The sequence below is a fragment of the Halopseudomonas sp. 4NH20-0008 genome (genome assembly GCF_057548395.1).
In genome coordinates this window covers 1-178,650 of record NZ_BAAJMD010000008.1, presented here as the reverse complement: position 1 = coordinate 178,650, position 178,650 = coordinate 1, and the positions used below count along the sequence as shown (strand labels likewise).

The window sequence follows — 178,650 nt, the reverse complement described above, 5'->3', positions numbered from 1 at the left end:
ACCGTTACCAAAAAAACTCACCTCAATCAGTTCGCCTGGTCCATCCTGCTCGAAATAACCTCCCGTAAATCCCAATATTGGGTTGCTGGCACTGTGATAACCAGTTGCACAACCTCCAAGCAATAAGATCCCCATCAGAAGCAATGTTTTTCCCATGTTTTTATCTCTTTTTATAGTTAGGCTAAATACAGGCAAATGAGTGTCAAGCCGTATATAGCGTTTCCAAGCCGCAACCAGACACACCGAATCTCCAGCTTGCAGTGATTGCGGTGTGACAAGACGGGATGTGCAGAGAAATATCAGACTGGCTGTAAGAGTAAAGCTGGTTGCATTCCTTTGCTGAGCAGAAGGATAAGCGAGTCGGCCGAACGCTGTCCAAAAAAGATTGAGTTCCAGCCCGCTTGATCTATTAAGTGCAGACGATCACTGCTGCCCGGAAGTATCAGCTATCTTTCCCTATGAATGAAACGGCCTCATAAAGATATCGAACAGACAGTACGTTGAACGACAAGAATTAATCATGGAGTCACATAGCGCTGCACAATCCGCCCATAACTGCCATCGACGACTAACTGCCTTAGGACATCGGCATAGGCCTGAACAAAATCCGCATCATTCGAGGCTTTGCTGAAGGCCACTTCAGCGGCGTGACTGGAGACCACTACCTCGCTGGCCTTGATCTGCTCACTCAGGCCCAGTTCGGCCACTTCGTAGACCCCGGTATACTCATTGGCAATAACGCCGTCAATCCGTCCTCTTGCTGCCATGTGCCACAGGTTGGTGCGGTTGGCGACCTTGGTTACCCGTGCGATAAATGCCGGATCACTCATGACCTGCTGAAAGTCCGGCCCGTAGAACACATTGATCTGCGCGCCCAGACGAAAGGACGTGTTCTGTAGCTCTACCAGACGGTTGACCGGCCATTGCTCCAGCGCTTGCTGGCGCATGAAGAGAATATTGCGCGAAGGAGGTAATACCGCTCCGGAGAAGTACGCATAGAGTTCGCGCTCGGGACGCCGAAAAGCGCCCGACAGAATATCCAACCGACCCAGTTCCAGCTCCCTGAGGGCCCGCGCCCACGGTAGTTTTCGTAATGTAAGCTGGCAGTCAAGACGGGCCAGGGCAGCCCGATTGAGGTCTACATCAATACCTCCTACCTCACCATCGGGCATCAGCATGCTGAACGGCGGGTCATCATCCCAGCGCAGGGTTTTTTCACAGTCAGCTGACGCCACACCCGGCCAGAAGGCCAGAAACAGCAAGACCGGCAAAGACCAGCGTCGGCATGCGTTTATGAGGTGTGTGGCGACCGGACGAAACATCATCATGCAGGCTGTGCTCGGGAGGCTATGCCATGAGTATAGCAATCTGCCTGACAGTCAGGGTGGTATTCAAAGCTAGAAATCCGATCAGTTCACTTCTGGTTATACCTCTCCCCTGGGAAGGTCGAGTTCCATCTCGACCCGCGGAGTCGCCTTAGTGCACCAGGCCGAGGTGGAACTCGGCCGCTCCCAGCAAGTACCAGTTTTTGAATATGGGTGGGGGTAAGCCTATGGCAGGTAAGCGTCCTGCGTGTGGACAAACTGATCGAACTCGGCCGAGTTGTAGATGGCCAGGCAGGCATAAAAGGCGCTGTTGCCGCTACCGGACTTCATTGCCGAGCCAGTCACGGCGAAGCGGTTGAGGACAAAGTCGCGGGTCGCCTGATAGGGGTCGTGCAGTATTTCCAGGCTGTCTTCATTCTGTACAATCCGGTGTGCGCCGTTGCCCATGAAGTGATAGGCTTGGCTGGCCGTGGCCAGGTCCTCACGCAGGGCAGAGGCTTCCTCGGGTTGGATCTCCAGCAGGCAGCGGCTCAGGCCATAGTTTTTCAGGGACTGCCGGGCCTCTTCGTCAGCCGAATCTGCCAGCTCCGCAGAGCAGCCGGAAAGCAGCAGTAGCGCCAAAAGCGGAGCTCTCATCATTTGAGCTCCCAGTACAGTATGCGCACCGGCGCCACGCCGGGGTTGCGGTAGGAGCTGCTGTTCGGGTCCTGGTAATCGGAGCCGTCGCCGGTCGCACTGCCGTCCCAGAGTGTCACGTGCCCGGTCGCATCGCCCCAGCCCTTCACCTCGACCACGATCAGGCCCTTGAGACCGTTCAGCGTGGCTGACTGGTCGGGGCTCAGGGTCTTGTCCGGTTCGCCCCAGTTGTGTCTGACAAAGTCGATCACCCCGGTAACCCTCATGATGTAGGGCAAGCTGTCACCGCCGCGAACACGGTAGATATTGGTGCCGGGAATAATGGTTCCGGAGGGCACCTGATAGCCGCCGTAATTGAACGCTCTGCTCATGCGCAGAGCACAGGCATTGGTGTAGTCCGACGGGTTGCTGCGGCGCAGCTCGGCGACATTGCCGCCGACCAGGTCATACACGCCCTGGTAACCCATCATCCCCACCTCGGCATAGGCATCCCACAGGTCCTTGAAGCGGGGGCGTTTCACGGCGATGCTGGTTGAGGCATTACCGGCAGAGGCAGTCAGCGTGTTGGTCATTCAGATATCTCCTTGCAGGGGCACAGTTCTGGCCGCGAAGAGCCCCGGAACAAGAACCTTGCCGTCTGTGCCGACACGCCCGCTGACGGTGGTCTTGGTTACGCCGTTGACGGCAATCTCGATCATCTCGCCAGGGACATAACCGGTGGTCTCGGCGTGCAGATTCAGGTCGGTATAGAAACGGGATGTATCACCTACCGGGATCTGTTCCTCGCCATAGGAGAAGTACAGCCGATCAATGGATTTGCCGAGCGGTTTCACGCGGCCAGGACCGCGTGCCGAGCCAGGCGCGCCTGAGTGAATATTGCTCACAAGAATCGTGCCCTGGGGCAGCAAGGTATTGGAGCCGGGCGGGCAGCCACAGGCCACGTAATCGCCAGCTCGCGCAGCCGGGCCTGCAGGCAGGTTGACGGTCCTGCCGCCGACCGCAACGATCTCGCCCACCCCTTTGTTGCAGGCCGGGCAGGTGGCTTTATGGCCGACCGAGCTGGCAACCAGGCCATCGAACACCAGGCCTGTATTCCCCTCAATGACCACACCTCCGGTCGAGGTTTTTGAGCCAATACCAATGCCTAGCATGACGTCTTACGCTCCCTGTAAAAAAATGGTCGAACCTGCAGCAACCCAGGTTGTTTGTCGCCGTGGTGATCGCGCTGGCGTTGAACCTTGCTGTGTGGCAAAGGAGCTTAATAGCTCAAGCGTGCAGGTCAATTGCCGGCTGGCAGCTTTGCTGGGCAGGTCACATATTCTGTTGGCCAGAAGCGATGCCGGCGCACCCCAGAATTGAGGGCGCCAAAGCGATGCAAGGTTTTAAATCTTGTAATAGGCGAGAAGCGTACGTAGTTTGTCAGCCAGCAGTGTGAGGTTCTGGCTGGCATCGCGGGTTTGTTGTACCAGTTCACTGTTCCTTGATGCTTCATCACTGATACCCAGGACATTGCGGTTGATATCCTCAGCCACATGACTCTGCTCTTCTGCTGCACTGGCAATCTCGGTGTTGACCTGACTGATGCGAGTAACCGCCTCAAGAACATCATTAAATGCCTTGCCGGCTTCCTGTGCCGCATCCGCATTGTTACTCGCCATTTTGCTGTTGTTTGACATCATCTCGGCGGAACGGCTGACACCGTTCTGTACGCGCTCGATCATGCCGCGAATTTGTTCTGTTGAGGATTGTGTGCGTTGAGCCAGTGAGCGTACCTCATCCGCGACAACGGCAAAGCCACGGCCCTGCTCCCCAGCGCGAGCCGCTTCAATTGCCGCATTGAGCGCCAGGAGATTGGTTTGCTGGGCAATGTTAACAATGACTTCCAGTACTGAGTCGATATCAGCACTGGCGGAGGCGAGTTCCTCAATAACCTTCATGGAGGATGAGATTTCCAGGGCCTGATTTTGAATGCTGCTGATCGTGGTGCTAAGGGCATCTCTCCCTTCCAGGGCCTGCGTGCTCGCCTGGTTCGCGGCATCCTCTCCAGTCGCAGCACTTTGTGCCACACTGTGCGCTGTCAGGCTCATCTCATGCATGGCGGTAGCAACCATTTCGGTTTCGCGATTTTGGCTGTTGATAGAGTCATTCGAACGCTCAGCCACCTTGGCCAGCTCGTTAGCCTGCGCAAGGAGGGTGTTGGATGAGTCCAGCGCTTCCCGAATGGTATGTTGAATACGGTCCAGCAGACGGTCAAAGGCTCGGGCCAAGAGGCCAAACTCGTCCTTGTTGGTGCTCTTGAAGCGGACTGTCAGATCACCGTCGCCATCTGCGATATTTTCAATCGAAGCAATGGTGGCATTCAGAGGGCGACTAATCATGATGTTCATCATGAGGCCGATACACAGGGCCAATATGATCCCAGCGGCGGTGATCATCATGGCTATCGACATCGAATTGGCACGAACCAATGAGCGGACTTCGGATTTAGAGTAGGCGGCAATGATCTCATAGCCCCAGGGGGTAAATGTGTGGGTCTCGACTTGCCATTGCGGCCGATCGTCACCTAGGGCCTGATTTATTGTCTCCTCAGTCAGGTGATCTGAATACATCCTCAATGTGCCACTGGGATCACGCAGGGCAACAAAACCGTCTTTCAGGATGCGAGCGCTGGATATGGCCTCAGCCAAGGCGCTCAAATCAGCGGAATAGCCGACATACCAGATGCCGATGGTGTTCCCCCGCAGATCCTTTATCGGTTCATAACCGGTCAAAAAAGGCATGCCCAGAATATCTACCTGACCATAGAAAGCATTGCCTGCAAGGATGGCCTTTATTGCCGCACCATTGGGATCAAGCTGTGTACCGATAGCGCGCTGTCCGTCACGCAGTACATTGGTCGACACGCGTACAAAGTTGTCTCCATCCCGGGAGAAAAGCGTCGCCGTGCCGCCCATGATCTCCGTAACGCCGTCGACCAACTTAAAGTCATTGGCTTGTGGTAGTCCGCCCAGCAGCAATTGTGGTGGGGATCCTGCGCCAACGCTGACCCTCTCGCTCAGTGAGGGCTCACCCAGGGCCTGGCCGCGTTGAATCAATAGACGCATGCTGTTTTTTACTCGCTCACTCATGATTGAGTCCGTCAGCCCAAGAAGCCTGGCCGCGTCATTCTTGCGACTGGTCGCTTCAGCCAGCGCCTGTTGATTTATTCGCTTGCTCTGTGTCAGTGAGCTGACAGCAACGGCTACAGTAATAAACAACAGCAAAACGGCTGTCAGCGTGAGAGCGAACTTTTTTTGAAGCGTCATGACAGGGTATCCTGGTGCGCAATCGATTGAGTATTTGGACAGTGATCACTGCCAAAAAGCTGTTAAACAGTATTTTTTTAAGCAATATTCAAGCCAGCTTTCTGATGTATCGCGTTTTGCAAATGCTTTTGCTGTACATGGTTAACTAAAGGTGCAGGTGAGCAAGTCGTCAAATAACGCAATACAGTCCTGATCTTAAGACGCGTTGCATAATAACATTGTGACGATCAATGACACCCCCTTTTTCAGCGTTTTGGGTTGTGTGCTGATTGATCCAGGCCTGCCTGGCATACCTTTGTAATGAGCTTATACGTGCCCTTGCCAAGGCAGCAGTGTCACGATGTAGTAGCCAGCTGTTACCCGCAGACCGCCTATGCAGTGCATGCTTGTCTCATCGATAACAGGAGACGAAAATGACTGCCAAGAAATTGCTGTTGCTGGCCGGTGACTTCACTGAAGATTATGAAACCATGGTGCCGTTTCAGGCCCTGACCATGCTCGGTTATCAGGTACATGCCGTCTGCCCAGATAAAAAAGCCGGGGATACCGTGCGTACCGCGATTCATGACTTTGAAGGTGATCAGACCTACACCGAGAAGCCGGGCCATAACTTTGCCCTGAATTTTGACTTCGACCAGGTCAAGGTCGAGGAGTATGTTGGCCTGGTAATACCCGGTGGTCGCGCGCCCGAGTATCTGCGCCTGAATCAACGGGTCATCGAGATTGTGCGGCAGTTTGATCAGGCACAAAAGCCCATCGCTGCCGTGTGCCATGGTGCACAGCTTCTGGCTGCGGCAGGCGTACTCAAAGGCCGTGAATGCAGTGCTTACCCAGCCTGTGGTCCTGATGTGCAGCTGGCCGGTGGTACCTATATGGATATTCCTGTGGATGCAGCCCACGTACAAGGCAATCTGGTCACAGCCCCCGCCTGGCCGTCGCATCCCGCCTGGCTGGCCGCTTTTATCAAGCTGTTGGGCGCTCAGATAAACCTCTAGCTTGGACGCGCTCCAGCTGGAATAACCCATGATCAAGTGGTGGCAACATGTGTGAGCTTTACGTCAAAGCCGATCCGATTCTGTATGAATCACGTTCCCGCTCCCTGCGCATTCGCGGCGTTGTCACCACCCTGCGGCTGGAGAACCAGTTCTGGCAGATACTGCAGGAGATCGCCGAGGTCGACGGCATGACCACCAATCAGCTGATTACCAAGCTGTATGACGAGATCATGGAGCTGCGCGGCGAAGTGTTGAACTTCGCCTCCTTTCTGCGGGTCAGCTGCACCCGTTATCTGGCACAGCGGGAGGCGCGCCCGGTGCCGTTGGCGGTGGTGCGGCGTTTGGTCGGGTAGGGTGTCGAAACAGGGCTGTCATGGCCACTATACGAGTGGAATAACCATGATGATTTAAGCTCTTTGCCTGTATTACTGTAAGGCGCTCCGTCGCCTTACAGAACTTGTCCCTTGTCTGTGGCGGGTGTCTGCCAGTAAAGCACCCAGTGCCCCTGCAGCGCCGTACCGATCAATGTTCATTTGACCTCTGCGAGCTTAACCCCAATTGGCTTCTCAGGGGGTCAGTGGCAATTGACGCTTGTGCTCGGTGGCATCGTAACGTTTGATGATCTCGCTGGCCGCATTCTCGTCCAGGTCTTGACCCAGCAGAAAGGCATCAATTTGCTGGTAGGTCAGCCCGAAGGCGTCTTCATCCGGCTTGCCGGGTTGCAGGTCTTCAAGGTCAGCAGTCGGCACCTTGCCAACCAGTTTTTCCGGTGCGCCCAGTTGTGCAGCAATACGCCGCACCTGGCCTTTGGTCAGCCCGGTCAGCGGCGCCAGGTCACAGGCACCGTCGCCAAATTTGGTGAAAAAGCCCATGACCGCTTCGGCAGCATGATCAGTACCGACGACCAACCCGTTGGTAAAGTTGGCCAACGCATATTGCGCCACCATCCGCGTGCGCGCCTTGATGTTGCCCTTGGCGAAGTCGCGTTTGGCCGCATCGGCGGGCTCCTCCTCGAAGCTGGCCATCAAGGCATCCACCGACCCCTTGATATCGACCGTACGCAGCTGATCCGGCTGAATGAAGTCTAGCGCAGCCTGAGCGTCGGCTTCGTCAGCCTGCACACCATAGGGCAGACGCATGGCGTAAAACCTGACGTCAGTGCCAGCCTGGCGCAGTGACTCCACTGCCAACTGGCATAGCCTGCCGGTCGTGGTTGAATCAACCCCGCCACTGATACCCAGCACCAGGGCGCGGGTGCCCGAGCGCAGCACGGTATCCTTGATAAAAGCGATACGCCGCTCGATTTCCAGCTTCAGCTCAGCCGCGCTGTCGAGCCTGGGGTTGACCAGCAGGGCGCTCCGAATCTCAGGGCCACGACGTGATGCAGTGTTCATGCTTGCCTCCTTGGGGGTAAGGACGAGTCAAAGGCTTGAAAGGGGTAAAGATGTCTATCATGACGCTTACACGCGCTGTCTTGAAGCGCGAAAGCGCTCTGCTCGGCAATATGGGTAGCATTTTAAGCGGCAGAGCAACTTGCTGAAACTAAATTGAGGTCTTATCCATTTCTGGCGTGCTCGCTTGCTGTCAGAGAGCGGGGCACGGTTATTTGATAACGCTCGTCGTAGCGACCGTTGTGCACTGCCTGACGCTTGCCGGAATCCAGCACCATACGTGACTTGTAAAATAGGGAAGGTGGTTCGGGGAGCTGACTCAAGATACGCCCGTCGGCAAATAAAGCTGTCCCCTTACCCCTGTGGTGATGATACTTTCGACACAAGGTTTCCATAGGTTTTCCGCTGATGCCATATGCTGCCAGATCCTGTTTCAAGTTGGCGCTGCCCCTGTTACTGGCTGCGCTGGCCGGCTGTGCAGGAATCAATGTGGCGACTGTTGATCGGGCGCCAATGAGGGCGAGCAACGCGGCAATACCGGCGAGCCTGCATGACTGCCGCGCCGGGTATGACGCGCTGGACGCCATGGCCCGCAACCAAGACACAGTGGATGCCCGCTACCAGCGGGTGGAGGGCCTTGCGCATTTGCGCACGTCGCGGTTTCTGGCCAGTTTTGATGTGGCTGGACTGTCTGAGGCCGCGTATCAGCGTTGGCTGATGCATCAGAACACCATAGCGGTCGAAGGCTTGTTCATCGAGTGGTTGCGTTTGCCGCCGACCGCCCAGCACCAGTTGAGCCAGCACTGGCCCGGCGAGCCGGCAGCGGTAAAAGGGGCACTCACCCACTGTGGCGCCGCGTTGGTAGCGCACCAGGCGGGATTGCCGCGGTTAACGGGCATGACTGCGTCCGATCAGTATCAGCCATGGAAGCGCTGGGCCGGACTTTACCCGCTGCTCGTAACACCGTTTTATATGGCCGTGGTAAACGAACACCAAAGGCTGCAGCTGCAACAGCGCGAGCTTGCCAGCGGCGCCGAGCGGGCAGGGCAGTGGACCTATTACCAGCAACCGATTTCCAGTCCTTCCCCTGCTGACGCCCTGGCATTATTGCGCGAGCAACCGCTGGATGAGTTGGGTATACCCCTGCTGGACTCAGCCATAGAGGATCAGTTGCTCAGCGCTTTTGTGCCGGCCCTGGCGATCGAAAACACCAATGGCGCAGCCGCCGACAATGACCGACCCGCCCAGTTGATTGCCGACGCGACCGGAACCATTCAGCGGGATACGACCCAGCCGACGATCTATTCCCATGTCAGCCATGGCCGCTATCAGGGGCAGGTGACCCTGCAGCTGAACTACAGCGTCTGGTTTACCGAGCGCAAGCCGTCGCAGGCGCTGGATTTGCTCGCCGGTCAGTTCGACGGCATCACCTGGCGCGTTCACGTGCTGCCGACAGGCACTGTTCTGGGCTACGACAAGATGCATCAGTGCGGTTGCTGGTATCAGTTTTTTCCGGCCATCGGGTATGACGCCCAGCCTGCTATACCCCGTACTCAGGAGCCGTTCAATATCGGCCAAACCTTGGAGCCGGAGCAGCGCCATACCTTATGGTTGGCAGCCAATACCCATCATTTGCTTGGTGTGCAGGCTGAACAAACACCACGCCTGACACAGCCGCTAACGATGCTGCCCTATGCGCAATTGAGGGCCTTGGAAAGCCCGAGCGGAGGCTATTACAGTCCTTTCGACGCCCAGGGTCTGGTGTCTGAGTCCCGGCGGCCTGAACGCCTGTTGTTCTGGCCCATGGGTATTCCCAGCCCTGGCGCGATGCGCATTCATGGCACCCATGCGATTGCCTTTATCGGTCAACGGCATTTCGATGATCCCGGGCTACTGGACGAGCTGGGACTGAAATCGGGGTCAGATGAAAATTAATTCAGGACCCATTCAGAGAAGTTGGGATATGTTCATCTGACCCCTATTAAATCTCAGTCCACCATTCTGATAAGGCCTTCTTGCGCCACCGAAGCAACCAACTGCCCGTCCCGGGTAAAGATACTGCCCCGGTTCAGTCCGCGCGAGGCCCCGGACCAGGGGCTGTCCATAACATAGAGCAGCCAGTCCTCGGTTCGAATCTCGGCGGCGTGGAACCAGATGGCGTGGTCGATGCTGGCAGACCGTATTTGAGAATGGCGCCAGGTCATTCCATGGGGCCGCAAGCAGGTGCTGAGCAGGGATAGATCCGACGCATAAGCCAGAATGGCGCGCTGCAATGTCGCGTCGCTCCCTATCGACTCACGACAGCGAAACCACATCTTCTGCTGGTTGGTGGGTTCGACGGTCATAAAGCTCGCCACGCCATTGACCGGGCGGACCTCGAAGGGGCGTTCCCGGATCAGAGCATTGTAAAGTTTCTCTGGAAACTGGTCGGCATGGGTTCGGGCGAGATCCTGCTCATTGGGCAACCCCTCCGGACCCTGTGCCTCTGGCCTGGGTTGCTGATGGGCCAGCCCTGACTCGAGAGCCTGGAACGAAGCCGTCAGGCTGAAGATCGGCTTGTCATTCTGCCGGGCGACGACTCGGCGGTTGCTGAAACTACGACCGTCCAGGTCGGCGAAGACGTCATAATGAGTCGGCAGATCGCTGTCGCCGGGGCGCATGAAATAGTTGTGGACCGAATGCACCTGCTTCTCAGATGCCACTGTTTTGGAGGCCGCCATGAGCGCCTGGGCCAGTACCTCACCGCCGAAGATGCGGCCGTGATCGCCGTCACGGCGATGCCCAATGAAGCGGGTCTCGTCGATCTGGTCTACGACCAGCAGATCGGACAGCAACGTCTTCCGTTTAGGTTCGTTCATGGAGTCAGGGTCTCTTGCCAGCGGGGGAGTCGTCTTCAGCGGAGCGGGACTTTATCACAGACGGGCTGTGCTGAATGTCATGTTACTACCGAGCTGGCATCTAGCTACAAGGGAATGTAATTACGGCAGGAATAGGGCAATCGGGATCAGATGAAGATAAATCTTCAGCAGTGACGACGGGTGAGCAGGTCTTGCTCATCTGACCCCGTTTAGCTTTTTTATTCCAATCCCTTCACCAATATAGAGTGTGCTGTGCTTCCGGCATTACGGTGCTTCGATATAGCTTGATACTCATCAGATGTCATCCAGGCCAAGGCTGATTTTTTTGATGGGAACTCAATAATTACCGACCGAGTATCATCCCAGTCGCCCATCAATAGCATCGGATCTTCATCAACACTCAGCAGCTTGCCATCGAATTTTTTGAAGACCTCTGAGAAGCCAGCTTCATATTTATCGTACTCACTGCGGTCATGAATTTTGAATCTGGCAATGATATAAACGGTCATGGTGTTTATCTCCTGATGTTGTATTGGTTATTGCGTAAGTAGGCAGCTGATCGTGACCGCGCGATAAGCATCCAGAGCCTTTTGCGCATTGTCTGCATTGCCCTTCTGGCTGTTCTGGTAGTGCTCTAACGTCTTGTGCAGATAACGCCTGGCAATGCTCTCCTGCGCTGGGGTGTCTGCCTGCCAGATTGTATCGCCCACGGGGCTGATCGTTTGCCATTCGGCCATTCCCTTTTGCTCTGCCGAGACGAGCAATACCTCATAAAAACGTTGGTTATCGCTCATCAGTACTTCCTCTTTGAGGCTGAATTCCAGCGCAATCAGTTGCTGGCGCAGATCGTATTCCTGGTGAACCGGGCAGAGCAGAAAATCGAGCCGGGCGTGGGGATGCCTGCGATGAATCTCCTGGATAAAGCGCGTTATCAGCTCGCCACCCACGCCGGCAATGATGATCAGGTGCTTGCCGAGATAATCCTCCAGCGGTAAAGCGGCCGTATCCAGGCAGTGGGTATGCCAGTTGTTGGCTGTCCCTGGATAAAAGCGCTGGAGTTTGTCGTTCAACTGATTGATCAGCCTGGGCAGCACGTCAACAAAGTGGATGTGCGGTGCCGCCTGATCGGAGAGCAGCGCTGCGCCGAGCAGGCCGTGATCACAACAGCAGTCCCAGATGTGGGTATAACCGGGCGAGACCATGGATCTGATTTGTTTGAGGCGTTTGCTGAGTTTCACAATCTGGCCTGGGGCGCATGCCCGGAAAGTGCGTGGGGTGATTGGGTTCTAGTGTAATGGTCCAAGATGAATCGGCGAAGTGATTGCTCAAGGCAAAACTCATGTTGCCGTTGGCGCCTGTAGAGAAATCGGGGATCAGATAAAGATTTTCGATAAATGCCCATTTGCTCCCAGTTACTGAAGTTTGCATCCCCTTCGAGAGGGCCGAGATTCGCACGTTGGACGCCGCAGAGCCGGATGCGGAGCGTCTATAATCCGGAAACTCCCAAAACCGAGATCAGACCAATAAAGACTGGAGTAGAAACGTCAGGACGCTTACAAATACCTCTTCGGGGACACGGTGCGCGAGCGAGATGGCGGTGACCTGTGATGCAGCGAACCTCGGGTGGGGAACGATAGATTCAAGGTACATACCGAAGCCAGGGCGGACCGGCGAATGGGGCTCACGTTTGAGCGCTGGTAAGGTGGTCTTGATGCGACGACTCATGTTTCATGCTTTGCCACATGCGGCAAAACATTGCCCCCTTGCCCACCGAGATCTCCACACAACCCTATTGCAAAGCGGGTTTGCGCGTTAACACCGGCTGGCCTGATTTATGCAGTTAACGTCAGAGCTTTATTGCAAGCATGAATAAATCGTCAACGCGTCAGGGAGTACACCATGAGCGTTATCAACATTATCACCAACAATCATCAGGGATCGCTGACCTACCCCAATAACAGCAGTCGCAACACCTCTGCAGAAGAATTCCGTCAGGTCATGCAGACAGTTAACGAAGCCAACGCAAGCGCACAAGCCGAGGTTGAGACCAGCGAAGAGGCTGGCAACGACGCCGCTGAGGAATTCAGCCGCTACATGGCCATGTCCGTCGCAGACAAGGTCAAGCACAGCGTGTTGCAGCAAATGGGGTTAAGCGAAGAAGAATATGATGCACTGCCCCCTGAAGAGAAAACCAAGGTAGACGAGAAGATCGCCGAGCGCATCGCCGAGATGAACAGCACCACACAGACCACTAGCGCCGAGCAGCTTCAACTTCAGGCTAGCAAACGGATGCGTGACACTCTGGACGGCCTGGACGCAGACAAAAAGAATTCATCACTTTTTGATATCACCTGATAGAGAGTAATCAGGGTCAGTTCAGATGAAGATTAATTAAGGATCAGTTCAGAGAGGCTGGGATAGTTTCATCTGACCCCGATTTCTTCCATTTTGGGTGCTTCAGTACTATTTGACCGATGACCAATACGAGGTCTTTGGTATTCTTGCAGCGGCTTACAATGAAGTGCTGGTGAGCAGCAAGAAGATAAGTGAGGTTGGTGAGTGAGTGAAATAATCCCAACGAAATTGTGGCCATAATCGCTGGAAGCGGTTAACTTGGCTGCATGGCATTAAGCCACTCGCAGGAGCCCAAGGATGGCACGCAGACGTAGTTCGGATTTTGAAAAGCTGATAGACGCACTTGCCAAGCTGCCTTGGTGGGTAAGTCTGCTGATTGGCTTTATTGCCTGGTTGATACTCCACCAGGTGGCATCCAGCCCTGCAGAAACTCCCGTTGCCGGCAAGCTTGAAGATATCTCCGGCGTGTTCCTGAGCCAGATCTGGCGCACCTTCGCGCAGTTTGGTCAATACCTGATCCCCTTTGCCTGCGCGCTTGGCGCACTCGGCTCCATCGCTGCCCGGCGTAAACGCAAAAAACTCCTCCACAACGTCAATACCGCGACCCAGCCCGGCAAAGCCATAGATGGCTTGAGCTGGCAGGCGTTCGAGCTGTTGATTGGTGAAGCCTTTCGCAAAAAGGGTTACGCCATCACCGAAACCGGCGGCAACGGGGCTGACGGCGGCATCGATCTTATTCTGCGCAAGGAGGGCGAAAAGCATCTGGTGCAGTGCAAGCACTGGCGCTCGCTGAAAGTGGGCTTGCCTGTGATTCGTGAGTTCTTTGGGGCTATGGCGGTGGAGGGGGCAGCAGGTGGATACGTGGTGACCTCGGGGCAGTTTACGGCGGAGGCGAAAGCCTTTGCTGAGGGGCGTAATGTTCAATTGATAGATGGCGACAACCTCAAAATCTTGCTAGCCAATAGAAATCCTATATTTTCAGTCGTCGAGCCAGTCATATCTACCACCACTGTACTTCAGTCATTGGCTACAGAGCCTGTATGTCCGCTATGTAAAAGTGAGATGGTAAAACGTATCGCTAGGCAAGGTAGAAATGCGGGAAACTATTTCTGGGGGTGTAGAAAATATCCAAAGTGCAAAGGGATGGTGACTGTTTAGTGCTCTTAGAGAGTGCGTAGCGGAAAATAAATTCGCCCTTTTGTGTTCATGGTTCTTTGAATAACATTCTTAGGCTTTTTGAAAAACATCAAAAGCTGATAAGCGTCGAACAGCTAAGATTAATATATTCAACGAGGTATTAAAATTGTATAAGATAGAGAAAGTTGAAATAGAAAAATTTTGGCACCGTTTTGATGCGAAATGCGAATTTAATGAAGATGTAAATATCATTATTGGAAAAAACGGTACTGGTAAGACCACTTTCATGAATATTCTGCATTCAATATTGAAGGTTGATCTAGCAGGTCTGTCGGAGAACGACTTTGAGTCTGCTAAAATTGTTTTGATAAATGGTAGTAAACGTAAAACTATCAAGGTTAAGAAGATTGAGCATGAAAGCTATCCACTTCCATTTGTGGAGTACCAGATTTCGCGCAAGAAAAAAATATTAAGACTTTTAGGTCAAGAAGATCGACGCACTTCACCGCTACTGAAACGCAGGTTGCTTGAGGAATCTGTTGAAATAAGACAAGAGTTGGATAGCTTGGTTGCCGTATCTTCACTTTCAGTTTATAGATTGAGGAGCGAGGACGAGTACGAAGTAAGGGACAGACATGGTTCTAGAATCGTTTCTCCAGTTGACTATAGATTGAGTCAGGCCCTAGCTGGATTAACTGAGTTTCAGCTTGAATTGGCTGAGAGAGCGCAGTTAGTTTCAAAGTCACTTCAGAAGGATGTTTTGGCCTCTATACTTTACGGAGAAGAGGACGCGAATGAGGAGGGCTGGCAACTGGATTTTGATAAAGATGATGAACAGTCGCGTTTAGTTTCTGCATATACACAGCTTAACGCAGTAGACGCGGATATCCGAAAGAAAATACGTTTCCATGTGTCTTCAATCAGTTCCTCTATTAATGAAATAATTAGTAGGAATGAATCGCATGAAGATAATCGGTCTATAGATATAAAGCCACTAGAGGCCATGAGAAAAACACGAAGAATCATAGATTTATCATTGGAGGCTAAAGAAAAAAATCAAGAAATTTACTTTCAAATGAATATCTTTCTGAGAATTGTTAAGGAGTTTATTGGTGATAAAGAATTTTCATTTTCTTCCGGCCGATTAATCATTGAGAATGATTTTGGTATTATTGAGCATATTAAGTTATCTTCTGGGGAAAAGCAGTTGATAATATTACTAATAGAAGCGCTGCTTCAAAAAATAGCAGGCATGTTTTTTTAGCTGACGAACCTGAGCTTTCATTGCATATTGCTTGGCAGCGTAAGATTATTCCAGCAATTAAAGAAATAAATCCGAATGCGCAAGTTATTGTGGCTACTCATTCACCAGAAGTTGCCTCTAAATATAAAAGCTCAATATTTGATATGGAGAGTCTTGTCCATGGGTGAGCTTAGTTACTCGATAGAGGCTAGGAACGTATTAAACTGTTTTCACGGTGTGGACAAAATTGTTTACGTTGAGGGTGACGATGATATCCCGTTTTGGGAAATAGTTTTTGAAAAGATAGCTGACTTTAAGGTTGAGGTAGAGGCTGTAGGAGGGAAGCCTGAGTTATTAAAGTATGCCGAGCCTATTGTTGCTAATCAGGCGGACTATTTAGTGGCAATGGACTCGGATTATGATTCTTTCATAGGCTCAGAGGAGCATCCTTATATAATTAAAACTTTTGGGTATTCAATTGAGAATACTTTAATGGTGCCAGATGCCTTAAGTCGTATTATAAAGAATCTAGCTAGACTGCCAAGTAGAGAGGCTCCTAAAGAAGACTGCCAGAAGTGGTTCGATAGGGTAGGTGCTAAATCTAAGATGCTCGTTGTTCACGATTTAATTAATGAACTTGATTGTTTTGGATTTAAGGTTATTCCGCAAAATGCAGATAGATTTATGTTGTCAACAGCATCTTGTGAACTTTGCGAGGATAAGATAGGTCGTTATTTGTCTGATATTTTTCCTTATACTGATGATGCTAGAGCTTGTGAGATTGATCGTTTGTTCGAAGAAAGTGGATATCTTTACACTGATATTTTGAGAGGGCACTTTCTTTTTTCAATGGTATTGAGGTTTATAAAGGTTAAAGTTAAGCTTTTGAATAGGAGTGTTTCTATATCTTCTGATATGCTTTATTCTAATTTTATTGAGGCATTTTCCGTAACTTTTAAAGATACGCATCCACACTACGTTTTTTATTCTGGAAAAATTTCTGCGGTAAAATTTTAGCAAACAAATAAAGAAGTGTGAGATAAAACCAAGGTCAGATGAATTTATCTATCTGGTTCAGGGCAGTACAAGAAGCCGCAAGAAGCCGAGGGTCAGGTCTTGCCTTTAGCCTTAGCCGTATTCGTGAGCTCCTCAATATTCGGCATCGTACCGGCTCACCCGCCAAAGCCCGGCGGGCAATTCTGTTATTTGCTACGATTCGTCCCCCAATAATGCTATACGGCGATACGCATGCTCCAGTTAGTTTTATTACGCGATCATCTGGATTTCAGCGATACCTTTGCGCTGTGGGTTCATCAGCAGTTTGCGTACGAATACAGTGAGCAACCATTGGTTGATTGGCAAAGAGAATTCAGCGAGGGCCAAAGCAATGGGGAGTGGCAGAGCCTTATTACATTGGAAAACGGCGAGCTTCTGGCCGGGGCATCCCTCGCCAAAAACGATTTGCCTGAGCGACCGGACCTTGGGCCTTGGCTTGCCTGCGTTTTTGTTGCACCTCAGGCACGGGAGCGCGGCCTGGCTGAGCAACTGATTGAAGGGGTGTACTCCCTAGCCAGAGCCGAGGGCCATGAGCGTCTGTACTTGCATACCTATGATCGGGGGGACTATTACGCTAAGCGCGGATGGGACTATATGGAGCCTTTCCAAGCCTGGGGCAAAGAGCACTGGTTGATGCAACGAAAGTTGTAGTCCTGGTTCTCAAAACCAGAGGAACAATCGGGGTCAAATGAGGATCATTTTAGGACCCTTTCATTGAAACTGGGATATTTCCATCTGCCCCGATTTCTTCTCGTTGGAGATCGCACCAGATCCTGATTATGCACAGGCCGTGCGGGCAGGGGCGGTGAAAAATCTGGACATAAATTAACAGGCTGTCGGGTCTTTTCGGCATGGTTGAATACGCGGGTTGAATGGGCGGCGGGCCTGTTACGCAACTGGACAATGCCCTGGTTTGACGATACCGTCTGAAGCCAATGTAGACCCTCTCATTCACCTTCCTTTACTCAGCATTAGAGGCACTCATGGCCCGACTCCCGCTCCGCGTCCTTGGACTGCTTTTGCTGACGGCAACCATTACCGTGTCGAGCTGCCAGGCGGTGTTTCATGGGGCCGAGCTGCCGTCGCTACCGACGGTTCTGGAATTGACGGACGACTGAACCAAGCCATGAAAGAATTGATACGCCAAAGCCGGGCCTGGGTGCCGGTGTTGAAATCGGCGGCTCTGTTCCTGCTGCCGTTTCCACTGTTGATCGCTTTCTTTGTGGCGCTCATCGGCGGCGATGTCGGTCGGCTCGCCGCCATCAGCGGCGCCATCTTTGCATTCTTCGCCGCCGGGGTGCTCACTTGGCGTGGTCTGGTTGCTCAGGCGCGCTTCTTTCTAGGACAACAGCTCGATCCACCGGCAGTGCCGCTGAAGACTGTGAGCGCGCTCCTCACGGCCCTCGGCACCGGTCTCGCGGCTACCGCCGGAGGTCATGGTCTGACCGGCATCGGCGCTTTCGCTGCGCTGGCGGCGGTGGGCTACTTCTGTTTCTATGGCCGCGACCCCAAGCGCAAGCGCATCGAGCTGCCGGAGGTGGCCGGGGTAGACCGCGCTGCCGTCATCGTACAGCTCAAGCAGGCCTATGGGCGGCTGCAGGGCATCGAGGCTGCCGCCAGGTCGATTGCCGTGCCGGAGTTCGTCGAGCGCTTGAAACGGATCATCGGTATCGGCAAGCAAATCCTCGCGGAGATCGAGCGGGATCCGCGCGATGCCGCCCGGGCGCGGCGGTTTCTGCACCTGTACCTCGACAGCGCTGAGAAGGTGACGGTGGAGTATGCGCGCACTCATCGCCAGATCCGCAGTCGCCCGCTTGAGAACAACTTCCGGCAACTGCTGGTCGACATGGAACAGACTTTCGAGGCGCAGCACCAGAAGCTGCTGGAAAACGACGTGCTTACACTGGATGTCGAGATCGAGGTTTTAAACGCGCGGCTCAAGCGCGAAGGCATAAACTGAGGAGGTCATGACATGAACGAACCTTTGTCCAGTATAAGTGGGTCCAGTACAAGTGGGTCCAGCGCAAGCGGCTCCGGTGTAAGCGTAGAGCTGCCGCTGCCCGATAACGAGGTCACGGGCTACCAGGCAGCCACGGGTACCGAGCTTGCCAAGATTGAGCGTGCACTGGCCGAGATCGACCTCAACGACAGCAACTCCATCCTGTTCTTCGGCACGGCCGCCCAGGGCGAAGTGACCACAGTGGCCGATGAGATGCTGGAGGGCGTGCGCAACAAGGACACCGGGCCGGCCGGTCAGGCGCTGAGCGAGATGGTGACGACCTTGCGCGGCTTTCCTTTGGAGGAGCTCGATCCGAACCGCAAGCGCGGCTTGCTGGCGCGCCTGCTTGGTCGGGCCCGACCCATCGCCCGTATCCTGCAGCAGTACGAAGAGGTGCGCGGCCACATCGACGTCATCAGCAATCGCCTCGACGACCACACCAGCGCGCTGATGAAGGACATCGGCATGCTCGATCGTTTGTATGACAAAACACTGGCGTATTTCCAGACGCTGGCGGTGTATATCGCCGCGGGCGAGGAAGCGTTGCGCCGCCTTGACCAAGAGACCCTGCCGGCCCTGGCCCGCGACGCCGAGAGCAGCGGCGATATGCTGCAGGCTCAGTCGCTGCGTGATATGCGCGCCAAGCGCGACGATCTGGAACGCCGCGTCCACGACCTGAAACTCACCCGCCAGGTGACCATGCAGAGCCTGCCGTCCATCCGCCTGGTGCAGGAGAACGACAAGGCCCTGGTGAGCAAGATCGGCTCGACCATGGCCAACACCATTCCGCTGTGGCGCCAGCAGTTGGCTATGGCCGTGACTATCGCGCGCTCGATGGAAGCCGGTACCAGCCTGAAGCAGGCCACCGACTTGACCAACGAGCTGTTGACCTCGAATGCCGACGCGCTGCGAACCTCCAGTGAAGTCATTCGCACCCAGGTCGAGCGTGGCGTGGTCGATATCGCGTCGGTAAAGCAGGCCAACGACGCACTCATTGCCACCATCGACGACGCGCTGCGCATCGCCAACGAGGGCCGACGTCAGCGCGGCGAGGCGGAGAAGCAACTGATCAACTGCGAGACCGAGTTGAAGCAGGCACTGCGGGCGGCCCAAGAACGCAGTACGGAGCCACGCAGCACGCAGCAGCCGGGCTAAGCCTTGTTTGTTTTGTCGGAGGGAGAAGATTCGAATCTCCGAGCTCCACGAGGGGCGTCAGGTTTTGCCATTGCCCGCTTCGTCGCAGGCAATGGCAAAACCTGCCCCAGCTCCGCTGTTTTTAGAAAAGGCCTGAGCCTCGCCTCAAGGCAGCACCAGCCCCCCAGACTCCCGATGCAACTGCCGCAGCCGCACGCCCAGTGCGGTGATATTCTGCTGACTCGTTTCCACCGCCCGGCGATGCTCAGCGCTGATCATCTCCAGCGCACGCTCATCCACCAGCACTGCCAATCCATGCAGCCCCTGCTGACGTTCATCAGTCAGTTGCTTGAGCTGTTGTCTTTCCTCGCTCTGCGGCAGGCCGTAGCCGGTCTGCAAGAGTTCTGCGGGACGACTGAGGAAGCCGCTTTCGCGCAGTAGCTGGCGCATCAGTTCGCCGGTTTCGTTAAGGGCTGCATCGTCCATACGCCGCCCGGATACATAGCGGTCCTTGAGTTCATGCTGAATCAAGACAACCTGGCGCCGTAAGGCTGCCTGCTCAAGCAGTAATAGGGCCGCTGTAACGCGATAGTCGGCTTGCTCGAACCAGTCACTTCGTTCTTGCGGCGGCAGTGTCAGCCACGCTTCAACGTTCTGCTGTGGCAAGTTCAAACGGGCGCGCGCGACGTTGAACATCAACTGATAGCGCTCACGGTAGGAGTCGAAATAGTAGCCCTGACGCAGGGCGTCGTTTTGGTCCTGCAAGACCGACTCGTCAATCAGGTTGGCGTGCTTGAGCAGTGCTCTCAGTCCGGTTGGTGTGACCGTTTCCATGCGGCGAATAGCGGGGTGCTCGGTACCGCTGCGCAGCAGCTTCAGGGTTTCAACCGCACAGTTGTTGCTGACGAAGTAGTAGGTGCCGTCGTAGTTCCAATGCAGTTCGGCGGCGCGCCGCACCAGACTGATCTGTTCTTCAGTGCTGAGGTTCAGTGGCACGGATTGCAGCGATCTGAACTCGACCTTGGTGTATTCATCGACCACCTGACTCAGCGGCAGCATGAACAAGCGCGACGGGTAGACGCCGGTCAGCCCATCCCAGCTGGAGATCTGCAGATCATCAACGAAGGCGCGGAACGACAACACCAGATGATGTTCCAGGTCCATCAGACAATCGGGGCCTACGGGTCTGCCGGGTGCACAGACGACAACCCGCAGCATGCTGTGACCCCAGCGGCTGACCAGTGCGCCTTCCGGCTCGGCCAGCAGGTAGTGCACCTGATAGATGCGATCCTCGTCCAGCTGGCCTAACACCTGTCGATCGAGATCCAGCCCGCCATTGACATAAGACAGGCCCGGCGCACAGTCTGCCGCCGCGCTGGGTGCCCAGCCAAAGTGCTCGGAAAAATAGGCCTGTAAGCCCGGCCGGCGGCAGCGGTATTCGGGGTCGAGCAGGAAGTACTCAAGATTGACGGCAACAAACTCGCGCGGGTTGCTCAATTCATAGGCATCCGGCGTGCGCAGGGTTTGATTATTCTGCTGTTCTACCTCGCCACGGCCACCCAGTCGTTGGGGCCAACCGGCAAGCTCAAGCAATCGGGGGTCGTCGCTCAGGGTAAAGCGTCGCTGCGACTGGCCAAGGCATTCCACTGGCAGGCCAACCGGGCCAAGGCTGCTATGTTGGCGCATACAGGTGTTTATCAACCCGCGCTCGTCAGCAGACCAGAACCGGCCTTGGTCATAAAAATGCGCCAGCTCGTGTATCAGTGTGGCTTGCAGTTCACGTTGCAGCGTCGCGTGCTGCCGTCCAGCGGGCAGGGTTTGATCCTCCCCCTGTACCAGGGCATCGAGCCAACGCTGATTCAAGCGTATTTGACTGTTAAAGCTGGCTCGGCCCATGACACTGTCCGGCAGTCTTGGAGACCAACGAACAACAACCTCACGGTCCAGGTGCTGGGACAGCCGGGGAGGCAAGGCAGCGAGCGCGGCATCCAGCAGCTGCTGACTGGCCTGGTGCTGCTCAGTACTCAAGCCGGTCTGATTCAGCTTTACGGTCAAGGCTGACTGAGCAACAGGCATCCAAAGCGACAAGACCAGCGCCAGGGCCGCCGCCAGAACGGCAACGCCCCGCTCAAGAGCGGGGCGCATGTTAAGGCGCAACCTGATAAGTCAGGGTGTTCGGGACCGCAATCACAGGGCCAGAATTGCCTCAGCCAGTTGCATGTCAGTGGCTTGCAGGTCGGGCATCTCTTGACGAATAACGCCCAGTGCGGCTTCCAGGTTAACGCCACGTACCTGACCGTCACTGCCGACGAAGCTGGCGGCATCATCCCGGGCATCCAGCACGACCTTGTTCGAACCAAAGGTGGCGGCGGTGCTGTCACCCAGGGCTTCAGCCATATTCACCAGAATGTTGCCCACGGCATTGGTAGTACCGATAAAGCTGGAGGCGGACGCCATCGCAGAAAAACCCATCAAACCAGCGGCAAGGATTACAGAGCGAATCTTCATGACAACTCCTAGAAAGAGATCAGGTCTGAAGGACCTGGCGTTCTGAGCCATTGCAGTCCCACTTTGATTGATTCTAGCCTTTATCTGCCCAGTGTCACTCAGTTGTTGCAGCCTGAGTGAAGATGTTTGTTACAGCCGGGCAGGTCAACTTATGGCTTATTGAGGAAAGACTCCAAAAAAACAGGGCAGTTCAGTTAAAACGGTTTTGGTTTCCTGGATGCGTGTTATTGCTAACCATTATCCAACCAAGCGGAATATGGTGCGCTTACTGCGTCCTAATCCGCTGTCTGGATGTCTGAGAATGCGGATAGAAGGTTAGCCTGCGGGGGATGATGACGGTTAAAAGCACAAAAGAGATGAACACATGGGGCGCGAATGACGCGTGAAAGCAGAGGTAACAATCGAGACAAGCCAATGACGACCTGCCTCGAAGCCTTGACCATCACCCCACTGAGTCCAAACGCACAGTCTGGGTAATGGCGTCCAGTGGTGCCCGGCCTTCCAGCACCGCAATAATATTGTCTGCGGCACGGTGTTCTATGGCTCGGCGAACTGAGTTCACTGCCGAGCCCAGGTGCGGTGTAAGCAAGGTATTGCTCGCTTTGAGTAGTGCTTCCGGAATCTGGGTCAGCCGTTCCTGGTAGGCCCAGTCTTCGCAACTGTACACATCGGCAGCATAACCACCCAGTTTGCCTGCTGTCAGGGCATCGGCAATGGCCAGCTCATCCACGACCGATCCGCGTCCGACATTGATTATCAATTGGCCCGGTTTGCACTGCTGCAATTGGTCGGCGCCCAACAAGTGCCAGCTATCGCGTGTTAGCGGCAGTGCGAGAAATATAAAATCCGCATGCTGCAACGCACTGCTGAGATCGCAAACGTCAACACCGGGCAACTGTCGGGTACTATCGACCCCCATGATCTGTGCGCATTCAAAGCCTTGTAGGCGCGCGACTATGGCGCTGCCCACATGCCCCAAACCCAGCACCGCTACCCTTGAACCTTTGAGGCCGGTGCCATAGAAGTGGGGGCGCCAGCCGCGGTAGTCACCCTGGCGGACATAACTGTCACCGGCGCGCACATGGCGGCCCAACCCAAGGGCCAAGGCGATGGCCAGCTCTGCTGTGGGTTCGGTTAACAGATCGGGCACAATGCTGAGCCACACGCCCGCCTTGTCACAGGCCTCAACGTCGTAGCTGTCGTAACCTTTTAGCGCGCAAGCGATGATTTTCAAGTCAGGCGCGCTTTGCAGCAAACCTGCATCAACCGTGTCGGTCATAAAGCCCATCATGGCTGTGGCGCCCGCTGCACGATGACATACTTCGTTATAGGACCAAGGCTCGGCGCTGGTATTCATATCTATGTCGGCGAAGGCCGCCAAACGTTGGTACACATCGTCGTGTACCGGATTGGTAATTAAAATCTTGGGTAACATGGTTTACCTTAATTTTTTCCGAAGTTTCGCGCCGATGCCGTCAACCACAATCACGCAGGCCAAGATGGCCAGTAATATGGCGGATACTTCGTCGTAGTTGATCATGCGTAACGCGGCCATCAATTCAAAACCGATGCCGCCCGCACCCACTATGCCGAGTACGGCGGAAGCGCGGAAATGGTATTCCCAGCGGTAAATCGTGATGTCAGCCATCTGCGGTAAGACCTGGGGCATTACCGCGTGGGTAATTATCTGCAGCCTACCAGCTCCTGCGGCACTGGCTGCTTCCATGGGCTTAGGGTCCACATGCTCTATGGCCTCTGCATAAAATTTGCCTACCATGCCGACCGAATGCAGCGCCAAGGCAAGCACACCCGGCAGAGCTCCAAAGCCCACAGCCGCGACAAATAAAATACCCAGAATAATCTCGGGCACTGAGCGCAGAGCGGCCAGCAGCGTGCGCGTGATGTGATACACAACGGAGTTGGGCGTGGTATTGGCTGCGGCTAACAGCGCAAGCGGAATGGAAAACATAACCGCGAGCACAGTGCCGGCAATCGACATGGCCAACGTATCCAACAATGGTCGCATCCAGCGCTGCCAGCGCGAAAAGTCTGGTGGCACCATCTCTGAAGCCAGCTGCGCGATAGCGGGACCACCTTCTATGAAGCGCTTGAGGTCAAAGAATCCGGTAATGGCCAGGGCTGCAATACACACGATGATCACAACGCCCAGCAAGCGGCCCTGACGGCCCGCATTCTTGCGGGCCTCGGCTAGAATCTGGTGATAGCTTGAATCAACAGGAAGGGTCATTACATTTCCCCAAGATCCATGTTCAGTACGCGTGCGGTATCGCGCAGAATGTCATAGGCACTGTCATCCGAAGCGGCAAAACCTTCAACGCGAAAGCTCTGCAGCACCTCTGTGTCAGTCATATTCAAAAAGGCGTCGCGGATACTCTGTTTCAGCGCAGGGTCCAGGTCGCCTTGCATCACGATCGGGTAATTGGGAATGGCCGGGGTCAGTTCCAGCTCTACGACCTTGTTGGCGTCAATGGTGCCGCGCTCAAGCAACACATCGTAGATTGGTTTGGACAAGGCACCAGCCGGTACCTGTCCGGCTTGCACGGCGCGGGCGACAGCATCGTGTGTGCCCAAATGCACAGGACGATAATCTGTCTCACCATCAAGGCCTGTGGATTCAAGGATGTGAGCACGTGGGGCCAAATGACTTGAAGTAGACGCTTGGTCGCCAAAACCGAAAGCGGTTCCGCGAATATCAGCAAGGGTTTTTACCGGGCTATCCACGCCAGCAATAATCACCGAGTGATAGGTGGGCGAGCCATTCTCAACACCTACCGCAAATGCCTCAATGCCCGGAGCACGGGATTTGGCCAGTACATATGAGAAGGGGCCAAAATAGGCGATCTCAATCCGGCCAAAGCGCATCGCTTCAATCATTGACGAGTAATCGGTCGTTACGATCAGCTCAATGCGCTTGTTGAGTGTTTTTTCCAGATACTCTTTCAGGGGCTGAGCATTCTGAATCAGGGTTGATGCGTTTTCATCCGGTAGCAGGGCCACGCGAAGAGTATCGGGATTGTTAGCCTCTGCCATCGCGGTGCCTGTCACTAGCGTAAACAATGACGTCAACAAGATCATTAGAATGGTGCGTTTCATAAGCAAATCTCCAGTGCGCAATTAAGAAGGGATAGAGGAAAGCGACACCCGGGAAACTCCGGCTGAAGCGTCAGGTACAGCAAAAGAATCAAGTGCTTCTTGAGGGCTGGATTTTTGGTACAGCCCCTTGGCGACATCGTCAGTTAAATCTGAAGGCAAGCCATCGAACACCACCGAGCCAGCACGCAAACCAACAATGCGATCAGCAAAATGACGCGCAAAGTCGACCTGGTGAAGGCTGACGATGGCGGTTAAACCATCTGATTTGCAGATTGAGTGAATCAGGGTCAGCAGTTGCTCGGCCGTTGCCGGGTCAAGGCTGGCCACCGGTTCATCTGCCAACAAAATATCGGGTTGTTGAATGAGCGCCCTCGCGACGCCCACGCGTTGTTGCTGTCCGCCGGAGAGCTGGTCGGCGCGCTGTAGGGCGTGGTCAAGCAGCCCCACGCGTTCAAGGGCGGCCAATGCCATATGCTTTTCTGCTGTTGACCAGGGCAGGAGCGTGCGCCAGCAACTGTGATAGCCAATGCGTCCCAGCAACACATTGTTGAGGACTGAGAGTCGACCGATCAGGTGATGCTGCTGAAAGATCATGCCGGTTTGGCGACGATGGTCTCGCAGGTTGGTCGTTTTACCTATATCGCCATTGGTCGTTGAGATCACCGATCCCTCAGTGGGCTTGACCAGACCGTTCAGGCTGCGCAAGAGGGTAGACTTACCCGCACCCGATGCGCCGAGTAACACGACAAATTCGCCTTGGTAAAAATTCAATGAATTTGGCATCAGCGCTTTATGGCCATTGCCATAGGTAACGCTGGCCTGTTGCGTTTTGAGTTGAATCTGTCTGGCGTTTTTCGTGCTCGCCTCGTCGGTCTGTTGCGCGCGGCTGATTGCTTGCATTGCCTGTTGCATGACCTGGCCTCCTTTAAACATGTGGAGCCAGCTTAGCGAGCACAAGTGACGGGGTTATTAATCAAACCGACATAAAACCCGCCTACGATATAGGCTCAACCTATGGATTAAAGGCTGCTGTGTTATGTCGAGTTCATCCAGTGCTGAGTTGAGAGCCTTTGAAGCCACGGCCAGAAGTGGCAGCATTTCTGCTGCAGCTCGCCTTTTAGGGGTGCGCCAGCCCACGGTTTCTGCGCACTTGAATCATCTGGAAGCGCGCTATGGGGTAGAGCTTTTTCATCGCAGCAGGCGAGGGGTGGAGTTAACGGAGTTTGGCAAGCTGCTGCACGAAACGACCAGCAGGCTCTACAGCACCGAGCAGCAAGCCATGTTTTTACTGGCCAGCGCGCGCTGTCATTATCAGGGTCATCTCAAGATTGGGGCGGTTGGCCCTTACAATGTGCTGCCGATCATTAATCTGTTCCGCACGCGCTACTCCCAGATACGGGTATCAGTGAGCATTGGCGATTCGAAAGTCATTACCGAGCGAATATTGGAACAAGAAGACGATGTCGGTGTGGTATTGCATACCGTCGATAATGAAAAGGTTTTTTGCTTGCCCCTCAGGCGCCAGCGACTGATCGTCTTTGCAGGGACCAATCACCCGCTTGCACGTAAGCAGACTATCGATCTTCAAGACCTACAGGGGCAGGAGTTTGTTCTGCGCGAGGAGGGCTCCCGCACTCGCACCGTGTTTGAGTCCGGGCTGTCTGCGGCTGGTATTTCCGTACGTACTTCGGTAGAGATGGGTAGTCGCGAAGCAGTTCGCGAGGCAGTTGCCCAAGGTCTGGGGTTGGGGGTCGTGGCGCAAACGGCCTTTACACCCGACAAACGCCTGGTTGCGCTATCGGTTATGGGGCTGGATTTGCATACCCATCCCCATGTTATTTGCCTCAAAGAACGGGCTGAGGCGGCACTGATCAGCCGCTTTGTGATGATTGCACAGGAACTCAAGAGCTCGCCCAGGCGGTAAAGCTCTTGGTTACGCGCCTGGTTCCCGGCGTTTTGCGCTGTCCTTTGCCCAGCTCAATTTTTCTCCTGATCATGCTCCCGCTCTAGCGCCTCGGCTTTCTGAGCAGCTGGTCTTGCCAGAATCCGCTGCATATAGGCCGCAAGATGCGGGTACTCACTCAGTCCACGGGTCTCGCCGATCTTCTCGAAGACAAAGGCATTGAGCACATCGGCACCGGTAAACTGATCACCCATCAGATAGGTCTTGTCGGCCAGTTCATTGTTCGCGAGGGTCAGTACATCGTTCATCTGTTCGCGGGCAAAACCGCCGAGAAAGCATTTCTGGCTGTTGTCTGCACTCAACAGATACAGGGCGATCAGCGGGAAGGCGGCGGTGCCTTCAGCAAAATGCAGCCATTGCACATAGCGTGCGTGCGCGGGTGTGTGTGCTGGCGGTGCGAAGGTTTCGGCGCCGTAGCGGCTGACCAGATAGTCGATGATGGCACCGGACTCGCAGATCACCAGGCCGTCATCCTCAATCACCGGTGATCGCCCCAGCGGGTTGATGGCCTTGAGTGCGGCGGGCGCACGGCGCGTGACGGGGTCACGCTGGTAGGTGACCAACTGATACTCGACGCCGAGCTCCTCCAGCATCCAGATGATGCGCTTGGAGCGGGACTGGTTCAGGTGGTGTAACGTGATCATGAATAAGATTTCCTTTGATGACTGAGGGTGTTTGGCCGGGGGAGGCCTGCCGATCAACGCCGGGCTTTGACCAATACCCGTTGCAAGGCCATGGTCTCTTTGGTGGCTTGAAAGACCGTCAGTGCCGGATCGGCTTTGCCGTGGCGTCCAATATGATCGATTTGCGCGTAGTACCAGTACTGCACGGCAAAGGTGGCCATGGCTTTCAGGGTATTGATCTTGCTCAGGAAGCTCAACCAGCTGGGAAACAGCGCCAGTTGGTTTTCATAGCGGGGCAGTTCATCGAGGCCGGCCAGCAATTGGGTCGGTGCGTCGGTCATGACGCACATGGGCCGGCCCAGGCCGATCAGGTCGGCGCCGCCACTGTCCAGCGCCTGTTGCATTACGACTTTCTGGCGGAAGCCGCCGGTGACCATCAGCGGAACCTTGACCCGTTCACGCATGGCCAGGGCAAAGTCGACAAAATAGGCTTCGCGCTGTTGGGTTGATGCGGCCACGTGCTGGGGCTCTTCCGCTTCAACGCCGCTGACGCCCAAGAGTTTGGGTTGCTCGTAGGTGCCGCCGGATATTTCGATCAGATCGACGCCAGCCTGTTCCAGCCAGCTCACTACCTGCAGGCTGTCTTCAAAGGCGAAGCCGCCTTTCTGAAAATCGGCGCTGTTGAGCTTGACCGCCACCGGGAAGCCGGCACCCACCGCTGTGCGCACGGCAGCCACGGTGTCCATCAGCAGGCGTGCACGATTCTCCAGTGCCCCACCGTATTCATCATTGCGCTGGTTGCTGCGCGGGCTGAGAAACTGTGACAGCAGGTAGCCGTGCGCGGCGTGGATCTGTACCCCGGTAAAACCGGCAGCCTTGACCGCGGCGGCGCATTGCGCAAAGCGCCGGACAATCTCGCTGATTTCATCTGTCTGCAGTGCCACCGGCTGCCCGAACTGACCGCCCGGTACGCCCAGTTTGACCGCCGAGGGGGCCTTGGGATGGGGATTGATCATCTTCATGGTTTGCCGCCCGGCGTGGCTGATCTGTGCCCAGAACTGGTTGCCATTGCGCGTGGCCGCCTGTGCCCAGCGGCTCAGGGCGGCGTGCATGGCGGCGTCGGGTTCACGGTCGATAATCACGTTACCTGGGCGTTCCAGGTGATCGCGGTCGATCTGGATGTTGCCCGAGAGCAGCAGCCCGGCACCGCCATCGCTCCACAGTCCATACAGGCGTTCCAGCTCGGCGGTGGGGACGCCGTCGGCGGTCGCCAGACCTTCAGTCATGGCCGCCTTGGCAAAGCGATTGGGGATCTGTACACCGCAGGGCAGGGTAAGACTGTCAGCGAGGGTCGGGCTCATGGTGTGCTCTTTTTGTTATTGCAGGGGTGCTGGCAGTGTAAGCGGTTTTTTTGCTGGTGGGCGATTGTGCGCAGAAAACGCCGATAAATCGGTCAGGTGAGAGTGCTGGATCAGGACTAACAGGTGCTGTAGAAGGCATCCCGAATGACAGGTACAGAAGACAATGCCGCAACAACGTGTTGCGGCATTGTCTTCAGGGCTTGCTCAGAAGCGATTCGCGACCTCATCAAAGGTGTCCTGCACCGCTTTTTCCGGCTCAGGGGTGAGCAGGGAAACCACAATGATGGCAATGGTAGCGAAGATAAAACCGGGGATGATTTCATACAGCCCCAGCAGACCAAGTCGCTCCCAGATCACGATAGTGACCCCGCCGACGATGATGCCAGCCAGTGCACCCTGACGGTTCATCCGCTTCCAGAACAGTGAGAGGATAATGGCCGGACCAAAGGCGGCACCAAAGCCTGCCCAGGCATAGGAAACCAGGCCCAGCACGGTGCTTTCTTTATCCAGTGCAAACAGCAGGGCCAGCAAGGCGATGCCGACGACCGCAAAACGCCCTACCCAAACCAGCTGGGATTGTGTGGCATCCTTGCGGAACAGGGCCTTGTAGAAGTCTTCAGCCAAGGCGGACGAGGAAACCAGCAGCTGAGAATCTGCCGTGGACATGATCGCCGCCAACACGGCGGCCAACAGAATGCCGGCTACCAGAGGGTGCATCAGCGCCTGCACCAGGGCCAGGAATACCGTTTCTGCGTCACCCAGGCCGGCTTCACCAAAGTAACCGATACCCACCCAGCCGGTCATCAAGGCGGCAAACAGGCAGATGGCACTCCAGATGACGGCAATGCGACGTGCAGTCGGAATCGCTGAATCATGCTCGATGGCCTTGAACCGGGCAAGGATATGCGGCTGGCCGAAGTAACCCAGGCCCCAGCCCAGCAAGGAGATAATGGCGACAAAGCCCAGCGCTTCGCCGTCCGTATTGGTGAAAAAAGTGAGCAGATTGGGATTGCTGGCAGCCATGGCGGCCTGTGCCTCATCCCAGCCGCCCATGCTGTTGAGCGCGGTGATCGGAATGATCACCAAGGCGACCGCCATCAGCAGGCCTTGAATTACATCGGTCCAGGATACAGCCAGGAAACCACCAAAGAAGGTATAAGAAATGATCGCAAAGGTACCAACGACCACGGCAAGGGTGTAATTGATGCCAAAGGTCGATTCGAACAGCTTGCCCGCCGCAACCAGGCCGGAACTGGTGTAGAAAAGGAAGAACAGCAGGATGAAGACCGCCGAAATCACCCGCAGCAGGCGCGTCCTGTCAGCAAAGCGAAACTCGAAATAGGCAGGCAAGGTCAGCGAGTCGTTGACCGCGTGGGAGTACACCCGCAAGCGTCGCGAGACGATCAGCCAGTTCAGCCAGGTACCCAACAACAGGCCAATGGCGATCCAGCTGGCTTCGAAGCCGGCGGCCATGGCATAGCCAGGCAAGCCAAGCAGGAGCCAGCCGCTCATATCGGAGGCGCCGGCCGACAAGGCCGCCGTCCCCGGACCGAGCGAGCGTCCGCCGAGAATGTAATCTGACAGGTTGGTGGTGCGTTTGTAGGCGACATACCCCAGGGCCAGCATGACCCCGAGGTAGACCAGGAAAGTGATACTCACAATGCCGGTATTCATTGTTGTTCTCGCTTTTCAGTGGACCGTCCCTGTCCGTTTTATCAGTTGGGGGGTATCCCCAGAACCCATCAGATGACGGGTTTCACGGCTCACCATTACCCAGCGACAGCAAGCTGGCATTGCCACCCACTGCCGTGGTGTTGATCGTGCGTGTGCGCTCAGTCACAAAGCGCAACAAATAGTGCGGTCCACCGGCTTTCGGGCCGGTGCCCGAGAGTCCCATGCCACCAAAGGGCTGGACCCCGACCACGGCGCCGATCTGGTTACGGTTGACGTAGACATTGCCGATGCGCACACGTTGATCAATAAAGCGTGCGGTCTCTTCGTTACGGCTATGGATGCCCAGGGTCAGACCGAAGCCGGTGGCATTGATGTCAGCAATCACCTGATCCAGCTGGTCATGGCGCCAGGTAATTACATGCAGGATGGGGCCGAAATGTTCGCGGTCCAGTTCGCCAAGACGGTCCAGGCGAAAAGCGGTCGGGGCGACAAAATGCCCGTCCAGCCCTTTCGGCAAGGTTGTTTCAGCGATCAGACGGCCTTGCTGATTGAGTTGTTCGATGTGCTCGAGCAGACCCTCACGGGCCTCGGCATCAATCACCGGGCCAACATCGGTGGCCCGGTCGCCTGGGTCGCCGACATGCAGCTCGGCCATCGCCCCCTTGAGCAGATCCAGCACTCGCGGGGCGATATCCTCTTGAATGAACAGCACCCGCAGCGCTGAACAGCGTTGACCGGCACTGGTAAAGGCGGAGTGCACGACATCCTTGATGACCTGCTCCGGCAAGGCAGTGGAGTCGACCAGCATGGCGTTCTGGCCCCCGGTTTCGGCGACCATGGGCGCAATGGCCGCCTCCCGCGCAGCCAGGGCTCGATTGATCAGGTGGGCTGTCTGGGTCGAGCCGGTAAAAGCCACCCCGGTGATCCGCGGATCAGCCGTAATCACGCTGCCAACCTGGGCACCATCACCTGGCAGAAGCGCCAGTACGTTGTTGGGCAGCCCGGCCTGCCACATCAACTCAATGCAGCGCACAGCAATCAAACTGGTCTGCTCGGCGGGCTTGGCCACCACGGTATTGCCGCAGACCAAGGCCGCTGATACCTGACCCAGGAAGATAGCCAGCGGAAAGTTCCACGGGCTGATGCAGGCAAATACTCCGCGCCCTTGCAAATACAGCTCGTTACGCTCGCCGGTTGGACCCGGCAGCGTAATCAGGGCAAAGCGCTGGCGTGCCTGCAGGGCGTAATAACGGCAGAAGTCCACCGCCTCACGCACTTCATCAATCCCATCCTGCAGGCTCTTGCCCGCCTCACGGGTACACAAGGCCATCAGTTCGGGCATATTCTCTTCTAGCAGGTCAGCCGTGCGCTCGAGTATGGCTGCCCGCTGCTCGACTGATGTCGCGTTCCAGGCGGGGAACGCGGCTGCCAAGTGATCAATCGCCGTTTGTGTCTGTTCTGCGGTCGCCCACACCACGTCACCCACCTGATGGCTTAACTGATAGGGACACAAGACCGGGCGGGCTGCCCCGGTGAGCCGCTGACCATCAACCAGAGGGGCACCTTGCCAGCGCTGACCCATAAAGCCGGCCATTGCCTGCTGCAAGGGCAACCACTGGTCCAGCACATTCATATTGACGCCCTTGGCGTTGCGGCGCTCCGGGCCGAAGATCGCTGGCGGCAAGGGAATCTGCGGATTGGCCAGCGCCTTGTAGCGACGCAATGCCGTAGCAGGATGTTCGATCAGCGAGTCGACCGGCACGCGGGCGTCCACCAGCTTGTGCACAAAGGACGAATTGGCGCCATTTTCCAGCAGGCGGCGCACCAGATAGGGCAGCAGATCCTTGTGTGCGCCGACCGGAGCATAGATACGCACCGTACAGCCGTATTGTTCAATCAGGGTGTCATAGAGGGCGTCGCCCATGCCGTGCAAACGCTGGAACTCAAAGGGTCGTTGTTCTGCCATGCGCAAAATGCAGGTCACGGTATGGGCATTGTGCGTAGCAAACTGCGGGTAAATATGCCCTTCACACTGGGCGGACAACAGGAAGCGGGCGCAGGCCAGATAGGCCACATCCGTCGCCTCTTTGCGGGTGAATACCGGATAGCCGGCCAGCCCGGCCTGCTGGCACAGCTTGATTTCGGTATCCCAATAGGCACCCTTGACCAGGCGCACCGGTATCAGGTCACCCTGCTCACGGGCCATCAGCGTCAGCCAGCACAGGACGGGCAGGGCACGCTTGGAATAAGCCTGCACCACCAGACCGAAATTACCCCAACCTTGGGTATCCGGATGCCTGTAAACCCGGGCAAACAGTTTGAGCGACAGCTCCAGGCGATCGGCTTCTTCGGCGTCAATGGTGATACCCACATTGCCAGCGCGTGCCTGACGTACCAGTTCCAGCACAGTGTCACCAAGCTCGTCGAGCACCTGGGCCTCGCGGGCCGGTTCATAGTGCGGGTGCAATGCCGACAGCTTGATTGAAATGGTCGGCTTCTGGGCTTTGCCCTTGTAGCCGTCTGCGGCGAGTGCGGCAATCGCCGACTGGTAGTCCTTGAGGTATTTGGCGGCGTCAGTCCGTGTCAAGGCCGCCTCGCCAAGCATGTCGAAGGAGTAGGTGTAGCCAAGATCCCGCATGGCTTTACCGTTCTTCAGCGCCTCCTTGATGGTGCGCCCAAGCACGAACTGCTTGCCCATGATCTTCATCGCCTGCAGCATGGCAGCGCGAATCACCGGTTCGCCACTGCGCTTGACCAGCCGCCCGAGGACAGTGCCCGGGGTGCCGTCCTTGCGCTTGTCCAGGCTGACCACCTTGCCGGTCATCACCAGACCCCAGGCAGCCGCATTGACCAGGGTGTGCTCGCTTTTGCCCAGGTGCTCGTCCCACTGTGCGGCACTCAGCCTGTCGCGGATCAGAGCATCTGCGGTTTCGCTGTCTGGTACGCGCAACAGGGCTTCAGCCAGACACATCAGCATGATGCCTTCCTGGGTATCCAGACTGTACTGCTGTAACAGGGCATCAATGCTGTCGACAGCATTATCACGCTTGCGCACCGCCTCGATCAGTTGGCGGGCTGCCTGACTGACGGCAGTGGCATCTTCCTGCTCGACAACCTGCAACAGCTCATCAACATAGCTTGATTCATCGACCGCGTAATGGGCGCTGACTGTGGCGAGATAATCATCAGCCTGGTGTGCCAGGAAGTCGCCTTTCAGCGCGTCGTTTGCTTTGAACATGTCGCCACCTTTTGGGTTGTTGACCAGTCTCAGCGAGCTAAATTAGGCAGAAGCCCGACTTGGCTATGTATTACAAGCTAGTAGCTATAGCCGGGTATTGCCTGCAAAAATGCGCATTTTTCAAGAAGAAAACGCGATATAAAGGCAAGAATGGACGGGGAAGAGTGCGTTCAGTCACCCCTCGGGGAACGCCCTCGTCTGCAGATAAAACGACTATGTGAGGTCAGCAACAGTGTCGGAAACAGATTGCACAGGGAGTCCGCCGGGCCGGGCTGGTGCGGACTTCAGGTTTGTATTGCCCTGTGACTTCAAGGCCCCTACCGATTGGCAGACGGAGGGCTGCATCATGGTCCCGGCGAGTCCTTATTGGGCCGCCTTGGATTATGCCGCGGTGATGGCCAGTCGTGAATTGTTACAGGGTTTGTTTGGTCTGAACGACAGCTGGCCGCCGGCCAGCCTGACATTGGCTGAAGACAGCGCTGATCTGGCCTGGCATGCGCGCGAGTTTGAACACGGCCGATCCTTTGCTTACAGCCTGCTCAGTCAGGACCGGCAGCGCTGTCTGGGCTGCCTCTACCTGTACCCGACAGCCAGTCCTGAGCACGATGCCGAGGCTTATCTGTGGATCAGTGGGACTGAGCCCGAGGCGGTCCGCCGCAGGCTCGCTGATGAGGTTATTGATTGGTTGCGAATCGACTGGCCATGGCGTCGATTGGCCTGGCCGGGGCGCAGCATCGCCTTCAGTGATTGGCCTTACCGCAACTATTATGCGGTGCAGCGCTACCACAGTTGCGTTGAAGACTGATCAGGCCTCGCGCAGCAACAACGCCGGATTCAACCTCAGCGCCCGCAAGGTGGGCAGCAACCCAGCCAGCAATGCCAAGGTACTGACTGCAGCAGCGACCAAGGCGCCGAGCCACCACAGATCGCCTGCGGGTAGTTTCAGTAAAGTGGCTGCCAGTGGCAGGGCGATGAGTGCGCCCAGGGCGCTGGCGAACAGGGTCGAGAGCAGGGTCAGCAGGCCGGTTTCCAGCAGCATGGCCTGGCGAATGGCGTGATGCCGTGCGCCAAGGCAATGCAATAGATTGGCCTCATAGAGCTGGCGTCTGCGGCTCACGCTGACCACGCTGGACAACACCAGCAGGCTGGCTGCCAGGCTGACCAGGGCCACCGCAGCCAGTCCGGCGGCGGCTTTGTTGAGCAGGCTGCCGGCTATGTCAAGCCAGTCGGCGGTACGCAGGGTGATGACGTTGGGGAGGTTGCTCGCCAACCATTGCTGGCTCGCTTCGGCAGCGGGGTCGCTCTGGTATACCACGCCGACGTAAAGACTGATCAGGTCATCGAGGGCGCCATCCTGTAACACCCCTTCGAACCAGAAACGGGTCTGCAGACCTTTTTGCCGATAGATGGCCCTGATCTCGGCCGTGATCGTCTGGCCCAGGGCCAGAAAGGCGACCTGATCGCCAACGCTCAGACCGAGCTGATTGGCTTCGCGGTCTTCCATGGCCATAAAGACCGGCGCGCCTGCGGGTGCCGGGGCGGTCCACCAGCTACCGGCAACCAGCTCAAGATCTTCCGGGTTGTCTGACAGGTAGCTGAGTTTGTATTCATCGCCCATGGCTTCGCGTCGGGCCTGGGGATCGTTAGCGAGCGCATCGGCAATCGGCTGCTTGTTGATCGCGCTCAGGCGGCTACGTATCAGTGGCAGCAGTTCGGTACGGGCGTCCGGGTCGAGTGATTTTAGACCGGTTTGGAGTGGATCGAGCTGATCGGGGAATACGTCATACAGGATCAGCGCCGGGGCTTGCGCCGGGATGGTCGATTCCAATGCGCGCAGCAGGGTGCTGACCAACAGGGTGCAGGCCACGACCAGAGTGAGTGCCGTACCCAGCGACAGTAGCGTTGCGCGCAAGGGTGAGTCGGGCCGGTGCAGGTTCGCCAGAGCCAGTCGCCGGGCGAAATGCCGCGCAGCAAAACCGCTGTTTTCCAGCGCCCTGGCGGTCCGCTGCAAACCTTTGATCAGGACTTCGAGCAGGCCCCAGAGCCCGATCACGGCTAGAAGAAACAGCAAGCCAAGGTGTGGCGAGGGCAGCCAGGCCAGGGTGGCGACGATATAGGTTGCCAGCAGAGCGTAGCTGGCTACGCGCCAACGCCGCGGCTCATGCCGAGCGGCCTGAACCTGGCCCCTGAACAATCCGGCAGGTGAGGCGGCCAACGCCTTTGCCAGGGCGGGTAGGGCGAAGACATAGGCCGTAAGCACGGCAAACAGCCAGCTCAGCAACAACGGAATTATCCAAAGGGATAACCAGTCGCCCATGCCGCTGCGCATCTGCTGAGTGCTGGATAGGGCAAAGGTATCTCCGGACAAGGCGATGGCGATGCTGGACATGCCCAACCCGATGGCGCCACCGATAAGACCGGCGAGGCTGCCGAGCATGCCTATTTGCAGCAGATAGATGCTCACCAGTGGCTTGCGCCGCAGGCCCAGGGTTTGCAGCGTGGCGATAGTGCCCAGCTTTTCGTCGAGGTAGGCGCGAATGCTGTTGGCGACACCCAGCCCGCCAATAAAGAGGGTGGTGAAGGCAATCAGAATCAACGCCGTGGCCATCTGGTCCAACCGTTCGGCCAGGCGTTCGCTGCGTTCGGCAAAGGTGGTGGTATCCCACTGTGGATCAGGGAAGGCCTGTTCGAATTCGTCGAGCCACAGGTTCAGGTTCTGGTCGGTCTGTATCCGGTATTCAAAGTCCACGCGGCTGCCGGGGCGAATCAGTTCAGTAGCCTCCAGCGCCTGCTCGGCGATCATCAACGGCATGCCGCGCCAGTTGGCGTTCAGGCTACGGTCCGGCTGGGCTTGAATCAGCCCGGTGATACGAAAGGTCGCCGCGCCAATCTCGATCTGATCGCCAATACCCTGATCAAGGCGTTCGGCCAGCAGCGGATCAATCACCGCACCCCAGAGACCGTCTTCTTTGGCTGTCAGTGCGGCCAGCGGTTGATCGGGCGTTAGTTGCAATGTGCCATACAGCGGGTAAGCGGCATCCGGCACCAGAATCTCGGCATTGAAGAAACGCGTGCCATCAGCATCACTGACCATGGTGTTGAGTTCGCGTACCAGCGATAGCTGGCCGGTATTCGCAATCCATGCGAGTACGTCATCAGGTAGCAGTGCGTTACTGTCCAGTTCAACATCACCACCCAGTAGCGCGCGGGTATCACTGAGCAGGCTTTGTTCGACGACCCTGTACAGGCTGGCGGTGGCGGCCACCAGTGTGACGCCGAGTATTAGACAGGCAAGAAACACCTTGAGCACGGTAAGCCTCGAGCGCAGGTCGCTGACGGCAAAACGCAGCATCCACAGGCCCTTGCGTGTCAGATCAGATTGCATGCAGGTGCCCACCTTGCATTCTGACGCGGTGTTGGCAGCGCTCGGCTACCCGCTCATCATGGGTGACCAGAATCAGCGTGGATTGGCTTTGCCGGTGCAGGTCGAACAGTAGCGAGAGTATCTTTTCGCCGGTTTTCGGGTCCAGGTTGCCGGTTGGTTCGTCGCCCAGCAGCAGCGTAGGACGATGCACCAGTGCTCTGGCGATGGCGACCCGCTGTTGCTCACCACCGGACAGTTGGCTGGGGTAGTGCTGCAGCCGATGACTCAGCCCTACCGCATCGAGCATGGCTCTGGCGCGTTCTCGGGCGTCGATTTGTCCGGTGATTTCCAGCGGTAGGCTGACATTCCCCAGCGCGCTGAGGCCCGGCAGCAAATGGAAGGACTGAAAGACGATACCCAGGTGCGCACTGCGCCAGTCGGCCAGAGCGTTGGCATCCATGTCGCCAAGGCGCTGGGTGCCGATCAGGATCTCGCCCTGGTTGGGCCGCTCAAGACCGGACAGTAGCAACAGCAGGGGGGTTTTGCCGCTGCCGGAGGGGCCGGTTATGGCCAGTGTTTCGCCGGGCGGTACACTGAGGGAGGCGTTGTTAAGGACCTCGACAGTTCCCGATTCAGTGGGGTAGGCGAGATGAATTCCACTCATTTGCACGCTGGTGGACACGGAAGCTCCTTACTGAGGTCAGATCATCGAGATACTATGCCACGCCCAGCTCACGCCCAGCGACCTGCCGACACCTGTGGCAACACTCTTCAGCGCTCAGTCGGGCTGAGGCTCCTGAACCGCCACCTCCCTGGGGAATCGCCGAATCAACAGCGTCAATCCAAAGCCGGCCATCAGCACCGATAGGGTAAAGCCGAAAGCAAGGATAAAGCCGCCGGTGCTTTCGATCAGCCAGCCGGCTATGGCGGGGCCGAGGAATTGACCAATGGCAAAGAACAGCGTGGCAAAGCTGAAGGCAATGGGGATGTAACGGGGCGCTACCTGATCGGTAGCGCTGGTCTGGATCAGCGCAAATACGCCATTGATCGAGAGCCCCATGACCAGGAAGTGAAAGAAGAAATAGGGCAGGGACTGATCGATCAATGGCAGGCCCATTGCAATGATCACCATAAAAAGCGACACCGCCAGTGCGTTGCCCCGGCCCCAGTAATCGGACAGCCAACCCCAGAGCGGACCCGCGGCAATGGAAAGCAGGCCCATCATGGCCATAAAGCGTCCGGCGATGGCGGCGCTGTGGTTGCTTTCTACCATAAAGCTGACCATGAAAACTGACTGAACGATATAGCTCAGGCCAATGATGCCGTAGGTGGTCGCGACAATCAGAACCCGGGGGTTTCGGTAAATCAGCCATTTCTCATCCGCTGGCAAGCGTCCGGGAGTGCTGGCCGTTGGTACAGGCGGATTACGCACAAATAGGCCGATCATGACGGCGACACATAAGGCAATTCCGGCAAACATGGCCCAACTGACTCGCCAGCCGCGCTCCCCGAATGCGCTGAGCAGGTAGGGTACCAACACACCTGCGGCCAGCACGCCGATGCCTACGCCGCTGGTCATGCAGCCGATCACCAGGCCACGTTTCTCAGGAAACCAGGTCGCCAGTAGCGCGACCATGGGAGCAAAAGCAAACGCGGTACCAAACCCCAATACGCCCATCAGTATGATGATTAGCCAGAGGTTCGTGGCAACGGTCAGGCCTAGAAATCCTGCCATTACGGTCAGCATGCCAAACAGGATGGACGCTTTTGCGCCCCAGCGCGCCGCAGCCAGGCCGCCGGCCAGAACAAAACAGACATAGCACAGGGCCGTGACGGTGCTGAGGATCCCGGCCTGTTGATAGGACAAACCCAGGTCTGTGCGCATCGATGGCAGGATCAGGCCGTAGGCCAGACGCGCAAAGCCGATCACCACCAGTGATGTCAGGGTGCCGCAGAGCACGGTAATGAACAGGTTGGGACGGTTGGCATAGTGGGACATCTTGGCTCTCTTATGCGCGGGGATTTGGCAGCGGCACAGGGTAGCAGTTATCCCAGGTGTATGGGGTTGCTTGCGTCTTCTTGGTTGGCTTTATTGGTGGGAGCCGTGGCCTCACGGCGAAGGGTGTTGGTGCTTGCAGGGGCGGTGGATTCTGCATCGCGGCGGGGCCGCCGGTCCTACCAGGGTATGACTGATTGTCGTAATCTCGAGCGCGCCTGGTACTTCCGATATATGATTCGCATCCCACCGCGCAACCTCGATTTCAGGCCATTATGCCCAGTAACGCCATTTATACCGATCTGTCGGCTTATTACGATTTAATGTGCGCGGATATCGACTACGGGGCGCAAAGTCAGTGTGTTCAGCGGCTGCAGCAGCTGTTCGGTAACGGTGGCAAACGGCATCTGGATCTTGCCTGTGGGACGGGGCCACATGTGCGCCATTTTCTTGATGCGGGCTACCAGAGCAGCGGACTGGATATCAATCAGCCGATGCTGGACCGGGCGCAGGTTCGCTGCCCGGAGGCGCAGTTCTCGCTGCAGGATATGTGTGCTTTCGGCCTGGACCAGCCGGTTGATCTGGTTACCTGTTTTCTCTACTCCATCCATTACAGCGCCGGCATCGAGCGGCTCAAGGCCTGTATTGCCAGGGTGCATGCGGCACTGATTGCGGATGGGTTGTTCTGCTTTAACGCGGTTGACCGGCAGAAGATCGATAACGGCTCATGGGTGTCGCACAACGTCAGGCAGGCGGATGCGGTGTTCAGCTTCAGTTCGGGTTGGAGCTATTCCGGTACCGGTGAGCGCCAGGCCTTGCGGTTGCGTATCGAGAAAACCACAGCTGACGCAAAGCAGGTTTGGCATGACGAGCATGCGATGGTGGCGGTGAGTTTTGCTGAGTTGATTGAGCTGCTGCAGCCGTACTTTGAGGTGCAGATGCTGGCGCACGATTACGAGCGCATTACGCCCTGGGATGGGGCTTCGGGGAATGCGTTGTTTGTCTGTGTGAAAAAAAACCAAGACACGCGTTGAGCCTGCCTTGAGTCAGCCTGGTCAGTCCTTGATGGCGTCGGCGAACTGCCCTATGGCGCCAACGACACGCTGTGCCTCATCACGAATTTTCAGCATGACCTCGCCGGCCCGGTTGGCCAGTTGCACGCCCTGTTCGGACTTGTTCTTGCTATCGCTCATGCCATTCACGGCACGCTGGGCCAGCTCCATGTTTTGCAGCACTACATCGTTGATTTCGAGTGTGGCTTGACTGGTTCTGGCAGCGAGATTGCGCACTTCATCCGCGACGACGGCGAAGCCGCGCCCCTGTTCACCGGCGCGGGCGGCTTCAATGGCAGCATTGAGGGCCAGCAGGTTGGTTTGCTCGGCGATGCCGCGGATTACCTGAACAATACTGTTAATCCGTTCAGACTGGTTGCCCAACGCGTTGATATGGCCTGAAACATGCTCCAATTCCGAGGCGATTGAGCGCACAATCTCGACGGTTTCCTGCACGGTTTCGGATCCCATCTTGGAGCTTTGGTCTGTTTCAGCGGCGATCTCGAAGGCCAGGCTGGCTGCTGATGATTCGGCATGGCGTCTTTCGACCTGGCTGGTAATGTCACTGGCAAACTTGACCACGCCATACAGCTTTCCGCTGGTGTCATAGAGAGGGTTGTAGGTTGCCCGCAGCCATATTGTTTGACCGTTACGCGTGACGCGCTTAAAGCGATCAGACAGGTACTCACCTTTATTCAGACGCTGCCAGGCGAGCTGGTAGTCCCTGCTGGCGGCGGTTTCGGCGTCGCAAAATATACGATGATGCTTGCCTTTGACTTCCTCAAGCCGGTAGCCCATGGTTTTCAGGAAGTTCTCGTTGGCATCAACAATCTCGCCGTTGAGGGTGAACTCAATCACGGCCATGGAGCGATTAATCGCGTTCAGCAAGCTCTCGTGCCGCTGCTCGGCTATCATCGCCCGGGTGATGTCGGTGGCCAGTTTGATGACTTTGATGACGTTGCCTTGCTGGTCCTTGACGGGGATGTAGCTGGCCTCAAGCCAGATGTGACGACCATCTTTCGCTACGCGCATGAAACGGTCACTGAAGCTTTCGCCATTGCCCAGTCGCTGCCAGAAGCGCTGATAGTCATTGCTACCAGTCAGTTCCGGGGTGCAAAACAGGCTGTGCTGTTTGCCTCGAATCTCATCCAGACTGTAACCGACCACCTGAAGAAAAAGCGGATTGGCATTGAGAATGTCGCCCTTTGGAGAAAATTCGATCATCGCCATGGTCTGTCCAATGGCGTTGAGAATTTGATCCTGGATGGCGAGTTGCTGTGTGCTTTGTTGCAAGGCATGGCGAAGGCGTGATCCGAACATGGCTACCTCAATGGGCTTTTTTGTTGGCACGATTGGAGGGTCAACCAGGCCGATATCGAGGATATCGGCATGCCAGGTATTTGCTTGAGTCTGTGTGTAAAAACTATAGCTTGATTATTTGCCTGAGGGGTTTTCTTGAAAGAACCGCTGTATGGCGTCCGCGAAACGACTAAGTTGGATGGTCGATTTCAGTTTGAAGAGAATCGGCATGTCGTGCGCACTGCCGTTGCGCACGACATTAAGGGTAATCTGGTGGGACCCTGTAGGGGTCAATCCCAGCTCAAAGCCCCGCCAGTCTGATACTCGATGACCCGCGTTTCAAAGAAGTTTTTCTCCTTTTTCAGATCCATGATTTCGCTCATCCACGGGAAGGGGTTCACAGTGCCCGGGTATTCTTCCTTCAAGCCGATCTGGGTCAGACGGCGGTTGGCGATGAATTTGAGGTAATCCTCCATCATTGCCGCGTTCATGCCGAGCACGCCACGGGGCATGGTGTCGCGGGCGTATTCGATCTCCAGCTGGGTGCCTTGCAGGATCATCTGCGTGGCTTCGTCCTTCATGCTGGCATCCCACAGGTGTGGATTCTCGATCTTGATCTGGTTGATCACATCGATGCCGAAGTTCAGGTGCATGGATTCATCGCGCAGGATGTACTGGAACTGCTCGGCGACGCCAGTCATTTTGTTGCGGCGGCCCATGGACAGGATCTGGGTGAAGCCGCAGTAGAAGAAGATGCCTTCGAGAACGCAGTAGTAAGCGATCAGGTTGCGCAGCAATTCCTTGTCGGTCTCGACCGTGCCGGTGTTGAAGGTCGGGTCGGAGATCGAACGGGTGTACTTGAGGCCCCAGGCGGCCTTTTTCGCCACGCTGGGGATCTCGTGATACATGTTGAATATCGCGCCTTCATCCATGCCCAGCGACTCGATGCAGTACTGATAGGCGTGGGTATGGATGGCTTCTTCAAAGGCCTGGCGCAGGATGTACTGGCGGCACTCCGGGTTGGTGATCAGGCGGTAGACGGCCAGCACCAGGTTGTTGGCGACCAGCGAATCGGCGGTGGAGAAGAAGCCGAGGTTGCGCATGACGATACGGCGCTCGTCATCGGTCAGACCTTCGGGGTTTTTCCACAGGGCGATGTCGGCGGTCATGTTGACCTCCTGCGGCATCCAGTGGTTGGCGCAGCCGTCCTGGTACTTCTGCCAGGCCCATTCGTATTTGAAGGGAACCAACTGGTTGAGGTCAGCGCGGCAGTTGATCATCTGTTTGGCATCGACGTTGACGCGGGCGGCGGAGCCTTCGAGTTCGTCGAGGCCTTCCTGGATGTCCAGTTGATCGAGTGCAGCCTTGGCGCGGGCGATGGCGTCAGAGTCGTTGCTGGCGATCTGGCGGGCTTCAGCGACCTGTGTAGGGGCCGCGGTAGGCTCCGTTTCGGTGCCCTGTGTCGAGATGGAACTCGACACTCCCAGAGGAGGCGTAGTGGTTTCGGGTGTGTCTAGTTCGTCCCAGCTGAGCATGTGGTGGCTCCCTTTGGTCGCAGCTTGAAGCGGGAAGCTTGAAGCTGAAAGTTGTTTGGTGTGGCGGCTCGGGTGGCGCTTGGCGCTGTCTCGGAGCTGCTGTTGTTGGTGGGAGCTGCGGCCCCGCGGCGAAGGGTTTGGCCCTCTTCGCGACGAGGCCGTCGCTCCTACCGGTTAGGTGAATTCAAAAAGGCTTTTAGCTGGAAGCTGGAAGCTTGAAGTAAACCCTGTCGGTGCGGTCTGCTTCTTCCAGCTTCCAGCTCCAGCTGCCTGCGGCTGGTTATTGGCAGGCCTCGCAGTCTGGTTCGTCGATGGAGCAGGCCTTGGGCACCGGGGCGGGTCCGCCGCTGGAGACGGCGTTGAGTTTGCCGGTGTCGACGGTGGATTTCTCGGTGCTGGTGGCGGCCAGGGCGCGCAGGTAGTAGGTGGTTTTCAGACCGCGATACCAGGCCATGCGGTAGGTCACGTCCAGCGCTTTACCTGATGCACCGGCGATGTACAGGTTGAGTGACTGGGCCTGATCGATCCACTTCTGGCGGCGGCTGGCGGCCTCGACAATCCACTTGGTTTCCACTTCAAAGGCGGTGGCGTACAGGGCTTTCAAGTCGGCCGGGACGCGGTCGATCTGCTGTACCGAGCCGTCGTAGAACTTCAGGTCGTTGACCATCACCGGGTCCCACAGCTTGCGCGCCTTGAGGTCGCGCACCAGGTAGGGGTTGATCACGGTAAATTCGCCGGACAGGTTCGATTTGACGTACAGGTTCTGGTAGGTCGGCTCGATCGACTGGGACACGCCGGTGATGTTGGCGATGGTCGCGGTCGGGGCAATGGCCATGATGTTGGAGTTGCGGATGCCTTTCCTGGCGCGCTGGCGCAGGGGCTCCCAGTCCAGGGTCTGGCTGCGGTCGACGTCGATGTACTTGGCGCCGCGCTGCTCGGTAAGCATCTCCAGCGAGTCCAGCGGCAGGATACCCTGGTTCCATAACGAGCCTTCGAAGGTGGCATAGCTGCCGCGTTCCTCGGCCAGATCGCAGGAGGCCTGGATGGCGTAGTAACTGACTGCTTCCATCGACTGATCGGCGAAGGTCACGGCAGCATCAGAACCATAGGCGATGTGCTGAAGGTACAGTGCATCCTGGAAGCCCATGATGCCCAGACCCACTGGGCGGTGCTTGAGGTTGGAGTTTTTCGCCTGGGGTACCGAGTAGTAGTTGATGTCGATAACGTTATCCAGCATGCGCACGGCAGTCTTGATGGTCGCTGCGAGCTTGGCGGTGTCCAGCTTGCCGTCAACGATATGGTTGGGCAGGTTGACCGAGCCCAGGTTGCACACAGCGATTTCGTCGGCCGAGGTATTCAGGGTGATCTCGGTACAGAGGTTGGAGCTGTGGACCACACCGACGTGCTGCTGTGGGCTACGCAGGTTGCAGGCGTCCTTGAAGGTGATCCACGGGTGACCGGTTTCGAACAACATGCTGAGCATCTTGCGCCACAGGTCGCGGGCCTGGATGGTCTTGTGCAGCTTGAGCTTGCCGTACTCGATCAGCGCTTCGTAATACTCGTAGCGCTCCTCGAAGGCCTTGCCGGTCAGGTCGTGCAGATCCGGGGTGTCGGACGGGGAGAACAGTGTCCATTTGCCGTCCTCGAACACACGCTTCATGAACAGGTCGGGAATCCAGTTGGCGGTGTTCATGTCGTGGGTGCGACGGCGGTCGTCACCGGTGTTCTTGCGTAGCTCGAGGAATTCCTCGATATCCAGGTGCCAGGTTTCCAGATAGGCACAGACGGCGCCCTTGCGCTTGCCGCCCTGGTTCACGGCGACGGCGGTGTCGTTGACCACCTTGAGGAAGGGCACGACGCCCTGGCTCTTGCCGTTGGTGCCCTTGATATAGGCGCCCAGCGCGCGCACGTTGGTCCAGTCGTTGCCCAGGCCGCCGGCGAATTTGGACAGCATGGCGTTGTCGTGGATCGCATGATAAATGCCGGACAGTTCGTCTGGCACGGTGGTCAAGTAGCAGCTGGACAGCTGCGGGCGCAGGGTGCCAGCGTTGAATAGCGTAGGTGTAGAAGCCATGTAGTCAAAGCTGGAAAGCAGCTTGTAGAACTCCACGGCGCGGGCGTTGCGGTCGGCTTCTTCAATCGCCAGTCCCATGGCCACGCGCATAAAGAAGATCTGCGGCAGCTCGAAGCGCACGCCGTCCTTGTGGATGAAGTAACGGTCGTACAGGGTCTGCAGGCCAAGGTAGGAGAACTGCTGGTCACGGGTGTGATCCAGCGCGGCGCCCAGCACCTCCAGGTCGAATTCCTTCAGAGGTGCATCCAGCAGTTCCAGCTCGGCGCCCTTGTTGATATAGGCGGGTAGGGCCTTGGCATACAGCTCGGCCATTTCGTGGTGAGTGGCGCTGTCAGCGACACCCAGAAAGCCCAGGGCTTCGGCACGCAGGTTGTCCATCAGCAAACGGGCGGTCACGTGGCTGTAGTTCGGTTCGCGCTCGACCAGGGTGCGGGCGGTCATCACCAGGGCGGTGTTGATGTCCTGCTGGGTTACGCCGTCATACAGGTTTTTCAGGGTTTCGCGTTCGATCAGCTTGGCATCCACTTCGGCCAGACCCTCGCAGGCCTCGTCGATAATGGTGTGCATGCGGCCCATATCCAGCGGCACGCGGCTGCCGTCGGGCTGGGTCACGTTCAGCGTCGGGTGGGCTTCAACCGGCTGACGTGCCTGGCGTTGGCGGGAATGCTCTTCACGGTAGAGCACATATGCGCGGGCGACCTTCTGTTCGCCTGAGCGCATCAGTGCCAGTTCGACCTGATCCTGAATCTCTTCGATGTGCAGGGTGCCACCAGAGGGCATGCGCCTTTTGAAGATAGCGGTAATGGTCTCGGTAAGCTGATTGACGGTCTGGTGAATACGGCTGGAGGCGGCAGCCTGGCCACCCTCTACCGCCAGAAAGGCCTTGGTGATGGCGACCTTGATCTTGTCGTCGGTGTAGCCGACCAGGGTGCCGTTGCGTTTGATCACGCGAACCTGACCGGGTGCGGTGAGGTTGAGGTCGCTATCCAATCCGGTGGAAGGTGGCTGACTGTGCTGCGGGCTGGTGCTTGAAGTGGTACCGGATTGCATGGCGGTCTCCTTGCCAATCTTGAACGCTATATGTTGTGCTTGCTGTTTTGCCGGACAGTAATGCCCGAAATTCTGTGGCGCCATGCCCCAAGGCTATGCCGGCACTATTCTCAGGGTTCAGGTGTGGTTGACACATCCCTTGATAAAGGGCTGCATTAACTACATATAGACACCGATTAATTTGTTGGCACAAGATAGTGTGTATTATTCGGCTGTGCAAGTTCATTTTTTTACGCCAGGCTGATGGCCATGTGGTCTCATTCCAGCGGTGAAACCAGTATTTATGCTGCTTTGCGGTGATGTCATTCCTCTTTCTTTGGTCGTCAAAAAAACTCAGAAACACTATATATAGTGTTTCGGCTTATGCTGGCGTTCTGCTGCTGAAATAGGTGTTTTAGCGGCGCAGTTGCTACAATCCGATGCTTACGTCAGTGGGAGAGGAGTGTGGTCAGGTGGAAGCGGTGACAGAGCGCATATTGATTGTCGAGGACGACCTGAAACTGGCCGCCCTGATCGAAGCCTTTCTCAAATCCCAGGGGCTGGACGTGATTCTGCTGACCAGTGGCGCCGGTGCGGTCGAGCATATTCTGGCCAGCAACCCTGATCTTGTGGTGTTGGATCTCATGCTGCCGGGTGAGGATGGCCTGAGTATCTGCCAGCGTTTGCGTGGCGCCGGTTTTGTTCGGCCGATCCTCATGCTCACGGCCCGCAGTGACGATGAAGACCATATTCGCGGGCTGGAGTTGGGGGCCGACGATTACGTCAACAAACCAGTGCGCCCGCAACTGCTGCTGGCGCGTATCCGCGCGCTGCTACGACGCACCGTTGAAAGCGACAATGCCACGGACAAGCCAGTATCGCGTCTGACCTTTGGGGCGCTGGTGATTGATCATTCAAGGCGCGAGGCCTGGTTGAGCAATGAGCGTATCGATCTGACTGGTGCCGAGTTTGATCTGCTCTGGCTGCTGGCCAGCAACGCCGGTCGCATACTCAGTCGAGAGGAAATCTTTACCGCTCTGCGTGGCATCGAATACGACGGCCAGGATCGCTCGATCGATGTGCGGGTCTCGCGCATCCGTCCTAAAATCGGTGACGACCCGGATCTGCCGCGTTTGATCAAGACCGTGCGCAGCAAGGGCTATCTGTTTGTTGACGTTCAGCCCTGAGTTGCCATGAATTCGATCTTTCTGCGCATTTACGGTGGCATGCTGCTGGTTCTGATCACACTTTCAATGCTGGCACTCGTGAGCATTCAACTGGTCAACAGTGTGCGCGCAGAAGATTACCGAGAGCGCATGGCCAGCGGCACCTTTCGGTTGATGGCCGACAACCTGCGTCCGATGGACACCCGCGAGCGCTTGCGCGCACTGGCAGCCTGGAATCGCCTGATCGGCGTGCCGCTGGAGCTCAAATACCTCGATGAGCTGGATCTGGATACCGGCGATTGGTCGCGCCTACTGCGTGGCAAGGTCTTGGTCAGGGCCAACAGGCCAGCCCATGTGCAGGTCTACAGCCTGGTTGAACAACAGGATCAGGTGGTCTTGACCACCGAGATTCAGCGTATTACCGAGAGTCTTGGCCGTGCCACGCTGTATCTGATTGCCGATGAGCTGGTGCGCTTCCCTGAGTCTGATATGCCCGGGCAGTTGCAACGTCTGCGTCGCGACAAGGGATTTGGTTATCCGTTGATTCTGACCCGTATGGCCGAAACCGATCTGGACCCTGATCAGCGGCGTCGTCTTGAGGAAACCGATACGGTGATGACCCTGGGGCCGGACGGTGATTCAATCCTGCTCTACATGAAAATCCCCGATACACAATGGGTCTTGAGTCTGGGGCCCTTGTTTCAGATGAAGGATTATCCGCCCGAGATGCTGCTGATTGTCGGTTTGCTGGTCTTGTCCTTCGGTGGTCTGCTGATCTATTTGCTGGTGCGGCAACTCGAGCAGCGGCTGCAAGTACTGGAATCGGCCGCTACCTTGTTGACCCGGGGTGATCTGAATACCCGTGTCGAGGTTACTGGCCAGGACTCGGTCGGGCGCTTGGCCAAGGCGTTTAATGATATGGCCAGGCATTTGCAGCGGCTCATGTTGATTCAGCGGGAAATGATCGGCGCGGTTTCACACGAGTTACGTACACCGATTGCGCGGCTGCGTTTTGGTCTTGAAATGGTTGAAAACGCAACCAGCGAAACCGAGTTACAGACTTACATGCAAGGTATGGACGGTGATCTCAGCGAACTGGATAAACTGGTGGATGAGATCCTTACCTATGCGCGCCTGGAGCAGGGCGCCCCGGCCCTGACACTGGTGCCTGTGGATGTGCCGGCCATGGTTGAACAGATTGTTCGTGAGCTGGCACCCCTGGGGCAGCAGATCATCCTGCAGACCGTGGATCAGAGTTATGGTCGGGCCGGAGAGGTCGAGGCAGAGCGGCGCTACCTGCACCGGGCCATCAGTAATCTGGTGAACAATGCCTTACGGCATGCCACCAGTCAGGTTCGGATCACAACGCGAGTCGTATATGGGCGCTGTACCGTGCATGTCGAGGATGATGGGCCGGGCATTGAAGAGGAGCTGCGCGAGCGCATCTTCACGCCTTTTTTGCGCCTGGACGACAGTCGTACTCGCGCCTCAGGTGGCTATGGTCTGGGTCTTTCGATTGTCAAACGGGTGATCTACTGGCACAACGGACGAGCCCATGTGGGCCAGTCCGCCGCTTTGGGTGGAGCCGACTTCAGTCTGGAATGGCCGTTACGTCGAGGCTGAGCAGGCGGCTCAGCCGGTATGACCACCGACCAGCAGGCGGAAGGCCTGGTTGGCCGGGCCCGGATCCGGCGTGCGACCACAAATCAGATCGCAATATACCGCGCCCTCACCAATACGGATGATGAAGTAGGCCAGGCTTTCGGCGTCCATCTCCGGATTGATGCGTCCGGCTTCGATTTCCTGCTCGAACAAGGTACGCCAGGTTTCCATCAAGCGGCTCTGCAGACCTGAGATGTTGGAAGTCAGCAACTGGAGCGCCCATTGCGGCTCTGCCAGCATGAAATCATGCATGGCCTTGGCGTTGATCAGTGCAATGTTAATGTCGTTATAGATCTGCGCCAGGTAGTCAACACCTTTTAGATCAGGGTTTTCATTTGCACGTTCAATCGCCTGATCGTAGATGAACTTATACTGCGACCAGAGAATTTCACCCATCAGCAGGTCCTTGTTGCCGACCCAGCGCATCAGCGTGGCGCGGCCAATATTCAACTCTTCGGCCAACAACGACAGGTTCAGACGACGGCCTTCGAGCCACCAGCGGCGGGCCATGCGAAAGGCCGACATGGGGGTGGCGCGTTCATCGGACTTGCGTTGCGAGAGGGCCATGGCCAAGGGGGTTTGCTGACTGCTCATAGTGAATGCCTGTGTAAGAACCATAAGATCAATGCTGTCGCTATGGTAGCAAGGTTGATACCAAGATTAGAAGTGTCCCGCACATGAATCATTGACGATTTAACATGAAAAGCCTGATTTAAAGGCCGGACAGATCTGAATGAGGCAGAGCAGGCAGTCGTTTCAGCCACGACCAATGAAGGGCATGTGGGTTGCCATGATGGTCATGAACTGGATATTGCTTTCCAGCGGCAGACTGGCCATCTGGACTACCGCCTGAGCCACATGCTCGACGTCCATTACTGCTTCCACCTGAATCTCACCATTCGCCTGTGGCACGCCGCGCTGCATGGGTGCGGCCATCTCGGTGGCGGCATTGCCGATGTCGATTTGACCGCAGGCAATGTTGTAGCGTCGCCCATCCAGCGAGGTGGATTTGGTCAAGCCGGTCATGGCGTGCTTGCTGGCCGTATAGGGCGCCGAGTTAGGCCGCGGCGCATGGGCGGAAATCGAACCGTTATTGATGATGCGCCCGCCCATGGGCTCCTGGGCCTTCATGATCCTGAACGCCTGCTGGGTGCATAAAAAGGCGCCGGTCAGGTTGGTTTCAATGGTCGCCTGCCAGTGCTCGAAGCGCAGCTCCTCAATGGGTACGGGAGGCGCGCCGGTGCCAGCATTGTTGAATAGCAGATCAAGTCGGCCATAGCGTGCGTGGAGTGCGCTGAACAGCTGCTCTACTGACTCAGGCTGGCGCACGTCAGCGACAACGCACATGAGCTGGTCCCGCCGGTCACCAGCCTCTGCCTGCGTGGCTTCCAGGGTTTCGGCCCGACGGCCGCTGATCACTACCTGATAGCCCGCTCGCAGAAGTGCCAGGGCGGTGGCACGGCCTATGCCGCTACCGGCACCGGTGATCAATGCAACGGGGTTGGGGTTGGCAGACATGGTTTTCTCCAGACAAGGCCAAAGGCCAAGCATACCTGAAAAAAAAAGGCCGGCTACCCTGAGGAAGCCGGCCAAAATCAAGAACCTACAATGAAAACATCAACCTGGAATCAATTGATCCCTTTGCGTTGAACGCTCCAGCTGGAGCTGGTGCACAGACCGCAGCGGCTGCCGTAGAAGGTGCTCTGGGCATTGCCATCGTTCATCAGGTGAAAGCGGAACCAGGCGGTAGAGGGTCCGCGATAATCACCCCCGTTGCTGAGCGGTTCAAAGTGGCCGGCAAAGCGGCGCTCGCCCCAGAAGACCGGTACGTTGGCACGACGGAATACAGGGGCCGCATTAAGGGTGGGTGAAGCAATGGTGTCAGATCCGCCAGTCATCAGGAACATGGGGCCATTTTGCTGGCTCTGGGACGATGAGCGGTGACCCAGACCGATGGTATAAGGCTGAATCGGCCCGGTTGCGGAAACGCGATTGTCGCGGCCAGCCATGATGGAACCACCGCCGCCCTGGGAGTGACCCGAGGTGCCCACTCGGTTGAGGTTCAGCTTGCCGGCATAGGTGCCACTGGCGCGGCCGTTCTGCTGAACAAGGTAATTCAGGCAGTCGATCATGTCATTGCCTGAACCGGCGTTGCTGGTGCGCGCTGCGGCAACAACAAAGCCGTGGCTGGCCCAATGATTGAGCAGGCCGCTGTAAGAGCTTGGACCTGTGCCAGTGCCGTTACCCCAAAGAATGATCGGGTGGCGGCGGCCGGCTTCACCCAAGGTGCGCGGGCGGTAGATGGTGCAGCTTGGACCTTCATTGCCACTGGTCGTGGAGAAGGAGCCGGAACGGCTGAAATCGGATACCGAGGGGAAATCGGAGTTACCGCCGGATGGCGGAGGTGGAGTCGGAGTCGGGTTGCTGGCCAGAACACTGCCGGAGAACAGCAGAGCAGTAGCGATGACGCTGAGTTTGAGCTTAGGTGCGTTCATGGTTATCTCTCTCTTTTTGGCTTTATTTTTAGCTTGCTGTGCGCCTGTCAGTTAAAGAAGCAGATGCACTCGTCACACTGTCCAAGGTAGAGACAAACGTTTTGTGATGCAGTCGCCTATTCGGGTGAAATTTCCCCTGATTTCTGAAATAGCTGGCATTTATTGCCAAGATGTCTTGTTTTCGCGGTATTTGAATGAATATTCACTCGGCGTAAGCAATAAAAAAGGTCGGCACAGGGCCGACCTTTTCAGTACTGGTACCGCGTGGCTATCAGTTGATACCCTTTCTGCGAACTTCCCAGTCACGATCAGAGCAAAGACGGCAGTTGGAGCCGTAGAAGGTGCTCTGGGCGTTGGCATCATTCATCAGGTGGAAGCGATACCAGGCGGTGGCCGGACCACGGAAATCACCTGCATTGCCGGTGGGTACGAAGTGGCCAGCGCCACGGAGGTTACCCCAGAACACCGGCACGTTGGCGTTGTTGAACACCGGTGTACCGTTCAGAGTTGGGCTAGCCAGGGTGTCAGAGCTACCGGTCATCAGGAACATCGGACCATTCTGCTGGCGCTGGGAAGAGCTGACGTGACCCAGTCCCAGCACGTAGGGCTGGAAGGGCGCTGTCACAGTGATGCGGCTGTCACGGCCAGCCATGATGGTGCCGCCACCGCCCTGGGAGTGACCGGAAGCGCCAACCCGATTGACGTTCAGCTTGCCAGCATAGGTGCCGGAGCTGCGACCGTTCTGCTGTACCAGGTAGGTCAGACAGTCGAGCATTTCTTCACCCGAGCCGGCGTTGCTGGTGCGCGCAGCACCGACGACAAAGCCATGGCTGGCCCAGTGGGTCAGCAGGCTGCCGTAGGTGCTGGGAGAGCCGCCAGTGCCGTTACCCCAGATGATGATCGGGTGACGACGGCCATTTTCGCCCAGGGTGCGCGGACGGTAGATGGTGCAGCTTGGACCTTCGTTGCCACTGGTCGTAGCAAAAGGGCCGGAGCGGCTGAAATCGGATACTGATGGGAAGTCAGAGCCACCGCCTGAAGGTGGAGGTGGTGGGGGCGTGGGGTTGCTTGCGAGTACGCTGGTAGATAGCAGCAGGGCAGCAGTGATGCTGGACAGCTTTAAAGTTGAGGCTTTCATGTAGTGATCTCTCTGTGAGCTTGTTGTTTTTATTGCCTGACGCAGCGTTTGTCAGTAAGGACAAATTGCCACGCCTAAAGAAATGTATCTGTGCTCGCAGATGTATACACTCGCCTATTAGGGTGAATTTCAAGACACTTGTAGCAAATGATTGATTTTGAGCTAAGCGTAAAATTTGAGACAAGGTATTGCTCGGTGGGGCGGCCGTACTGGCCGCCCCTCTGATACAGCCAGGTGTGTTTAGTTGATGCCTTTCTTGCGTACTTCCCAGTCGCGGTCGGTACAAAGACTGCAGTTGCTGCCGTAGAAGGTACCCTCGGCATTGCCATCGTTCATCAGATGGAAACGGTACCAGGCGGTAGACGGGCCGCGATAATCCCCGCCATCCCCTACCGGCACAAAGTGGCCTGCACCGCGCAGGTTGCCCCAGAACACCGGTACGTTGGCATTGTTGAACACCGGGCGACCATTCAAGGTCGGGCCAGCGAGGGTGTCGGCGCTACCGGTCATCAGGAACATCGCGCCGTTCTGTCGGCTCTGGGAAGAGGAGCGGTGACCCAGGCCGAGGACATAGGGCTGGAACGGCGCTGTAACGGTAATGCGGCTGTCACGGCCGGCCATGATGCTGCCGCCGCCACCCTGGGAGTGGCCGGAAGCGCCAACCCGGTTGACGTTCAGCTTGCCAGCATAGGTGCCGGAGCTGCGACCGTTCTGCTCAACCAGATAGGTAAGGCAGTCGAGCATTTCTTCACCGGAACCGGCATTACTGGTGCGCGCAGCACCCACTACGAAACCATGACTGGCCCAATGTTCAAGCAGGCTGCCGTAAGTAGTCGGGCTGCCACCGGTGCCGTTACCCCAGATGATGATCGGATGACGGCGACCGTTTTCACCCAGTGTGCGAGGACGATAGATACGGCAGCTGGGGCCTTCGTTGCCACTGGTGGTGGCAAAGGGACCGGAACGGCTGAAGCTGGAAACCGGGGGGAAGTCGGAGACCCCACCACTTGGCGGCGGCGGTGGTGGTGTCGGGTTGCTGGCCATGACGTGGGTGGATAGCAGCATGGCGGCGGCAATGCCGCTGAGTGTTAACGCAGTCGATTTCATGATGATCTCTCTGTGAATTGTTGTTGTGCAATCAAAGCTGAGACTCAAGTTCATGTGTCTACAAAGCCTCAAGCTGAGACACAGGCTATATTCCACCAGTCTATGATGCAGTCGCCTATTTGGGTGAAATTTACGACAAAGATTGCATGTGGCTATGATTGGTGCTTATTTGATATCAATTTCGTTGGTTTAAAGTTGAATCAGGCCGGTTGGTGTGGCTTTTTTATCTCCTCTCCAGTCGCTGACGGTAGATTGAGGTGGCATTTATTTATTAGTGTCTTGCTATGAGACTATAAGTGATATTGAGGATTTGAGAGTTGTCGCTTGAACGGGTATCGGTAGCGCTGTTTGCTGCTCAGCACGAAGCGTATCACCGGGCCTTATGTACATGGCTGCCACAGGACAATGGTGCAGACGTCAATATGCACGCCAGGTGCGTCAGGCAATGACTTCCATTCGCACTCTTAAGCTTGTTCCAGAGCTTTTTCTGCCAGTACTGGATGCGTGCAACGGTGTGCATGACAAAGCCGTTGGGTTTCTGTCAGCTACTGTCTGATGCCCGTTGCCGCGAGTATAAAGGGGACGGAAATGCGTTTACCTTGTATCTGATACGGATGAGGCGAGTGTTTTTTTGTTGGGATGGTGCTGTTATCGCGTATCGCCACTGGGTTTTGTTGGCAACCTGTGACTGTCTCCAGACCGGCTGCCAACGGATAGCCTTTTCTGGAGGTCAGCTCGGCGTATGCTTAAGCTCAGTTGATGCCCCGGCTTTGTATTTCCCATTCGGGGTCAGTACATAAGGTGCAGTCACTGCCAGCGAAGATGCCCTCGGCATGCTGGTCATCCATCAGGCGATATCGAAACCAGGCTGTAGAAGGGCCGCGATAGTCGCCACCATTGCCAATCGGTTCGAGGTGACCGGCATCGAGCAGGTTGCCCCAAAAAACCGCTACGTTGGCGTCAACGTAAGTCGGGCGTCCGTTCAGGATTGGACTGGCCAGTCGGTCGGAGGAGCCGGTCATCAGGAACATTGGCCCATTCTGTTGGCTATGTGATGAGCGTAGGTGCCTCAGTCCACGAATATAAGGCTGCATGGGTACGGTGGTGATAATGCGGCTGTCACGCCCAGCCATGATGGCGCCGCCGCCCCCTTGCGAATGACCCGACGCGCCGACCCGCTCAAGGTCCAGCTTGTTTGTGTAGGTGCCGGAGTCGCTGTTGTTCTGTTGTTCCAGATAATTCAGGCAATCAATCATTTCCTCGCCATTTCCGGCCATGATGGTGCGCGCTGCGGCAACCACAAAGCCATGGCTGGCCCAGTGGTCCAACAATCTCCTGTAAATGAAGGTAGAGGCGCCAGTGCCATTGCCCCAGAGGATGATGGGGTGCCGAATGTTGCTGGTACCAAGATTGCGTGGTCGATAAATTCGACAGTTCGGGCCTTCATTGGCGCTGGTGGTTACAAATGGACCTTTGGCTGCGAAATCGGATGCGGGAGGAAAGGCTGAATCCGCACCTGGGGCGGGCGACGACATGGCGGACGTGTCGGCCAGAAGGGATGTGGATACTACCAAGGCAGCAATCCAGGCTGTCAGTGCGAGGCGGATTGGAATCAATGTATTCTCGTCTCTAGATGGTAAGGCTTTCTTTATTGAGTGTTTATTGCTCACTTAATTCAAGATGATCGGGCTGTTTATGTATCTTGACTCTCGCCCAGTCCAAAACGGCCAACCCTTTATAGGTTGGCCGCTCCGAGAGATCAGGCTTGTTTGACGCTAAACCTCAGTTGATGCCTTTGCGCTGTACAACCCAGTTGCGGTCAGTGCACAGGCGGCAACTGCTACCGTAGAAGGTTGCTTGTGCATTGTTATCACCCATCAGGTGATAACGGAACCAGGCCGTTGCGGGTCCACGGTACTCGCCGCCATTGCTGGCAGGTTCAAAGTGACTCACGCTGCGACGCTCACCCCAGAAAACCGGTACGTTGGCGTTGCGGAAAACCGGCGCTGCATTCGAGCTGGGAACAGCGATGGTGTCGCCGCCGCCGGTCATCAGGAACATGGGGCCGCTTTGCTGGCTCTGTGAACTGGAACGGTGGCCCAGACCAATGGTGTAAGGCTGGATCGGTCCTGTGACAGTAACGCGATTGTCACGGCCGGCCATGATGGAACCGCCGCCACCCTGTGAGTGACCGGATGTGGCTACACGGTTGACGTTCAACTTGCCGGCATAAGTGCCACTGGCCCGACCATTCTGCTGCACCAGATAATCCAGGCAGTCGATCATTTCAGTACCGTCACCGGCATTTGAAGTACGTGCGGCAGCCACGACAAAGCCATGGCTGGCCCAGTGGGTCAGCAACCCGCTATAACCACTGGGTGAGCTGCCGGTACCGTTGCCCCAGAGAATGATTGGGTGACGGCGGCCTGATTCGCCCAGCGTGCGGGGTCGAAAAATGGTGCAGTTGGGGCCTTCGTTAGCGCTGGTTGTGGAGAAGGAGCCTGAGCGCGCGAAATCTGAAACGGACGGAAAGGCCGTTCCTGTTCCTGGATTCGGGGTAGGCGTCGGCGTGGGCGTAGGGTTGGAAGCCAGGGCATTGGCAGACAGCAGCAGTCCAAGGGCCAGACCAGTCAGTTTGAATACAGACATGTTCATTAAAAGCACCTATTCAGGTTTTATTGTTGTACTTGTTTGGATGCGGAACACACTGGACTGCTGAACCGATTACAGTGCCCGCGCAGGTGAATGTATGCCTGTGCAGGTGAATATGATCTCGCCTGATTGGGTGATCCTGTTGATACGCCAAGGCTGTCCGTATCAGGGTTTCTCGGGCGAGCGCGCACTGACACCGGACAGGGTGGCAAAAGAGGTGTCCTTGGCCGTCAGCAGAAAATCCTGCAGGTAGGACATCTCCAGCATGTCATCCCGTACTGCGGCATACAGGGTGCCGAACAGGCCGTCGGCCCCCAGCGGCCTTGCGCTGACATAACCGCGTTGCAGATACTCGGCCATGGCCCAGTTGGGCAGGCAGCAGACGCCGCGGCCAGAGGCGACCAGTTGCATCATCATGACGGTCAGTTCGGCGTTGCGCACGGCGGCGGGTGATACGCCTGCGGGATCAAGAAAATGCTTGAAGATATCCAGTCGCTCACGGTCCACGGGGTAGCTGATCAAGGTTTCTTCTGCCAGATCGGCAGGTTCAATATGGCTGCGGTTGACCAGCGGATGCTGGTTACTGATCGCCAACAGGGCTTCATAGGTAAACAGCGGTATATAGCTGATGCCGTTGATTTCCTGTGGATCGGAGGTGACCACCAGGTCGAGTTCGCCACGGGCCAGGGCTGGCAGCGGGGCAAAAAAGAAGCCAGAGGCAAAGTCCACTTCGACCTCGGGCCAGGCGTTACGGAACTGGTCGATGGTTGGCATCAGCCATTGGAAGCAGCTGTGGCATTCAATCGCCATATGCAGGCGCCCGGCCTGGCCACCTGACAGGCGCTGCAGATCCCGTTCGGCCTGACGCACCTGGGGTAGCAGGCTGTCGGCCAGGCGCAGTAGCCGTAGTCCTGCACTGGTAAAGCGTACCGGTTTGCTTTTGCGCACGAACAGCGGCAAGCCGAGCTTTTCTTCCAGATCCTTGAGTTGATGGGATAGCGCCGACTGTGTCAGATGCAATCGATCAGCCGCTTCGACCAGACTTTCCGCTTCGCGCAGGGTGGCCAGGGTGCGCAGGTGGCGTAGCTCGAGCATGGCGGACTCCAACAGCATGAATGAAATCGAAGTTTAGCATTAAAAAGATGAGTTTGATTCAGCTCTTGCTGGAGCCGACCATAGCGCCAGGATAAAACAACTCTGGAGAAGGTTATGGCTTTGGCACACTCGCTGGGATTCCCCCGCATCGGTCGCGACCGCGAATTGAAAAAGGCCCTGGAAGCCTTCTGGGCTGGCAAGGTCGATCAGCAGGCATTGTTACAAACCGGGAGAGAACTCCGCGCAGAGCACTGGCAAGTGCAGGCCGATGCCGGTCTGCAGCTGGTACCTGTGGGCGATTTTGCCTGGTACGACCAGGTGCTGACCCATAGCCTGATGCTCGGCGCCGTGCCGCCCCGCTTTGCCACGGACCAGGCACCAACGCTGGATACGCTATTCCATATGGCCCGCGGCGTCAGTCAAGGCGGTAAGCAGACCTTCGCCTGCGAGATGACCAAGTGGTTTGATAGCAACTATCACTATCTGGTCCCCGAGTTCAGCCAGGATCAATCCTTCAGCCTGCAATGGACACAACTCTTTGAGGAGGTGGCCGAGGCGCAGGCGCTGGGTCATGCGGTCAAGCCGGTGGTATTGGGACCGCTGAGTTATTTGTGGCTGGGCAAGGTCAAGGGCTTGGCCTTTGACAAACTGGAGTTGCTGGACAAGTTGCTGCCAGTCTATGTGCAGATCTTCAATCGGTTGGCAGAGCAGGGTGTGCAGTGGGTACAGATTGATGAGCCAGCGTTGGTGTTGGATTTGCCAGCGGACTGGAAGGCAGCCTTTGAGCGTGCTTACAACGTGCTGCAGCGTGCGCCGCTGAAAAAGCTGCTGGCCACCTATTTCGGCGGTCTTGCAGATAACCTCGGGCTGGCTTGCATGCTGCCGGTGGAGGGCCTGCATGTGGACCTGGTGCGTGCGCCCGAGCAGTTGCCGCTGATTCTCGACCGCTTGCCAAGCTATAAAGTGTTGTCGCTCGGCGTGGTGAACGGCCGCAATATCTGGCGCTGTGATTTGACTGCGACGCTGGCACAGCTGCAACAGGCCCAGGAGCGATGGGCTGAGCGGCTTTGGGTCGCGCCCAGCTGTTCGCTGTTGCACAGCCCGGTCGATCTGCGGCGTGAAGATCAACTGGATGAGGAGTTGCTGGGTTGGTTGGCCTTCGCCACCCAGAAAGTCGGCGAGGTCAGTCTTCTGGCCCAGGCGCTGAATGCACCGGAGAGCCCGACAGTGCGTGCAGCATTGGACGCCTCTGATGTGCTACAGCAGGCACGTCGAGAGTCGGCGCGCATCCATGACCCGGCTGTGGCCCGACGCCTGGCGGCGGTGCAAGCAGGCGACTACCAACGCCAATCAGCCTACCCACAGCGTGAGTGGCTACAGCAGCAGAAGCTCAGGTTGCCGGCCTGGCCGACGACAACCATTGGCTCCTTTCCGCAGACTGCAGAGATTCGTGCCAGCCGGCAGGCGTTCAAGCAGGGTCGGATTGACGAGGCCTGCTATGTGGCTGCCATGCACGCGGAGATCGAACTGGTCGTTCGTGAGCAGGAAGCCTTGGGTCTGGATGTACTGGTGCATGGTGAAGCCGAACGTAATGACATGGTCGAGTACTTTGGTGAGCAACTCAAAGGCTATGCCTTTTCCCGTTATGGCTGGGTGCAGAGTTATGGCTCACGCTGCGTCAAACCGCCGATCATTATTGGCGATATCAGTCGTCCACAGCCGATGACCCTGGACTGGACGCGCTATGCTCAGAGTCTGACCGGCAAGCCGATGAAGGGCATGCTGACCGGGCCGGTGACCATGCTCATGTGGTCCTTTCCGCGCGAGGATATCAGCCGTGAGTTGAGTGCGTTGCAACTGGCGCTGGCGATTCGTGACGAGGTGGTGGACCTGGAGGCGGGCGGTATTGGCATTATCCAGATTGACGAGCCGGCTTTTCGTGAAGGTCTGCCGCTGCGCGCCGCCGCGCAACCGGCGTATCTGGACTGGGCGGCGCGTGCCTTTCGTTTGAGCGCCAGTGGTGTACAGGACAGCACGCAGATTCATACCCATATGTGCTACAGCGAGTTCAATCACATTCTGGATGCGATTGCCGCCATGGATGCCGATGTGATCACCATCGAGACGTCGCGCTCGGATATGGAGCTGCTTGAGGCGTTCTCGACGTTCGCCTACCCGAATGCCATTGGGCCGGGCGTGTATGACATCCATTCACCCCGTGTGCCGCAGGTAGCGGAGATCCTGCGGTTGCTGCGCAAGGCGGCCAGGGTGGTGCCCGCAGAGCGCCTGTGGGTCAATCCCGATTGTGGCTTGAAGACCCGTGGCTGGCCGGAAACCCGTGCGGCACTGACAGCTATGGTCCAGGCAACACGGCAGCTGCGCCGTGAGACAAGCGTCACCTCGTCGTATTCTGCTTCTACCGCGAGGGCGCAGCCTGTAGAGTAGCGGCCGGTAAATCAGGCTGGAGCCAGACCATGCAGGAATTGTTGTTGCACTGCCGTCCCGGATTTGAGGGCGAGGCCGCTGCTGAGATGCAGGAACTGTCCGCCATGCAGGACATCGCTGGCTATGCCGTGACCCGAGAGGGTTCGGCACTGGTGCGCTTTGTCTGTCCGGAAGAGGGCGATGCAGCCCGATTGATGCGCAAGCTGGATTTCCAGCAGCTGATCTTTGTGCGGCAGTGGGCCTTGGGCAGTTGGCTGGATGTGCCGGTCGAGGATCGCATATCGCCGATCATTACCGCCTGCTCCAAGGGGCCGATTGCCTCCAGTTTCTGGCTGGAAACCGCCGACACCAACGACGGCAAGGCCATGGCGGCGCTGACCAAGAAGCTCAGCCGACCATTGGAATCGGCCCTGCTTAAAACGCGTTTCGTGCGCCCGAGCAAGGCGGATGCACCGCGTCTGCACTTGTGCTTCGAGAGCGGCGAACGGATCTTTGTTGGTTGGTCCTGGGCCAACAACGCCGCGCCCTGGCCCATGGGGATTCCGCGTCTCAAGGTGCCGCGTGATGCGCCCAGCCGTTCAACCCTGAAGCTGGAAGAGGCCTGGCATCATTTCATTCCGCGTGATGAGTGGGACAGCCGCCTGGCGCCAGGTATGCATGCTGTGGATCTGGGCGCCGCCCCGGGTGGCTGGACCTGGCAAATGGTCAACAGGCACATGAAAGTGGTGGCTGTAGACAACGGTCCGATGGCACAAAGCCTCATGGACAGTGGGCAAGTAGAGCACGTACAGGCCGACGGCTATGTCTACAAGCCCGCGCGTTCGATGCACTGGATGGTCTGCGATATCGTCGACAAGCCGGCACGCTCCAGTGCCTTGTTGGCGCGCTGGGTGGGCCGTGGCTGGTGTCGTGAAGCCATAGTCAACTTCAAGCTGCCGATGAAGCGCCGCTACTATGAGGTGCTGCAGTGCGTGGAGCATGTGCAGGAGGCTCTGGATGAGGCGGGTATCACGGCAACCATCGCCTGCAAACAGCTATACAGTGACCGTGAGGAAGTAACCTGCCATGTGCGGGTTTTGCACGATGGCAGTTACAAGGTCAATGAGCGCTCAACGCGTGACTAGAGGGGTTCGAGCAGGGTAATCCGCTCTTCTTCCTGCAGCATGGGAGCAAACGCGCTGATGCTGTCAATGCGCGCCTGGGAGTTCTCCCAGCGTTCCCAGGAATGGCGGTTTTGCCAGGTAACCACCACCACACGGTGGTTGGGGCGCTCCAGATCCCGGAACGACTCACCGGAAATAAAGCCGGGTGATTGGATGGCTTGTTGCAGCACCTCGCGGGCGACCTGTTCGTAGGGTTGTTCCAGACCTTCGGCAATGACGCGTTCGATCAGTACTTTGATCATCGGGCAGTCCTTAATACAAGAATAATGGTGGGTGTCTTTGTGACACCTCCCTATTAGTGTCGGCTTTGCCAGCGTCACTGGCAAGGGGGTAAGCTATTGCCGATTATGGTTTTTTTCAAATGAGTGGATCATGTCTGACAGCAGCCAAGCAAAGCAACTGGATACCCGCGGGTTGATGTGCCCTGAGCCTGTGATGTTACTGCATAACGCAGTACGTGATCTGGCCGTGGGTGAGAACCTTGAGGTATTGGCGACTGATCCTGCCACTCAACGGGACATTCCACGCTTCTGCACCTTTCTCGGTCATCAGTTGCTCAGCGCCTCGGAAGAGGCCGGTGAATACCGTTATCTGATCTGCAAGAAAACCTGACCTCCTTCAGTTGCTGTCCTGATTACCCGGCGACTGCCAGCCAGGTTGCCCCGGCTGCATCTGACAAGCGCCTAGGACCTGCTGCCAGGCCAGACTGTGTTGCTGCACACTGTCCTGATAGGTTTGCCAAAGCGCAAGTAATTCACTGAAGTACTCGGCATTGGCCGGTGTTATGCCGGGCACGTCGGCGAGTGCAGTCAGAGTGGCATGCCAGGGTTGGCCAAGGCGTTGTACCTGAGCCATTTGCGGCTGAATGTCGCCGGCGTAAAAGGTCGCAAAGACAGTCAGCAGAATGCGTGATGTCGCCGTTGGTTGACCCAGTGGGCAGAGTTGTTGCGCCTGACGGCTCTCGAGCATGATCACGGCTTGCTGCAAAGCGTGGGTCAGGCGCGTGAGACTGTGGATCAGTTGGCTGCTGCGCTGGCTTTGTTGCAGGGCCTGGAAATAGTCTTCGAGTGATGCCCGATCTGGCGGTAACTGTGCTGGCAGACCATTGCCAACCTCTATCAGTTGCTGAAGTGCAGTGAGGGCATTTCGGTCCTCCAGCGGCTGTCGGCTCAGGGGCAGGGGCTGGTCGTCAAAACGCAGGTAATACTCGAATTCAGGGCTGGCATTCAACGCATTCCAGAACACGGCCGGCAAGGCGGCGCGCTTTTCTTCAGCAATCGCACTCAGGTCGCTGCGCAGCTGTGCGCGGTCCTCATCCTCGGCCAGTACCTTCAGACAATCATCAATGGCCTGAATCAAGGCGCCGTCAAAAGCCAGTCGGTGCTGCCAGGGCATGACCTTGCCCAGGCTGCTGTTTCGCTCGCTGACCCGTTGCTGCAGGGTCTGACAGCGCCTGGATTCGACCAGGAGTTCAAGCAGGCCAATACGCTGCTCAGGTATCTCAAGCAGGCGCAGGCGTCGCTCTGGCAGGCGATACTGACTCAGACGCTCGACATCGAAGGACTGAACGGGGTGGTTCAGCACACGGCCAACCCGTTCAAGGTAATTGTCAATTTGCCGGTTGGCTTCTGGTGTGCGCTCGCAGGCGCTCAGCAACCAGGCCAACAGGCAGAGTAAAAGCCGTGCCCTCATTCGCTATCTCCCCTGCAATGCCGAGAGTATGGCATGGCCGCTGGTAACTGACCGGGGCAGGGCGTTACCGGAGTTGTCCGCTAGTGCGAAGACTTTCCTGACGGCGGCGCTGTTTGCTGACCCAGGCCAGGCGCAGGGATAGAAATAACGCTGCCGCGCTCAGACCGATGATCAGCCCCTGCCAGAAACCGGCTGGCCCCTGGGCTGGCCCGAACAGGTCAGTCAGGCCCAGTACATAGCCGCTGGGCAAGCCGATCAGCCAGTAGGCTACCAGGGTCAGCAGCATGGGCAGGCGCGTATCCTGATATCCGCGCAACGCCCCGGCGCAGGCGACCTGAATGGCGTCCGAGACCTGATACAGGGCGGCATAGACAAATAACTGGGCCGCCAGCTGAATAATCGCCTGATCATCGGTATACAGATAGGGAATCCAGTCGGCCAGCCCCCACATCAGGGCGGCGGCCAGCAGGGCAAAGACCAGCGCCACGGCCATGCCCATCTTGGCAGCGAACAGTCCGGCACGGGCGCCGTTCAGGCCGAGGCTGTGGCCTACCCGCACGGTGATGGCCAGGCCGAGACTGAAGGGCACCATAAAGGTCAGCGAGGAAAAGTTCAGGGCCACCTGGTGGCTGGCCACCACCACGGCGCCCAGACCGCCAATCAGCAGGGCGATCACGCAGAACATGCTGGTTTCGGCAAACAGCGCGATGCCGATCGGCAGGCCCAGTCCCAGCAGGTGACGCTGATCGCTCCAGCGTGGCCAGTCAAAACGCTCAAACAGGCCGGTGACAGTGAAGCGCTTGGCCCCTCTGAGGTAGACCAGCATGCAACCAAGCATGAACCACATGACCAGTGCGGTCGCGACACCGCAACCGACGGCGCCCATGGCCGGAAAGCCGAGCTTGCCGTAGACCAGCACATAGTTGGCCGGCACGTTCAGGATCAGACCGAGAAAGCCGATCAACATGGTCGGTTTGGTTTGTGACAGGCCATCGCTGAGGCCGCGCAAGGCCTGATACAGCGCCACCGCAGGAAAGCCCAGGGCAACCGCCTGCAAGTAGCCGACCGTGGTCGGGATCAGCTGCGGCTCGACGGCCATCCAGTGCAGTATGGGTTCCACGGAAAACAGAAAGGCGGCGCACAGGCAGCCGATAAACAGACCGAGCCAGGCGCCCTGGCGCACCAGTGAGCCGCTCTGCTGATCACGGCCGGTACCGCTGTTGGCGGCGACCTTGGAGGTGATGATCATCAGCACGCCAGTCAGAAACAGGAAGGCCGGCACCCAGAAGGCATTGCCCAGAGCCACGGCGCCCAGGTCTACAGCGCTGACCCGGCCGGCCATGGCAGCGTCGACAAAACCGAGCAGGGTATGCGCCATCTGTGCGGCAATGATCGGCAGGGCTAGCCAGATCAGCGCACGTAATTCTGTTACACTGCGGCGTCGATAGGTGCCGGACTCTGGGCTGCTCATAAGGGGGATCAGTCTGGGTGAAAAGCGCCCCATCCTAACAACTTGCCCGATATTGTCCAGCCATCCATGAAACATCAAAGTCAGGACCTGATCCGTCTGTTTGAAACCTGCTTCGCATGCGATTACAACACTATTCTGGTGGGTGGTGGTGACGAGCCTGAGTATCTTCCTGCGGACGTCACATCGGCACAGCACAGAATCATTTTTACCCGTGACTACTTTCGTAGTGCTTTGCATGAAATAGCGCATTGGTGCGTGGCTGGTGAGCAGCGCCGGATGCTGCCGGACTTTGGTTACTGGTATGCGCCTGATGGGCGAAATGCCGAGCAACAGCACCAATTCGAGCGGGTTGAAGTCAAGCCCCAGGCATTGGAATGGCTATTCTGTGCGGCTGCCAGACATCCCTTCAGTGTAAGCCTGGACAACCTTAACGGTGAGTCAACCGATTCAGGGCCTTTTCAGCGCAGCGTACATACGCAGCTGCTGAGCTATCTGGACCAGGCGATGCCTGAGCGACCAGGACGCTTTATTGATGTACTGATCGATACCTATCGTCCGGGCTTGCCTCTAAGCCGTGCAGAGTTTGACATCGATCTATCTCAGGCCTGAGTACGCGCCAGCATATTAGCTGTCGCTGAATCCAACACCTGTCTAGAATGAGTGCAATGTCGAATATGCCCCTTTTTTACTGATCTGGAGATGTAATGGACTATCGCTCCTATGAGTGGAGAATCATTGTTTGCCTGATTCTGCTGCTGATGTTCATCCAGCTCGGGGGCTATTTTGTTGTGTTACAGTCAAATCGCACGATTGCGACTGCGACGCTTGATGGCGAACTGGAAACCGGCGCTCAGGTTATCGATCGTTTGCTGACCCTGCGCCATGAACGGATAAAGCAAGCCTCTCAGGTGCTCGCCCGAGACTTTGGTCTGCGTCAGACTCTGGCTAACGGTGACCTGGCTACGGTTCGCTCCATGCTCGAGAATCACGGGCAGCGCATGGACGCATCGCTCGTCATGCTCACTGATCCTGACCACCAACTGATCACTGCGGTCATGCCAAAGGGCGGTGCTGTCCCTGAGGACGTGGACGTTAACGTGCTGATAACTGCCAGTCTGGGAGCGCATATCGTTGCTCTTGGTGGCGATCCGACGCAGGTCTATCAACTTATCAGTACACCGATTATGTCGCCTGATCTTAGCGCTCGCTTGGTCCTCGGTTTTGCCCTGGATGAGGCTTTCTTGCGTGATCTGGGGCAGCTCAATGATTTGGATATCAGTCTGTTGGTGCGCTCGGCAAAGGGTCAGTGGGAAGGGCGTTCCAGTACCCTGCCCAGTGCGGTAGTCGAGCAGGTGACTGCCAACCTGGAGCAGCACCAGCGAGGTAAATGGCGGTTGGACGCGCCTGGGCAGCGTTATCAAATGCGCAGTATCCCATTGCATGCCAACGGTGAAATTGAATTGCTTATGGTATTGGGCTTGTCATTGGAGCGTGCACTTGTGCCCTACCAGAAAATGGAGCGGGTGATACTTGCCATGCTGGCTCTCGGCCTGATTCTTTCGGCGCTGGCAGTGTACTTCGTAACCCGGAATATGATCGCCCCGCTCAATCGCATGGCCCACTTGGACAGTCTGACAGGGCTGGCAAATCGCAGGTTGCTTAGTCTCGCCCTGCAGCGCACCGAAGCAGAACGCATTCGCGCGGGTACGCCTTACGCGGTGTTCATGCTTGATCTGAACAAATTCAAGGCATTGAACGATACTCACGGGCATGCCACAGGTGATCTGATTCTCAAGGAAATTGCCCAGCGCCTGCGTAATTCGCTGCGCAGCACGGACACGGTTGCGCGTCAGGGTGGTGATGAGTTTGTGGTACTGCTGCCGGGTGCCTCTGAAGAAACTGTCGAGCGGATGGCAGATAAAGTGGTCAGCGCGATAGTTCAGCCCATTGATATAGAAGGTGATACCTATAACATTGGGGTTAGCCTGGGCGTTGCCGTTGCCAGTGCGTCCAGTACGCTGGCACCTGAGCAGCAGCTCCATCTTGCCGACAAGGCGCTCTATCGTGCCAAATCAAGCGGGGTGGGATACTTTCTCGCGAGCAAACTGACAGCCGAGTCCAAGGGATCAGAATCTATTGATTGAGCCTTGGCAGAAAAGATCAAAGATGGATTGCGGGCAACATGCCCTTGGCATTTACCTGCCCGAATGCCTTTCTGAGTCTGTTGCGTTCTGTTTTTGATCAGGGCGTAGCAAAGGATAAAGATAACCACGAGCGCTGATACATGCAGATCGTTGCTGACGAAAACATTCCATTACTCGATGCGTTTTTCGGTTCGTTCGCTCAGATCATACGTCTGCCTGGAAGGGGGATAAAAACGTCTGACCTTGTGAACGCCGATGTATTGCTGGTTCGCTCGGTGACCAAGGTAACGGCCGAGATGCTGTCGGGTACCCCGGTGCGCTTTGTTGGTACTTGTACCATTGGTACCGATCACCTTGATATGAATGGCCTCACCGCGGCCGGTGTGACGGTTGCCAGTGCGCCGGGCTGCAATGCTCGTGGTGTCGTTGAGTATGTTCTTAGCTGCCTGCTGACACTGTCTGAACGTACAGGTCAATCTTGGCGGGAGCGGACAGTCGGTATCATTGGGGTCGGTGAGGTAGGCCGCAGGCTGAGCGATACCTTGGATGCACTGGGGGTTCGGACGCTGCTGTGTGATCCACCGCGTGCCGAACAAGGTACAGCTGGGCTGGTGGATTTACAGACCCTGCTTGAACATGCCGATGTGATCAGTTGTCATGTGCCCCTGTCGGATCGTGGTGCGCATGCAACGCGCCACCTGCTGGATCGCCAACGCCTGACGGGACTGTCGCAGGGCGCCTGGCTGATTAACAGTAGTCGCGGTCCTGTGGTTGATAATGCCGCCTTGCTCGACGTGTTGAATGCCCGCCCTGATGTGCAGGTGGCACTGGATGTCTGGGAGTATGAGCCGGATGTTGATGTGCGGTTGGCGGCGCGTTGTGCACTGGCCACACCGCACATTGCCGGTTACAGTCTGGATGGCAAATTGCGCGGAACGGCGCTTATCTATCAGGCACTCTGTGCCCACCTGGCACGACCGGCCGAACTGCAATTGTCGGACTTGGCCAGCTCGGCGGGTTTGACCCGGCTGGCATTCGATCCCGCGACCGAGCCTGACTGGTTGCTGAGTCGCGCCCTGCGCTGGGTATACGATGTCCGGGATGACGATGCGCGGCTGCGGGAGATGTTGCAGCGTCGTCTGGACGCCGCTGACCGGCGTAGTGGCTTTGATCAACTGCGTCGTGACTATCCCCTGCGGCGAGAAATGAAGTCTCTCAGGGTGAATACTGCCGGCCTCACTGAAGAGGCCCAGAGGCTATTACGTGCAGCTGGCTGTGAACTGGATCAGCAGGCCTGACGGCTTAGCGGTTGCAGATTGAGGTTGCCGCGTTCCAGTGCTTCGCAGGCATCCTGAATCATTTGTTCGGTAATGGCGATTTCACGTCCTTGCTCATCGATCAACCAGCCGCCAGTCAGTTGCGCGGGGTGCAGCACGATACCAGCCTGGCTATCAAGCCTTTGCTCTGTGTGTACGCTCATGGTGTTCTCCATTTTGGGCATCCGGGTTGCGTGATCCGGTGCTGTGCTGCCCCGGATAAATGCAGGATATGGCACTGAAATGACCGTTGTATGACAGCTTTTTCCGAGGTTAATGAACAATGTTGCAGCAATTCAGGCTGGGCCTGCTGATCAATCCGTTGGCCGGGTTGGGTGGCCAGGCCGCACTCAAAGGCTCTGATGGTGTCGCCGCACAGGCCCTGGCCATGGGAGTGGTACCGCAGGCACAGCGGCGGGTCAGGCAGGCCCTTGAGGTGCTGCTGCCGTTGCGTGAACGTCTGAAAATACTCACGGCGCCCGGTTGCATGGGCGCGGATCTACTGGCTGAGATGGGCTTTGAATTTCAGGTGATAGGTCACTTGAGCCATGCTGAGACCAACGCCTTGGACACCGAGCGGTTGGCTGTTGAATTGCAGGAGGCGGGTATCGATCTGTTGTTATTTGCCGGTGGTGATGGCACTGCGCGCAATATCTGCAACAGCGCGCGGGCCGGTCAACTGGTTTTGGGTGTCCCTGCCGGTGTGAAAATCCACTCCGGGGTTTACGCGGTCAACCCCCGTGCTGCCGGTGAGCTGGTCAGTCTGTTGGTACAGGGCGATCTGGTTCGGCGTGGTGAAGCCGAGGTGCGGGATATTGATGAGCAAGCGTTTCGCGCTGGCAAGGTCCGTACTCAACACTATGGCGAGCTGTCTGTGCCGGAGGAGGGGCGCTTTGTACAGCAGGTCAAACAGGGCGGTCTGGAGCAGGAAAGTCTGGTGCTGGATGACATTACCGCCTGGTTGACAGAGGACCCGGAGGTGAGCTGGATACTGGGCCCCGGGTCAACCACCCAGGGGCTGTTGCAAGCCATGGGGCTGGAAGGCACGCTGCTGGGTGTTGATGTGCTGCAGGGCGGCCGCCTGACGGCGGTGGATGTCAACGAGCAGCAACTCTCGCAGTTGGTCAGTGAAGGTGGCGATTGGCGCATTCTGGTCACTGCCATCGGCGCCCAGGGTCATATTCTCGGACGTGGCAATCAACAGATTTCCCCTCGCATAGTGCGCGCCGTGGGACTCGACAATCTCCTGGTGGTGGCAACCAAGACCAAGCTCAAAACCTTGGCGGGCCGACCTTTTCTGCTCGATAGCGGCGACAGCGAACTGGATCAGCAATTGACCGGATTGCGGCGGGTGTTGAGCGGCTATAGGGAGGAGATGCTGTACCCGGCCAACTGGCAGGCCAGCTAGCCGGGTAGCCGGGTAGCTGCAAGCTGCAAGCTACAAGCCGTAAGCTACAAGCTACAAGCTACAACCAAACCAAACCAAACCAAACCAAAAAAGCCTGCAGAGTGTTTAATTCTGCAGGCTTTTGCTTTGTTTTTACTTGCAACTTAAGGCTTGCCGCTTGCCGCTGGTTTTACCGGAAATTCCCCGCCCGCAAGGCTTCAATCCGCTGATCCAGCGGTGGGTGACTGAGCAGCAGGCCGGCCAGGCCGTTTTTCAGGCCGCCGTTGATGCCGAAAGCGGTCATTTCGCTGGGCATTTCAACGGGAATACCCTGTTCAGCCTGCAGGCGCTGGAGCGCTGCAATCATGTTGCCGCTGCCGGCCAGTTGCGCACCGGCGGCGTCGGCACGGTACTCGCGCTGGCGCGAGAACCACATGACGATAATGCTGGCGAGAATACCCAGAATCAGTTCGGCAAAGATGGTTGCAATGATGTAGCCAAAGCCCGGGCGACCGCTGTCATTCTTGAACACCACCTTGTCGACAATGTTGCCGATGATACGGGCGAAGAACATGACGAAGGTATTCACTACGCCCTGAATCAGGGTCAGGGTGACCATGTCGCCGTTGGCAACGTGGCCAATCTCATGGGCCATCACGGCCTTGACTTCATTCGGGCTGAAGCGCTGCAGCATGCCATCGGATACGGCTACCAGGGAGGCATTCTTGTTCCAGCCGGTGGCAAAGGCGTTAGCCGCCCGCGATGGGAAGATGGCCACTTCAGGCATACCGATATTGGCCTGTCGCGCCAACTGTGCGACGGTATCAACCAACCATTGCTCCTGACGGTTGGCGGGTGTTTCAATCACCCTTGCACCGGTACTGCGTTTGGCCATCCATTTGGACATCAACAGGGAAATGAATGCACCGGCGAAGCCGATGATCGCGCAAAAGACCAGCAGCGCCTGCAAATTCATTCCACCCTGACCGTCATGAATGCGGCCCAGGCCCAAGAGGTTCAGCGTCAGACTGGCGATCAATACCACGGCCAGGTTGGTCGCCAAAAACAAAACAATGCGCATCATGGTGTGAAGCACTCCAGAGAAGTTTAAAGCAGATAAATGACTGTCTTCCCACAATCAATAAACCTGCACCGTCGTGAGCTTATATTGGGTGATTTCACCGGCTTTTCAATTGCCAGTCTATTTCAAATCGTGTGTTTTGAGTGCCTATTGACGCGGGCTGAAGCAGCGCTGCACCACCGCAGCCAATTGGCTTGAGGATTCGCTGGCGCGGGCGTTGCGCAGTTGCTGGGCGAGGGTGGCTCGCTGACGGGCAATGCTCGCCGGTAGCTGATCATCCTGCCATTCGCTAACTGGTGTGGAGAGTAGCACGAACGCGCGCTCAGTGAGACAACACTGGTCTATGGCTTCCTGGCGTATGACGTCGCTGTATCGCAGAAAACCCTCATCAGCGAGCCAGAGCATGGCACTGAAGCAGGCCTGGTGACGGGGGACGGGAACACCAAAGGCGTCTGGTTCGTGCTCACCTATCAGGTCGCTGACAAACAGCGTGGTGGGACGCGGAAAGCTGTTGTACAACCCCAACAGGATGCCGGAGACATCCTGATAGAAGTCGTCAATGTGCAGATCCGCCATGCGCTGTCCTGGCCCCGTTATTACTGACGGTAAGTCTTGAGGAAGTTGGCAATCCGGCCAATGGCCATTTCCAGATCATCCTTGCGCGGCAGCGAGACGATGCGGAAGTGATCCGGCCAGGGCCAGTTGAAGGCCGTACCCTGTACCACAAGAATCTTTTCCTGCAACAGCAGGTCGAGCACCATCTTCTCGTCGTTGTGGATCGGGTACATCTTCGGATCCAGTTTCGGGAACAGATAGAGCGCGCCCTTGGGCTTGGTGCAACTGACGCCGGGGATTTCATTCAGCAGCTCCCAGGCGGTGTCGCGCTGTTCCAGCAGGCGGCCACCCGGCAGAATCAGATCATTGATGCTCTGATAGCCACCCAGCGCGGTCTGGATTGCATGCTGGGCGGGTACGTTGGCGCACAGGCGCATGGACGCAAGGATGTCGATGCCTTCGATATAACTTTGCGCGCGCTGCTTGGGCCCGCTGATGATCATCCAGCCGGAACGGAAGCCAGCAACCCGATAGGATTTGGACAGGCCATTGAAGGTCAGGCACAGCACGTCGGGTGCGATCGCGGCGAGTGATTCGTGCTCTACGCCGTCATATAGAATCTTGTCGTAGATCTCGTCGGCAAACAGGATCAGATTATGCTCACGGGCGATCTGCGCCAGTTGTTCCAGCATGTCACGCGAGTAGACCGCGCCGGTCGGGTTGTTCGGATTGATCACCACCATGGCCCGGGTGTTCGGGGTGATCTTGCTGCGGATATCGTCAATGTCCGGATACCAGTCGGCCTGCTCGTCACACAGATAGTGCACCGGCTTGCCGCCGGACAGGCTCACGGCGGCGGTCCAGAGCGGATAGTCTGGTGCCGGGATAAGTACTTCGTCGCCATTGTTCAGCAGGCCCTGCATGGACATCACGATCAACTCGGAAACACCGTTACCAAGATAGATGTCTTCTATGCTGACATTGGGTATACCCTTGGTCTGGGTATAGTGCATGACCGCCTTGCGGGCAGAAAATAACCCTTTGGAATCACTGTAACCCTGGGCAGTGGACAAATTCAGCATCACATCCTGAAGAATTTCTTCGGGCGCCTCAAAGCCAAAAGGGGCAGGATTGCCGATATTCAGTTTGAGAATACGGTGGCCTTCTTCTTCGAGGCGTTTGGCATGGCGCAGAACAGGTCCGCGGATGTCATAACAGACATTGGCCAATTTGTTCGACTTGCTAACCTGCATGGTGCGATCCCGGGCTGTGCGAATAGGGTTAAAACACGCATCATACGTCCTGAAAGCCCGACTGGGAAAGTCTGTATGACGCTACGCTGGAGCAAAACATGAAGAAAGTGATCAAGTCAGAAGACGCTTGGCGCGACCAACTGGATGACGCGCAATTTCAGGTCTGTCGTTTGAAAGGCACCGAACGGCCGTTCACTGGTGAGTATTACACCAATACTCAACCTGGGCGCTATCACTGTGTATGTTGTGACACGCCTTTGTTCGATACCGATACACAGTTCGATGCCGGCTGCGGCTGGCCCAGCTATTACGCGCCGATCAATCAGGAGGTGGTGGCCACGGCCGAGGATTTCAGTCATGGCATGCATCGAACTGAAGTACTCTGTGCGGTCTGTGATGCGCATCTGGGACATGTCTTTCCCGATGGGCCGCCGCCCACCGGGCTGCGCTATTGCATCAATTCCGTCTGCCTGCGTCTGCAGCCCCGCTGACGCCCGGATTAGCCCATCTTTTTTGGAGAAGCAGCATGAGCGAGTCAATTCTGAGTATCCCCTGTACCACCCTGGATGGCCGTGATAGCAGTTTGGGTGATCTGGGCGGTAAGGCTTATCTGGTGGTTAATACGGCCAGCAAGTGTGGTTTTACCCCGCAGTACAAAGGGCTTGAACTGTTGTCGCAACGCTATGCCGACAAGGGCCTGCGCGTGGCGGGTTTTCCCTGCAACCAGTTTGGCGCTCAGGAGCCTGGTGATGCCGATGACATTGCCAGCTTCTGCGAAATCAATTACGGCGTCAGTTTTCCCTTGTTCAGCAAGGTCGATGTCAATGGTGCCGAGGCGCACCCGTTGTTTGTCAGACTCAAGGCCGAAGCGCCGGGTCTCTTGGGTAGCAAGGGTATCAAGTGGAACTTTACCAAGTTCCTGATCGATGGCCAGGGCCGGGTGGTCAAGCGCTACGCGCCGTCCACGTCGCCAGCTGATCTGACCGCTGATATCGAGGCGTTGTTGGGCTGAGCAGGGCTGTCAGGACGTGCGTTTCAACCATTTCTCCAGCAGTACCTGCAGATCCTCACGCTTGAAGGGTTTGGCCAGATAGTCGTTCATGCCCGCCTGTTCGCAGCGCTGCCGGTCCTCCTGCAGCGCGTTGGCGGTAAGCGCGATAACCGGGATCTGTTGCCAGCGCGGGTCGGCGCGCATGCGTCGGGTGGTTTCGTATCCATCCAATACCGGCATATTGCAGTCCATTAGCACCAGGTCGTACTCCTCCTCCTCGAGCCGTGTCAGCGCGACTTCGCCCTGCTCGGCGATGTCTACCTCATAGCCCAGCCGGCTTAGCATGCCCTTGGCGACCATTTGGTTCACGCTGTTGTCCTCTACCAGTAGTATCCGCTGGCCAGTTGGTTCGGGGCTGGCGTTGGGCCGTTCCGGCTCACCACCGGCCTCCTGGAGGCAGTCATGCATGGCTTTGGACAGCCTGGCTCGTGCGGGTGGACTAGCGACTTGTCGACGAATGCCAAAGTCATGTGCCTCGCCCTGGTCAAGCAGTTGCGAATAGGGGCAGACCAACAAGCGAGGTGTCTCCCGATGCAACTGGCTGATACGGCTGGCCAAGGTTGTCGAGTCCAAAAGCCATAGGTCGCTTTGCTTGTCAGGCAGCTCGGGCAGGTGATTCTCGGCATACTCGAGCAGCTGACTCGGTACTTTCCAGTGCCTTAGCATCTCGTGAAGAATATGACCCTGCCTCGAGCCCTGGCGATTCCAGATAAGTACACGACACAGCGGCGGCGGCTCAACTGTAGGTGCCTGCTGGTAGATGTTGATCGGCAGTGTGACGCTGAAGGTGCTGCCTTTGCCTGGGGTTGAGCTGACGGCCAGTTGGCCCTGCATGGCATCAGTCAGGCTTTTACACAGGGCCAGGCCCAGCCCGGTACCGCCAAAGCGGCGGGAAATCTGGGCGTCTGCCTGGGTAAAGGGCGAGAAAATACTCTCAAGTGACTCCTCGGCAATGCCAATGCCGGTATCGGTGACACTGATGCAAACCTGTTTGCCGAGTCCTGCAGTCGGCTGAATGTCGACCTGGAGTGCCACTGTGCCTTGCTCGGTGAATTTAAGGGCATTGGATAGCAGGTTACTGACGATTTGCCGAATGCGTGTGGGGTCACCCAACAGCAGGCCGGGCAACAGTGGGTCGATGCGGCAGGTCAGCTCAACATCCTGTTTGCCGGCATTCTGAGACAGCAGGCTGGCGGTATCCTCAAGCAAACTGCCGAGATCAAAGGGAATGTGCTCCAGTTGCAATTTGCCTGCTTCAAACTTGGATAGATCAAGGATGTCATTAAGCAGTTCGACCAGCACCTTGCCGGAATCATAGGCAATGGTCAGCTGTTGATGTTGCTCGCTGTTCAGAGGGCTATCCAGCGTCAGTCCGATCATCCCGAGCAGGCCGTTGATCGGTGTGCGGATTTCATGGCTCATGCTGGCCAGAAAGGCGGAGCGCGCTCTGGCCATGCCGAGGGCCTCCTCGCGCGAAGTTTCCAGATCCTGATTCGAGCGGCGTAACTGGGCGTTGGTTTCCTGTAGTTCGGTGGTGCGTGCTTCGACAATGATTTCCAGCTCTTCCAGATACTGTCTCAGGCGCTCTTCGGCCCGCAGCTTCTGACGCATGGTGACGTCGATACTTTGCAATTGGCGGTTGATCACTTCCACCAGGGCGCCAATTTCGTCGCGTTCATGGTGGTCAGGGCAGGGCAGCCGACTCCTGTCACTGCTGCCGGTGTTCATGTTCAGCAGATCATCAATCAGGCGTACCAAGGGCTTGGTCAGCATGCCGTAGAACAGCACCATAAGTACCAGGGATAGCACCAGACTGAGGACAAAGCCGGAGAGCATGGTCAGGCCGGCGCGGCGCAGGAAGTTGGCACCCTGATGGAAGGTATCGACTTCAATGACCAGGTGACCTAGCAGCTCCTCAGGGGCGTGATGGACGTAGAGGGCCTGGGAGTAGGTGCGGCGCCGGTCAAACAGGGCGTCACTGACGGCGCGATACGGGCTGCTGGCCATGGGGCGGCTGACGCTGGCGAGGGCAATGGCGTTGCTGTCGATGATTTCGGCACGTACCACGGGTGGTGAGTTGAGCAGACCGTTGACCAGTTCCAGTGCCAGTTCGGCATCAATGTTGTAGGCGATACGTGAGGCTGGTCCCAGGCTGACGTTGATCTGCGCCTGCACTTCATTGTCTATCGCGGCGTTTTCCGACCGGTAGTCAACAGTTACCTGCAGCAAACCGAGCAAGGTGCCCAGAATAAAGGCCGCCAGCACCCCGAGCCGGGTCTGTTTGAACGATAGGCGATCAGTGAAACGAATGTTCATGCACGTCCTGCGGCAATGGTCTGTCCCTGAGCATAGCCCAACTCTGTCTGGTGAGAAGGGCGTGCGCGTGGCATTCTTCTGCAATCTTCAAGGGAGGACTCTATGTCAGAAATCACTGCACAGCAATTCATGCAGCGGGTCGTTGCGGCGCTCGACAGGTTGGAACAGGGAGATGCTGATGCCGTATCTGCGCCTGACTGGTCCAGCGTGTTGGCTGCACGCTGGATGCCTGCCGGTGAGGGTGGCTGGCTACGGGTACTGAATGTGCGACTGGATAATCAACTGGATGACTTGCTCGGCGTGGCTCGGCAAAAGACCCTGCTGCAGGCCAATACGGCACAGTTTGTTCGTGGTTTGCCAGCCAACAATGCCCTGCTGTGGGGTGCGCGCGGAACCGGAAAATCGTCGCTGATACGCGCCTTGCTGGCCGCCTACGCCGATCAAGGCTTGCGTTTGATTGAGATGGACAAGGCTGACCTGCTGCACTTGCCCGCGCTGGTAGCGCAGATACGTGATCTGCCCTGGCGCTTCATATTGTTCTGCGATGACCTGGCCTTTGAGGCCGACGACATTGGCTACAAGGCGCTGAAGACGGTACTGGATGGCACAGTGGAATCTGCGCCGCCGAACCTGCTGTTATATGCCACCTCGAACCGTCGGCATCTGTTGCCGGAACAGCGTAGCGACAATCTGGCAGCAAGCATGGTCGATGGTGAGTTGCATCCAGGTGAGGCCATTGAAGAAAAGGTGGCGCTGTCAGACCGTTTTGGGCTTTGGGTGTCTTTTTATCCCTTTTCCCAGGATCAGTACCTGGAGGTGGTCAGGCACTGGCTGGGGCAATTGGCTACCGAGTTCGGTTTGAGCTGGAACTGGTCTGATCCTCTGCAGCAGGAGGCTCTGCGCTGGGCAACTGGCAGGGGTAACCGCAATGGTCGCTGTGCCTATCAGTTTGCCCGTTCCTGGGTTGGACGGCAGTTGTTGGCAGAGGCGACCGGTTCGGGGTGTGACTAACCGCGGTTGGTGAGCTTGGCGATCAGCTGGTGCTCGGCTGGCAGCAAGCTGCTGAAGCTGCTGCGAGCAGTCACCCGGCTGAGCAGCGAGGCCAGCCCTGGCCAGCGGCTGTCGTCAATCAGTTCGCCCACATGGGCCATATTGATCAATTGGCAGCAAACGGCAATATCAGCCAGGCTGAACTGCTTGCCGACCAGAAAGGGCTTGTTGTCGAGTTGTTGTTCGAGGTAATCAAGCAGCGGTGGAATAGTCTCTTGCAGAGCCTTGGCTACTCTGTCTTCATCGGTTTGCTTGCCGATCAATGGGTGCAGAAAGCGTTCGCTGTAAACGCTGAAGGTAGCATGGGGTGCCAGTTCATAATCGGCGTATTTTTCCAGCCAGCGCACCTGCGCAGCCTCCTCGGCCGTCTCACCATAGAGGGATGGGCCGGCGTATCTGTCTTGCAGATACTGAGCGATCACTGCCGAGTCAGCCAGTTTCAACTCACCATCCTGGATGGCAGGTATGCGTCCCAGTGGGCTGATCTGGTAGAACCAGTCAGGCTGCTGAAACGGGCCTATCGCGACGTGCTCATGGGCTATGTCCTGCTCAGCCAGTTGCACACGAATCTTGCGAACAAAGGGCGACAGAATCGCGCCATACAGGGTAAGGGGCATATCAGGTCCATGGCGGGTGTTGGGACAGCCAGTTTGCTCAGTCGTCGTAGACTGATTTCTTCTTCCAGGATTCGTCGGTCTGCTCAAGCTCCTGCAGACCGGCACTGAGCTCGCTGGACTGTGCTGTGGCAGCCTGTTCCGCCTGCACGATGGTATCAGTGGCCATTTGCAGCAGTTGCCTGAAGCGCTCGATGTGGGACGCATAGGCTGGATTCTGCAAGCTGTTCAGGTAGCTGATCGCCCGCTCGTACTGCAATTTGGCTACCCGCGGTTTACCCTGACGCATGCCTTCTTCGGCCATGACCTGAAACATTTGTATGGCGGTGGTGATCAGGTGCTGACTGATCTGGCTGGACCACTCCATCAGGCCGGCCTTGTCCAGCAGACCATCACGGTGGGCTTGCTGCAGAAGGTTATTGAGGTTTTCCAGCTGCTCCTTGACCTCCTTGGCACGCATCTGGCTGTCGATTTTCACCACAGGGTTGGCAATTTGCGCATCAGGTGCGCGCAACTGTCGCTCTGCACTGTCAAGCATGTCCTGGGCGCGGACATGCTTGCGGTCAAGTCGCAGGAGTTTTTCAAGCAGAAAGATCTCAATGTGCAACAAGAGTTTCTTCAGGTCAGGACTCATGAACTGACCGGGAAGCTGGCTGGCGATGCCGGAACAGATGTTGACGCGGGCAATCAGCTCGGCACTGAGTCTTGCCCGTTCAATGCGCGCACGCTCCATGGCATGGCTGATAAAGCCGATGCTCAGAAGGAGAAGTACACCGCCGCCAACCAAAGCGCCAATTAATAAAGGTGACACGCTCTATCTCTCTTTTTTGTTGAGCTTGTTTGAAACGTTATGCCACAAAGTCTCTTCTTAAGAAAGGCTTGAGTGTAAATGGCCTTATGATATTACTTTGGCGATTGAACAAGGCTTTAGCCTAAAGCGTGACCTTAAGTCGAATAACCTGAAAAAAGACCGACTTAGGGCTTGACGCTGGTTGAGGCCCTGCATAAAATGCGCGCCACTTGCAGCAAACAACGAAAGTTGGCTGCAGCAAGACGCCAGCGCTGATAAGCTTGGCACTGTGAAGTCCGGAACTGTGTCCCCTTCGTCTAGTGGCCTAGGACACCGCCCTTTCACGGCGGTAACAGGGGTTCGAGTCCCCTAGGGGACGCCACTTCGGCGTCAGATTTGCGGGAATAGCTCAGTTGGTAGAGCACGACCTTGCCAAGGTCGGGGTCGCGAGTTCGAGTCTCGTTTCCCGCTCCATATGTAACAAAGAAACCGCTTGCTGGCGGTTTTTTTGTGCCTGAAATAAGGCTGGTTTTGAGATTTAGCTAAGGGCATCGCGGCGAGGCCGCCACTCCCACCTGAAGCTCGTTCACATTGCACCGATGCGCCTGTCTGGCCAGTAGGGGTGACTGTTCCGCCGTGAAAGCGTCCTAGCGCAAGGTCGTGCATTGCTCGCCCAGCGCTATGGCATGTGGATTCAGTATGTTGACAGGGCCTGCAATATCCGCAGACTCGATGCTTCCAGCTTCCAGCTTCCAGCTTCCAGCTTCCAGCTTCCAGCTTCCAGCTTCCAGCTTCCAGCTTCCAGCTCCAAGGTATCTCTTAGTTACTTTGAATCAACTGTCTCGCCTGCTCCCAGTTAAATACTTCGCCGCGCTCTTCGGCCGCGGCGCGGTGTTCGTCAATCAGCTGATACTGGGCAATTTCATCGTCGGGCATGAAGTGCAGGCAATCACCACCAAAATACCAGAGCAGGTCACGCGGGATCAGGTGGGCTATCTGCGGGTAGCGGCTGATAATCTGGCAGAGAATTTCCTGACCGCTGAACAGAGCATCCTGTTCGCCAGCCTCGAGCTGATTGATCATTTCTTCGAAGCGTTCAAGGAACAGCAGGTTGCTTTCTTCCGGTACCTGCTCCATCAGCATGGACTGGGCGCGCAGGGTGTCATACAGGCTCTTCAGCAGGGCAATATGGTAAACATGGTAGGGCAGGGTGATATTCATGGCGGGCTCCTGAGACGATGCGCGGGAGTCTAGCAAAGTGCCGGGGGTTTTGTACCCCCGGCACTGACCTTCAGGCTTTGGTCTTGCGCGTCTTGCGCGGTGCGGGTTTCATGTCGGCAGGGGCAAAGTCGTCAACCGCTATGACCTTGGCCCTGGCTTCGCGCGCAGCACGTACCTGCTTGGCCTCGTCCGGACTGATTACACCCAGCTCGGCCGCTACCTCGAGCATATCGGCGTCGCTGTCATGCTCGAGTTCGCCGGTGTGCTGGGCTTTGCTCAGACGCAGCTCGAGCGGCTCGGCTATGATGACTTTCTCCAGCGCGCTGTTCAGCAGGCCGGTCACATCATCGGCGTCGTTGCTGCGATAGCAGCCGTCGAGCAGTCGGTCACGTGCCGCTCCGGGTGTCATCAGACGGCGTGCGACTTCAGCACCGGTAGCATCATGCGGCGGCTTGAGTCTGCGCCCCAGGGGAAACATCAGCACACGAAGTAGCGGTGCCAGACGTTGATCCGGGAAGTTCAGCAGAATCTCATGAATGGCTTGCTCGGTTTCAGCCAACAGCGTCTCAACGCCCCAGGCCACGAAGGGTAGATCCTCGTCCGGGTGCCCCTGGTCTTCAAAGTGCTTGAGTGTGGCGCTAGCCAGATAGAGGTTGCTGAGAATGTCGCCGAGTCTTGCCGACAGTCTCTCACGGCGTTTGAGCTCACCGCCGAGCATCAGCATGGTGACATCCGTCAGGGTCGCGAAGCAGGCTGCGAGTCGACTCATTTGCTGATAATAACGTCGCGTTTCATTAGTGCCGGGGGTTTTCACCACGCGGCCTGCGGTGAGTCCCAGCAACAGACTGCCTGCTGCATTGCCGAGGGCAAAACCGACATGCTCAAATAACAGTTCATCGAAGCGCGTGATGGCTGTGTGCTCATCTGCTTCCTGGGTTGCTTGCATTTCCCGCAGTACGAAAGGGTGGCAGCGGATTGCGCCCTGACCAAAGATCATCATAGTGCGGGTCAGGATATTGGCGCCTTCAACGGTGATGGAGATGGGGATCGATTGATAGCCGCGGCCCAGGTAGTTCTTCGGGCCCATGCAAATGCCTTTTCCGCCGTGCACATCCATGGCGTCGTTGATGCATTTTCGCATGCGTTCAGTCAGGTGGTATTTGACCACCGCCGAAAGCACTGAGGGCTTCTCGCCAAGGTCCACGGCGCCAGCGGTCATGCTGCGTGCGGCATTCATCACATAGGTATTGCCGCCAATGCGTGCCAATGCTTCCTGAATGCCTTCGAACTCACCAATGGGCAGGTTGAACTGACGACGGATGCGAGCATAGGCGCCGGTGGTCATGCTGGCCATTTTCGCTGCACCGGTACTGCCGGCTGGTAGTGATATGGAACGGCCAACGGACAGGCAGTTCATCAACATGACCCAGCCCTTGCCGATCATGTCCTGGCCGCCAATCAAATAGTCCATGGGGATGAACACATCCTTGCCGGCGTTCGGGCCGTTCATGAAGGCCGCGTTCAACGGGAAATGCCGGCGACCAATCTCGACACCGGGTGTCTCAGTGGGAATCAGCGCGAGGGTAATGCCGCGTTCTTCCTGTTCGCCAAGCAAATGCTCCGGGTCGTAAACCTTGAATGCCAGGCCGAGCAGTGTGGCCACCGGGCCAAGGGTGATATAGCGTTTTTCCCAGGTCACTTTCAGGCCGATCACCTGTTGACCTTGCCATTCGCCCTTACAAACAACGCCTTTGTCTGGCATGGCGCCTGCGTCTGAACCGGCCTCTGGCGAGGTCAGGGCAAAACAGGGAATATCGGTTCCGGCGGCCAGCCGTGGCAGGTAATGGTTTTTTTGCTCATCGGTGCCGTAATGCATGAGCAATTCGGCCGGCCCCAGGGAGTTCGGTACCATCACGGTGGAGCCGAGGTCGCCGCTGCGACTGGCCAGCTTCATGGCAATCTGCGAGTGGGCGTAGGCCGAAAAGCCCTTGCCGCCATACTCCTTGGGAATAATCAGACCAAAAAAACCGTTGTCGCGAATAAAGGACCAGCACTCAGGGGTTAAATCCTGCAGTTCGGTAGTGACTTGCCATTCATCTGTCATCTGGCACAGGGTCTCCACCGGGCCATCGAGGAAGGCTTTCTCTTCTTCGTTTAAAGTCGGTTTGGGAAAGGCATGCAGCTTGTTCCAGTCCGGACGGCCACTGAACAGGTCGCCATCCCACCATACCGTTCCGGCGTCCAGCGCCTCTTGTTCTGTATCGGATATGGGTGGCAGGACTTTCTTGAACCAATGGAACAGTGGCGTGCTTATGCTCTTTCGACGCCAGTCAGGCAGATTCAGGGGCAATGCAATGCCAATAAACAGTGCCCAGAGCAGTAAATCAACAGGCCAGGGTGCAGGTCCAAACAGGGTCAAGACCAGAAGGTAAGCGGCGACTGCAATGCTGCCGTTGGCGAGGCCGCTACGGATATAGGCCAGTACGGCGATGCCCAGAATCAGGCCAAGAAGCCAGAGCAGGGTGATCATAGAGCGTTCCTTCTTCCAAGAATCCAGTTCACAGCATAGACCCTTGGGCCTGCGATAGTAACCGTGGGATGTAACAGGATGGTTTGCCGATAAGCAGCCTGTTTTTTCGGGATGCAAGGCTGGGACGCTTTGATGGCAGTCTCTGAACCTCCGTTCGTAACGACTGCGTTGCCGTAGCCGAGGTCGGCGAGCTGACTGCGTACAGTGACGTTCATAAAGGCATTGATATCAGCCATTCTCAAGCCGGCAGGGCAGCCAAAAGGGTTGCCGCTGTTGTCCCTGGGTCTTGTTTTTCATACAGTCCACCCCCATATCCTTAACCCTCCCATCCTGGCCGGAAGGCGCTAATGACAGCAGCTATCAGCATCCACGATTTAAAAAAGACGTATGGCAACGGTTTTACTGCGTTGAAGGGCGTCAATCTGGAGGTCAAGCAGGGCGATTTCTTTGCCTTGCTCGGTCCCAACGGAGCGGGGAAATCCACCACCATAGGCATTCTGTCCTCGCTGGTTAACAAAACCTCGGGGCAGGTCAGTGTCTTTGGCCATGATATTGACCATGACCTGTTGGCCGCCAAACGCTGTATTGGTGTTGTGCCGCAGGAGTTCAATTTCAGCCAGTTCGAAAAGGTTATGGATATCCTGGTCAATCAGGCTGGCTATTACGGTATTCCGTTGAAGCAGGCTCGTGAGCGGGCCGAGATTTATCTGCGGCGGCTGGGCTTGTGGGACAAGCGCAATGAAGCGTCGCGGATGCTTTCTGGAGGCATGAAACGCCGTTTGATGATTGCCCGCGCGCTGATCCATGAGCCGCGCTTGTTGATTCTTGACGAGCCCACGGCCGGGGTTGATATCGAAATCCGTCGCTCCATGTGGCAGTTTCTGGAGGAGATCAATGCACAGGGCATAACCATTATTCTGACCACGCACTATCTGGAAGAAGCTGAGCAGCTGTGCCGCAATATCGCGATCATTGATCAGGGTCGAATCATTCATAACACCAGCATGAAACACCTGCTAAAGGAGCTGCATACCGAAACATTCCTGCTCGATTGCAAGCAATCACTGGCGCAGGTGCCGGAGCTTGAAGGCTACAGCTGTAGCCGGATAGATGAGCATACCTTGCAGGTTCAGGTCGACAAGCAGCAGGGTCTGAACAATCTGTTCGTGGCTTTGTCAGCTCAGCATATTGAGGTATTGAGCATGCGCAACAAGAGTAACCGTCTGGAGGAACTGTTCCTCATGCTGGTTGATGAAAACGCCGAAAAAGGGGCTGCCTGATATGTCGCATTGGCATGCTAGCTGGATTGCATTTCTGACCATAGTGAGTAAGGAGATACGACGCTTCACCCGCATCTGGGCACAAACGCTGTTGCCGCCGGGTATCACCATGGCGCTGTATTTTGTCATCTTCGGCAACTTGATCGGCAGTCGTATAGGCGATATGGATGGTTACCCCTACATTGATTACATCGTGCCTGGTCTGATCATGATGGCGGTGATTACCAACAGCTACTCCAATGTGGTGTCGAGCTTTTTCAGTACCAAGTTCCAGCGCTCCATCGAAGAGTTGATGGTGGCGCCAGTTTCACCGCATGTGATCTTGCTGGGCTATACCTTTGGTGGCGTTGCGCGCGGTTTGGCCGTGGGCCTGATTGTCACGCTGATGTCGTTGTTTTTTACTCGCTTGGAAGTACAGCATCTGGGGCTGACTATAGTGGTGGTGTTTTTTACCTCACTGGTGTTTGCCCTGGGTGGCTTCATCAATGCGGTGTTTGCCAAGACCTTTGATGATATTTCAATCATTCCGACCTTTGTGCTCACACCTCTGACCTATCTGGGCGGGGTGTTCTACTCGATCAATATGCTGCCGGAATTTTGGCAATCGGTTTCATTGATCAATCCCATACTGCACATGGTCAACGCTTTTCGCTTTGGTATTCTGGGCGTGTCTGATATCCCGATCGGGGTCGCGCTGGTCATGATGATGACCTTTGTTGTGCTGCTGTATGCCATCAGTTATCGCTTGCTGGTGCGCGGAACCGGGATGCGTCAATAGTGCGGGGGGCAAGGGCTAGTCTGTAAAGCCTGCTGAGGGTATGCTTCAGCACCTGAAGCTTGGAGAATGAGCATGTCTCAGCACCCCGCCGACCAATCGCCGCTGGGCAAAAGCAGTGCCTATGTCAGCCTGTATACGCCGTCGTTGTTGTTCCCTATCGCTCGGGAGCTGAAATGGCAGGAACTGGGCTTGCAAGCAGAAAGTCTCCCCTTTCATGGGGCAGATATCTGGAACTGTTATGAGCTCTCCTGGCTCAGTCCCTCGGGCAAGCCAGAGATGGCTGCAGCGGAGTTTGTGTTCCCGATCAAGGCGCGGCGGATTGTCGAGTCCAAATCCTTCAAGCTGTATCTCAATTCCTTTAATCAGACAGTATTCCGTGACCGTGCGGATGTACTGCATACGCTCGAATCGGACTTGAGCGTGGCGGCGCAGGGACCCGTGATGGTCAGGTTGTTTACCATGGCGCAACTGCATGCTCAGGGCATGGCGCAGCTACCCGGCGTGTGTCTGGATGATCAGCAGATAGACATCAATCGCTATGATTACGACGCCAGCCTGTTGCAACTGGCCGAGGCGGGAGGGCTGGCACGGGAAAGCCTTTTCAGTCACCTGCTCAAGTCAAATTGCCCGGTAACCGGTCAGCCTGACTGGGCTAGCGTACAGATCATCTATAGCGGCCATCGTCTCGATCATCCCAGTCTGTTGCGCTATCTGGTATCGTTTCGTCAGCATTCCGATTTTCATGAACAGTGTGTCGAGCGCATCTTTACCGATTTGCTGGCTGTACTGGGTCAGGGTGCCGAGCTGACCGTATACGCCCGTTATGTGCGTCGCGGCGGATTGGATATCAACCCTTTTCGCTCGACCACGGCGCAGTTTCCGGAAAACCTCAGGGTGGCCAGGCAGTAGCGTCAGATGCCCATGTCTGACAGCGTCTGAACCACACTGCGCAAGGTGGCTGCGACGGTGGGATGTCGCGCAGAAAACTGTTCGACCATCAAATTCACACCATCCACCAGGGTCGGATCAGCCTCGGCATCGGCATTCTTCTCAAGTGCTTCCAATTTGGCTTCGATATCGTTGGCCAATTGCTGCAGTGCTTCCCGTTCTTCTTCAGACAGAGGGCCTTCGGTTTGCTTCAGTGCGTTATGCAAGCTTTCAAGCTGGGTTTTCAAACGACGTGCGGGCATGGTTCGCTCCATTTATTGTCAGCGCTGTCTTTACTATACCCAGCGTAGGGGTATCCGTCTGCGTTGATGCCTCAGATTTATCACAAGGGTTCCTGACCCATGGCAATTCTGACTTTGTCGGGCACGGGGACAGGTCTTTGCGTGGCCGTTTCAATCCACACCAGCTTAACCTCGCCATAGCCAACCAGCTCGCTGCTGCCCTCGACAAACATACGGTGTTCCAGGCTCAGGCTGGTTCGGCCAACCGTGCCGGCATACAGCTCTACCAACACGGTTGCTGGATGATCGACGGGCTTGCGGAAGTGATGAGTGCAGGATAACAGTACCAGGCCTTGACCAATCTGACGTCGCGGAGCCCCCAGTCCGTCGAGCCAAGCGATGCGTGCTTCCTCGAGGTATTGATAGTAACGGGTGTTGTTCACATGCTGGTTGGTATCCATGTCTCCCCAGCGAACGGGGATGGCAGCAACATAAAGTGGTTCTTTTTCAATTTTAGTCATGGTCAGAAATCACTGGTGATAGAGGAATATTGCATTACAATCACAGGGTCTGCGAATGCTAGCCTTGGGGCCGTCGCACCGATTTTAATAGGAGATGTTCTGGATGAACCCTAGTAGCTTATCGATACGGACCCTGCTTTTCTGTGCATTAACCGGTCTGTGTAATACACCGGCTATGGCCTCGGAAGACTATGATGATTATGTCGATGAATATGCCAGTACTGACCCATGGGAGCCAGTTAACCGTGCGGTGTTCAGTTTCAATGACACGGTGGATACCTATTCGCTCAAGCCGATTGCCCAGGGTTACAACTGGGTTATGCCTGAGCCGCTGAACGACGGCATCACAAATGTTTTCAAGAACTTGGGTGAGCCAAAAAACCTGGTCAATAACACCCTGCAAGGCAAATTCCACGATGCCGGTGTGGATGTCGCACGTTTTCTGCTGAACTCGACCCTCGGTGTGGTCGGGATCTTTGATGTGGCCACGCGCATGGGCCTGCAGCGTAATGACGAAGACTTTGGACAAACCCTGGGTGCCTGGGGTATGGAAAGTGGTCCGTATGTAGTGCTGCCTTTACTGGGTCCGAGTACGGTCAGGGATACCGGCGGTCGAGTGGTAGACGGCGTGGCCCTGATTAATTACAGCCAGCAGATTGATCACGTACCCACGCGTAACACCGCGCTGGGGGTCGATCTGATTGATATTCGCGCTGGGCTGCTTTCCCAGGAACGACTGATTCGGGGCGATCGTTATAACTTTGTGCGTAATGCTTTCTTGCAAAACCGCGAATACAAGGTCAAAGACGGCGAAGTCGAAGATACCTTTTGAGTCCCGACCGATAGAAAAAAAGCGCCGATGGGCGCTTTTTTTCTATCGAATAGCCTATTCAACCTGTTTGAACTGGATACCAACAGCAAAGCCGCCTTCATCCGCGGCAACACAGCGCATGACCTCGCCCGTGGCCCTAAGACCATCGAGCCCTGGGGTCGGTGATGGAATCAGCAGCTCAATCGGGGTGCCTTCGGCCAGTGGCTGTTTCAGAACCAGCTGAACACCTTGACTGGACAGATCCTGACAAAGAATCTGGATGCTGTCGGCCTGATCCGGGAGGGTCAGAAGCGCAGAAGTTTCTACCCGCATACGGATAAAGTCACGTTTTTCGTTGTAATTCTGATCATGAAACGACATGTTTTTTCCCACCATGGCTGGATGGAGACAGACACTTGAGCCACTCCACTTTAAAACGCGGCGAGCTGCGGCACAAGCGCCCATCTGTGTGTAGCATGATGGTTGCCTGCCGCAACGGATGGGAGTACTGTTTGCCCCTTGAAAGGTCAGGTCATTCTGATCCAGTCACGTACACCCTGTGGCCTGCAGCCAGCCTTGCTGCATGGCAATGACGTAGGGGCACTATGCAGCTTTCTGGCACTTATTTACTGGTTACCGACGCAAGCGACGTTGTGCGCCAGAATCTTGCGCACTATCTGGAAGGATCTGGCCTTGAACTGATTCAGGCCGGTTGTACCTTCGATGCGCTTGAGCTTTGCCGCAGTCAACACCCTGGTCTGGTGCTGTGTGATCTGCAGTTGACCAAGGGTGATGGGCTCGGACTGGTGCATCAGCTCTTATCCCTTTTTCCAGATATGCCGATCATTGTGCTGGCGGATTCCGATAGTACTGCCTTGATTGCCGATGCATTGCAGATTGGCGCCGTAGACTATCTGATTAAACCCCTTAACGATCCGCGTCTGCTGCAGCATGTTTTGCAACGGGCAATGAGCCAGGTCCGACTGCAGTTGGACAATCAGCGAACCCATGAGCGGTTGGAGACCACTAACCGCGAGCTGCAGAACCATTTGCAGGAGTTGCGTGATGATCAGGCTGCCGGTCACCAGGTGCAGCTCAACATGCTGCCGACCACACCATGGAAATGCGGCGAATATACCTTTGAACATCGCATTATTCCCTCGCTCTACCTGTCGGGCGATTTTGTCGATTACTTCCGAGTGTCTGATACGCAACTGGCCTTTTATCTGGCGGATGTGTCTGGACACGGTGCTTCCTCGGCCTTCGCGACAGTCCTGCTGAAATTCATGACCACCCGACTTCTTTATGAACAGCGCAAGCTCGGTGATCAGGGGCATATCGATTTCAAGCCCTCGGACGTTCTGGGGCACATCAATCGCAGTCTGATCAGTTGCAAGCTCGGCAAGCACGTGACCATGCTGGGCGGGGTAATTGACGAGTCGACCAGTACGCTTACTTACAGTATTGGCGGCCACCTACCGCTGCCAGTATTGTATTCGGAGGGTAAGGCTGATTACCTGCAGGGCAAGGGCAGGCCCGTGGGTTTGTTTGCTGATGCACGTTATGAAGACCACCAGATCAGCCTGCCCGAGCGATTTTCCCTGACGTTATGCTCGGATGGTGTGCTGGATTGTCTGGAGGGTACTTCGCTCAGGGAGAAAGAGGCCCGCTTGCCAAGGTTGGTCGAAGTGGTTGAAGGCAGCATGCGCGGTCTTTTGGCTAAACTGAACCTTCAGCCCGGCAAAGTAATGCCGGACGATATTTCACTCATGGTCTTAAGCAGGCAGCCGGGATGATGACGACGGGAAAGATCCAGTTCGCCGAGTCTGAGGGAACCTTCATACTGAAGTTTGTCGGCGACGTGCGCCTGACGCTCTGCGCTGCCCTGGACGCCTATATCGAAAAGATTTTCAGTGTGTTGAATTTCAACGCCATCATTATAGATTTGACCGAGACTGACTGCATCGACAGTACCTCCCTGGGGTTGTTGGCAAAGTTGTCGATCCTGTCCCGCGACAAGGTCGGTTTTCTGCCCACTCTGGTATCAAACAAGGATGATATGAATCGCTTGCTGCAAAGCATGGGCTTTGATCAGGTGTTCAATATCGTCAGTCAGGTCGAGCCGAGTATTGCCGATCTGGCAGATCTGCCCGGGCAACTGTTGTCCGAGGAGTTGGTCAAGGACAAGGTGCTTGAGGCCCATCGTATTCTGATGAACCTCAATGACCATAACCGCGAAGCCTTTCGCGATCTGGTCAGCGCCCTCGAATCAGATAGCTGAGGCGGCGCGACTGGCCAGCAGCTGTTCGAGTTTCAATTGATCCGCAGCAAATGCCCGAATCCCTTCTGCCAGTTTTTCAGTGGCCATGGCGTCCTCGTTGTGGGACCAACGGAATTGCCTTTCGCTGAGTGTTTCCCGTGCATCCCGGGTTGCTTCCAGCAGGCTGCTTGCGGGCTGCATGGTCCCTGGCGCGGCAGCCAGTTCCTGCAACAAGGCCGGGCTGATGGTCAGTCGGTCGCAGCCTGTCAGGGCTTCAATTTGCCCGGTATTGCGGAAACTGGCGCCCATGACCACAGTGGCATACAGGTGCTGCTTGTAATACCTGAAAATGCGCGCAACCGACTGCACACCTGGGTCGTCCTGTCCGCTGAAATCACGGCCTTCGCGGTTTTTGTGCCAATCGTAGATGCGCCCGACAAAGGGTGAGATCAGAAACACACCCGCGTCAGCGCAAGCCTGGGCCTGGGCAAAGGAAAACAGCAGGGTCAGATTGCATTGAATGCCCTCGCGCTCCAGTTCTGCAGCGGCCTGAATGCCTTCCCAGCTGGCGGCAATCTTGATCAGCACTCGATCACGTGGCACACCTGAGACTTCATAGCGTTCGATCAGGCTGCGTGCCTTGTCCAGGGTCGCCTGCCGATCAAAGGACAGGCGTGCATCCACCTCGGTTGAAATGCGCCCCGGGATCAGTTTGACGATTTCTCCACCCAGGGCCACAGCGAAGTGATCACAGGCATCGGCGATCAGCTCGTAGCTGCCCTTGGACGCGCTCAGGGCCTGATCCAGCAGTTCGCTGTATTCGGGTTGCTGGGCAGCCTTGAGGAGCAATGAAGGGTTGGTCGTGGCGTCAATCGGCTGCAGCCGGCGGATGGCTTCAATATCACCGGTATCGGCGACGATCAGGGTGTGTTGCTTGAGGCTGTCCAGTTTGTTGGTCATGTTTGGCAGTGCCCGTGGAGAAAGTATGCACTGACCTTAACTCAAGCCTGCTGGGGCGGGCAATCCCGACCTGTCTGACGCGCCGTCATATCGATCAGCAGTTCATCGAACAAGGCTATAGGATCATCGGTCTGATGAAGGGCGCTGCTGAGCTGACGACGGAAATGCCTGGCGCCCGGCAAACCCTGAAAAAGACCAAGAATATGCCGGGTAACATGGTTCATGGCGCCGCCGGATTGCAGGTGCGCGAGGATATAGGGGCGCATGGCTGCCAGTACCTCGATGCGGCTGGGCACAGGACCTGGGGCCTGATAAAACAGCTCGTCAACCTGGGCCAGCAGGTAGGGGTTGTGATACGCCTCACGACCCACCATCACACCATCGAGGTGCTGGAGGTGCTCCAGCATCAGCTGCGGATCGGTGAGTCCACCATTGATAATGATTTCAAGCTGCGGGAAGTCCTGTTTCAACTGATGGACTACCTCATAGCGCAGGGGCGGAATATCCCGGTTTTCCTTGGGTGAGAGGCCCTCAAGAATGGCGATGCGTGCATGCACGATAAAGGTATCGCAGCCGGCCTCGTGTACCTGCGCGACAAAGTCATGCAGTTCGGCATAGCTATCGCGGCCGTTGATGCCGATACGGTGCTTGACCGTCACCGGAATCCGGCAGTTATCCAGCATCGCTTTGATACCCTCGGCAACCAGCCCGGGGTGGCCCATCAGGCAGGCACCAATCATGTTGTTCTGAACCCGGTCGCTGGGGCAACCGACATTCAGGTTGACCTCGGCAAATCCGGCCTGCTCGGCCAGCCCTGCGCACTGTGCCAGTTCCGCCGGATTGCTGCCACCCAATTGCAGCGCAACGGGCTGTTCCTCAGGATTGTAGCCAAGAAAGCGTGAGCGATCGCCATGGATCACGGCGCCTGTGGTGACCATCTCGGTATAGAGCAGGGCATGCTGGCTGATCAGTCGGGCAAAGTACCGGTAGTGACGATCAGTCCAATCCATCATCGGTGCCACGCAAAAGCGCCGGGAGGGGCCGGGACGTCGCAATATCGGGCTGGTGGGTGTCATGGCAGCAGGTCTGTGTAATCGGCAGGCGCAGATTGTAGCAGCTTGTGACTTGGTTAAAAAACCGGCTCAGGGATCAGGGCTGCTCAAGCACAGGGGAATTGCACAGTCGGGATTGCGGTTGTTGCTCAGGCGTTGCTGGTTATCTACCGACTGGCCGACGGCGCATTGGCGGGCGAGGGTGCCAGCCTGTTCACAGCCAAGAGCATTGAGAACCACTGAAAAGTTGTTCCAGCCTGCCTTGAAGTCAGGGAAGTCACTGACCAGTTGACGAAAGTGCTCGCCAGCCTGTTCCGGTTGCCCTGCTGCCCAGGCCAGATTACCAAGCCCCAGGCGTGCGCTGGGTTGCTCAGGCCAGGCCTGCAAGGCGGCGCTGTAGCTGCGTTTGGCACTCTCAAGGCGACCGGTCTGCTCCAGATCACTGGCTGCGCGCAGATAGCTCAAGGGCGTCGGTTGGGCAGGCAGTTGTCCGGGTGGCAGCAGGATAATAGCCCAGCGATCAGCTCGGTCCCAGGTTCGGGTAAAGACCCGGAAAGGGTCGCGTTGTGCTTTGTTCAGGCCGCTGTGCAGGATCATTTCGCGCGTAACAAGGTCATAGCCGACAACCACAGCATAGTGCCACTGCGGAAACCAGTTGAACGCAAGGTTCTGCATGACCAGTACCGGGTTACCTGCAGCGACTTCTGCCATCAGGTTTTCCAGTCTGCCGTCCAGTGGGTAAACCAGTAGATCACGCTCACGCGCGGCGGACACCAGTTCGACTTGAAGTGTGCCATTGCGCTCGGGGATATAAACGCGCTCAGTCAATTCATCTGGCTGATCGGCAATGCCGCGTTGATTGAGCAGCATGGCAAGGGATGCCGGACCGCACTGGAATTCGTCCTGGGCGTGGAAAGGTACTTCGTCCAGATAGACTTGCTCAGGCAGGTTGGCCAGCGATTCGAGCGTAGGCAGAACCAGCGGTCGCCCTGCACAGGCTGATAGCAGGGCTATCAGCGAGAGCAGGGCGATGGATCGCAGTCTCAACACAGCAGCCGCTTAGCGGTTGATGCAGTTGACGAACTTGTAGACATTGGTGGCACAGAGCATGTCAGTGATGATGAATATCACCAGGAACAGCACGATGATACCCAGAACACCGGCACCGGCCGGGCCTTCTTCCAGTTGCGCGTTGAAGTACGCCAGCTCATCGGCAGTCAGGCTTTTGATGCGTTGCTCGACCTGATCAGGAGAAACACCCATGGAAGCGAGTTTGTCCTGTACTGCCTGGTCATCAAGCATTGAGATCAGTGCATCACGGTCGACGCTGAGCTGTTCCTGTGCAATGACTTCGTGGGTACCGACCATCGAGCCCTGGGCGTATACGCTGCTGACCGAGGTCAACATAAACAAAGCGGTCAGCATGATGGAGAGATAACGTTTGGTCGATTTCATGAACGTCATAGGGACAACTCCTGTTTGTTATCTTGAGGCTTCGGCACAACTGGACAACATGGCTCAGCAGGCTTCTGGCCTATTTGATGCTGGAACCTAAGCACCGCAAAGCAGCATACGCCCTATCAAGGCATTGCATGCAACTCATTGACTCGAGAATGCTTGAAGAGTTCATGATTACTCGCGTAAATGTGATCTAAGTCACTGATTTAAATGCCCAGTTTGTCGCGCAAGTTATAATAGAGCGCGCCCATGGCCGTGAACGGAACGCGCAGCAGGCGTCCACCGGGGAAGGGGTAGTGCGGCAAACCGGCAAAGGCATCAAAGCGCTCAGCCTGTCCGCGTATGGCCTCGGCGAGTATCTTGCCGGCCAGATGGGTGTAGGTCACACCGTGGCCGCTGCAGCCCTGGGAATAGTAAATGTTGCCATCAATGCGACCAACCTGGGGCAGGCGCGACAGGGTCAACAGGAAGTTGCCGGTCCAGGCGTAATCAATCTTTATCCCCTGCAGCTGCGGGAAGGTCTTGAGCATGTTGGGCTTGACCAGGGCCTCAACGTTGGCCGGATCGCGCGCACCGTAGACTACGCCGCCACCAAAAATCAGACGTTTGTCTGCAGACAGTCGATAGTAGTCCAGCAGGTAATTGCAGTCCTCCACGCAGTAATCCTGCGGCAAAAGCGAGTCAGCCAGGTCCTGGTCCAATGGCTCGGTGGTAATCACCTGGGTGCCGCAGGGCATGGATTTGGCGGCCAGTTGCGGTATCAGATCGCCGAGGTAGGCATTGCCAGCGACTACAACAAATTTGGCTTTGACCTGGCCTTGGGCTGTGTGCACAACCGGATTCTCGCCCTTTTCGACACGCAGAACCGGTGACTGTTCATGGATGATGCCGCCCAGTGATTCGACCGCAGCCGCTTCCCCCAGGACCAGGTTGAGCGGGTGTATGTGTCCACCACTCATATCGAGCATGCCGCCGACATAGCTATCAGTATCAACTACCTTGCGGATCTCGGCGCTGTCCATCAATGACAACTGCGTGTGACCGTAGCGTTCCCATAGGGCCTTTTGCGCTTCCAGGTGTTTCATCTGCTTGGCCGTGACGGCGGCAAACACGCCGCCATCTTTCAAGTCACAGTCGATCTTGTAGGTAGCAATGCGCTCGCGAATGATGCGCGCCCCTTCGAAGGCCATCTCGCCGAGCAGGCGGGCCTGTTGGGCCCCAGTATTGCGCTCGATCACATCGATGTCGCGACTGTAGCTGTTGACGATCTGGCCACCATTGCGCCCCGAAGCACCAAAGCCGACCTTGACCGCCTCCAGTACCGTCACCCGAAAGCCCTGCTCAAGCAGAAACAATGCCGTTGAGATGCCGGTGTAACCGGCACCAATCACGCAGACATCGGTTTCATTCTGGCCCTGAAGAGGAGAGCGCTCCGGTGTCGGATTGGCTGACGCGGCGTAGTAGGACGTGGTATGCGATGTGATGGCCATGAAACACCTGTCATGTTGAATATTTTTTACAAGTTAAGCCGATGCTACCGACTGGAAAGGGCTTTTTCCAGTATTTGCTCAAAAAAAATGACAGCTATGCCGAGGGTGTACCCTTGGGGTAAGGGCGTACCATCAGAATGAAGCACATGGAGCAGGCCAGCAGCAGACCGATCAGGTGAAAAGCATCATTGAAGGCCATGATCTGTGCCTGCTGACGGACTGTCTGGTTCAGAGCCATAAGCGCGCTTTGCGGGTCGCCCAACTGCGCTGTCAGCAATTGCAGGCGCTCTTCAACGGCCGGGTTGCCGGGCACAATGGATTCACGCAAAAAATCAAAGTAGTACTTGGCGCGGCTATCCAGCATGGTAGCCAGCGCGGCAATGCCGATGGCGCCGCCGAGATTGCGCAGAATGTTGTACAGGCTCGACGCCGACCCGGCCTGTGAAGGCGGGATCATGGCTGTGGCAAGAATGGACAGTGGCACCAGTACCATCGGCTGTCCAAGGGAGCGGAAAATCTGGATGCCAATAAATTGCTCGCCGGCAAAGTCCAGACTCAGGGTGCCACTGAAGAAGCTCGCCGAGGCAAACAGCAGAAAGCCGGTGGCGCAAATCAATCGCGCATCCAGGTAACGCATGAGAATGGGCACCAGGGGTATCAGCAGCAGCTGCGGCAGCCCCAGCCACATGAATACCTGGCCAATCTGCAGGGCGTTGTAATCCTGTATTTGCGCCAGATAGACCGGCAGCACGAAAACAGTCCCATACAGCCCCACGCCCAGACCGATATTGGCCAGGCTGCCAAACAGAAAGTTGCGTTCCTTGAGCAGGCGTAGATTGACCAAGGGATTGTCGCGTGACAGTTGCAGAATGACAAAGGTCACCAGACTGAGAAAGGCGATGACGGCCAGGGCAACCATCAGTTGCGACTCCAGCCAGTCCTTGCGGTGACCCTCTTCAAGGAACACCTGCAGACAACCCAGTCCCAGCGCCATGGTCAGAATCCCGGCATAGTCACCCTGTTTCAACAGGGCCCAGCGTGGCGGGCTCTTGTCCAGCCCATAGAGCAGTCCGGTGATCATCAACAAGCCGGGCAGAATGTTGATATAGAAGATGAATTCCCAGCCGAAGCTTTCGGTCAGCCAGCCGCCAATGGTGGGGCCGATCGAGGGGGCAAAGGTCGCGGTAATGGCAAACAGCGCCATGCCCTTGGGGCGATCGGACAGTGGCAGCTTGGTCAGTACCAGCATGAAGGCAAAGGGAATCAGGGCGCCGCCTGCCAACCCCTGCAACACGCGAAAGATGATCATGCTTTCCAGGCTCCAGGCGATGGAGCAAAGCAGCGAGGCAGTCACGAACAGGCTGGAAATCACCACGGCAAAACGCCTGGGTGACATGACCATGGTCAGCCAGGCGGCCAGCGGAATGATGATGATCTCGGCAACCAGATAGGAGGTGGAGATCCATGAGCCTTCCTCAATGGTGGCTGACAGAGCACCCTGAATGTCCTTGAGGGAGGCATTGATGATCTGGATATCCAGAATCGCCATAAAGGCGCCCAGGATGGCGCTGAGAATGGCAATCCAGTCTCGACGCGTGGGCTTGCCAATGACCTGTTCGGCAACCTGCTCAGTCACGCAGATCGACCTTGACGGAAACCGACATGCCCGGGCGCAAGTCAACGAAGCGCGGATGACGTTGGTCAATCAACAGCTTGACTGGAATACGCTGCACTACCTTGGTGAAGTTGCCGGTGGCATTGTCCGGTGGCAGCAGACTGAACTGAGCGCCTGAGGCAGGAAACAGGCTGTCGATCACGGCAGGCACCGGGTCATCGGGGAAGGCATCAAAAATCAGGCTGGCCTGCTGACCTTCATGAATACCCTGGATCTGGGTCTCCTTGAAATTGGCCTGCACCCAAATGCGTTGTTGCGGCACGATGGCCAGCAGGTGTGCGCCGGGCTGAACGTTCTGACCCAGCCGGACGCTGCGCTGGCCGACACGGCCCTCGATGGGTGCCAGAATTTCGGTGCGCTGTAGAGCGAGATGTGCAGCACGTATCTCTGCCTCGGCTGAGAGTACTTGCGCCTGCAAGCGCTGCAGATCAGCGTTCAGGCTGTTCTTGTTGAGGCGGGCTGTCTGCGCATCGGCACGCGCCTGGCGAACCTGAGCGCGGGCAACATCCAGTTGCGCACGAAAATTGCTCAGCTGTTCTTCCGATGCATAACCGGATTGGCGCAATGGCGTCAGGCGCTGGATGTCCAGTTCGATCCGCCGTTGCTCAGCAGCGCGCGCCTCTATCTGAGCATCAGCCGCTTCGATCAGGCTGTCCTGCTGATTCAGTTGTGATTGCGCACGCAGTAATTCGGCTTCTCGGGTAGCCAGGTTGGCGCGCGCCTGGTCGAGGGCGATGTCGAAGTCCCGCGGATCAAGCCTGATCAGCGGCGTACCCACCGTCACCCACTGATTATCGTCAACCAGTACCTCGACTACCTGAGCCGACAGTTGGCTGCTGATGCGGGCAATTTCAGCATGTACATAGGCATTATCAGTGCGTTGGTAATGGCGTCCGATCAGCCACCAATGGGCAACGAAGCCTGCGGCAGCCAGAGCCGCAAGCAGGAAGAAGATCATCAAACGATTGCGTACCCGGGCTGACATGCTGATACCTGTTTTTTGTTGTCTTAGAGCACTCTAGCACTGTTCCGCTCAGGTAAAGAGGGGTTAGAATCTGGACACTTTGTTGCGCTACAGGAACAGTAGAAATGGGATTGGATGACGCGCTGATCTTCACCCGGGTAGTTGAGTGCCACAGTTTTACCAGTGCGGCCCTGACACTGAATATGCAGAAGTCCACCGTCAGCCGGCGCATTGCCCAACTTGAAGAGCGTCTCGGTGTACGACTGCTCAATCGCACTACTCGCAAGCTGCGACTGACTGAAGTCGGTCAGGCCTACTATGAGCGTTGCCGGCAGATCATGCAGGAGTTTGCCGAGGCCGAGCAGGCGATCATGCAACTGCAGCGTGAGCCCACCGGCCTGTTGCGCGTCAGTTCGCCCATTGAGTTTGGCCAGCTCTTTCTCGGTGGTGTGATCGGCGAGTTCATGGGCCGCTATCCAGCCATTCAGGTCGAGGTGGAACTGACAACCCGGACTATTGATCCGGTCGAGGAGGGCGTAGATATCGTCATACATCGCGGCCGTCCCCAGGATTCCAGTCTGGTGGCTCGACCGATGATGAGCAGCCCACGTCAGCTGTTCGCCAGCCCGGCCTACATTGCCCAGTACGGCATGCCGGTCATTCCGGAACAGCTATCGTCACATCGGTGTATTCATACGCTGATGGATGGCGGGCGCAAATGGCATTTTCTTGATCCGAACGTCAGTGTGCAGATCAATCCGGTCATGACCGTCAATAACATTACTTTTGCCCGCGAGGCAGCGATCGCCGGTGCTGGCATCATTAATGTGCCGGCCTTTATTGCTGAACCCTATGTACAGCAGGGGCAGTTGGTACGTGTGCTTGAGCAGGTCATGCTGCCGTCTAGCGAGCTCTATGCGCTATACCCGTCCAGGCGTTTCCAGGCCATGAAGGTCAAGGCCTTTATCGACTTCATGATTGAATGTCTTGAAAGCCGCCTGAAAGTTGAGGTGGAGACCGAGCGCGAACCGCTGATATTATCCCCGGCCATGCGGGGCTCAGCCTCCGACCAATGAGCCGATTGCCGGCCTGGACCCGATTCCTAGCACGAGAGATATCATGACCGTCCGTACTCGAATTGCCCCGTCGCCAACGGGTGACCCCCACGTCGGCACCGCCTACGTTGCACTGTTCAATCTGTGTTTTGCTCGCCAACATGGTGGCCAGTTTATTCTGCGCATCGAAGACACTGATCAGGTGCGCTCCAGCGCCGAGTCCGAGCAACAGATCCTCGATTCCTTGCGCTGGCTGGGGCTGGATTGGGATGAAGGTCCGGATGTCGGTGGGCCGCACGGGCCCTACCGCCAGAGCGAGCGCAGTGCAATTTATCAGCAGCACAGCGAAGCACTGATCAACAAGGGGCATGCCTTCCGCTGTTTTTGCAGCAGTGAGCGTTTGGACGCGCTGCGAGCTGAGCAGATGGCCAACAAGCAGACGCCGGGTTATGACGGGCATTGCCTGCATCTGTCCGAGGCGGAGGTGGCGCAGCGTGTGGCGGCGGGTGAGCCGCATGTGGTGCGTATGAAAGTACCCTCCGAGGGTATCTGTGTGGTCAACGACATGCTGCGTGGCGAAATCGAGATTCCCTGGGAACAGATCGACATGCAGGTGTTGATGAAAGCCGATGGCCTGCCGACTTATCATCTGGCCAACGTGGTCGACGATCATCTGATGCAGATTACCCACGTGCTGCGTGGCGAGGAGTGGATCAACTCCGCACCCAAGCACATGTTGCTCTACAACTACTTTGGCTGGGATATGCCGCAGCTGTGTCATATGCCGCTGCTGCGCAACCCGGACAAGAGCAAGCTGTCCAAGCGCAAGAACCCTACCAGTATTACCTTTTATCAGCGCATGGGTTACCTGCCGCAGGCCATGTTGAACTATCTGGGGCGCATGGGTTGGTCGATGCCGGATGAGCGCGAGCAGTTCACCCTGGCAGACATGATCAAGGAGTTTGATATCCAGCGCGTGTCGCTGGGTGGGCCGATCTTTGATGTGGAGAAACTGGCCTGGCTGAACGGTATGTGGATCCGCGATCTGTCGGTTGACGATTTTGCTCAGGCTGTTCAGCGCTGGGCGCTGAATCCGGCCTACCTCAAGCCGATGATCCCGCTGGTCCAAAGCCGGGTGGAAACCTTCAGTGAGCTGGTGCCGTTGGCCGGCTTTTTCCTGACCGGCAAGGTCAATCCGCAGGCCAGCCTGTTCGAACACAAGAAGCTCAATGCCGATCAGGTACGCCAGGCCTTGCAACTGCTGCTGTGGAAGCTGGAAGCCACGCGCCAGTGGGACAAGGACAGCATTACCGTCGGCATTCAGCAGATTGCCGAACTGCTGGAGCTGAAACTGCGTGATCTGATGCCGCTGTTGTTCGCTGCCATTACCGGCCAGGCCAGCTCGGTCTCGGTCCTCGACGCCATGGCTCACCTTGGCCCGGACCTGACCCGTTTTCGCTTGCGTCAGGCGCTGGAGTTGCTGGGGGGCGCCTCGAAGAAAGAGGTGAAGGAGTGGGATAAACTGTTGGGCGCGCGTTAGCGCGACCAACAGCAGCTGCAAGCCCCAAGTTTCAAGCGGCAAGCTGTCCTAGCAGTATTCGGTATAGGTGGAGAGTTTGAAATCCTGGGCTGCAGTCGGCTCGATTGTCTTGTAGCTTGTAGCTTGTAGCTGCACTTAAGCGGCGCAGCCGCTTAAGTGTCTGTTCTAGATAAAATTCTGTTGACAGTCCGGGGCGCGAATCATAATATGCGCCCCGTCCTAGAGACGGGGCTATAGCTCAGCTGGGAGAGCGCCTGCATGGCATGCAGGAGGTCAGCGGTTCGATCCCGCTTAGCTCCACCATTTTTTGGTCAGTGCGAAAGTGCTGGCCGTTTTACACTGGCCTGCTAAGGTTTGCAGGTAAGATAACGGCACCAGCAACCGTTATCAGAAGGGTTTGCGTCCCCTTCGTCTAGTGGCCTAGGACACCGCCCTTTCACGGCGGTAACAGGGGTTCGAGTCCCCTAGGGGACGCCATTGTTTGACCGATTCACAGTGTGGATCGGGGTCGCAAGACCAAGGGGCTATAGCTCAGCTGGGAGAGCGCCTGCATGGCATGCAGGAGGTCAGCGGTTCGATCCCGCTTAGCTCCACCATTACCAAGGGCCGACATGTAATGTCGGCCCTTTTTTTATGCTTTTTTTACTGGCGAGGCGTTATTTACGCGATGTTTACGCCAGAATTCGAATTTGTCTCTCGTTTGTTTATGCCCCAGGCGCCTAGTCTGACAGGGTCCAACGGGAGTCAGTCGATGTTCAAATTTCTCCGCCCCATAGTTTATGTTTGCGGCATTCTGATGTTGATCATGGCCGGCTTGATGTTATCGGTCGCGCTCTTTGCCTGGGTTCGCCAGGATCCGGAAATGTCCGTGTTTCTGATCAGTGCTGGACTGGTAACCTGCCTGGGGGTGGTGATGGTGTTGACCGGGCGGACGGTTGAGTTCCATCTGGTGGCAAGACAGCTTTACCTACTCACTAGTGCCAGCTGGTTGATGATGTCCACTGCGGGGGCTTTGCCACTGTTTTTCAGTCATTTTGAGCTTAGCTTTGTCGATGCTGTGTTCGAGGCGGTATCGGGCATCACGACCACGGGTTCGACCATTCTCTCCGGGATTGAAAGCCTGCCGCCGAGTCTGTTGCTCTGGCGCTCCCTGTTGCAGTGGCTGGGAGGCCTCGGTGTGGTCGGCATGGCGGTATCGATTCTGCCGTTTTTGCGTGTCGGCGGCATGCGTCTGTTTCACACTGAATCCTCTGACTGGTCAGATAAATCCATGCCCCGCATCCAGACCCTGGCGCAGATGCTGCTGGGCATTTACCTGACCTTGAGCCTGCTATGCATGCTGTGTTACTGGTTGGCCGGTATGTCGGTGTTCGATGCCATTAACCACGCCATGACCACGGTATCCACCGGGGGCTATGCCACGGATGACCGGTCGATGGGGCGCTTTGGCAGTGCAGTGCTCTGGGTATCGATAATCTTTATGTTGCTGGGTGCCGTGCCCTTCACCCTATTGATTGGCTTTGTTCGTCGGCCGCGTCTTGGATCGCTTAATAATCAACAGGTTATTGGACTATTCTCGATTGTGACTGTGGTATCGCTGGCCTTGGCTGCCTATCTGGTGGGGCAGGATGTCCATGCGCCGCTGGAGGCCCTGACGCAGTCTACCTTTAACCTGGTATCGGTGATTAGCACCACAGGCTATGCATCGGCTGATTACACTCAATGGGGTGCCTTCAGTGTGGCGCTGTTTTTTGTTGTGATGTTTATTGGTGGCTGCTCCGGCTCGACCAGTGGCGGTATGAAGGTGTTTCGTTTCCAGTTGAGTTATCTGTTCCTGCGCAGTCAGGTCCGTAAACTGGTGCATCCCAGTGGGGTGTTTGTGACGCAATACAATGGCAAGCCGGTCAGTGATGACATCATTCTCTCGGCCATTGCCTTTTCATTTCTGTTTTTCCTGTGCCTGGCCGGTTTTACCCTGCTGCTGGCGTTGATGGGGCTCGATCTGATGACCAGTTTGACGGCATCCGCTACAGCGCTGACCAACGTTGGACCGGGTCTGGGCGATATTGTCGGTCCTGCAGGCAATTTTGCGACATTACCGGATGCGGCCAAATGGCTGTTATCCTTCGCCATGCTGTTGGGCCGCCTTGAGTTACTTACCATGATGGTCCTGTTCACTCCGATGTTCTGGCGCAGCTGATGAAAATTCTCTTTTTGAGCAGGGCCTGCCTCAAGTCATTTCTTTTGCCGTTGGCTTTACCCGGCCTGGCAACTGTTGCTGCGGTCATGTTGTTGCCCTGGTTGTCCGTAGCCAGTCTGGCGCTGCTGTATCTGGCGGCGGTGTTACTGACAGCGGTCAGTACCGGTGTCACATCGGCACTGGTTGCGGCTGGTATCAGCTTCCTTGCTTACAACTTCTTTCTGACCGAACCCTATTACTCGTTGCGCATGCTGCATCACGAGGACATTTTGACTGGCCTGTTGCTGGTTCTGGTGGCTGTGGTAACAGGGCATATGGCTGCGCGCCTGAGTGAGCAAGTGTCGGCGTTGCGTGAGAGCGAAAAATGGAATGCTCAACAGATGGCCTGTGCTCGGGCTTTGGCCGTCTGTGTCAGCGCTCAGGACGTGATAAAGATCTTTTCCAGCCAACTGCAGGATGCCCTTGGTTGGTATGCGCGAACCGCTGATACAGGCCTGGTGCATGACGCCAAGCAGGCGTTGCCACGCGACGTCAGTTGGCACGAAGACAATGCGGGCGTGACACTCCTGTTCAGCGATGGTAAATCGGCTGCCGTGGGTTGTATTCGCCTGTCTGCAACAGAGCCGCTGACCACGCGCCACCGTCAGCGACTTGAGGTGCTTGTGAGTCTGGCCCGTCTTGCCTGGGGGCGGGTGCAATTGGCCGAGTCATTGCGTGATGAAACCCTGGGCAAGGAGCGGGAGCAACTACGTTCGGCACTGCTATCGTCGGTTTCACATGATTTGCGCACGCCACTGGCGACCATGATTGGCTCGGTCAGCAGTCTGATTGATCTGAGTGATTCGCTAGAAGCGTCTGAACGTGCCGAGCTGTTGGACAATACGCTGACTGAAGCACGACGGCTTGATCGGTATATACAGAAATTGCTCGACATGACACGTCTGGGTCACGGTGAGCTGACGCTTGACCGTGACTGGATCGGATTGGATGACATCGTCAGCGTGGTGCTGCGACGTTGCAAGCCCTTGCTCGGTGATCTCGACCTGAAGCTGGATATTCCGCAGGACTTGCCTTTGTTGCACGTGCATCCGGCCTTGATCGAGCAGGCTCTGTTCAATGTACTTGAAAACGCCATGCGCTTTTCTCCCGCCGGTGGCAGAATCTGGCTGAGCGCTGAGGAAGAAGAGCACTGGTTGCATGTGGATGTGCGCGACAGCGGACCGGGTATCGCTGCGGACAAGCGCGAGCAGGTTTTTGATATGTTTCACACCTTCAGTCATGGTGATCAGTACGCCGCCGGAACGGGTCTGGGGCTGGCCATCTGTCGGGGTATTCTGGCAGCCCACGGTGGTCAGGTGGTTGTGCTTGAAAGCGCTGAAGGCAAGGGCGCAACATTGCGTTTGAGTCTGCCTGTTCCAGCCAGGATTGGCGGTCTGGATGAAGCCGTATGACATCAGTTCTGATCATCGATGATGAACCGCAGATTCGACGCTTCCTGACCATTTGTCTCGGGTCGCAAGGTTATCAGTTACTGGAAGCGGAGGACGCACGGCGTGGCCTGCAGCAGGTCGCGTTGCATCAGCCTGACCTGGTTATCATGGATCTCGGTTTGCCGGATATGGATGGTCAGCAGTTGCTTCAGCGGCTGCGAGAGTTCTATCAGGGACCGGTCATTGTGCTGTCGGTTCGCAATGGTGAGCGTGACAAGGTCATGGCGCTGGATAACGGCGCGAATGACTATGTGGAAAAACCCTTCGGTGCCAATGAACTGTTAGCGCGAATCCGTGCGGTCTTGCGCACCTTTGGCGGCGTGTCGGTACCGCCGACAGGGTATGACGATGGCTATCTCCGCATTGATCTGCTTGATCATCGGGTCAGTGTTGCCGACCAGGATGTGCACCTGTCGAAAAAGGAGTTTGAACTGTTGCGTTGTCTGATAGCGCACCCCGGCAGGATCATCACCCAGCAACAATTGCTCAAGGATATCTGGGGCCCCCACCATACCCATGACACGCACTATCTGCGTATTTTCATTGGCCGTTTGCGCAATAAGTTGGGCGACGATCCAACGGCACCGCGCTATATCGAAACCGAGGCGGGCGTTGGCTACCGTTTTCTCGGTCAGCAGGACTGAACGTATACGTCTTTTTTACGGGCTTGGGCCCAGCTTGGTATCGCTTGTTTACGCTTCCCTCACCAACAATGAACGCATGCACATCAGCAGGAGTCGAGCATGCGAATCATTATTCTGGGAGCGGGTCAGGTAGGCGGCACCTTGGCCGAGCACCTGTCAGGTGAGGCCAACGACATTACCGTGGTTGACCGGGATAGCCAGCGTTTGCGTGCGTTACAGGATCGTCTTGACCTGCGTACCCTGTCCGGCTCCGCCTCGCACCCGCAGCTATTGGCTCAGGCCGGTGCTGAAGATGCGGATATGCTGGTGGCGGTTACCAGCAGCGATGAGATCAACATGATCGCCTGTCAGGTAGCCCAGAGTCTGTTCAATGTGCCGCGCAAGATTGCCAGGGTGCGGGAACATGATTATTTGACGCGCAGCGAGGCGTTATTCAATCGTGATGCCATCCCGGTGGATGTGCTGATCAGCCCTGAGGCACTGGTAACGCGCAGCTTGAAGCGTCTGCTGCAATATCCCGGTGCCTTGCAGGTTCTGGATTTTGCTGAGGGTAAGGCCCAGTTGGTGGCGGTCAAGGCTCGTTACGGTGGGGCGTTGGTCGGACAGCAAATCGCCTCGTTGCGGCAACACCTGCCTGATGTCGACATGCGTGTAGCGGCCATTTTCCGGCGCGAACGTCCACTTTTTCCCCAGGGTGATACGGTAATCGAGGCTGAAGACGAGGTGTTTTTCATTGCCGCGCGTGATGATATTCGCCAGGTCATGGGTGAGCTGCGGAGGCAGGATCCACCGTATAAGCGGGTCATGATCGCAGGCGGCGGGAATATCGGCGCGCGGCTGGCAGCCAGCATTGAATCGCGTTATCGGCTCAAGGTCATTGAGTTGGACCGTGACCGTTGCAGCGTGCTTTCCCAGCAGTTGAAACACAGCACCATTTTGCATGGTAGCGCGTCCAATCGGGATCTGTTGGTCGAAGAGAATATCGCCTCGGTTGATGTCTTTCTGTCGCTGACCAATGACGATGAGGCCAATATCATGGCCTCTATGCTGGCCAAGAAATTGGGTGCGCGTACGGTGATCACACTGATCAACAACCCGGCCTATGTTGATCTGGTTCAGGGTGGCCTGATCGACATTGCCCTGTCGCCGCAGCAATCGACCATCAGTGCCTTGCTCAGCCATGTCCGCCGTGGTGATGTCGTTGCTGTGCATTCCTTGCGCCGAGGCGCTGCCGAGGCGCTGGAAGCCGTTGCCCATGGTGATGCCAGCAGCTCTAAGGTTGTCGGGCGAAGACTGGATCAGTTGCCCTTGCCTGCAGGTACTGTGATAGGCGCCTTGATCCGTCAGGACAAGGTCCTGATTGCCCATGATGACAGCGTGATCCAAGCTGATGATCACGTCATTCTGTTTGTCGCAGACAAAGCCGCGGTCAGGCAGGTGGAGCGGTTGTTTGAGTTGGGAATTGGTTTTATCTAGCCGCCTGCCGCTCCCAAGCAAGCGCAGGAACAAGTGCTCAAGCGCGGCAGATGGCTAGACCAGACAATCCACACAAAACAACAGGCTGCCGTCATCGGTCAACAGCGGGCGCAGTCCATGGATATCGCTTTCAAAACCGGGGAAGCCTTGGTCCAGTTGCTGGGCGACCCGCAGGAAGTCGGTTATGGCACTGCAGTCCGTGGGAAAACGTTCGCCGGGCATGATCAACGGGATACCGGGCGGGTAGGGCACCAGCATCACTGCGCTGATACGTCCGGCCAGATGCTCGATTGGCACCATTTCAACCTCACCGCGTACCAGTTGCTGGTAGGCATCGGCGGGGCGTACCACGATCTCCGGCAGCTCGGTATAGATTTGCCGCAGAATCCGTACCATGCGCTGTTCCTTGTAGAATCCATGCAGTTGCTGGCAGATATCCCGCAGGCCAAGGCCGCGATAGTGTCCGCTGGCGGCTATGCCAGGTAGGGTCGCTTCGAGTGGCGCGTTAGCGTCGTACAGGCGCTTGAACTCCTGCAGTTCGGACACCAGCGTGCTCCATTTGCCCTTTGTGATGCCAAGGGAAAACAGGATCAGAAAGGAATACAGGCCGGTTTTTTCCACCACCAGGCCGCGCTCGGCCAGAAAGCGGGTGACCACTGCGGCTGGAATGCCGCTTTTGGCCAGACGACCTTGCTGCTCCACACCCGGTGTCAGCAGGGTTACCTTGATCGGATCAAGGAGCGCGTAATCATCCGCCATGGCACCAAAACCATGCCAGTCCTGATGGTCATCCAGGGTCCAGTCGCAGGCTTGCAATGCGTCGGCTTGCAGCGCGTCCTCCGGCTCCCAAACGTCAAACCACCATTGATCCTCATCCAGGCGCTCGGCGGTTTGCTGCATGGCACGACGGAATGACAGCGCTTCATCGAGGGTTTCCTGCACCAAAGAACGGCCGGGTTCCCCGGCCATCATGCCGGTGGCCACGTCGATGGAGGCAATGATGCCGTAATGCGGCGAGGTCGAGGTATGCATCATGAAGGCTTCATTGAAGCGCTGCAGGTCCAGACGCTGGTCGATACTGTTCTCGGCCAGAATGATCGATGCCTGGGACAGGGCGGCCAACACCTTGTGGGGTGACTGGGTGGCAAACACCAGCGGATGCCTGGCGCGCTCGAAGCCGCGCTTGCGGCCCATGCCATGGCGGCCGGCATAGAATTCGTGGAAGGCCGCATAGCCGTACCAGGCTTCGTCGAAATGCAGGATATCCACCGCGTCCTCGAGTTCATCCTTGATCAACTCCGCGTTGTAACACAGGCCGTCATAGGTGGAATTGGTCAGCACAGCCAGCCGTATCTTGGCCTCGCGCCCCTGCAGCAGCGGATGTTCTGCCAGACGCTGGCGCAGGTTGGCGGGGGCAAAGGCATCCAGGTTGATGGGGCCGATAATGCCGTAGTCGTTGCGCGAGCCGCTCAGATAGACAGGAATGGCGCCGGTCATGATGATCGCGTGGAGAATCGATTTATGGCAGTTGCGGTCGACCAGTACCACATCGTCGCGGCTGACAAAGGCGTGCCAGATGATCTTGTTCGCGGTGGAGGTGCCGTTGACCACATAGAAACCGTGATCAGCACCGAAGGTGCGCGCGGTGTTGGCTTCAGCCTCGGCGATCGGCCCATTGTGGTCAAGCAGTGAGCCCAGACCCGGTACCGACACCGATAGATCCGAGCGCAGGGTGTTCTCGCCAAAGAAGTCATGGAAGGCGCGTCCGACCGGGCTCTTGCGGAAGGCAACACCGCCCCCGTGACCCGGCGAATGCCAGGAATAGCTGGCGCGTCCGGTGTAGTCGAGCAGGGCCTTGAAGAAAGGCGGTAATAACTGCCCCAGATAAGCCTGGGCGGTGCGCGCGATCTGCCCGGCGATAAAGGGCAGGGTGTCCTCGAACAGGTAAATGATGCCGCGCAGCTGATGCAGATCGCGCAACGCGCTGAGGGTATCGTTATCCAGATTCTGATGGGTGCTCAGGGCCATGATCGGTAGTTCCGGGGAGCGGCAGTGGGCGGCCTTAAACAGGGCTCTTACCTGCAGAAGGTCGGCGCCCTGGTCGGCGGTAAAGAGAATGCAGGACAGCCCCCGGTGCGCTTCGGCTATCAGTCGGCCTTCCTCCAGCGACGCCGACGCCAGTACCTCGAAGCCTTCCTGTTTGAGGGCCTTGAACAGCTCACCGAGCTGACTGCCGGCGACATCGGTCTGACCGATATGCGGATTTATGATCAGGATGGGAAAGTGCAGGTGCTTGAACATGAGGGCCTATTCCTGGCGGCTTTGTCTTCAGCCTATACCAGTGCGGCCGTTCCTGCCTGTGGCCTTTTTGCCTGCGCTGTCGCCTGAGAGTCAGTTGGCAATGGTATGCTGTGCAGCTTGACGCCAGCTTGAATGGAGAGCTACTGACAGTGAAATGGGATTTGGATAACCCACATACTCTGAACATCACCGTGCAACCCGAGGACATTGATGGTCTGGGGCATGCCAACAATACTGTGTATGTCGGTTGGTTGGAGCGCTGCGCCTGGGAGCATTCGCAACGTCTGGGTCTGGGGGTCAGTGACTACCGTACGCTGGACCGTGCCATGGCGGTGTTTCGTCACGAGATTGATTACCTCAGTGCGGCCTATGAGGGTGATGAGCTGGTGATGGCGACCTGGATCATCAGCTGGGACAAGAAACTGCGCATGACCCGCCATTTTCAGCTGTGTCGGGTGTCGGATGGCGCGACTCTGCTGCGGGCCCGCACCACCTTTGTCTGCATTGAAGTCTCGACCGGCAAACCCAAGCGCATGCCCGCCGAGTTTATCGAGGTCTATGCGCGCGGAATAACCCCGGAAAAGCCGGAAGCCGCCGCTGTCTGATCAAACTACAACACAGGCACGGCCGTGCGCCGCGCCTGCAATCAGACAATCAGCGGTATTCGCACAGATAGGCGGTGTCCTGGCCTACCTTGAGTTGAAATTTGCTGTTGGCAGGTACCGTGAACTGGCTGCCGTTGGCAAAGTCCTGCCAGCTGTCGCTGCCCGGCAGTTTGACGGTCAGCAGGCCGCTGATGACATGCATGATTTCCAGCTGGCTGGTGCCAAATTCATATTCGCCTGGCGCCATCACGCCGACTGTGGCACTGCCTTCCGGCTGCTGAAAGCCAATGGAAACGACCTTGCCATCAAAATACTGGTTGACCTGGAACATCGGTGGGCTCCTTCAGAGCGTTGTTGAAAGCGGCCTAGTATGCCTAGCCCTACCGCAGCGCGGCAATCGAAATCAGGCGCAGCTGGCTAAGCTCTCAAACCCGGAGGTCAGCGTTAAAGGCCAGTCATCGCAATGTTTCTTGACCACTGGCATTATCGGGCATCCCTTATCATCTGTAGTCAGAAATGGCGTTTTTTCAGGCCCCGTTGCCGCCTTTGAGGTTGTCAGCGGGCAAATCAGCAGGATACAAGCGTGAGGAAGAAGTATGGCTAGCATCGCTTTCATCGGTCTGGGCGTCATGGGTTATCCCATGGCCGGTCATCTGCAGCGTGCCGGGCACGACCTGACAGTCTATAACCGCACCTCAGCCAAAGCGGCAAGTTGGGTTGCCGAATTCAACGGTAAAGCCTGCGAGACGCCAGCGGAGGCTGCGCAAAACCAGGACATGGTCATGCTCTGCGTGGGCAATGATGATGATTTGCGAGAGGTGCTGTGCGGCGAGCAAGGCGTGCTCGCAGGTATCCGTTCGGGCGCTGTCATTGTCGACCATACAACGGCCTCGGCGCAGGTGGCGCGTGAGCTGGCCGATCGTTGTGCCCAGCAGGGCGTGGGTTTTCTCGACGCGCCGGTTTCCGGTGGTCAGGCGGGTGCTGAGAATGGTCAGTTGACCATCATGCTGGGCGGTGATGAGGCGGTGTTCGATATTGCCCGGCCGGTACTCAAGAGTTACGCGCGCATGGTCAGGTTGATGGGCCCGGTCGGTTCAGGGCAGTTGACCAAGATGGTCAATCAGATCTGCATTGCCGGCCTGCTTCAGGGACTGTCCGAAGCCCTGCATTTTGCTGAACAGGCGGGACTGGATGGTGAGGCGGCGATGGCGGTGATCAGCAAGGGCGCGGCGCAGTCCTGGCAACTGGACAATCGGCACAAGAGCATGCTCGCTGGCGAGTTTGACTTTGGTTTTGCCGTCGACTGGATGCGCAAGGATCTGGCCATAGTGCTGGATGAGGCGCGCAGCAATGGTGCCCAGTTACCGGTAACAGCCCTGGTAGATCAGTTTTATGCGGATGTTCAGGCGAAGGGCGGTGGGCGCTGGGATACCTCGAGTCTGATTTCCCGGTTGAAGCGCGCAAGCTGACCTGGAGCCCGCCAGGCAGGAATCGACATGCCACTCGCTGGGCTGGATAATCATCGGTTCTGAGAGCTTGAATGTGTTTCTCCAAAGAGTATTTTGTCATGTCCATGCGTTGTCGAGCGGGTTGCGGCGCCTGCTGCATCGCCCCGTCCATCAGTACCCCGATACCCGGCATGCCGCAGGGCAAGCCAGCAGGGGTGCGCTGTATTCAGTTGAGTGACGAGAATCAGTGTCTGATCTTTGACTCCCCTGAACGCCCCGCAGTTTGTGGCGCCTTTGCTGCCGACCCGGCGTTTTGTGGCGAGACCTCAGAGCAGGCACTACAGATTCTTTCCTGGCTGGAAGTTCAAACCGGCTGAGCTGCCTGTAGCCGTTCAACTGACGGTCGCCCGCAGGCGGGCGACCGTTTCAGGCTCAGTTATAGTCGCGGAAATGCACGGATATGGATCTGATCTGGCTGGAAGGCCAGTTGGGTACATTAATGACCTGGGGCTCGCCGCTGCCACGGCGAGAGGTTAGCTCGATTCGGATGATCCCATCTGGCTCTGCTGTCGCAGGGAGATAGAGATCCAGCCCCGACATGAACGGAATGGCGTGAAACACCGGGTCGGCATACCCAAGATTGCTGATTGTGTCCGAGTTTCGGTCATGCAGAAAAATATTGCTCAGTCGTTGCAGCAATGGACCTGTCAATGAGGTGACAACAGCGGTCGAGTTGACCAGCAGGCTGTCATTTCTCTCGCCTTGATCACCCCATAACTCCATATCTCGGCTAATGCTCAGGTTGCTATGACTCCCGCTGCGACTCAAGAGTGCGCCCACGCCGGTACCCGGTGCCGAGGTGTTAAGGCGAATCTGGCCGTTGTCCTGCAGATAGGGTTCGCGATAGAAGTAATGGTCGGCGTTTGCCACCCCTTCGCGCAACAGGGTGAACTCATAACTGGCGCCCTTGATAACCCGAAAAGGTCCCCAGTGACCGCTGGTATCGATGGCCTGACGATGGGTTGGTTGGCCGGACAGTCGGCGGCCATTGGTTGGATCCACCTCGTTGATTTCCAGCACCGTACCGGCGGCACCGACGTTGGCCGGAAAAATATTGGCCCTGCCGGCAATCCATACATAGTCACCCTCAGCTTCAGGAATCTGTGTAGTGGCAGGGGCGGCATTGTTATTGAGGAAGCGGAAGATGCGTTCAAAGGAGTCAGCAGAGGTCGCTACTTCAATATGGCCAACCGGGTCTTCCGGATCAGGATAGATGTTGGTGGCGCCAACAATTTCAAGCGTCACATATTGCCCCCACAATGCCAATGTAGGTTTTCCGCCAAATGGCTCAAGCCCGTCGCGGCCGTCGATATTCACATAGTGAGCGACTTTGGCTGCCCTGGCGGGGTCGGCCAGAAACTGTCGGCTGACTTCGGTGCCCATCGAGTGTCCCATCAGGTCAACCTGCGACGCCCCGGTGTTGCGTAACACCTGATCGATCAGGGCTTCGAGTTGCAGCGTCGTCTGGGCAAAGTTGGGTGGATTGGTGTTGTATTCATAGGTGGCGAGATGGCTGCGTGGATAGCCGTTGGCGATGAAGCGCTGGGCCTGTGATTCGAACTGCGAGGCTGAGCCAGCACCACCATGGACAAAAATCACCGGGCGTTTGTTGAGGTCGACATTGTCATCCTGGTTGTCACGCAAATGCTGCCAGGCCTGGGCCTTGGTTCGCAGCGAGCGCAAGCCGCCCTGGCTGTTTTCGGCAAAGACCTCTGCTGAATTCAGATGCGTTAGCAGACCGTCTTCAGCGGTCATGCTGGCTTCAAACGCAGCTTCGTCAGCAAAGTCCAGATGGAAGCCTGGGTTCAGTGATTCCAGCTCTTCGATGGCGGCGACCGTTTCAGCAGAAATTCGGATGCCGTTGTTCAGATTGCCGTCGGTGTCCAGCGCCTGCAGGAAGCGGGCAATATTGAGTGCCAGGGGATCGGCGCTGTCTTCACTTTCGGCCAGCGATAGTGGGGTGATTACTGCTTGCCCTTCTGCTGAGCCGAGGTTTATTCCTGCCACAGAAAAACTGACGCTTTCCCCGGGTAGGTACCTGAAGGCTCCGCGTGCATTTGTGCGACCAGAACGGCTGGGTGTCGCATAGGCGAGGCCTGATACGGGGCTGTCGATAAAGACCCCGGTCGATGAGTTGTCGCTGGAACCGCCGCCGCCCGAGAGGCAGCCGCTGAGTATGGCTGCTGCGATAGCGAGCAGGGCGGATTTGCCGGGTATGAAGTATCGAGACATGTTTATCCCTTTTATTGTTGTGATGTAAAAAAGCGCATGGGTATGAAGCGAGACTAGATCTCGCAATAAAATCATAAGTTATAAATGCTTTGTCTGCGATACTAAAATAACTATTGATTCGAAGTCTCGCAAAAATATCTAATGGTTAAATGAAGGTATGAAAATGGCTTTTGCGCTTTGCAGGGTGGGAGGTCATTGCGGACAACGATTTTGATCAGAAGTGACGTGCAGGTGGTCAGGCTTGGCTACGCAGCAAGGGGCAAAAAAAACTGGCATTGCAGACAAAAAAAGCCCCGCTTTAGCGGGGCTTTGGGTCTTACTTGGCGGGGTAGTCGCGCATCGGCGAACCGGTATACAGCTGGCGCGGGCGGCCAATCTTGTAGGGGCCGCTGATCATTTCGTTCCAGTGGGCAATCCAGCCTGGAGTTCGGCCAGTGGCGAAGATCACCGTGAACATCTCGGTGGGGATGCCGATGGCCTTGAGGATGATGCCCGAGTAGAAGTCAACGTTCGGGTACAGGTTGCGTTCCTTGAAGTAGGGATCGTTACGGGCGATCTCTTCCAGCTTCATGGCCAGTTCCAACTGCGGGTCGTTGATACCCAACTCGGCCAGTACTTCGTCGCAGGTCTGCTTCATGACCTTGGCGCGTGGGTCGAAGTTCTTGTAGACGCGGTGACCGAAGCCCATCAGTTTGAACGGGTCGTCCTTGTCCTTGGCTTTGGCCACGAACTTCTCGATATTGGATACATCACCGATTTCGTCCAGCATGCGCAATACGGCTTCGTTGGCACCGCCGTGCGCCGGTCCCCAGAGGGCGGCGATACCGGCGGCGATACAGGCGAAGGGGTTGGCGCCGGAAGAGCCAGCCAGACGCACTGTCGAAGTAGAGGCGTTCTGTTCGTGGTCGGCATGCAGTACAAAGATGCGATCCATGGCCTTGGCCAGTACCGGATTGATCTTCTTCTCTTCACAGGGGGTGTTGAACATCATGTGCAGGAAGTTTTCCGAGTACGACAGGTCATTACGCGGGTACATCAGCGGCTGACCTTGCGAATACTTGTACACCATGGCCGCAATGGTCGGCATCTTGGCAATCAGGCGAATGGCTGAAATTTCGCGATGATGCGCATCGTTGATGTCCAGCGAGTCGTGGTAGAAGGCAGACAGGGCGCCCACTACGCCACACATGATGGCCATGGGGTGAGCGTCGCGACGGAAACCATTGAAGAAGGTTTTCAGTTGTTCGTGCACCATGGTGTGATTCTTGATGGTGCTGTCAAACTTGGCTTTTTCTTCGGCAGTGGGGAGTTCACCCTTGAGCAGCAGAAAACAGGTTTCCAGAAAGTCGGCTTTTTCTGCCAGTTGCTCAATCGGGTAACCGCGATGCAACAGAACACCCTTGTCACCATCAATAAAGGTAATCTTGGATTCGCAGGATGAGGTTGCCATGAAACCGGGATCGAAGGTGAAAAAGCCTTCGCCGGTGAGACCGCGTACATCGACTACATCCGGGCCGAGCGTGCCAGAATACATTGGCAGCTCAATGGGGGCCTTGCCCTCAATGATCAACTGCGCCTTTTTGTCAGCCATTGATGGCCTCCTGTTTGCTTGAATCGAAAGAGTGACCCCCCACGCAGGGCCCGCATCACTATAAGGTGATAAATCGGTTTGTCAATTGTACTGATAGTGAATGGATATAACCCAAATAAAAAGCTTTTATTGGCAACTTGAATGGAGCTGGACAAGCTTGCGGACAGTGTGTTGCAAGGCTTGTGCAGACGGCTTGCAGGGCATCAGGTGCATTGTAATAAGGGGGGCAAGTCTCTATACTCCACCACCGGCAAAGTGACTTGATAATCTCGCTAGGGGTTGCCAATTCAAGTCATTGGGGTACCCACAAAAGTGCACCTTCCTATAATCCAGCCCTGCATTTAAGGGCCATGAGTGTGAATATAGCCGTGAATAGCAAACGACCTGTCAACCTGGATCTCAGGACAATCAAACTTCCTGTCACAGCCTATACGTCAATTGCTCATCGTATTTCGGGCATCATCCTGTTCATCGCCATTGCTGGTCTGCTTTGGATGCTGGACACCTCATTGAGTTCCGAAGACGGTTTTGAGCAAGTGCAGGCTTGTCTGCAGAATCCGCTGGCCAAACTGATCCTGTGGGGCGTTCTTTCCGCTCTGCTGTATCACCTGGTTGCGGGTGTTCGCCATCTGGTGATGGACGCCGGTATTGGTGAAGGCCTGGAAAGCGGCAAGCTGGGCTCGCAGATCGTGATTGTGATCTCCGTCATTCTGATTGTTCTTCTGGGGGTTTGGATATGGTAACCAACGTCACCAACCTGTCGCGTAGCGGCTTGTATGACTGGATGGTACAGCGTGTATCGGCTGTCTTGTTGGCCGCTTATGTGTTGTTTCTGCTTGGTTATCTGGTTCTCAACCCGGGTCTGACCTTCGGTGACTGGCAAGCGCTTTTCAGCCAGAACTGGATGCGTATTTTCAGCCTGCTCACACTGGTGGCCCTCAGCGCACACGCTTGGGTCGGAATGTGGACCATTTCTACTGACTACCTTACTCCCATGGCGCTGGGCAAATCAGCCACTGTCGTTCGCTTCCTGTTTCAGGCGGCTTGCGGTCTGCTGATGTTTGTCTTGTTTGTCTGGGGCGTACAGATTCTTTGGGGTATCTAAATGGCTAACATTCGTACACTGAGTTTTGACGCCATCATCGTTGGTGGCGGTGGTGCCGGCATGCGCGCGGCGCTGCAACTGGCCCAGGGTGGTCACAAGACTGCCGTGGTTACCAAGGTGTTCCCGACCCGTTCGCACACGGTGTCTGCCCAGGGTGGCATTACCTGTGCGATTGCCTCTGCTGATCCGAATGATGATTGGCGCTGGCACATGTATGACACGGTCAAGGGCTCCGACTATATCGGTGACCAGGACGCAATCGAATACATGTGTTCAGTCGGTCCGGAAGCGATCTTCGAACTTGAGCACATGGGCCTGCCGTTCTCCCGTACCGAGCAGGGCCGCATCTATCAGCGTCCGTTCGGTGGTCAGTCCAAGGGCCCCGATGACCCGACACAGGCTGCACGTACTTGCGCTGCGGCTGACCGTACCGGTCACGCCCTGCTGCACACTCTCTATCAGAACAACGTCAAGCACGACACCACCTTCCTTAATGAGTGGTACGCGGTCGATCTGGTGAAGAACCAGGACGGTGCCGTGGTCGGTGTTATTGCCATCTGTATCGAAACCGGCGAAACCGTGTATATCCGCTCTAAGGCCACTGTGCTGGCCACGGGTGGTGCCGGTCGTATTTACGCCTCTACAACCAATGCCCTGATCAACACCGGTGACGGTATGGGTATGGCGCTGCGTGCCGGTATCCCGGCCCAGGACATGGAGATGTGGCAGTTCCACCCGACCGGTATTGCCGGTGCCGGCACCCTGGTAACCGAAGGTTGCCGTGGTGAAGGTGGATACCTGATCAACAAGCATGGCGAGCGTTTCATGGAGCGTTATGCGCCCAACGCCAAGGACCTTGCTGGTCGTGACGTGGTAGCCCGTTCCATGGTCAAGGAAATCATCGCCGGTAACGGCTGTGGTCCGGATGGCGACCATGTCATGTTGAAGCTTGATCACCTCGGTGAGGAAGTGCTGCACAGCCGCCTGCCGGGTATCTGTGAACTGTCCAAGACCTTTGCCCACGTTGACCCGGTAACCGCACCGATTCCTGTGGTTCCGACCTGTCACTACATGATGGGCGGTATTCCGACCAACATCCACGGTCAGGCGATTACCCAGGATGCCAACGGCAATGACAAGATTGTCGACGGTCTGTTTGCCGTGGGTGAAGTAGCTTGCGTATCGGTTCATGGCGCCAACCGCCTGGGCGGTAACTCGTTGCTGGATCTGGTGGTCTTTGGTCGTGCTGCAGGTCTGCACCTGGAAACCGCGCTGAAGGATGGTATCGAGCATCGCATTGCGTCCGAATCGGACATTGATGCGTCGCTGGCTCGCCTCGCCAACCTGAATGCCCGTTCCGAGGGCGAGCAGGTAGCGCCGCTGCGTAAAGAGCTGCAAACCTGCATGCAAAACTACTTCGGTGTATTCCGCACTGGCGAATACATGGAGAAGGGCATCAAACAACTGGCCGACCTGCGCGAGCGTATCGCCAAGGTCAAGATCGACGACAAGAGCCAGGCGTTCAACACTGCGCGTATCGAAGCACTGGAACTGCAAAATCTGCTGGAAGTGGCTGAGGCCACCGCCATTGCCGCCAACCTGCGTACTGAAAGTCGCGGCGCCCATGCGCGTGAAGACTTCGAAGACCGGGATGACGTCAACTGGTTGTGCCATAGCCTGTTCATGCCCGAGAGCAAAGAGCTCAAGAAACGGGCTGTCAACTTCGCGCCGAAAACCGTTCCAGTATTTGAACCCAAGATCCGTACTTACTAAGGGTGACCGCTATGTTGAACGTAAGTGTTTACCGCTATAACCCGGAGAGCGACAACGCTCCCTATATGCAGGACTTCCAGGTTGATACAGGCGGCAAGGACATCATGGTTCTTGACGTACTGGCCCTGGTCAAGGAGCAGGATGTAGGCATGTCCTACCGCCGCTCCTGCCGTGAAGGTGTGTGTGGCTCCGATGGCATGAACATCAACGGCAAGAACGGTCTGGCTTGCATCACACCGCTGTCTGATGTGGTCAAGAACAACAAGCTGGTGCTGCGTCCGCTACCGGGTTTGCCGGTAATCCGTGACTTGGTTGTGGATATGAGCATCTTCTACAAGCAATACGAAAAGGTTCAGCCGTATTTGCAGAACGACACGCCGGCGCCGGCTATCGAGCGCCTGCAGTCGCCTGAAGAGCGTGAGAAGCTGGATGGCCTGTACGAATGTATTCTTTGTGCTTGCTGCTCCACTTCCTGCCCTTCATTCTGGTGGAACCCGGACAAGTTCATCGGCCCCGCTGGTTTGTTGCAGGCCTACCGCTTTTTGGCGGATAGCCGCGACACCAAGACCGAAGAACGTCTGGCTTCACTGGATGATCCGTTCAGCGTATTCCGTTGCCGCGGCATCATGAACTGCGTGAATGTGTGCCCCAAGGGTCTGAATCCGACCCGCGCTATTGGTCACATCCGCAACATGCTGCTGCAGAGCGGAACCTGATCGGTCAGTCTGCATCAGGTTGATCTGTGCCGGCTCCTGCTACAGGGAGCCGGTCAGTTTTTTAATCGAACCGTAGCTCACAAAGTAGCGGTTTGTGTACCTAAACCAACAGGGGCAATCGGGTAACACCCGAACTATCTGTCGGGGCCGGCAATATTCCGGTTTCGCAGAACAGGGCAGCAGGGGCAGGTGACAGAGACAATGTCGACCAGGGCCAGCCTGTTTTGCACGGATGGCAGTGTTTTTGCCAATTAATGGTCTTTGCGCCAGGTGGTGTCCCCTTATAGAGGGTGACCAAGCATGCCAGACAGCGAAATGCAGCAGCTGTGGAGCACATCTCATCTTGACGGTGGGAATGCCTCCTATGTTGAAGAGCTATACGAGCTCTATCTGCACGATCCCAACAGCGTAACCGACGAATGGCGCAGCTATTTCCAGAAGCTGCCACAAACCAAGGGCCACGCCGGATCAGACGTTTCCCACTCCACTATCCGTGAACACTTCCTGCAACTTGGCAAGCACCAGCGCCGCCCCATGGCGACCAGCAAGGGTAGCGTCGTCAGCAGTGATCACGAGAAGAAACAGGTCGATGTCCTGCGACTGATTCAGGCCTTCCGCATGCGCGGGCATCAGAGCTCCAACCTTGATCCCCTGGGTCTGTGGAAACGCGAAGAAATTGCTGATTTGACCCTGGCAGACTATGGTCTGACCGATGCTGATCTGGACACCTCATTCCGTACCGGCGAATTGCAGATTGGTAAGGAAGAAGCCCCCCTCCGTGAAATCCTTGAAACGCTGAATTCGACCTACTGTTCGACCTTCGGCGTTGAATACATGCACATTGTCGATTCTGCACAGCGCCGCTGGTTTCAGCAGCGTCTGGAAAGCGTGCGTGGCAAGCCTCAGCATTCCGTTGCGACCAAGCGCCATCTGCTCGAGCGTTTGACTGCGGCAGAGGGTCTGGAAAAATACCTGGGTACCAAGTTTCCCGGCACCAAGCGTTTTGGCGTCGAGGGTGGTGAAAGCCTGATCCCGATGCTGGATGAAATCATTCAGCGCGCCGGTTCCTATGGCACCCAGGAAATGGTCATGGGTATGGCTCACCGCGGCCGTCTCAACGTATTGGTGAACATCCTCGGCAAGAACCCGCGCGAGCTGTTTGATGAGTTTGAAGGGAAGAAGAAGAACGACCTGAGCTCCGGTGACGTCAAGTACCACCAGGGCTTCTCGTCCAACGTCATGACCTCGGGTGGCGAGATGCACCTGGCGCTGGCCTTCAACCCCTCGCATCTGGAGATCGTGTCTCCGGTGGTCGAAGGTTCGGTACGTGCTCGCCAGGATCGCCGCAAGGATTACTCGGGTGATCGCGTTTTGCCGATCAATATTCATGGTGACGCCGCCTTTGCCGGACAGGGTGTGGTCATGGAGACGTTCCAGATGTCCCAGACCCGGGCCTACAAGACCGGTGGGACCATTCATATCATCGTCAACAACCAGGTCGGTTTTACCACCAGCCGACAGGATGACGCCCGCTCTACCGAATACTGCACCGACGTCGCCAAGATGATTCAGGCGCCGATCTTCCACGTCAACGGTGATGACCCTGAGGCGGTGTTGTTTGTTACTCAGCTGGCTGTAGATTACCGCATGCAGTACAAGCGCGATGTGGTGATCGATTTGGTCTGCTACCGTCGCCGTGGCCATAACGAGGCAGACGAGCCGTCCGGCACCCAGCCGCTGATGTATGACAAGATCGGCAAACATTCGACCACCCGCGAAATTTATGCCGAGCGTCTGGTTGCTGAGACCATCCTGGATCAGGACGCCGTGCAGGGCATGGTTGAGGAATACCGTACCGCCCTGGATAACGGTGACCACGTGGTAAAAAGCCTGGTCAAGGAACCGGATACCGGCTCCTTCGTCGATTGGGCGCCCTATCTGGGGCACAAGTGGACAGCGCGCCACGATACCCGTTTCGATCTGAAAACCCTGCAGGAACTGGCTACCAAGCTGTGCGATATGCCTGATGGTCTGGTGATCCAGCGTCAGGTCGGCAAAATTATCGAAGATCGTCGCAAGATGGCTGCCGGCGCATTGGCCCTGAATTGGGGGTTTGCCGAAACCATGGCCTATGCAACCTTGCTGCACGAAGGTCATCCGATACGTATCACGGGTCAGGATGTTGGTCGTGGCACCTTTTCGCATCGCCACGCCGTTCTTCACAATCAGAAGGATGGCAGCACCCATATTCCTCTGGCCAGCTTGTCTGAAAACCAGCCGCGCTTTGATATCTACGACTCGTTATTGTCCGAAGAAGCCGTGCTGGCCTTCGAATACGGCTACGCCACGACCACGCCGAATGCACTGGTCGTCTGGGAAGCCCAGTTCGGTGATTTCTTCAACGGCGCGCAGGTTGTTGTTGACCAGTTCATCAGCAGCGGTGAGCACAAGTGGGGTCGACTCTGCGGTTTGACCATGCTGTTGCCGCACGGGTATGAAGGGCAGGGTCCGGAGCATTCCTCGGCGCGTCTGGAGCGCTTCCTGCAGCTGTCTGCTGAACACAATATCCAGGTTTGTGTACCGTCCACCCCGGCGCAGGTCTACCACATGCTGCGCCGTCAGGTGATTCGCCCGCTGCGCAAGCCACTGATAGCCCTGACACCCAAGTCACTGCTGCGTCACAAATTGGCCATATCCTCTATCGAAGAGCTGGCCGAAGGGTCATTCCAGACTGTGATTGGTGAGATCGACAGCCTGGATCCGAAGAAGGTCGAGCGGGTCATCATGTGTAGCGGCAAGGTCTATTACGATCTGCTGGAGAAGCGCCGCAACGATGGTATCGAGGACGCTGCCATTGTGCGCATAGAACAGCTCTATCCCTTCCCGGAGGAAGATCTGGCCGAGGCACTGGCGCCCTACAAGCACCTCAAGAAGGTGGTCTGGTGCCAGGAAGAGCCAATGAACCAGGGTGCCTGGTATTGCAGCCAGCACCACATGCGCCGGGTAATTGCCCAGCACAAGGTAAAGAATTTGTATCTGGACTACGCTGGACGAGAGGCGTCGGCATCACCTGCCTGCGGCTATCCATCCTTGCATGCAGAACAGCAGGACAAACTTTTGCAAGACGCATTCACCGTTTGAGCTTCTGGCAGACAACACGACATTATTTAAGGATCGACAATGGCTATTGAAATAAAAGCCCCAACATTCCCGGAATCGGTAGCTGATGGCACCGTGGCAACCTGGCACAAACAACCGGGTGATGCGGTCAAGCGCGACGATCTGATCGTCGATATCGAAACTGACAAGGTTGTTCTGGAAGTACTGGCGGAAGCCGACGGTGTGCTGGGTGATATCGTCAAGGGTGAGGGCGAGACGGTGCTCAGTGGCGAACTGCTGGGTACCCTTAAGGATGGCGCCAGTGCTGCGCCCAAGGCCGAGTCCAAGGCGCCTGCCAAGGCTGACGACAAGAAGGTCGATGACAAGAAAGAAGAGAAAGCGGCTGCCAGTTCGGCCGCCAGCAGTGATGAGGATGCGCTGTTGTCTCCCGCTGCGCGCAAACTGGCTGAGGAAAACGGTCTGGCTGCTTCTGACATCAGCGGCACCGGCAAGGGTGGCCGGATTACCAAGGAAGACGTCGTCAGCGCCATAGAGGCTAAGAAGAATGCGCCGGCCAAGCCGGCTGCTGCACCGGCTGCCAAGCCTGCTGCGGCTGAATCCAGCGTTGCATTGGGCGAGGGCGACCGCATCGAGAAGCGCGTCCCCATGACTCGTCTGCGTGCCCGCGTTGCCGAGCGTCTGGTTGATGCCCAGGCAACCATGGCGATGCTCACGACCTTCAATGAAGTGAACATGAAGCCGGTCATGGACCTGCGCAGCAAGTACAAGGACCTGTTCGAGAAGAAACATAACGGCGTGCGTCTGGGCTTCATGTCCTTCTTCGTCAAGGCGGCTACCGAAGCGCTCAAGCGCTATCCGGCGGTTAACGCCTCGATTGATGGCAGCGACATTGTCTATCACGGTTATCAGGATATCGGCGTTGCTGTTTCCAGCGACCGCGGTCTGGTTGTGCCGATTCTGCGCAACACCGAATTCATGGGCCTGGCCCAGATCGAAGGCACTATTGCTGATTTCGGCCGCAAGGCGAAGGAAGGCAAGCTGTCGATGGAAGACATGACCGGCGGGACCTTCACCATCTCCAATGGCGGTGTGTTCGGTTCTCTGCTGTCCTCGCCTATCGTCAACCCGCCGCAGGCGGCCATTCTCGGCATGCACAAGATTCAGGAGCGCCCGATGGCAGTCAACGGTCAGGTGGTGATCCTGCCGATGATGTATCTCGCCCTGTCCTATGACCACCGTTTGATCGACGGCAAGGAAGCGGTGAGCTTCCTGGTTGCCATCAAGGAACTGCTGGAAGACCCGGCGCGTCTGCTGCTGGACGTCTGATTAACAGCTGCATGCTAAACGCGGCAAGCTGCCTGACCTGAGTCGGGCAGCTCAAGCCATACAGCTGCAAACAGAGGATTTGGGTTATGAGTCAGAAATACGATGTTATTGTTATCGGTGCCGGTCCTGGCGGCTATGTCGCTGCCATTCGCGCCGCGCAGCTGGGTCTGAAGACAGCCTGTATCGAAAAGTACGTCGGCAAGGACGGCAAGCAGGCTTTGGGCGGTACCTGTCTGAATGTAGGCTGTATTCCATCCAAGGCCTTGCTGGACAGTTCCTGGAAGTTTCATGAAGCCCAGGATGGCCTGAAGATCCACGGTATCGACGTCAAGGGCGTCAGTCTGGATGTGGCTGCCATGCTGGATCGCAAGGACAAGATCGTCAAGCAGTTCACTGGCGGTGTATCCGCTCTGTTCAAGGCCAACGGCGTAACCAGTATTGAAGGTCATGGCAAGCTGCTGGCTGGCAAGAAGGTCGAAGTGACCGATTCCGAAGGCAAAACCACCGTTTATGAAGCCGAGAACGTGATTCTGGCTTCTGGTTCGCGGCCGATTGAAATTCCACCTGCACCCCTGACGGACGACGTCATTGTTGACTCCACCGGTGCGCTGGAATTTCAGAGCGTTCCAAAGAAGCTGGGCGTTATCGGTGCTGGCGTGATTGGTCTGGAACTGGGTTCAGTATGGCGTCGCCTGGGCGCTGAAGTGGTGGTATTCGAAGCGCTGGACACTTTCCTGTCACTGGCCGATGAAGCTGTTGCCAAAGAGGCGCTGAAAACCTTTACCAAGCAAGGTCTGCAGATTCGTCTGGGTGCCCGGGTAACCGGTACCGAGATCAAGCGCAAGCAGGTTGTGGTGTCCTTTACCGATGCCGAAGGCGAACAGCAGTTGACCTTCGACAAGCTGATCGTCGCCGTGGGTCGTCGTCCCTATACGGAGAACTTGCTGGCCACTGATGCGGGCATCGAAATGGATGACCGTGGTGTGGTTTATGTCGATGATTATTGTGCTACCAGCGTGCCTGGCGTCTACGCCGTGGGTGACCTGGTGCGCGGTGCCATGCTGGCGCACAAGGCGTCGGAAGAAGGCGTGATGGTTGCCGAGCGCATTGCCGGTCACAAGGCGGCAATGAATTATGATCTGGTACCGTCAGTTATCTATACCCACCCGGAAATTGCCTGGGTTGGCAAAAATGAACAGCAGCTGAAAGCTGAAGGGATTGACGTCAACGTCGGCGTCTTCCCCTTTGCCGCGAATGGTCGTGCGGTGGCCGGCAACGATGCCGGTGGTTTCGTCAAGGTAATTGCCGACGCGAAAAGCGACCGTGTTCTGGGCGTCCATGTGATCGGTCCGGCTGCCGCCGAGCTGGTTCAGCAGGGTGCCATTGGCATGGAGTTTGGTACCAGTGCCGAAGATCTCGGCATGATGGTTTTTTCGCACCCAACTGTTTCCGAAGCGCTGCATGAAGCGGCACTTGCGGTTAATGGTCACGCAATACATGTAGCAAATCGCAAGAAGCGTTAGACTATGACCCCCGTGACCCATGGGTCGAGATTTTTACCCATGGGTTCCAGGTGTCAACAAGACGCCATGATACGCCCGACCGAACAACTGGCCGGGTCACCGGGGAAGGTCTGAACAGGCCGCCAGCCGTCAGCACGGACGTTAGAGCGCTGAGCGGACATCTGTCTCAGACCTTCCCAGCGGTGAAAGGGTAACAGCGCGGTTGCCGACCAAGGACAACAGCGCGGTTATAAAACGTAATTCCTACACGATCAAAACGGTAGATACGCATGAATCTTCACGAATATCAGGGGAAGCAGCTGTTCGCTGAGTACGGCCTTCCTGTCTCGAAAGGCTTTGCTGTAGACACTCCAGAAGACGCGGCAGCCGCCTGCGACAAGATTGGCGGCGACATGTGGGTAGTCAAGGCCCAGGTCCACGCTGGTGGTCGCGGCAAGGCTGGCGGCGTCAAGCTGATCAAGAGCAAGGACGAGGCCAAGGCCTTTGCCGAAAAATGGCTGGGCCAGCGTCTGGTGACGTACCAGACAGATGCCAACGGTCAGCCGGTCAGCAAGATTTTGGTTGAAGCCTGTACCGATATCGCTCAGGAACTGTACCTGGGTGCCGTGGTAGACCGGTCTACCCGCCGCATCGTGTTCATGGCCTCCACCGAAGGTGGTGTTGAAATCGAGAAGGTTGCTGAAGAAACCCCCGAGAAGATCATCAAGGCTATTGTTGATCCGCTGGTCGGTCCCCAGCCCTATCAGGGTCGTGACCTGGCCTTCCAACTGGGCCTGAAGGGCGACCAGATCAAGCAGTTCACCAACATCTTCGTCGGTCTGGGCAAGCTGTTCGCCGACTACGATCTGGCCCTGCTGGAAATCAACCCGCTGGTTATCAAGGAAGACGGTAACCTGCACTGCCTGGATGCCAAGCTGGGCATCGATGGCAACGCCATGTACCGTCAACCCAAGCTGCGTGGCATGCATGATCCGTCGCAGGATGATCCGCGTGAAGCCCATGCGGCCAAGTTCGAGCTCAACTACGTTGCGCTGGACGGCAACATCGGTTGCATGGTCAATGGTGCCGGTCTGGCCATGGGCACCATGGATATCGTCAACCACCACGGCGGCAAGCCTGCCAACTTCCTGGATGTGGGCGGCGGCGCGACCAAAGAGCGCGTTACCGAAGCCTTCAAGATTATCCTCTCCGACAGCAATGTTAAGGCCGTACTGGTCAACATCTTCGGCGGTATCGTTCGTTGCGACATGATTGCTGAAGGCATCATTGGTGCAGTGAAGGAAGTGGGCGTGAAAGTACCGGTGGTTGTGCGTCTGGAAGGCAACAATGCTGACCTGGGTGCCAAGGTACTGAAGGAAAGTGGTCTGAACATCATCGCAGCAACCAGTCTGACCGACGCTGCCCAGCAAGTCGTCAAGGCCGCGGAGGGTAAATAATGAGCATCCTGATCAACAAAGACACCAAAGTTATCTGCCAGGGCTTTACCGGCGCACAGGGTACTTTCCACTCTGAACAGGCGATCGAGTATGGCACCAAGATGGTCGGTGGCGTAACGCCGGGCAAGGGTGGTACTACTCACCTCGGCCTGCCGGTATTCAATACCGTACGTGAAGCAGTTGAGCAGACTGGCGCAGAAGCCAGTGTGATCTACGTTCCGGCTCCTTTCTGCAAGGACTCGATTCTGGAAGCAGCCAACGGTGGCATCAAGCTGATCGTGTGCATCACCGAAGGTATCCCTACTTTGGACATGCTCGACTGCAAAGTCGTTTGTGACCAGTTGGGCGTACGTCTGATCGGGCCTAACTGCCCAGGTGTGATCACCCCCGGCGAGTGCAAGATCGGCATCATGCCCGGTCACATTCACCTGCCAGGTAAAGTCGGTATCGTTTCGCGCTCCGGTACTCTGACCTATGAAGCCGTTAAGCAAACCACAGATGCCGGTTTTGGCCAGTCTACCTGTGTCGGCATCGGCGGTGACCCGATCCCGGGCTCCAACTTCATCGATATCCTGCAGATGTTCCAGGACGATCCGAAGACTGAAGCCATCGTCATGATCGGTGAAATCGGCGGTAGCGCCGAAGAAGAAGCAGCGGCCTTCATCAAGGCCAACGTGACCAAACCGGTCGTGTCCTACATCGCCGGTGTGACTGCACCTGCGGGCAAGCGCATGGGCCATGCCGGTGCGATCATCTCCGGTGGCAAGGGCACGGCAGACGAGAAGTTTGCTGCGCTGGAAGACGCCGGTGTGAAGACCGTTCGTTCGCTGGCGGATATCGGTACTGCTCTGGCCGAACTGACTGGTTGGGCAATGAAGAAGTAATTGTCTAGCCTGGCTGTCATGAAACCCCGCCTCGGCGGGGTTTTTTATTGTCGGTATGCGCTGTCCGGGCAGCAACAGTTGGTCTTCTGTAGCTATACTGGCGTAGGAGAGGCGGGTGATGCTTTGCTGATTCAAGTCACATGCCTGTTGTATCTGTATCTGGTCGCTCAGTAAGGATGATGAATGCCCTCGACTTTTGTACTACCTGATGCCGGTTCTACCTGGCTCAACCTTCTGGCTTTCTGCTGGTTTGTCTTTAGCTGGGTTGGTTACACCTACTATGCACGCCACAAGGGTCGGGATACAGCCTGTCTGGCCAGTGTTCTACATCTTTATCGGCAGGACTGGATGAGCCGCTTATTGATGCGCGAGCAGCGCATTGCCGATGCCAGTGTGATTGGCAACCTGGAGCGCAATACAGCTTTTTTCGCTTCCAGTACCTTGCTGATTCTTGCCGGTCTGCTGGCGGTCATGGGTGCCACTGATCGTGCCCAAAGCCTGCTTCAGGAGTTGCCCTTTGTCGCCAATGTCAGCCGACAGATGTCCGAGCTCAAGCTGTTGGTGATGCTGGGTATCTTTGTTTATGCCTTCTTCACTTTTTCCTGGGGCATGCGCCAGTACAATTTTGCCTCTGTATTACTCGGCTCCGCGCCGTTACTGGGGGAAAAGACTGTGTCCGAGGCCGAGCGCAAGGCCTATGCCGTCAGGGCCGCGACGGTCTTGTCGATGGCCGGAAATGAGTTCAACCTGGGATTGCGGGCTTATTATTTTGCTCTGGCGGCCCTGACCTGGTTTATCAACCCGTTGTTGTTCATGGCGACGACTGCCGGTGTGGTGGCCGTACTCTATCGCCGCGAATTCCACTCCGATGTGTTGCAGGCCATGATGTTCAGTCCTACGGCTATTACCGAGTCAGCGGCTCAGGAGAAATCTGAATGAGCTTTCCACTCTGGTGTTTGTTTGTTGCGGCGCTGCTGCTGGTGTTGACCAAGGTTCCCGTTGCCATTGCTATGGCACGCAGCAGCAAAGCCGGCTATGACAATCGCTATCCTCGCTTGCAGCAGTTGGCGTTGAAAGGCTGGGGTGCACGCGCGATGGCTGCCCATGCGAACATGTTCGAGGCATTTCCGTTGTTTGCAGCGGGTGTATTGGTCGCGCAGGTAACCGGGAGTTCGGGCGGTGCGATTAACCTGATGGCAGGGCTCTTTGTTGTATCCAGGGTGTTATACAGTCTGTTCTATCTGTTGAACTGGCATTTGTTGCGGAGTCTGGTGTGGGGCGTGGGGTTTATTTGCAGCCTGGGGTTGTTGTTATCGCCGGTATTGGTTTAAAGCCGAGGGAAAGAAGGGAGCCCGCTTATAGCGGGCTCCCAGGGCTTTATTCGTTCAACGATTCTTCAATCGCGTCGCCAGCATCGCTAGCGGCTTCCTGAACGTCTTCAGCCTTGTCTTTGACGTAGTCAGCACTGGCGTCATAGGCATCGCCCATGCTTTCACCGGCGTTTTCGAGACCTTCTTCGATGCGCTCACCGGTAGTCGGTTCGTTATTCATAACTTCATCGGCTTTCTGTTCTACGGCATCAGCGGTGCTTTCAGCGGCATCGTTCATGCTTTCCATGGCGTCTGACATGGATTCTGCGGCTGACTCCATCTTGTCTTCGGGTTCTTGTTGACAGGCACCCAGCAGACCCAAGCTGGCCATCAGTACTGCAGTTGCGCAAAGCTTTTTCATCTGATTCTCCTTGTTGATGAATACCCTTCTTTGTCCAGTGGTTCGCAATAAAGTTCAATATCGCCACCGACACCGGCCCAGCATAGACGAAATGTGGAGTTGACGCATAGTTCTGTTTAAAATGCCGCTTTCTAGCTGCGATCTGCAGGTTTTCGGGACTATTCATGAGCAATATTGAAGAGCGTGCACGTAGCTTTCTGTCAGTTTTGCGCCACTGCCAAACATTGGGTATGAGCGTCGAGCGGGCCGACGAGGGAGGCTTGTTGTTGAAGCTGCCCTATAGCCCGGGGATTATCGGCAATCCGGTTACTGGCGTCGTACACGGTGGCGCCATTACCACGTTGATGGATACCTGTTGTGGTATTTCCACTGTTTGCTATCTGCCCGAGTTCGAGATCTGTCCGACCCTGGATTTGCGTATTGATTACATGCATCCGGCCAAACCGGGCAAGACGATTTACGGTTTTGCCGAGTGCTATCGGGTGACCCAGACGGTGATCTTTACCCGTGGTATTGCCTTTCAGGACAACCGCGATGAACCCATAGCCCATGTTGTGGGTACCTTCATGCGTATGGGTAAACCGACTGCCAGTGGTCAATTGGCCCGAACCATTGATGGGGACAAGGCATGAGTCTGGACGCACAACGTATTGAAGAACTGATCCGTGAATCCCACGAATCGGGCGACTACGCTGGTCTGATCGGCGTCATTCCCTATGCCAGTATGATTGGCATGCAGGTCAATCGGCTGGGCGAAGAGGTGGTTTTTCAATTGCCGATAGCCAAGGACAATATTGGCAATCCGGTGTTACCCGCCATTCATGGCGGCGTGATTGCAGGCTTCATGGAGCAGGCAGCCATGCTGCACCTGATGATTTTCATGAATAGCCCTAACTTCCCCAAAATCATCGATTTTTCAATTGATTATTTGCGTGCTGGATTGTTTCGTGACACCTACGCTACATGTCAGGTCTGGCGTCAGGGCCGGCGAGTGGGTAATGTGGCGATAACCGCCTGGCAAACGCGATCCAACGAACCCATTGCCACTGCACGGGCGCACTTCAAACTCGATTGACGTCGTTCCAACCTGCTAAACCGGCCGGGAGTATCAAGCCGACATGGATGCCTTGTTGATTGTCAGTGGATTGCTGCTGATTCTTGTTGGCTGGCTCTGGCTAGCCATTAGCTCCCGGGCGCTGCCCGTGGGACGCGTGTTGCTGGCGGTCTTTCTGCCATTGCTGACGCTGTTTATGCGCCATCGGGGATATGGCGTTTTGCCGCGGCTGGTTTTGCTGCTTGGGCTGGCAAGCTTGATTACCGGTACCGTCCTTCTGGCGTTGGAGCAGCCAGAGCGTTTTTATGCGCTCAAATCCGGTGCTTGGTCAGTGCCTCAGTCAGTACCTGTTGAGCTAGAGGGGGTATTGATGGGGCAGCGCTTTGCACCTAATCGGGTGTTCTGGCGCGGTACCGACTTGCTGTTTGAGGAGGGTGATGTAAACCGTGTTCGCCGCTCGCTCAGCATCAGCTTTGCAGATACCCCCGAATTATTGGAGTCACTGGCCATTGAGCGGTTACCGGGAGATGATGGTCCTTGGCCTGAGCTGGTGCTGCAATGGTATACCGGTGCGTTGCAGGCGCCAGGCTTGCGTCGGGTCGGTGAGGACTACACCTTGAGTCTGGCTTTCCTGCCACAGCCTGACAACACGGTGCGGGTTCGCATTCATCTGCACTTGCCACCTACTCATGGCACCTTGTTGTCAGGTGAGCTGAGCATGCGCAGCAAGCCCGACTGGATCGAGCAACTGCAGACAACCCGCGAACTGACTCCGCCGGACGCCCCCGTTGTGGCCGATGTTGAGCCAACTCCGGCAGAGCGCGAACCGGTCTGGCGTGAAGTCAGCATACTGGGCCTGATCGATGAGCCGGCACCTTTTATTGGCGAAACCATTCGGCTGACTACCTGGACGGGTCGCGAGTATGAAGGGCGCCTGAAAGCCGTAACCGATGATCAGCGTATCGTTCTGGCGCAACCGCGTGGTCCTAATCAGGTGGACTTCCATTTCCATCCACTGGATATCCGCGACCTTGAAATGCTCTATCGGTAATCCATCGTCCCCTTGAAATAACATCGGTCGGCCCCATTAACTGCACATCGCCACAGCACCGCTGGTGTGCATTTAAAAGAAACTGAGGGAGACAACCGACGATGACCGTGGAAGCCAAAAAGGAAACGCTTGGGTTTCAAACCGAGGTGAAGCAACTGCTGCACCTGATGATCCATTCGATGTATTCGAACAAGGAAATCTTTCTTCGCGAACTGATTTCCAACGCCTCCGACGCCTCGGACAAACTGCGTTTTGAAGCTATTGCCAAGCCAGAACTGCTGGAAGGTCAGCCCAACCTGCGTATTCGCATCAGTGCCGATGAACAGGCGAAAACCCTGACCATCGAAGATAACGGTATCGGCATGTCGCGTGATGAGGTGATCGAGAACCTCGGTACCATCGCCAAGTCCGGCACAGCCTCGTTCATGCAGCAATTGACCGGAGACCAGAAGAAGGATGCCAGCCTGATCGGTCAGTTTGGCGTTGGTTTCTACAGTGCCTTTATCGTTGCCGACAAGGTGGAAGTCTTTACCCGCCGTGCCGGCCTCAAGGCAGAACAGGGTGTGCGCTGGGAGTCAGCCGGTGAGGGTGAATTCAGCATCGAGACCATCGACAAGGCCGAGCGCGGTACCCGCATTGTCATGCATCTCAAGAGCGCTGAAAGTGAGTTTGCCGACGGCTGGCGGTTGCGCAATATCGTCAAGAAGTACTCCGACCATATTTCCCTGCCGATTGAACTGCCAAAACAGCACCTTGGTGACGACAAGGACAAGCCCAGTGAACTCGAGTGGGAAAGCGTCAACCGCGCCAGCGCGCTCTGGACCCGTTCGCGTACCGAGGTCAAGGACGAGGAATATCAGGAGTTCTACAAGCATGTTTCCCATGACTTCGACAACCCGCTGAGCTGGAGCCACAACAAGGTCGAAGGCAAGCTGGAATATACCAGTCTGCTCTATGTGCCGGGTCGCGCCCCCTTTGATCTCTACCAACGCGAGGCCCCGCGTGGTCTGAAGCTGTATGTCCAGCGCGTGTTCATCATGGACGATGCCGAGCAGTTTCTGCCGCTGTATCTGCGCTTCATCAAGGGTGTGGTGGACTCCAACGACCTGTCGCTGAACGTCTCGCGCGAGATACTGCAGAAGGATCCGGCGATCGACAGCATGAAGTCGGCGCTGAGTAAGCGTGTGTTGGACATGCTGGAAAAACTGGCGAAGAACGAGCCGGAGCAATATGCCACCTTCTGGAAAGCCTTCGGCAGCGTGATCAAGGAAGGCCCGGCTGAAGACTTTGCCAACCGCGAGAAAATTGCCGGCCTGCTGCGCTTTGCTTCGACCGCGCAGAATGACGACAGTGAAGTAGTCAGTCTGGATGCCTATCTGGAGCGCATGATCGAAGGTCAGGACAAGATCTATTACCTGACCGGGGAGCGTTACAACCAGGTCAAGAACAGCCCGCACCTGGAAATTTTCCGCAAGAAGGGCATCGAAGTCCTGCTGCTCACTGATCGTATTGATGAATGGCTGATGAGTCACTTGAGCGAGTTCAAGGACAAGACCTTTGTCGATATCGCCCGTGGCGATCTGGATTTGGGTAGCCTGGAAGCTGATGAAGACAAGCAGGCCCAGGAAGAGGCAGCCAAAGCCAAGGAAGATCTGCTCAAGCGCATCAAGGATGTGCTCGGTGATCTGGTCGAGGAAGTCAAAGTCTCGCACCGCCTGACCGATTCACCGGCGGTACTGGTGATCAATGAAGATGGTATGGGGCTGCAAATGCGCAAGATCCTCGAGGCCACCGGCCAGCAGGCGCCCGAGAGCAAGCCGAGTATGGAGATCAATCCTGCCCACCCGCTGTTGGAAAAACTCGACGGCGAGCAGGATGAAGCCCGCTTTGGCGATCTGACCCATATCCTGTTCGATCAGGCTGCCCTGGCTGCGGGTGAAAGCCTGCAGGATCCAGGTGCCTATGTACGACGTCTGAATGCCTTGCTGGTAGAACTCAGCAAGTAAGATCGCGCAGTCAGACCAAGCCCCCTTCGTTCTGCGACAGGGGGCTTTTTTATGAGCAAGTGGGTTGATAAAGCCGGCTGCACTATCAAGCTCAGCATGAGTCCGCAGTGGGAGCAGGGCGCCAATCTGACCAGAGTGGTTTGGCCCTATTAAAAAATAGCCTGTTTCGCGTGGCCAACGCTGTCCCTTTCAGCAGACGGCAGGCACTGCTTACCGTAGCGGGTATCAAGACGGGCCTTCTGTTTGAGCGGATTTTCAACCTGCGCCCCTTGCATAGCATCCTGCTCTCGCCTCTGATCAGGGAGTATCGTGTGCAGATAGCGAGATGATGTTAAACAAGATATGAATGAATGAATCAGGCTGAAGAGTTTGCGACTAAGCTGGTGGATCTGACACAGTTCGCAATGGGAGTGATTCGATGAAACGCATGTTAGCAGGCCTGATGATGATGGGAGCAGCGGGTATGACACAGGCAGAAATGGTGATCAAACCGGTCGCCTATGACATTGATGGTGAGGCCTACGAGGGCATGCTGGTATACGACAACGCGGTAACTGAGCCGCGTCCGGGTATTCTCATGGTGCCGAACTGGATGGGTGTGACCGAGAACGCTGCGAAAAAGGCTCAGCAGGTGAGCGGTTCGGATTATGTGGTTTTTGTGGCCGATATGTACGGCAGAACTATCCGCCCGCAGAATGCTAACGAGGCCGGGCAGGCCGCGACGCTGGTGCGCTCCGACCGCGCTCTGATGCGCACGCGGGTCAATGCCGCCTTGGATGTGTTCAAGGCGCAGGAAGAGGTTGCCCTGGATAGCAGCAGGATGAGTGCCATTGGCTTCTGCTTTGGTGGTGGCACGGTGCTGGAACTGGCCCGCTCCGGTACCGAGATTGCCGGTGTGGTGTCCTTCCACGGCAACCTCGATACCCCCGATGCGGAGGATGCCAAGGGCATTCGCACCCCGGTACTGGTGCTGCATGGTGCCGATGACCCCTATGTACCGCCGGAGCAGGTTCAGGCCTTCGAGAGTGAAATGCGCAATGCCGGTGTCGACTGGCAACTGGTCAGCTACGGTGGTGCCGTGCACTCCTTCACGGATCCCACAGCGGCCATGCCCGGACAAGCCGAGTACCATCCCGTGGTCGCAGCGCGGGCTTTCAGAGCCATGCGCGACTTTATTAACGAGAGTCAGGGGGATTAGAGCTGATACTTTGCGGGCGGCAGTCCTCCGTCCGCAAAGCCCCGTCACATTCTGTAGGATAATCCGGTAGGCAAACTGACGCGGCGGCGGCATTATTGTGCCTGTTTCTTTTCCGGTGACAACTGCGGTCGCCGTAATCCTCCTACAGGATGTTGTCATGTCTGATCTTGCCCGTTTCCGGCGTTTGTTCGGCCTATGTTTATTTGCCGTTTTGCCGGCTATCCCCGTGCATGCCCAGCAGGCACCACTGAATGTGATCGTGGCTCAGGTTGAACAGCGCGTGATAGCCAGTGAACTGGAAGCGCTGGGCACCTTGATGGCCAACGAAACGGCGGTAGTAACGGCCAATTTGACGGAAACCATCTCCCGCATTCATTTCAATGACGGCCAGCGACTCAAGGCTGGCGATGTGCTTGTCGAGTTGACCAACCGCGAACAGGTTGCCCAATTGGATGAGGCACGGGTGGCTCTGGCCGACGCTGAACGGCAGCTGCAACGTGCTCGGCAATTGGTCGAGAGCCGCTTTCTATCGGATCAGGAATTGGATAACCGCAGGCGAGAAGCCAATCTTGCTCGCGCCAGGCTTAATGCGGTTGAAGCGCGTCTGGCAGATCGTCTGATCCGCGCGCCCTTTGACAGCGTGGTGGGCTTGCGTCAGGTCAGTGTGGGTACCTTGCTGACGCCTGGCACGCCTGTGGCCACCTTGCACGATGACAGCGTCATGAAGCTCGATTTCAGCGTGCCGGAAACCCGCATGGCCAGGGTTGCGGTTGGGCAGCGGGTGACAGCGACCAGTCGAGCCTTTGTTGGCCAGACGTTTACCGGAGAGATAAGCGGCATTGACAACGAAGTGGATGCAGTAACCCGTTCCGTTCGGGTCAGAGCACTGATTCCCAACCCTGATGGGCTGCTGCGGCCAGGTATGTTGATGTCGGTACGCATTGCCAGTGCACCCCGTGATGCGCTGGTCATTCCCGAGGAGGCCTTGTTACCGGTCGGGCGACAGCAGTTTGTCATGCTGGCGGTGGCGGAGGGGGACGGCTTCAAGGCAGAGCGTCGTGAGATCACACTCGGCAGGCGCTTTCCCGGTGAGGTGGAAGTGCTGACCGGTCTGACATTGGGTGAGCGCGTTATCACCCATGGGGCCTTTCGGTTGCGGCCGGGGCAGCCGATAGGTATCAGGGCTGAAATCAAGGCTGGTGAGTCTGTAGCCGGAGCATTATCCGATGCTGCAAATGTCAACTAGGAGCCGGTCATGATTCTTTCCGATACGGCCATAGTTCGTCCGGTCTTTGCTACGGTCCTGGCCCTGCTGCTGGTGATCTTTGGTCTGGTGGCCTTTTCCATGTTGCCGCTGCGCGAATACCCGGATATCGACCCGCCGGTGGTCACCATCGACACCACCTACATTGGTGCTGCCGCCAGTGTGATTGACTCGCAGATTACCCAGGTCATTGAAGAGCGTATCTCCGGTGTCGAAGGTATCGAGTTTATCGACTCGCGCAGTGAAGACAGCCGTTCGATCATCACCCTGCGATTTGCCATCAACAAGGATGTGAATGAAGCGGCCAACGATATTCGTGACCGGGTTGCGGGTGTACTGCGCAGTCTGCCGGATGAAGCAGACCCACCGCAGGTACGCAAGCTGGATGCCAACCAGGAGGTGATCATCTGGTGGAACCTGGCCAGCGATAGGCTGACCCTGCCAGAGCTGACCGATTATGCTGAGCGTTATCTGGTTGATCGTTTCTCTACCCTGGAAGGGGTGGGCCAGGTCCGCGTCGGTGGCGCGCAGCGATATGCCATGCGCGTCTGGCTGGACCGCGAGGCGCTGGCAGCACGCAATCTGACTGTAGCGGATATCGAGTCGGCCTTGCGTGCCGAAAACGTCGAGCTGCCAGCTGGTAATATTGAATCATTCAATCGACTCTTTACCGTGCGGGTGGCACGCAGTTTCAGTGAGGCGGAGGAGTTTGCCCGTCTGGTGGTGTCCCGCGGGGAGAATAATGATCTGGTGCGCCTGGGTCAGGTGGCTCGGGTAGAGCGGGGTACCGAGGAAGAACGCAACCTGTTCCGTGGCAACGGTCAACCGATGGTCGGCATTGGACTAGAACGCCAGTCCACCGCCAATACCCTGGATGTGTCGCGCGCCGCCAGGCAGCTGGTTGACGAGCTGAATCCGACCCTGCCGGAGGGTATGCAGATACTGCCCAGCTTTGACAGTTCGGTGTTTATCGAAGGGGCCGTGAAAGAGGTCTACAGTACCCTGGTCGTTGCCCTGGTTCTGGTGGTGATTTCCATCTTCATTTTTCTCGGCAGTCCGCGGGCCATTCTGATTCCTGCTGTTACCTTGCCCGTCTCCATGACCGCGACCTTTATCGGCCTGCTATTGTTTGGTTTTACCGTGAACATGTTGACCCTGCTGGCGTTGGTGCTGGCTATTGGTCTGGTCGTGGATGACGGCATTATCGTGCTGGAGAACATTCGCCGGCGTATCGACGAAGAGGGTGAAACACCCCTGGTGGCGGCTTTTCATGGTACCCGGCAGGTCGCTTTTGCGGTGATTTCAACCACGCTTGTGCTGGTCGCCGTCTTTGTGCCCATTGCCTTCTTGCAAGGGGATGTCGGTCGGCTGTTTTCCGAGTTCGCCCTGACCATGGCGGCGGCCGTAGCCTTTTCCAGTTTTGTTGCCCTGACACTGTCGGCCATGCTCGCATCCAAGGTGCTCAAGGCCCATGACGATAATTGGCTGAGCCGTTGGGTTGAACGTTCTCTGCGCGCTGCAAGGCAGGGCTATGCGCGCATACTCAGTGTGGTGCTGCGTTTTCGCTGGCTGGCCGTGCTGGTGTTTGTCGTACTCTTTGCCGGGACCGGCTGGCTGTTCAACAGTTTGCCCAGTGAATACACGCCCCGTGAGGATCGTGGCTCACTCTTTGTCATCGTTAACGGCCCCGAGGGTGCTACCTACGAGTACATGAGTCAGTACATGACCGAGATCGAGACGCGCTTGATGGATCTGGTCGAGGCGGGCGAGGTAAGCCGCTTGCTGATTCGTGCACCGCGTGCTTTCGGTGCCGTCACTACCTTCAACACCGGTATCGCTGTGGTGGTTCTCGAGGACTGGGGGCAGCGCCGCTCCGGTTGGGAAATCATGGCTGATATTCAGCAACGCCTGGCTGATCTGCCCGGCGTGCGTGCTTTTCCTGTCATGCGTCAGGGCTTTGCCGGGGGGCAGCAACAACCTTTCAGACTGGTCATAGGCGGCGCAGGCAGTTATGAGGAGCTGGCAGAGTGGCGCGATATCCTGTTGGAAGAAATCAACCAGGATAATCCCGGCCTGACCAATATCGACTCCGACTACAAGGAAACCCAGCCCCAGCTGGAGGTGCGTATCGACTATGACAGCGCCGCTGACCTGGGCGTGAGCATCAGTACCATTGGTCGTACGCTGGAAACCATGTTTGGCTCGCGCCGTGTGACCACCTATATCGATCAAGGCGAAGAATACGACGTGATACTCGAGGGTGAACGCGATGCCCAGCGCTATGCCGGTGCGATGGAGAATATCTATGTGCGTTCATCAACGACCGAGCAACTGATCCCGTTATCCAATCTGGTCACCCTTGAGGAGTACGCCGGTTCAACCACGCTGAACCGCTATAACCGTAACCGCGCCATCACCATTGATGCCTCCCTGGCTGATGGTGTCGCTCTGGGTACGGCGCTCGACCATGTCGAGCAACTGGCCCGCGACAGCCTGCCGGATACCCTGGTGATTGATTACAAGGGTGAGTCGCTGGATCTGCGCAAGGCGGGTGGCTCGCTGCTGTTTGTCTTCGTGCTGGGACTGGTGGTGGTGTTCCTGGTGCTGGCTGCCCAGTTCGAGAGTTTTGTTCACCCCCTGGTGATCATGCTCGGCGTACCCATGGCTATTGGCGGGGCGCTGCTGGGGTTATGGCTGACCGGAAACAGCCTGAATCTGTATAGCCAGATTGGCCTGGTGATGCTGATTGGCCTGGCAGCCAAGAACGGTATTTTGATCGTCGAATTTGCCAACCAGCTGCGTGATGCCGGCAAGGATTTTGACGAAGCATTGCTGGAAGCCAGCACACTGCGCCTGCGGCCGATCCTGATGACCGGTGTCACCACGGTGGCCGGCGCCATTCCGTTGGTCATGGCCTTTGGGCCTGGCGCCGAGACGCGTTCGGTAATCGGCATTGTGGTCATGTCAGGGGTAACGGTGTCGATGCTGCTGACGCTCTTTGTCATACCCGTGCTCTACAGTCTGATGGCCAGAAAGACGGCGTCGCCGGGAGCGACCAAGCTGAGACTGGAGCAGGAGGAGGGTGTTTCCTGACAGAGCATTCACCAGCGTGATGCAGATATACATTTATCTGCGGCTCTGCATAATGCCTTACATCATTCGCAGCTTGGCTGCGAACAACAAAAACAAATCTAAAAACCCAGGGAGTCTGTCATGTCAAAACCCGAATTGCCCGGTTGGCGCTGGGGGCCGTTTACCTTCCGCTTACCCTTCTACCACACCAGGTTTTACTGGCAGGAGGCATTGCAGGGCTTCTTTGTAGCTGCTGCGACGGGCTTGGCGCTGGTTCCTATCATGACTGGCGCCTTCGGGCTGACCTTTGAAGAAGCCATTGCGGTATCCATGATCCATTCACTGCTCATCGGAGCCGCGCTGATCTTTTTTGGCGAGCCCTATGCGCCAGGCTGGATCACCCCGGCATTGCCTCTGGTACTGACCTTTGTATTGACCGGCTATGACGATCCGACCAGCCGATTCCAGGTCATGACGGCACTCTCATTAAACTTTGCTGTGCTTCTGGTGGTGCTCGGGGTCACCGGGCTTGGCAAAAAATTTGTGATCTGGCTACCCGATACGCTCAAGGCCGGTATTATCCTCGGCGCTGCAATAGCAGCCGTTTACAGGATATTTGTCGGTGATGGCAATGGCCCATCGATTCTGGAAGCTCAGCCGATCAGCATCATGCTGGCCTGCGGTTTGTGTCTTATTTTCTCCTTTTCCTTGCCGCTGCAGAAACTCAAGGAAAAATACCGTCCGATAGCGCTAATTGCAGCCCTGGGACTGTTGCCGGGTTTCTTCATTGCAGCTGTGGTTGGGCCGTTGGTTGGCGAGATCAAATATGACCTTCAGTGGGGCATCCTGATACCGCCGGTAGGCGATGCTTTTGCCAAAATGTCGCCCTTCGCCATTGGCTGGCCGAGCATCGACATGTTCGTGCAGGCTATTCCACTGGCGATCATTACCTATGTGATCCTGTTTGGCGATATTGTGACTGGCAACGAAGTGCTGCGTGACGGTCTGAGCAAGCGCAATGACGAGCATATCGATATCAACCCCACCCGTACGCACCTGTCGGTCGGCATCCGTAACGGCCTGCTGGGTTTGTTTGCGCCTTTCTTCCCTACGCAGGGCGCCATGTGGACCGGTGTGCAGGTGATCATCGTGCAGCGCTGGACCCAGGGCAAAGAGGCCATGAACAGTCTGCACAGTGGCTTGATCTCCTACTACCTGATGGGTATCCCACTGCTGTTCTTTATCAAGCCCTTGCTGACCGGCCTGCAGCCATTGCTTAACGTGGCGCTGGCCTTGACCTTGATGCTGACAGCCTTTGCCTGCGCCTATGTAGCCATGGCGATTCCACGCAATAACACGTCGCGTGGCACGGTACTGCTGATCGGTGCTGGTCTGGCGTTCTTTGATCCCTGGACCGGTCTGGCTCTGGGCGTGCTGGCGACTATCCTGATGGTTGGCTGGGACCGCAATCCGGACCCAATCCCGCACGAAGATTAGGCTGCCATTGGCCGCCAGCTGCAGGCCACAAGCGGCAAGCGACAAGTAAACCCGAAAATATCAGCATGATGTTTTCGGGTAAGGGCCTTGATATCGAAAGGTAACCCCTCACACTTGCTTGCAGCTTGCAGCTTGCAGCTTGCAGCTTGCAGCTTGCAGCTTGCAGCTTGCAGCTTGCAGCTTGCCCCTATTTCGAAGGAACCCCCATTGCGCCCCAATTCTGACAGCCAATACCAGGGTGGACCGGTCAACTGGCGCATCATTACCAGTCTGTTGCCGTATCTGAGCGAATTCCGTGGCAGGGTAGCCCTGGCCATGGGCTTTTTGCTGGTAGCCAAGCTGGCCGGAGTCGCGGTGCCCTGGGCGCTGAAGCTGATTGTCGAGCATTTCGAGTCAGTTACCGATGCACTGGTGTTGGTACCGGTGGCTTTGTTGGCGGCCTACGGTCTGTTACGTTTTTCCTCGGTTTTCTTTTCAGAGCTGCGTGATGCCGTATTTGCCCGCGTGGCCGAGCGCGCCATGCGCCGGGTCTCGCTGCGGGTGTTCGAGCATCTGCACCGCCTGGACCTGGGCTTTCACCTCTCGCGGCGCACCGGTGGTCTGGCCCGTGACATCGAGCGTGGGACCAGTGGCATCAGTTTTCTGCTGCGCTTCATGGTCTTCAATATCATTCCCACGCTGTTGGAAATCGGCCTGATTGCGGTCATTCTGCTGGCCAACTTCAGCCCCATGTATGCGCTGACGGTGCTGGCTTCGGTGATCCTCTACGGCGCCTTCTCGATCTGGTGTACCGAGTGGCGCAACCGCTTTGTGCGTGAGAGCAACAAGCTTGATAACAGTTCCAATACCCGCGCGGTAGACAGCCTGTTGAACTACGAGACGGTCAAGTACTTTGGCAACGAGGGATTTGAGGCGCGGGAGTACGATGCGCACCTTGAGGGCTGGGAAGCGGCGCGGATGAAGAACCGCCTGTCCCTGGCGGCGCTCAACTCCGGTCAGGCGCTGATCATCACCGGTTCGGTCACCCTGATGATGGTCATGGCCGCCAGCCAGGTTGCCAGCGGTGACATGAGTCTGGGTGAACTGGTCATGATTAACGCCTATATGATCCAGTTGTTTATTCCCCTGGGCTTTCTCGGTTTTATCTACCGTGAAATCCGTGAGGCGCTGACCAATATCGAGCGCCTGTTCGGCCTGCTGGAAGCGCCGGTCAAGGTCGCGGATGCGCCCGACGCGAAAGATCTGCAGATACGCGGCGGGGCCGTGGAGTTTGATCGGGTCGAGCATGCCTATGACCCCGAACGGCCGATTCTGGCAGGTGTCAGTCTGAGTATTCCAGCCGGGCATACCCTGGCTATCGTTGGCCCGAGCGGTGCCGGTAAATCGACCCTGGCGCGTTTGCTGTTTCGCTTCTATGACGTGTCCGCGGGGGCTATCCGTATCGACGGGCAGGATGTCCGTGGTGTCACCCAGGACAGCCTGCGTCAGGCCATAGGTGTGGTGCCTCAGGATACCGTGCTGTTCAACGACAGCATTGGCTACAACATCGCCTACGGTAAACCGGGAGCCAGTGAGGAGGAGATTTGGCAGGCGCTGCGCATGGCGCAACTGGAAGACTTCGTTAAGCGCCTGCCTGATGGGCTGAAAACCCAGGTCGGCGAGCGCGGCCTGAAGTTATCGGGTGGCGAGAAGCAACGTATCGCCATTGCTCGAGTGCTGTTGAAGAACCCGCCGATTCTGATTCTGGATGAAGCCACCTCATCACTGGACACTCACGCCGAACGCTTGATCCTCGACGCGCTGAATCTGATTGCACAAAAGCGCACCACGCTGGCTATTGCACACCGCTTATCGACTATAGTGCACGCGGAGCGCATCCTGGTGCTGGAACAGGGGCGCGTGGTGGAGCATGGCAGCCACGCCGAACTGCTTGCCGCAGGTGGCGCCTACGCTCGCCTCTGGGCCGACCAGCAACGCGAACAACACGCCGAGGACTAACTCCTGGGCAGGTCGAGTTCCACCTCGACCAGCAAGTTGGCAGAAAGCACCTTGGGCTGAGATGGAACTCGGCCTCTCCCGGGAGCAAGTCAGGTCATAGCATCCTTATTCCTGACGCTTATGCGGCTTGAGATGCCGGACCCTGCGGCCGAGAATGCTTGAAACACGGTAAAGGAGGTCCTATGAGCAAGGTAATCGAACAGTGGCACCAGATCGTCAAGCATCAGGATGCGCAGGGTCTGGATGCCTTGCTGGCGGAAGACGTGGTGTTCCACTCCCCCGTAGTGCACACCCCGCAGCAGGGCAAGAACATCACTCGTCTGTATCTGATGGCCGCCATGCAGGTGCTGAACGCGCCGGGGCATTTCAGCTATCTGCGTGAAGTTATTCAGGGCAAGCATGCGGTACTGGAGTTCGAGACCCTGATTGACGGGATCAAGGTCAACGGCGTGGACATGATCGAGTGGAATGACGCCGGGCAGATCATTGACTTCAAGGTCATGGTCCGGCCGCTCAAGGCGGTAAATGCCATTCACCAGGCCATGGGCTCGATGCTCGAGGCGATGAAACCCAAAGGCTGACATCAGGGAAGGGTCGAGTTGCATCTCGACCAGCGAGTTGGCAGCAGACGTCTATGGCCGAGGTGGAACTCGGCCACTCCCAGGGGCTGAGACGCAGAATGGGTGTGTTTGTCCTGGGATTGGTCGAGTTCCACCTCGACCAGCGAGCTGGTAGTAAACGCCTTTGGCCGAGATGGAACGCGGCCCACCCAGCTGTCAGCTGCTTAGGGCGGCCAGTTCGGCGGGGTGCTGCAGCAGGTCGGCGGCGGCGACCACATCGCCGATGACCAGTACCGCTGGACTCTGCAACTGGAAAGTGGCGGCAGCCTCGCAGAGCTGACTAAGGCTACAGACCTGCTGGCGTTGGTCCGGCAGGCTGGCGCGTTCGATCATGGCCACCGGCGTCGAGCCGGGCATGCCGCCGTCGAGCAGGCCCTGACGGATCTGCTGCAGACGGGCCACACCCATATACACCACTAACGTAGTACCGCCCATGGCCAGACCGCGCCAGTTCAGGTCACTGTCATCCTGGGTATGCGCGGTGACCAGGGTCACACCGCGGCTGGTGCCGCGCAGTGTCAGGGGAATGCCGCACTGGGTGGCACCGGCCAGTCCAGCGGTAATGCCGTTGACCGTCTCTGACGCAATGCCGCGTTCGGCCAGCCATTGCGCTTCTTCACCGGCCCGTCCGAATATGCACGGGTCGCCGCCTTTCAGACGCACCAGTTTGCGTCCCTGACGGGCGTAGCGCAGCATCAGCCGATTGATAAAATCCTGCGGCGTCGAGCGACATCCGCCACGTTTGCCCACGCGCACAATCTGCGCCTGCGGGCAGTGTTCGAGGATCAACGGGTTGACCAGATCGTCAACCATCACCACATCGGCCTGCCCCAGTACGCGCACTGCTTTCAGGGTCAGCAGTTCCGGGTCGCCGGGGCCTGCCCCGACCAGCCAAACTCTGGTGTTCATGGCTCTTTCCTCATAGTCATCTTGCTGCATTTCCGGCTCAATTTATCGATCATCTGTTTGAAGCTTGAAGCTTGAAGCTTGAAGCTTGAAGCTTGAGTCAGGCAGGCGAAGCCAGCCTGACGATGAGCCCCTTGATCTCGGGCACGCAGGAGCCGCATTCGGTCCCGCAGCCCAGTTCGTTTTTCAATCCCTGCAGATCCAGGCCGCGCTCGATGCCCGCCTGAATACGGCTCTGGCTGACGTTCATGCAGTTGCACAGGGTGCGGTCGACGCAACTGGCGGCACCACCCGGTGGGGTGCTCAGCGGGGCAAGGAACCAGCGCCGTAGTTCGGCATCGGCCTCACCGCTTTGCCATACCCCACGCAACCAGTCGCGCGCGGCGGTTTCGCCGCTCAGGCGGATGGCAGTGATGCGACCGTCCTCGATCTTGACCCGCTTGCCAATCGCCCGGCGTGGATCGTCATAGACCAATACCGGACCTTGATCCAGGTTCAGCAGGGCATCCAGCTTCTCCAGCCAGGGCGCATCCGGTGCATGTTTGTGCGCTGCACGTATCAGTACCGCAGGACGCTCACGGCCAGCCAGACTGAAGCTGACAAAGGTCAGGCTATCGCAGTGGGCACGCAGGGCGCTGAAGCGCTCTTGCACCTCACCCTCGACCAGCACAAACAGCTCCCAGGGAAAGATCGCAGGCTTGATATTGATGCCAGCCTGTTTCAATTCAGGTTGCTTGGACAACGGATCGAACAGCGGCTGGGTCAGTACGTTGACGCCCAATCCCTTGAGAAAGCGGTTGCCCCAATGCATGGGAATGTAAGCCTGGCCGGGGCGAATGTTTTCATCTGCCAGAACCGGCAGAACCAGCTCGCCACGTCGGCTTTTGACCTGTACCAGTTGGCCATCGACCAGCCGACGGCTGCGCAGGTCGTCGGGGTTCAGACTGATCTGCGCCTGCTCGACATGGCCGAACAGTTGCGCAGCCGTGCCGGTACGGCTCATGCCATGCCATTGATCGCGCAGGCGACCGGTATTCAGGGTCAACGGAAAACGGGCGTCGCGCGGCTCCTTATGTGCCAGATAGGCATCGGCAACAAAACGCGCCCGGCCGCTGTCCGTCGGAAACTGACCATCGCCATACAGGCGCTTGGTGCCGCGCAGGTGATCAGCGCTGAAGGGCCACTGCTGTGGACCTAGTTCATCGATCAGCTCGTAACTCAGGCCGCTGTAGTCCAGATCACGTCCGCGTGTCAGACCACGGTATTCGTCAAACAACGCCTGGGGCTCGGTAAAATCGAACAGATGGCGCTGGCCCGGGCGCAGTTGCGCTTCCAGACGGGCAGCCAGGTCACAGACGATCGCCCAGTCCGGCCGTGCTTCGCCGGGTGGCGCAATGGCTGCGCGTACCCGGCTGATACGGCGCTCGGAGTTGGTCACGGTGCCGGCCTTTTCACCCCAGCTGGCAGCGGGTAACAGCAGGTCGGCGTACTGGCAGGTCTCGGTGGTGCCAAAGGCTTCCTGCACGACAACGAAAGGGCAGGCGGCCAGCGCTTCATGCACCAGGGTCTGGTCAGGCATGGATTGCGCCGGATTGGTACAGGCGATCCACAGTGCCTTGATCTTGCCCTGACGTACGCCTTCAAAGAGTTCGACGGCGCTTAGCCCGACGTTGCTCGGCAGGCTATCTACACCCCAATAGTCGGCGACCTCATCCCGATGCTCGGCACTGGCAGCCTCACGGTGACCCGGCAGCAGATTGGACAGGCTACCGGTCTCGCGTCCGCCCATGGCATTCGGCTGGCCGGTCAGTGAGAAGGGACCACTACCGACCTTGCCGATCTGGCCGGTGGCCAGATGCAGGTTGATCAGCGCGCTGTTCTTGGCGCTGCCGGCGCTGGACTGATTCAGACCCATGCACCACAGCGACAGGAAGGAGGGCGCTGCACCAATCATGCGCGCCACGCTTTGCAGATCGTCCTGACGGATACCACAAATGCCGGCGACCATTTCCGGGGTGTAATCGCGCACCAGGGTTTTGAGCTCATCAAAGCCCTGGGTATGCGCATCGATAAAGGCACGGTCGATCCAGCCTTCCCACATCAGGATATGCAGAATGCCGTGGAACAGGGCGACATCGGTACCCGGCTGAACGGCCAGGTGCAGATCGGCAATCTCGCAGGTATCGGTCCGTCTGGGATCAACCACGATAATGCGCTTGTCCGGGTTGTCGGCCTTGGCTTGTTCCAGGCGGCGGAACAGCACCGGGTGGGCGTAGGCCATATTGCTGCCGACAATCAGCACACAGTCGCTTTCCTCGATGTCCACGTAGGAACAGGGCGGCGAATCGGCGCCCAGACTGCGCTTGTAACCGACTACGGCGCTGGACATGCACAGACGCGAATTGCTGTCGATATTGTTGGTGCCGACCAGCGCCCGGGCCAGTTTGTTGAAGGCATAATAATCTTCGGTCAACAGCTGGCCGGAGATATAGAAAGCCACGCTGTCGGGGCCGTGTTCGGCGATGGTCTGGCCAAACACCTGGGCCGTATGGCCCATGGCGGTGTCCCAGTCAGTGCGGCTGCGGGCCAGACCTTTGCCCAGCCGCAGTTCGGGATAGAGCGCACGGGCCGACAGGTCGCCAGTCAGGTGCAGTGTGGCACCCTTGCTGCACAGCCGCCCGAAGTTGGCCGGATGGGTGGGGTCACCGCTGACGCCGAGGATCTGCTGCTCGTCATGCTCGATCAACACGCCGCAGCCGACGCCGCAATAGCAACAGGTAGAGGCTGTTGTTTTGATCATCCGTTGTTTGCACCTAATTCTGAGACGTTGGATGCAGCTACGCCTACTAACTGCTTGCAGTCTGCTGGATCTAAAAGCGTGAGACGCTTCTTGCAAGGGAATAGCACTGATTGATTGCACGGTACATCACGGTGCCCTTGCCGTCCGGCTGGTATGGACCGTCGATGCCTGGTCGGAAATTGCTCCTGCATTTTCGACACTTCCGCCATCCTTGGCGGTCGGGCGGGCATCGTCGAGCTCACAGGGACGTGCTCGTAGCGTGTCCATACCGGTCGGCCGGCAAGGGCATCCATACACCGGATGTTATCAATCAGTGCGACCCTCACGCCGACTCCTTGACCTTATCCAACACCAACTGCACCCGACCATTCTCTACCCGCGTCGGATACCGATGCGTACAACCCACATCCGGCGCTACGGCCTCACCGCTCTCCAACTGGATGGTCCAGCTGTGCAGCGGGCAGGTGACGTGCTTGCCGAACACAATGCCCTGGGACAGCGGGCCATTCTTGTGGGGGCAGCGGTCATCGACGGCAAACACATCGTCATCGCTGGTGCGAAACACCGCAATGTCACCCTTGGGACCGTTGACGACCCGCGATCCCAGTTGTGGAATCTCTTCCAGTGCGCACACGTCAAGCCAGCTCATGGGGCTACCTCCTCAAGTTGTTTGACTGCGATGCGGCGGAACTCGTTTTTCAGTTCCTCCTTCTCGATGCGCTCCTTCCACGGATCCTGCTCGAAGGACAATGAGAACAGCAGACGCTCGTGCAATGCCTTGCGCCGCTCGGCATCCTCCAATACACCCTTCTTGATATGCTCCATGCCCACGCGCTGCATGTAATGCACAGTGCGCTCAAGGTAGAAAGCCTCCTCACGGTAGAGCTGCAGGAAGGCCAGGCTGTACTCCATGACTTCCTCAGCCGTCTTGAGTTTGACAAAGAACTCCCCAGCCTCGGTCTTGATGCCGCCGTTACCGCCGATATACAGCTCCCAACCGGAATCCACGCCGATGATGCCGATATCCTTGATACCTGACTCCGCACAGTTGCGCGGGCAGCCAGAGACGGCCAACTTGACCTTGTGGGGTGACCACATGTTGAACAACGCATGCTCCAGATCGATACCCATCTGCGTCGAGTTCTGAGTGCCGAAGCGACAGAACTCGCTGCCAACGCAGGTTTTTACGGTACGAATCGACTTGCCATAGGCATGCCCTGAGGGCATGTCCAGGTCCTTCCACACAGCAGGTAAATCTTCCTTCTTGATGCCCAGCAGGTCGATGCGCTGACCCCCGGTGACCTTGACCATTGGCACCTGGTATTTATCCGCGACATCGGCAATACGGCGCAGCTCGGCGGCATTGGTGATGCCGCCCCACATGCGCGGAATGACCGAGTAGGTTCCATCCTTCTGGATGTTGGCATGGGCGCGCTCGTTGATGAAGCGCGACTGCGGATCATCCTTGGCTTCACCCGGCCAGGTCGAGATCAGGTAGTAGTTCAGCGCTGGACGGCAGGTGGCGCAGCCGTTGGGCGTGCGCCATTCCATAAAGCGCATTGCTTGCGGAATACTGATCAGATGATGCTCACGGATGGCCTTGCGGACCTGGCCGTGATTGAGATCGGTACAACCACATACGGCCTTTTCGCTCTTGGGCTTGACGTCTGCCGCACCGCCGACCGTGTTGATCACGATCTGCTCGACCAGTCCGGTACAGGAGCCACAGGAACTGGCGGCCTTGGTATGCTTCTTCACGTCGTCGACGCTGAACAGCCCGTGTTCCTGAATGGCCTTGACGATGGTGCCCTTGCACACGCCATTGCAGCCGCAGACCTCCATATCATCGGGCATGTTGGTGGTTTTGCTCTGACCTTGATGGCCAGTGTCGCCAATGGCGTTTTCGCCGAACATCAGGTGGTCGCGGATCTCGCTGACGTTGGCGCGCTCCTTGACCATGCGGAAGTACCAGCCACCATCGGCGGTATCACCGTACAGGCAGGCGCCAACCAGAATGTTGTCCTTGATCACCAGTTTCTTGTAGACGCCGCCAATGGGGTCGGAGAGGGTGATCTGTTCGCTGCCATCATCGCCCATGAACTCGCCAGCGGAGAACAGATCAATCCCGGTGACCTTGAGTTTGGTCGAGGTGACCGAGCCTTCATAGCGACCGTAACCGAGCATCGCCAGGTGATTGGCGCAAACCTTGGCCTGTTCAAACAGGGGGGCTACCAGGCCATAGGCGATGCCGCGGTGGCTGGCACACTCGCCAATGGCATAGACGCGCGGGTCATAGGTCTGCAGGGTGTCACTGACCAGAATGCCGCGATTGCAGGCCAGACCGGCGCTTTCCGCCAGATCGCTGTTGGGGCGGATACCGGCGGCCATGACCACCAGGTCTGCCGGGATCACGCTGCCATCCTTGAACTTGACGCCGCAAACCCGGCCATCACCGTTGTCCAGCAGTTCACTGGTAAATTGCGGTAGCAGGAATTTCAGGCCGCGCTCTTCAAGAGACTTCTGCAGCAGATCACCGGCGGTACGGTCGAGCTGACGTTCCAGCAGCCATTCGCCAATATGTACCACGGTCACATCCATGCCGCGCAGCTTCAGGCCGTTGGCCGCTTCCAGTCCCAGCAGGCCGCCACCGATGACCACTGCATGCTTGTGGGTCTTGGCGGTTTCCATCATGGTTTCGGTATCGGCGATATCGCGATAGCCGATTACCCCCTCCAGGGTGTTGCCCGGAATCGGCAGAATGAAGGGATTTGAGCCGGTGGCCAGCAGCAGGCGGTCATAGTCCGCCTCAGTGCCGTCATCGGCAAACACCTTGCGCGCCTTGCGATCTATTTTCACGATCTTGCGGCCGGTGTGCAGGGTGATACCGTTATCCTTGTACCAGTTCAGATCATTCAGAATGATCTCGTCAAAGGTCTGCTCACCAGCCAGAACCGGTGACAACAGGATACGGTTGTAGTTGGGATGCGGTTCGGCACCGAACACGGTGATGTCGTACAGGTCAGGTGTCAGTTTCAGCAGTTCTTCCAGGGTGCGTACCCCGGCCATGCCATTCCCGACCATCACCAGTTTGAGCTTTTGCATGCTGTGCTCCGTAAGCTTGAGCGAAAACAAAAAAGGCGTCCCACCGTTCGCACGGTAGGACGCCTTTGTCCGGTTCCTGTTCAGTCAGGAAGCGCGCTATCGCCGTTGATAGCCACGCTGAATTGAGTATCTTGATCTAGCCAATGCACGCATTGTGCCAGTCTTGCAAATCCCGGTTATTCAGGTACTTGCGTCTAATTTAACTATTTTTTCTGCACTTATTTGATGCATCTTGCGCCGTGTTGGTGCGCCCGTTCAGTCAGTGCAGCAGCAACACAACAAACAGCAGGTTGAACGCCAGGGCGATCAGCGCCACGCTGCGCCAGACCAATAACGGCTCACGCTCGATCAACGGTTGCCAGGCGGGTGGCAAACGGTCGCCCTGATCCAGAGCCAGTAGCCATTCCTCAGCCGTTTCATAGCGCTGCGCCGGATCAATCGCCACTGCCTTGAGCAGGCAGTCATCCAGCCAGGCGGGCAAGTCCGGGCGATACCGGCTCGGCGGTACAGCTTGATTGAAGCGTGGGCGCTGAAAGGCTTCGATTTCACCGTAGGGATATTGGCCGGTGAGCAGAAAGTACAGGCTGACACCGGCGGCATACAGATCCTGTGCGGGGCTGGGCTCACTGCCGGCAAAAATCTCCGGGGCAATGTAGCTGGGCGTGCCCACCGGGCTGCCGGCATGCCAGGTACTCAGGCCCGGACAGAAGGCCAGTCCGAAATCCAGCAGACGCAATTGTCCGTCGTCACCCAGATGCAGATTGTCCGGTTTGATGTCGCGGTGCACCAGATTGCGTCTGTGCAGCCAGCCCACCCCGCGCAACAGCTGCGGCGCCAACTGCTGGAACTGGGCTAGACTCCAGAGCCCATGCGCACCCTTGTGTTGAGCCAGGTTCTTGCCGGGGTATTCACGCATCACGTAGTAATGGTGACGACGCTCCGGCATGGGATGCAATTCCGGGATCCCGCGCCCGGCCACTCGACGCAGAAACCATTCCTCCTGCAGTAATTCCCGACAGGCTGCCAGGTCGTGCTGTCGGGACGGCGGCAGGGTTTTGAGCAACCAGGGATGACCCAGACTGTCCTTGACCCGGTACAACAGAGATTGCCGCGATTCAGCCAGTTCACGGCAAATCGTCCAGCCCTCAAAGGGTTGCTGTGGCTTCAGACGTGGCGGAACTGCACGCTCCTCAGCGGGTTGCAAGCTGTCTTCAAGGCTGGCCTGCGGCAGCGCATCGACATGCAGCAGCAAGGCGCTGAGGTTATCCTGGCTGCCGTTGCCCAGAGCCTGATCGATCATCTGCTGGCAAAGGCCTTCGACCTTGTTGCCCTGGGCCGCCAGCAGACTGCTGATGGCCTCGTCGCTGAGGTGAGCCCAGACGCCATCACTGAGCAGAAGAAATCGATCACCGACCTGCAGATCGCCCTCGACATAATCGATCAACGGATGCTCATCCAGCCCCATGGCGCGCTTCAATACATGCTGCATGCCGGGTTGCTCCCAGACATGCTCGTTGCTGATTTTCTGCAGGCGTCCGGCGCGCCACAGGTAAACCCGGCAATCGCCGATATGCGCCATGGTGTAACGGCAGCCGCGCAACACCATGCAGCTCAGTGTGGTCAGCAGGGGTTGCCCGCCACCGTTGGCACGGAGCCAACGGTTATGTGCGGTCAACAAGCGTTCCAATCCCTGGGTGACAGACCAGGTTTCTGGTGTGGAGTAGTAGTCCAGCGCCAGTGCCTGCAGTGTTGCCCGAGCCGCCAGGCCACCGTCCCGGCATTGACTGACGCCGTCAGCCAGCGCCACCAGATGGCCTTTGCTGGCGGCCAGGCGCGGGGCCGGGGTGACCACGCGAATGGCATCCTGGTTATCCTTGCGCAGGCCTGCGGCGGTGGCCTGGTCGGTATGCAGTTGCAGAGCCATCGTCAGACTCGAGCCGAGGTCATGGCCGATGAGCCCCAGGTAGTGCGCCAGCGACGCTTGACGCTGAACAGGCCGACCAATGCAAGCAGGCCCAACGCGGCAAACAGCCAGAGACCCAGTTGATAGTCACCGGTGTGCTGTTTGATGGAGCCCAGGCCTGCGGCCAGAATAAAGCCGCCGACACCACCGGCCATGCCGATCAGGCCGGTCATGACGCCAATCTCGCGGTGGAAACGCTGCGGAACCAGTTGGAACACCGCGCCGTTACCCGCACCCAGCCCGAGCATAGCGGTAACGAACAGTGCCAGTGCAGCAATTGAGCTGGACAGGTTGAAGCCGACCAGCGCGATACAGACTGCGGCAATCGAGTACATGAACAGCAGTGAGCGAATGCCGCCGATGCGATCTGCCAGCGCACCACCGAGCGGGCGCATCAGACTGCCTGCGAGCACACAGGCGGCGGTGTAGTAACCGGCCGTGACCGGGTTCAGTCCGTACTGGTCGCTGAAGTAGCCGGGCAGGGCGCTGGCCAGGCCGACAAAACCGCCAAAGGTGACACTGTAGAAAAACATGAACAACCAGCTGTCGCGATCATTCAGCGCCTGTAGATAATCGCGTGCTGATTTGGGCTTGGGCCGCTGGGGTGCATTGCGTGCAATCAAAATGAAAATGATCAGCGTGGCTACCAAGGGAATCAGTGCCAGGCCAAATACGCTCTGCCAGCCAAACAGATAGGCCAGGCCCGGCGCAAACAGGGCTGCGAATACCGTGCCGGAGTTGCCCGCGCCGGCAATGCCCATGGCTTTGCCCTGATGCTCTGCTGGATACCACTGTGAGGCGAGCGGCAGGGCAACGGCAAAGGCGGCGCCAGCAAAGCCAAGCCCGAGGCCGAGCAGCAGCGCGTGCTGATAACTGGTTACGCCATGCACCCAGGCCACCAGCAGGGCAATGATCACTACCACCTGGCCAATGATGCCGGCCGTCTTGGGCGACAACCTGTCAGCCAGAAAGCCCAGCAGCAAGCGCAATATCGCCCCCGCCAGAATGGGTGTGGCGACCATCATGCCCCGTTGTTGTGCAGTCAGGTCCAGATCGGTGGCAATTTGCACCGCAAGGGGGCCCAGCAGATACCAGACCATGAAGCTCAGATCAAAGTAGAGAAAGGCGGCAAAGAGTGTTGGCGCGTGACCGGCTTTCCAGAAGCTTGTGTTCATTGCGTGTCCCTTAAATGTGCTACAGCGTGTGATTCGGGGCATTGCCGGCGTCGTTGCGGCAAAAAAAAACGCCACCCCCACCCCCGCAATTCGCGGGGAGTGGGGATGACGTCGTTGTCTGTTGCGCAACCGGCGTTGGCTGCAAGTCAAGTAATTTGCAGGAAGCATGCCAGAGGGCGGAAGGGTTACTCGCTGAGCATCTCGTGCATGGCGATAATCTGTTCGGCGACCTGAATGATTTTCTGTTGCCGGCTCATGGCCTGGCGCCGCATCAGGGTATGCGCCTCGGACTCACTGCAGTCCTTCATCTTCATCAGCAGGCCCTTGGCCTTTTCGATGCGCTTGCGTTCATACAGCTGCTGTTCCCGCTCATGCAGCTCTGCACGCAGCTTCTGATCGCTCTCGAAACGCGCCATGGCCACATCCAGAATGGCTTTCAGGCGCTTGCTCTGAATACCCTCGACTATGTAGGCGCTGACGCCGGAGCGGATGGCCTGGCGCATGACCTCGGGGTCGTGTTCGTCGGTAAAGAGCACAATGGGTCTGGGTTGGTCGCGACTGACCAGGCAGACCTGTTCCATGACATCGCGGCCGGGCGAATCGCTGTCGAACAGCACCACATCGGGTTGACAAGCCTGCACCCGGGCCGGCAGGTCGATGGACAAACCGGACTCGTCAAGCACCTCAAATCCGGCCTCGATCAGTGAGTCGCGCAGGTTGCCGACTTTTCTGGCGGTATCGTTGATCAACAGGATGCGCATCAGTTGGCTCCTGTCCGGGCCGGCACAGTGAAGCTGCGCGCATAGGCATGTGGGTCGCTGCCATCCCAGATACGACCATCAATCAGCGTGCTGCTGCGCTGTTCGCTAACAGGCAGGGCAATGCCAAGCGCCTGTGCGGCATCACGGTAGAGGCTCAATTGCTGCACTTCCGAGGCGACCTTATGGTAGTCCGGCTCCTGTCGCAACAGGCCCCAGCGCTGGAACTGGGTCATAAACCAGATGCCGTCCGATAAATAGGGTGGGTTGACCGCGCCTTCAGCAAAAAAGCGCAGCGCGTGCGGATCATGCCAGCTCTGCCCGGCGCCGTCATCATAGTCGCCCAGCAGCCGCGGTTGCAGGGTTGCCAGGCTGGCGTTGACATACTCCGGGCTACTGATCAGCTGTGCGGTACTGCGACGATTGGCTTCATTCTGATCAATGAAGCGACTGGCATCCAACACCGCCATCACCAAGGCGCGGGCGGTGTTGGGGTAGCGCTCGACAAAGTCGCGGGTGCAACTCAGGACCTTTTCCGGATGATCCGGCCAGATCGACTGGCTGCTGGCCAATGTGAAGCCGAGTCCGCGTTTTACCACATCGGCACCCCAGGGTTCGCCGGCGCAAAAGCCATCAATATGACCCGCTGCCAGGTGGTCGGCCATCTGTGAGGGTGGGATTACCAGCGTCTCGACATCCCGCATGGGATCCAGTCCATAGGCCGCCAGCCAGTAGTACAGCCACATCGCATGGGTGCCGGTGGGAAAGGTATGCGCCAGACGCAGGCGCGCACCCTGACGCACATGCTGGCACAGCGTCTCGGGTGAGTTGACGCCAGCCTGAAGCAGCCGTGTCGACAGATTGATGCTCTGACCATTCTGGTTCAGCCCCATGAGTACGGCCATTGGCGTACTCTGGCCAGCAATCCCCAGGTGCATGCCGTATATCAACCCATACAAACCCTGGGCGGCATCCAGTTCACCGCTCAGCAAACGGTCACGTAATCCTGACCAGGATGCCTGGCGTTGCAACGTCAGGGTAAGGCCGTAGGGCTCGGCAAAGCCCTGGGTGGCTGCCACGATTAGCGAGGCAGAGTCAGTCAGGGGCAGGTAACCGATGTTCAGCAGAGGCTTTTCCGGTGCATCGCTACCGGCGACCCAAGCCAGTGGATTGGCTGTCGGTGGAGTTGTCTTGCTCATGGTGGTATCCGTTGGCAAATAAAAAAGCGCCGTGCAAACAGGTGGTGCTGCTGACCTGTGTACACGACGCCGTTGTCGTTAATGAGTCGCTGAAAACCCGCTGCGTTTCGCAACAAGGGGTATCAGGCGCACTCTGGTTGGCTAAAGACAAGCAAGCACTATGCCAGGTGCCAGCACGCAAGCTCAGCGCACGATCATTACCGACTGTTTGGCCTGTTGAACTACGCGCAATGCATTGGTACCGAGGACAAAATCCTCAACCCGCTTGCGTTTATGCGACGACATAACGATCAAGTCGACTTCAAGTTTTTTCGCAACCCGCAGGATGGCTTCATAGGGTTTGCCGTCGGCGATAATACGTTGCACCTTGATGCCTTTGGGGACCTGTTGGCTGACGAATTCCTTGAGTTGTTCGGTCAGGGTTTTCTTGACCTTCTCGGCAAACTCCTTGGGAAAGAATCCACCCACCAGCGGCATGCCGAAGTTGGGCAGGACGCTGACCAGATGCAGTGAGGCGTTATAGTCCTGACAGAGTTTGAGTGCCACCGGCAGGGCCTTGTCCCAGGAAGCTTTGTGATTCAGGTCGATGGGCAGCAGAATCTTCTTGTACATGGTCAGCACTCCTTAAGCCATTGTCGGGCGACGACGCAGCCATTGCAGGCCAATAATCAGCGCAAACAGGCCAAAGCCCGGTAGCCACATCCATTCCTTGGCCCAGCGATCAACCGGGGCCATGACCTCAAGAATTTCCTGATCAAACTCGAACCCGAGATCAGCCGCCAGGCTGCCATAGGTAACCATGTCGACTATGGTGCGGTCACCATCCTGCATCAGCTCAAGGCCGAGTTTTTCCATGCGCTCTTCGGCGCTGTCACCATCCGGTACCGGCACCAGAACAAAGAAGGTACGCGGCTCACCAATGCCATCTTCACCCAGGACCTGCATGCGCAAGTTGCTGCCTTCCTCAACCCGATCAAGTGAACGGGTCAGTTCAGCGGGCGCCACCGATTGATAGGGATCGTGCAGCATGTCCATCCAGAAACCCGGACGGAACAGGGTGAAGGCCACCAGCAACAGCAGCAGGCTTTCGTACCAGCGGCTGCGAACCAATAGCCAGCCCTGGGTCCCGGCGGCAAATATCAGCATGGCGATGGTGGCAACCACAAAGATCAGTATGCCGTGCCAGAACGTGACATCGATCAGCAACAGGTCGGTGTTGAAAATGAACAGAAAGGGCAGGGCTGCCGTTCGCAGGCTGTAGTAGAAAGCCTGGAAGCCGGTGCGAATCGGATCACCGCCGGATACCGCCGCAGCGGCAAAGGAGGCCAGACCCACTGGTGGGGTCACATCTGCCATGATGCCGAAGTAGAAGACGAACAGGTGCACGGCAATCAGCGGAACGATCAGGCCGTTTTGCTGGCCAAGGGTGACGATCACCGGCGCCAACAAGGCCGAGACGACAATGTAGTTAGCCGTGGTGGGCAGGCCCATGCCGAGAATCAGACTGAGAATGGCGGTGAGCATCAGCATCAGCATCAGGTTGCCCATCGACAGTATTTCGACCAGATCCGCCAGTACCAGGCCCACCCCGGTTTGTGACACTGCACCAACAATGATCCCGGCAGTTGCAGTAGCAATGCCGATACCGATCATGTTGCGGGCGCCAGACACCAGCCCCTGCCACAGATCATCACAGCCATGCAGCAGGTCGTCCGCCAATTTGCTTTGGCCACGGAACAGCGCCATCAACGGACGCTGGGTAAGAATGATGAAGATCATGAAGACCGTGGCCCAGAACGCCGACAGGCCCGGTGACAGACGTTCGACCATCAGGCACCAGACCAGCACGATGACAGGCAGTATGTAATGCAGGCCTGACATCACCGTCGGTTTGGTCTGGGGCAGGGTCAGTACTTGAGAATCGGGGTCATCCAGGGTCAGTTCAGGATAGCGTGATCCGAGCTTCATCAATCCGAAATACACCACCGCCAGGCCGGCAGCAATGACCCAGCCCGCTGACTCGCCGAGCAGGGGCTTGATCCAGCCAAGACCATAATAAACGGCAAAGGACAGGGCCATCAGCAGAATCAGCCCGGTCATGAAGCCGAGGATCTTGCGCAGCAGGGGGCGCGGCGGATTGCTGCTCTGCAAGCCCTGCATGCCGGCCTTCATGGCCTCCAGGTGAACGATATAGATGAGTGCGATGTAGGAGATCAGAGCCGGCAGGAAGGCGTGTTTGATCACCTCGACATAGGGAATGCCAACGTACTCGACCATCAGAAAGGCGGCAGCACCCATGACCGGTGGCATGATCTGGCCATTGACCGAGGACGCCACTTCCACCGCGCCGGCCTTTTCTGCCGAAAAGCCCACACGCTTCATCATGGGAATGGTAAAGGTGCCGGTGGTCACGGTATTGGCAATCGATGAGCCCGAGATCAGCCCGGTCAGACCTGAGGCCACCACGGCGGCCTTGGCCGGGCCGCCACGATAGTGGCCGAGCAGGGAAAAGGCCACCTTGATGAAATAGTTGCCGGCACCGGCTTTATCCAGCAAGGCGCCAAAGAGTACGAACAGAAATACAAAGCTGGTGGACACGCCCAGCGCTATCCCGAAAACCCCTTGGGTGGTCAGCCACTGGTGGTTGGCCAGCGCGTTCATGCTGACACCGCGGTGGGCCAGTATGCCCGGCATATAGGGGCCGGCGACGGAGTAAACGATAAAGACCAGGGCCACAATCATCAGCGGTGGCCCGAGTGCCCTGCGCGTGGCTTCAAGCAACAGAATCAGGCCGGTTAATGCGACCGCCACATCCGTTGTCGTGGGGCTGCCGGAGCGGCCGGCCAAGTCTGCGTAAAAGAGGTAGAGGTAGGCGGCACAGAAGGCGGCCGTCAGTGCCAGCAACCAATCCAGCACCGGGACGCGGTTGCGCGGCGAACGCTTGAAGGCAGGAAAAGCCATGAAGCCAAGAAATATGGCAAAGGCCAGATGGATCGAGCGTGCTTCAGTGGCATTGAATACCCCGAAGCCGACCATGAAGGGCAGAGGTGACGCAATCCATAGTTGAAACAATGACCATATCGCGGCGATCGAAAGGAGCAGCTTGCCGGTCAATCCCTCGGGTTTGCGTGCACCGGTATCACTGGTTGCAACCAGATCTTCCAGTTCGGTATTGAGGTCGTCCTGTCGGTGGGTCGTGTCACTCATGGCGAGCCTTATGCATTGGATTCATGAGGAAAGACAGCCACCCTGCCAGTCGGTCAGATCGACAGGGTGACACAAGGCTTACATCCAGCCACGTTCCTTGTAGTAGCGAACAGCACCCTCATGCAGCGGGATGGACAGGCCCTCTTTGATCATCTGCTCTTCCTGCAGGGTGGCGAAGGCCGGGTGCAGGCGCTTGAAGCGATCGAAGTTGTCAAAGATCGCCTTGACCGTTTGATACACGGTTTCATCATCTGTGGCTGTTGAGGTTACCAGTGTGGCACGCACCCCGAAGGTGGTGACGTCTTCGTCATTGCCACGGTAGATGCCACCGGGGATAACGGCCTTGGCATAGTAGGGTCGCTCGGCTATCAAATTGTCGATCGCTTCACCATCCACGGTGACCAGTACCGAGTCGACCGTGGTGGTGGCTTCCTGAATGGAACCGTTCGGGTGGCCGGCGACAAAGACCATGGCATCAAAGTTGTTGTCACCGAGGCCAGCGGACTGTTCGGCGGCACCCAGCTCCGAGGCCAGGGCAAAGTCATCGCTGGTCCAGCCAAGGCTTTGCATCACCACATCCATGGTGTCACGCTGACCTGAACCGGGGTTGCCGATATTGACCCGCTTACCCTTGAGGTCCAGCACATGGTTGATATCGGCATCGCGGCGTGCCACCACGGTCAACGGCTCACCATGCAGGGCGAACATGGCCCGCATATCGGAGTAGGGGCCTGCGTCAGCAAAGTTTTCTACGCCAGCGTAGGCCTTGTACTGCACATCAGATTGGACCACACCCATATTGAAATCACCGCCCCGAATACCGTTGACGTTGGCCACCGAGCCGCCGCTGGAAGGCGCGTTGCAGCGTATGCCATGGTCACTCGTGTTGCGATTGATCAGACGGCAGACCGATTGGCCTACCACATAATAAACGCCGGTCTGGCTGCCAGTACCGATGGTCACGAAATTCTGCTGGGCCATTGCCGGGGTCGCGGTGAGAGCGGCGCAGCCCAGGGCCGCCGAAAACATAAGGGCGAGGGATTGACGTTTCATGGGAAGACTCCTGTTTATGGATTGTCTGAGGAGGAAGCCGGCACGGTGTGTCGATTTCTCAAGGAACCAATGTTGATTATCGGCGCTTGCCGTATTGGAAACATGCACTTAAGTGTAGTGGAGAATTTCATTCCTACTGAAAATAACCAGCCTGCTTGAGACAGGCAAGTTATTAAGCCACTCGAGGTGGCTGAATGTGACAGGGTTTGCGTGGGGGAGGAGCGCGGACGGGTCTTGTTCACCAAGATCAGGCGGGTGGCCAGCCACCCATTTCCCGCCAGCGGTTGACGATGCCGCAGAACAGTTCGGCGGTTTTTTCCGTGTCGTAGCGCGCCGAGTGTGCCTCGCGGCCGTCAAAGTCGATATCAGCTGCAGAGCAGGCCTTGGCCAGTACGGTTTGCCCATAGACCAGGCCGGCCAGGGTAGCCGTATCGAAACAGGAAAATGGGTGGAAAGGGTTGCGTTTGATCTCGCAGCGCTCGACGGCGGCATTCAGAAAACCGAGATCAAAAAAAGCATTGTGACCGACCAGCACCGCGCGATTGCAGCCAGCCGATTTCACCGCCTTGCGCACGTGCCTGAAGATTTCACCCAATGCATGCTCTTCACTGACGGCCATACGCAGCGGATGGTCCAGCTTGATGCCGGTAAACTCCAGCGCGGCAGCCTCGACGTTCGCTCCAGGGAAAGGCTCGACGCGAAAAAAGTGCGTTTGATCAGGATAGATCATGCCTTCTTCATCCATTTCAATGGTCGTCGCAGCGATTTCCAGCAGGGCATCTGTAGCCGAGTTGAAACCGCCGGTCTCGACGTCCACCACTACCGGCAGAAAACCGCGAAAGCGGTAGGCCATGGGTGGCTTGAGACCTTTGCTGCTGGGTTCCTGTTGCTCTTCGTTATCGAACTCGAACTCGCTCACGGGCGATCCTTAGTCAGGTGGGGCTATCAGGCAAGACGCCAGCGGATGGATTCACCGGCGCGCAACGGCACAACCAACTGGTCACCGAAGGGCAGGGTGGCGGGTGCCGTCCAGCTGTCACGCAGCAGCGTGATGCTGTCAGTGTTGCGCGGCAAGCCATAAAAGTCAGGGCCGTGGAAGCTGGCAAAGGCTTCGAGCTTGTCGAGAACGCCCAGGTCCTCAAAGACTTCGGCGTACAGCTCAATGGCGGCATGCGCCGAATAGCAGCCGGCACAACCGCAGGCCGCTTCCTTGGCATGTCGGGCATGGGGGGCCGAGTCGGTACCCAGGAAAAACGCCGATGATCCGGATTCCACTGCATCACAGAGTGCCTGTTGGTGGCGTTGGCGCTTGAGAATCGGCAGGCAGAAAAGGTGCGGACGAACGCCGCCGACCAGCATGTGATTGCGGTTGTACATCAGGTGGTGGGCGGTGATGGTTGCGCCCACACGGTCTGATGCAGAGCGCACAAAATCCACGGCATCGGCGGTGGTAATGTGCTCAAACACGACCTTCAGTGTCGGAAAGCGCTGGATCAGTCCCACCAGTTGCTGGTCGATAAAGGCTTTTTCACGGTCAAAGATATCGACTTCGGCATGGGTCACTTCGCCATGTACCAGCAGCAACATGCCGACCTCGGCCATGGCTTCCAGCGCCGGGTAGATGTTCTCCAGTGCGGTGACACCGGATTGCGAATTGGTTGTTGCGCCGGCCGGATAGAGTTTGGCTGCTACCGCCTGACCCGAACGCGCAGCCTGGCGAATGGTCTCGGGGCTGGTTTGGTCGGTCAGATACAGCACCATCAGCGGGTTGAAGTCCGAGTTGGCTGGGCGCGCAGCAAGAATGCGTGCCTTGTAGTCATCAGCCTGCTGACCGTCGCGCACCGGTGGCACCAGATTGGGCATGACGATCGCACGGGCAAAGCTACGGGCCACATCTGCCACGGTGTGCTTGAGTACATCGCCGTCACGCAGGTGGATATGCCAGTCGTCGGGCCGGGTCAGGGTAAGGCGATCAGTCATCAGGGTGATTCCAGACAGTATCAATGGTGTCATGCTACCGGAATCAACCCGCATTTCACACACTGGAGAGGGTAAAGTTTTGCGTCCGGCGGCCGATGACATCACACAAGTAATTTATTCACGGCGGAGACAAACGTGGCTCGAGCCCTCATACCGACATTGTTGCTGTTGGCCCTGCCAGTCCAGGCCATGACCTTCCAGACGCGCATGGAAGACGTGCAGTGGCTGGTGGAGGGCGATCAGTTCGAGTGTCGCCTGGCCCAGCCAGTCAGTGGTTATGGTCAGGCCGTGTTTGTTCGTCGCGCCGGTGAGCGGCCGGTTTTCCACCTGGAAGCCTGGAGTAATTTGATGCGTCCGGGTCCTGCGCAACTGTATAACGATGTGCCGCCATGGCGACCCAACCGACGCGCCCGCGCTCTCGGGCAGGCGATCATCAGCGATGGCCGCGTGCCGCTGCGGGTACCTCAGCAACAGGCGGCGCAGATGCTGGCTGGCCTGGCTGAAGGCTTGCATCCAACCATTCTTCGCGCCGCCTGGGCCAATGCAACTGAACCGGTCAAGGTCGTTGTATCCAGTGTTGGCTACAGCAAGGCCTGGGACGAATTTCAGACCTGCAGCAGTGGATTGCTGCCGCTGAATTACGATCAGGTTGCCAGCTCGGTGATCAGTTTTGCCGAGGGCGGTACTACCTTGGTTGCGCAAAGCCGTGAACTGCTGGACGTGGTGTTGGCCTATGTGCAGGCTGATAGCGACATCACCGGAATTCAGCTCGACGGGCATTCAGACAACGTTGGTGATCGTCTGGAAAATCGTGAGTTGTCGCGCCAACGCGCCTTGGCTGTACGCGATTATTTGATGGCTGAGGGCGTCAGCGAGGATCTGTTTACCATCCGCTTTCATGGCGAGCGCTATCCGGTTGCCAACAACCGCAATGCCGAGGGTCGAGCCCAGAATCGCCGAGTTAGTCTGACCCTTGAGAAGCGCTGAAGCCTTCGCCTTTGGCTCTCGCTAACCAATGCACCACGCGCCCCTGTGAATCCTCATGTCTGGACGCTAGAATAGTCCCTTGTCCGGCGCCTGTTGCCCGGCGCTGATCAATCTTCAAGGGAGCGCGTAATGTCTGATGTGAAAAAAGTTGTCCTGGCCTACTCCGGTGGTCTGGATACGTCGGTGATCCTCAAGTGGCTGCAAGAAACCTACAACTGCGAAGTCGTGACCTTCACGGCTGACCTTGGCCAGGGTGAAGAGGTTGAACCGGCTCGCGCCAAGGCTCAAGCCATGGGCGTCAAGGAAATCTACATCGACGATCTGCGTGAAGAGTTTGTCCGCGACTTCGTGTTCCCCATGTTCCGTGCCAACACCGTGTATGAAGGCGAGTACCTGCTGGGTACCTCCATTGCCCGTCCGTTGATTGCCAAGCGCTTGATCGAGATTGCCAACGAAACCGGTGCTGACGCCATCTCCCATGGCGCTACTGGCAAGGGTAACGACCAGGTGCGTTTTGAATTGGGTGCTTATGCTCTGAAACCAGGCGTCAAGGTGATTGCGCCCTGGCGCGAATGGGATCTCCTGTCACGCGAGAAGCTGATGGATTACGCCGCCCATCACGACATCCCGATCGAGCGCCACGGCAAGAAAAAATCGCCTTACTCCATGGACGCCAACCTGCTGCACATCTCCTATGAAGGTGGCGTGCTGGAAGACACCTGGACTGAACACGAAGAAGACATGTGGCGCTGGACCCGCTCCCCAGAGACGGCGCCGGATACCCCGACTTATATCGAACTGACTTATCGTCAAGGCGATATCGTTGCCATTGATGGCAAGGACATGTCCCCGGCTTCCGTGCTGGCCGAGTTGAACCGCATTGGTGGTGAAAACGGTATCGGACGTCTGGATATCGTCGAGAACCGCTTTGTCGGCATGAAGTCCCGCGGCTGCTACGAAACCCCCGGCGGCACCATCATGCTCAAGGGTCATCGCGCCATCGAGTCCATCACCCTAGACCGTGAAGTCGCGCACCTGAAAGACAGCCTGATGCCCAAGTATGCCGAACTGATCTACAACGGTTTCTGGTGGAGCCCGGAGCGTCTGATGATGCAACAGATGATCGATGCCTCGCAGGCCAGTGTAAACGGCGTGGTTCGTCTGAAACTGTACAAGGGCAACGTCATCGTGGTTGGCCGCAAGTCTGATGACTCGCTGTTTGATGCCGCCATTGCCACCTTTGAAGACGACGCTGGTGCCTACAACCAGGCTGACGCCGCTGGCTTTATCAAGCTCAATGCGCTGCGCATGCGGATTGCAGCAAGCAAGGGGCGTAGGCTTCTTTGAAGCCTAGCTTCAAGCCTCAAGCTTTAAGCGATAAGCTGCCCGAGGGCTCTGATAGTTTGTGAGCCTGCCTGATAAAAAAGCTTGACAGGCAGGCTCTGAAACCAAAATCGTTGCAGCTTGCAGCTTGCAGCTTGCAGCTTGCAGCTTGCAGCTTGCAGCTCAACCGAAGGTTGCCACTATGCGTATTCTTCACACCATGCTCCGCGTCACTGATCTGGACGCATCGGTTGCTTTTTACACCGACGTGCTGGGTATGACCCTGTTGCGCCGCAAGGATTATCCCGAGGGCCGCTTTACCCTGGCCTTTGTTGGTTATGGCAATGAGATTGATAATGCCGTATTGGAGTTGACCTACAACTGGGATACGCATGACTATGAGTTGGGTACCGCCTATGGCCACATCGCCATTGAGGTCCAGGATGTGTACAAGGCCTGCGAGCAAATAAAGGCCTCGGGTGGCAAGGTGGTACGAGAGGCCGGGCCAATGAAGCACGGTTCCAGTATTCTTGCCTTTGTTGAAGATCCAGATGGTTATCGAATCGAGCTGTTGTCGGGTCGCAGCTAGACGGACCGGTAACTGACCTTTATCCACTGCTCCCGGAGCAGCCATGGTTTGGGCTCTGCTGATTGCGCTGATTTTGCTCGGGGTCCTGCTCGAAAGGCTGGGTCACAGACGGCGTTTTGCCCAAGCTAACCTGGCTCGTCAGCGCGCCCTTGAACAGATCAGATTGCTGCGGCTGCTGCTTGAACAAGTACAACGGCACCGCGGCCTGTGCTTCGGTATCATGTCCGGTGAAGTTTTGCTGGAGAATCAGCGCAGTACAGCGCACCTCAATGTTGAAGAGCTTTTACTGTCTCTTAAGGACCATGAAGCCACGTTGTTCTGGTATGCCCCCTGGCATGCAGTGCTACCCATGTGGCGAGATATTGAACAGCGTTTACAGTCTGACAGCCCGGAATCAGTGCTGAAACGTCACCACCGCCTGATCGAAAGCCTGCTGGATACCATTGAGGCGATTGCCGACAAGCACGACCTGGTCTGTCTTGGTCGCCTGGCTCCGCAACCCCTGGGTTTATGGTTGGAGCTGCTGAAGAACACCGAGCTGCTGGGTCGGGCGCGGGCAGTGGGCACGGGAATCGCTGCGCGCCGGCAAAATACCGTGTTGCAGCACGATGAGCTGCGCAAGCTGCGAGAGCAGATCAACGACAGAGCCTATCTGGCCCCGGTCAAGCTGAATGCCGACCCGGAGCTTAACCCGCATATCAGTCAGGCGGTTCGCGCCGCCGAGGATTGCCTGGACGAATTGATCAACGGCATAGATAGCCTGCTGGCCAATCTGCGCGAACCGGGCATGCCGTCCAGCCGCTTCTTTCAGCTCGCCAGTCGTGCGATTGCCGCGCAGATGATGCTGATTGACATGCTGCTCGACCGCTTGCCAGTGGAACCGCCTCGCGGGTCACTCAGGCTGGACTGACGCCACGGATACGCGCGGCCATGTCTGCTGCGTACAGATCAGTCATACCGGCTATGAAGTCGATAACGCGCAGATAGCTGCGGTACAGATCCCAGTCCGGTTTGGGTGCGTTGTTGCCCATCAGATCCAGTATGCGGCGGTGCTTGAAGCTCAGGTGCTGGCCGGACTGCTGTTCATTGACGGCGCCACAGAAGGCATCCAGCAGGGTTTCCAGGGTGCTGTAGGCACCTATCTCATGCAGCGTCTTGCGTTTGTCCTGAAAGATACGTTCACGCGCCATATGCTTGGCACTGAGCACACAATGGCGGGCCCTGGGTGGCATATGCTCGACCAGGTCGCCGCTCAGCTCGCCGGCCAGCAACGCCGGCTGCTGGGTGACAAAGGCTTCGGCAGCCGCGTTGACCAGATGTTCGATGGCCTTGCCGCGCAGGATCGCCAGTTTGCGCCGGGTCGAATCCCTGGGGCCAAGCTGCCGGTAGGTTTCCGGTAGGTCATCGCCCACCAGTTCCAGCAGCAACTGCTCAACCTCGCTGTAGTCCAGCAGCTCCATCTCCATACCATCTTCAAGATCGATCAGGCCATAGCAGATGTCGTCTGCAGCCTCGACCAGATATACCAGTGGATGGCGTGCCCAGCATTGATCGGCCTGCAAGGGCAGACCGAGTTTACCGGCAATCTGCTCGAGCAGGGGAAATTCTGCCTGATAGCAGCCGAACTTGTGTTTCTTGTAGCCCTGGTTATCCGCATGCCGGGCGGTCCAGGGGTATTTCAGATAGGCACCGAGGGTCGCATAGGTCAGGCGCATACCGCCTTCAAATTGGTGATATTCCAGCTCGGTCAATACCCGGAAGCCCTGTGCATTGCCCTCAAAACTTAATAGATCGAGGCGCTGGGCGTCGCTCAGGGGCGCCAGCCAGCCGCGCTGATTCGCCTGTTGGAACCAGTGGCGAATCGCGTCCTCGCCGGAGTGACCATAGGGCGGGTTGCCAATATCATGGGCCAGGCAGGCGGCCTGCACTATCACGCCGATATCCGCGGGCTCGCACCAGGCGGGCAGTTGACCACGCAGCATTTCAGCCACGCGCATGCCCAGGGAGCGACCCACACAGCCAACCTCAAGGCTGTGGGTCAGGCGGGTATGGATATGATCGTTGCTGGATACCGGGTGCACCTGGGTTTTCTTGCCCAGACGCCGAAACGCACCTGAGAAAATCACTCGGTCGTGATCCTTGTGAAAGGGCGTGCGCCCCAATTCTTCGGTACTGGCTACCGGTTTGCCGAGCCGCTCACGGCACAGCAGTGTTTCCCAATCCATGCAGGTCTCCCTCATATCAGCCCAAGAGTATGTGGCAGCACGCAATGGGTTACAATGCGGCTCCAACGGATTTCTACTGCACACTGTGATGACGCCCCTACCGACTCTGACACTCTATGGCACCCTGGCCTGTCACCTCTGTGACAACGCGCTGGCTGCCCTGGAGCCCTTGATTGCCGATGGCTTGCGGGTCGAGCAGGTGGATATCAGTGACGATGATGTGCTGATGAGCCTGTATCAGTTGCGCATTCCGGTTCTGAAGCGCAGTGATACCGGCAGTGAGCTGGACTTTCCCTTCGACCTCCAGGCTGTGATGGTCTGGCTGGACGATGTTCTGCGCGAGGGCTGCTGAGATGGCAATGCGGGTTACTCCTTTCTGGCAACGCAAGCGCCTGGACGAAATGGATCAGCAGGAATGGGAGTCCCTGTGTGACGGCTGCGGGCTCTGTTGTCTGCAAAAGCTGGAGGATGAAGATGATCCTCAGGCCATTTACTACACGCGGGTTGCCTGCAAACTGCTGGATCTGAACAGCTGTCAATGCAGCAACTACGCTGATCGCCGGCAGTTCGTTCCCGACTGTATTCAGCTGACGCCCAGCGACGCCGCGGGCTTTGCCTGGCTGCCTCCGACCTGCGGTTATCGTCTGGTTGCCGAGGGCAAGGATCTGCCCATCTGGCATCATCTGGTTTGCGGTGACCGCAAAGCCGTCCACGCCGCCGGTATCTCACAGGCTGGGCGAATGCTCGCTGAGGATGCCGTGGCTGAAGATGACTGGGAAGATCAGATCATCTTTCGGGTAGGCTAGCTACAAGCCTCAAGCCTCAAGCTAAACCCGGGTTTGTGATGTGCTGGTTGTGTGAGCTTGCAGCTTGAGGCTTGCCGCTAACAGGCAAAGCAGCGCTGCGCCTGGTCACTGGCTGATCTGAAACTCCCTCAGCTTGGTATACAGATAGCGGATCTGATCGTACTCGAACGGGCTATCAAGTGCGCCATATCTGAAGCCATTTTTATATCTCAAATCAATCGCATAGAGCCCATATATCGAAGGATTCTGGTTCATTATTTCGCGGTTGTTGAGGTAAGATACGACGTCTTCCATTGTCCAATCCACAGCAAGGCCCGTCGTGTCGCGCAGCGAGGATGGGCCAAGCAGGGGCAGAACGATGTACGGCCCTGGTGGGACGCCATAATGCCCAAGGGTTTGACCGAAGTCTTCCGACTCCTGGGGCAAGCCCATGGCTGTGGCCACATCAAACAGGCCCAGTACGCCAAGCGTGGTATTGAACAACAGACGCGCGGTAGTGCGCATGCTGCGCTTTCCTTTGCCTTGCAACAGGCTATTGCCGAGATTGGGGATGTCGGCCAGGTTGGAAAATACGTTGGATACCCCGGAGCGCACAAACCGGGGTGTGACGATCTCATAGCCGCGTACAGCCGGTAGATAAACATACTGGTCAAACTGACCGTTAAAGCGATAAATGCGTCTATTGAAGCCTTCCAGTGGGTCCTGGATGTTCAGCGCCCTAAGGCTGGAGCGCTCGAACTGGTATTGGCTGGCGTTGCGATCAATCTCCAACATGTTAAAAGGATCCTGGTAAGCGGGGATGTTGGGGGTATCGAATTCCCCCGCGCTCACGCTGGTTGCGAACATCAGTGCGAGCAGGCTGGTCAGACAGGTTTTCATTGTGCTTGCTCCGTCAGGAAGTCCAGCATGGTTGCGGTAACCTGGAGATGCTGCAGGTTGCCGCCATGGCCGCCACGGGGAAACAGGTGGGCCCGCTCACCAAAGGTGTCGAACAGAAACTGATAGTCCGCCTGATTGAGAATAAAGTCGTCGGCATTACTGATGACGGCAATGTTGGGGTTATCCTGCAGATGCGCGCTGATGCTGCGCAGGCTGGTTTCCCATGCCATGTCCTCAATCGTCTTGCCTGCATGGCGGCTTTGCCATGCTGGCAGCAGCTGATTTTGCAGGTAACACTCAAAATCACAGAAAAGCGCGCGCCTCAGATAGGGGGTCAAGGAGGTGCTGACCCAAAGCGGCTTGTCCGCCGGGGCATAGCGGCCAGTCTTGTTAATCAGGTCGGCCATGAAGTTAAGGTCTGCTGCAGCAAAGCGAAAGACAGCACCAATCAACATGGCCAGCTCAGCCTCACTAAAGGCCTGATCTGAACTTTGGATACCTTGAAACAGACCGCTCTCAATATCGGTATCGCCGGTTTCAGCGTAATAGCGAGACAACTTGTTGAAGATATGCTCGTAGAAGCTGTCAGTGTTGCTGATGCCCTCGATGCGGGTATCCGAGAGCGAGTCGAGCCGGCGAACTGAGGTATACAAATCCACTGGCGGATTGAGCAGCAAGACCCGGCTGAAGTTGAATTGCCCCAGGCGTTGATCAAGGTCGCTGACAAAGGCCGCATTCAAGGCGCCCAGGCTGAAGCCGGCAAGGCGATACTCGGTGATTTCAATACCCTTGGTGTCGCGTGCGTGCTCTGCTGCCATGCTCATGGCTGTATGCAGATCACGCGCATCCTCACGCCCCAGGCCCGGTCTGCCACTGTGTGACGCGGCCGCAATAAAATCATGGTTGGTGGGTGAAGACAGCACGATCACATGCATCCCGGCTTGCCAGAACAGGGCTTTTAGATAGTCCATGCGTGCGCTGTCGTACCCTGAACCGGTGCCGGCCAAGAGAAACAGCAGGGGGGCAGGCTCGTTATGCCAGGCCAGCCGAAAGTGCAGATTCTGATAACGCGACAGGACGGGTGGCAGGTCCCTGTCTGGTAGTACCCGCACGGACAGGTCGCGTTGTCGTATCGATGACTCCTCGGGTACGTCGGCACGCTGATCCGGGGGAGTGCCGGCTATGGTTGCCATAAAGGCATTCATTGCTGGAAAGCTGAAGTCGTCGGCCTGGGCACTGTTGAGCAGGCATGACAACAAAAGTGAGAGGCTCAGGGCATAACGTATGGGGGGCATAATCTATTCCATATAGGTTCATAGACTATACCCGAGATGCGCTGGAAAGTTCCTATTGCTTCTTTAAAGCCAAATACCGCTCTCAGGCCGCTCCGATCATGCCTGCATGACCGGAGGGACCTTGATACCAATGCGGTTGCGGCGCTTCTCTTCAATCCGCTTCCAGACCTTTTCATGGAAATGGAATGCAACGGTATTCAAGGCGGGTTCAACCAGCGCGACCGCACCGCCCAGAACCAGATTGCCGGTCATGGCGTACACCACAGCGAAGGCCACAGTGAAGTGCATGACTGCGAATGATGTTGTTTTTGCCATGGTACACCTCGATATCAGAGTGGGAATCAATCCCGATGGATCGAGTGTAGGCGTCTCGAATCGATAGTAAAAACAGATTTATCGAATGATGTTGATTGTTTTAGTCAATTAAGCGGGTGCGTGTTCAAACGGATAGAAAGGGGTGAAGGGAAACGCAGTGCCGGGCAGGCCGGCACTCGGTATTCAAAGATCGAAATCAAAGTCCGTCAACTGCTTTTGCAAGCGGCGTTCTTCCAGATAGTTATCAATCAGTCTGCGCTTGGTCAGACTGGATTTGGAATTTGCCGAGTTGTCGGTATCAGGCGCATCGTCTTCTTCGACGAAGTCGTCATCATCCAGTTCAATATCCGCTTTGGCTTTGGCCATGACTCAACTCCACAATGAAGATGCCATTTGCGCACCTTATATCGGGTGTTATGCATTTGCGGAAATAGAATTTTTCAATCAGCCAATAAGTTTCTGCTTGGCGGATTAATCATTGGTCTTTTGCTTGTAATCACAGAGGTCTTCAATTCTGCAACTACCGCACTGTGGCGACCTGGCCTTGCAGACATAGCGGCCATGCAGGATCAACCAGTGGTGGGCATCGACCAGATAAGCTTTGGGGATGTGTTTCAGCAGATTTTTTTCCACCGCCAGTACGGTTTTACCCGGGGCAATGCCAGTGCGGTTGCTGACGCGAAAAATATGCGTGTCTACCGCCATGGTGGGATGACCGAAGGCGGTATTGAGAACCACATTGGCGGTCTTGCGGCCGACACCCGGCAACGCCTCCAGCGCTTCGCGGTTATCCGGAACCTGGCTGCTGTGCTGTTCGATGAGGATCCGGCAGGTTTCGATCACATTCCGGGCCTTGCTGTTATACAGGCCGATGGTCTTGATGAACTCGCTCAGGCCATCAACGCCCAGGGCATGGATGGCCTCGGGTGTATTCGCCACCGGAAACAATTTGTCCGTGGCTTTGTTGACGCCCACATCAGTGGACTGAGCAGAGAGAATGACAGCGATCAGCAGCTCAAAGGGGCTGCTGTAATTCAGCTCGGTGGTCGGCGTGGGATTGTCTTCGCGCAACCGCCGAAAGATTTCCTCACGTTTCAGTTTGTTCATAGCTGATTCCACTCACCTCAGGGTATCAATAAAGAGCTTTGCTATTCACAGATCAAGCCCAAGACTGATCTTCCAGCTTCCAGCTTCCAGCTTCCAGCTTCCAGCTTCCAGCTTCCAGCTTCCAGCCCCAAGTCCTCAGCTGACCGCCCCGGTCACCCTGACCCGCTTGCTGCCCTTGGCCGGTTTGGCAGCGCGGGCGGCGGCGCGTTCCTTGACCTGGGTATCGATCAGATTTTTCACTGCGATCAGTAGCCCCATGAACAGGAATGCGCCCGGTGGCAGAATGACGAACAGCACATCCTTGTAGTTGGCAAAAACCACGATCTTCCAGTCGGCGGCAATTGGCCCCAACAGAAGATCCATACCGGCGAACAGGGTGCCGTAACCGACCAGCTCACGCAGCATGCCGAGTACCAGCAGCACCAGGGCAAAACCCAACCCCATCATTAAGCCGTCGACTACCGAGGGCAGGATCGGGTTTTTTGAAGCAAAGGCGTCGGCTCGGCCAAGGATCGCGCAGTTGGTCACGATCAGCGGAATGAAAATGCCAAGAATCTGGTACAGCTCAAAGGTAAAGGCCTGCATCAGCAGTTCGATACAGGTGGTCAGTGCCGCGATGATCATCACGAAGGCTGGCAGGCGAACGGCCTCGGTCACGGCGCTGCGGATCAGCGAGACGGCGAAGTTGGAACCGACCAGCACCAGGATGGTCGCCAGGCCCAGACCCAGGGCGTTGACCGCGGTGCTGCTGACCCCCAGCAATGGGCACAGCCCGAGCAACTGCACCAGGCCGGGGTTGTTGTGCCACAGGCCGTCCTTGGTGATATCGACTAAGCGGGTACTAGCCACGGGCAAGCTCCTCGGTGTTCAGCTCAAGCAGTTGATCACGGTTGGCTTCGAAATATTGCAGGGCGCGATACACCGCCTGCACCACCGCGCGGGGGGTAATGGTGGCGCCGGTGAACTGGTCAAAGTCACCGCCATCCTTGCGCACCGCCCAATCTTCTGGAGCGGGCATGCTCAGGGATTTGCCATTGAAGTCCAGAACCCAGGTGCTTTTGTTCAGCTCAACCTTGTCACCCAGACCGGGTGTTTCACGGTGCCGCAGGGTCCGTACACCAGCAATCTCACCGTTGGCACGGATGCCGACCAGTAAGTCGATTCGGCCGCTATACCCATCGGGTGCAACCACCGGCAGAATCACGGCGACCACTTCACCCGCCTGGCGGCCGCGATAGGCAACGGCCTCACCCCTGTGGCCCAGCAACGCGCGGTCTGACAGGCTGAAGCTGTCTTCCAGTAGATCATTGTCATGCTGATCGTGGGGCAGGATTTCATTCAGGGCGCTCATTTGCACCCGTCGCTGTTCCTCGGCAATACGCGGTGCGGTGCCCAGCTGGGTAAAGGCGATCAAACCCACGGTAACCATGGCGAAAACGCCCAGAATAATGCTGTTGCGCAGTACAGAGCTGCCGGCGGTATTGGGGTTTTCCATATCAGTCCACCTTGCCCATGCCGCGTTCGGCCTTGCGATGACCATAGGTACGCGGTGTGGTGTAGTAATCAATGGTTGGTGCGGCCAGGTTCATCAGCAGCACGGCAAAAGCCACGGCGTCGGGGTAACCACCCCAGGCGCGAATCAGGTAAACCAGGATGCCGACACCCGCACCAAAGACCAGACGCCCGAGCTTGCTGGTGGCACCGGAAACCGGATCAGTGATGATGAAAAAGGCACCCAGCATGGTCGCACCGCCGAGCAGATGGAACAGCGGTGAGCCGTTGGAGTCGGACCCGGAGCCGTTCCAGAACAGCAGGCTCATGATGCCCAGCGCGGCGAGCATGCCGACCGGGGCATGCCAGGTGAAGATTTTCTTGTAGATCAACAGCAGGCCGCCAGCCAGATAGGCGATGCTGACCCACTCCCAGCCAATGCCTGAAAAAGAGCCAAACACCGGCTGGGCGGTGTGCAACTCGGCCAGGGTCAGGCTTTTATTGTTTTTCAGTACGTCCAGCGGTGTGGCCAGAGACCAGCCATCAATCGCCAGTGCTGCCGGCGTAAAGACGCGTTGCAGGGACTCGAACAGGCCGAGTATGGGCTGCACATCAGGAAACAGATGTTCTGCTCCACGGAAGGCCGGCCAACTGGTCATTTCCACCGGAAAGGAGATCAGCACCACGGCATAACCAAGCATCGCCGGGTTGAAGGGGTTCTGCCCCAGTCCGCCGTAGAGTTGTTTGCCAAAAACGATGGCAAAGCTGCTGGCAATCAGCACCAGCCACCAAGGCGCCAGAGGCGGCAGGGCAAGGGCCAGCAGCCAAGCGGTGACCAGGGCACTGCCATCACTCAGGAAGAAGCCTAGAGGGCGTTTACGCAGCTTTAGGATCAAGGCTTCGGTGGCCAGTGCAAAGCTGCTGGCCAGCACGATGTTAATCAGCGTGCCCCAGCCAAAAAACCAGGTCATGGCAACCACGCCGGGCAGGGTCGCCGCCAACACCCAGAGCATGATCACCTGAGTGCGGTTGTTGCCGCGGGCGTGCGGTGAGGTGATACGGGGCAGGGCCATCAGAGGGTCTCCTTGCGGGCCATGTGCTCGGCGAAGGCTTTGGCCGCCGCATCCAGTTCAGTGCGCACCCGGGTCAGCTCGGCGCTGGCCGCCTCGTCGTCGGGGCTGTCCTGGGCTGCACGTTCGGCCTTCTTGAAGGCCGCCTTGGCCATGGCCAGGTCGGTCTTCAATTGACGGGTTGCCTCGTCCACCGGTCTTTTCTCGGTCAGTTGCCTGGTCGGGGGCGGTATCGGGCTGTTTTCTTCTGCGGCGTGCAGGGCCTGTTCAGCACTGGCGGCGTTACTCCTGGCCTGTTCGGCGGCGCTTTGCAGGCTGGCATCCTCGGGGTTGGCGGCCAGCTCGCGTTCGGCTTTTTTCAGCGCGGCGTTGGCCATGACCCGATCCAGCTTGGCTTTTTTCAGCGCCTCATCGACGGGCTTGGCGGTGGCTTCAGCCGGCGTGGCGGTTTCGCCCGCAGCGGCCTCGTAAGCCTTCTGGGCCAGATCGGCGGCCTGCTCGAGTGCCGGTATCTGTGCCTGCAGTTCGCTGTTGTCAGGGTTGGCGGCCAACTGTTTGTGGGCTTTCTTGACCGCCATTTGCGCAGTGGCAGCAGCAATCTTCAGTTGCTTCTGCTCAGGACTCAACCCGCTGGGCTTCTGTGCCTGCAGCCGTGCTACGTCGGGTTCGGCGTTGCTGTCGCTGACTGGCTCGCTGCTGCTGGCCTGACTTTCCTTGGCGGCTTTCATGCGTGCGGCCTTTTCCGCACGAGCCTGGCGATCCAGCTCTTTCTGCTCGGCCTCACGCTGCAGGCGTTCCTGACGCTGTTCAAAGCGCTGCTTGGCATGATCGGACTTGTGCTGCTGCAGGTCCTGCACGCGGATCTCGGCCTTGGCGGCGCGATAGTACTGCACCAGCGGGATACTGCTGGGGCACACGTAGGAGCAGGCGCCGCATTCGATGCAGTCGAACAGGTGCTGACGCTTGAGCTGTTCGTAGTCCTTGCCCAGGGCAAACCAGTGCAACTGTTGCGGCAGCAGTTCGGCCGGGCAGGCTTCGGCACACAGGCCGCAGCGAATGCAGGCCTGGGCCGGTGGCGGTGGTGGCAACTCGTCGAGCGTCGCTGCAAGCAGGCAGTTGGTGGTTTTGATAATCGGCGCGTCGAGGCTTTGCAGAGTGAAGCCCATCATCGGGCCGCCCATGACCAGGCGGTGCAAGCGTTCGGGCTGCAAGCCGGCGAAGGCCAGCAGGTCGCGGATCGGTGTGCCAATCAGCGCTTCGACATTGGTCGGGCGGCTGAGGGCGGCCCCGGTCAGGGTGGTAATGCGCTTGATCAGCGGTTGGCCAAGCACTACGGCGTCGTGAATGGCAGCCAGGGTATTGGTGTTCATGCAGACCATGCCAATATCCGCTGGCAGACCACCACTGGGTACTTCCAGGCCGGTGAGAATCTGGATCAGCTGCTTTTCACCGCCGGACGGGTATTTGGTCGGAAAGACCACCACCTGCATGGCTTTGTCACCGACAGCGGCGCCCATGGCGGCAATCGCTTCGGGCTTATTGTCTTCAATGCCAATCAGTATCTGCTCGGGATTTAGCAGGTGGCTGATGATGTCGATACCCGCGACGATGGCGTCGGCGCGGTAGCGCATGACGGTGTCATCAGCGGTAATGTAAGGCTCGCACTCGGTGCCGTTGACGATCAGGGTATGGATTTTCTGTTCCGGTCGCGCATTCAGCTTGACGGCGGTCGGAAAGCCCGCGCCGCCCAGTCCGCTGATCCCGGCCTGACGAATCAGCTCGAGCAGGGTGGTGGGCTCCAGAGCGCGGTAATCGGCAACCGGGTTGAGCTCTGTCCACTGATCCTGGCCGTCGCTGTCGAGGGTGATGGCCCACTCGTCCAGTCCGGAGGCATGAGGGAAGGGGGCGGGGCCGATGGCCGTGACGGTGCCTGAGGTAGGCGCATGCAGGGGGCAGCTGACCAGTCCGCTGGCTTCGGCCAGCATTTGTCCCTTGAGAACCTTGTCGCCAACGGCTACCAGGGGTTCGGCCCGGGCGCCGATATGCTGTTGCAGGGGCAGAATCAGCTGTTTGGGCAGGGGTGCCACTTCCAGCCCGCGCTGGGTGGATTCATGCTTGTGTTCTGCGGGGTGAATACCGCCTGGAATATCCCAGATTCTCACCTTGGCCAGCATCATGCAGCTCCCTGTTGGGCGTCAGTGGCAATCAGTTTTGCCGCGGGCAAGGGGAATTCCCACTTCCAGTTCTGCGCGGTAGTCGGCAACGGCAGCATGTCGATACAGTCTACGGGGCAGGGCTCGACGCACAGGTCGCAACCGGTACATTCATCAATAATCACGGTGTGCATCTGTTTGGCGGCGCCGAGGATGGCATCGACCGGGCAGGCCTGGATGCATTTGGTGCAGCCGATGCATTCGGCTTCGCGGATGTAGGCGACCATTTTCGGTTTTTCTTCGCCATGCTCGGCATCCAGCGGCGGCGCTTCTATGTCCAGCAGGTCGGCCAGGGCGTGAATGGTGGATTCGCCGCCGGGCGGACATTTGTTGATCGGCTCGCCATTGGCGATACCTTCGGCGTAGGGCTTGCAGCCGGGGTGGCCGCACTGGCCGCACTGGGTTTGCGGGAGTAGGGCGTTGATCTGGTCAACAATCGGGTCGCCTTCGACTTTGAAGCGAATGGCGGCATAGCCGAGGATGGCGCCGAAGATCAGCGCCAGGCCCAGCAGGACGAGAATGGCAGTCAGGACGATGGACATGTTAGAGCCTTATCAATCCGGTAAAGCCCATAAAGGCCAGTGACATCAGCCCGGCGGTGATCATGCCGATGGCCGCGCCCTGAAACGGAGCGGGCACGTCGGCAATGGCGATGCGTTCACGCAGGCCGGCGAACAGAATCAGAATCAGTGAGAAGCCCAGTGCGGCGCCCAGGCCGTAGACGGCAGATTGCATAAAGGTCTGTTCGGCGCGGTTGGTGTTCAGCAGGGCGACGCCCAGTACCGCGCAGTTGGTGGTAATCAGCGGCAGAAAGATGCCGAGTACGCGGTACAGCAGCGGGCTGGTCTTGTGTACGACCATTTCGGTAAATTGCACGACCACGGCAATCACCAGAATGAAGGAGATGGTGCGCAGAAATTCCAGTTCAAAGGGCACCAGAATGTACTGGAAGGTCAGGTAGCTGAGAATCGACGCCAGCGTCAGCACAAAGGTGGTGGCCATGGACATGCCAATGGCGGTCTCCAGCTTGCCGGACACGCCCATAAAGGGGCAAAGGCCGAGAAACTGCACCAGCACAAAGTTGTTGACCAGTATGGTACTGATCAGGATCAGGGCAAATTCTGTCATGTTACCTAACCGTTAATGAGTGCTGAGAGTCCGCATGAGTCTGATGACTCTGTGCTTGCGGTATTGCCAGCCGCCTGTTTTGGACACGCTGTTAATACGTCCTTGTAAGCTCGCTATGCCCATCCCGACCGCCATGGATGGCGGAAGTGTCGAAAATGCAGGAGCAATTTTCGACCTGGGCATAGACGGTCCAAAACAGGCGGTTGGCAACACCGCTTTAATCAGCCTGCAATCCCTCAAGAAAAACCAGGCTACTCGCCTTGTGCTACTTAACCCGCTGCCCAGGCTTGGCGCCTGAATCCGGGCTCAACAGGTAAATCTCCTCACCGCCTGGGCCAGCCGCCAGCACCATACCCTCAGACAGGCCGAATTTCATCTTGCGTGCCGCCAAATTGGCTACATAAAGTGTCAACTTGCCTTCCAGCTTGCTGGGGTCAGGATAAGCGCTCTTGATACCTGAGAACACATTGCGTTTGGCATCACCAATATCCAGCGTCAAGCGCAGCAGCTTGTCTGCACCCTCAACAAATTCGGCCTTTTCGATCAGGGCTATGCGCAGGTCCACGGCGGCAAAGGTATTGAAGTCAATCTCTGCTGCCAGTGGTTCCTTGCTCAACTCACCGTTACCAGCAGGCGCAGCGTTGGTTGTTGTGGCTTCCAGGTCTTCCTTGGAGGCCTCAACCATGGCGTCGATTTTTGCTGGTTCGATGCGCGTCAGCAGGGGCGTAAAGGCGTTCAATTGGTGGTCGGCCAACAGCGTTTTGTGGCTGTCCCAGTTCAGTTCCGGTTCGTTCAGGAAGGCTTCCGCATCGGCGGCCAGTTTTGGCAATACCGGCTTGAGGAAGATCACCAGCTGGCGGAACAGGTTGATACCCAGGGCGCAGATCGCCTGCACTTCAGCCTGCTTGCCTTCAACCTTGTTCAAGGCCCAGGGCGCCTTGTCGGCAATATAGGCGTTGGCCTTGTCTGCCAACGCCATGATGTCGCGCATGGCGCGGGAGAAGTCGCGCTTCTCATAGGCGTCAGCAATGCCTGGCGCGGCGGCAGCAAAGGCGTCGGTCAGTTCCGGGGCCGGGTTGGCCGCCACCATGACGCCGTTGTTGCCCTTGTGAATAAAGCCCGCGCAACGGCTGGCGATATTCACCACCTTGCCGACCAGATCGGAGTTCACCTTCTGTATAAAGTCGTCCAGGCTCAGGTCCAGATCTTCGACGCCGCGGCTCAGTTTGGCAGCGTAGTAATAGCGCAGGTATTCCGGCGACAGGTGATCCAGATAGGTGCGGGCCTTGATAAAGGTGCCGCGCGATTTGGACATTTTCTGGCCATTCACCGTCAGGTAACCGTGCACGTTGATGCCGGTCGGCTTGCGGAAGTTGGCGCCTTCGAGCATGGCCGGCCAGAACAGCGCATGGAAGTTGACGATGTCCTTGCCGATAAAGTGATACAGCTCGGCCTTGGAGTCGCTGCTCCAGAAGGCATCAAAGTCCAGATCCGGACGGCGTTCACAGAGGTTCTTGAAGCTGGCCATGTAGCCGATGGGAGCATCCAGCCAGACATAGAAGTACTTGCCCGGCTCGCCGGGGATTTCAAAGCCGAAGTAGGGTGCATCACGGCTGATATCCCATTCCTGCAGGCCCGAATCCAGCCACTCGGCAATCTTGTTGGCTACCGCGTCCTGCAGGGCACCGCTGCGCGTCCAGCCCTTGAGCATGTCGCTGAAGTCCTGCAGGCGGAAGAAGAAGTGCTTGGAGTCCTTCAGTACCGGGGTGGCGCCTGAGATCGCCGAGCGCGGGTTCTTCAGCTCAGTGGGCTCGTAGGTGGCACCGCATTTCTCGCAGTTGTCGCCGTACTGGTCTTCCGCCGCACATTTGGGGCAGGTGCCCTTGATAAAGCGGTCGGCCAGGAACATGGCCTTTTCCGGGTCGAAGTACTGTGTAACCGAACGGGTGGCGATATGCCCAGCCGCCTTCAGGCGCTCGTATATCAGCTCGGAAAAGTACTTGTTTTCGGCCGAATGCGTGGAGTGATAGTTGTCGAAATTGACCAGAAAATCAGCGAAATCGGCAGTATGCTCGGCTTTGACGTTATCTATCAGCTGCTCGGAGGTAATGCCTTCCTTCTCTGCCCGCAACATGATTGCCGAGCCGTGGGCATCATCGGCACAGACGTAGACGCACTGGTTGCCGCGCAGTTTCTGAAAGCGCACCCATATGTCGGTCTGAATGTACTCAAGCATATGCCCCAAATGGATCGAACCATTGGCATAGGGCAGGGCGCTGGTAACCAGAATCTGACGGGGCGTGCTATGGCTGGACATGGACATTCGGCTTCTGTTGGTGTCGGGTGGAAAAGGGGGGAATGATACCTGTTTGAGGGGCGGGGGTCATCAGGCAGTCGTGATGCGGCGTGTACGGCGCTGGACTTGAGCGTTGTGCAGGGAATGGCTAGATACGTGCTAAATGCGAGTTACCTAAAACAAGCCCCGTCTCAAGTGTCGGGGCTTATTCTCGGAGCGCAATGCTACCTGGTCGATCAGACCATGCGGTGTAAGGCGCAGATCTTGTTGCCTGACGGGTCGCGCAGGTAGGCGAGGTAGAGTTGTACGCCGTTGCCCTGGCGAACGCCCGGTGGATCTTCACAGGCTACGCCACCTGCAGCGAGACCCGCGGCGTGCCAGGCGTCAGCCTGTTCCGGGCTTTCCATGGCAAAGCCGATGGTGCTGCCGTTGCCGTGGCTGGCGGGCTGGCCATCAATCGGCTTGCTGAGTGCGAAGGTGCCGGTCTTGGTGAAGTAGAAGCAGCGGCCCTTGTCGTCGATAACGCCGGGTTTGCAGCCGACAACGCCGAGGATGGCGTCGTAGAACGCCTTGGAGGCCTGAATGTCGTTGGCGCCGAGCATGACGTGACTGAACATGGTGTTTCCTTTGTTTGTCTGAAATGGCCTGAGTGTGTTGTTGTCAGGGTAGCCAAGACTCAGGCGAATCGGCTGTTGCGTCAATGGCTATCGCGGCCATCTGCAGCCCATCTGTTACCTGATTTGACTATGGCCTCTCGAGCCTGCAAAGAGGGTGCAATGAAAGGATGCAATGAATTGTTCAGCGCCGCCTTAATCGGGCACAATCGACCTACATGTATTGGAGCTGGAGATAGTTGCCATGAAGGTCCATCAGGACGTTGTTGATTGCCTTGTCGCCTTGCTGCGCGGTGAGCTGGGCGCGCGTGATCAGTACTTTCTTCACTCGCGGTTATATGAAGATATGGGCTTGGCCAAGCTGTACGAGCGCATCAATCATGAGATGGAGGAAGAAACCCAGCACGCTGACGCCATCCTCAAGCGCATCCTGTTTCTGGAGGGTAAGCCGGATATGCGGCCTTTAGCCATCCTGCCCGGTTATACCGTGCCTGACATGCTGGCAGCTGATCTCAAGCTCGAGTACGAGGTGCGTGACAATCTGGCCAGGGCCATCACCCTGTGCGAAAAGCACGGTGATTATCAGACCCGCGAGATACTTGAAGTCCAGCTCAAGGATACCGAAGAAGACCACGCCTATTGGCTTGAGCAGCAACTGCGGTTGATCAACCTGGTGGGCCTGGAAAATTATCTGCAATCACAGCTATGATCATCTCAGGCCCTGAATACCGGGCTTGAAGCAGCGCCAGGGGGCGTGCTGCGCTGCATGGATAACTGAAAAGCGAGGGAACGCAATGAGCAAGGCTAACGCTATAGTGGTGTTGTGTCCCAAACGTCCAGACCTGTTGGGTCAGCCGCTGCTGGGTCATGTGGGTTGGGGTTTTGAACTGCCTGACGGCCAGTGGATGGTGGCTGCGGTTGAAGGTGATCAATGGGCTAACGGCAATCGTCTGAATGGCTTCTGGTCATATCGGGTGCCGGGCTTGCAGCAGGCATTGCAGGTCTTTGCCAACATGGTTCACCAGGGTGCGGAGTACAACTACTACAAATTTCTTACTATGACTGACCAGGTCTGGCCTGATCCGGATGCCGCCATGCACGTCATGGCCTGGGTCAGCGCTCAACGCTACGAGCTGTTCGGGCGTAATTGCATGAACTCGGCTTACGATGTACTGCGTGCCTTTTCACGCGGCGGTCATTTCAATGGCCGGGTGTTGCCCTCGCCAGAGCATAACTGGATTCCCAATGGCTGGTTCAATGCCATTCAGGTTCCGGATCACGACTTCCATTATTTACCACCCGCTTCCCAGGGTGTTCGGGCCTTTGCACTGGAACCCTTCGAGATCACGGTTAGCCCGCAGTGCCCTGACTGGCGCAAGCCTGAGTCACCGGACTACCTGCCCCTGACGACGGCCCCCAGCGAGCCGCTGCAGGCTGTCCATGTTGAGCCGCCAACGACGCAACCGGCTACCGAGTTGATTGAGATCGACGACTAATACCCTGCTTTTCTCTCAGGGTCTGTAAGCGCCTGAAAGGGATCCTGAACGAGCTAAGTGCGCAACTTCTTGCGCACTTAGCTCGTTGAATACAAACGGATTTTTCTGCCGATCAATGGCCAAGTGCCTGCCGATTTTGTCTACCCGCGCACATTTTTTACCACGCATTTCTGCGATAATCGGGCGCCTGTATCCATACAGGTCTGCAGACCACTCTGCATGTCGCTTACCCGATCAAGGAAGATAGGATGTTCGCCCCAGCCAATCAGGCCGACTTCACCCTCGCTATCCCCGGCATCAGCCACGACTTCAAGGTGCTGTCCTTCGACGGCGTCGAGCAGATCAGCCAGCCTTACCGCTTCGAGCTGGTCCTGGTCAGTGAGCGCCCGGATCTGGATATCGAAACCCTGTTGCAGCAACCGGCCTTTCTAAGCTTTGCCGGGCAGGACAAGGGTATCCACGGCCTGATTCACCGCGTCGCCCAGGGCGATGCCGGCAAACGCCTGACCCGTTATCACCTGCGTCTGGTGCCGCACCTGTTCTATCTGGGCCTGCGCACCAACCAACGTATTTTCCAGCAT

158 protein-coding genes and 5 tRNA genes are annotated in these 178,650 nt (G+C 57.1%); 76 read left to right on the top strand and 87 right to left on the bottom strand.

Features of this window, described 5'->3' with window-relative positions; genetic code table 11:
* Nucleotides 1-518 precede the first annotated feature (518 nt).
* The 5 genes from AC27HQ_RS10255 to AC27HQ_RS10235 all read right to left on the bottom strand — a co-directional run bounded on the left by AC27HQ_RS10255 (nucleotide 519) and on the right by AC27HQ_RS10235 (nucleotide 5,266).
* The gene (locus AC27HQ_RS10255) at nucleotides 519-1,328 is read right to left on the bottom strand and encodes a substrate-binding periplasmic protein (protein WP_487156055.1); all 810 of its coding nucleotides are present in this window, start codon (nucleotides 1,326-1,328) and stop codon (nucleotides 519-521) included.
* Nucleotides 1,329-1,550: 222 nt separating this feature from the next.
* Nucleotides 1,551-1,961, bottom strand: coding sequence for a hypothetical protein (locus AC27HQ_RS10250; RefSeq protein ID WP_487156054.1), 411 nt, complete (start codon nucleotides 1,959-1,961; stop codon nucleotides 1,551-1,553).
* Entirely contained in the window at nucleotides 1,961-2,533 is a 573-nt protein-coding gene (locus AC27HQ_RS10245) for a type VI secretion system amidase effector protein Tae4 (protein WP_487156053.1), read from the bottom strand. The genes AC27HQ_RS10250 and AC27HQ_RS10245 overlap by 1 nt, the downstream gene beginning before the upstream one ends.
* Entirely contained in the window at nucleotides 2,534-3,112 is a 579-nt protein-coding gene (locus tag AC27HQ_RS10240; RefSeq protein ID WP_487156052.1) for a PAAR domain-containing protein, read from the bottom strand.
* A gap of 231 nt (nucleotides 3,113-3,343) precedes the next feature.
* Nucleotides 3,344-5,266, bottom strand: a complete 1,923-nt coding sequence (locus AC27HQ_RS10235) for a methyl-accepting chemotaxis protein (RefSeq protein WP_487156051.1) — start codon at nucleotides 5,264-5,266, stop codon at nucleotides 3,344-3,346.
* A gap of 413 nt (nucleotides 5,267-5,679) precedes the next feature.
* On the opposite strand from AC27HQ_RS10235, the gene AC27HQ_RS10230 reads away from it, so the two are divergent.
* Complete coding sequence (locus AC27HQ_RS10230) at nucleotides 5,680-6,261, top strand: DJ-1/PfpI family protein (RefSeq protein ID WP_487156050.1); 582 nt, start codon at nucleotides 5,680-5,682, stop codon at nucleotides 6,259-6,261.
* Between the two features lie 47 nt (nucleotides 6,262-6,308).
* Nucleotides 6,309-6,614, top strand: coding sequence for a ribbon-helix-helix domain-containing protein (locus AC27HQ_RS10225; protein WP_487156049.1), 306 nt, complete (start codon nucleotides 6,309-6,311; stop codon nucleotides 6,612-6,614).
* 213 nt (nucleotides 6,615-6,827) lie between these two features.
* Here AC27HQ_RS10225 and nadE read toward each other — a convergent pair whose 3' ends face one another.
* Entirely contained in the window at nucleotides 6,828-7,655 is an 828-nt protein-coding gene (gene nadE, locus AC27HQ_RS10220) for an ammonia-dependent NAD(+) synthetase (RefSeq protein ID WP_487156048.1), read from the bottom strand.
* Between the two features lie 405 nt (nucleotides 7,656-8,060).
* On the opposite strand from nadE, the gene AC27HQ_RS10215 reads away from it, so the two are divergent.
* Complete coding sequence (locus AC27HQ_RS10215) at nucleotides 8,061-9,587, top strand: hypothetical protein (protein ID WP_487156047.1); 1,527 nt, start codon at nucleotides 8,061-8,063, stop codon at nucleotides 9,585-9,587.
* 53 nt (nucleotides 9,588-9,640) lie between these two features.
* Here AC27HQ_RS10215 and AC27HQ_RS10210 read toward each other — a convergent pair whose 3' ends face one another.
* The 3 genes from AC27HQ_RS10210 to AC27HQ_RS10200 all read right to left on the bottom strand — a co-directional run bounded on the left by AC27HQ_RS10210 (nucleotide 9,641) and on the right by AC27HQ_RS10200 (nucleotide 11,748).
* Nucleotides 9,641-10,510, bottom strand: coding sequence for an acyl-CoA thioesterase (locus tag AC27HQ_RS10210; RefSeq protein ID WP_487156046.1), 870 nt, complete (start codon nucleotides 10,508-10,510; stop codon nucleotides 9,641-9,643).
* 218 nt (nucleotides 10,511-10,728) lie between these two features.
* Nucleotides 10,729-11,019, bottom strand: coding sequence for a DUF1330 domain-containing protein (locus tag AC27HQ_RS10205; RefSeq protein WP_487156045.1), 291 nt, complete (start codon nucleotides 11,017-11,019; stop codon nucleotides 10,729-10,731).
* A gap of 27 nt (nucleotides 11,020-11,046) precedes the next feature.
* Nucleotides 11,047-11,748 carry a tRNA (adenine(22)-N(1))-methyltransferase gene (locus tag AC27HQ_RS10200; RefSeq protein WP_487156044.1) on the bottom strand — a complete coding sequence of 234 codons (702 nt, stop codon included), beginning with the start codon at nucleotides 11,746-11,748 and terminating at the stop codon, nucleotides 11,047-11,049.
* A 661-nt stretch (nucleotides 11,749-12,409) separates the two neighbouring features.
* Between AC27HQ_RS10200 and AC27HQ_RS10195 the strand changes: the two genes are divergently transcribed.
* The 8 genes from AC27HQ_RS10195 (at nucleotide 12,410) to AC27HQ_RS10160 (ending at nucleotide 19,455) form a co-directional block, all read left to right on the top strand.
* Nucleotides 12,410-12,865 carry a hypothetical protein gene (locus AC27HQ_RS10195; protein WP_487156043.1) on the top strand — a complete coding sequence of 152 codons (456 nt, stop codon included), beginning with the start codon at nucleotides 12,410-12,412 and terminating at the stop codon, nucleotides 12,863-12,865.
* 297 nt (nucleotides 12,866-13,162) lie between these two features.
* Nucleotides 13,163-14,023 carry a restriction endonuclease gene (locus AC27HQ_RS10190; RefSeq protein ID WP_487156042.1) on the top strand — a complete coding sequence of 287 codons (861 nt, stop codon included), beginning with the start codon at nucleotides 13,163-13,165 and terminating at the stop codon, nucleotides 14,021-14,023.
* A gap of 145 nt (nucleotides 14,024-14,168) precedes the next feature.
* A complete protein-coding gene (locus AC27HQ_RS10185) occupies nucleotides 14,169-15,266 on the top strand; it encodes an ATP-binding protein (protein ID WP_487156041.1) in 1,098 nt (365 codons plus the stop codon).
* A gap of 20 nt (nucleotides 15,267-15,286) precedes the next feature.
* Nucleotides 15,287-15,433: a hypothetical protein gene (locus AC27HQ_RS10180; protein WP_487156040.1), complete on the top strand. Its 147-nt coding sequence runs from the start codon at nucleotides 15,287-15,289 to the stop codon at nucleotides 15,431-15,433.
* Nucleotides 15,426-16,262 (top strand): DUF4435 domain-containing protein, encoded by an 837-nt coding sequence (locus tag AC27HQ_RS10175; protein WP_487156039.1) that lies wholly within the window; start codon nucleotides 15,426-15,428, stop codon nucleotides 16,260-16,262. The genes AC27HQ_RS10180 and AC27HQ_RS10175 overlap by 8 nt, the downstream gene beginning before the upstream one ends.
* Nucleotides 16,263-16,493: 231 nt before the next feature.
* Nucleotides 16,494-16,952 carry a GNAT family N-acetyltransferase gene (locus tag AC27HQ_RS10170; protein WP_487156038.1) on the top strand — a complete coding sequence of 153 codons (459 nt, stop codon included), beginning with the start codon at nucleotides 16,494-16,496 and terminating at the stop codon, nucleotides 16,950-16,952.
* A 475-nt stretch (nucleotides 16,953-17,427) separates the two neighbouring features.
* On the top strand, nucleotides 17,428-18,261 hold the full coding sequence (locus AC27HQ_RS10165) for a 5-bromo-4-chloroindolyl phosphate hydrolysis family protein (RefSeq protein WP_487156037.1): 834 nt from the start codon (nucleotides 17,428-17,430) through the stop codon (nucleotides 18,259-18,261).
* 12 nt (nucleotides 18,262-18,273) lie between these two features.
* Entirely contained in the window at nucleotides 18,274-19,455 is a 1,182-nt protein-coding gene (locus AC27HQ_RS10160; RefSeq protein WP_487156036.1) for a toxic anion resistance protein, read from the top strand.
* 144 nt (nucleotides 19,456-19,599) lie between these two features.
* On the opposite strand, the gene AC27HQ_RS10155 is transcribed toward AC27HQ_RS10160, so the two are convergent.
* The 6 genes from AC27HQ_RS10155 to phnC form a co-directional block, all read right to left on the bottom strand.
* Nucleotides 19,600-21,579, bottom strand: coding sequence for a DUF7844 domain-containing protein (locus tag AC27HQ_RS10155; protein ID WP_487156035.1), 1,980 nt, complete (start codon nucleotides 21,577-21,579; stop codon nucleotides 19,600-19,602).
* A 42-nt stretch (nucleotides 21,580-21,621) separates the two neighbouring features.
* Nucleotides 21,622-21,942, bottom strand: a complete 321-nt coding sequence (locus AC27HQ_RS10150; RefSeq protein WP_487156034.1) for a DUF2388 domain-containing protein — start codon at nucleotides 21,940-21,942, stop codon at nucleotides 21,622-21,624.
* Nucleotides 21,943-22,384: 442 nt separating this feature from the next.
* Complete coding sequence (locus AC27HQ_RS10145; RefSeq protein WP_487156033.1) at nucleotides 22,385-23,377, bottom strand: NAD(P)-dependent oxidoreductase; 993 nt, start codon at nucleotides 23,375-23,377, stop codon at nucleotides 22,385-22,387.
* Between the two features lie 3 nt (nucleotides 23,378-23,380).
* On the bottom strand, nucleotides 23,381-24,190 hold the full coding sequence (gene phnE / locus AC27HQ_RS10140; RefSeq protein ID WP_487156032.1) for a phosphonate ABC transporter, permease protein PhnE: 810 nt from the start codon (nucleotides 24,188-24,190) through the stop codon (nucleotides 23,381-23,383).
* Nucleotides 24,190-25,056 (bottom strand): phosphate/phosphite/phosphonate ABC transporter substrate-binding protein, encoded by an 867-nt coding sequence (gene phnD / locus AC27HQ_RS10135; RefSeq protein ID WP_487156031.1) that lies wholly within the window; start codon nucleotides 25,054-25,056, stop codon nucleotides 24,190-24,192. The genes phnE and phnD overlap by 1 nt, the downstream gene beginning before the upstream one ends.
* 21 nt (nucleotides 25,057-25,077) lie before the next feature.
* Nucleotides 25,078-25,968 (bottom strand): phosphonate ABC transporter ATP-binding protein, encoded by an 891-nt coding sequence (gene phnC, locus AC27HQ_RS10130; RefSeq protein ID WP_487156030.1) that lies wholly within the window; start codon nucleotides 25,966-25,968, stop codon nucleotides 25,078-25,080.
* 124 nt (nucleotides 25,969-26,092) lie between these two features.
* Here phnC and AC27HQ_RS10125 point away from each other — a divergent pair, with 124 nt between their 5' ends.
* A complete protein-coding gene (locus AC27HQ_RS10125; RefSeq protein WP_487156029.1) occupies nucleotides 26,093-26,980 on the top strand; it encodes a LysR substrate-binding domain-containing protein in 888 nt (295 codons plus the stop codon).
* Between the two features lie 53 nt (nucleotides 26,981-27,033).
* Here AC27HQ_RS10125 and AC27HQ_RS10120 read toward each other — a convergent pair whose 3' ends face one another.
* The 4 genes from AC27HQ_RS10120 to putA all read right to left on the bottom strand — a co-directional run bounded on the left by AC27HQ_RS10120 (nucleotide 27,034) and on the right by putA (nucleotide 33,915).
* Entirely contained in the window at nucleotides 27,034-27,663 is a 630-nt protein-coding gene (locus AC27HQ_RS10120) for a glutathione S-transferase family protein (RefSeq protein WP_487156028.1), read from the bottom strand.
* A 53-nt stretch (nucleotides 27,664-27,716) separates the two neighbouring features.
* On the bottom strand, nucleotides 27,717-29,003 hold the full coding sequence (locus tag AC27HQ_RS10115; RefSeq protein WP_487156027.1) for an NADH:flavin oxidoreductase/NADH oxidase family protein: 1,287 nt from the start codon (nucleotides 29,001-29,003) through the stop codon (nucleotides 27,717-27,719).
* 204 nt (nucleotides 29,004-29,207) lie between these two features.
* Entirely contained in the window at nucleotides 29,208-30,677 is a 1,470-nt protein-coding gene (gene putP, locus AC27HQ_RS10110; RefSeq protein ID WP_487156026.1) for a sodium/proline symporter PutP, read from the bottom strand.
* 82 nt (nucleotides 30,678-30,759) lie between these two features.
* Nucleotides 30,760-33,915, bottom strand: coding sequence for a bifunctional proline dehydrogenase/L-glutamate gamma-semialdehyde dehydrogenase PutA (gene putA / locus AC27HQ_RS10105; protein WP_487156025.1), 3,156 nt, complete (start codon nucleotides 33,913-33,915; stop codon nucleotides 30,760-30,762).
* A gap of 346 nt (nucleotides 33,916-34,261) precedes the next feature.
* Here putA and AC27HQ_RS10100 point away from each other — a divergent pair, with 346 nt between their 5' ends.
* Nucleotides 34,262-34,720, top strand: coding sequence for a hypothetical protein (locus AC27HQ_RS10100; protein WP_487156024.1), 459 nt, complete (start codon nucleotides 34,262-34,264; stop codon nucleotides 34,718-34,720).
* Here the strand turns inward: AC27HQ_RS10100 and AC27HQ_RS10095 are convergent, their stop codons facing one another.
* From AC27HQ_RS10095 to AC27HQ_RS10085, 3 genes are all read right to left on the bottom strand, one after another.
* Nucleotides 34,721-37,300 carry an ABC transporter permease gene (locus AC27HQ_RS10095; protein WP_487156023.1) on the bottom strand — a complete coding sequence of 860 codons (2,580 nt, stop codon included), beginning with the start codon at nucleotides 37,298-37,300 and terminating at the stop codon, nucleotides 34,721-34,723. It abuts the gene before it with no gap.
* Nucleotides 37,290-37,943, bottom strand: a complete 654-nt coding sequence (locus AC27HQ_RS10090; protein WP_487156066.1) for an ABC transporter ATP-binding protein — start codon at nucleotides 37,941-37,943, stop codon at nucleotides 37,290-37,292. Before AC27HQ_RS10090 ends, AC27HQ_RS10095 begins: the two co-directional genes overlap by 11 nt.
* A 114-nt stretch (nucleotides 37,944-38,057) precedes the next feature.
* Nucleotides 38,058-39,278, bottom strand: coding sequence for an MFS transporter (locus AC27HQ_RS10085; RefSeq protein ID WP_487156022.1), 1,221 nt, complete (start codon nucleotides 39,276-39,278; stop codon nucleotides 38,058-38,060).
* A gap of 272 nt (nucleotides 39,279-39,550) precedes the next feature.
* On the opposite strand from AC27HQ_RS10085, the gene AC27HQ_RS10080 reads away from it, so the two are divergent.
* Entirely contained in the window at nucleotides 39,551-40,309 is a 759-nt protein-coding gene (locus AC27HQ_RS10080) for a class I SAM-dependent DNA methyltransferase (protein WP_487156021.1), read from the top strand.
* A gap of 21 nt (nucleotides 40,310-40,330) precedes the next feature.
* On the opposite strand, the gene AC27HQ_RS10075 is transcribed toward AC27HQ_RS10080, so the two are convergent.
* The 3 genes from AC27HQ_RS10075 to AC27HQ_RS10065 form a co-directional block, all read right to left on the bottom strand.
* Nucleotides 40,331-41,647: a methyl-accepting chemotaxis protein gene (locus AC27HQ_RS10075; protein WP_487156020.1), complete on the bottom strand. Its 1,317-nt coding sequence runs from the start codon at nucleotides 41,645-41,647 to the stop codon at nucleotides 40,331-40,333.
* Between the two features lie 269 nt (nucleotides 41,648-41,916).
* Nucleotides 41,917-43,161, bottom strand: a complete 1,245-nt coding sequence (locus AC27HQ_RS10070; RefSeq protein ID WP_487156019.1) for a ribonucleotide-diphosphate reductase subunit beta — start codon at nucleotides 43,159-43,161, stop codon at nucleotides 41,917-41,919.
* Nucleotides 43,162-43,441: 280 nt separating this feature from the next.
* Nucleotides 43,442-46,285 carry a ribonucleoside-diphosphate reductase subunit alpha gene (locus AC27HQ_RS10065; RefSeq protein ID WP_487156018.1) on the bottom strand — a complete coding sequence of 948 codons (2,844 nt, stop codon included), beginning with the start codon at nucleotides 46,283-46,285 and terminating at the stop codon, nucleotides 43,442-43,444.
* A 419-nt stretch (nucleotides 46,286-46,704) separates the two neighbouring features.
* On the opposite strand from AC27HQ_RS10065, the gene AC27HQ_RS10060 reads away from it, so the two are divergent.
* Together AC27HQ_RS10060 and AC27HQ_RS10055 are read left to right on the top strand one after the other, a co-directional pair.
* Complete coding sequence (locus AC27HQ_RS10060) at nucleotides 46,705-47,451, top strand: response regulator (protein WP_487156017.1); 747 nt, start codon at nucleotides 46,705-46,707, stop codon at nucleotides 47,449-47,451.
* A gap of 6 nt (nucleotides 47,452-47,457) precedes the next feature.
* The gene (locus tag AC27HQ_RS10055; RefSeq protein ID WP_487156016.1) at nucleotides 47,458-49,053 is read left to right on the top strand and encodes an ATP-binding protein; all 1,596 of its coding nucleotides are present in this window, start codon (nucleotides 47,458-47,460) and stop codon (nucleotides 49,051-49,053) included.
* 9 nt (nucleotides 49,054-49,062) lie between these two features.
* Here the strand turns inward: AC27HQ_RS10055 and AC27HQ_RS10050 are convergent, their stop codons facing one another.
* The 8 genes from AC27HQ_RS10050 to AC27HQ_RS10015 all read right to left on the bottom strand — a co-directional run bounded on the left by AC27HQ_RS10050 (nucleotide 49,063) and on the right by AC27HQ_RS10015 (nucleotide 57,579).
* Nucleotides 49,063-49,686 carry a QsdR family transcriptional regulator gene (locus AC27HQ_RS10050; protein WP_487156015.1) on the bottom strand — a complete coding sequence of 208 codons (624 nt, stop codon included), beginning with the start codon at nucleotides 49,684-49,686 and terminating at the stop codon, nucleotides 49,063-49,065.
* A 162-nt stretch (nucleotides 49,687-49,848) separates the two neighbouring features.
* Nucleotides 49,849-50,610, bottom strand: a complete 762-nt coding sequence (locus AC27HQ_RS10045; protein ID WP_487156014.1) for an SDR family oxidoreductase — start codon at nucleotides 50,608-50,610, stop codon at nucleotides 49,849-49,851.
* Between the two features lie 110 nt (nucleotides 50,611-50,720).
* Nucleotides 50,721-51,587: a poly(ethylene terephthalate) hydrolase family protein gene (locus tag AC27HQ_RS10040; RefSeq protein WP_487156013.1), complete on the bottom strand. Its 867-nt coding sequence runs from the start codon at nucleotides 51,585-51,587 to the stop codon at nucleotides 50,721-50,723.
* Between the two features lie 271 nt (nucleotides 51,588-51,858).
* The gene (locus AC27HQ_RS10035; RefSeq protein ID WP_487156012.1) at nucleotides 51,859-52,725 is read right to left on the bottom strand and encodes a poly(ethylene terephthalate) hydrolase family protein; all 867 of its coding nucleotides are present in this window, start codon (nucleotides 52,723-52,725) and stop codon (nucleotides 51,859-51,861) included.
* Between the two features lie 240 nt (nucleotides 52,726-52,965).
* The gene (locus AC27HQ_RS10030; RefSeq protein ID WP_487156011.1) at nucleotides 52,966-53,832 is read right to left on the bottom strand and encodes a poly(ethylene terephthalate) hydrolase family protein; all 867 of its coding nucleotides are present in this window, start codon (nucleotides 53,830-53,832) and stop codon (nucleotides 52,966-52,968) included.
* A 752-nt stretch (nucleotides 53,833-54,584) separates the two neighbouring features.
* Nucleotides 54,585-55,367 carry a poly(ethylene terephthalate) hydrolase family protein gene (locus AC27HQ_RS10025; RefSeq protein WP_487156010.1) on the bottom strand — a complete coding sequence of 261 codons (783 nt, stop codon included), beginning with the start codon at nucleotides 55,365-55,367 and terminating at the stop codon, nucleotides 54,585-54,587.
* A gap of 247 nt (nucleotides 55,368-55,614) precedes the next feature.
* Nucleotides 55,615-56,481 carry a poly(ethylene terephthalate) hydrolase family protein gene (locus AC27HQ_RS10020; RefSeq protein ID WP_487156065.1) on the bottom strand — a complete coding sequence of 289 codons (867 nt, stop codon included), beginning with the start codon at nucleotides 56,479-56,481 and terminating at the stop codon, nucleotides 55,615-55,617.
* A gap of 168 nt (nucleotides 56,482-56,649) precedes the next feature.
* A complete protein-coding gene (locus AC27HQ_RS10015; RefSeq protein WP_487156009.1) occupies nucleotides 56,650-57,579 on the bottom strand; it encodes a LysR family transcriptional regulator in 930 nt (309 codons plus the stop codon).
* 114 nt (nucleotides 57,580-57,693) lie between these two features.
* Here AC27HQ_RS10015 and metE point away from each other — a divergent pair, with 114 nt between their 5' ends.
* Nucleotides 57,694-60,024, top strand: coding sequence for a 5-methyltetrahydropteroyltriglutamate--homocysteine S-methyltransferase (gene metE / locus AC27HQ_RS10010; protein ID WP_487156008.1), 2,331 nt, complete (start codon nucleotides 57,694-57,696; stop codon nucleotides 60,022-60,024).
* Between the two features lie 29 nt (nucleotides 60,025-60,053).
* Nucleotides 60,054-61,148, top strand: coding sequence for a 23S rRNA (cytidine(2498)-2'-O)-methyltransferase RlmM (rlmM, locus tag AC27HQ_RS10005; protein WP_487156007.1), 1,095 nt, complete (start codon nucleotides 60,054-60,056; stop codon nucleotides 61,146-61,148).
* Here rlmM and AC27HQ_RS10000 read toward each other — a convergent pair.
* Nucleotides 61,145-61,429 carry an antibiotic biosynthesis monooxygenase family protein gene (locus tag AC27HQ_RS10000; RefSeq protein WP_487156006.1) on the bottom strand — a complete coding sequence of 95 codons (285 nt, stop codon included), beginning with the start codon at nucleotides 61,427-61,429 and terminating at the stop codon, nucleotides 61,145-61,147. The genes rlmM and AC27HQ_RS10000 overlap by 4 nt on opposite strands.
* Before the next feature lie 130 nt (nucleotides 61,430-61,559).
* Here AC27HQ_RS10000 and tusA point away from each other — a divergent pair, with 130 nt between their 5' ends.
* The gene (tusA, locus tag AC27HQ_RS09995; protein ID WP_487156005.1) at nucleotides 61,560-61,799 is read left to right on the top strand and encodes a sulfurtransferase TusA; all 240 of its coding nucleotides are present in this window, start codon (nucleotides 61,560-61,562) and stop codon (nucleotides 61,797-61,799) included.
* A gap of 6 nt (nucleotides 61,800-61,805) precedes the next feature.
* On the opposite strand, the gene AC27HQ_RS09990 is transcribed toward tusA, so the two are convergent.
* Together AC27HQ_RS09990 and AC27HQ_RS09985 are read right to left on the bottom strand one after the other, a co-directional pair.
* The gene (locus AC27HQ_RS09990; protein ID WP_487156004.1) at nucleotides 61,806-62,879 is read right to left on the bottom strand and encodes a DUF3080 family protein; all 1,074 of its coding nucleotides are present in this window, start codon (nucleotides 62,877-62,879) and stop codon (nucleotides 61,806-61,808) included.
* 64 nt (nucleotides 62,880-62,943) lie between these two features.
* The gene (locus AC27HQ_RS09985; RefSeq protein WP_487156003.1) at nucleotides 62,944-64,350 is read right to left on the bottom strand and encodes an MATE family efflux transporter; all 1,407 of its coding nucleotides are present in this window, start codon (nucleotides 64,348-64,350) and stop codon (nucleotides 62,944-62,946) included.
* 66 nt (nucleotides 64,351-64,416) lie between these two features.
* Here AC27HQ_RS09985 and AC27HQ_RS09980 point away from each other — a divergent pair, with 66 nt between their 5' ends.
* From AC27HQ_RS09980 to pdxB, 3 genes are all read left to right on the top strand, one after another.
* A complete protein-coding gene (locus AC27HQ_RS09980; RefSeq protein ID WP_487156002.1) occupies nucleotides 64,417-64,959 on the top strand; it encodes an elongation factor P hydroxylase in 543 nt (180 codons plus the stop codon).
* Between the two features lie 95 nt (nucleotides 64,960-65,054).
* The gene (locus tag AC27HQ_RS09975) at nucleotides 65,055-66,494 is read left to right on the top strand and encodes a GGDEF domain-containing protein (protein WP_487156001.1); all 1,440 of its coding nucleotides are present in this window, start codon (nucleotides 65,055-65,057) and stop codon (nucleotides 66,492-66,494) included.
* A gap of 140 nt (nucleotides 66,495-66,634) precedes the next feature.
* The gene (gene pdxB, locus AC27HQ_RS09970) at nucleotides 66,635-67,792 is read left to right on the top strand and encodes a 4-phosphoerythronate dehydrogenase PdxB (protein ID WP_487156000.1); all 1,158 of its coding nucleotides are present in this window, start codon (nucleotides 66,635-66,637) and stop codon (nucleotides 67,790-67,792) included.
* Here the strand turns inward: pdxB and AC27HQ_RS09965 are convergent.
* Entirely contained in the window at nucleotides 67,780-67,974 is a 195-nt protein-coding gene (locus AC27HQ_RS09965) for a PA1571 family protein (RefSeq protein WP_487155999.1), read from the bottom strand. The two genes, pdxB and AC27HQ_RS09965, sit on opposite strands and share 13 nt — an antisense overlap.
* Nucleotides 67,975-68,096: 122 nt before the next feature.
* On the opposite strand from AC27HQ_RS09965, the gene AC27HQ_RS09960 reads away from it, so the two are divergent.
* Nucleotides 68,097-69,218: an ATP-NAD kinase family protein gene (locus AC27HQ_RS09960; RefSeq protein WP_487156064.1), complete on the top strand. Its 1,122-nt coding sequence runs from the start codon at nucleotides 68,097-68,099 to the stop codon at nucleotides 69,216-69,218.
* 169 nt (nucleotides 69,219-69,387) lie between these two features.
* Here the strand turns inward: AC27HQ_RS09960 and htpX are convergent, their stop codons facing one another.
* The 3 genes from htpX to AC27HQ_RS09945 all read right to left on the bottom strand — a co-directional run bounded on the left by htpX (nucleotide 69,388) and on the right by AC27HQ_RS09945 (nucleotide 72,086).
* Complete coding sequence (gene htpX / locus AC27HQ_RS09955; protein ID WP_487155998.1) at nucleotides 69,388-70,281, bottom strand: protease HtpX; 894 nt, start codon at nucleotides 70,279-70,281, stop codon at nucleotides 69,388-69,390.
* 144 nt (nucleotides 70,282-70,425) lie between these two features.
* The gene (locus AC27HQ_RS09950; protein WP_487155997.1) at nucleotides 70,426-70,854 is read right to left on the bottom strand and encodes a hypothetical protein; all 429 of its coding nucleotides are present in this window, start codon (nucleotides 70,852-70,854) and stop codon (nucleotides 70,426-70,428) included.
* A gap of 20 nt (nucleotides 70,855-70,874) precedes the next feature.
* Nucleotides 70,875-72,086: a pyridoxal phosphate-dependent aminotransferase gene (locus tag AC27HQ_RS09945; protein ID WP_487155996.1), complete on the bottom strand. Its 1,212-nt coding sequence runs from the start codon at nucleotides 72,084-72,086 to the stop codon at nucleotides 70,875-70,877.
* Nucleotides 72,087-72,184: 98 nt separating this feature from the next.
* On the opposite strand from AC27HQ_RS09945, the gene msrB reads away from it, so the two are divergent.
* Together msrB and AC27HQ_RS09935 are read left to right on the top strand one after the other, a co-directional pair.
* Nucleotides 72,185-72,577, top strand: coding sequence for a peptide-methionine (R)-S-oxide reductase MsrB (gene msrB, locus AC27HQ_RS09940; RefSeq protein ID WP_487155995.1), 393 nt, complete (start codon nucleotides 72,185-72,187; stop codon nucleotides 72,575-72,577).
* A 35-nt stretch (nucleotides 72,578-72,612) separates the two neighbouring features.
* Entirely contained in the window at nucleotides 72,613-73,098 is a 486-nt protein-coding gene (locus tag AC27HQ_RS09935; protein WP_487155994.1) for a glutathione peroxidase, read from the top strand.
* 9 nt (nucleotides 73,099-73,107) lie between these two features.
* Here AC27HQ_RS09935 and AC27HQ_RS09930 read toward each other — a convergent pair whose 3' ends face one another.
* The gene (locus AC27HQ_RS09930; RefSeq protein WP_487155993.1) at nucleotides 73,108-75,453 is read right to left on the bottom strand and encodes a hybrid sensor histidine kinase/response regulator; all 2,346 of its coding nucleotides are present in this window, start codon (nucleotides 75,451-75,453) and stop codon (nucleotides 73,108-73,110) included.
* A 102-nt stretch (nucleotides 75,454-75,555) separates the two neighbouring features.
* Between AC27HQ_RS09930 and AC27HQ_RS09925 the strand changes: the two genes are divergently transcribed.
* Nucleotides 75,556-76,464 (top strand): ATP-binding protein, encoded by a 909-nt coding sequence (locus AC27HQ_RS09925; RefSeq protein WP_487155992.1) that lies wholly within the window; start codon nucleotides 75,556-75,558, stop codon nucleotides 76,462-76,464.
* On the opposite strand, the gene AC27HQ_RS09920 is transcribed toward AC27HQ_RS09925, so the two are convergent.
* Both AC27HQ_RS09920 and AC27HQ_RS09915 read right to left on the bottom strand, forming a co-directional pair.
* Nucleotides 76,461-77,120 (bottom strand): glutathione S-transferase family protein, encoded by a 660-nt coding sequence (locus AC27HQ_RS09920; protein WP_487155991.1) that lies wholly within the window; start codon nucleotides 77,118-77,120, stop codon nucleotides 76,461-76,463. The two genes, AC27HQ_RS09925 and AC27HQ_RS09920, sit on opposite strands and share 4 nt — an antisense overlap.
* A 37-nt stretch (nucleotides 77,121-77,157) precedes the next feature.
* The gene (locus AC27HQ_RS09915; protein ID WP_487155990.1) at nucleotides 77,158-77,928 is read right to left on the bottom strand and encodes a hypothetical protein; all 771 of its coding nucleotides are present in this window, start codon (nucleotides 77,926-77,928) and stop codon (nucleotides 77,158-77,160) included.
* Nucleotides 77,929-78,213: 285 nt separating this feature from the next.
* Between AC27HQ_RS09915 and AC27HQ_RS09910 the strand changes: the two genes are divergently transcribed.
* Nucleotides 78,214-78,289 (top strand) — tRNA-Glu (locus AC27HQ_RS09910).
* Nucleotides 78,290-78,305: 16 nt separating this feature from the next.
* Nucleotides 78,306-78,381: transfer RNA gene (locus AC27HQ_RS09905), tRNA-Gly, on the top strand.
* 345 nt (nucleotides 78,382-78,726) lie between these two features.
* Here AC27HQ_RS09905 and AC27HQ_RS09900 read toward each other — a convergent pair.
* Together AC27HQ_RS09900 and AC27HQ_RS09895 are read right to left on the bottom strand one after the other, a co-directional pair.
* The gene (locus AC27HQ_RS09900) at nucleotides 78,727-79,122 is read right to left on the bottom strand and encodes a PA2817 family protein (RefSeq protein WP_487156063.1); all 396 of its coding nucleotides are present in this window, start codon (nucleotides 79,120-79,122) and stop codon (nucleotides 78,727-78,729) included.
* Between the two features lie 76 nt (nucleotides 79,123-79,198).
* Entirely contained in the window at nucleotides 79,199-81,658 is a 2,460-nt protein-coding gene (locus AC27HQ_RS09895) for an acyl-CoA dehydrogenase (protein WP_487155989.1), read from the bottom strand.
* A 347-nt stretch (nucleotides 81,659-82,005) separates the two neighbouring features.
* On the opposite strand from AC27HQ_RS09895, the gene AC27HQ_RS09890 reads away from it, so the two are divergent.
* The 3 genes from AC27HQ_RS09890 (at nucleotide 82,006) to queF (ending at nucleotide 84,625) form a co-directional block, all read left to right on the top strand.
* Nucleotides 82,006-82,938 (top strand): ABC transporter ATP-binding protein, encoded by a 933-nt coding sequence (locus tag AC27HQ_RS09890; RefSeq protein WP_487155988.1) that lies wholly within the window; start codon nucleotides 82,006-82,008, stop codon nucleotides 82,936-82,938.
* Nucleotide 82,939: 1 nt separating this feature from the next.
* Nucleotides 82,940-83,716: an ABC transporter permease gene (locus AC27HQ_RS09885; RefSeq protein WP_487155987.1), complete on the top strand. Its 777-nt coding sequence runs from the start codon at nucleotides 82,940-82,942 to the stop codon at nucleotides 83,714-83,716.
* Nucleotides 83,717-83,788: 72 nt separating this feature from the next.
* Entirely contained in the window at nucleotides 83,789-84,625 is an 837-nt protein-coding gene (gene queF, locus AC27HQ_RS09880; protein WP_487155986.1) for an NADPH-dependent 7-cyano-7-deazaguanine reductase QueF, read from the top strand.
* A 2-nt stretch (nucleotides 84,626-84,627) separates the two neighbouring features.
* On the opposite strand, the gene AC27HQ_RS09875 is transcribed toward queF, so the two are convergent.
* Both AC27HQ_RS09875 and AC27HQ_RS09870 read right to left on the bottom strand, forming a co-directional pair.
* Nucleotides 84,628-84,906 carry a DUF4404 family protein gene (locus AC27HQ_RS09875; RefSeq protein WP_487155985.1) on the bottom strand — a complete coding sequence of 93 codons (279 nt, stop codon included), beginning with the start codon at nucleotides 84,904-84,906 and terminating at the stop codon, nucleotides 84,628-84,630.
* Nucleotides 84,907-84,986: 80 nt separating this feature from the next.
* On the bottom strand, nucleotides 84,987-85,406 hold the full coding sequence (locus AC27HQ_RS09870) for an acyl-CoA thioesterase (protein WP_487155984.1): 420 nt from the start codon (nucleotides 85,404-85,406) through the stop codon (nucleotides 84,987-84,989).
* 94 nt (nucleotides 85,407-85,500) lie between these two features.
* Here AC27HQ_RS09870 and AC27HQ_RS09865 point away from each other — a divergent pair, with 94 nt between their 5' ends.
* Nucleotides 85,501-86,238, top strand: coding sequence for an MlaA family lipoprotein (locus AC27HQ_RS09865; protein WP_487155983.1), 738 nt, complete (start codon nucleotides 85,501-85,503; stop codon nucleotides 86,236-86,238).
* Nucleotides 86,239-86,292: 54 nt separating this feature from the next.
* Here the strand turns inward: AC27HQ_RS09865 and AC27HQ_RS09860 are convergent, their stop codons facing one another.
* Nucleotides 86,293-86,598 (bottom strand): PilZ domain-containing protein, encoded by a 306-nt coding sequence (locus tag AC27HQ_RS09860; RefSeq protein WP_487155982.1) that lies wholly within the window; start codon nucleotides 86,596-86,598, stop codon nucleotides 86,293-86,295.
* Between the two features lie 224 nt (nucleotides 86,599-86,822).
* Here AC27HQ_RS09860 and AC27HQ_RS09855 point away from each other — a divergent pair, with 224 nt between their 5' ends.
* Together AC27HQ_RS09855 and rssC are read left to right on the top strand one after the other, a co-directional pair.
* A complete protein-coding gene (locus tag AC27HQ_RS09855) occupies nucleotides 86,823-88,013 on the top strand; it encodes a PP2C family protein-serine/threonine phosphatase (RefSeq protein WP_487155981.1) in 1,191 nt (396 codons plus the stop codon).
* Nucleotides 88,013-88,498: an anti-sigma factor antagonist RssC gene (gene rssC / locus AC27HQ_RS09850; RefSeq protein ID WP_487156062.1), complete on the top strand. Its 486-nt coding sequence runs from the start codon at nucleotides 88,013-88,015 to the stop codon at nucleotides 88,496-88,498. Before AC27HQ_RS09855 ends, rssC begins: the two co-directional genes overlap by 1 nt.
* Here the strand turns inward: rssC and tal are convergent.
* From tal to AC27HQ_RS09815, 7 genes are all read right to left on the bottom strand, one after another.
* Nucleotides 88,487-89,437, bottom strand: a complete 951-nt coding sequence (gene tal / locus AC27HQ_RS09845; RefSeq protein WP_487155980.1) for a transaldolase — start codon at nucleotides 89,435-89,437, stop codon at nucleotides 88,487-88,489. The two genes, rssC and tal, sit on opposite strands and share 12 nt — an antisense overlap.
* A 41-nt stretch (nucleotides 89,438-89,478) precedes the next feature.
* Nucleotides 89,479-90,513 (bottom strand): tRNA dihydrouridine(20/20a) synthase DusA, encoded by a 1,035-nt coding sequence (dusA, locus tag AC27HQ_RS09840; RefSeq protein WP_487155979.1) that lies wholly within the window; start codon nucleotides 90,511-90,513, stop codon nucleotides 89,479-89,481.
* A 66-nt stretch (nucleotides 90,514-90,579) separates the two neighbouring features.
* On the bottom strand, nucleotides 90,580-91,536 hold the full coding sequence (locus tag AC27HQ_RS09835) for a PA2778 family cysteine peptidase (protein WP_487155978.1): 957 nt from the start codon (nucleotides 91,534-91,536) through the stop codon (nucleotides 90,580-90,582).
* Between the two features lie 12 nt (nucleotides 91,537-91,548).
* The gene (locus AC27HQ_RS09830; protein ID WP_487155977.1) at nucleotides 91,549-91,953 is read right to left on the bottom strand and encodes a PA2779 family protein; all 405 of its coding nucleotides are present in this window, start codon (nucleotides 91,951-91,953) and stop codon (nucleotides 91,549-91,551) included.
* A gap of 200 nt (nucleotides 91,954-92,153) precedes the next feature.
* Nucleotides 92,154-93,437: an NAD(P)/FAD-dependent oxidoreductase gene (locus tag AC27HQ_RS09825; protein ID WP_487155976.1), complete on the bottom strand. Its 1,284-nt coding sequence runs from the start codon at nucleotides 93,435-93,437 to the stop codon at nucleotides 92,154-92,156.
* 94 nt (nucleotides 93,438-93,531) lie between these two features.
* Nucleotides 93,532-95,073 carry a DHA2 family efflux MFS transporter permease subunit gene (locus AC27HQ_RS09820; RefSeq protein ID WP_487155975.1) on the bottom strand — a complete coding sequence of 514 codons (1,542 nt, stop codon included), beginning with the start codon at nucleotides 95,071-95,073 and terminating at the stop codon, nucleotides 93,532-93,534.
* Nucleotides 95,066-96,097: an HlyD family secretion protein gene (locus AC27HQ_RS09815; RefSeq protein WP_487155974.1), complete on the bottom strand. Its 1,032-nt coding sequence runs from the start codon at nucleotides 96,095-96,097 to the stop codon at nucleotides 95,066-95,068. The genes AC27HQ_RS09820 and AC27HQ_RS09815 overlap by 8 nt, the downstream gene beginning before the upstream one ends.
* Nucleotides 96,098-96,201: 104 nt before the next feature.
* Here AC27HQ_RS09815 and AC27HQ_RS09810 point away from each other — a divergent pair, with 104 nt between their 5' ends.
* The 9 genes from AC27HQ_RS09810 to trkA all read left to right on the top strand — a co-directional run bounded on the left by AC27HQ_RS09810 (nucleotide 96,202) and on the right by trkA (nucleotide 104,481).
* Nucleotides 96,202-97,152 (top strand): LysR family transcriptional regulator, encoded by a 951-nt coding sequence (locus AC27HQ_RS09810; RefSeq protein WP_487155973.1) that lies wholly within the window; start codon nucleotides 96,202-96,204, stop codon nucleotides 97,150-97,152.
* A 40-nt stretch (nucleotides 97,153-97,192) separates the two neighbouring features.
* On the top strand, nucleotides 97,193-98,671 hold the full coding sequence (gene gltX, locus AC27HQ_RS09805; protein WP_487156061.1) for a glutamate--tRNA ligase: 1,479 nt from the start codon (nucleotides 97,193-97,195) through the stop codon (nucleotides 98,669-98,671).
* Between the two features lie 227 nt (nucleotides 98,672-98,898).
* A tRNA-Ala gene (locus AC27HQ_RS09800) sits at nucleotides 98,899-98,974 on the top strand.
* Nucleotides 98,975-99,072: 98 nt separating this feature from the next.
* A tRNA-Glu gene (locus AC27HQ_RS09795) sits at nucleotides 99,073-99,148 on the top strand.
* 43 nt (nucleotides 99,149-99,191) lie between these two features.
* Nucleotides 99,192-99,267, top strand: a tRNA-Ala gene (locus AC27HQ_RS09790).
* A gap of 155 nt (nucleotides 99,268-99,422) precedes the next feature.
* The gene (locus tag AC27HQ_RS09785; RefSeq protein ID WP_487155972.1) at nucleotides 99,423-100,871 is read left to right on the top strand and encodes a TrkH family potassium uptake protein; all 1,449 of its coding nucleotides are present in this window, start codon (nucleotides 99,423-99,425) and stop codon (nucleotides 100,869-100,871) included.
* A complete protein-coding gene (locus AC27HQ_RS09780) occupies nucleotides 100,871-102,322 on the top strand; it encodes a sensor histidine kinase (protein ID WP_487155971.1) in 1,452 nt (483 codons plus the stop codon). Before AC27HQ_RS09785 ends, AC27HQ_RS09780 begins: the two co-directional genes overlap by 1 nt.
* Nucleotides 102,319-103,005: a response regulator gene (locus AC27HQ_RS09775; RefSeq protein ID WP_487155970.1), complete on the top strand. Its 687-nt coding sequence runs from the start codon at nucleotides 102,319-102,321 to the stop codon at nucleotides 103,003-103,005. Before AC27HQ_RS09780 ends, AC27HQ_RS09775 begins: the two co-directional genes overlap by 4 nt.
* A gap of 99 nt (nucleotides 103,006-103,104) precedes the next feature.
* Nucleotides 103,105-104,481, top strand: coding sequence for a Trk system potassium transporter TrkA (gene trkA / locus AC27HQ_RS09770; protein ID WP_487155969.1), 1,377 nt, complete (start codon nucleotides 103,105-103,107; stop codon nucleotides 104,479-104,481).
* Between the two features lie 54 nt (nucleotides 104,482-104,535).
* On the opposite strand, the gene AC27HQ_RS09765 is transcribed toward trkA, so the two are convergent.
* Nucleotides 104,536-106,782, bottom strand: a complete 2,247-nt coding sequence (locus tag AC27HQ_RS09765; RefSeq protein ID WP_487155968.1) for an Orn/Lys/Arg family decarboxylase — start codon at nucleotides 106,780-106,782, stop codon at nucleotides 104,536-104,538.
* A 149-nt stretch (nucleotides 106,783-106,931) separates the two neighbouring features.
* Between AC27HQ_RS09765 and AC27HQ_RS09760 the strand changes: the two genes are divergently transcribed.
* Nucleotides 106,932-107,387, top strand: a complete 456-nt coding sequence (locus AC27HQ_RS09760; protein ID WP_487155967.1) for an acyl-CoA thioesterase — start codon at nucleotides 106,932-106,934, stop codon at nucleotides 107,385-107,387.
* 49 nt (nucleotides 107,388-107,436) lie between these two features.
* Here the strand turns inward: AC27HQ_RS09760 and ppnP are convergent, their stop codons facing one another.
* The gene (gene ppnP, locus AC27HQ_RS09755; protein WP_487155966.1) at nucleotides 107,437-107,718 is read right to left on the bottom strand and encodes a pyrimidine/purine nucleoside phosphorylase; all 282 of its coding nucleotides are present in this window, start codon (nucleotides 107,716-107,718) and stop codon (nucleotides 107,437-107,439) included.
* 265 nt (nucleotides 107,719-107,983) lie between these two features.
* Here ppnP and AC27HQ_RS09750 point away from each other — a divergent pair, with 265 nt between their 5' ends.
* Both AC27HQ_RS09750 and AC27HQ_RS09745 read left to right on the top strand, forming a co-directional pair.
* Nucleotides 107,984-108,856: an NAD(P)-dependent oxidoreductase gene (locus AC27HQ_RS09750; RefSeq protein ID WP_487155965.1), complete on the top strand. Its 873-nt coding sequence runs from the start codon at nucleotides 107,984-107,986 to the stop codon at nucleotides 108,854-108,856.
* A 104-nt stretch (nucleotides 108,857-108,960) separates the two neighbouring features.
* Complete coding sequence (locus AC27HQ_RS09745; RefSeq protein WP_487156060.1) at nucleotides 108,961-109,212, top strand: YkgJ family cysteine cluster protein; 252 nt, start codon at nucleotides 108,961-108,963, stop codon at nucleotides 109,210-109,212.
* Nucleotides 109,213-109,267: 55 nt separating this feature from the next.
* On the opposite strand, the gene AC27HQ_RS09740 is transcribed toward AC27HQ_RS09745, so the two are convergent.
* Both AC27HQ_RS09740 and gltA read right to left on the bottom strand, forming a co-directional pair.
* Nucleotides 109,268-111,127 carry an alpha/beta fold hydrolase gene (locus AC27HQ_RS09740; protein ID WP_487155964.1) on the bottom strand — a complete coding sequence of 620 codons (1,860 nt, stop codon included), beginning with the start codon at nucleotides 111,125-111,127 and terminating at the stop codon, nucleotides 109,268-109,270.
* Between the two features lie 316 nt (nucleotides 111,128-111,443).
* On the bottom strand, nucleotides 111,444-112,718 hold the full coding sequence (gltA, locus tag AC27HQ_RS09735; protein ID WP_487155963.1) for a citrate synthase: 1,275 nt from the start codon (nucleotides 112,716-112,718) through the stop codon (nucleotides 111,444-111,446).
* A 356-nt stretch (nucleotides 112,719-113,074) separates the two neighbouring features.
* On the opposite strand from gltA, the gene sdhC reads away from it, so the two are divergent.
* From sdhC to AC27HQ_RS09680, 11 genes are all read left to right on the top strand, one after another.
* A complete protein-coding gene (gene sdhC / locus AC27HQ_RS09730) occupies nucleotides 113,075-113,461 on the top strand; it encodes a succinate dehydrogenase, cytochrome b556 subunit (RefSeq protein WP_487156059.1) in 387 nt (128 codons plus the stop codon).
* Nucleotides 113,455-113,823 carry a succinate dehydrogenase, hydrophobic membrane anchor protein gene (gene sdhD, locus AC27HQ_RS09725; RefSeq protein ID WP_487155962.1) on the top strand — a complete coding sequence of 123 codons (369 nt, stop codon included), beginning with the start codon at nucleotides 113,455-113,457 and terminating at the stop codon, nucleotides 113,821-113,823. The genes sdhC and sdhD overlap by 7 nt, the downstream gene beginning before the upstream one ends.
* Nucleotides 113,824-115,596, top strand: a complete 1,773-nt coding sequence (sdhA, locus tag AC27HQ_RS09720; protein WP_487155961.1) for a succinate dehydrogenase flavoprotein subunit — start codon at nucleotides 113,824-113,826, stop codon at nucleotides 115,594-115,596. It begins immediately after the preceding gene.
* A gap of 11 nt (nucleotides 115,597-115,607) precedes the next feature.
* Complete coding sequence (locus tag AC27HQ_RS09715; RefSeq protein ID WP_487155960.1) at nucleotides 115,608-116,312, top strand: succinate dehydrogenase iron-sulfur subunit; 705 nt, start codon at nucleotides 115,608-115,610, stop codon at nucleotides 116,310-116,312.
* Between the two features lie 300 nt (nucleotides 116,313-116,612).
* Entirely contained in the window at nucleotides 116,613-119,453 is a 2,841-nt protein-coding gene (locus tag AC27HQ_RS09710) for a 2-oxoglutarate dehydrogenase E1 component (protein WP_487155959.1), read from the top strand.
* Between the two features lie 39 nt (nucleotides 119,454-119,492).
* Nucleotides 119,493-120,758 (top strand): 2-oxoglutarate dehydrogenase complex dihydrolipoyllysine-residue succinyltransferase, encoded by a 1,266-nt coding sequence (gene odhB / locus AC27HQ_RS09705; RefSeq protein ID WP_487155958.1) that lies wholly within the window; start codon nucleotides 119,493-119,495, stop codon nucleotides 120,756-120,758.
* Between the two features lie 86 nt (nucleotides 120,759-120,844).
* Complete coding sequence (gene lpdA, locus AC27HQ_RS09700; protein WP_487155957.1) at nucleotides 120,845-122,281, top strand: dihydrolipoyl dehydrogenase; 1,437 nt, start codon at nucleotides 120,845-120,847, stop codon at nucleotides 122,279-122,281.
* A 269-nt stretch (nucleotides 122,282-122,550) separates the two neighbouring features.
* Nucleotides 122,551-123,717 carry an ADP-forming succinate--CoA ligase subunit beta gene (sucC, locus tag AC27HQ_RS09695; RefSeq protein WP_487155956.1) on the top strand — a complete coding sequence of 389 codons (1,167 nt, stop codon included), beginning with the start codon at nucleotides 122,551-122,553 and terminating at the stop codon, nucleotides 123,715-123,717.
* Entirely contained in the window at nucleotides 123,717-124,601 is an 885-nt protein-coding gene (sucD, locus tag AC27HQ_RS09690; RefSeq protein WP_487155955.1) for a succinate--CoA ligase subunit alpha, read from the top strand. Before sucC ends, sucD begins: the two co-directional genes overlap by 1 nt.
* A gap of 183 nt (nucleotides 124,602-124,784) precedes the next feature.
* Complete coding sequence (locus AC27HQ_RS09685) at nucleotides 124,785-125,540, top strand: DUF599 domain-containing protein (protein WP_487155954.1); 756 nt, start codon at nucleotides 124,785-124,787, stop codon at nucleotides 125,538-125,540.
* Nucleotides 125,537-125,932, top strand: a complete 396-nt coding sequence (locus AC27HQ_RS09680; protein ID WP_487155953.1) for an MAPEG family protein — start codon at nucleotides 125,537-125,539, stop codon at nucleotides 125,930-125,932. Before AC27HQ_RS09685 ends, AC27HQ_RS09680 begins: the two co-directional genes overlap by 4 nt.
* A 46-nt stretch (nucleotides 125,933-125,978) precedes the next feature.
* On the opposite strand, the gene AC27HQ_RS09675 is transcribed toward AC27HQ_RS09680, so the two are convergent.
* On the bottom strand, nucleotides 125,979-126,332 hold the full coding sequence (locus tag AC27HQ_RS09675) for a hypothetical protein (RefSeq protein ID WP_487155952.1): 354 nt from the start codon (nucleotides 126,330-126,332) through the stop codon (nucleotides 125,979-125,981).
* 164 nt (nucleotides 126,333-126,496) lie between these two features.
* Here AC27HQ_RS09675 and AC27HQ_RS09670 point away from each other — a divergent pair, with 164 nt between their 5' ends.
* The 10 genes from AC27HQ_RS09670 (at nucleotide 126,497) to AC27HQ_RS09625 (ending at nucleotide 140,053) form a co-directional block, all read left to right on the top strand.
* Nucleotides 126,497-126,964: a PaaI family thioesterase gene (locus AC27HQ_RS09670; RefSeq protein WP_487155951.1), complete on the top strand. Its 468-nt coding sequence runs from the start codon at nucleotides 126,497-126,499 to the stop codon at nucleotides 126,962-126,964.
* A complete protein-coding gene (locus AC27HQ_RS09665; protein WP_487155950.1) occupies nucleotides 126,961-127,407 on the top strand; it encodes a PaaI family thioesterase in 447 nt (148 codons plus the stop codon). The genes AC27HQ_RS09670 and AC27HQ_RS09665 overlap by 4 nt, the downstream gene beginning before the upstream one ends.
* 43 nt (nucleotides 127,408-127,450) lie before the next feature.
* Complete coding sequence (locus tag AC27HQ_RS09660) at nucleotides 127,451-128,437, top strand: hypothetical protein (protein ID WP_487155949.1); 987 nt, start codon at nucleotides 127,451-127,453, stop codon at nucleotides 128,435-128,437.
* A 101-nt stretch (nucleotides 128,438-128,538) separates the two neighbouring features.
* The gene (htpG, locus tag AC27HQ_RS09655) at nucleotides 128,539-130,443 is read left to right on the top strand and encodes a molecular chaperone HtpG (protein WP_487155948.1); all 1,905 of its coding nucleotides are present in this window, start codon (nucleotides 128,539-128,541) and stop codon (nucleotides 130,441-130,443) included.
* A gap of 418 nt (nucleotides 130,444-130,861) precedes the next feature.
* Nucleotides 130,862-131,641 carry a dienelactone hydrolase family protein gene (locus AC27HQ_RS09650; protein ID WP_487155947.1) on the top strand — a complete coding sequence of 260 codons (780 nt, stop codon included), beginning with the start codon at nucleotides 130,862-130,864 and terminating at the stop codon, nucleotides 131,639-131,641.
* 157 nt (nucleotides 131,642-131,798) lie between these two features.
* Entirely contained in the window at nucleotides 131,799-132,887 is a 1,089-nt protein-coding gene (locus tag AC27HQ_RS09645) for an efflux RND transporter periplasmic adaptor subunit (protein ID WP_487155946.1), read from the top strand.
* A 9-nt stretch (nucleotides 132,888-132,896) separates the two neighbouring features.
* The gene (locus tag AC27HQ_RS09640) at nucleotides 132,897-135,998 is read left to right on the top strand and encodes an efflux RND transporter permease subunit (protein WP_487155945.1); all 3,102 of its coding nucleotides are present in this window, start codon (nucleotides 132,897-132,899) and stop codon (nucleotides 135,996-135,998) included.
* Between the two features lie 120 nt (nucleotides 135,999-136,118).
* Nucleotides 136,119-137,474: a hypothetical protein gene (locus tag AC27HQ_RS09635; RefSeq protein ID WP_487155944.1), complete on the top strand. Its 1,356-nt coding sequence runs from the start codon at nucleotides 136,119-136,121 to the stop codon at nucleotides 137,472-137,474.
* Nucleotides 137,475-137,681: 207 nt separating this feature from the next.
* Entirely contained in the window at nucleotides 137,682-139,472 is a 1,791-nt protein-coding gene (locus AC27HQ_RS09630) for an ABCB family ABC transporter ATP-binding protein/permease (RefSeq protein WP_487155943.1), read from the top strand.
* A gap of 182 nt (nucleotides 139,473-139,654) precedes the next feature.
* A complete protein-coding gene (locus AC27HQ_RS09625) occupies nucleotides 139,655-140,053 on the top strand; it encodes a nuclear transport factor 2 family protein (protein WP_487155942.1) in 399 nt (132 codons plus the stop codon).
* A gap of 195 nt (nucleotides 140,054-140,248) precedes the next feature.
* On the opposite strand, the gene cobA is transcribed toward AC27HQ_RS09625, so the two are convergent.
* The 13 genes from cobA to pyrC form a co-directional block, all read right to left on the bottom strand.
* Nucleotides 140,249-141,001, bottom strand: a complete 753-nt coding sequence (gene cobA / locus AC27HQ_RS09620; protein ID WP_487155941.1) for a uroporphyrinogen-III C-methyltransferase — start codon at nucleotides 140,999-141,001, stop codon at nucleotides 140,249-140,251.
* A 97-nt stretch (nucleotides 141,002-141,098) separates the two neighbouring features.
* A complete protein-coding gene (locus AC27HQ_RS09615; protein ID WP_487155940.1) occupies nucleotides 141,099-143,798 on the bottom strand; it encodes a nitrate reductase in 2,700 nt (899 codons plus the stop codon).
* A 322-nt stretch (nucleotides 143,799-144,120) separates the two neighbouring features.
* Nucleotides 144,121-144,447 carry a nitrite reductase small subunit NirD gene (nirD, locus tag AC27HQ_RS09610; RefSeq protein ID WP_487155939.1) on the bottom strand — a complete coding sequence of 109 codons (327 nt, stop codon included), beginning with the start codon at nucleotides 144,445-144,447 and terminating at the stop codon, nucleotides 144,121-144,123.
* Nucleotides 144,444-146,900: a nitrite reductase large subunit NirB gene (gene nirB / locus AC27HQ_RS09605; RefSeq protein ID WP_487155938.1), complete on the bottom strand. Its 2,457-nt coding sequence runs from the start codon at nucleotides 146,898-146,900 to the stop codon at nucleotides 144,444-144,446. Before nirB ends, nirD begins: the two co-directional genes overlap by 4 nt.
* A gap of 259 nt (nucleotides 146,901-147,159) precedes the next feature.
* Nucleotides 147,160-148,824: a bifunctional protein-serine/threonine kinase/phosphatase gene (locus AC27HQ_RS09600; protein ID WP_487155937.1), complete on the bottom strand. Its 1,665-nt coding sequence runs from the start codon at nucleotides 148,822-148,824 to the stop codon at nucleotides 147,160-147,162.
* Between the two features lie 2 nt (nucleotides 148,825-148,826).
* Entirely contained in the window at nucleotides 148,827-150,038 is a 1,212-nt protein-coding gene (locus AC27HQ_RS09595; RefSeq protein ID WP_487155936.1) for a nitrate/nitrite transporter, read from the bottom strand.
* 185 nt (nucleotides 150,039-150,223) lie between these two features.
* Nucleotides 150,224-150,802 carry an ANTAR domain-containing response regulator gene (locus tag AC27HQ_RS09590; RefSeq protein ID WP_487156058.1) on the bottom strand — a complete coding sequence of 193 codons (579 nt, stop codon included), beginning with the start codon at nucleotides 150,800-150,802 and terminating at the stop codon, nucleotides 150,224-150,226.
* Entirely contained in the window at nucleotides 150,799-151,995 is a 1,197-nt protein-coding gene (locus AC27HQ_RS09585; protein WP_487155935.1) for a CmpA/NrtA family ABC transporter substrate-binding protein, read from the bottom strand. Before AC27HQ_RS09585 ends, AC27HQ_RS09590 begins: the two co-directional genes overlap by 4 nt.
* A gap of 183 nt (nucleotides 151,996-152,178) precedes the next feature.
* Nucleotides 152,179-152,607 (bottom strand): universal stress protein, encoded by a 429-nt coding sequence (locus AC27HQ_RS09580; protein ID WP_487155934.1) that lies wholly within the window; start codon nucleotides 152,605-152,607, stop codon nucleotides 152,179-152,181.
* Between the two features lie 12 nt (nucleotides 152,608-152,619).
* Nucleotides 152,620-155,202, bottom strand: a complete 2,583-nt coding sequence (locus AC27HQ_RS09575; RefSeq protein WP_487155933.1) for a TRAP transporter permease — start codon at nucleotides 155,200-155,202, stop codon at nucleotides 152,620-152,622.
* Nucleotides 155,203-155,280: 78 nt separating this feature from the next.
* Entirely contained in the window at nucleotides 155,281-156,255 is a 975-nt protein-coding gene (locus tag AC27HQ_RS09570) for a TAXI family TRAP transporter solute-binding subunit (RefSeq protein WP_487155932.1), read from the bottom strand.
* A gap of 247 nt (nucleotides 156,256-156,502) precedes the next feature.
* Nucleotides 156,503-157,174 (bottom strand): ribonuclease T, encoded by a 672-nt coding sequence (gene rnt, locus AC27HQ_RS09565; protein ID WP_487155931.1) that lies wholly within the window; start codon nucleotides 157,172-157,174, stop codon nucleotides 156,503-156,505.
* A 26-nt stretch (nucleotides 157,175-157,200) separates the two neighbouring features.
* Nucleotides 157,201-158,235: a dihydroorotase gene (pyrC, locus tag AC27HQ_RS09560; RefSeq protein WP_487155930.1), complete on the bottom strand. Its 1,035-nt coding sequence runs from the start codon at nucleotides 158,233-158,235 to the stop codon at nucleotides 157,201-157,203.
* A 135-nt stretch (nucleotides 158,236-158,370) separates the two neighbouring features.
* Here pyrC and AC27HQ_RS09555 point away from each other — a divergent pair, with 135 nt between their 5' ends.
* The 4 genes from AC27HQ_RS09555 to AC27HQ_RS09540 all read left to right on the top strand — a co-directional run bounded on the left by AC27HQ_RS09555 (nucleotide 158,371) and on the right by AC27HQ_RS09540 (nucleotide 162,044).
* Nucleotides 158,371-159,222, top strand: a complete 852-nt coding sequence (locus AC27HQ_RS09555) for a flagellar protein MotY (RefSeq protein WP_487155929.1) — start codon at nucleotides 158,371-158,373, stop codon at nucleotides 159,220-159,222.
* A gap of 93 nt (nucleotides 159,223-159,315) precedes the next feature.
* The gene (locus tag AC27HQ_RS09550) at nucleotides 159,316-160,569 is read left to right on the top strand and encodes an argininosuccinate synthase (RefSeq protein ID WP_487155928.1); all 1,254 of its coding nucleotides are present in this window, start codon (nucleotides 159,316-159,318) and stop codon (nucleotides 160,567-160,569) included.
* 178 nt (nucleotides 160,570-160,747) lie between these two features.
* Nucleotides 160,748-161,134, top strand: coding sequence for a lactoylglutathione lyase (gloA, locus tag AC27HQ_RS09545; protein WP_487155927.1), 387 nt, complete (start codon nucleotides 160,748-160,750; stop codon nucleotides 161,132-161,134).
* A 43-nt stretch (nucleotides 161,135-161,177) separates the two neighbouring features.
* Nucleotides 161,178-162,044, top strand: coding sequence for a hypothetical protein (locus tag AC27HQ_RS09540; protein ID WP_487155926.1), 867 nt, complete (start codon nucleotides 161,178-161,180; stop codon nucleotides 162,042-162,044).
* Here AC27HQ_RS09540 and AC27HQ_RS09535 read toward each other — a convergent pair.
* A complete protein-coding gene (locus AC27HQ_RS09535; protein WP_487155925.1) occupies nucleotides 162,031-163,359 on the bottom strand; it encodes a deoxyguanosinetriphosphate triphosphohydrolase in 1,329 nt (442 codons plus the stop codon). The genes AC27HQ_RS09540 and AC27HQ_RS09535 overlap by 14 nt on opposite strands.
* Before the next feature lie 88 nt (nucleotides 163,360-163,447).
* Here AC27HQ_RS09535 and AC27HQ_RS09530 point away from each other — a divergent pair, with 88 nt between their 5' ends.
* Together AC27HQ_RS09530 and AC27HQ_RS09525 are read left to right on the top strand one after the other, a co-directional pair.
* Nucleotides 163,448-163,711 (top strand): glutaredoxin family protein, encoded by a 264-nt coding sequence (locus AC27HQ_RS09530; protein WP_487155924.1) that lies wholly within the window; start codon nucleotides 163,448-163,450, stop codon nucleotides 163,709-163,711.
* 1 nt (nucleotide 163,712) lies between these two features.
* Nucleotides 163,713-164,165 carry a YcgN family cysteine cluster protein gene (locus AC27HQ_RS09525; protein WP_487155923.1) on the top strand — a complete coding sequence of 151 codons (453 nt, stop codon included), beginning with the start codon at nucleotides 163,713-163,715 and terminating at the stop codon, nucleotides 164,163-164,165.
* A 105-nt stretch (nucleotides 164,166-164,270) separates the two neighbouring features.
* Here AC27HQ_RS09525 and AC27HQ_RS09520 read toward each other — a convergent pair whose 3' ends face one another.
* From AC27HQ_RS09520 to AC27HQ_RS09460, 13 genes are all read right to left on the bottom strand, one after another.
* Nucleotides 164,271-165,044 (bottom strand): MlaA family lipoprotein, encoded by a 774-nt coding sequence (locus tag AC27HQ_RS09520; protein WP_487155922.1) that lies wholly within the window; start codon nucleotides 165,042-165,044, stop codon nucleotides 164,271-164,273.
* Nucleotides 165,041-166,339 carry a serine/threonine protein kinase gene (locus AC27HQ_RS09515; protein WP_487155921.1) on the bottom strand — a complete coding sequence of 433 codons (1,299 nt, stop codon included), beginning with the start codon at nucleotides 166,337-166,339 and terminating at the stop codon, nucleotides 165,041-165,043. Before AC27HQ_RS09515 ends, AC27HQ_RS09520 begins: the two co-directional genes overlap by 4 nt.
* 96 nt (nucleotides 166,340-166,435) lie before the next feature.
* Nucleotides 166,436-166,654, bottom strand: coding sequence for a DUF2061 domain-containing protein (locus AC27HQ_RS09510; RefSeq protein WP_487155920.1), 219 nt, complete (start codon nucleotides 166,652-166,654; stop codon nucleotides 166,436-166,438).
* Nucleotides 166,655-166,837: 183 nt separating this feature from the next.
* Complete coding sequence (locus tag AC27HQ_RS09505; RefSeq protein ID WP_487155919.1) at nucleotides 166,838-167,020, bottom strand: PA3496 family putative envelope integrity protein; 183 nt, start codon at nucleotides 167,018-167,020, stop codon at nucleotides 166,838-166,840.
* 105 nt (nucleotides 167,021-167,125) lie between these two features.
* Nucleotides 167,126-167,761: an endonuclease III gene (gene nth, locus AC27HQ_RS09500; protein ID WP_487155918.1), complete on the bottom strand. Its 636-nt coding sequence runs from the start codon at nucleotides 167,759-167,761 to the stop codon at nucleotides 167,126-167,128.
* Nucleotides 167,762-167,896: 135 nt separating this feature from the next.
* Nucleotides 167,897-168,610, bottom strand: a complete 714-nt coding sequence (locus AC27HQ_RS09495; protein WP_487155917.1) for an electron transport complex subunit E — start codon at nucleotides 168,608-168,610, stop codon at nucleotides 167,897-167,899.
* A complete protein-coding gene (gene rsxG / locus AC27HQ_RS09490; protein WP_487155916.1) occupies nucleotides 168,603-169,256 on the bottom strand; it encodes an electron transport complex subunit RsxG in 654 nt (217 codons plus the stop codon). Before rsxG ends, AC27HQ_RS09495 begins: the two co-directional genes overlap by 8 nt.
* Nucleotide 169,257: 1 nt before the next feature.
* Entirely contained in the window at nucleotides 169,258-170,325 is a 1,068-nt protein-coding gene (gene rsxD / locus AC27HQ_RS09485) for an electron transport complex subunit RsxD (RefSeq protein ID WP_487155915.1), read from the bottom strand.
* Nucleotides 170,325-172,496: an electron transport complex subunit RsxC gene (gene rsxC, locus AC27HQ_RS09480; RefSeq protein ID WP_487156057.1), complete on the bottom strand. Its 2,172-nt coding sequence runs from the start codon at nucleotides 172,494-172,496 to the stop codon at nucleotides 170,325-170,327. The genes rsxD and rsxC overlap by 1 nt, the downstream gene beginning before the upstream one ends.
* A complete protein-coding gene (rsxB, locus tag AC27HQ_RS09475) occupies nucleotides 172,496-173,077 on the bottom strand; it encodes an electron transport complex subunit RsxB (RefSeq protein ID WP_487155914.1) in 582 nt (193 codons plus the stop codon). The genes rsxC and rsxB overlap by 1 nt, the downstream gene beginning before the upstream one ends.
* Nucleotide 173,078: 1 nt before the next feature.
* Nucleotides 173,079-173,663: an electron transport complex subunit RsxA gene (rsxA, locus tag AC27HQ_RS09470; protein WP_487155913.1), complete on the bottom strand. Its 585-nt coding sequence runs from the start codon at nucleotides 173,661-173,663 to the stop codon at nucleotides 173,079-173,081.
* Nucleotides 173,664-173,928: 265 nt separating this feature from the next.
* Nucleotides 173,929-175,980 carry a methionine--tRNA ligase gene (gene metG, locus AC27HQ_RS09465; protein ID WP_487156056.1) on the bottom strand — a complete coding sequence of 684 codons (2,052 nt, stop codon included), beginning with the start codon at nucleotides 175,978-175,980 and terminating at the stop codon, nucleotides 173,929-173,931.
* Between the two features lie 215 nt (nucleotides 175,981-176,195).
* Nucleotides 176,196-176,576 (bottom strand): VOC family protein, encoded by a 381-nt coding sequence (locus AC27HQ_RS09460; RefSeq protein WP_487155912.1) that lies wholly within the window; start codon nucleotides 176,574-176,576, stop codon nucleotides 176,196-176,198.
* A gap of 241 nt (nucleotides 176,577-176,817) precedes the next feature.
* Between AC27HQ_RS09460 and bfr the strand changes: the two genes are divergently transcribed.
* The 3 genes from bfr to AC27HQ_RS09445 form a co-directional block, all read left to right on the top strand.
* A complete protein-coding gene (gene bfr, locus AC27HQ_RS09455; RefSeq protein ID WP_487155911.1) occupies nucleotides 176,818-177,282 on the top strand; it encodes a bacterioferritin in 465 nt (154 codons plus the stop codon).
* An 85-nt stretch (nucleotides 177,283-177,367) separates the two neighbouring features.
* A complete protein-coding gene (locus tag AC27HQ_RS09450) occupies nucleotides 177,368-178,069 on the top strand; it encodes a hypothetical protein (protein ID WP_487155910.1) in 702 nt (233 codons plus the stop codon).
* A gap of 248 nt (nucleotides 178,070-178,317) precedes the next feature.
* Nucleotides 178,318-178,650: contractile injection system protein, VgrG/Pvc8 family (locus tag AC27HQ_RS09445; protein ID WP_487155909.1), on the top strand; the 333-nt coding region annotated here is incomplete at its 3' end.

Excerpts from the sequence above, each read along its gene's own strand:
- AC27HQ_RS10015 (WP_487156009.1), bottom strand. The coding sequence starts at position 57,579 with ATGCTCGAGCTACGCCACCTGCGCACCCTGGCCACCCTGCGCGAAGCG.
- tal (WP_487155980.1), bottom strand. The coding sequence starts at position 89,437 with ATGACCAACAAACTGGACAGCCTCAAGCAACACACCCTGATCGTCGCC.
- AC27HQ_RS09680 (WP_487155953.1), top strand. The coding sequence starts at position 125,537 with ATGAGCTTTCCACTCTGGTGTTTGTTTGTTGCGGCGCTGCTGCTGGTG.
- AC27HQ_RS10060 (WP_487156017.1), top strand. The coding sequence starts at position 46,705 with ATGCTTACGTCAGTGGGAGAGGAGTGTGGTCAGGTGGAAGCGGTGACA.
- AC27HQ_RS10250 (WP_487156054.1), bottom strand. The coding sequence starts at position 1,961 with ATGAGAGCTCCGCTTTTGGCGCTACTGCTGCTTTCCGGCTGCTCTGCG.
- AC27HQ_RS09535 (WP_487155925.1), bottom strand. The coding sequence starts at position 163,359 with ATGGATTGGGAAACACTGCTGTGCCGTGAGCGGCTCGGCAAACCGGTA.
- phnE (WP_487156032.1), bottom strand. The coding sequence starts at position 24,190 with ATGACCCTTCCTGTTGATTCAAGCTATCACCAGATTCTAGCCGAGGCC.
- AC27HQ_RS09980 (WP_487156002.1), top strand. The coding sequence starts at position 64,417 with ATGAAACATCAAAGTCAGGACCTGATCCGTCTGTTTGAAACCTGCTTC.
- nth (WP_487155918.1), bottom strand. The coding sequence starts at position 167,761 with ATGAACAAACTGAAACGTGAGGAAATCTTTCGGCGGTTGCGCGAAGAC.
- AC27HQ_RS10115 (WP_487156027.1), bottom strand. The coding sequence starts at position 29,003 with ATGAGCCCGACCCTCGCTGACAGTCTTACCCTGCCCTGCGGTGTACAG.
- AC27HQ_RS09930 (WP_487155993.1), bottom strand. The coding sequence starts at position 75,453 with ATGAACATTCGTTTCACTGATCGCCTATCGTTCAAACAGACCCGGCTC.
- htpG (WP_487155948.1), top strand. The coding sequence starts at position 128,539 with ATGACCGTGGAAGCCAAAAAGGAAACGCTTGGGTTTCAAACCGAGGTG.
- AC27HQ_RS10235 (WP_487156051.1), bottom strand. The coding sequence starts at position 5,266 with ATGACGCTTCAAAAAAAGTTCGCTCTCACGCTGACAGCCGTTTTGCTG.
- AC27HQ_RS10245 (WP_487156053.1), bottom strand. The coding sequence starts at position 2,533 with ATGACCAACACGCTGACTGCCTCTGCCGGTAATGCCTCAACCAGCATC.
- AC27HQ_RS09570 (WP_487155932.1), bottom strand. The coding sequence starts at position 156,255 with ATGAAACGTCAATCCCTCGCCCTTATGTTTTCGGCGGCCCTGGGCTGC.
- rssC (WP_487156062.1), top strand. The coding sequence starts at position 88,013 with ATGACGACGGGAAAGATCCAGTTCGCCGAGTCTGAGGGAACCTTCATA.
- AC27HQ_RS09815 (WP_487155974.1), bottom strand. The coding sequence starts at position 96,097 with ATGTCAGCCCGGGTACGCAATCGTTTGATGATCTTCTTCCTGCTTGCG.
- msrB (WP_487155995.1), top strand. The coding sequence starts at position 72,185 with ATGAAGAAAGTGATCAAGTCAGAAGACGCTTGGCGCGACCAACTGGAT.
- AC27HQ_RS10090 (WP_487156066.1), bottom strand. The coding sequence starts at position 37,943 with ATGAGTGGAATTCATCTCGCCTACCCCACTGAATCGGGAACTGTCGAG.
- AC27HQ_RS09450 (WP_487155910.1), top strand. The coding sequence starts at position 177,368 with ATGAGCAAGGCTAACGCTATAGTGGTGTTGTGTCCCAAACGTCCAGAC.
- AC27HQ_RS09975 (WP_487156001.1), top strand. The coding sequence starts at position 65,055 with ATGGACTATCGCTCCTATGAGTGGAGAATCATTGTTTGCCTGATTCTG.
- AC27HQ_RS10210 (WP_487156046.1), bottom strand. The coding sequence starts at position 10,510 with ATGAACGAACCTAAACGGAAGACGTTGCTGTCCGATCTGCTGGTCGTA.
- AC27HQ_RS09750 (WP_487155965.1), top strand. The coding sequence starts at position 107,984 with ATGGCTAGCATCGCTTTCATCGGTCTGGGCGTCATGGGTTATCCCATG.
- sucD (WP_487155955.1), top strand. The coding sequence starts at position 123,717 with ATGAGCATCCTGATCAACAAAGACACCAAAGTTATCTGCCAGGGCTTT.
- AC27HQ_RS09530 (WP_487155924.1), top strand. The coding sequence starts at position 163,448 with ATGACGCCCCTACCGACTCTGACACTCTATGGCACCCTGGCCTGTCAC.
- AC27HQ_RS09585 (WP_487155935.1), bottom strand. The coding sequence starts at position 151,995 with ATGAGCAAGACAACTCCACCGACAGCCAATCCACTGGCTTGGGTCGCC.
- AC27HQ_RS09640 (WP_487155945.1), top strand. The coding sequence starts at position 132,897 with ATGATTCTTTCCGATACGGCCATAGTTCGTCCGGTCTTTGCTACGGTC.
- rsxB (WP_487155914.1), bottom strand. The coding sequence starts at position 173,077 with ATGTCCATCGTCCTGACTGCCATTCTCGTCCTGCTGGGCCTGGCGCTG.
- AC27HQ_RS10020 (WP_487156065.1), bottom strand. The coding sequence starts at position 56,481 with ATGTCTGTATTCAAACTGACTGGTCTGGCCCTTGGACTGCTGCTGTCT.
- AC27HQ_RS09505 (WP_487155919.1), bottom strand. The coding sequence starts at position 167,020 with ATGGCCAAAGCCAAAGCGGATATTGAACTGGATGATGACGACTTCGTC.
- AC27HQ_RS09945 (WP_487155996.1), bottom strand. The coding sequence starts at position 72,086 with ATGCAGGTTAGCAAGTCGAACAAATTGGCCAATGTCTGTTATGACATC.
- rsxD (WP_487155915.1), bottom strand. The coding sequence starts at position 170,325 with ATGGCCCTGCCCCGTATCACCTCACCGCACGCCCGCGGCAACAACCGC.
- AC27HQ_RS09985 (WP_487156003.1), bottom strand. The coding sequence starts at position 64,350 with ATGAGCAGCCCAGAGTCCGGCACCTATCGACGCCGCAGTGTAACAGAA.
- rsxG (WP_487155916.1), bottom strand. The coding sequence starts at position 169,256 with ATGGAAAACCCCAATACCGCCGGCAGCTCTGTACTGCGCAACAGCATT.
- pyrC (WP_487155930.1), bottom strand. The coding sequence starts at position 158,235 with ATGACTGATCGCCTTACCCTGACCCGGCCCGACGACTGGCATATCCAC.
- AC27HQ_RS10160 (WP_487156036.1), top strand. The coding sequence starts at position 18,274 with ATGAACGAACCTTTGTCCAGTATAAGTGGGTCCAGTACAAGTGGGTCC.
- AC27HQ_RS10040 (WP_487156013.1), bottom strand. The coding sequence starts at position 51,587 with ATGAACGCACCTAAGCTCAAACTCAGCGTCATCGCTACTGCTCTGCTG.
- AC27HQ_RS09950 (WP_487155997.1), bottom strand. The coding sequence starts at position 70,854 with ATGGCGGATCTGCACATTGACGACTTCTATCAGGATGTCTCCGGCATC.
- AC27HQ_RS09925 (WP_487155992.1), top strand. The coding sequence starts at position 75,556 with ATGTCAGAAATCACTGCACAGCAATTCATGCAGCGGGTCGTTGCGGCG.
- rsxA (WP_487155913.1), bottom strand. The coding sequence starts at position 173,663 with ATGACAGAATTTGCCCTGATCCTGATCAGTACCATACTGGTCAACAAC.
- tusA (WP_487156005.1), top strand. The coding sequence starts at position 61,560 with ATGTCTGACAGCAGCCAAGCAAAGCAACTGGATACCCGCGGGTTGATG.
- AC27HQ_RS10175 (WP_487156039.1), top strand. The coding sequence starts at position 15,426 with ATGGGTGAGCTTAGTTACTCGATAGAGGCTAGGAACGTATTAAACTGT.
- htpX (WP_487155998.1), bottom strand. The coding sequence starts at position 70,281 with ATGATGCGCATTGTTTTGTTTTTGGCGACCAACCTGGCCGTGGTATTG.
- AC27HQ_RS10190 (WP_487156042.1), top strand. The coding sequence starts at position 13,163 with ATGGCACGCAGACGTAGTTCGGATTTTGAAAAGCTGATAGACGCACTT.
- AC27HQ_RS09855 (WP_487155981.1), top strand. The coding sequence starts at position 86,823 with ATGCAGCTTTCTGGCACTTATTTACTGGTTACCGACGCAAGCGACGTT.
- sucC (WP_487155956.1), top strand. The coding sequence starts at position 122,551 with ATGAATCTTCACGAATATCAGGGGAAGCAGCTGTTCGCTGAGTACGGC.
- pdxB (WP_487156000.1), top strand. The coding sequence starts at position 66,635 with ATGCAGATCGTTGCTGACGAAAACATTCCATTACTCGATGCGTTTTTC.
- AC27HQ_RS10120 (WP_487156028.1), bottom strand. The coding sequence starts at position 27,663 with ATGATCACGTTACACCACCTGAACCAGTCCCGCTCCAAGCGCATCATC.
- AC27HQ_RS09670 (WP_487155951.1), top strand. The coding sequence starts at position 126,497 with ATGAGCAATATTGAAGAGCGTGCACGTAGCTTTCTGTCAGTTTTGCGC.
- queF (WP_487155986.1), top strand. The coding sequence starts at position 83,789 with ATGTCTCAGCACCCCGCCGACCAATCGCCGCTGGGCAAAAGCAGTGCC.
- AC27HQ_RS09895 (WP_487155989.1), bottom strand. The coding sequence starts at position 81,658 with ATGATCACCCTGCTCTGGCTTCTTGGCCTGATTCTGGGCATCGCCGTA.
- sdhA (WP_487155961.1), top strand. The coding sequence starts at position 113,824 with ATGGCTAACATTCGTACACTGAGTTTTGACGCCATCATCGTTGGTGGC.
- AC27HQ_RS10215 (WP_487156047.1), top strand. The coding sequence starts at position 8,061 with ATGCCATATGCTGCCAGATCCTGTTTCAAGTTGGCGCTGCCCCTGTTA.
- AC27HQ_RS10025 (WP_487156010.1), bottom strand. The coding sequence starts at position 55,367 with ATGTCGTCGCCCGCCCCAGGTGCGGATTCAGCCTTTCCTCCCGCATCC.
- AC27HQ_RS09740 (WP_487155964.1), bottom strand. The coding sequence starts at position 111,127 with ATGTCTCGATACTTCATACCCGGCAAATCCGCCCTGCTCGCTATCGCA.
- AC27HQ_RS10065 (WP_487156018.1), bottom strand. The coding sequence starts at position 46,285 with ATGCAATCCGGTACCACTTCAAGCACCAGCCCGCAGCACAGTCAGCCA.
- nirB (WP_487155938.1), bottom strand. The coding sequence starts at position 146,900 with ATGCAAAAGCTCAAACTGGTGATGGTCGGGAATGGCATGGCCGGGGTA.
- AC27HQ_RS10145 (WP_487156033.1), bottom strand. The coding sequence starts at position 23,377 with ATGTTACCCAAGATTTTAATTACCAATCCGGTACACGACGATGTGTAC.
- nadE (WP_487156048.1), bottom strand. The coding sequence starts at position 7,655 with ATGAACACTGCATCACGTCGTGGCCCTGAGATTCGGAGCGCCCTGCTG.
- AC27HQ_RS09625 (WP_487155942.1), top strand. The coding sequence starts at position 139,655 with ATGAGCAAGGTAATCGAACAGTGGCACCAGATCGTCAAGCATCAGGAT.
- AC27HQ_RS10050 (WP_487156015.1), bottom strand. The coding sequence starts at position 49,686 with ATGAGCAGTCAGCAAACCCCCTTGGCCATGGCCCTCTCGCAACGCAAG.
- AC27HQ_RS10225 (WP_487156049.1), top strand. The coding sequence starts at position 6,309 with ATGTGTGAGCTTTACGTCAAAGCCGATCCGATTCTGTATGAATCACGT.
- AC27HQ_RS09830 (WP_487155977.1), bottom strand. The coding sequence starts at position 91,953 with ATGACGTTCATGAAATCGACCAAACGTTATCTCTCCATCATGCTGACC.
- AC27HQ_RS09525 (WP_487155923.1), top strand. The coding sequence starts at position 163,713 with ATGGCAATGCGGGTTACTCCTTTCTGGCAACGCAAGCGCCTGGACGAA.
- AC27HQ_RS09935 (WP_487155994.1), top strand. The coding sequence starts at position 72,613 with ATGAGCGAGTCAATTCTGAGTATCCCCTGTACCACCCTGGATGGCCGT.
- AC27HQ_RS10230 (WP_487156050.1), top strand. The coding sequence starts at position 5,680 with ATGACTGCCAAGAAATTGCTGTTGCTGGCCGGTGACTTCACTGAAGAT.
- AC27HQ_RS09860 (WP_487155982.1), bottom strand. The coding sequence starts at position 86,598 with ATGTCGTTTCATGATCAGAATTACAACGAAAAACGTGACTTTATCCGT.
- ppnP (WP_487155966.1), bottom strand. The coding sequence starts at position 107,718 with ATGTTCCAGGTCAACCAGTATTTTGATGGCAAGGTCGTTTCCATTGGC.
- AC27HQ_RS09650 (WP_487155947.1), top strand. The coding sequence starts at position 130,862 with ATGAAACGCATGTTAGCAGGCCTGATGATGATGGGAGCAGCGGGTATG.
- AC27HQ_RS10100 (WP_487156024.1), top strand. The coding sequence starts at position 34,262 with ATGGTCCCGGCGAGTCCTTATTGGGCCGCCTTGGATTATGCCGCGGTG.
- AC27HQ_RS09595 (WP_487155936.1), bottom strand. The coding sequence starts at position 150,038 with ATGAACACAAGCTTCTGGAAAGCCGGTCACGCGCCAACACTCTTTGCC.
- AC27HQ_RS10205 (WP_487156045.1), bottom strand. The coding sequence starts at position 11,019 with ATGACCGTTTATATCATTGCCAGATTCAAAATTCATGACCGCAGTGAG.
- AC27HQ_RS10170 (WP_487156038.1), top strand. The coding sequence starts at position 16,494 with ATGCTCCAGTTAGTTTTATTACGCGATCATCTGGATTTCAGCGATACC.
- lpdA (WP_487155957.1), top strand. The coding sequence starts at position 120,845 with ATGAGTCAGAAATACGATGTTATTGTTATCGGTGCCGGTCCTGGCGGC.
- AC27HQ_RS10155 (WP_487156035.1), bottom strand. The coding sequence starts at position 21,579 with ATGCGCCCCGCTCTTGAGCGGGGCGTTGCCGTTCTGGCGGCGGCCCTG.
- AC27HQ_RS10085 (WP_487156022.1), bottom strand. The coding sequence starts at position 39,278 with ATGTCCCACTATGCCAACCGTCCCAACCTGTTCATTACCGTGCTCTGC.
- AC27HQ_RS09870 (WP_487155984.1), bottom strand. The coding sequence starts at position 85,406 with ATGACTAAAATTGAAAAAGAACCACTTTATGTTGCTGCCATCCCCGTT.
- AC27HQ_RS09540 (WP_487155926.1), top strand. The coding sequence starts at position 161,178 with ATGGTTTGGGCTCTGCTGATTGCGCTGATTTTGCTCGGGGTCCTGCTC.
- sdhD (WP_487155962.1), top strand. The coding sequence starts at position 113,455 with ATGGTAACCAACGTCACCAACCTGTCGCGTAGCGGCTTGTATGACTGG.
- AC27HQ_RS10255 (WP_487156055.1), bottom strand. The coding sequence starts at position 1,328 with ATGATGATGTTTCGTCCGGTCGCCACACACCTCATAAACGCATGCCGA.
- AC27HQ_RS10035 (WP_487156012.1), bottom strand. The coding sequence starts at position 52,725 with ATGAAAGCCTCAACTTTAAAGCTGTCCAGCATCACTGCTGCCCTGCTG.
- AC27HQ_RS09685 (WP_487155954.1), top strand. The coding sequence starts at position 124,785 with ATGCCCTCGACTTTTGTACTACCTGATGCCGGTTCTACCTGGCTCAAC.
- AC27HQ_RS09580 (WP_487155934.1), bottom strand. The coding sequence starts at position 152,607 with ATGTACAAGAAGATTCTGCTGCCCATCGACCTGAATCACAAAGCTTCC.
- AC27HQ_RS09890 (WP_487155988.1), top strand. The coding sequence starts at position 82,006 with ATGACAGCAGCTATCAGCATCCACGATTTAAAAAAGACGTATGGCAAC.
- AC27HQ_RS10000 (WP_487156006.1), bottom strand. The coding sequence starts at position 61,429 with ATGATCAAAGTACTGATCGAACGCGTCATTGCCGAAGGTCTGGAACAA.
- AC27HQ_RS09920 (WP_487155991.1), bottom strand. The coding sequence starts at position 77,120 with ATGCCCCTTACCCTGTATGGCGCGATTCTGTCGCCCTTTGTTCGCAAG.
- phnC (WP_487156030.1), bottom strand. The coding sequence starts at position 25,968 with ATGCAACAGGCAATGCAAGCAATCAGCCGCGCGCAACAGACCGACGAG.
- AC27HQ_RS10095 (WP_487156023.1), bottom strand. The coding sequence starts at position 37,300 with ATGCAATCTGATCTGACACGCAAGGGCCTGTGGATGCTGCGTTTTGCC.
- AC27HQ_RS09885 (WP_487155987.1), top strand. The coding sequence starts at position 82,940 with ATGTCGCATTGGCATGCTAGCTGGATTGCATTTCTGACCATAGTGAGT.
- AC27HQ_RS09715 (WP_487155960.1), top strand. The coding sequence starts at position 115,608 with ATGTTGAACGTAAGTGTTTACCGCTATAACCCGGAGAGCGACAACGCT.
- AC27HQ_RS10030 (WP_487156011.1), bottom strand. The coding sequence starts at position 53,832 with ATGAAATCGACTGCGTTAACACTCAGCGGCATTGCCGCCGCCATGCTG.
- AC27HQ_RS10045 (WP_487156014.1), bottom strand. The coding sequence starts at position 50,610 with ATGTCTGCCAACCCCAACCCCGTTGCATTGATCACCGGTGCCGGTAGC.
- AC27HQ_RS10165 (WP_487156037.1), top strand. The coding sequence starts at position 17,428 with ATGAAAGAATTGATACGCCAAAGCCGGGCCTGGGTGCCGGTGTTGAAA.
- gltA (WP_487155963.1), bottom strand. The coding sequence starts at position 112,718 with ATGGCTGACAAAAAGGCGCAGTTGATCATTGAGGGCAAGGCCCCCATT.
- AC27HQ_RS09645 (WP_487155946.1), top strand. The coding sequence starts at position 131,799 with ATGTCTGATCTTGCCCGTTTCCGGCGTTTGTTCGGCCTATGTTTATTT.
- AC27HQ_RS09765 (WP_487155968.1), bottom strand. The coding sequence starts at position 106,782 with ATGTTCAAGCACCTGCACTTTCCCATCCTGATCATAAATCCGCATATC.
- gloA (WP_487155927.1), top strand. The coding sequence starts at position 160,748 with ATGCGTATTCTTCACACCATGCTCCGCGTCACTGATCTGGACGCATCG.
- AC27HQ_RS09510 (WP_487155920.1), bottom strand. The coding sequence starts at position 166,654 with ATGGCAAAAACAACATCATTCGCAGTCATGCACTTCACTGTGGCCTTC.
- putA (WP_487156025.1), bottom strand. The coding sequence starts at position 33,915 with ATGTTCAAAGCAAACGACGCGCTGAAAGGCGACTTCCTGGCACACCAG.
- AC27HQ_RS09825 (WP_487155976.1), bottom strand. The coding sequence starts at position 93,437 with ATGGCCATCACATCGCATACCACGTCCTACTACGCCGCGTCAGCCAAT.
- AC27HQ_RS10075 (WP_487156020.1), bottom strand. The coding sequence starts at position 41,647 with ATGTTCGGATCACGCCTTCGCCATGCCTTGCAACAAAGCACACAGCAA.
- dusA (WP_487155979.1), bottom strand. The coding sequence starts at position 90,513 with ATGACACCCACCAGCCCGATATTGCGACGTCCCGGCCCCTCCCGGCGC.
- AC27HQ_RS09865 (WP_487155983.1), top strand. The coding sequence starts at position 85,501 with ATGTTCTGGATGAACCCTAGTAGCTTATCGATACGGACCCTGCTTTTC.
- AC27HQ_RS09515 (WP_487155921.1), bottom strand. The coding sequence starts at position 166,339 with ATGCCCCCCATACGTTATGCCCTGAGCCTCTCACTTTTGTTGTCATGC.
- AC27HQ_RS09520 (WP_487155922.1), bottom strand. The coding sequence starts at position 165,044 with ATGAAAACCTGTCTGACCAGCCTGCTCGCACTGATGTTCGCAACCAGC.
- AC27HQ_RS09780 (WP_487155971.1), top strand. The coding sequence starts at position 100,871 with ATGAAAATTCTCTTTTTGAGCAGGGCCTGCCTCAAGTCATTTCTTTTG.
- AC27HQ_RS09965 (WP_487155999.1), bottom strand. The coding sequence starts at position 67,974 with ATGAGCGTACACACAGAGCAAAGGCTTGATAGCCAGGCTGGTATCGTG.
- AC27HQ_RS09810 (WP_487155973.1), top strand. The coding sequence starts at position 96,202 with ATGGGATTGGATGACGCGCTGATCTTCACCCGGGTAGTTGAGTGCCAC.
- AC27HQ_RS09710 (WP_487155959.1), top strand. The coding sequence starts at position 116,613 with ATGCCAGACAGCGAAATGCAGCAGCTGTGGAGCACATCTCATCTTGAC.
- AC27HQ_RS10070 (WP_487156019.1), bottom strand. The coding sequence starts at position 43,161 with ATGCTCAGCTGGGACGAACTAGACACACCCGAAACCACTACGCCTCCT.
- AC27HQ_RS09785 (WP_487155972.1), top strand. The coding sequence starts at position 99,423 with ATGTTCAAATTTCTCCGCCCCATAGTTTATGTTTGCGGCATTCTGATG.
- metE (WP_487156008.1), top strand. The coding sequence starts at position 57,694 with ATGGCTTTGGCACACTCGCTGGGATTCCCCCGCATCGGTCGCGACCGC.
- AC27HQ_RS10240 (WP_487156052.1), bottom strand. The coding sequence starts at position 3,112 with ATGCTAGGCATTGGTATTGGCTCAAAAACCTCGACCGGAGGTGTGGTC.
- AC27HQ_RS09875 (WP_487155985.1), bottom strand. The coding sequence starts at position 84,906 with ATGCCCGCACGTCGTTTGAAAACCCAGCTTGAAAGCTTGCATAACGCA.
- phnD (WP_487156031.1), bottom strand. The coding sequence starts at position 25,056 with ATGAAACGCACCATTCTAATGATCTTGTTGACGTCATTGTTTACGCTA.
- AC27HQ_RS09460 (WP_487155912.1), bottom strand. The coding sequence starts at position 176,576 with ATGTTCAGTCACGTCATGCTCGGCGCCAACGACATTCAGGCCTCCAAG.
- AC27HQ_RS10055 (WP_487156016.1), top strand. The coding sequence starts at position 47,458 with ATGAATTCGATCTTTCTGCGCATTTACGGTGGCATGCTGCTGGTTCTG.
- AC27HQ_RS10125 (WP_487156029.1), top strand. The coding sequence starts at position 26,093 with ATGTCGAGTTCATCCAGTGCTGAGTTGAGAGCCTTTGAAGCCACGGCC.
- rlmM (WP_487156007.1), top strand. The coding sequence starts at position 60,054 with ATGCAGGAATTGTTGTTGCACTGCCGTCCCGGATTTGAGGGCGAGGCC.
- AC27HQ_RS10080 (WP_487156021.1), top strand. The coding sequence starts at position 39,551 with ATGCCCAGTAACGCCATTTATACCGATCTGTCGGCTTATTACGATTTA.
- odhB (WP_487155958.1), top strand. The coding sequence starts at position 119,493 with ATGGCTATTGAAATAAAAGCCCCAACATTCCCGGAATCGGTAGCTGAT.
- rsxC (WP_487156057.1), bottom strand. The coding sequence starts at position 172,496 with ATGCTGGCCAAGGTGAGAATCTGGGATATTCCAGGCGGTATTCACCCC.
- cobA (WP_487155941.1), bottom strand. The coding sequence starts at position 141,001 with ATGAACACCAGAGTTTGGCTGGTCGGGGCAGGCCCCGGCGACCCGGAA.
- AC27HQ_RS09675 (WP_487155952.1), bottom strand. The coding sequence starts at position 126,332 with ATGAAAAAGCTTTGCGCAACTGCAGTACTGATGGCCAGCTTGGGTCTG.
- AC27HQ_RS10150 (WP_487156034.1), bottom strand. The coding sequence starts at position 21,942 with ATGAAGATTCGCTCTGTAATCCTTGCCGCTGGTTTGATGGGTTTTTCT.
- AC27HQ_RS09665 (WP_487155950.1), top strand. The coding sequence starts at position 126,961 with ATGAGTCTGGACGCACAACGTATTGAAGAACTGATCCGTGAATCCCAC.
- putP (WP_487156026.1), bottom strand. The coding sequence starts at position 30,677 with ATGAATACCGGCATTGTGAGTATCACTTTCCTGGTCTACCTCGGGGTC.
- AC27HQ_RS09990 (WP_487156004.1), bottom strand. The coding sequence starts at position 62,879 with ATGAGGGCACGGCTTTTACTCTGCCTGTTGGCCTGGTTGCTGAGCGCC.
- AC27HQ_RS10195 (WP_487156043.1), top strand. The coding sequence starts at position 12,410 with ATGAGCGTTATCAACATTATCACCAACAATCATCAGGGATCGCTGACC.
- AC27HQ_RS09635 (WP_487155944.1), top strand. The coding sequence starts at position 136,119 with ATGTCAAAACCCGAATTGCCCGGTTGGCGCTGGGGGCCGTTTACCTTC.
- AC27HQ_RS09615 (WP_487155940.1), bottom strand. The coding sequence starts at position 143,798 with ATGATCAAAACAACAGCCTCTACCTGTTGCTATTGCGGCGTCGGCTGC.
- trkA (WP_487155969.1), top strand. The coding sequence starts at position 103,105 with ATGCGAATCATTATTCTGGGAGCGGGTCAGGTAGGCGGCACCTTGGCC.
- metG (WP_487156056.1), bottom strand. The coding sequence starts at position 175,980 with ATGTCCAGCCATAGCACGCCCCGTCAGATTCTGGTTACCAGCGCCCTG.
- AC27HQ_RS09575 (WP_487155933.1), bottom strand. The coding sequence starts at position 155,202 with ATGAGTGACACGACCCACCGACAGGACGACCTCAATACCGAACTGGAA.
- AC27HQ_RS09600 (WP_487155937.1), bottom strand. The coding sequence starts at position 148,824 with ATGGCTCTGCAACTGCATACCGACCAGGCCACCGCCGCAGGCCTGCGC.
- bfr (WP_487155911.1), top strand. The coding sequence starts at position 176,818 with ATGAAGGTCCATCAGGACGTTGTTGATTGCCTTGTCGCCTTGCTGCGC.
- nirD (WP_487155939.1), bottom strand. The coding sequence starts at position 144,447 with ATGAGCTGGCTTGACGTGTGCGCACTGGAAGAGATTCCACAACTGGGA.
- AC27HQ_RS09660 (WP_487155949.1), top strand. The coding sequence starts at position 127,451 with ATGGATGCCTTGTTGATTGTCAGTGGATTGCTGCTGATTCTTGTTGGC.
- AC27HQ_RS09775 (WP_487155970.1), top strand. The coding sequence starts at position 102,319 with ATGACATCAGTTCTGATCATCGATGATGAACCGCAGATTCGACGCTTC.
- AC27HQ_RS09745 (WP_487156060.1), top strand. The coding sequence starts at position 108,961 with ATGCGTTGTCGAGCGGGTTGCGGCGCCTGCTGCATCGCCCCGTCCATC.